Origin of the sequence: Rheinheimera soli (genome assembly GCF_021290985.1) — a bacterium.
In the GTDB taxonomy this organism is placed as follows: domain Bacteria; phylum Pseudomonadota; class Gammaproteobacteria; order Enterobacterales; family Alteromonadaceae; genus Pararheinheimera; species Pararheinheimera soli.
The window spans coordinates 288,358-460,370 of record NZ_JAJOYU010000001.1 but is presented as its reverse complement, the minus strand read 5'-3'; the positions used below and the strand labels follow the sequence as shown (position 1 = coordinate 460,370).

The 172,013-nt window shown below is 46.2% G+C and carries 152 protein-coding genes, 5 tRNA genes and 2 other RNA genes (1 of these 159 running past the window's edge); 104 read left to right on the top strand and 55 right to left on the bottom strand.

Annotation, left to right across the window (positions count from 1 at the left end; all coding sequences use genetic code 11):
* Window positions 1-373: 373 nt before the first annotated feature.
* Complete coding sequence (locus tag LSG37_RS02150) at window positions 374-1,135, bottom strand: DUF4760 domain-containing protein (RefSeq protein ID WP_233078210.1); 762 nt, start codon at window positions 1,133-1,135, stop codon at window positions 374-376.
* A 637-nt stretch (window positions 1,136-1,772) separates the two neighbouring features.
* Here LSG37_RS02150 and LSG37_RS02145 point away from each other — a divergent pair.
* Window positions 1,773-2,489, top strand: coding sequence for a DUF2971 domain-containing protein (locus LSG37_RS02145; protein ID WP_233078209.1), 717 nt, complete (start codon window positions 1,773-1,775; stop codon window positions 2,487-2,489).
* An 80-nt stretch (window positions 2,490-2,569) separates the two neighbouring features.
* Window positions 2,570-3,460 carry a hypothetical protein gene (locus LSG37_RS02140; RefSeq protein WP_233078208.1) on the top strand — a complete coding sequence of 297 codons (891 nt, stop codon included), beginning with the start codon at window positions 2,570-2,572 and terminating at the stop codon, window positions 3,458-3,460.
* A gap of 42 nt (window positions 3,461-3,502) precedes the next feature.
* Here the strand turns inward: LSG37_RS02140 and LSG37_RS02135 are convergent, their stop codons facing one another.
* Window positions 3,503-3,871 carry a helix-turn-helix transcriptional regulator gene (locus LSG37_RS02135; protein ID WP_233078207.1) on the bottom strand — a complete coding sequence of 123 codons (369 nt, stop codon included), beginning with the start codon at window positions 3,869-3,871 and terminating at the stop codon, window positions 3,503-3,505.
* Window positions 3,872-3,873: 2 nt separating this feature from the next.
* Window positions 3,874-4,050: a hypothetical protein gene (locus LSG37_RS02130; protein WP_233078206.1), complete on the bottom strand. Its 177-nt coding sequence runs from the start codon at window positions 4,048-4,050 to the stop codon at window positions 3,874-3,876.
* Window positions 4,051-4,263: 213 nt separating this feature from the next.
* Between LSG37_RS02130 and lpxB the strand changes: the two genes are divergently transcribed.
* The 5 genes from lpxB to tilS all read left to right on the top strand — a co-directional run bounded on the left by lpxB (window position 4,264) and on the right by tilS (window position 11,914).
* Complete coding sequence (gene lpxB, locus LSG37_RS02125) at window positions 4,264-5,433, top strand: lipid-A-disaccharide synthase (protein WP_233078205.1); 1,170 nt, start codon at window positions 4,264-4,266, stop codon at window positions 5,431-5,433.
* Window positions 5,430-6,068, top strand: a complete 639-nt coding sequence (gene rnhB, locus LSG37_RS02120; RefSeq protein ID WP_233078204.1) for a ribonuclease HII — start codon at window positions 5,430-5,432, stop codon at window positions 6,066-6,068. The genes lpxB and rnhB overlap by 4 nt, the downstream gene beginning before the upstream one ends.
* Window positions 6,061-9,531 (top strand): DNA polymerase III subunit alpha, encoded by a 3,471-nt coding sequence (gene dnaE / locus LSG37_RS02115; RefSeq protein WP_233078203.1) that lies wholly within the window; start codon window positions 6,061-6,063, stop codon window positions 9,529-9,531. The genes rnhB and dnaE overlap by 8 nt, the downstream gene beginning before the upstream one ends.
* Before the next feature lie 17 nt (window positions 9,532-9,548).
* The gene (gene accA / locus LSG37_RS02110; protein WP_233078202.1) at window positions 9,549-10,505 is read left to right on the top strand and encodes an acetyl-CoA carboxylase carboxyl transferase subunit alpha; all 957 of its coding nucleotides are present in this window, start codon (window positions 9,549-9,551) and stop codon (window positions 10,503-10,505) included.
* Window positions 10,506-10,621: 116 nt separating this feature from the next.
* The gene (gene tilS, locus LSG37_RS02105) at window positions 10,622-11,914 is read left to right on the top strand and encodes a tRNA lysidine(34) synthetase TilS (RefSeq protein WP_233078201.1); all 1,293 of its coding nucleotides are present in this window, start codon (window positions 10,622-10,624) and stop codon (window positions 11,912-11,914) included.
* Window positions 11,915-12,002: 88 nt separating this feature from the next.
* On the opposite strand, the gene LSG37_RS02100 is transcribed toward tilS, so the two are convergent.
* Both LSG37_RS02100 and LSG37_RS02095 read right to left on the bottom strand, forming a co-directional pair.
* Window positions 12,003-12,911 (bottom strand): GGDEF domain-containing protein, encoded by a 909-nt coding sequence (locus tag LSG37_RS02100; RefSeq protein ID WP_233078200.1) that lies wholly within the window; start codon window positions 12,909-12,911, stop codon window positions 12,003-12,005.
* 145 nt (window positions 12,912-13,056) lie between these two features.
* The gene (locus LSG37_RS02095) at window positions 13,057-14,205 is read right to left on the bottom strand and encodes a patatin-like phospholipase family protein (protein ID WP_233078199.1); all 1,149 of its coding nucleotides are present in this window, start codon (window positions 14,203-14,205) and stop codon (window positions 13,057-13,059) included.
* Window positions 14,206-14,335: 130 nt separating this feature from the next.
* Between LSG37_RS02095 and LSG37_RS02090 the strand changes: the two genes are divergently transcribed.
* The 5 genes from LSG37_RS02090 (at window position 14,336) to LSG37_RS02070 (ending at window position 20,140) form a co-directional block, all read left to right on the top strand.
* Complete coding sequence (locus LSG37_RS02090; RefSeq protein ID WP_233078198.1) at window positions 14,336-15,208, top strand: DUF3014 domain-containing protein; 873 nt, start codon at window positions 14,336-14,338, stop codon at window positions 15,206-15,208.
* Window positions 15,208-15,798 carry a 1-acyl-sn-glycerol-3-phosphate acyltransferase gene (locus LSG37_RS02085; protein ID WP_233078197.1) on the top strand — a complete coding sequence of 197 codons (591 nt, stop codon included), beginning with the start codon at window positions 15,208-15,210 and terminating at the stop codon, window positions 15,796-15,798. Before LSG37_RS02090 ends, LSG37_RS02085 begins: the two co-directional genes overlap by 1 nt.
* Window positions 15,799-15,869: 71 nt before the next feature.
* Window positions 15,870-15,967: signal recognition particle sRNA small type (ffs, locus tag LSG37_RS02080), an RNA gene on the top strand.
* A gap of 95 nt (window positions 15,968-16,062) precedes the next feature.
* Window positions 16,063-18,000, top strand: coding sequence for an alpha/beta hydrolase family protein (locus LSG37_RS02075; protein WP_233078196.1), 1,938 nt, complete (start codon window positions 16,063-16,065; stop codon window positions 17,998-18,000).
* A gap of 199 nt (window positions 18,001-18,199) precedes the next feature.
* The gene (locus tag LSG37_RS02070) at window positions 18,200-20,140 is read left to right on the top strand and encodes an alpha/beta hydrolase family protein (protein WP_233078195.1); all 1,941 of its coding nucleotides are present in this window, start codon (window positions 18,200-18,202) and stop codon (window positions 20,138-20,140) included.
* A gap of 54 nt (window positions 20,141-20,194) precedes the next feature.
* On the opposite strand, the gene LSG37_RS02065 is transcribed toward LSG37_RS02070, so the two are convergent.
* From LSG37_RS02065 to hisG, 9 genes are all read right to left on the bottom strand, one after another.
* Window positions 20,195-20,692, bottom strand: a complete 498-nt coding sequence (locus tag LSG37_RS02065; protein ID WP_233078194.1) for an LURP-one-related/scramblase family protein — start codon at window positions 20,690-20,692, stop codon at window positions 20,195-20,197.
* A gap of 206 nt (window positions 20,693-20,898) precedes the next feature.
* Window positions 20,899-21,531 (bottom strand): bifunctional phosphoribosyl-AMP cyclohydrolase/phosphoribosyl-ATP diphosphatase HisIE, encoded by a 633-nt coding sequence (gene hisIE / locus LSG37_RS02060; RefSeq protein WP_233078193.1) that lies wholly within the window; start codon window positions 21,529-21,531, stop codon window positions 20,899-20,901.
* Complete coding sequence (hisF, locus tag LSG37_RS02055; protein ID WP_233078192.1) at window positions 21,528-22,301, bottom strand: imidazole glycerol phosphate synthase subunit HisF; 774 nt, start codon at window positions 22,299-22,301, stop codon at window positions 21,528-21,530. Before hisF ends, hisIE begins: the two co-directional genes overlap by 4 nt.
* Window positions 22,283-23,020, bottom strand: a complete 738-nt coding sequence (hisA, locus tag LSG37_RS02050) for a 1-(5-phosphoribosyl)-5-[(5-phosphoribosylamino)methylideneamino]imidazole-4-carboxamide isomerase (protein ID WP_233078191.1) — start codon at window positions 23,018-23,020, stop codon at window positions 22,283-22,285. The genes hisF and hisA overlap by 19 nt, the downstream gene beginning before the upstream one ends.
* A gap of 36 nt (window positions 23,021-23,056) precedes the next feature.
* On the bottom strand, window positions 23,057-23,659 hold the full coding sequence (gene hisH, locus LSG37_RS02045) for an imidazole glycerol phosphate synthase subunit HisH (protein ID WP_233078190.1): 603 nt from the start codon (window positions 23,657-23,659) through the stop codon (window positions 23,057-23,059).
* Window positions 23,659-24,729 carry a bifunctional histidinol-phosphatase/imidazoleglycerol-phosphate dehydratase HisB gene (gene hisB / locus LSG37_RS02040; protein ID WP_233078189.1) on the bottom strand — a complete coding sequence of 357 codons (1,071 nt, stop codon included), beginning with the start codon at window positions 24,727-24,729 and terminating at the stop codon, window positions 23,659-23,661. The genes hisH and hisB overlap by 1 nt, the downstream gene beginning before the upstream one ends.
* Window positions 24,726-25,808: a histidinol-phosphate transaminase gene (hisC, locus tag LSG37_RS02035; protein WP_233078188.1), complete on the bottom strand. Its 1,083-nt coding sequence runs from the start codon at window positions 25,806-25,808 to the stop codon at window positions 24,726-24,728. The genes hisB and hisC overlap by 4 nt, the downstream gene beginning before the upstream one ends.
* Window positions 25,805-27,148 (bottom strand): histidinol dehydrogenase, encoded by a 1,344-nt coding sequence (hisD, locus tag LSG37_RS02030; RefSeq protein ID WP_233078187.1) that lies wholly within the window; start codon window positions 27,146-27,148, stop codon window positions 25,805-25,807. The genes hisC and hisD overlap by 4 nt, the downstream gene beginning before the upstream one ends.
* A 3-nt stretch (window positions 27,149-27,151) precedes the next feature.
* Complete coding sequence (gene hisG, locus LSG37_RS02025) at window positions 27,152-28,054, bottom strand: ATP phosphoribosyltransferase (protein ID WP_053425512.1); 903 nt, start codon at window positions 28,052-28,054, stop codon at window positions 27,152-27,154.
* 450 nt (window positions 28,055-28,504) lie between these two features.
* Between hisG and LSG37_RS02020 the strand changes: the two genes are divergently transcribed.
* From LSG37_RS02020 to LSG37_RS01980, 9 genes are all read left to right on the top strand, one after another.
* A complete protein-coding gene (locus LSG37_RS02020) occupies window positions 28,505-28,765 on the top strand; it encodes a hypothetical protein (protein ID WP_233078186.1) in 261 nt (86 codons plus the stop codon).
* Between the two features lie 89 nt (window positions 28,766-28,854).
* Complete coding sequence (gene yoaA, locus LSG37_RS02015) at window positions 28,855-30,774, top strand: DNA repair helicase YoaA (RefSeq protein ID WP_233078185.1); 1,920 nt, start codon at window positions 28,855-28,857, stop codon at window positions 30,772-30,774.
* A 40-nt stretch (window positions 30,775-30,814) separates the two neighbouring features.
* Window positions 30,815-31,534 (top strand): tRNA (adenosine(37)-N6)-threonylcarbamoyltransferase complex dimerization subunit type 1 TsaB, encoded by a 720-nt coding sequence (tsaB, locus tag LSG37_RS02010; protein WP_233078184.1) that lies wholly within the window; start codon window positions 30,815-30,817, stop codon window positions 31,532-31,534.
* Between the two features lie 154 nt (window positions 31,535-31,688).
* On the top strand, window positions 31,689-31,994 hold the full coding sequence (locus LSG37_RS02005; protein WP_233078183.1) for a hypothetical protein: 306 nt from the start codon (window positions 31,689-31,691) through the stop codon (window positions 31,992-31,994).
* A 112-nt stretch (window positions 31,995-32,106) separates the two neighbouring features.
* A complete protein-coding gene (locus LSG37_RS02000) occupies window positions 32,107-33,099 on the top strand; it encodes a sulfite exporter TauE/SafE family protein (protein WP_233078182.1) in 993 nt (330 codons plus the stop codon).
* Between the two features lie 59 nt (window positions 33,100-33,158).
* Window positions 33,159-33,902 carry an SDR family NAD(P)-dependent oxidoreductase gene (locus LSG37_RS01995; protein ID WP_233078181.1) on the top strand — a complete coding sequence of 248 codons (744 nt, stop codon included), beginning with the start codon at window positions 33,159-33,161 and terminating at the stop codon, window positions 33,900-33,902.
* The gene (locus tag LSG37_RS01990; RefSeq protein WP_233078180.1) at window positions 33,899-34,378 is read left to right on the top strand and encodes a DUF2878 domain-containing protein; all 480 of its coding nucleotides are present in this window, start codon (window positions 33,899-33,901) and stop codon (window positions 34,376-34,378) included. The genes LSG37_RS01995 and LSG37_RS01990 overlap by 4 nt, the downstream gene beginning before the upstream one ends.
* The gene (locus LSG37_RS01985; protein WP_233078179.1) at window positions 34,371-34,868 is read left to right on the top strand and encodes a chalcone isomerase family protein; all 498 of its coding nucleotides are present in this window, start codon (window positions 34,371-34,373) and stop codon (window positions 34,866-34,868) included. Before LSG37_RS01990 ends, LSG37_RS01985 begins: the two co-directional genes overlap by 8 nt.
* Window positions 34,869-35,403: 535 nt before the next feature.
* A complete protein-coding gene (locus tag LSG37_RS01980) occupies window positions 35,404-38,217 on the top strand; it encodes a TonB-dependent receptor (RefSeq protein WP_233078178.1) in 2,814 nt (937 codons plus the stop codon).
* 136 nt (window positions 38,218-38,353) lie between these two features.
* On the opposite strand, the gene LSG37_RS01975 is transcribed toward LSG37_RS01980, so the two are convergent.
* Window positions 38,354-39,658 (bottom strand): alkaline phosphatase, encoded by a 1,305-nt coding sequence (locus LSG37_RS01975; RefSeq protein WP_233078177.1) that lies wholly within the window; start codon window positions 39,656-39,658, stop codon window positions 38,354-38,356.
* Window positions 39,659-39,918: 260 nt separating this feature from the next.
* Between LSG37_RS01975 and LSG37_RS01970 the strand changes: the two genes are divergently transcribed.
* The 6 genes from LSG37_RS01970 (at window position 39,919) to LSG37_RS01945 (ending at window position 47,001) form a co-directional block, all read left to right on the top strand.
* Window positions 39,919-40,515: a Slp family lipoprotein gene (locus LSG37_RS01970; protein ID WP_233078176.1), complete on the top strand. Its 597-nt coding sequence runs from the start codon at window positions 39,919-39,921 to the stop codon at window positions 40,513-40,515.
* Window positions 40,478-41,338, top strand: coding sequence for a class I SAM-dependent methyltransferase (locus LSG37_RS01965; RefSeq protein ID WP_233078175.1), 861 nt, complete (start codon window positions 40,478-40,480; stop codon window positions 41,336-41,338). The genes LSG37_RS01970 and LSG37_RS01965 overlap by 38 nt, the downstream gene beginning before the upstream one ends.
* On the top strand, window positions 41,338-42,177 hold the full coding sequence (locus LSG37_RS01960) for an alpha/beta fold hydrolase (RefSeq protein ID WP_233078174.1): 840 nt from the start codon (window positions 41,338-41,340) through the stop codon (window positions 42,175-42,177). Before LSG37_RS01965 ends, LSG37_RS01960 begins: the two co-directional genes overlap by 1 nt.
* 419 nt (window positions 42,178-42,596) lie before the next feature.
* Window positions 42,597-44,255 (top strand): long-chain-fatty-acid--CoA ligase FadD, encoded by a 1,659-nt coding sequence (fadD, locus tag LSG37_RS01955; RefSeq protein ID WP_233078173.1) that lies wholly within the window; start codon window positions 42,597-42,599, stop codon window positions 44,253-44,255.
* Between the two features lie 78 nt (window positions 44,256-44,333).
* Window positions 44,334-45,479: a ribonuclease D gene (gene rnd / locus LSG37_RS01950; RefSeq protein WP_233078172.1), complete on the top strand. Its 1,146-nt coding sequence runs from the start codon at window positions 44,334-44,336 to the stop codon at window positions 45,477-45,479.
* Between the two features lie 154 nt (window positions 45,480-45,633).
* Window positions 45,634-47,001 (top strand): DUF4397 domain-containing protein, encoded by a 1,368-nt coding sequence (locus LSG37_RS01945; RefSeq protein ID WP_233078171.1) that lies wholly within the window; start codon window positions 45,634-45,636, stop codon window positions 46,999-47,001.
* Window positions 47,002-47,048: 47 nt separating this feature from the next.
* On the opposite strand, the gene minE is transcribed toward LSG37_RS01945, so the two are convergent.
* The 3 genes from minE to minC are packed head-to-tail and all read right to left on the bottom strand — an operon-like array spanning window position 47,049 to window position 48,837.
* Window positions 47,049-47,309, bottom strand: coding sequence for a cell division topological specificity factor MinE (gene minE / locus LSG37_RS01940; protein ID WP_233009671.1), 261 nt, complete (start codon window positions 47,307-47,309; stop codon window positions 47,049-47,051).
* Between the two features lie 4 nt (window positions 47,310-47,313).
* Window positions 47,314-48,123 (bottom strand): septum site-determining protein MinD, encoded by an 810-nt coding sequence (gene minD / locus LSG37_RS01935; protein WP_233078170.1) that lies wholly within the window; start codon window positions 48,121-48,123, stop codon window positions 47,314-47,316.
* Window positions 48,124-48,135: 12 nt separating this feature from the next.
* Entirely contained in the window at window positions 48,136-48,837 is a 702-nt protein-coding gene (minC, locus tag LSG37_RS01930) for a septum site-determining protein MinC (protein WP_233078169.1), read from the bottom strand.
* 141 nt (window positions 48,838-48,978) lie between these two features.
* Between minC and LSG37_RS01925 the strand changes: the two genes are divergently transcribed.
* The 5 genes from LSG37_RS01925 to LSG37_RS01905 all read left to right on the top strand — a co-directional run bounded on the left by LSG37_RS01925 (window position 48,979) and on the right by LSG37_RS01905 (window position 52,258).
* Entirely contained in the window at window positions 48,979-49,257 is a 279-nt protein-coding gene (locus LSG37_RS01925) for a YcgL domain-containing protein (protein WP_233078168.1), read from the top strand.
* Window positions 49,258-49,260: 3 nt separating this feature from the next.
* Window positions 49,261-50,412, top strand: coding sequence for a lytic murein transglycosylase (locus tag LSG37_RS01920; RefSeq protein WP_233078167.1), 1,152 nt, complete (start codon window positions 49,261-49,263; stop codon window positions 50,410-50,412).
* A gap of 2 nt (window positions 50,413-50,414) precedes the next feature.
* The gene (locus LSG37_RS01915) at window positions 50,415-51,077 is read left to right on the top strand and encodes a fumarylacetoacetate hydrolase family protein (protein ID WP_233078166.1); all 663 of its coding nucleotides are present in this window, start codon (window positions 50,415-50,417) and stop codon (window positions 51,075-51,077) included.
* A 13-nt stretch (window positions 51,078-51,090) separates the two neighbouring features.
* Window positions 51,091-51,588 (top strand): YcgN family cysteine cluster protein, encoded by a 498-nt coding sequence (locus tag LSG37_RS01910; RefSeq protein WP_127686171.1) that lies wholly within the window; start codon window positions 51,091-51,093, stop codon window positions 51,586-51,588.
* Window positions 51,589-51,652: 64 nt separating this feature from the next.
* Window positions 51,653-52,258: a mechanosensitive ion channel domain-containing protein gene (locus LSG37_RS01905; RefSeq protein WP_233078165.1), complete on the top strand. Its 606-nt coding sequence runs from the start codon at window positions 51,653-51,655 to the stop codon at window positions 52,256-52,258.
* Between the two features lie 84 nt (window positions 52,259-52,342).
* On the opposite strand, the gene cysZ is transcribed toward LSG37_RS01905, so the two are convergent.
* Window positions 52,343-53,059: a sulfate transporter CysZ gene (cysZ, locus tag LSG37_RS01900; RefSeq protein ID WP_233078164.1), complete on the bottom strand. Its 717-nt coding sequence runs from the start codon at window positions 53,057-53,059 to the stop codon at window positions 52,343-52,345.
* A 178-nt stretch (window positions 53,060-53,237) separates the two neighbouring features.
* Here cysZ and smc point away from each other — a divergent pair, with 178 nt between their 5' ends.
* From smc to LSG37_RS01880, 4 genes are all read left to right on the top strand, one after another.
* Window positions 53,238-56,651: a chromosome segregation protein SMC gene (gene smc / locus LSG37_RS01895; RefSeq protein WP_233078163.1), complete on the top strand. Its 3,414-nt coding sequence runs from the start codon at window positions 53,238-53,240 to the stop codon at window positions 56,649-56,651.
* Between the two features lie 19 nt (window positions 56,652-56,670).
* Entirely contained in the window at window positions 56,671-57,510 is an 840-nt protein-coding gene (gene zipA, locus LSG37_RS01890; RefSeq protein WP_233078162.1) for a cell division protein ZipA, read from the top strand.
* Window positions 57,511-57,629: 119 nt separating this feature from the next.
* Window positions 57,630-59,660: an NAD-dependent DNA ligase LigA gene (gene ligA, locus LSG37_RS01885; protein WP_233078161.1), complete on the top strand. Its 2,031-nt coding sequence runs from the start codon at window positions 57,630-57,632 to the stop codon at window positions 59,658-59,660.
* Window position 59,661: 1 nt separating this feature from the next.
* Window positions 59,662-60,117 (top strand): DUF2919 family protein, encoded by a 456-nt coding sequence (locus LSG37_RS01880; RefSeq protein ID WP_233078160.1) that lies wholly within the window; start codon window positions 59,662-59,664, stop codon window positions 60,115-60,117.
* A 7-nt stretch (window positions 60,118-60,124) separates the two neighbouring features.
* Here LSG37_RS01880 and LSG37_RS01875 read toward each other — a convergent pair whose 3' ends face one another.
* The 5 genes from LSG37_RS01875 to LSG37_RS01855 all read right to left on the bottom strand — a co-directional run bounded on the left by LSG37_RS01875 (window position 60,125) and on the right by LSG37_RS01855 (window position 62,777).
* Window positions 60,125-61,741: a response regulator gene (locus LSG37_RS01875; protein ID WP_233078159.1), complete on the bottom strand. Its 1,617-nt coding sequence runs from the start codon at window positions 61,739-61,741 to the stop codon at window positions 60,125-60,127.
* A gap of 557 nt (window positions 61,742-62,298) precedes the next feature.
* Window positions 62,299-62,374 (bottom strand) — tRNA-Val (locus LSG37_RS01870).
* A 23-nt stretch (window positions 62,375-62,397) separates the two neighbouring features.
* Window positions 62,398-62,473 (bottom strand) — tRNA-Val (locus LSG37_RS01865).
* Window positions 62,474-62,585: 112 nt separating this feature from the next.
* Window positions 62,586-62,661, bottom strand: a tRNA-Val gene (locus LSG37_RS01860).
* Between the two features lie 40 nt (window positions 62,662-62,701).
* Window positions 62,702-62,777 (bottom strand) — tRNA-Val (locus LSG37_RS01855).
* A gap of 184 nt (window positions 62,778-62,961) precedes the next feature.
* Here LSG37_RS01855 and gltX point away from each other — a divergent pair.
* Together gltX and LSG37_RS01845 are read left to right on the top strand one after the other, a co-directional pair.
* Window positions 62,962-64,371 carry a glutamate--tRNA ligase gene (gene gltX / locus LSG37_RS01850; protein ID WP_233078158.1) on the top strand — a complete coding sequence of 470 codons (1,410 nt, stop codon included), beginning with the start codon at window positions 62,962-62,964 and terminating at the stop codon, window positions 64,369-64,371.
* Window positions 64,372-64,499: 128 nt separating this feature from the next.
* Window positions 64,500-65,279: a DUF481 domain-containing protein gene (locus tag LSG37_RS01845; protein WP_233078157.1), complete on the top strand. Its 780-nt coding sequence runs from the start codon at window positions 64,500-64,502 to the stop codon at window positions 65,277-65,279.
* Window positions 65,280-65,332: 53 nt separating this feature from the next.
* Here the strand turns inward: LSG37_RS01845 and serA are convergent, their stop codons facing one another.
* The 5 genes from serA to LSG37_RS01820 form a co-directional block, all read right to left on the bottom strand.
* Window positions 65,333-66,559: a phosphoglycerate dehydrogenase gene (gene serA, locus LSG37_RS01840; RefSeq protein WP_233078156.1), complete on the bottom strand. Its 1,227-nt coding sequence runs from the start codon at window positions 66,557-66,559 to the stop codon at window positions 65,333-65,335.
* 46 nt (window positions 66,560-66,605) lie between these two features.
* Complete coding sequence (gene rpiA / locus LSG37_RS01835; RefSeq protein ID WP_233078155.1) at window positions 66,606-67,262, bottom strand: ribose-5-phosphate isomerase RpiA; 657 nt, start codon at window positions 67,260-67,262, stop codon at window positions 66,606-66,608.
* A 126-nt stretch (window positions 67,263-67,388) separates the two neighbouring features.
* Window positions 67,389-67,970 carry a 5-formyltetrahydrofolate cyclo-ligase gene (locus LSG37_RS01830; protein ID WP_233078154.1) on the bottom strand — a complete coding sequence of 194 codons (582 nt, stop codon included), beginning with the start codon at window positions 67,968-67,970 and terminating at the stop codon, window positions 67,389-67,391.
* 264 nt (window positions 67,971-68,234) lie between these two features.
* Window positions 68,235-68,419: non-coding RNA, 6S RNA (ssrS, locus tag LSG37_RS01825), on the bottom strand.
* Window positions 68,420-68,445: 26 nt separating this feature from the next.
* Window positions 68,446-68,751, bottom strand: coding sequence for a cell division protein ZapA (locus tag LSG37_RS01820; RefSeq protein ID WP_233078153.1), 306 nt, complete (start codon window positions 68,749-68,751; stop codon window positions 68,446-68,448).
* 103 nt (window positions 68,752-68,854) lie between these two features.
* Here LSG37_RS01820 and LSG37_RS01815 point away from each other — a divergent pair, with 103 nt between their 5' ends.
* The 7 genes from LSG37_RS01815 to gcvP all read left to right on the top strand — a co-directional run bounded on the left by LSG37_RS01815 (window position 68,855) and on the right by gcvP (window position 78,757).
* Window positions 68,855-69,436: a UPF0149 family protein gene (locus LSG37_RS01815; protein ID WP_233078152.1), complete on the top strand. Its 582-nt coding sequence runs from the start codon at window positions 68,855-68,857 to the stop codon at window positions 69,434-69,436.
* 13 nt (window positions 69,437-69,449) lie between these two features.
* A complete protein-coding gene (gene pepP / locus LSG37_RS01810; RefSeq protein ID WP_233078151.1) occupies window positions 69,450-70,763 on the top strand; it encodes a Xaa-Pro aminopeptidase in 1,314 nt (437 codons plus the stop codon).
* Between the two features lie 15 nt (window positions 70,764-70,778).
* Window positions 70,779-72,050, top strand: a complete 1,272-nt coding sequence (gene ubiH, locus LSG37_RS01805; protein WP_233078150.1) for a 2-octaprenyl-6-methoxyphenyl hydroxylase — start codon at window positions 70,779-70,781, stop codon at window positions 72,048-72,050.
* Window positions 72,051-72,061: 11 nt separating this feature from the next.
* Window positions 72,062-73,267 carry an FAD-dependent monooxygenase gene (locus tag LSG37_RS01800; RefSeq protein ID WP_233078149.1) on the top strand — a complete coding sequence of 402 codons (1,206 nt, stop codon included), beginning with the start codon at window positions 72,062-72,064 and terminating at the stop codon, window positions 73,265-73,267.
* 387 nt (window positions 73,268-73,654) lie between these two features.
* Complete coding sequence (gene gcvT / locus LSG37_RS01795; protein ID WP_233078148.1) at window positions 73,655-74,734, top strand: glycine cleavage system aminomethyltransferase GcvT; 1,080 nt, start codon at window positions 73,655-73,657, stop codon at window positions 74,732-74,734.
* A 199-nt stretch (window positions 74,735-74,933) separates the two neighbouring features.
* Window positions 74,934-75,323, top strand: a complete 390-nt coding sequence (gene gcvH / locus LSG37_RS01790) for a glycine cleavage system protein GcvH (RefSeq protein ID WP_127021213.1) — start codon at window positions 74,934-74,936, stop codon at window positions 75,321-75,323.
* 542 nt (window positions 75,324-75,865) lie between these two features.
* Window positions 75,866-78,757: an aminomethyl-transferring glycine dehydrogenase gene (gene gcvP, locus LSG37_RS01785; protein ID WP_233078147.1), complete on the top strand. Its 2,892-nt coding sequence runs from the start codon at window positions 75,866-75,868 to the stop codon at window positions 78,755-78,757.
* 199 nt (window positions 78,758-78,956) lie between these two features.
* Here the strand turns inward: gcvP and LSG37_RS01780 are convergent, their stop codons facing one another.
* Window positions 78,957-81,299 carry an NB-ARC domain-containing protein gene (locus LSG37_RS01780; RefSeq protein ID WP_233078146.1) on the bottom strand — a complete coding sequence of 781 codons (2,343 nt, stop codon included), beginning with the start codon at window positions 81,297-81,299 and terminating at the stop codon, window positions 78,957-78,959.
* 339 nt (window positions 81,300-81,638) lie between these two features.
* On the opposite strand from LSG37_RS01780, the gene LSG37_RS01775 reads away from it, so the two are divergent.
* The 4 genes from LSG37_RS01775 (at window position 81,639) to LSG37_RS01760 (ending at window position 84,370) form a co-directional block, all read left to right on the top strand.
* Window positions 81,639-82,700, top strand: a complete 1,062-nt coding sequence (locus tag LSG37_RS01775; protein ID WP_233078145.1) for an ImmA/IrrE family metallo-endopeptidase — start codon at window positions 81,639-81,641, stop codon at window positions 82,698-82,700.
* Between the two features lie 195 nt (window positions 82,701-82,895).
* Entirely contained in the window at window positions 82,896-83,318 is a 423-nt protein-coding gene (locus tag LSG37_RS01770) for a hypothetical protein (protein ID WP_233078144.1), read from the top strand.
* A 13-nt stretch (window positions 83,319-83,331) separates the two neighbouring features.
* A complete protein-coding gene (locus tag LSG37_RS01765) occupies window positions 83,332-83,877 on the top strand; it encodes a type II toxin-antitoxin system MqsA family antitoxin (RefSeq protein WP_233078143.1) in 546 nt (181 codons plus the stop codon).
* A gap of 4 nt (window positions 83,878-83,881) precedes the next feature.
* Entirely contained in the window at window positions 83,882-84,370 is a 489-nt protein-coding gene (locus LSG37_RS01760; RefSeq protein WP_233078142.1) for a hypothetical protein, read from the top strand.
* 19 nt (window positions 84,371-84,389) lie between these two features.
* Here LSG37_RS01760 and LSG37_RS01755 read toward each other — a convergent pair whose 3' ends face one another.
* Complete coding sequence (locus LSG37_RS01755; protein ID WP_233078141.1) at window positions 84,390-85,262, bottom strand: hypothetical protein; 873 nt, start codon at window positions 85,260-85,262, stop codon at window positions 84,390-84,392.
* Window positions 85,263-85,831: 569 nt separating this feature from the next.
* Here LSG37_RS01755 and LSG37_RS01750 point away from each other — a divergent pair.
* The gene (locus LSG37_RS01750) at window positions 85,832-86,947 is read left to right on the top strand and encodes a Fic family protein (RefSeq protein ID WP_233078140.1); all 1,116 of its coding nucleotides are present in this window, start codon (window positions 85,832-85,834) and stop codon (window positions 86,945-86,947) included.
* 142 nt (window positions 86,948-87,089) lie between these two features.
* On the opposite strand, the gene LSG37_RS01745 is transcribed toward LSG37_RS01750, so the two are convergent.
* Together LSG37_RS01745 and LSG37_RS01740 are read right to left on the bottom strand one after the other, a co-directional pair.
* A complete protein-coding gene (locus LSG37_RS01745; RefSeq protein WP_233078139.1) occupies window positions 87,090-88,130 on the bottom strand; it encodes a methionine synthase in 1,041 nt (346 codons plus the stop codon).
* Window positions 88,131-88,174: 44 nt separating this feature from the next.
* Complete coding sequence (locus LSG37_RS01740) at window positions 88,175-89,179, bottom strand: DUF1852 domain-containing protein (RefSeq protein ID WP_233078138.1); 1,005 nt, start codon at window positions 89,177-89,179, stop codon at window positions 88,175-88,177.
* A gap of 309 nt (window positions 89,180-89,488) precedes the next feature.
* On the opposite strand from LSG37_RS01740, the gene LSG37_RS01735 reads away from it, so the two are divergent.
* Together LSG37_RS01735 and LSG37_RS01730 are read left to right on the top strand one after the other, a co-directional pair.
* Entirely contained in the window at window positions 89,489-90,256 is a 768-nt protein-coding gene (locus LSG37_RS01735; RefSeq protein WP_233078137.1) for an Atu4866 domain-containing protein, read from the top strand.
* Between the two features lie 451 nt (window positions 90,257-90,707).
* Complete coding sequence (locus LSG37_RS01730) at window positions 90,708-91,655, top strand: capsular polysaccharide export protein, LipB/KpsS family (protein ID WP_233078136.1); 948 nt, start codon at window positions 90,708-90,710, stop codon at window positions 91,653-91,655.
* An 87-nt stretch (window positions 91,656-91,742) separates the two neighbouring features.
* Here the strand turns inward: LSG37_RS01730 and LSG37_RS01725 are convergent, their stop codons facing one another.
* Window positions 91,743-92,603: a delta-class carbonic anhydrase gene (locus LSG37_RS01725; RefSeq protein ID WP_233078135.1), complete on the bottom strand. Its 861-nt coding sequence runs from the start codon at window positions 92,601-92,603 to the stop codon at window positions 91,743-91,745.
* A gap of 313 nt (window positions 92,604-92,916) precedes the next feature.
* On the opposite strand from LSG37_RS01725, the gene LSG37_RS01720 reads away from it, so the two are divergent.
* Genes LSG37_RS01720 through LSG37_RS01710 form a run of 3 tightly spaced genes read left to right on the top strand, consistent with a single transcriptional unit; the run spans window position 92,917 to window position 94,512 of the window.
* Window positions 92,917-93,447 carry a helix-turn-helix domain-containing protein gene (locus LSG37_RS01720; protein WP_233078134.1) on the top strand — a complete coding sequence of 177 codons (531 nt, stop codon included), beginning with the start codon at window positions 92,917-92,919 and terminating at the stop codon, window positions 93,445-93,447.
* Window positions 93,444-94,172: an AzlC family ABC transporter permease gene (locus LSG37_RS01715; RefSeq protein WP_233078133.1), complete on the top strand. Its 729-nt coding sequence runs from the start codon at window positions 93,444-93,446 to the stop codon at window positions 94,170-94,172. Before LSG37_RS01720 ends, LSG37_RS01715 begins: the two co-directional genes overlap by 4 nt.
* A complete protein-coding gene (locus LSG37_RS01710) occupies window positions 94,165-94,512 on the top strand; it encodes an AzlD domain-containing protein (RefSeq protein ID WP_233078132.1) in 348 nt (115 codons plus the stop codon). Before LSG37_RS01715 ends, LSG37_RS01710 begins: the two co-directional genes overlap by 8 nt.
* A gap of 73 nt (window positions 94,513-94,585) precedes the next feature.
* Here the strand turns inward: LSG37_RS01710 and ggt are convergent, their stop codons facing one another.
* Window positions 94,586-96,277, bottom strand: coding sequence for a gamma-glutamyltransferase (gene ggt / locus LSG37_RS01705; RefSeq protein ID WP_233078131.1), 1,692 nt, complete (start codon window positions 96,275-96,277; stop codon window positions 94,586-94,588).
* A 174-nt stretch (window positions 96,278-96,451) separates the two neighbouring features.
* Here ggt and LSG37_RS01700 point away from each other — a divergent pair, with 174 nt between their 5' ends.
* From LSG37_RS01700 to LSG37_RS01685, 4 genes are all read left to right on the top strand, one after another.
* On the top strand, window positions 96,452-97,441 hold the full coding sequence (locus LSG37_RS01700) for a GGDEF domain-containing protein (protein WP_233078130.1): 990 nt from the start codon (window positions 96,452-96,454) through the stop codon (window positions 97,439-97,441).
* Between the two features lie 342 nt (window positions 97,442-97,783).
* The gene (locus LSG37_RS01695; RefSeq protein WP_233078129.1) at window positions 97,784-100,063 is read left to right on the top strand and encodes a S9 family peptidase; all 2,280 of its coding nucleotides are present in this window, start codon (window positions 97,784-97,786) and stop codon (window positions 100,061-100,063) included.
* A gap of 366 nt (window positions 100,064-100,429) precedes the next feature.
* Complete coding sequence (locus tag LSG37_RS01690) at window positions 100,430-100,729, top strand: putative signal transducing protein (RefSeq protein WP_233078217.1); 300 nt, start codon at window positions 100,430-100,432, stop codon at window positions 100,727-100,729.
* Between the two features lie 75 nt (window positions 100,730-100,804).
* Window positions 100,805-101,086 (top strand): hypothetical protein, encoded by a 282-nt coding sequence (locus LSG37_RS01685; RefSeq protein ID WP_233078128.1) that lies wholly within the window; start codon window positions 100,805-100,807, stop codon window positions 101,084-101,086.
* Window positions 101,087-101,105: 19 nt separating this feature from the next.
* Here the strand turns inward: LSG37_RS01685 and LSG37_RS01680 are convergent, their stop codons facing one another.
* The 4 genes from LSG37_RS01680 to LSG37_RS01665 all read right to left on the bottom strand — a co-directional run bounded on the left by LSG37_RS01680 (window position 101,106) and on the right by LSG37_RS01665 (window position 106,718).
* Window positions 101,106-103,688 carry a chemotaxis protein CheB gene (locus LSG37_RS01680; RefSeq protein WP_233078127.1) on the bottom strand — a complete coding sequence of 861 codons (2,583 nt, stop codon included), beginning with the start codon at window positions 103,686-103,688 and terminating at the stop codon, window positions 101,106-101,108.
* An 80-nt stretch (window positions 103,689-103,768) separates the two neighbouring features.
* Window positions 103,769-104,377 (bottom strand): PAS domain-containing protein, encoded by a 609-nt coding sequence (locus tag LSG37_RS01675; protein ID WP_233078126.1) that lies wholly within the window; start codon window positions 104,375-104,377, stop codon window positions 103,769-103,771.
* Window positions 104,378-104,609: 232 nt separating this feature from the next.
* Window positions 104,610-106,199 carry an amidohydrolase family protein gene (locus LSG37_RS01670; RefSeq protein WP_233078125.1) on the bottom strand — a complete coding sequence of 530 codons (1,590 nt, stop codon included), beginning with the start codon at window positions 106,197-106,199 and terminating at the stop codon, window positions 104,610-104,612.
* A 225-nt stretch (window positions 106,200-106,424) separates the two neighbouring features.
* Window positions 106,425-106,718, bottom strand: a complete 294-nt coding sequence (locus tag LSG37_RS01665; RefSeq protein WP_233078124.1) for a hypothetical protein — start codon at window positions 106,716-106,718, stop codon at window positions 106,425-106,427.
* 323 nt (window positions 106,719-107,041) lie between these two features.
* Here LSG37_RS01665 and LSG37_RS01660 point away from each other — a divergent pair, with 323 nt between their 5' ends.
* A complete protein-coding gene (locus tag LSG37_RS01660; protein ID WP_233078123.1) occupies window positions 107,042-107,728 on the top strand; it encodes a substrate-binding periplasmic protein in 687 nt (228 codons plus the stop codon).
* Window positions 107,729-107,758: 30 nt separating this feature from the next.
* Window positions 107,759-108,619, top strand: a complete 861-nt coding sequence (locus LSG37_RS01655; RefSeq protein WP_233078122.1) for an AraC family transcriptional regulator — start codon at window positions 107,759-107,761, stop codon at window positions 108,617-108,619.
* On the opposite strand, the gene LSG37_RS01650 is transcribed toward LSG37_RS01655, so the two are convergent.
* Complete coding sequence (locus LSG37_RS01650) at window positions 108,584-109,174, bottom strand: LysE family translocator (protein WP_233078121.1); 591 nt, start codon at window positions 109,172-109,174, stop codon at window positions 108,584-108,586. The two genes, LSG37_RS01655 and LSG37_RS01650, sit on opposite strands and share 36 nt — an antisense overlap.
* A 186-nt stretch (window positions 109,175-109,360) precedes the next feature.
* On the opposite strand from LSG37_RS01650, the gene LSG37_RS01645 reads away from it, so the two are divergent.
* Complete coding sequence (locus tag LSG37_RS01645; RefSeq protein ID WP_269836417.1) at window positions 109,361-109,738, top strand: DUF1304 domain-containing protein; 378 nt, start codon at window positions 109,361-109,363, stop codon at window positions 109,736-109,738.
* Between the two features lie 8 nt (window positions 109,739-109,746).
* Here the strand turns inward: LSG37_RS01645 and LSG37_RS01640 are convergent, their stop codons facing one another.
* Complete coding sequence (locus LSG37_RS01640) at window positions 109,747-110,493, bottom strand: class I SAM-dependent DNA methyltransferase (RefSeq protein WP_233078120.1); 747 nt, start codon at window positions 110,491-110,493, stop codon at window positions 109,747-109,749.
* A 219-nt stretch (window positions 110,494-110,712) separates the two neighbouring features.
* Here LSG37_RS01640 and LSG37_RS01635 point away from each other — a divergent pair, with 219 nt between their 5' ends.
* From LSG37_RS01635 to LSG37_RS01620, 4 genes are all read left to right on the top strand, one after another.
* Window positions 110,713-111,051 (top strand): YggL 50S ribosome-binding family protein, encoded by a 339-nt coding sequence (locus tag LSG37_RS01635; protein ID WP_233078119.1) that lies wholly within the window; start codon window positions 110,713-110,715, stop codon window positions 111,049-111,051.
* A 262-nt stretch (window positions 111,052-111,313) separates the two neighbouring features.
* Window positions 111,314-112,213 (top strand): NPP1 family protein, encoded by a 900-nt coding sequence (locus LSG37_RS01630; RefSeq protein ID WP_233078118.1) that lies wholly within the window; start codon window positions 111,314-111,316, stop codon window positions 112,211-112,213.
* Between the two features lie 139 nt (window positions 112,214-112,352).
* Window positions 112,353-112,589: a helix-hairpin-helix domain-containing protein gene (locus LSG37_RS01625; protein ID WP_233078117.1), complete on the top strand. Its 237-nt coding sequence runs from the start codon at window positions 112,353-112,355 to the stop codon at window positions 112,587-112,589.
* Window positions 112,590-112,709: 120 nt separating this feature from the next.
* On the top strand, window positions 112,710-113,150 hold the full coding sequence (locus LSG37_RS01620; protein WP_233078116.1) for a DUF1090 domain-containing protein: 441 nt from the start codon (window positions 112,710-112,712) through the stop codon (window positions 113,148-113,150).
* A 22-nt stretch (window positions 113,151-113,172) separates the two neighbouring features.
* On the opposite strand, the gene LSG37_RS01615 is transcribed toward LSG37_RS01620, so the two are convergent.
* Window positions 113,173-115,167 carry a metallophosphoesterase family protein gene (locus tag LSG37_RS01615; RefSeq protein WP_233078115.1) on the bottom strand — a complete coding sequence of 665 codons (1,995 nt, stop codon included), beginning with the start codon at window positions 115,165-115,167 and terminating at the stop codon, window positions 113,173-113,175.
* Window positions 115,168-115,259: 92 nt separating this feature from the next.
* Complete coding sequence (locus LSG37_RS01610; RefSeq protein WP_233078114.1) at window positions 115,260-118,040, bottom strand: TonB-dependent receptor; 2,781 nt, start codon at window positions 118,038-118,040, stop codon at window positions 115,260-115,262.
* Between the two features lie 555 nt (window positions 118,041-118,595).
* Between LSG37_RS01610 and LSG37_RS01605 the strand changes: the two genes are divergently transcribed.
* The 12 genes from LSG37_RS01605 to LSG37_RS01550 all read left to right on the top strand — a co-directional run bounded on the left by LSG37_RS01605 (window position 118,596) and on the right by LSG37_RS01550 (window position 131,464).
* On the top strand, window positions 118,596-119,486 hold the full coding sequence (locus LSG37_RS01605) for a dienelactone hydrolase family protein (RefSeq protein WP_233078113.1): 891 nt from the start codon (window positions 118,596-118,598) through the stop codon (window positions 119,484-119,486).
* A 24-nt stretch (window positions 119,487-119,510) separates the two neighbouring features.
* Window positions 119,511-119,876, top strand: coding sequence for a cupin domain-containing protein (locus LSG37_RS01600; RefSeq protein ID WP_233078112.1), 366 nt, complete (start codon window positions 119,511-119,513; stop codon window positions 119,874-119,876).
* Between the two features lie 18 nt (window positions 119,877-119,894).
* On the top strand, window positions 119,895-120,509 hold the full coding sequence (gene nudK / locus LSG37_RS01595) for a GDP-mannose pyrophosphatase NudK (protein WP_233078111.1): 615 nt from the start codon (window positions 119,895-119,897) through the stop codon (window positions 120,507-120,509).
* Window positions 120,510-120,512: 3 nt separating this feature from the next.
* On the top strand, window positions 120,513-120,905 hold the full coding sequence (locus LSG37_RS01590; RefSeq protein ID WP_233078110.1) for a DUF3224 domain-containing protein: 393 nt from the start codon (window positions 120,513-120,515) through the stop codon (window positions 120,903-120,905).
* Between the two features lie 226 nt (window positions 120,906-121,131).
* Window positions 121,132-121,671: a hypothetical protein gene (locus tag LSG37_RS01585; protein ID WP_233078109.1), complete on the top strand. Its 540-nt coding sequence runs from the start codon at window positions 121,132-121,134 to the stop codon at window positions 121,669-121,671.
* A gap of 168 nt (window positions 121,672-121,839) precedes the next feature.
* Entirely contained in the window at window positions 121,840-123,198 is a 1,359-nt protein-coding gene (locus LSG37_RS01580) for a M24 family metallopeptidase (RefSeq protein WP_233078108.1), read from the top strand.
* Between the two features lie 132 nt (window positions 123,199-123,330).
* Window positions 123,331-124,797: a carbon starvation CstA family protein gene (locus LSG37_RS01575; RefSeq protein WP_233078107.1), complete on the top strand. Its 1,467-nt coding sequence runs from the start codon at window positions 123,331-123,333 to the stop codon at window positions 124,795-124,797.
* Between the two features lie 239 nt (window positions 124,798-125,036).
* Window positions 125,037-125,252: a DUF3185 family protein gene (locus tag LSG37_RS01570; RefSeq protein ID WP_233078106.1), complete on the top strand. Its 216-nt coding sequence runs from the start codon at window positions 125,037-125,039 to the stop codon at window positions 125,250-125,252.
* A 19-nt stretch (window positions 125,253-125,271) separates the two neighbouring features.
* Window positions 125,272-125,523: a GlsB/YeaQ/YmgE family stress response membrane protein gene (locus tag LSG37_RS01565; RefSeq protein ID WP_233078105.1), complete on the top strand. Its 252-nt coding sequence runs from the start codon at window positions 125,272-125,274 to the stop codon at window positions 125,521-125,523.
* 254 nt (window positions 125,524-125,777) lie between these two features.
* Window positions 125,778-126,971: an OmpA family protein gene (locus tag LSG37_RS01560; RefSeq protein WP_269836416.1), complete on the top strand. Its 1,194-nt coding sequence runs from the start codon at window positions 125,778-125,780 to the stop codon at window positions 126,969-126,971.
* Window positions 126,972-127,290: 319 nt separating this feature from the next.
* Entirely contained in the window at window positions 127,291-130,311 is a 3,021-nt protein-coding gene (locus LSG37_RS01555) for an Ig-like domain-containing protein (RefSeq protein ID WP_233078103.1), read from the top strand.
* A gap of 31 nt (window positions 130,312-130,342) precedes the next feature.
* Window positions 130,343-131,464, top strand: a complete 1,122-nt coding sequence (locus LSG37_RS01550) for an OmpA family protein (protein WP_233078102.1) — start codon at window positions 130,343-130,345, stop codon at window positions 131,462-131,464.
* 71 nt (window positions 131,465-131,535) lie between these two features.
* On the opposite strand, the gene LSG37_RS01545 is transcribed toward LSG37_RS01550, so the two are convergent.
* The gene (locus tag LSG37_RS01545) at window positions 131,536-132,054 is read right to left on the bottom strand and encodes a lipocalin family protein (RefSeq protein WP_233078101.1); all 519 of its coding nucleotides are present in this window, start codon (window positions 132,052-132,054) and stop codon (window positions 131,536-131,538) included.
* Window positions 132,055-132,221: 167 nt separating this feature from the next.
* Here LSG37_RS01545 and LSG37_RS01540 point away from each other — a divergent pair, with 167 nt between their 5' ends.
* Window positions 132,222-134,435 carry a TonB-dependent receptor family protein gene (locus LSG37_RS01540; RefSeq protein WP_233078100.1) on the top strand — a complete coding sequence of 738 codons (2,214 nt, stop codon included), beginning with the start codon at window positions 132,222-132,224 and terminating at the stop codon, window positions 134,433-134,435.
* 37 nt (window positions 134,436-134,472) lie between these two features.
* Here the strand turns inward: LSG37_RS01540 and LSG37_RS01535 are convergent, their stop codons facing one another.
* Window positions 134,473-135,384: a LysR family transcriptional regulator gene (locus tag LSG37_RS01535; protein WP_233078099.1), complete on the bottom strand. Its 912-nt coding sequence runs from the start codon at window positions 135,382-135,384 to the stop codon at window positions 134,473-134,475.
* A gap of 95 nt (window positions 135,385-135,479) precedes the next feature.
* Here LSG37_RS01535 and LSG37_RS01530 point away from each other — a divergent pair, with 95 nt between their 5' ends.
* From LSG37_RS01530 to LSG37_RS01510, 5 genes are all read left to right on the top strand, one after another.
* On the top strand, window positions 135,480-136,235 hold the full coding sequence (locus LSG37_RS01530) for a type 1 glutamine amidotransferase domain-containing protein (RefSeq protein ID WP_233078098.1): 756 nt from the start codon (window positions 135,480-135,482) through the stop codon (window positions 136,233-136,235).
* Between the two features lie 178 nt (window positions 136,236-136,413).
* Window positions 136,414-137,178, top strand: coding sequence for a substrate-binding periplasmic protein (locus tag LSG37_RS01525; protein ID WP_233078097.1), 765 nt, complete (start codon window positions 136,414-136,416; stop codon window positions 137,176-137,178).
* Window positions 137,179-137,585: 407 nt separating this feature from the next.
* Complete coding sequence (locus LSG37_RS01520; RefSeq protein WP_233078096.1) at window positions 137,586-137,999, top strand: substrate-binding domain-containing protein; 414 nt, start codon at window positions 137,586-137,588, stop codon at window positions 137,997-137,999.
* Window positions 137,959-139,158, top strand: coding sequence for an OprO/OprP family phosphate-selective porin (locus LSG37_RS01515; RefSeq protein ID WP_233078095.1), 1,200 nt, complete (start codon window positions 137,959-137,961; stop codon window positions 139,156-139,158). Before LSG37_RS01520 ends, LSG37_RS01515 begins: the two co-directional genes overlap by 41 nt.
* A 5-nt stretch (window positions 139,159-139,163) precedes the next feature.
* A complete protein-coding gene (locus tag LSG37_RS01510) occupies window positions 139,164-141,584 on the top strand; it encodes a bifunctional diguanylate cyclase/phosphodiesterase (protein WP_233078094.1) in 2,421 nt (806 codons plus the stop codon).
* A gap of 133 nt (window positions 141,585-141,717) precedes the next feature.
* Here LSG37_RS01510 and LSG37_RS01505 read toward each other — a convergent pair whose 3' ends face one another.
* The 4 genes from LSG37_RS01505 to LSG37_RS01490 form a co-directional block, all read right to left on the bottom strand.
* Window positions 141,718-144,783, bottom strand: coding sequence for a transglycosylase domain-containing protein (locus LSG37_RS01505; RefSeq protein WP_233078093.1), 3,066 nt, complete (start codon window positions 144,781-144,783; stop codon window positions 141,718-141,720).
* Between the two features lie 116 nt (window positions 144,784-144,899).
* On the bottom strand, window positions 144,900-145,742 hold the full coding sequence (locus tag LSG37_RS01500) for a hypothetical protein (protein WP_233078092.1): 843 nt from the start codon (window positions 145,740-145,742) through the stop codon (window positions 144,900-144,902).
* A gap of 142 nt (window positions 145,743-145,884) precedes the next feature.
* The gene (locus LSG37_RS01495) at window positions 145,885-146,367 is read right to left on the bottom strand and encodes an FKBP-type peptidyl-prolyl cis-trans isomerase (protein ID WP_233078091.1); all 483 of its coding nucleotides are present in this window, start codon (window positions 146,365-146,367) and stop codon (window positions 145,885-145,887) included.
* Between the two features lie 80 nt (window positions 146,368-146,447).
* Window positions 146,448-147,293, bottom strand: coding sequence for a M90 family metallopeptidase (locus tag LSG37_RS01490; RefSeq protein WP_233078090.1), 846 nt, complete (start codon window positions 147,291-147,293; stop codon window positions 146,448-146,450).
* A 140-nt stretch (window positions 147,294-147,433) separates the two neighbouring features.
* Between LSG37_RS01490 and upp the strand changes: the two genes are divergently transcribed.
* Complete coding sequence (gene upp / locus LSG37_RS01485) at window positions 147,434-148,087, top strand: uracil phosphoribosyltransferase (RefSeq protein WP_233078089.1); 654 nt, start codon at window positions 147,434-147,436, stop codon at window positions 148,085-148,087.
* An 11-nt stretch (window positions 148,088-148,098) separates the two neighbouring features.
* On the opposite strand, the gene torT is transcribed toward upp, so the two are convergent.
* Window positions 148,099-149,145: a TMAO reductase system periplasmic protein TorT gene (gene torT, locus LSG37_RS01480; RefSeq protein WP_233078088.1), complete on the bottom strand. Its 1,047-nt coding sequence runs from the start codon at window positions 149,143-149,145 to the stop codon at window positions 148,099-148,101.
* Between the two features lie 110 nt (window positions 149,146-149,255).
* Window positions 149,256-150,527 carry a DUF3422 family protein gene (locus LSG37_RS01475; protein ID WP_233078087.1) on the bottom strand — a complete coding sequence of 424 codons (1,272 nt, stop codon included), beginning with the start codon at window positions 150,525-150,527 and terminating at the stop codon, window positions 149,256-149,258.
* Window positions 150,528-150,785: 258 nt separating this feature from the next.
* Between LSG37_RS01475 and LSG37_RS01470 the strand changes: the two genes are divergently transcribed.
* Window positions 150,786-151,619 (top strand): DNA ligase, encoded by an 834-nt coding sequence (locus LSG37_RS01470; protein ID WP_233078086.1) that lies wholly within the window; start codon window positions 150,786-150,788, stop codon window positions 151,617-151,619.
* Between the two features lie 73 nt (window positions 151,620-151,692).
* A complete protein-coding gene (locus LSG37_RS01465; protein WP_233078085.1) occupies window positions 151,693-152,316 on the top strand; it encodes a LysE family translocator in 624 nt (207 codons plus the stop codon).
* An 11-nt stretch (window positions 152,317-152,327) separates the two neighbouring features.
* Here the strand turns inward: LSG37_RS01465 and LSG37_RS01460 are convergent, their stop codons facing one another.
* Window positions 152,328-153,575 carry a hypothetical protein gene (locus tag LSG37_RS01460; RefSeq protein WP_233078084.1) on the bottom strand — a complete coding sequence of 416 codons (1,248 nt, stop codon included), beginning with the start codon at window positions 153,573-153,575 and terminating at the stop codon, window positions 152,328-152,330.
* Between the two features lie 172 nt (window positions 153,576-153,747).
* Here LSG37_RS01460 and LSG37_RS01455 point away from each other — a divergent pair, with 172 nt between their 5' ends.
* The 9 genes from LSG37_RS01455 (at window position 153,748) to LSG37_RS01415 (ending at window position 161,954) form a co-directional block, all read left to right on the top strand.
* Complete coding sequence (locus LSG37_RS01455) at window positions 153,748-154,386, top strand: methylamine utilization protein (protein ID WP_233078083.1); 639 nt, start codon at window positions 153,748-153,750, stop codon at window positions 154,384-154,386.
* A gap of 25 nt (window positions 154,387-154,411) precedes the next feature.
* A complete protein-coding gene (gene tpx / locus LSG37_RS01450; RefSeq protein WP_233078082.1) occupies window positions 154,412-154,909 on the top strand; it encodes a thiol peroxidase in 498 nt (165 codons plus the stop codon).
* A 66-nt stretch (window positions 154,910-154,975) separates the two neighbouring features.
* Entirely contained in the window at window positions 154,976-155,434 is a 459-nt protein-coding gene (locus LSG37_RS01445) for a GNAT family N-acetyltransferase (RefSeq protein WP_233078081.1), read from the top strand.
* Window positions 155,435-155,570: 136 nt separating this feature from the next.
* Window positions 155,571-156,164 (top strand): hypothetical protein, encoded by a 594-nt coding sequence (locus LSG37_RS01440; protein WP_233078080.1) that lies wholly within the window; start codon window positions 155,571-155,573, stop codon window positions 156,162-156,164.
* 278 nt (window positions 156,165-156,442) lie between these two features.
* Window positions 156,443-157,561, top strand: coding sequence for a flavin reductase family protein (locus tag LSG37_RS01435; RefSeq protein WP_233078079.1), 1,119 nt, complete (start codon window positions 156,443-156,445; stop codon window positions 157,559-157,561).
* A gap of 4 nt (window positions 157,562-157,565) precedes the next feature.
* Window positions 157,566-158,648, top strand: a complete 1,083-nt coding sequence (locus tag LSG37_RS01430; protein ID WP_233078078.1) for a fatty acid desaturase family protein — start codon at window positions 157,566-157,568, stop codon at window positions 158,646-158,648.
* A 14-nt stretch (window positions 158,649-158,662) separates the two neighbouring features.
* Window positions 158,663-159,466 (top strand): acyl-CoA thioesterase, encoded by an 804-nt coding sequence (locus LSG37_RS01425; RefSeq protein WP_233078077.1) that lies wholly within the window; start codon window positions 158,663-158,665, stop codon window positions 159,464-159,466.
* A 116-nt stretch (window positions 159,467-159,582) separates the two neighbouring features.
* Complete coding sequence (gene dbpA, locus LSG37_RS01420) at window positions 159,583-160,959, top strand: ATP-dependent RNA helicase DbpA (protein WP_233078076.1); 1,377 nt, start codon at window positions 159,583-159,585, stop codon at window positions 160,957-160,959.
* 152 nt (window positions 160,960-161,111) lie between these two features.
* Window positions 161,112-161,954: a substrate-binding periplasmic protein gene (locus LSG37_RS01415; RefSeq protein ID WP_233078075.1), complete on the top strand. Its 843-nt coding sequence runs from the start codon at window positions 161,112-161,114 to the stop codon at window positions 161,952-161,954.
* Here the strand turns inward: LSG37_RS01415 and mutH are convergent.
* Window positions 161,951-162,619, bottom strand: coding sequence for a DNA mismatch repair endonuclease MutH (mutH, locus tag LSG37_RS01410; RefSeq protein WP_233078074.1), 669 nt, complete (start codon window positions 162,617-162,619; stop codon window positions 161,951-161,953). The genes LSG37_RS01415 and mutH overlap by 4 nt on opposite strands.
* Window positions 162,620-163,000: 381 nt before the next feature.
* On the opposite strand from mutH, the gene rppH reads away from it, so the two are divergent.
* From rppH to LSG37_RS01375, 7 genes are all read left to right on the top strand, one after another.
* A complete protein-coding gene (rppH, locus tag LSG37_RS01405; protein WP_008898589.1) occupies window positions 163,001-163,519 on the top strand; it encodes an RNA pyrophosphohydrolase in 519 nt (172 codons plus the stop codon).
* A 2-nt stretch (window positions 163,520-163,521) separates the two neighbouring features.
* Window positions 163,522-165,789, top strand: a complete 2,268-nt coding sequence (gene ptsP / locus LSG37_RS01400; protein WP_233078073.1) for a phosphoenolpyruvate--protein phosphotransferase — start codon at window positions 163,522-163,524, stop codon at window positions 165,787-165,789.
* A gap of 96 nt (window positions 165,790-165,885) precedes the next feature.
* A complete protein-coding gene (gene lgt / locus LSG37_RS01395; RefSeq protein ID WP_233078072.1) occupies window positions 165,886-166,734 on the top strand; it encodes a prolipoprotein diacylglyceryl transferase in 849 nt (282 codons plus the stop codon).
* Entirely contained in the window at window positions 166,731-167,564 is an 834-nt protein-coding gene (locus tag LSG37_RS01390; RefSeq protein ID WP_233078071.1) for a thymidylate synthase, read from the top strand. Before lgt ends, LSG37_RS01390 begins: the two co-directional genes overlap by 4 nt.
* 157 nt (window positions 167,565-167,721) lie before the next feature.
* Window positions 167,722-168,318, top strand: coding sequence for a FlgO family outer membrane protein (locus LSG37_RS01385; RefSeq protein ID WP_233078070.1), 597 nt, complete (start codon window positions 167,722-167,724; stop codon window positions 168,316-168,318).
* A gap of 3 nt (window positions 168,319-168,321) precedes the next feature.
* Complete coding sequence (locus LSG37_RS01380; protein WP_233078069.1) at window positions 168,322-169,074, top strand: FlgO family outer membrane protein; 753 nt, start codon at window positions 168,322-168,324, stop codon at window positions 169,072-169,074.
* Window positions 169,075-169,096: 22 nt separating this feature from the next.
* A complete protein-coding gene (locus LSG37_RS01375; RefSeq protein ID WP_233078068.1) occupies window positions 169,097-170,008 on the top strand; it encodes a FlgO family outer membrane protein in 912 nt (303 codons plus the stop codon).
* 59 nt (window positions 170,009-170,067) lie between these two features.
* Here LSG37_RS01375 and LSG37_RS01370 read toward each other — a convergent pair.
* Both LSG37_RS01370 and LSG37_RS01365 read right to left on the bottom strand, forming a co-directional pair.
* Window positions 170,068-170,142 (bottom strand) — tRNA-Arg (locus LSG37_RS01370).
* Between the two features lie 138 nt (window positions 170,143-170,280).
* Window positions 170,281-171,438, bottom strand: a complete 1,158-nt coding sequence (locus tag LSG37_RS01365; protein WP_233078067.1) for a flagellar assembly protein T N-terminal domain-containing protein — start codon at window positions 171,436-171,438, stop codon at window positions 170,281-170,283.
* Between the two features lie 151 nt (window positions 171,439-171,589).
* Here LSG37_RS01365 and LSG37_RS01360 point away from each other — a divergent pair, with 151 nt between their 5' ends.
* A protein-coding gene (locus tag LSG37_RS01360) for an LPP20 family lipoprotein (RefSeq protein ID WP_233078066.1) crosses the window boundary here: on the top strand, window positions 171,590-172,013 show its 5' portion. The gene runs 35 nt beyond the window's last position; only the first 424 of its 459 coding nucleotides appear in the window; its start codon is at window positions 171,590-171,592; the stop codon falls past the right edge of the window.

Below are 172,013 nucleotides of genomic sequence, written 5' to 3'. Positions count from 1 at the left end.
ACATTCGAGCTGCGTTTTCGCTTAACAGCCTAATCTAACTAGTAGCAGTTAGATTAGGCACTATTCAGAATTGACCTTGATACATGCTCGCAGTCAGAGGTTAACGTACAGAACTGAAATTCAGTTAGGGAATGATTCACTCGCCACCTTCTAGCTTCAGCAGCAGTCCATCGCCGAAGCAAATACTCTTGTTTAGTGTTATGAAAAGTAACACGCGTTCCGCAAAAAGGGCACGCCAAAATGAAGCACCAATTTGAGCTTCGAGTATTCCCAAAGCTGCTAGGTGTTTGGCTGACGTATAACAAAAATAGTGATTAAGAGGAGCAAGCTGCTGCATATAAGACTTGGTCAATGAAAGTAAGTTAATTACCAGCTAATGGTTTATTAACTTAAACCATTTGAGGAGCTTCTTGTACATGCTTGGTTTATTTATGATTAACCATATGTCATGCTCCGCTTTTTGTATTATTTCAAGTGCTCCATCATGAGTTTCAACAACTTTATGCTCTTTAAATTGCACTCCTGCACCATTAACACTTTTTAGGACTGTTTTGAGCTTCTTAGCGCATTTGTCTGTTTCATCTTCAATACATCTGCGGCGGCTCCAGCGCAGAGCTAATCTAGAGAAGTTTATATAGTATCGAGGTACAACTTCTTGTCTTAAATCAATGTATAACCTGAGATATGTATAAATCTGAATGATAGAGGTGGCGTGTGCTCGATAGAGATAGTCTTCATCATAAAGATTACTGAATACCGCATTAGACGCTCGTTCCCACTCATTTATTACTGTGGTGACAGCTTGTCTTTTTTCTAAAAAGTAATTTCGATCAGTTTCATTACAACCAGATGGAATGTCATCGGTAAGGATGCGCTTAAGTTCTCTATCTGCAGTCTCTTGATTCGTCTCTTTTCTTAGCTTCCGTAAATGCTGTATGAGCTCAATAACTTGATTATTAGCTTCCGAGATTTCTTTATTCCGTTTGTAGGAGCTTTCGAAGTCGAGGGAGTTCTTTTGTCTTGATAACTGCCTTTGGCTAAGGATACCCCAAATAGCAACCAGTGATGCTATTAGTGCAGCTAGAACTTGAGGTGACAAAGCTAGAAAATCTTGTACTTTTATTAGAAAATCCATATTCAACCCAAAAAAAAAGAGGGGTTACCCTCTCTAATTCTTTAAAACATGATTTTATATCATACGAATTTCAGGATCTAAACCCCAGTCTTGCTCTAAACATACGATGTTTTTCATGTTGCTCTCCTTCGATTTAACTACGTGCTAATCACTTAGACACAAAGCGCGCGTATTATACATTTATCGATCGTTTCTACAATCACTAAACTGATAACTTTCATCGCTTGAACAGACAATAGATCTGAACGTTGGACTATTGCAAGCCTATTTGTATAAAAATTCAAAATAAAGTGAATAAAAGTCAAGTTACTAAATAAATATTCACAGCGATTGATGTTTGAGTATTGTTCTGTGGATAAGTTTGTGAGTAACCTCGATTCCATAAATTATCCACAGAGTTTTAGACAGGTTTAAGGCGTTTAGTTCAGTATATTTAATCCCCAATATGTGGCAGTAGGGGCGGCATCTTGTCGGTTCGCTGTGCTTTGTCAATTTTTGGGAGCAGGCGCTGGCCTAATGTCTGTCCACTTTCTAATTCATGCATTATTCTTCGAGCCCACAAATCACGACTCCACATCGCAATTTTAAGTCAAATTATCATATATTGAGCCGCTGCAATCAGATATAGGAGTTCAAATTGCGCAGAGAGAAAATTGAATCAGATATGGTTTTCTACAAGTTCAAAGCGCTAGATAATTTCGAACACCTGTTTGATATGCTAGTTCGCGAGCGTATGTATGCAGCAACTCTCTCTGAGTTGAATGATCCCATGGAGGGGATCATCAAGGCTGACCCGACTGTACCTCGGTCAATGTTTGATGAGTGGGAGTCGGCAATAAATGACGTCAGGATAGCAAGTTTCACTACTGAGAAAGACAACGAGCTCCTCTGGGCACACTACGCAGATGGTGGGAGAGGTTGCCGAATTGGTTTTCAAATTCCTGAAGATGTCGAATTTAGTTTGGTTAAATATAAAAATGCGCCCACTTGGGACGGCGGGCCGATTGATAGCGGTAAGCTTCAGCGCCTATTGAGTTATAAGCTGTCTCCATGGAGATACGAGAGAGAATGTCGTGTAGTGTTAAAAAATAACATGTACATACCAATTAAGGTGACTTCAATTGAGTTTGGCCCGCTTGTCCCCGAAGAAAAAAGAAAAATGCTGGAACATATGATCGAGCTGCTTAAACCAAATGTCAGTCTGTCTCATAAACGTTTTTGGGGAAAAGTTAACCCTATTCATACGACGGGACGACCTGTGAAAGTCGTAATTCGGTACCCAAAAGGCTGTGAAAGGTGTGAGGATTGCGAATCAAGAGCAGATAAAATAAACCGCATGTCTGAGTCGAGTTAGATGGATTTAACATTGATTTGCAAGGTTGTCTTGTCTTAGGGCTATCTGCTATTTTGGGGAAAACCACAAAGGAGCCAGGCATGGCGAATAATGAACCTAAGCAAGTAGTCGTCACAGAACAGGATGGAGCTGTAGACAGTATCCTAACCTATTTAAAAGAGCGCATAGAGTCCCCGTTTCTAATATCTTTCTTGTTTTCCTGGTCTGTTATAAACCGGGATTTTCTGTTCTATCTGTTTATGAGTAATGACAGTAACAAGCACTACCAGTTGGCCAACTGGGATTTTTCCGGTTTTCTATTTGACAGCTCTTGTTATAGTGTTTGGGCCGATAGCTTTTGGTGGCCTTTGTTCTCCAGCATAATAATTACATTGTTTTTTAGTTCTTTTTCTTCTGTTTTATCTGGAGGTCGCTATTTTTTTCTAAAATGGTGCATTGTATTCACTAAAAAACAAAAAGACGGTTTTGACTCTATCTATGCAATAAAACTTCAAGAAATTAAGTTGCTGGAACTTTACGCTGAAGTTACCTCTCTTGTGAAGGAGGCAACTGATTGGCAGAATAAAATTAACTCTTTCAAAGCCGATTTTGAGAGAAATCAGGATTCACACTTGGCTTTATCTCGGGGCAAAGTATTCGATTTCCTCATGAAATCATCAAAGTTTAATGTGCTATATAGAACTAACCATTTTTCGGAAATAGATGGTTTCAAGGCATCATCAATTCTTCCGAACGCTGTTATTAAGGTTTCATTTGTCGATAAAAAAGACCCCAAAAGAAACATACCCCAATTCGAAGGGACAGCATATGAGTTCATTACGAATAGTGATTATTTCAATTGGGATGACAAAGATTCGATCGACTACTTGTTTGCTTTACTGACGAATATAGAAATAAACAGGCCTGCAGAGATCGACCTAAATATCGGGCGTATTTTGTGTACTTTGCACAGCTCAGAAGCATTCAAGTAAGTTCAGACCACCTGAGCCTAAGCAGCAGAAGTATTTATTAAGTCATTCTGCTTTTGCCGTTTCTGGTGGGGTTGATTGCAGCAACCTAAGCAAAGCGTTGTGTGCACCTTGCATTTGGCTCAACGATTTAAATTTTACCTCAATGCAGTAGCCCGCTTCGCCACGATACTCAGCAGTAATGAAGCTGTCGATGAACGTATGTTGTAAATGGATTATTTGATTTAAGGATGAAGCTTCTGAGTTGCTAGATAAGTTGTTTATCCAGTTCTCAATTTCCTGCTTGTTCCAAGCTACAGATCGCGGCCCAAGTTTTTTCGGTGCCGGCGCTTTGTTATCTTTCACCATCGAATACCAGGTGGTTTTGCCAACTGATACCATCTGTAGTACTTCCGGTAATCTGATTAATTGCATGTTCAGCCTCCAAGGTGTGGCAACAGCGGAGGCATCTTGCCAGTGCGCTGTACTTCGTCAATTTCTGGCAGCAAGCGCTGATCTAATATTTGGCCGCCTGGCAACACCGACTGACCTATGAACTCTTCCTCAAAAGTGGTTATCCCGCATCTGACCAGCACCTTTTCAATTTCCAACATGTTGGCTGTTTGGCTGTCGATTGTTCAGTTAGCGGACACAAATTTTAGTAGATAGAATTTTACATCACGAATTTTTCTTATTGCACTGCTTATAGGATGCACTTTTCCGTTTATCGAAAGTACAAAGCAGGGTAATATCACCCCCGAACTTCAGTGATTCTTCTTTCTTAGTACATAGCTGAGTACATGAATTTAAAATAATAACGAAAATTAATGAAAAACGACTCAAGTAACAATAACATAGTAAAAATCGCCTTAGTCGCCGGAGAACATTCCGGCGATATTTTAGGTGCTGATTTAATCCGCGCTTTAAAGCTGTTATACCCGCAGGCTGAATTTTATGGCATAGGCGGCGAGCGCATGAAAGCCGAAGGCTTTAGCGCTTTGTTTGATATGGAAGAGCTGGCGGTGATGGGCATAGTGGAAGTGTTAGGCCGCTTGCCACGCTTGCTGCAGGTTCGCAAAGAGCTGCTAGCGAATCTTACTGCTATAAAGCCAGATGTGTTTATAGGTATAGACGCGCCGGACTTTAATATTCCGGTGGAGCTCAAACTCAAAGCCGCAGGTATTAAAACCGTGCATTATGTCAGCCCTTCCGTCTGGGCCTGGCGACAAAAACGTATTTTTAAAATAGCCAAAGCCACCAACATGGTGCTGGCGTTGTTGCCTTTTGAAAAAGCCTTTTACGACAAGTTTGATGTGCCTTGTAGCTTTGTCGGTCATACGCTGGCGGACCAAATGCCACTACAGCCTGATAAAGCCGCTGCTAAAACTGAATTGGGTTTAAACCCAGAAGCACCAGTGCTGGCGATCATGCCGGGTAGCAGAACCAACGAAATCAAATTATTAGCTGCAGATTATCTGCTTGCAGCACAGGAACTACAACGTCAGCAGCCTGATTTACAGCTGATTTGCAATATGGTGACAGAGCAAAAAGCAGAGTTGTTTCGCCAGATTAAACAGCAGGTTGCACCGGATTTAGTGGTGCAACTGGAAATCGGCAAAGCCCGCACTACCTTAACAGCGGCTGATGCTGTGTTTATTGCCTCAGGTACTGCCACCTTAGAAGCTATGCTGGCCAAAACTGCCATGGTGGTGGGCTATAAGATGAACTGGCTGACGCATCAGATAGCCAAATGGTTAGTGAAACTGAAGTTTTTCAGCCTGCCGAATTTATTAGCTGATAAAGCGCTAGTGACAGAGCTATTGCAAGAACAGGTCACAGTCGAGAATTTAGTCAAAGCTATGGCGCCTTTATTACAAGATCAAAAAGCGCAGCAAGCATGCGTGGGCTCTTTTACAGAGCTGCATCAACTGATCCGCTGTAATGCCAGCGAGCAAGCTGCTGCAGCTATAGCAAAGGTGATGGATGCATCCGTATGAGTAGTGCTAAAGCTTTGAATGCCGAAACTTATCAAAGACCACAAGTGCAGTTGATTTGTGGCGTTGACGAAGTAGGGCGTGGTCCGCTGGTTGGCGCTGTGGTCACAGCTGCTGTAATTCTTGACCCAAACAACCCTATTGTTGGCTTAAACGATTCAAAGAAACTGTCAGAAAAAAAGCGTCTGCAGCTTGCTGAAGAAATTAAAGCTAAAGCCTTAAGCTGGAGCTTAGGCCGCGCTGAAGTGCATGAAATTGACAGTTTAAATATTTTGCACGCTACTATGCTGGCGATGACCCGTGCTGTGCAGGGCCTTCATATTAAGCCGGAATGGGCCTTGATAGATGGCAACCGTGTGCCTAAAGATATAGGTGTTCAGGCCAGTGCTGTGGTCAAGGGGGATGCCTTAGTGCCGGAAATCAGTGCTGCTTCTATTCTTGCCAAAGTGGCTCGGGATGAAGAAATGCAGCAGTTGGATATCGCTTATCCTGCGTATGGTTTTGCAGGTCATAAAGGCTATCCAACGGCAGAACACTTAGCTGCTATTAAAACTTTTGGTGTGATCAACGAGCACAGACGTAGCTTTAAACCTGTCCGGGATGTGTTGGAATCTGTTGTAGGGGCAGCTCATGGCTGATCCGGGTTTTATTCATTTAAGGGTGCACAGCGATTTTTCGATGATCGATGGCATCAAAAAAATAAAGCCTATAGTCAAAGCGGCGAAAGAGCTGAATATGCCCGCGCTTGCTTTAACAGACCAGATGAATATGTGTGGTCTGGTGCGTTTTTACAGTACAGCACATGAAGCCGGTATTAAGCCGATAGTAGGGGCCGATTTGTGGGTGCAGCATCCGCTGTTTCCGGGCGATGCCTGTCGTTTATTGATTTTGGCGGCCGACAATGCCGGTTACCAGAACCTGACGATGTTGCTGTCCAAGGCCTATTTACGTGGCCATGTGCATCACAAGCCCCAGATTGATCATGACTGGCTGGTGGAATACAAAGAAGGCCTGATTGTCTTATCAGGCGCGAAAGACGGCCCTTTAGGCAAAGCCTTAATTAAAGGCAATGCGCCCAGCGCTTTGGCGTTAGTGCAGTTTTATCGTGAACATTTCCCAAATCGGTTTTTTATTGAACTGACCCGTACTGGCCGTCCTGACGAAGAAACTTATATTCAGGCTGCAGTAGAGCTGGCAGAACGTGAACAATTGCCTGTGGTTGCCACCAATGAAGTGGTGATGTTAAGCCCGGACGATTTTCCTGCGCATGAAATCCGGGTTGCCATTCATGATGGTTACACCTTAGAAGATAAAAGACGGCCAAAAAACTACAGCGAGCAGCAGTATCTGCGATCTGCAGAAGAAATGCTGGAGCTGTTCTCCGATATTCCGGAAGCGCTACAAAACTCTGTTGAAATCGCCAAACGCTGTAATGTCACCATACGATTAGGTGAATACTTCCTGCCGGCTTTCCCGACTGGTGGTTTATCCGACGCTGACTTCTTAGTCTTAAAATCCAAAGAAGGCCTGGAAAAACGCTTGCTGCAGTTATTCCCGGATCCGGAAGTACGTAAAGTAAAACGGGTTGAATACGACGAACGTTTAGACATTGAGCTTGGCGTCATCAACCAGATGGGATTCCCTGGTTACTTCCTGGTCGTGATGGAATTTATCCAGTGGAGTAAAGACAACGATATTCCGGTAGGCCCTGGCCGGGGTTCTGGTGCCGGTTCTTTAGTGGCTTATGCCCTGAGTATTACCGACCTTGACCCCTTGGAATTTGACTTACTGTTCGAGCGGTTCTTAAACCCTGAGCGGGTTTCTATGCCTGATTTTGACGTCGACTTCTGTATGGACAGACGCGACGAGGTAATAGAACACGTTTCCGACATGTATGGCCGCGAAGCCGTATCGCAAATTATTACCTTCGGTACTATGGCGGCTAAAGCCGTTATCCGCGACGTAGGCCGGGTATTGGGCCATCCTTATGGTTTTGTTGACCGTATCTCTAAGCTTATCCCGCCCACTCCAGGTATGACGCTTGAGCAAGCTTTTAAAGAAGAGCCACGTTTACCTGAATTATACGCCGCCGATCAGGAAGTAAAAGACTTGATTGATATGGCGCGTCAGCTGGAAGGTGTAACCCGAAACGCCGGTAAACACGCCGGTGGTGTAGTGATAGCGCCGACTAAAATTACCGACTTTGCACCTGTGTATTGTGACGAAGAGGGCAATAACCCCGTCACTCAGTTTGATAAAAATGACGTGGAATACGCAGGTCTGGTCAAGTTCGACTTCCTCGGTTTACGCACACTGACCATATTGCAGTGGGCTGTGAATATGACCAACGAGCGGCTGACCCGTGAAGGCAAGCCGCTGGTGGATATCAATACTATTCCACTGACCGACCGAAAAAGTTTTGACGTGCTGATGAAAGCAGATACCACAGCGGTATTCCAGCTTGAATCCCGCGGTATGAAAGACTTAATACGCCGTCTGCAACCCGACTGTTTCGAAGATATGATAGCCCTTGTGGCGCTGTTCCGTCCTGGTCCACTGCAGTCAGGCATGGTAGATAACTTTATCGACCGTAAAAGGGGGCGTGAAGAAATCTCTTATCCGGATTCGACCTGGCAACATGACTCGTTAATTCCTATTCTGGAGCCTACCTACGGTATTATCCTGTACCAGGAACAGGTAATGCAGATAGCACAGGTGTTGTCTGGTTATTCACTGGGCGGCGCTGACTTATTACGCCGTGCTATGGGCAAAAAGAAACCGGAAGAGATGGCCAAACAGCGCGACACCTTCCGTGATGGTGCAGTGGCAAATGGCGTCGATGCCGAACTGTCGATGAAAATCTTCGACTTGGTAGAGAAGTTCGCAGGTTACGGTTTTAACAAATCTCACTCCGCCGCTTATGCGCTGGTGTCGTACCAAACCTTGTGGATGAAGGCGCATTATCCGGCTGAGTTTATGGCGGCTGTAATGTCTGCCGATATGGATAACACCGACAAAATCGTCATTCTGGTGGATGAATGTGAGCATATGAAGCTCAAATTGATCCCGCCTGATGTCAATTCTGGTGAATATAAATTTACGGTAAACCGTCAGGGCCATATTGTTTATGGTATAGGCGCTATTAAAGGTGTGGGTGAAGGTCCGGTTGAAGCTATTTTAGCGGCGCGGGCTAAACACGGAAGCTTCACGGATTTGTTCGACTTCTGTAATAAAGTTGATTTAAAACAGCTGAACCGCCGCGTGATTGAAAAGCTGATTTTATCCGGTGCTATGGACCAGTTGGGCCCGCACCGTGCTGCTATGATGGCAACTTTAGAAGAAGCGATGAAAGGTGCAGAGCAGCAGGCCAAAGCCGAAGCTATGGGCCAGTCTGATTTATTTGGTTTAATGGCGCCTGAGCCAGAACATGCAGCCAGTGCCTTTAAACAAGTGCCAATTTGGCCGGATGAAGTCTGGTTGGAAGGCGAACGCGAAACCTTAGGTTTATACCTGACAGGTCACCCTATCAACAGATATCTGGTGGAGTTACCGCATTACAGTTCGGGCCGTTTAGTCGATATGCAGCCGGGCCGTCGTGATCAGGTAGTGCATGCCGCAGGTTTAGTCTTGTCTGTGCGCACTATGATCAATAAAAAGGGCAGACGTTGGGCTATTGTCACTTTGGATGACAAATCTGCCCGCTTAGATGTACGTTTTTTCCCCGAACAGTTCGAAAACTTCGAGCATTTGCTGCAAAAAGACAAAATATTGGTGGTGTCGGGACAGGTCAGCTTTGATGATTTCAGTGGTGGCCTTACAATGTCCGGCCGCGAGGTGGTGGACATCATAGCTGCACGGGAAAAATGCTTAAAATCCTTGACCTTAACTGTACATCAGCAGCAAATGGGGCTGGATTATCTGCAAAAACTGCAGCAAGCTATGCACGAATTTAAATTAGGCACAGTGCCGGTGAAGCTGGTGTACCAGCGTGACGAAGGTCAAATCACTGTGGCATTGGGCACCGAATGGTGGGTAACCCCTACTGACGCTTTGTTGCATCAACTGCGACAATTAGCAACAATACAACTGGATTTTCATTAATTAGGTAGTGACAGTCGATGATGCTGAATTATTTAGAGTTTGAGCAACCGATTGCGGAACTTGAAGCCAAAATAGAAGAACTTCGCAAAGTAAGCCGCAATGGCGAGTTTGATCTCGGCCTTGAAGAAGAAGTAAACAAGCTGAAGGAAAAAAGCTTAACTCTGACAAAAAAGATCTTCTCAGAATTAGGTGCCTGGCAGGTTGCTCAGTTAGCCCGTCATCCGCTGCGTCCTTACACGCTGGATTACATCAAACATATTTTCACTGACTTTGACGAGTTTGCCGGTGATCGTACTTTTGCCAACGATCCGGCTATTGTCTGCGGTACAGCCCGTTTAGGTGACAAAACCGTGATGGTGATTGGTCATCAAAAAGGCCGTGACACTTCAGAGAAAATCAAACGCAACTTTGGTATGCCAAAACCTGAAGGCTACCGTAAAGCCTTACGTATGATGGAAATGGCAGAACGTTTTAATTTGCCAATCATCACTTTTATCGACACCCCTGGTGCATACCCAGGTGTTGGCGCTGAAGAGCGTGGTCAAAGTGAAGCCATTGCCCGTAACCTGAAAGTCATGGCTGGCCTGAAAGTGCCGGTGCTTTGTACTGTGATAGGCGAGGGTGGTTCTGGTGGTGCTTTAGCCATAGGCGTCGGCGATCAGGTCAACATGCTGCAATACAGCACCTATTCGGTGATTTCGCCTGAAGGTTGTGCTTCTATTTTGTGGAAAAGTGCTGATAAAGCCCCTATCGCAGCTGATGCCATGGGCATTACGGCACCACGTTTAAAAGAGCTGAACCTGATTGACGAAATCGTCAGCGAGCCTTTAGGCGGCGCACACCGTAATCACGAGCAAATGGCACAAAGCTTAAAGCAAGCCTTGTTACGTGACTTAACCAAGCTGGAAAAGTTAAGTATTGAAGACTTGCTGGACAGACGCTATAAACGTTTAATGTCTTTTGGTTACTGCTAACAGACAAGTCCTGTGTAAAGCTGTATAAAATCAGCGTGCATATTGGGTAACGGGCGGGGATAAACCCCGCCCCTACAAGCCGCCGCAAGGCGGTTTTTTATTAGGGTCTTGTTTTCATGAGTTCAGAGTTTACAGTCTCACTGCGTCAGCATATCCAACAGCTTGGTTTAAACCAACTGGTGTTGGGGTTATCTGGTGGGCTGGATTCTATGGTGTTGCTGCAGTTATGTCATCAACTGGTTTTGGACACAGACATCACACTCAAGGCCGTTTATATCCATCATGGTTTAAGTGCCAATGCTGATCAGTGGGCTGATTTTTGTCTGCAGCAGTGCCTTAAGCGAAGCATTCCTTTTGAAGTGCAAAAAGTACAGCTAAACCCTACCGCCAATATTGAAGCTCAGGCCCGAACTGCACGTTATTCGGCTTTAGCTGCTTTTGTTACAACTCCCCAAACTGCTTTGTTAACGGCTCATCATGCCGATGATCAATTGGAAACTTTGTTGCTGGCGCTAAAGCGTGGTGCAGGTCCGGCCGGTTTATCAGGTATTGCCGCTTTGCAGTCTTTTGCTGCGGGTTGGTTGCTGCGGCCTTTACTGGATTTTAGCCGTGAACAATTGGAAACTTTTGCCAAAGAACAGCAACTAGAGTGGATTGAAGACGAAAGTAATGCCGACAGCCGGTTTGACCGTAACTTTTTACGGCTTCAGGTGATGCCTTTATTGCAGCAACGCTGGCCCGCTTTCCGGCAAAATGCGTTGCGTTCTGTCTCTCATATCCAGCAGCAACAGCAGTTTGTTGAAACACAGCTTGAACAGCTATTACCCACTGTAATGCACGGTGCTGAATTAGATTTAAAACTGCTAATAGCGCAAGACTTAACCACACAAAAGCTGCTGGTGCGACGCTGGCTGGCCTTAACAGGGCTTAATCCATCAACCGACTGGCTGGAGCGATTTTTTACCGAGCTGATTGGAGCTAAAGCCGATGCTCAGCCATTACTGGAGCTGGATGCTTATCGAATCCGTCGTTTTGCCGATAAGGCATATATCACAGAAGTTACAGAGGCTCCGCAGGCTGGGGTTTTGCTCGAATTAAAGCCCGGGCAACAGCTTAACACTGTTGTAGGCCAGTTTCTCCTTAACAGTGAAGGCAAGGGCACCGCCTTGTTCTTAACTGACGATCCTTTGTATCTGGTCTTCGGCTTGTTTAGTTTGCCTTTTAAACCAGCAGGTGAGCGACAAAACAAAGCGCTGAAACAATGGCTGAAGTTATGGGCTATACCGCCATGGCAACGTTTGCAATTGCCTGTGCTGGTGCAAAATAATCAGGTAGTGGCTGTGCTGGGGTTGGCGTCAAACGCAGCTGAAGATCAAGCCAATACCTATATCGACTGGCGCAAAGGTTAAACTGAAATTGCTGGCAAAAAAAAAGGGCTTTTGGATCTTCCGTCCTTTAGCCCCAATGTACGACGACTAAAATCTGTGCCTGCTTAGGCTAGGCCTGATTCAGCAAGGCGACTTTTACCGCGTTTTTACCTGCTTGTTTGGCTTGTGACAAAGCTTCATCAGCACGGCTGAATAACAAAGTGGTTTTCTGATCCGGAGCCAGATGCGCCAAGCCAGCGCTTGCGGTCACAGCAAACTGGTTACAAATATGATGCTGATTAATAGCTTTCACCAGACGATGAGCGACCAGCTCAGCTGCTAAGGCATCTTCTGCCGTCAGCAATACAGCAAATTCATCTCCGCCGAAACGGTACAAACAATCACTGGCTCTTAAGGTTTGACGCATAGCGTCAGCCACTGCAATCAGCACATCATCACCGGCAGGATGGCCAAAATTATCGTTGGTTTGTTTAAAGTTATCCAAATCCAGCAAAATTAAAGCGCAAGCCTCCTGGCGTCTGTTAGCCAGCTGCACAGTTCGTTCAAACTGGTCGTCAAAATTACGTCTGTTACCCAAGTCAGTCAGACTGTCTTTTAGCGCCAATTGCTGCAAACGAACCACCACTAAGGTATTACGTAGCGGATAGAGCCATTGCCGTTCCAGTTGCCACAGCTGATGCTGAATTAACGGAGTAAAAGCCTGATCGGACTGATAACTTAACTCGGCCAGGCATTGCTCGTTCAGCATTAATACACTGCGGTGCTCAAAATTGCCGTCTTCTGAGCCCGGAGCCAGGTATTTACCTACTGCGGTTTGTAACTGAATGGAACGCAGAGGCAATACTTTGCCTGCGGCCATTGAATAAATTTGTAGCTGATCAGCAAGATCCAGGCTGGTTTGTAACTGTTCAGGCAGAGTCGCCGGATCTGCAGACAAACCAGACCAGTGTGGCTGACTGGTGATGCCAGCATAACTGGTTCCACTTAATGTCATATCTTGTAAGCCAAATAATTCCACTGCCGATACTCCAGACAAGATCTAAGATGACTGGAATTTGCAGGTATTGTGCCAGTTTAATAAGTAGATGATCTTATTGATTTTTTCAATTATGCAGTTTGCACTGACACTTTTTTGACGGCAATAGCTGGCTAAAAATTGCCCTTCACTTTGTAGTGAGAAAATCCAACAGTTCAGGCATTTGTTGCATTGCATCCTGATAGCCAATGTCTATCAAACGCTTGGTGTAGGATTTTTCAAACAGCAGGTAGCTGGTTAAGCTGGATTCGGAATGCTGTGTAATACCTGTTAAACGTAATAAGCTGCGAACCGCCATTGGTAATTGTAAAAAGTGCTGGCTGGCAATTTCATTAAAATTCACGCTGGGGTTGATTAAAAAGCTGTCGACCTTTTTCAGATCGGTAGGAATATTATGTGCGTTTAGCGTATCAATGGTTTTATTGATCCTGGTCATTCGCTCTAAGTCGGCATTTAAAGTGTCCGAAAAGATGGTATCGAGCAAGTGACCAGCCACAGTGGCTAAACCCGGATGGTGCGGCATCGCATTGCTTAAATCATGAGAGCGAGGTTGTTCTAAGCCGATGATCAGTATTTTATCCGCACCTAAATGAATAGGCGCGCTGAGCGGTGATAACTGATTGACAGAACCATCGCCATAATAATGCTGGTGAATACGCACTGAGGGGAATACCAGCGGTATAGAAGCTGAAGCCAATAAATGCTGAATGCCCAATAAGGTTCTTTGACCACAACGTTTTGCTCTGCGCCATTCTTTGGCATCATTACCCTGGAAAAAGGTGATGGAATCGCCAGTGTTATAACTGGAGGCGGTTACAGAGACACTGGATAAATAGCCTCCCTGAATATTGCGGTCTATACGCTGTAAATCCAAAATATTATGCAGCAGCAAGCGCAAAGGTTTATTGTCCAGCAAGCTGACCGGCCTTTTATTGGCGTAGTCGGCCTGAAATGCACCTAAAAAACCTCGCAGTAAATGCCAGCCTAACCGCAGATAATCTGAATAATACACGTGATGGGTATGGAAATTGCGCCAGACCCATTCGATTTTTTTTACGCCTAAATGAAAGCAGGAAGCATAGCAGGCAATACCAGTGGCATTGATGGCGCCCGCTGAAGTACCACAAATAATTTCAAAAGGAATTTTACTGTTGCGTGGGTAGTGCAAAGCTAAAGCTTTTAGCACACCAACCTGGTAGGCGGCTCTGGCGCCACCCCCTGTTAGCAGCAATGCAACTTTTTTATTGGTGTTTTCACCTTTTTTACTATCAGTCACTGAAACTTCTTAACTCTTTAGAGACTCTCTGTTTATATATTGCTGAAAAGCAAAATAAATGCAACGCTATAGCCAGTTTTTCAACAGCTTAAATATCAGTTATCCGAATTAGTGAAAGGAAAAAACAGAAATGACCGAGAAGGCTCCTGGCACAGGCCAGCAACAATATTATATAGGTTTAGCTGTAGTGGCTGTGACCCTGATTGCCATCGTCTGGTTTTTCTTCCGATCAGATAATACTGTAGTTCCGGAACCAGAACCTACTCCAGTACCAACATTACAACAACCAGCTCCTGCTGATGTATTAACAGCGGATCAGGAACCTGTAGACAGCCTAACAGTGCAAGCTCAGGATGAAACTCCTTTGCAGGAAACTCCACTGGACGATGCAGTAGCTGTTGAACCTAGCGTAAAGTTACCAAGCCTGGATAGTTCTGATGCAGAAGTGAAAACCGGTTTGTTAGGGTTGCGCTGGAAAGCTGGTCTGGCGTCACTTTTTGTTACTGAAGATATGATCCGCCGTTTTGTGGTGAATGTAGACAATATAGCGCAAGGAACTTTGCCAAAAGGTCAGCCATTGTTTCAGCCTATAGCTGTCAAGTTTGCCACTTTACCGGCAGAAGAAGGTGCAGTGCAGCTAGACCCGGCCAACTTTGAGCGTTATGAGCCTTATTTGCAGTTGCTGGAAAGTGTATCTGTGACTGAAGTAAAACGTTTATTTGAATACTACTATCCGCTGATGCAAGAAGCTTATGCAGAGTTAGGTTACACGGATGCGCAGTTCCGCGTGCGTTTACAGGATGCAATCAAAGTGTTGTTAGCCACACCAGAAGTGGCTCCTCCTATGACACTGGCTCGGCCAAACGTTTATTACACTTATGCCGATCCTGAAATCGAAGCTTTACCTTTGGCACAACGTCAAATGATCCGCTTAGGGCCTGATAATCAAAAACGCTTAAAACGGGTATTGGAAGCTCATCAGTTGGTATTAGCTCAGCCTTAATGCCCACTTTACCTGCGATTCCGGCTACTTTGCCACGTCGTTACAGCAACCTGGGTCAGAAACTTGGCCTCTGGTTGCTGAAACTGCTGGGCGGCTGGAATATTCAGGGGGAAGTGCCTGCCCACAAAAAGATGGTGATAGCCGTTGCCCCTCATACCTCCAATCAGGATTTTTTTGTCGGTATAGCCGCAGCTCTTGCGCTGGATCTTAAAATCCGATTTTTAGGCAAACACAGCATCTTTGTTTGGCCTGTGAAAAGGCTGTTGATGTCGTTAGGCGGTATCCCTGTTGACCGCAGCCACCCGCATGGCGTGGTAGGGCAAGTGGTGGCAGAGTTTGAACAAAGTGATTCGCTGTTATTAGGTTTATCACCCGAAGGCAGCCGTAAAAAGGTGGAGCAGTGGCGCTCTGGGTTCTGGTTTATCGCCAAGCAAGCCAATGTGCCTGTGTGTTTGATAGGGCTGGATTACCAGCACAAACAACTGGTGTTTGGTCCATGCTTTACTGCTGGCGAAAATTTCGACGACGATCTACAGCAAATGCGGATGTTTTTTCAGCAAATGGCTGCAAAGTACCCGGAAAACGCTTAAGTTCTTGCACAGAGAAAAGCTTTTCAGCATAATGCGCGCACCAGTTTGACTGGTACCTTCAATGGTGGCCTCATCGGTCCTCCCGCAATACTAATTCGTTCACCTGGTCAGATCCGGAAGGAAGCAGCCAAAGCGAATAACGTATGTGCCGGGATGTCGGCTGGTGAGGTCGCCACCCAAATTTTTCTGTCTGGATTGCCACAAGCTTTGTAATTCGTTACATTGCATTCTTACGTCATTTTTTTGTAATGGAATGGATTCTGTATGAATAACTTTCTTTCCGGTTTATTGCTGGCATGTGCAGTTTTACCTTTTTTATCTGTCGCGACTGAAGACACCAAGACAAGCGTTTTGCCACTTGAGATGTTTTATCAGGGCGAGCGCATTGAACAACTCCGCTTATCGCCAAATGGAAAACGTTTGGTCGCGCTGAAAAACATTAAAGAAGACACTCTCATTCAACTGATAGATCTAACCTCGGGCGAGTCGGTCTATCTTGGAAGAACAGATAATAAAAAGTTTAAATTTGCCTGGGTGCGTTGGGCTAACGATACGCATTTGCTGGCCAGCTTTCGATATGGCGACGTTCGGGGCTTGGGGACTAAAACCACTGAAACCCGTTTGTTCTCTATTGAAGCCAAGGAGGGAGCTCAGTTAGTTCCTATGGTGAGAGCTGCAAGGGACGGTGAGCATCAGAGCCAGTTTCAGGACGATGTAGTTAAGTTGCGCTTCCCGGATGACGATCATTTTTTACTTGGCATAGACCGGGAAATGCCGGGACATGACAGCCTGTTTCAGGTTAACGTAAAAACGGGGAAAACTACACTGATCCAGAGGCACAGGTCCAATGTTGCTTCATGGTTGGTCGACAGACAAGGGCAAGTCAGAGCCAGTACTGACTATGACCAGAAAACGACGGAATCCTCTGTACGTGTATTACGCCCTGGTCAGACAGAGTGGATTGAAGCCTGGCGCTGGCCAGCGTTTTCTGAGCAAGCTATTTCCATTCTTGGTTTTGGTAAAGATCCAAAAGATCTTTATATATCAGCCAATCATGAAGGCCGCTTAGCCGTGTTTAAAGTGGATTTAAGCCAAGCCGACTTACCTCGCCAGTTGATCTTAAGCCATCCTGTGTATGATATCGAAGGCTCATTGATTTATTCGGCTGCGCGCGATGAACCTGTAGGTATTTATTTCAGTGATGAGTCTTCCCGCAGTTTATTCTGGGATGAGGAGTTTAAAGCTTTTCAGGCCGGTTTAGATAAAGTGCTGCCTGACACAGTAAACTACATTTCTAATTTAAGTTCAGATGACAGAACCTATTTGGTCTATGCCACCAATGCCACCAATCCCGGCGTTTACTTACTTGGTAACAGGGATGAAAAATCTTTAATGCATTTGGCTGAAACCTTCCCTGGACTGAACGAAGAAAATTTAGTTCATAAAGAAAAAATTACTTACAAAGCTCGGGATGGCCTGACGATTGAAGGTTATGTGTCACGACCCAAAGGCAAAACAGGGCCTGGCGCTATGGTGGTATTGCCGCATGGAGGGCCTTTTTCTCAGGACTCCAATAGCTTTGATACCTTCTCAGCCTACCTGGCGAATAAAGGCTACATAGTATTTCAACCAAACTTCCGTGGTTCAACTGGCTATGGCCATCAGTTTCTGACTCAGGCTGTGGGTCAGTATGGTATGGCAATGCAGGATGATATAACAGATGGCACTGCGTATCTGATTGAACAGAAGATTGCAGACCCAAAACGTATTTGTATTATGGGTGCCAGTTATGGTGGCTATGCTGCATTGCTAGGCGCTGCCCGTACTCCTGATCTGTATCAATGCTCTATCAGTTTTGCCGGTGTTTCGGATTTACGTGAACAACGTAACAGTTACCGCAACTACACCAGTTACAATCTGGCGAAAAAACAGATGGGTAAAGATAACGACTTGCTGGAACAGAATTCTCCGTTGAATATGGTCGAAAAAATCAAAGTACCGGTCCTGTTGTTACATGGCACTGAAGATCGCAGTGTGCCGGTAAAACAGAGCCGTATGATGGCGAATGAACTGGCTGATGAAAATAAGGTATTCACCTATATTGAAATTGAGGACGGCACCCATCACCTGGATTATTTGCCGCATCGCAAGCAAACCTTTGAAGCTATAGATGCCTTTTTAAACAAGTATTTGCCACTTTGATACTCTGACAAACCGCATTGCGGTTTGTCAGTTATAAAGTTTTTGATGAAAGCTTAGACAGCTGGCAGCAAGTGCAGATGTTGTTCAGCACAAGGCGTGTTTTCCCAATTTTTGGGCATTTTTTGTTGCTTAATTTCACAAATTCCTAATAGAATCAGACTGTTTTTTAATCGGATCTCATTAGCTAAAAGGATTAAGCATGTCAGCTTTCTGCACCCGCTTTATGGTTTATTTAGTTCCTGCTTTGTTTTTCTTTATACCAAAGGCTTTTGCTGAGTCAGAGACCAAGCCAACACTTGAAACATTTTATCAAAGCCCTTTATTGCAAAAGTTAAGTTTGTCACCTGATGGCAGTAAATTAGTTGCTCTGCGAAATGTGGGGCAGGAAACCTTTGTTCAAATAATTGATTTGAATACAGATAAATCTATATTGCTAAGCAAAACTGACAATATCAAGTTCAGATATGCGTGGGTAGAATGGGCTAATAATTCGCATTTACTGGTCAGTCTTCGTTTTACGGCTGTAAGAGCTGGCGGCATAAGAACAAACGAGACCCGTTTGTATTCACTGGAAGCAAAAGAGGGCGCTGAACTGGTGCAAATGGCTAAAGACAGACGGGATGCCAGATTCACCAGCCAGTTTCAGGATAATGTCATCAAGCTTCGATACCCGGATGATAATCACTTCTTACTCAGTATTGATCGGGATTTACAGGGACATGACTCTGTCTATCAGGTACATGTTCAAACTGGCGAAATGAGGTTATTACAACAGGCGCAACGTTCAGTACGCAATTGGCTGGTTGACCGTCAGGGCGAAGTCCGTGTTGGTTTTGGGTTCAAGGCTGGCAACGCAGAACATTCCATCCGCATTAAACCTCCGGGCAAAGAGCAGTGGCTTACGGCCTGGAAAAATACCGTATTGGATGAACCAGGTATGGCGGTGTTGGGATTTGGTAAAGAAGCAAAAGATTTGTATGTCGCTGCTGATCATCAGGGACGTACAGCTTTATATAAAGTAGATTTATCAAAAGCTGATTTTCCAAAAGAGCTGGTACTCAGTGACGAAAAGTATGATGTTTCGGGCTCGTTAATATACTCTAGGGCAAAGCAGGATGTAGTAGGGATTTATTTTAATTCTGACGCTTCAAGAAGCATGTTTTGGGATCCTGAATTTAAAGCGTTTCAGGCCGGGTTAGACAGAACATTACCCGATAGTCACAACTATGTGGTCAGTTTTAGCGACAACGCAAGGCGTTATATAGTGTACTCGTCCAGTGTCACTGAACCTGGTACTTATTATTATGGTGACAGGGACGAAAAGACCTTAGTGCCTTTAGTGAGTATATTGCCCGGTTTAGACGACACCATTTTAGTGGCCAAGTCTAGAGTTGAGTATAAAAGTCGGGATGGTTTAGCTATCGAAGGGTATATTTCAACACCCAAAGGTAAATCAGGACCCTTACCCATGGTAGTTTTACCTCATGGTGGCCCTATGAGTCAGGACTCCAATAGTTTTGATCGGTTTTCTGCTTATCTGGTCAATAAAGGCTATCTGGTATTTCAGCCTAATTTCCGTGGTTCCAGTGGCTATGGGCGTGATTTTATGATCCAGGCTATGGGGCAATATGGAATGGCAATGCAGGATGATATTACCGATGGTGTAAATTATCTGGTTCAGCAGCAACTGGCGGATCCTAAAAAGATTTGTATTATGGGGGCCAGTTATGGCGGTTATGCGGCTTTATTGGGCGTCGCCAAAACACCGGACTTATATCAGTGTGCTATCAGCTTTGCTGGTATTTCAGATCTGGAAGAATTACGCGGTAGCTATCGCCATTTTGTAAACTATCAAGTTGTGCGAAAACAAATAGGCACTGATAACAAACAATTAGAGAAAAGCTCGCCACTCTATTTGGTTAACCAAATAAAAGTTCCAGTCTTATTGATCCATGGCGATGAGGATTTATCTGTACCTGTAAAGCAAAGTCGTGAAATGGTTGAAGCACTAAAAAAATCGGGTAAAGTTTATCAATACATTGAACTTGAGGATGGCTCTCATCATTTAGATTACTTGCCTCATCGCCAAAAGACCTTTGAAGTGATTGATGAATTTCTTAATACCTATCTGCCCCTTTAAAAAGCAGAGGCGCCTTGGCGCCTCTTTTTTCGTCTCAACAAATAACAGAGGCCGTTAATCGTCCACCACTGAATTAGTGCCTGAATGCTGCATGCGGTCTATCACTATCACTGCCGCAAGCAATTGAGCTGTCAGTTTAGGATCAAAAATATCCACACCATAAGTATCTGACCAGCTAAACCAGGACTTTGACACTTCTGCCAGTGTTTTGCCGTTTTGACTTATTTTGTACTCGTGTTGCCATAGATTACCCTGCATTTCCAGCTCACCTGCCGGGCCTGTCACAGTAAAACGGCTGGTCCAGAAGGGCCAGAATCTTTTGCGAATAAGCCACTCACTGCCATCAGCACAAAGCAGCCTACAGGCCGGCATAATGGTCAGGTATTTACGTTTTATTTTTAAAAGCTCAACACCACGGCTGTCAAATAGGGTCTGGCTGCTGGAAATACTGAAAAACTTGCCTTTGACGCTAAAGGCTTCGTTGCCATTTTCATCTTCAATAATAAAGCTGTCGGTCAGGCTGAATATTTTTTGTTTAATTTTATATTTCATGGTTGCAGCTCCTGATTTACATCACCTGTCGTTCACATCGTTCTTATGCTGCCTGAGTTTTAAAGTGGATAAAAGCCATGACCTAATGATTTACAAAAAAGTGTTGTGGCTCGAAGGACTGTACTTTTGCTGCAATGCGGGCAGGTTGCGGGAATCATTAATTCCGACAACCTGATCAGAGGAAGATATCGAAGGGGGAAAGAGGCTCAGTTTTTTTTCTGATGCCGCTGCCGCAATACCTCAAGCACATCATGCAGCGCCAGGTCCTGACTTTTTAGTAAGACCAGCAAGTGATAGATCAAATCTGCAGCTTCGTTTTTCAGCTCTTCTCTATCGCCTACAGTAGCGGCCAGGGCAGTTTCTACCCCTTCTTCACCGACCTTTTGCGCTATACGTTTGACGCCTTTGGCAAATAAAGAGGCGGTGTAGCTGCTGCTTGGGTCAGCGCCGTATCTGCTGTGGATCACTTGTTCTAATTGATCCAAAAAGGCTAAGTCGGGCTGATTGGCATCGCTTTCGTGCCAGCAACTTTCGGTGCCAACATGACAAGTCGGACCTATCGGCAATACCAAAGCCAGAATGCTGTCCTGGTCGCAGTCCGCTGCCATGCTTTGTAATTTCAGCGTATGGCCTGAGCTTTCGCCTTTGGTCCATAAGCGGTTTTTACTGCGGCTAAAAAAAGTCACATCGCCGCTTTCCAGGCTTTTTTGCAGTGCTTCTTTATTGGCAAAACCTTGCATCAGCACTTTACCTGAGCGAGCGTGTTGCACTATGACCGGCAACAAGCCATCGCCTTTGCTGAAATCCAGCTGGTCCAGGTTGGTTAAATTCAGTTTCATGGCCTGATCTCCAGCTTACGTTCTAATAAAAATGCTTTTAGCTCTGGGATTGGAATAATGCCTTTGTGGAACACCGAAGCGGCTAAAGCGCCGTCTACATCGGCTTGTTCAAACACATCAGCAAAATGCTGCATAGCCCCTGCGCCACCACTGGCAATCAGCGGCACTTTGCAGGCGTTTCGCATTAGTTGCAGCTGAGTTAAATCATAACCCTGACGCACGCCATCCTGATTCATACAGTTCAGTACTATTTCACCAGCACCCAGCTCCTGCACCCGCTTTAACCAGTCAAGCGTTTGCCAACGGGTTTTTTGGGTGCGGCTTTCATCACCTGTGAACTGATAGACCTGATATTGGCCTGACTCTTTATCAAAAAAGCTGTCGATGCCGATGACCACACATTGCTGACCAAAGCTGTGTTCAAGCTCACTGATCAGTTCTGGCCTTGCCAGGGCAGGGCTATTGACAGAGATTTTATCTGCACCCATTTCCAGTATTAAGCCTGCGTCAGCGACAGATTTAATACCACCAGCCACACAAAACGGAATATCTATCACCTCTGCAATGCGGCGCACCCAGCTTTTATCCACCACACGGCCATCGCTGGAGGCGGTGATATCGTAAAACACCAGCTCGTCTGCGCCTTGTTCGGCATAAGCTTTTGCCAGCGGCACTATATCGCCAATGATTTCGTGGTTACGAAACTGCACGCCCTTGACCACTTTGCCATCGCGCACGTCTAAACAAGGAATTATGCGTCTTGCCAGCATTGGATTGCCTCCTCTGCGGTGAACTTACCTTCCAGCAAGGCCCGGCCTAAAATGACTCCTGCTACGCCAGTAGGCTTTAAGGCTTTGATATCAGCTAAAGAGCCCACACCACCTGAGGCTTGCCACTGAATTTGTGGGTACTTCTGCACAAGCTCGGCATACAAGGCGACATTAGGGCCTTGCAAGGTGCCGTCTTTACTGATGTCGGTGCAAAGTACATGCTTAGCACCAGCGGCAATAAAGCCATCCAGCACCTGCTCAAGGGTAATAGTTGATTCTTCAATCCAGCCGTGGCTTGGCAGAGTTTTGTCGCCTTTGGCATTAATAGCCACATCAAGCGCCAGAACTATCTTGTCGCCGCCATAAGTTCTTAACCAGCCTTGCACTGTTTCTGGCTCACGAATAGCCACACTGCCTACGACTACACGGCTGGCGCCAGCTGCTAATAACTGTTCTACATCTGCTGCACTGCGCACACCACCACCTACTTGTACTGGCAGAGGCGAATTTTTCATTAAGGTCGTTAACAGCTCAAGCTGGCGATCCGCAGCGTTTTTTGCCCCTGTTAAATCCACCAAATGCAAAATACCTGCGCCAGCTTCAGCGTATAAGTCGCGCAGCTGCAGTGGAGTTTGTTGATATTCAGTGGTTTTATCGTAGCTGCCCTGATAGAGCCGCACTGTTTTACCTTGTATTAAATCTATAGCTGGAATAATCACGTTCAATCCTGTAACGGCAAGGCCGGATGAGAAAAATTAACCATTAAAAGCCAGAAAATTCTGTAATAAACGTGCGCCTACAGCACCTGAACGTTCAGGGTGAAATTGCGCGCCAAGCTTATTGCCTTTGCCAATCACAGCAGCAAAATCACTGCCGTAATTGCAGCGGGCTAGAGTGGTATCGGATGGCGCTACCGCAAAACTATGGACAAAATACACATAGTCTTTTTCGCCTATGCCTTTAAGCAGTGGGTGATTTTGCGCACTATCTTCTACCTGCAAAGTGTTCCAGCCCATATGAGGCAAACGTAAATCACCGACTTGCATCCGTTTAACCTGACCTGGAATTAAGCCTAAACAGTCGACATCACCTTCTTCGCTGCGATCGGTCAACAGCTGCATACCTAAGCAAATGCCAAGTAGTGGCTGCTCTGCCTGCTGTAAGGTGGCTATTAAATCGCGTTCACGTAAATTCGCCATCGCCTGACGGGCGGCGCCCACACCTGGCACTAATAAACGGCTGGCGTTTTTTATCACTGTTAAATCACGGCTGACTTTGGCATCCACACCTAAACGCTGGAAGGCACAGTACACAGAGCTGATATTGGCGCAGCCGGTATCTACAATCACGAGCGACATTAAAGCACTCCTTTACTACTTGGCAGAGCTTCACCCGACACTTTAATAGCCTGACCAAGTGCCCGGCCAAAGGCTTTAAATAAACCTTCGACCATATGGTGTTTATTGCCAGGGCTGACGGATAAGTGCAGTGTCATCAGCATGGCATCACTTAAAGAACGGAAGAAGTGGTGTACCATCTCCAGGTTCATGGTGCCAACAGCACCCTGACCTAAATCTGCATTAAACTTCAGCAGCGGACGGCCGGATAAATCCAGCACACATTCAGCGCGGCATTCATCCATAGGCAGCACAAAACCAAAGCGGGTAATGCCTTTTTTATTGCCAAGTGCTTGTTTTAACGCCTGACCTAAAGCCAACGCTGTATCTTCCACGCTGTGGTGATCGTCAATGTGCAAGTCACCTTGTACTTTTAACTGCAGGCTAAAACCACCGTGAGTGGCAATTTGATCCAGCATATGGTCAAAAAAGCCAACGCCAGTTTCAATGACGTTGCCGCCTTGCTGATCTAAATCGACGTTCACCTGAATATCGGTTTCGCGGGTAACGCGATTGACGCTGCCTTTACGGCCTTTGCTTAACAGCTGTTTGGTGATTTCTTTCCAGCCTAAAGTGTCGCGGTCGTAACGGAACGAAGGCAGGCCCATATTTTCGGCCAGTTGCACGTCGGTTAAACGGTCACCAATGACAAAAGAGTTGGTGAAATCCACTTTACCTTGCTGCAGATAGTCTTTGACTAACCCCAGCTTCGGCTTACGGCAGCTGCAGTTGTCTTTATCAAAGTGTGGGCAAATCAGAATATCGTCAAAACGAATGCCCTGCGAATTCAGCAACTGCATCATTTTTTCCTGCGGTGCATCAAAGGTATCACGCGGGAAACTGCTGGTGCCCAGACCGTCCTGATTAGTCACCATCACCAGCGAATAACCAGCGGCCTGCAGCTTTAATAATGAAGGCACCAGATATGGCTCGTACGCCAGTTTTTCCAGTGAATCCAGTTGTTTATCTACAGGAGGCTCTTCCACCATAGTGCCGTCACGGTCGATAAATAAAATAGCTTTGGCACTCATAAAGACTCCTGTTTTTGTAAAGAAGAATAAGACGACATAATCTGTTGTAACTGCGCCATTTCAGCGGCATTTCCTATGGTTACCCGCACCACCTGACCTAAACCTAATTGGCTGGATTGATTACGAATAAGCACACCTTGCTCTGCAATAAAACTAACCAGTGCAGCAGCATCAGGCACGGCCAATAGCACATAGTTGGCCTTGGATGGATAAACACGGCTGACATAACTCAGAGTGGTGGCAAAAGCGCTGAAGCTATCACGTAAGCTATTGATTTGCTCAACAGTGGCGCGCATTTTTTGTTGGCCTTGCGCTGATAACGCCTGCACTGCAATTTCAGCCACAGGAGCTGGCACAGGGTAGGGCGCAATCATCTGACGCAAAGCGGCAATGACTGAAGGCTCTGCCAAAGTAAAACCACAACGCAGACCTGCCAAAGCAAAAGCTTTGGATAAAGTACGCAGCACCACTAAGTTGCTGTATTGGTTTAATAAACCGGCCACCGAAGCTTCTGGCGCGAACTCAATATAAGCTTCATCGACTACCACTAAAGCTTTATCTTTATAAAACTCCAGCACCTCGACAATTTGCTGGCGAGGTATTAAATCACCTGTTGGGTTATTTGGGCTACAAATAAACACTAGTTTTACATTGGCTTTTTGCGCAAATAAAGTTGGCAGATCCAAAGTTAAATCTTTGGTTAAAGGCACTATATTGACATCCACCAGCTGACTTTCGGCGCTGATTTTGTACATGCCATAAGTGGGCGGGCAAATGCTGATGGCATCCTGGCCTGGTTCACAGAAGCTACGAATTAACAGCTCAATGCCTTCATCAGCACCACGGCTGGTCAGTACCTGATTGGTTTCTACGCCAGCATAAGATGCATAAGCGCTGATCAAGTCCTTTGGCTGACAATCCGGGTATCTGTTGTATTGGCCTGACAATGTATAGTCTGTTGCCATAGAGTTTTCGTTGGCATTCAGCCACACCGAGCCGCCACTCATGCTTAAGCGGGCTGATGCATAAGGCACCAGTTGTTGCACTTTTTGCCGGGCTAAAGAACTGATACGGCTCATTGACTATTTTCCTCTGAAATTTTTGCTGAAAGCTCTAACTCTGCTAACCGAAAGGAGACGGCATTGGCGTGCGCATCCAATCCTTCGGCTTTGGCCAGTTTAACAATAGTAGGGCCTAAATCGCGCATGCCAGCTGCTGTTAAGCTTTGCACTGTGTAACGACGATAAAAGTCGGCCAGACTTAAACTGCTGTGGTTACGGCTATAGCCATAAGTCGGCAATACGTGGTTTGTACCGCTGGCATAATCACCTGCTGATTCAGGCGTGTAAGGGCCAACAAAAATACTGGCAGCATTGGTCAGTTTGCCAAGCAAAGCTTGATCATCAGCTGTCTGAATAATTAAGTGTTCAGGTGCGTATTGATTACTGACCAAAGCCGCTGTCGCTAAATCCGGCGTTAAAATCAGTCTGCTGTTGCTCAGAGCTTTTTTAGCAATTTCAGCGCGTGGTAATAAAGCCGTCTGACGTTTTAACTCACTGATGGTATTGACCAGCAAAGCTTCAGAAGGGCTGACCAACACCACTTGTGAGTCCGGACCGTGTTCGGCTTGGGATAATAAATCTGCCGCCACAAAGACCGGATTGGCGTTGTCATCGGCAATCACCAGCACTTCAGAAGGGCCGGCAGGCATATCAATAGCAGCGCCACGGGCATCCTGGCTGACTTGCTGTTTGGCTTCAGTGACAAATCTATTGCCAGGGCCAAAAATCTTATCCACTTTGCCAATAGTTTCAGTGCCATAGGCCAAAGCAGCAACAGCCTGAGCACCACCTAAAGTATAAATCTCGGTAATGCCACAGAGTGATGCTGCATACACAATCTCAGCGGCAATATCGCCCGCTTCAGGCTGACCAGGAGGCGTGACTAACACCACGCGGCGACAACCGGCCAGTTGAGCTGGCACACCTAACATCAATACAGTCGAAGGCAAAGGGGCGCTACCACCGGGTACATACAAACCCACCTGATCCAAAGCGCTGTAATTCAGTTCACAGACCACACCCGGTTGAGTTTCAATGCGAATATTTTGTGGCAACTGAGCTGCGTGAAAGGTGCGGATATTACGGTACGCAATCTGAATAGCGGTTTTTAGCTCATCGGATAAAGAGGCGATTAAGCCTTGTTGCAGCTCATCAGCCAAGCGCAAAGGGTTGCTTTGCAACTTGTCGAATTCGCGGCTAAAACGCAGCAAAGCTGTATCACCTTCGCTTCGCACTGCGCGGATAATGTCCCGCACCGTTTGCTTTAAGCTGTCCGATTCCTGCTGCAGCGGGCGCTCTAATAAAGCCTGCTGCGCAGTTTTATCCAGTTGTTGCCAGTTGCTGATCTGAAACTGCATGTTTTACTCCATCATCTTTTCAATGGGTAATACGAGAATAGAGCTGGCACCTAAGCCTTTGAGTTGCTCCATGGTTTCCCAGAACAAAGTTTCGCTGCTGACCACATGCAAAGCCACTAAATCGTCATTGCCGGCTAATGGCAATAAGGTTGGGTTTTCGGCACCTGGCAGCAGAGCTATCACTTCTTGCAAACGAGCGCGTGGCGCGTGCAACATAATGTATTTACTTTCATTAGCCTGCATCACGCCTTGAATACGTGGCATCAGTTTTTTAATCAGTTTCAGTTGTTTCTCATCAGCTAAATCACGGCGCTGGATCAGTACTGCTTTAGAGCGGTAAATCACTTCCACTTCTTTTAAACCATTGGCTTCTAAGGTAGCGCCTGTGGAGACTAAATCACAAATGGCGTCGGCTAAACCTGCCCGCGGCGCCACTTCAACCGAGCCTTTTAAATTGACGATACGGCAATTGACGCCGTTTTGTTTTAAATAGCGATTAAGTAAACGTGGGTAAGTGGTGGCAATAGTGCGGCCTTCTAAATCTTTGATGGATTTATAGTCTTCTTCCTGCGGCACAGCGATAGATAAGCGGCAGCCACCAAAGTCCAGACGGGCCAACACAGTGTAATCGTAAGTTTCGTTGTCCATTTGGCGCTGCAGTGATACTTCTTCCAGCACGTTTTCGCCAACAAAACCTAAGTCACAGACGCCATCCATCACTAAACCCGGAATATCGTCATCGCGCACCCGCAGTAAGTCGATATCCATATTTTCGACATGGGCGATCAGGCGCTGTTCACGCAAGTTGATTTTTAAACCACAACTGGTTAAAAGTGCCTGAGAGTCTTGCGACAGGCGGCCTGACTTCTGAATGGCGATACGTAATCTGTTGGTAGTGACTGTCATATTGTTTAGTACCTTATAAAATCGTAAAACAAAAACCCCGGGATTTTAGCCCCGGGGTTCAGTTGGAATTGGTTTGCACTTTTCCACCGTAGGCTAGTTATGATCTAGCCTCCAATGTCAACACGGACCGGCTAGTCGGATAAATGATGGTGATGATGCCAGTGGATGTTGATAGTCATGGAAAGTTACTCCTCGTTAAGGTGTATACAAGCTAACGGCTTTTTGTCATTCAGGCAACAGAATTTTTTGTTTCAGCTGTATTTTGTTTTGAAGCTGATTTTTGATTATCTAATTGTTTTATATTGTTTATTTTTATTTTTGTACAGTTTTTCACGATAAAGAATGAATAAGTTATAAAAAATAGACTCTAACAAGTGGAGTGAAAATTAATCAGGTTGTATAGATAAAGTTATTTGCATCACTGCCGATAACACAGCAGAGGAGGAGTTTATGGACGTTTTATTTCCCTATTTATACCGACCACCAGGCACGCCACCCGGACAAGCTGGACCTATGATCGCGCCTGTGTTTAAAGATGCCAAAATCAGCGCTTATGAAAAAGAGGAAAAACGTTTCCTGATTTTACTGAAAGATCAGCAAAAAAAACGTCAGGACAGACGCCGCTCTGACGACTATCCGCCTGCACCTGAAACCACACCTGAAGAAGAGCAGCATGTGGATGATGAAGGACACTTAGATATTTTTGTCTAGCCAAGGCATAATAGCGCAAATTCTTGCCGGGCCTTGTTTATGCTGTTGTCTGCTGTTTCATCCTCCATCTCTGTCTTGTCTTTTTGCTTATGCTAAAACAAGTGCAGCAGGCTTTTGCCGAACAAGGAGCTTTATCCAAAGCTATTGACGGTTTTAAAGCCCGGGAACCACAAAAGCTGATGGCGGCTTCTGTTACTAAATCCATTGAAAACGGCAACGCTTTATTGGTGGAAGCAGGCACTGGTACGGGCAAAACTTACGCTTATTTAGTACCCGCTTTGTTATCGGGTAAAAAAGTTATTTTATCCACTGGGACTAAAAACCTGCAGGAACAGCTGTATTTTCGCGATTTACCTACAGTACTCAAAGCTTTGGCTTTGCCGGTAGATACCTCTTTATTAAAAGGTCGCTCCAACTATTTGTGTTTATTCCGCTTAGATCAGCATTATCAGCACGTGCCTACGGCAGATGCGGCTGTGATCAATGACTTAAGCCTGATCAAAAAATGGTCCAATGAAACCCAAAGCGGTGATATAGGCGAGCTGACGTATATAGCCGAAGACTCCAAAGCTTTACCGCTTGTGACCAGTACCACCGACAACTGCCTCGGCAAAGACTGCCCATCCTATGAAGACTGCTATTTGTTAAGAGCACGTAAAAAGGCGATGCAGGCCGATTTAGTAGTAGTGAACCACCATTTGTTTTTTGCCGATATGGCACTGAAAGACACTGGTTTTGGTGAGTTGCTACCGAATATGGATGTGGTGATTTTTGATGAAGCGCACCAAATTCCGGATATTGCCAGTGAGTATTTTGGTGAGACCTTATCCAGCCGTACTTTACTGGAGCTCTGTAAAGAGCTGGAGCTGATTTGTAAAACGGAGCTTAGGGACCATCCGCAGTTAAGTAAAACCGCAGATAAGCTGGCGACTTTAGTGCGGGACTGGCGCCTGCTGTGGTCCGATGAACCTGAACGGGGCAACTGGCGTGACAGCAGTAAAAGACCTGATGTTCAACTGGCACTCACCCGGGTGTCTGAAGCCATGGGCATGTTGTATCAGGTGCTCAAAGGCAGTTTAGGTCGGAACGAAGTGGTTGATCATTGTTTTGAGCGGCTGGCTTTAGCTAAAACTCAGCTGGAGAAACTGCAGGATGTCAGCAAAACCGGCGTCAGTTTTTGGTATGAAACCACCAGACAACATATCAGTCTGCATTTAACGCCTTTAAGTATTGCCGATAAATTCCGCGAGCTGGTCTTTGCTGAAAAACGCAGCTGGATTTTTACCTCAGCCACTTTGTCGGTGGATCAGGGCTTTGCCCACTATATCGAACAAATGGGCTTGCAGCAGGCGGACACTTTGTTGCTCGACAGCCCCTTTGATTACGAACAACAAGCCATGTTGCTGGTGCCGCGTTATTTACCTGAACCTAATGATGCCCGTATGGGCAAAGCGCTGCTAAAATTGGCGGTGCCTTTAATTGAAGCCAATCAGGGCCGATGTTTTTTTCTGTTCACCAGCCACAGAATGCTGCAATGGATGGCGAACGAGCTGCCGCAGCATTTGTCTTTGCCTGTGCTGGTGCAGGGCACAACCAGTAAACGTTTATTGCTGGAACAGTTTGTTGAAACCAAACATGCGGTGCTGCTTGGAACAGGCAGTTTCTGGGAAGGCGTGGATGTGCGGGGTGATACCTTAAGTTGTGTCATCATCGACAAATTGCCTTTTGCATCGCCTGACGATCCTTTATTGCAGGCGCGTAACGAAGATTGTCAGATGAAGGGCTTGGACCCTTTTGCTTTAGTGCAATTGCCACAAGCTGTGATCACTTTAAAGCAGGGCGTTGGCCGTTTAATTCGCGACGTGTCAGACCGTGGCGTGTTGGTGATTTGTGACAACAGATTAGTGACCCGGCCTTATGGCTCTGTATTTTTAAAAAGCTTACCCCCTATGCGCCGAAGCCGCGATTTGCAGGCTGCAGTAAAATTTTTAGAAGATTTACCCAAGTAATATAAGTAAAACAACCCGAATTGTAGAAAGGAGTAGCCTGTTGAAATTACTGGCATTAGATACCTCAACCGAAGCGTGTTCAGTGGCTTTAACTGTCGATGGCAACATTCTGACTTTAGATGAAGTCTGCCCGCAGCAACACAGCAAACGTATTTTGCCTATGGTGCAGCAGCTGTTGTCTGAAGCTGGCTTAACTTTGCAGCAACTGGATGGTCTGGTATTTGGCAAAGGCCCTGGTAGTTTTACCGGTGTGCGTATTGGTGTAGGGGTTTGTCAGGGCTTGGCTTTTGGCGCTGAACTGCCAGTTTATGGTGTATCAACTTTGGCCGCCATGGCACAAGCCGCGCATAGATTACATCAGGCTCATCAGGTGGTATCTGCCATAGATGCACGAATGAATGAAGTCTACTTGGCCAGTTTTCAGTTGGATGACCAGTGTTTAATGCAGGCATTAAGCACTGAAATAGCGGCTAAGCCGACGGCTTTACCTGCACCCGTATTAAAAGGCCATATTTGCGCTGTAGGGACGGGCTGGCAAACCTATCCACAGCAGCTGGAAGACTGGCATAAAACTGGCAACAGCGGATCAGAGGACCTTGCGCAAGTTCATCATAGCCCTGTTATTCTGTACCCTTCAGCGCAGGATATGTTGAGTCTGGCGGCAATTCCGTTCCGGCAAGGGCAATTTATTGCCGCCGAACTGGCAGAACCGACTTATGTGCGCGATGAGGTTACCTGGCAGAAGTTGCCCGGGAGGTAAACCCGGCGATATTGACTTTGAATTCAAGACCGGCGGGGGCAAGCCCAGCCCCTACCGCATTAAAATGGTAGTGTATTAATATTAATAAAAGCGACTTGGCGAAATTTTTTGCTAAGTTATACTGGCACTAAAGCAAGGCGAACTTTGAGCAGTTATGACAATAGCCGTCAGTCGTGATGTACCCCAAAGCCCTAGTGTTGGGCTGGTATTTCAGGGCAATAAAACCAAAGCCGTTGAGGCTGAACAGCAAAGCAAAACTACACTGGTGCCATCGGGTTCCGGTGTGCGTGCTGACGCTGAAGCTTTGTCTATGCTGGATCAGCAGGAAGCGCAAAAGCGCACCACCTACGACCAGCCAAAACAGCGCAATCAACAAGCTTTAGATGCCTACGAAATGTTAGCCAATCAGGACAAGCGCGAAAAAATTCAGCAAATGTTTAGCCTGGATTTGTACGCTTAAAGCAAAATTCCGCTCCAAAACAATCACTTCAAAATTCATAATAACAAAACCAATGAAAGTGTTTTCATTGTGATTTATGCTGTCTTTCTAATAAGAAAAATGGATGTCAGTGATGTTTGAAAGCAAGGTGTTCCGGCTGTGGTTTATTGCCGCTTTGGTGGTTTGGCTTGTGCTTTTTAGTCAGTTTAACCAACTGAGCTTTTTAATAGAACATTGGTATTACCCAGCCATTATGGTGGCCGGTGCTTTTGTCGCAGGCGTGACGCCAGAAGGCGGCGGAGCCGTTGCTTTTCCTGTGCTGAATATTTTTCTCAATATAGACCGCACTATGGCGCGGGACTTTAGTTTAATGATCCAAAGTATTGGCATGACCAGTGCCAGTATTTTTATCTTAAGTCACAAGGCCAACTCGCTTAAAACCTATAAACCTTTGCTGATGTTTATCCCCGTAGCTTTTGTTGGTTTTGTGCTTGGCATGCAACTGCTGCAACAACTGCCTGTGTACATAATGCAGGCGCTGTTTTTAAGTCTGATCACCAGTTTTGCTGTGGTTTACAGCTTTGGCAAACACAGGGGCAGCAAAGCCACTTTAGATCTGAATAAACCTATGGATTTTGTCTTGTTGCTGCTGATGTTGCTGGCTGGTGGCATGTGCGCCAGTTTATTTGGTACAGGTGCAGACATTATTTTATATACCCTGCTGGTGACCCGTTTTCGGATGCAGGAAAAAGTAGCGACTCATATGAGTATTATGCTGATGGCTGCTATCAGTGTGCTTGGTTATGCCTACCGCCATTTTGTTGATCAGGGCTTAACTGGCTATCAGGTGCAAACCTGGTTATGTGCTTACCCTGTGGTATTGCTGATGGCTCCTTTGGGAGCTTATGTGCTGCATCGTATTAATAAAGAAATTATGTTGTATGCCATAGCTGTGCTGAATATTGCTCAGTTATTGTATTTCCTCTGTTATAACCCTTCGGTGAATAAGCTGATCTGGGCTTCTGTGTTCACTCTAGTGTTGTCTACCGGCTTTTATCTGCTGATCCGTAACCTGAGCCGTAAAGTTGTGCTGGCCGAGCCGCCGAAGCTTGCAGTGTCGCACTAAAGGATCCAAAACACTGCTCTGAACGTATACAAAACCATCCAATTCAGGAGTTTGTATATATGCCTCGTTATTGTTTAATTACAGGTGCTAGTTCGGGCTTGGGTCGCGAGCTGGCCATCCAATATGCTGACGCTGGCTGGCAAGTGATTGCTGTGGCCCGTTCAGTGAATGCACTGAATGAGTTGCATCAAAAACACAAAAGCATTCACGCTCTACCTTTAGACTTAACCGACACGCAATTGTTTTCGGCCGCTGTAGATCAGCTAAGCCAACAGATCCCTGCTTTGGATCTGGTCATCCTCAATGCAGGCAGCTGCGATTACGTCGATGCGACCAATCTTCCTCTGGATATTTTCGACCGAACTCTTGCATTGAATTTCCAGGCCCAGGTGGCGGCTGTCAAATTACTATTGCCCTTATTGCAACAATCAACAGAGGGTACTTTGGCTGTGGTCAGTAGTTTGGCGCATTTATTTCCATTTACCAAAGCAGAGGCTTATGGCGCCAGTAAAGCTGCGCTAAGTTATTTTGCTGACAGTTTAAGGGTGGATTTAACGGACTCTGCTGTGCGGGTTTGTCTGATTGAACCTGGTTTTGTTGATACACCTTTAACCCAAAAAAATGACTTCAAAATGCCTTTTTTGCTTCAGGTATCAGATGCAGCAGGCCGTATTCGCAAGGGGCTTGATGCACAGCAACTGCGTATTCGTTTTCCTAAACGTCTGGTATTTAGCCTGCATTTACTGAATCTGCTGCCTTATTCGTTGCGCTGTAAAGTAGCAGCAGGGATGCGCCAACCATGACAGCAATGAACTGGCCGGTTTTAATAGGCTTTAAATTAAGCTGGTTTGCGCTGGTGTTATGGCAGAACCTGCTTGTTATTCCTGTGTTGTTATTTTTGCTCTGGTCCTTGTGGCGCAGCAGCCCATCCGAGCGTCTGGCCTGGTTGGTACTGGCCGCAGTGGGTATAGCTTTGGATTCTCTGTTGCAATACAGCGGTGTATTAAGTTTTACCGGTTCTGTCTGGTTACCGCTCTGGATGTTAGTCTTGTGGCTGGTGTTTAGTCTGGTGGTGGTGCAGGTGTTTTCGGTTTTTTTGCAAAATTACTGGTTAGCGGCACTTATTGCAGCTGTGTCTGGTCCAATGGCTTATCTTGGGGGAGCTGCATTAAGTGGTCAGATGCAAATTAGTAATACAACAGAGGCTTACATAGCGCTGGTTTTGTGTTGGGCTTGTTATGGTGTGTTGTCCGGATGGAGCAGAAGATTTTATGCGTAAAATACTGGTTATAGCGACTATTCTATGTAGCCTGGCAGCACAGGCAATGCCGGATAACGTCAAACTTGTGGGGCAGGGGCAGTTTAGCTATCTGTTCTGGGATTTGTACCAGGCAAAGTTATACACGGCAGATGGCAGTTGGAACGATTATCAGCAGAGTTCGCCTGTGGTGTTGAAACTCACCTACCAGCGTAACATCAGTAAAGAAGATTTTATTGAAGCTACGGTCGACCAATGGAAACATCTGCAAGGCAAGCTTTCTGCACATCACAAAGACTGGGCGACACAGTTAGATAAACTTTGGACCGATGTTAAAAAAGGCGACGAATTAAGTTGTGTATTAGCGGCTGATGGTAAAGTGCAGTTTTACTTTAATGACGAACTGCTTGGAGATATCAGTGATCCTGCTTTTGGCCCGGCTTTTCTGGATATCTGGTTGTCCGAGAAAACATCAGCTCCCAAACTTAGAAAGCAGTTGCTGCAGCTTTAGGAATAATAGCGGATCAGTGCTTCTGTAGCTCAACGGCTGAATTGTAAGTATGTCTTGAGCAAAATTTGCCGGAGCCCCGTTTTCTTAATCAGCTAATTTAGCTGATGTTGTTTTTCATTTTATTTACTTAAAGTTTTTCCTTAAAACTCCTCGAGTACTGATTTTGTTTGTTTATTCAGCAGTGGGCTGAAGAGCATAAATGTTTTTTTATTTAAATTATCTTTGTGAAACAACCCGCTAGGTTTCTTTGTCTGCTTTTTTTAGTCCTCACTTATTAAATTGACTTGTTTATTTTGTATACAAATTTTCATCTTGTTGATTTTTATCATAAATTTAACACCTGTGTTTTTTGCGGCAGATGCCCTTTAACCTGTGCTTTTGTGCGGCAAAAGCTGTTGACCCCGACAAAATATAACCTTTATCATCCGCCGCCGTTTTGGGATAACCCCAAAATCAGGTGTGTTGTAGCTTCAATCAACGCCAATGTTGATTGCCGTAAAAACAGAGTCACTACTTAGTGACCCAGGGAGACAAAATGTTTGTAAGTAGTAAGTTGTCAAAAGCAGTTAGTTTAGCAGTAGCTTTTGGTGCTGTGTCAGGCGTCACTTTTTCTGGTTCGGTACATGCTCAGGAAACTGATAGTGTTGAACGTATTCAGGTTACAGGTTCAAGTATCAAACGTACCGATTTTGAAGGTGCTTTACCGGTTCAGACTATTGACCGTGCCGCTATTGACCGTTCAGGTTTAGCAACAGCAGGTGACTTAATCCAGTCTATTCCGTCTATGCAAGGTTTCACTTCTGACGGTGATTCTGTTGGTGGTGGCGGTGGTGGTATGAAAACCGCTTCGTTACGTGGTTTAGGTGCTGAGTACACTCTTGTTTTGATCAACGGCCGCAGAATGGCACCACGTGGCTCAGGCTCGACTATCGATCTGAACTCTATTCCTTTAGCTGCTATTGAGCGTGTTGAAGTACTGACAGACGGCGCATCTGCTTTGTACGGTTCAGACGCTATAGCAGGTGTTGTAAACTTTATTACGAAAGACGATGCTCAGGGTGTGAATGTTACTGCCCGTTACAGCAAGCCAGAAGAGAAAAATGGCACCAGCGACAATTTCTCAATCACTGGTGGTTTAGGTAACTTTGATACTGACGGTTACAACGTACTGTTATCTTACAGCCGCGATTCTCAGGAACAGCTGAAAGCGACTGACCGTGATTTTGCTAAATCAGGCATTATCCCATTCAGCGTAAACAACAAAGATTATTACTATGTTGCAGGTTCGCCAAACGCTATCCCTGCAAATGCCCGTTATGTATACACAGATGCTGATGGTAAATCAGTAAACTCTGCAGCATTTAACCCGTACGCAAAACAAAATGGCGCTTGTGCACCGGATAACTTTGAGTCTTCAGGTTTATGTCAGTATGACTACACAACTACAGTAGAAATTCTGCCAGAAAGTAAACGTGATTCACTGATGCTGGGCACCGATATTGCAATTAACGATGATACAAAGTTTTTTGCAGATGTGATGTATTCTGATTTCTCTCAGACCACTCGTATCGCACCAAATGCTACAGGTTTCTTCGCATTAGATGCGAACTCAGCTTTAGCTCAGCAATATGTGATGCCTTATGTTGACCCAGCTCATGTTGGTTCAGTCACTTCAGTACAGGCGCAATGGCGTGCATTACCACTGGGTGGCCGTGCTACTGAGTGGAACACTAAATCAACTCATATCGTCAGCGGTGTTGAAGGTGTGATTGATACCATCGACTACTCAGCTGCTTTTACGTATTCAAAAAATGACACTGACGAGAACATCGCTGGTGGCTACCCAATCTATGACAAGTTCATGGATGCCGTAAGTTCTGGTCTGGTGAACGTATTTGAAACTCCGGATAAAATCAGTGCAGCGGGCCTGCAGGCGCTGCAGGATTCTCAGTACTTCGGTAACTGGAGCAACGACACTACTGAAGTAAAAGGCTTTGATCTGAAAGCCTCAACTCCAGTTTATGAATTACCAGCAGGTGATGTGTACATTGGTACTGGTGTTGAATTCCGTAACACAAACTACGTAAGCTCTCTGGCTGATGCGAACAAACAGGATCTGTTGTTAGGCGCAAACATTGGCTCTGAGTATGATTTAAGCCGTGATAACTACGGTGGTTTTGTTGAGGTGATAGTTCCGGTACTTGAAGATCTGGAACTGACAGGTGCTGTGCGTTATGACAACATCGGTGAAGTGACCTCTGATTTCGTTTACAACGAAGACGGTGTTGCCGGTCCTGGCAGCTACAAAGTAAACGATTCAATGAATGACACGACGTACAAGCTGGCATTGCGTTACAACGCAACTGAAGACTTGTTACTGCGTGCTTCAACAGGTACAGGTTTCAAAGCTCCATCTATGTTAGCTTTAGGTCAGCCTAAAGTTGAATTTGGTGTAACAAGCGGTGCTTACCTGTGTCCATTCACTGGTACTACAGATCCACTGGCCGCAGTATGTAGCGTTTCTCCACAGCAGTTTGAAGCCTTCAGTCAGGGTAACCCGAATTTAAAACCAGAAGAGTCGAAGCAGTATACTCTAGGTTTTGTCTATGCTCCTGACAATAACTTCAGTTTCAGCATGGATTACTGGAACATTGAACTGACTAACCTGGTGACTTCAGTCACTGAGTCTCAGATCGTTGCAGATCCAGTACGTTACCGTGATTTGTTTACTACTAAAACAAACAAAGCCACTGGTCAGGAAGAACTGGCTATTGTATTTGCAAGCGTGAACGTAGGTCAGTCTAAAAATTCTGGTATCGACTGGGATTTAACAATAGGCAATGACTTATCTTTTGGTCGTTTAAGCACTACCTTAGCTGGTACTTATGTGCTGGACAGCGAATACACTCGTCCTGGTACTACTAATGACTGGATCAGCAGCTTAGGTCGTTTTGGTGATGACAACGCAGTTGTATTCAGAACTGTAGCTAAATTCATCAATACCTTAACTCATGGTGATTTCGCTCACAGTGCAACTCTGAATTACCGTAGTGGTTATGAAGATCAAGCGCAATCTGCAGCTAGCCGCTATGTGCGTTTAGGCTCTGTGAATGGTGTTGGTGTGGACATGCAACTGAGTGTTCCTTCGTATGCCACCGTTAACTACCAGACGAAGTACCAGGCTATGGACGCTTTAGGTGTAACTTTCGGTATCAATAACCTGGCAGATCGCGCTCCTCCATTATCATTACGTTCAGGTGGTGCTGGTCACCAGGTGGGTTTCGACCCTCGTTATACTGACGTTTATGGTCGCACTTTCTATTTAGGTCTGGACTACAAGTTCATGTAATCTGAAGAAATGTGAAGGGAGCAGAGCTAAAGTATCAACTCTGTTTCCCTGACAAAATAAAAACCCCACTGCATGCAGTGGGGTTTTTATTTGAACTTTAGCGCGCCTTAGGCTTTAGCTGCGCTGTTGGAAAATACTATTTTTGCTGAATAAACTTGATTAATTTAGCGGCGATGTCCGTATTGTCCTGAAAACCGGCAAACTGCTGTTTATCAGCACCATAAGCCAGTACAGGCACATCGGCTGCTGTATGGCCGCTGCTGGTCCAGCCCGTTGAAGAATAGTGGTCTATACGCTGTTTTACGGCAACAGCTAAGGCTTTCTGCCCTTCAGCACGAGCTTTGCTCAACAGTTGTTGCTCATCAGCATTCAGTTCCAGACCGGTTAAACCTAACCAGGCCTGATACAATACTTTGTCATCTTTTAGTGCCAGCAATTGGCCTGCTATATAGTCACCTGTGTGTTTTACCTTTTGAACCACATCCCGTTTCCAGCTGTAGTTGCCGTTGGCACCTAAAGACAAACCACCGGTTTCATGATCAGCTGTGATCACCAATAAAGTATCAGGGTGGGCATCAACATAAGCTTTGGCCACTTTAATAGCTTCGGCAAAGTCGTGCATTTCAGCCATAGCACAGGCGATATCATTGGCATGACCACACCAGTCAATTTGACTGCCTTCAATCATTACCACAAAACCTTTTTCAGCAGGGGACAATAGCTCCAGCGCTTTTTCTGTCATTTGTTTTAATGGCAGAGGTTCTGGATTATCTAAAGCACTGACAAAACCTTTAGGGGCAAACAAACCCAAAGCAGGAAGCTTGTTTAAAGTTTTTAACCCTGTCCAGCTGTCAGTGTACTGGTAACCTGCTTGTTTAAATTCTTCCACCAGATTACGGTCTTTACGAATGAAATAGCTGGTACCGCCGCCGAGCATTAAGTCCGCCACAATACGACCATCTACTTTATTGTCGATATAATCGTCTGCTATCTGATCATAATTCTGGCGGCTTTTATCATGCGCCAAAAAACCGGCAGGGGTGGCGTGATTAATCTGGGCTGTCACCACCACACCAGTTTGCATACCTTTGGCTTTGGCAATTTCCATCATAGTGGTTAACGACTTGTGATCGTGATCTACAGCTATAGCGCCGTTGTAGGTTTTGTGCGTACTGGATAGTGCTGTTGCTGCTGCAGCTGAGTCTGTCACTACTGTGTCATCATCAGGGTATGTACTGGCATTACCGATCCACAATTCATCAAAAACGGTGGATTCCACTGCTTTAGTGTCTGGGTTATCCATGTAATAACGGTAAGCAGCTAAATAAGCCGGGCCCATACCGTCACCTATCATATAGATAATGTTTTTTGGTGCGGCAATTGCACCTGCTGACACACAACTAAGGCAAGCAATACTGATTAAACTAAGTTTTTTTAACATAAAAGGCTCTGTAGATAGCTGGAAATCTGGTGTTACCAGAGTCAATAGGTAAGGGTATCTTACGTCAGTGACTAATTTATGACAAAACTGTAAATGCAAAAAACGCGACCAACAGAGGTAAAAGCAGGACTGAAATGCCTTCTGGATGAACTTCTTATATAAGTGTTGCAGAGCAGATCACGCATGGCTTAGAGTAATGATGGAACTAAAGTCAGTCCACCTTATCTAACAGGCTGTAAAGTTAACGAGGTTAAGAAGTCATGAGTAAGAAGTTTGCTGTTATTGCTTTGAGTCTGATGATTCTGGCAGGTTGTGCCAGTTATCCTGAACAAGTACGTATAGCCGATAATGTGGCGCTCACCAGCTATGAGAATGCTGCCCAACAAAATATTGATTTTGGTACGGCGCGATGGAGTGGAGTTATTGCTGAAGTCAGTAATAAAACAAACCAAACCCGGCTGGAAGTAGTTTATTTCCCCTCAGGTACCAACGGACGTCCTCATGTTTCTGACCAAACGAAAGGCCGTTTTGTTGCTTATATCAAAGGCTTTTTAGACCCTATGGTGTATCAGCCTGGAAAGTCAGTCACAGTACTGGGTGAATTGACTCGTTCAGAGATAGGCAAAGTGGATGAATATGAATACCGTTATCCTGTGATTAAAGATGCAACTGTGTATCTGTGGCCAAAACTGCAGGATCGGGTTGAAGTCATTGAGACCTGGCCTATGATGCGTCCACATCCTTACTACTGGGGCTATGGCCCGGGCATACGTATCCGCACGACCACAAAACAACAATCGACAACACAAGGCCCAGTTCATGTTGACAATAATAAACAGAATAAAGTGCAACCTTAATCTAGTACTGCTCGGAGCTGCGCTTTGTAGCGCAGCCGCTGTAGCCGAAACTCCTTCCGCTCCTGATTTAACTGCTTTAGCTGAGCATTCATTTCGTAGCGAGGAAGATAAAGCCAGGAACACACATCGTCATCCGGTAGAGACGTTAACCTTTTTTGGCATCAAGCCTAGTATGTCTGTACTGGAGATTTGGCCCGCCCGCGGTTGGTATACCGATATTCTCGCTCCCTATTTAAAAGACCAGGGCAAACTAACTATCGCCAACTTCCGTGTGGATGATGGCACTATGCAGGATGACAGAAAAATATTCTGGAGTCGCATTAGTGAAAAACTGACTCAGCGCATTCTGAAACACAAAGAGCATTATGGCTCAGTTGAACAAACTGAATTTGATCCGCCAGGTTATATGTTTCTGGGCTTAACCCAGCAATACGATATGGTGCTGAGTTTCCGCAATGCTCATATCTGGAATGAACAAGGTTATTTGCTGGATGTATTTCGTTCCGTGTTTGATGTACTTAAACCCGGTGGTGTATTTGGCATAGTTGAGCACAGAGCAAGTCGGGTATCTGAAATTTCCAGCTCTGCTGTGGAAGGTTATCTGGATGAGTCTTATGTAATTGCGGTAGCAGAACATGCTGGTTTTAAACTGCTGGCTAAATCAGAAATTAATGCCAACTCAAAAGACACCAAAGATTATCCTAAAGGTGTGTACGCTTTACCTCCCACTCTAGCTATGGGCACAGTGGATCGCGAGAAATACCTGGCTATAGGCGAAAGTGATCGCATGACCTTAAAGTTTGTTAAGGCCAGCAGCGAATAATGTCGGCGTTGGTGTTTTCCTTGCCTGCCTTGTCGTTGGCTGGCTGGCAGCAAGGCCCGGCATCAGCACGAGTTACTTTGTGTTTGCATGGTTGGCTGGATAATGCCGACAGTTTTTTACCTCTTGCTGTCTATTTGCCCGAACTGAATTTGGTGGCTATAGATTTGCCTGGTCATGGTCAGTCACAGCACCGCAGCTCTGATGCTCATTATCATTTTTTAGACTGGATCTACGATGTCGCTACCTTGATTAAAACTCAAGGCTGGCAGCAGGTGGATATTATCGGCCATTCGATGGGCGGTATGATAGGTTCAGTACTTGCAGCTGTCATGCCTCAGATGGTACGAAAGCTGGTGCTGATTGACAGTATCGGCCTGGTGACTGGCGAGGCCTGCAATACGACACAACAAGTGCGAACTGCAATCAGTCACAGATGGCAAAGCCCAAATAAACAAAAACCTGTCTACAGCGACTTGCAAAGCGCCGCTTTGGCCAGACAAAACCAAAGTGATTTTGATATCAATTGTGCATTAGTTCTTGCTAAGCGAGGTACAGAAGCCTGCACAGGAGGGCTGACCTGGTCTGCCGATATGAGATTACGCGAATCTTCCGCTTATCGTTTAATACAAAGCCAGGCGATGCAACTGCTGAACGATATTCAATGCCCTGTACTGGCTGTTCTGGCCAAAGATGGTCTGGAAATGATGCAAAAGGCAAAGCAGGAGTATCAGGCTCACTATAGGCAGCTAGAGTTGGTTGAGATCCAGGGGGGTCATCATTGTCATATGATGCAACCAAAAATAACAGCGGACGCAATTCGTCAATTTTTACTGTCCTGATTGTTTTTTATGCTCTGCAATCCTGCAGAGCACCCTTGCGGGCCAGCTAAAGCTGTTAAAAATCGTTCCTGACGATTTTTTATGCTCTGCAATCCTGCAGAGCACCCTTGCGGGCCAGCTAAAGCTGTTAAAAATCGTTCCTGACGATTTTTTATGCTCTGCAATCCCGCAGAGCAGCCTTACGGGCCAGCTAAAGCTGTTAAAAATCGTTCCTGACGATTTTTTATGCTGTTATAGTCAATGCCAGAACTGCCGTTCTGCAGACAATTGTTAAATCTGAACAATTGTGGGATGATGCCGTATTAGAGTAAAAACTCAGTGTCCTTTGTGCCAGAATTAAATTATGTCTGTGCAAAGGGCCGAAGCACTAACTATAACTACTATAACTAAAAAATAATAAATACCACGAGGAGAGGACAGTGGATCGAGTCTGGTCAAAAAATTACCCTGAAGGCGTTCCGGTTGATATCAATGCCGACCATTACGCATCATTACTGGAAGTCTTTGATGAAAGCATCAGAGACTACGCCGACAGAACCGCCTTTATCAATATGGGCAAAAGCATTACTTATGCAGAGCTGGATAAGCTGAGTTTAAAGTTTGCTGCTTATTTGCAACAACAGTTAGGTTTGAAACAAGGTGACGCCGTCGCTGTGATGATGCCAAACTTGCTGCAATACCCTGTTTGTATTTTAGGTATTTTGCGTGCTGGTTGTGTGGTGGTGAACGTTAACCCACTGTATACACCACGTGAACTGCAGCATCAACTGCTTGATTCTAAAGCTAAAGCTATAGTGATTGTCGAAAACTTTGCCCATACCTTGTCTGATGTACAAGACAAAGTGAAGTTGGATCATGTGATCCTGACGCACATGGGCGATATGTTAGGTCTGGTGAAAGGCACTATTGTCAATCTGGTGGTCAAGCATGTGAAAAAGCTGATCCCAGCCCACAACCTGCAAAAGTATATAAGTTACAAACAAGTGATTGCTGCTGGCGATGAAGCAGCTTATAAAAAACCAGTGGTTGTTGGAGATGATTTAGCTTTCCTGCAATACACAGGCGGTACTACAGGTGTTTCCAAAGGTGCGATGCTGACTCATCGTAATATGGTTGCGAACCTGGAGCAGGCCGATGGTTGTATTGGTCCTGTGTTAACTAAAGGCCAGGAGTTTATTGTTACAGCTTTGCCGCTGTACCATATCTTCGCTTTAACCGCTAATTTCCTGATGTTTATGAAATATGGTGGCACTAACCTTCTGATCACCAATCCAAGAGACATGCCCAATTTTGTCAAAGAGCTGGCGACCTATCCTTTTACCGCTTTAACAGGCGTCAATACGCTGTTTAATGGTTTACTGAATACCCCTGGTTTTGCCCAGTTGGATTTCAGCAGACTGAAACTGGCTTTAGGTGGCGGTATGGCCGTTCAGCGTCCTGTTGCAGAACGTTGGCAGAAAGTCACTCATACACGTTTGGTGGAAGGTTATGGTTTAACTGAATGTGCGCCTTTGGTCACAGTCAGCCCTTACAATCTGCCTGCGTATAATGGCAGCATTGGTTTTCCAGCGCCTTCGACTGATATCAAGCTGGTAAACGATGATGGTGTTGAAGTGGCTGCTGGCGAAGCCGGTGAAATGTGGGTCAAAGGTCCACAAGTGATGAAAGGCTACTACGACAGACCAGAAGAAACGGCAAAAGTACTGAACGAAGATGGCTGGTTGGCTACAGGCGATATAGCTCGTATGGATGACGATGGTTTCTTCTACATAGTTGACCGTAAAAAAGACATGATTTTAGTCTCTGGTTTTAACGTTTATCCGAATGAAATTGAAGAAGTAGTCGCGATGAACGAAAAAGTGCTGGAAGTCGCCGCTGTAGGTGTGCCAAACGAAGCTACTGGTGAAGCCGTGAAGATTTTTGTGGTGAAAAAAGACCAGAGCCTGACAGATGCTGAATTAATTCAACACTGTAAGGAACGTTTGACGGGCTATAAAGTGCCGAAGCTGGTAGAATTCCGCACTGAATTGCCAAAAACCAATGTGGGTAAAATCTTAAGGCGAGAGCTGAAAGGTTGATCCAGAAAAAACCGGCGCAGGCCGGTTTTTTTATGCTTAAAAGTCAGAGACAGAAATAAAGAAAATCAAGGATATCAAATGACGTATCAGCTTATTACCACTTCATCTGCTTTAGCTGCTTTTTGTGCGCAAGCCGCCAGTGCTGAGGTGTTAGCTGTGGATACTGAATTTGTCCGCCAAACCACCTTATACCCCAAGCTTGGTTTAATTCAGCTGTTTGATGGCAAACAACTGGTGTTAGTTGATCCTTTAGCTATTGATGACTGGAGCTCCTTGCAACAGCTGTTTGCTAATCCGTCGGTTTGTAAGGTTGTGCATTCCTGCAATGAAGATTTAGAAGCCTTAGCTACTAAAAATTTATTGCCGATATTGCCTCTGATTGATACTCAACTGGCGGCCGAGCTGGCAGGTTGGGGTGGTAGTCAGGGCTATGCCAAGCTGGTGCAAAGAGTTTGTGCTGTGGAGCTGGATAAAAGTGAATCCCGCACCGATTGGATAGCCCGGCCTTTATCGGCTTTGCAGCTGGACTACGCTGCTAAAGATGTAGAGCATTTGCTGGACGTGTATCAGGCGCTGAAAGCTGAACTGGTCGCAAAAGAGCAATACGAGCTGCTGCTTGCTGAAGGTGAACATTTAATAGTGCGACGCTCTTTTGGTTTGCCTTTGTCATTTCGCCATCTGGATCTGAAAAACAGCAATTTGCTGACGCCACGTGAGCTGGCCATTTTGCGAGAGTTAGTGATCTGGCGACAGGATTATGCACAGCAGCACGATATGGCTCTGGGTTTTATTTTTAAAGATCATCATTTACTGGATATTGCCAAACGCCGCCCTGGCAGTCTGGAGTCGATGTTTAATATTCCTGAGTTACCAGGTCGTGAAGTTCGCCGCCATGGTAAAACAGTGTTAGCTCTTATTGAACAAGCCAAAGCTTTACCGCTGGAACAATGCCCACAGCCTTTTTATCACACTGATGTGTTCGCTGGTTTTAAAGAAGAGCTGCAGCGCATTACAGATGCAATTAAAGCGGCGGCTAAAGTGTCCGATATTCCGGCAGAATTTATCGCTGTGCGGCGGCAGAGTACCGAGTACTTTAACTGGTGCTGGCGGGTCAGTGACGAAGACAGAGCTCAACTGCCTGTTCCGGAATTTTTGCGTGGCTGGCGTCGTGAGATCTTAATAAAACACTTACCTGTTCCCGCGCACATTCAGTCACTGATCTGAATTCACTGATCATACGTAATACAGCCCTCTTCACAGGATGGTTTAGTAGATTTTTTCGGCTAAACCATGCTTTTTTTTTCAAAAATCTGCATTGATCTAAAAAAAAAACAATCCCGTAACTCTTGAGCTACATCAACAATCAAAGGGTTATAAAATGATGCAATGGAAAATAAAGTCGCTCGCAATGGGTGCAGCCTTTTTATTGATCGGTTGTAATAGTTCCGACAATGATTTACCTGTACCTCCGGAAAAACCAGTGAGCTTGTCAGTGAAAGTGGTGCATGCAGTATCAGACGCACCTGATGTCGCTGTCAGTCGCACCAACGGGGTTGTTATACAAAATCTGGCCTTCGGCGCAGTTGCTGAACCTCTTGTTGCAAGCCCAGGAGATTTTACGTTAGCAGTTGATGCAAAACTCCCAGGCGGCGAGTTGGCCCGGGTTATCCCTGCAACTACTTTGGCTTTGGCAGATGCCACAGACTATGTTGTTTTTGCCACAGGGAAAGCTGCAGATGGCAGCATTGAACCTCTGGTGGTTAATTTCCCACAAACTGCAGTGAGTAGCGGCAACGTGCGTCTGCGCGTCGTGCATGCTGCGGCGTCTGCGCCCACAGTCGATGTGCATTTAACAGCGCCTGCTGATACGTTATCTGCTGGCACTGTCGCTGCAACCTTAGAGTTCAGCGATGCAACAGGTGATGTGACTGTGCCAGCCGGGGATTACAGAGTTCGAATTACCCCGGCAGGTAACTTAACTACAGTGGTGTTTGATTCTGGCACTGTGGCTTTAGCTTCAGGAAGCGACTTAACTGTTGCTGCTTTGGACAGCCGTTTTGCCGGACCTTCACCTGTATCTTTATTAGCTTTAGTTCAGGGTGGCAATACAAGCCTTGAGTTGTTAGACACAGGTTCAGTCTCTGCTGTGCGCGTAGTGCACGATGTGTCCGATGCACCCGCTGTGGACATCTTAGTGAACGATGCCGAAGCTATTAATGCACTGGCTTTCCCTGACTTTACCGGTTATGCCGAACTGGCCCCTGATACTTACAACGTGAAAGTTGCTGCTGACGCTGACAATTCTGTAGTGGTGATTGACGCCGATTTAGAATTAGAAAGCGGTGCTTATTACACAGTGCACGCAGTGGGCTCTTTGACAGAAGAAAGCATTGAACCTTTGGTTGTAATGGACCATCCGCGTCGCATTGCCACAGCAGCGCAAATCCGCGTGATCCATGGTTCAAGCCTGGCAGGTCCAGTGGATGTTTATCTGACGGCGAACTCAGACATTTCTGCGGCCACAGCTGCGCTGAGTAACGTGCCTTTCAAAGCGGATTCTGGCTATGTTCAGGTACCAGCAGGGGATTATTTTGTCACTGTGACACCTACAGGCAGCAAGACAGCAGCCATAGGCCCAGTAGCAGTCACATTAGACGCCAATAGTATTTATACGGCAGTAGCTCGCGATGGTGAGGGCTTAACAACGGATCTGGGTTTGATCCTGATGGATGACTTTGCTAACTAAGAGTGGCAAAAAAGAGGCAGAGTCACAGACTCTGCCTCTTTTATTTGTTACTTTTTATCGTCAGGGAAGGTAACGTTTAATTCCAGCACAGACAGTTGATCTGAGCTTTTCTCCAGCGATACCGATACCTGATCGTCAGCTATATCCACATACTTGCGGATCACCGCCAAAATATCTCGCTCCAGTTGTGGTAAATAATCCGGACTGTTGCGGCGGTTGCGTTCATGCGCAACGATGATCTGTAACCGCTCTTTGGCAGTTGAAGCGGTATTTTTTTTCGTTGAACGGAAATAATCCAATAACGACATTCGCTTAGCCTCCAAATATACGTTTCAGCAAGCCTTTTTTCTCCACGTTCAGGAAACGGAAAGGCACTTCTTCGCCGAGCAAGCGGGCGACCGTATCTAAATAGGCCTGGCCAGCATCACTGTCTTCGTCCAGAATCACCGGAGTACCAGAGTTGGACGCGTTTAAAACCGCCTGAGACTCAGGGATCACACCCAGCAGTTTAATCGCCAGAATCTCACCCACGTCTTCAACACTGAGCATTTCACCTTTAATAACACGCTCTGGGTTGTAACGGGTTAACAACAAGTGTTCTTTAATACCTGGTAAACCTTGTTCTGCACGGCGAGATTTGCTGCTGAGCATTCCTAAAATACGGTCTGAGTCACGCACTGAAGATACTTCAGGGTTAGTCACAACCACAGCTTCGTCGGCAAAATACAACGCCATCATAGCGCCTGATTCAATACCAGCAGGCGAGTCACAGATGATGTAATCAAATTCCTGCGCCAGCTCGTTCAGAATGCGTTCTACACCTTCTTTACTCAGCGCATCTTTATCACGGGTTTGTGAAGCAGGCAGAATAAACAGGGTATCGATACGTTTATCTTTGATCATCGCCTGTTTTAAATTCGCTTCACCATTAATCACGTTGACGAAGTCGTATACAACACGACGCTCGCAACCCATGATTAAGTCCAGGTTTCTTAAACCTATATCGAAATCGATAATAACGGTTTTGAAACCGCGCATGGCGATGCCTGTACCAATAGCCGCGCTTGACGTAGTTTTGCCTACGCCACCTTTACCTGATGTAACAACAATGATTTTTGCCATCGCAAAATATCCTTAAAGCAAATCTGCTAAAACCAACTTATCGTCCTGCAACCCAATGCAAGCCGACTTACCCCAATATTCGCCTTGCAGACTGTCACTTAACCAGTAACTTCCGGCTATGGAGATCAGTTCAGCTTCCAGCTTGTGACAAAACACGCGTTTTTGATTATCTCCGGCAGCTCCTGCTATGGCTTTGCCACGCAGCGTACCGTAAATATGTATATTTCCATCAGCAATGACTTCAGCGCCGGCACCTACAGTACCACGGATCACTAAATCTGCACCTTTGGCATAAATTTGCTGGCCAGAGCGAATATTTTGCTCCACCACTTTGGTTTCCATCACAGGAGCTACAGCTGCTGCTTCAGTTTTGGCTTCAATTTCTTTGGTTTCTTTAGCCGGCGTTTTGCTTTTACTTAGTTGAAGTGCAGCTAAACCTGCGGCCTGAGCCACTTTTTTCAATTCAGCTGAAGCACCACATACACCCACTAATACCAGCTCAAGTTCTTTAAAAACTTCAGCAATGGCTGCAAAATCAGGAGCTTGAGTAACAGACTCGACATTAATCACCACAGGTGCGCGGTAAAAAAAAGCAGGAGCTTGCGCCAGTTTTTGTTGCAGCTGAGTTTTTACGGCAGCAGCAGACAGGTCCTGACAATACAACACAGACAGTGGAAACAAACTGCCTTTTAATTCAAAGGAATGATCAGACATAGCTCAAAATGCGCACTTTATTATTTGTTTAATGACGGCAAAAATTCGTGTCAGCCTTTATTCGCTTGGTACGCAAGGCTGGTGCTTCATGTTATAGTTTGCGCCCCTGTTAGGCAAGTTAGTAAGAGTAGTTTTTGTCCTATGTTATGTGTTGTTTATAAAAGTCCTAAACTGGACCAAACCTATTTGTATGTATTGCGCCGCGACGATTTTAGCGCTGTACCTGAAGCCTTACTTAAAACCTTTGGTAAACCTATGCTGGTCACGCTGATTAATCTGGCGACCAAAAGCAAATTAGCCCATGCCGATATCGACAAGGTCAGACAACAGCTGACAGAGCAGGGCTTTTATTTGCAGTTACCTCCGCCGCCTGAAGATTTACTCAAAGCGCATAAAGAGAGCCAGCAAAACAAGGAGTAGTACATGAAGTTCACTCAAATCACAGTTATCGTTGCCAGCAGCCTATTATTGGCTTGTACCGCTACTGTCTCTGGTAAAGCTCAGACTGCAGCTGAAGTCGCAAAGACACAAGCTGCCGCCACAGCACAAACTAAAGCACCAGCAGAGCCCCAAGCCAAAGCCGCCAGTGCGGTAGCAACAGCTGAGCCTGCTCAGGCCGCAGTCACTAGAGGCAGTTTTGAAAACTATGTAGCGTCTTTAAAACAGGAAGCCTTACAAAAGGGCTATTCCAAAGCTTTAGTTGATGAAGTGTTTGCCAGCCTGAAGCATTACCAGTCTGCTGTGGTCGCTGATAAAAAACAGCCTGAATTCACCGAGACGTTAGATACCTATTTGCCTAAACGTGTCAGCAAAATGCGTATAGATTTGGCGCGTAAGTACTACAAAGAACATCAGAAAGAGCTGGAAGCTATAGGTCAGAAATATGGGGTACAACCCCGTTTTATCGTGGCCTTGTGGGGCCTGGAAAGCAGCTTTGGTAAGTTTATGGGCAACTATTCAGTGCCTTCGGCTTTAGCTACCATGGCGTATGACGGCCGCCGTGAAACTTTTTTTAAATCCGAGTTTTTTCTGGCGCTGGATATTTTGCAGCAAGGTCATGTCAAATTAGCGGACATGAAAGGCTCATGGGCCGGTGCTATGGGTCAAAGCCAGTTTATGCCAAGTGCTTTTATGTCCTACGCTCAGGATGGTGACGGCGATGGTCATATCAATATCTGGCAAAGCCGCTCTGACGCTTTTGCCTCTATTGCTAATTATTTAAAAACCCGGGGTTGGGACAATAGCCAAACCTGGGGCAGGGAAGTAAAAGTACCAAAAAACTTTGATTTCTCTTACGTGATCCCAAAAGGCAGCAAAGACAGAACTCAGTGGCTGCAGTGGTGGGCTAAATCTGAACGTTCTTTAGCGGCATGGCAAACCTTGGGCGTTCGCACCACTGAAGGCAAAGCTCTGCCCAAGCGAGATATCAAAGCTGCTTTGGTGATGCCGGATGACGAACAAGGCCGGGTGTATCTGGCGTACAGCAACTACCAGACGCTGATGCACTGGAACCGCTCTTATTATTTTGTCACCAGCGTAGGTTATCTGGCTGATTTAATAGTGGCTGAGGATTAAACATGAGTTATCAGCATAACGATGTTCATGGACAGGCTATTCACCTGCCTGCAGGCAAAGTGCTTTGCATAGGTCAGAATTATCAGGACCATATTGCTGAGATGAACAGCAAAACAGCAGCAGAAGCACTGTTTTTTATCAAACCCAACACGGCCCTTGTTGATATCAATCAGCCTTTTCTGATCCCAGACCAGTTAGGTGCAGTGCATAATGAAACTGAACTGGCGGTGCTGATTAAAGCACCTTTAACCAAAGTGACTCCGGAACAAGTGCTGGATGCGGTGTGGGGTTATGGTCTGGCGCTGGATTTAACGCTTCGGGACCAGCAAAAGAAATTAAAAGAGTTGGGACGGCCCTGGGAAATTGCCAAAGGTTTTGATGGTGCTTGCCCTGTCTCTGGTTTTATTGCTGCGGACGAACTGGGTGATGTGCAACAGTTAGAGTTTAGCCTGACGGTGAATGGTGAACTGCGTCAGCAAGGCGATACCCGAATGATGATCCGTTCTGTGACTCAAATCATCAGTGAGATGTCGCAGTTTTTTACCTTGTTACCAGGCGATCTGGTGCTCACCGGCACACCAGCAGGTGTAGGGCCACTTTATAGCGGCGATCAGTTAGAATTAACTCTGGCTAACAAGCTACATATTAAGACGTCAGTACGCTGACAGAGAGGTTGAAGTGTTAACAGCAAAATTCTGGGAAACCAAAAGCCTGGAACAAATGACAATAGAAGAATGGGAAGCTGTCTGTGACGGCTGTGCCAAATGTTGTCTGAACAAATTTATTGATGATGAAGACGAAGAGGCTGAAGGCCCAACAGATTACATCAAGCCAGACGAGCAAATTCATTTTACCAATATCGCTTGTCGTTATCTGGATAGTCACAAATGTGCTTGTACTGTGTATGAACAACGTACAGTCCTGGTGCCGGATTGTGTGAAGCTGACACAAGACAATTTAAAAGACATCTTTTTTATGCCAAACAGCTGCAGCTACCGCCGTTTGCATGAAGGTCGTGGTTTACCGTCCTGGCATCCGCTGCTGAACAATGGCAAAAAAAGTCTGATGCATAAAAAACAAATGTCTGTGCGTAATAAAACCATTTCAGAAGACGAGGTCGATATGGAAAAGTTTGAAGACCATATTGTGACTTGGGCTATTAACGATCTGGATTAAACATTTTCAGTCTAAGTTCAGTTGTACAAAGAAAAATAACGTTTTTTGATTGAGGGTGGTGATTGTGCAAGAAGCCATGCAGATTTTGCATCAGTTAAGACAGTTAATGGCCAGCTTTAGTCCGGCTATAGTGCAGATGGTGATCAGTGCTGTCATCATCCTGATTTACATCGTTTTAAGTCGCAGAATAGCGCCGTTTTTATACCGTACTATTGCTGCCAGCGTATTAAAAGATGAAATGAACCGCCGTGCTCTGGTGGTGTTTCATATTCTGCTGTTTTTACTGCTTGTTGTTATTCTGAGTGTGGTCTGGGGGATCGACATCAAGGGTTTGCTGGTTCTTGCCTCCTCAATGATTGCGGTGATAGGTGTGGCTTTGTTTGCCGCCTGGTCATTGCTAAGCAACATCACCGCCTTTTTTATTATGCTGGGCCAGCGTAACTTTGCGCCCGGTGCGGAAGTCAAAATTATTGATGGCGCAAACCATGTCGAAGGCAAGGTAGTGGAAATCAATTTGTTCAGCACAGTGCTGCTGACCAAAAACAACGAGCAGATTGTTTATCCGAATAACCTGATCGTCTCTCGCCCTGTGATAGTGCAGCATCAGTTCAGAGCGGATAAAAACAAAATGGTAAACAGATGGCGGCGTAGACACCCAGATCATCGTTAAGTGACGGATTAAACAAAAGGGCCTTTTCGGCCCTTTGTCATATCTGGTTTTGCTTAAACCCAAAGTAATTAGAGTACGTAGGGTTTAGTCTGGTAAACGCAAGGCTTCTCTGAACTTATCCACCCACATAGCCGTTGCACCACAGACCGCCACCGGCATAATGAGTAAGTTAATCAGCGGCACTAAGCTCAGCACATAGACACTGATACCAAAAGCATAGCTATGCTTCCACTGCAGTTTTAACGCCTTTCTCATGGTGGTAAAAGGTACTTTATGGTTATCAAAAGGATAGTCACAGTACTGAATCGCCAGCATCCAGCTGCAAAATAAAAACCATAACAACTGACCTATGCCCGGCAGGATAAAAAACAGCAGTAAAAAACCAATAGCGCGGGGCAGGCAATAGACAAACTTCTGCCATTCACGCCCCAGCATACGGGGGACATCTTTTAAAAAAGCGGCAAGGCCCTGATCGGGCAATGGCTGACCTGTTAAATGCAGTTCTGTTTTTTCTGCCAGCAAAGCATTAAAAGGTGCAGCGATAAAGTTAGCTACCATAGTAAAAGTTAAAGCTAAACCCATCACAATAGAAAACAGCGCCAAAGGCCAGACTAAAAAGCCAACAAAGCCCAACCAGTCTGGCAAGGTGGCCACCACCTGATCAACCCAACCACCTAACTGACTGAATAAATAGCCGAAAGCCAGCGCAAACAGCACCAGGTTGATGCACAGTGGCACCACCACATAACGTTTTAAGCCTTTGACCCTGATTAAACTAAGGCCCTTCATCAGATAATGCATAGATCCAGCTCCTTTAGCACGAATGAGCCGAGCATATAGGCCATGTATCTGAGTCGCAAGAAGAAATCCGTAAGCAACTTTTTCAGTGTCCTGACACAAAGCGGCCGTGACAGCAGCACTGCAGTTCTGTTACATTCACTTTTGTTAACAAAACCTCGGCCTTATTGTTCAGGGACAGATGCGTCTTAAGCAAATTAAATTAGCGGGTTTTAAATCCTTCGTTGATCCCACTCAGGTGGCTTTTCCTGCTCAGATGACTGCTGTAGTGGGACCAAACGGCTGCGGTAAATCTAATGTAATTGACGCCGTGCGCTGGGTGCTGGGTGAAAGCTCAGCGAAAAACCTGCGTGGTGATGCCATGACAGACGTTATTTTTAACGGCTCCACGCAACGTAAACCCGTGTCTCAAGCTTCTGTTGAACTGATGTTTGAAAACACCCAAGGCCGTTTGCAAGGTACGCTGGCCGATCGTAGTGAAATATCTATCAAACGTTTAGTGACGCGGGATGGCCAGTCGAATTATTTCCTGAATGGCACTAAATGCCGCCGCCGTGATATCACAGATATTTTCCTTGGCACTGGTTTAGGCCCACGCAGTTACGCCATTATTGAACAAGGTATGATTTCACGGCTGATAGAATCCAAGCCAGCTGACTTACGTATTTTTATCGAAGAAGCGGCTGGCATTTCCAAATACAAAGAACGCCGGCGCGAAACCGAAAACCGCATTAAACATACCCGCGAAAACCTGGACCGTTTATCTGACGTGCGGGAAGAGCTGGGTAAAAACCTCGATAAGTTAAAACGTCAGGCTGCAGCTGCGGCACGTTTTAAAGAACTCAAAGCACAGGAGCGCAAGCTCAAAGCAGAATTGGCCTGTGTGAAATGGTTACACTTTCATGGCCTGTTGCAAAAAACCGAGCTGGACATTCAGCACAAGCTGACAGAAATAGAACAGTTTCAGGCTGCTCAATCCGGTGATCAGTTGCTGGTGCTGCAACTGAAAGAGCAGCAACAGGATTTACGTACTGAACAGCAGCAAGTGCAGCAGCAGTATTATCAGGTCGGTAATCAGATCACCCGCTTAGAACAGCAACAATTGCACCAACGTCAGCGCCGTCAAAGCCTGACTGATGAGTTGCGTTCATTACAGCTGACCTTGCAGGAAGCCGACTCTTATATGGCGCAGCAGCAGGAGCAACTGGCTGAACTCGAGTTTCAGCTTGAAAATGCAGCTCCGGATAGCGAACTGAAACAAGAGCAGTTTGAAACTCTGACCGAACAAGCCGAGCAAGCGCAGGAACAGTTAGCCAGCGCTCAGCATCAGTTACAGCAATGGCAGCAACAGTTTTTTGCACTGCAGCAACAGCAGCAACAAAACAAGCTAAAAACCGAACACAGCCAGCAACAGCAACAGCAATTACTCAACCGTATCAGCCAGCTCCAACAGGAACTGGGTCAACTGGATGCAGCGGCCGACTCGAAAGCTGCAGAGCCATTAGTGGCAAAGCAGCAGCAGGCACAGCAGCAACTTGAGCTACTGCAGCAGCAAAGCTCTGATGCTGAACAGCGCTATCAGGCTTTGCAGCACAATGTGCAAGAACGCAAACAACAGCAGTTGGTGCAACAAAGCGAGTTGAAGCAGTTGAAGACTCAGCAAGAGAAGCTCAACCAAATTCAGTTGCAGGTCAATCAGCAGCAACAACAACTGTTAAAGCAGCTCCAGATTGAACCCAAATGGGCAAAGGCTGTCGGTCTGGTGCTGGGTGAGCTTCAACATGCGACAGCAGAGCAGGGCGCTAAACAGGGAACTGAGCAAAGTTATATCTCACCAAGTCAGCTTGATGCCAAAGCCGGTACTTTAGCAACAGTGATACGTTCTGGCCTCTACCCGGACTCATTCCATACTGTTGTACTGGCCGACAACGCAGAGCAAGCCAAAGCAAAACAACAGCAATTAGAGCCGCAGCAGTCGGTGATTTGTCCTGAAGGCATTTGGTTTGGCAGCAATTGGCAGCTCGTGCCCGGGCAGGCGGCTTCAGATAACTACTTAACACGGCAACAGCAATTGCTGGAACTGGCTGAACAAATCCAGCAGCTTGAACAGCAACTTTTGGCAGAGCAGCAACAGGCACTGCAATCTGATGCTGAGCTTTCAGAGAGTAAACAGCAATGGCAGCAAAGCATTCAACAGTTGCAACAAGCTAAAGATTTACTGCAAAAAATCAGCACTGACCTTTTATTGCTGCAACAACAGCAGCAATTACAGCAGCAAAGACGTTTACAGGCATCCACTGAGCTGACAACACAGCAGCAGGATTTTGAGTTGTTAAGTCTGCAACTCGAAGAACTGGAGCAACAATCCGAAGCGCTGGATGAGCAGTATCAGACGCAAAAAGCCAAAGAAGGGCAGTTGCAGCAACAACACAGCCAGAGCCAGCAACAGCATCAGCAACTGAAACAACAACAGGATTTAATTCGCCAACAACTGCAGCAATTGCAACTGGAACAACAAAGCTTAAGTAAGCAAATCACTTTCAGTCAGCAGAATTTACAGCGCAGCCAACAGCAACAACAGCAACTGCAGCAACGCCATCTATTGGTCCAGGATCAACTGGCTGAAGTGTCAGAACCCGATGGCGAACAACACGAAACTTTACAGTTGTTACTGGAACAACGCGCTGAAGTTGAACTTTTAGTGCAGCAAAAAGCCGAAGCTTTGCATTTGTTAGAAGAAAAGCTGCGCCAAGCCGAACAAGGTCATCAAGGTGTGGCGCATTTATTAACGCAAAAGCAGAAAGAATTAGCTGATTTACAGTTAAGCGCCGAAGGTTATCGTGTACGTGCTAACAATATGCTGGAGCAGCTGACAGAGCTACAGGTGAACTTTAAAGAACTGAGTGAAACTCTGCCGCCTGAAGCGAATGAGCAGGAATGGCAACAACAGCTGGAAAAAACACAGGATTCAGTCTCACGTCTAGGCCCTATTAACCTGGCGGCTATTGAAGAATTTGAACAGCAGGACGAGCGTAAACAGTATCTGGACGCGCAGCATCAGGATTTAGTCTCAGCATTAGAAACTCTCGAAACTGCTATTCGTAAAATTGACCGGGAAACCCGGCAGAAATTTAAAGAAACCTTTGAGCAGGTCAATGACGGCTTGCAAACTTTGTTTCCAAAAGTCTTTGGTGGAGGTAGTGCCTATCTTGATTTAACCGACGAAGATCTGTTAGAAACAGGTGTAACTATCATGGCGAGACCGCCAGGCAAAAAAAACAGTACAATTCACTTACTCTCGGGTGGTGAAAAAGCGCTAACCGCTTTATCATTGGTGTTTTCGATTTTTCGATTAAATCCAGCACCTTTTTGCATGTTGGATGAAGTTGATGCACCTTTGGATGATGCAAACGTCGGCAGATTTTGTAATCTGGTACGGGAAATGTCTGAAACTGTGCAATTTATTTATATCAGTCACAATAAAATTGCCATGGAAATGGCGGCACAATTAATGGGGGTGACCATGCAGGAGCCCGGTGTGTCCAGAGTTGTGGCTGTAGATGTGGAAGATGCCGTGAAAATGGCACAAGCCTAAAAACTAAAAGGTAAAAGAGATGGCTGAGGAATTACGTTTAGTCTTGATTGTTTTGGGTGTGTTGGGTATCAGCGCTTTAGCTTTACATGGCTGGTGGACAGTCCGGAAAAATAACAAGGACAACAGCAAATACGAAGTAGACGCTGCTGCAAACTCCGGCCCTAAAGGCGATGGGTTTGATGAGTTGGGTATTGGTCGTAAGCGTGTATTACAACCTGGCGAAAAGCCGCAACCAAAACCTGCGCCAACAGTGCCACCAAAAGCCAACAAATTACGTGAACCCGTAAAAGTGCGTCGTGAGCCGGAATTAAATGAACCCTCTTTAGATATGGGCAGTTTTTCTGCTACAGACGAGCCTTATGCTGAAGCTGTTGCCGAAGAGCAACAAGCAGCCTATGAAGCAGAAAAAGATCAAAGCGCACAGGCGCCAGCAAACGAAGTGCTGATCCTGTACGTATTGCTGCCAGAAGGCGAGGAAATTAACGGTTCTCTGTTATTGCCGTCTTTGCTGATGTTAGGCTTTAAGTACGGCGAAATGAATATTTTCCACCGTTTCCAGGACAATGCAGGTTCAGGCGAAGTGTTGTTTTCACTGGCCAATATGTTTAATCCGGGTACCTTCGATTTAGAAGAGATGGAAAAAATGAATACCCGTGGTTTAAGTTTGTTTATGACCTTGCCAGGGCCTGGCGAAGCTTTACAAAACTTCAACCTGATGCACAGTGCAGCGAAAAAACTGGCCGATGAATTCGGTGGTCAGGTACTGGATGGTCAACGCTCAGTGCTGACAGTACAAACAGTACGACATTATGTGGAAAAAATCCGTGAGTTCCAGCGTCAGCGCCTGATCCACGGTTAATGCATTACAGCTGTTAAACAGGCCCCGTCATCGGGGCCTAGTTATTTTAGAATTTAACATTTTAGAATTTAACAATTCAGAATTTAAGATTTTAGACTTTAAGTGTCCGGGTAAACCAAATGAACCAAACTATGCAACAACGCCTGCAGCAGCTCAAAGACCAACTGGCTTACCATAATCACCAGTATTACGTGCTGGACAACCCAAGTATTCCGGATGCCGACTACGACCAGTTGTTCCAAGAGCTACAGCAGATAGAGCAACAGCATCCGGAGCTGGTGACCGCAGATTCACCGACTCAACGAGTTGGGGCTGCACCTTTAAGCAAATTTGGTCAAATCAGCCATCAGGTGGCTATGTTGTCCTTGGATAACGCTTTTGATGCCGAAGACTTTGCCGCTTTTTACAAACGTATGGCAGACCGTATTGATGCAAGCAAAGACTTTGAATTTTGTGCCGAACCTAAGCTGGATGGTTTAGCCGTCAGTATTCGTTATGAACAAGGCCTGTTGGTACAAGCTGCTACCCGCGGTGATGGTTTTACCGGTGAAGATATTACTGCCAACGTCAAAACCATCCGTGCCGTGCCACTGAAGTTACAAGGCGAAGTACCGGCTGTGTTGGAAGTGCGTGGTGAAGTTTTTATGCCCCTGGCAGGTTTTGAGGCGATGAACGATAAAGCCCGCGCTGCTGGAGATAAAGTCTTTGCCAACCCTCGTAATGCAGCAGCTGGTAGTTTACGGCAGCTGGATCCGAAGATCACAGCTACCCGGCCTTTGATGTTTTATGCCTATGCGGTAGGTGCTGTGGAAGACCCTGCTCAGTTGCTAAACGGCAAAAGCCATTATGCGCGTTTGCAGCAACTCAAAGGCTGGGGTTTACCTGTTTGCCCGGAAATACGCCATGTCACCGGCTTGCAGGCTGCTTTGGAGTACCAGCAAAACATTCTGACTAAACGCGCTGTTTTACCTTACGAAATAGATGGTGTGGTGCTGAAGGTGGATGATCTAGCGCAGCAACAGGCATTGGGTTTTGTCGCCCGGGCACCACGCTGGGCTATTGCCTTTAAATTTCCGGCTCAGGAAAAAACCACCACTTTACTGGACGTTGAATTCCAGGTCGGTCGCACCGGCTCTATTACGCCTGTTGCGCGATTAGAGCCTGTCATAGTGGGCGGCGTCACTGTCAGTAATGCGACTTTGCACAACCAGGATGAAATTAACCGTTTGGGCGTCAAAGTAGGCGATACCGTCATAGTGCGCAGGGCAGGGGACGTGATCCCACAAATTGTTTCGGTAGTGTTGGAACAACGCCCTGAAAATGCGCGTGACATCCTGTTTCCAAGCCTTTGTCCTGTTTGCCAGTCCAGTGTAGAGCGAGTTGAAGGCGAAGCGGTAGCGCGTTGCACAGGCGGCTTGTTTTGTGCTGCACAGCGCAAAGAAGCGTTGAAGCATTTCGTTTCACGCAAAGCCATGGATATTGAAGGTTTAGGCGACAAGATCATTGAACAGTTGGTGGATCAGCAACTGGTAAAAACTCCGGCTGATATTTTCCGGCTGGATATGCCAGCTTTGGTGGGCCTGGAGCGGATGGGCGAAAAGCTGGCGCTTAAACTGTTGAAGTCCATAGAGGATTCTAAACAAACCACTTTGCCACGTTTTATTTACTCTTTGGGTATTCGCGAAGTAGGCGAAGCCACAGCCCTTAATTTGGCCAGCCATTTTGCCGCTTTGGACGCAGTGCAGCAAGCAAGTGTCGAGCAGCTGTTAGAAGTACAGGATGTGGGTGCTGTGGTTGCAGGGAATATTCAGCATTTTATGGCGGAAGAGCATAATGCTGCAGTGATCCAGCAGTTAATTGATGCAGGTATTCATTGGCCTGTGATTGAGAAACAACAACAAGGCGAACAACCGCTAGCGGGATTAACAGTAGTTTTAACAGGCACCTTAACCAGCATGGGCCGCGACGATGCCAAAGAAAAACTGCAGCGTTTAGGGGCTAAAGTATCTGGCTCTGTTTCCGCTAAAACTTATGCTGTCATAGCGGGCGATAACGCGGGCTCTAAGCTGGCTAAAGCCACTGAACTGTCGGTACCTGTCTGGACAGAGCAACAGATGTTGGATCTGTTTTCACAGCATGGATTGAACTGATATGTCTGAATTTTATCCTCTGCTGGATAAGTATGGCCTGACCCGCATCCCCATGCGTTTTTATGCGGTGTTGTTGCTGGTGTTAAGGCCTTATCTGCTGTGGATTTTAGTGCTGACTATGCCAGAAGGCGGTGACAAGTTAATGGCCGCCGTCTATCCGAAAAGCAGCGATTTCTTAACTGCTTGTCTGATTTGTGCACCCTTGTTGCTGGTTGTGGCTGCATTAAGTCAGCGCAAGGATAAGGGGCATCAAGGCTGGTTTAAATTATGGCGCCAAAGCCGTTGGATTATGCTGGCAGTTGTTGCTACAGATCTGGTGCACAGCCTGACTCACTTACCCAACTATGTGATGCTCAAAGCACCCTGGTTACTGATATCACCTGTGTTGCTGGTGCTTAGCTTATGGTGGCTGCTGAAGAACCCTGTGATGAAACAGGTGGTGACTGAATGGCCTTAGCCTAGCCTTAAATCGCTATTTTCTGCTGGCTTTGCAACTGCTGCCAGCGTTTTTCCTGCTCCTCATTCAGCTTGGCTCTCGACAATATCACTTCACATTGCAAACGCAGTTGTTCGGTTTGAATGGAGGGATCAATGTTTTCTGTGGACCGCAATGACTGCAGCAAATTCAGCGCAATACCCACGTTACCGGGCATAATGTTGAAAGCCTGAATAAAAGCGCTCAGCGCCTGATGCAACTGGCCTCTTTCGTAAAGCAATACTGCGTTGTTGTTAAACTCCCTTGGTCCCATAGGCAAGCTTTCGCGTTCTTGCTGCTCTTGTTGCAGATAAGTGATAAACACAGGGTCTGCATTTTTTAACTGATTGGCATCTTGGGTCAGTTGTTTAAGTAACTCGCGGGAACTGCTTAATAAACCTACTTCATGCAGAGCTTTGGCTTTGTCCAGAATATCTTCAGCACCTTGTGTTACAGGTTTTTTCTCCAGTGCCAGCAACAGCTGCTTCGCTTTTTCTATCTGATCTTTTAGATAATAAATCCTCGCCTGCACCACTACTTGCTGCTCTTCTTTGCGCTGATCCGGAAACACTTGGCGCATATTGCTTAAAGTGTCATTGGCAACTTTAGATAAGCGATTAGTTTGCTCCTCTTCGTCCACACTTAAGGCGTAATCAATAGAAGCGCGAGCCAGATTTAAATACAAATCAGGCTGCTCATAAACAGAGAAACGGGCAAAACGCAGCAAGTCTTTAGCCGCTTTAAACTGATGTTCATAGTCATGGGTTAAGCGTGACAGGTGCAACAGCTTTTGCTGGCGCATTAAGTTGCGTGGCGCCATATCAGCCGCTTGTAACAGTTCAGACTGGGCTTTTTTATATAGTTGCTGGCGCAGATGAATATCTGCCAGTAAATCCAAAGCCGCCAGTTTCATGTCTGCTTTATGCAACAGAGGTTGCAGCAGCGAGATGGCCTCAGGGTAACGTTCACGCTGAATTAAACAGCGTGCCAGCCCAAGTTTAACCCAGTGCAGATTTTCGTGATGGATAAGGCTGCTATAAAACTGTTCTGCTTCGGTCCAGCGACCGGCTTGCTGTAGTATCTCGCCCTTAATTTTCAGTAGCATGCTGTTGTACTTGGGCTGATAACCCTGCTTCAGCCATTCATCCAGTTGCTTCAGAGCCGGATCAGTTTTTTTCTGATCCATCAGACTATACAAGGGGCGGAACAAGTTCTTACGCTGCACTGTGCGGTCAATTCGGGATTTTAAGTCTTTAATGGCGTAGGGTTTCACCATAAATTCGTCAGGCTGTAATTCTAAAACGCTGTGCACCAGGCTAGGATCTGTCTCAGCGCTGATAAAAATAAAACCTGTGCAATGACGGAATAAATTACGCGCTTTCAGCTCCTGATACAGCTGATAGCCATCTTTGCCATTCAAATTAAAAGAGCAAATGATCAAATCAAAAGCTTTGTCACGGCATTGAGTTAAAGCTATAGCGGAGTTTTCAGCGTAGTGGAAACTGGTGTAGCCCAGAGTTTCTAGCGCATAACGCAGATAATTCTGAGTTAAAGGTTGTTCATCTACAACCAGTATCTGGATGTCCTTATTAAGTTTTACTGCCATAAATGAATCAGATACCTATTATCATTTCTATCAAATATAGCCATTTAATTGATAAAAAGCTGCAAAATTTTTAAATGAATTCAAGAAGTAAGAATTTTCTGATTTAGGAAAATTATTGATAAGTGAAAAAATGGTAAAAATACAATATTAGATACGATGAAAAACAGTAGGTTAGGGTGCTACTGGGATCGAACCATCGAGCCTATTCTTTTGTGAAGAGTGGCGATGCTTTTCTTTAACAGGGGATGGGGAATGGTGGATGCTACTGGGATCCAATTAGCGAGTCTTGGGTTTTATAAAGAGAACGATGTTTTTCTTTAAAAGGGATGGTGGGTGCTACTGGGATTAAATTAGCGAGTCTTGGGTTTTATAAAGAGAGCGATGTTTTTCGAAAGAGGAATGGTGAATGCTACTGGGATCGAACCATCGAGCCTATTCTTTTGTGAAGGGTGGCGATACTTTTCTTTAACAGGGGATGGGGAATGGTGGATGCTACTGGGACCCAATTAGCGAGTCTTGGGTTGTGTAAAGAGAGCGATGTTTTTCTATCAAAGGATTGGTGGATGCTACTGGGATCGAACCAGTGACCCTCGCCTTGTAAGGGCGATGCTCTCCCAGCTGAGCTAAGCATCCTGGGAATCTAGTACAAAAAATTTTGGTGGACGCTACTGGGTTCGAACCAGTGACCCCCGCCTTGTAAGGGCGATGCTCTCCCAGCTGAGCTAAGCGTCCTGGGACTATTTATTGTTACATCTGTGCATCTAAAAAAATGGTGGATGCTACTGGGTTTACTCCAGTGACAGCCTGTTCTTTGTAAAGTGCGGCGATGCGCTCTTTAAAAAGATGGTGGATGCTACTGGGATCGAACCAGTGACCCTCGCCTTGTAAGGGCGATGCTCTCCCAGCTGAGCTAAGCATCCTGGGCATAACAATATGACTACAACGATTCATCTAAAATGATGGTGGATGCTACTGGGATCGAACCAGTGACCCCCGCCTTGTAAGGGCGATGCTCTCCCGGCTGAGCTAAGCATCCATCGTGTGGTCGGCGGTCATTATAGGGGGCTCGGTTTTTGTGTCAATAATATTTTTAGCTTTGTGAACTGTATGCTGTAAAAGTAGTCAGTTAAATCTTTTCCTGCATCGCAGCTTCGGCCGTGCAATCACAGCTTCGCATTGGTACAATAGCGCCCAATTTTTTGGCCTTCAGTGGATTCATTATGTCTATAGTTACTCGTTTCGCGCCAAGCCCTACAGGTTATCTGCACGTTGGTGGCGCTCGTACAGCGTTATACAGCTGGCTGCATGCCCGCAAAACAGGCGGTACTTTTATCCTTCGTATTGAAGACACCGATTTAGAGCGTTCGTCGCAGGAATCAGTGGATGCCATTTTAGAAGGTATGGAATGGTTAGGTCTGGATTATGACGACGGCCCTTATTACCAAACTAAACGTTTTGATTTATATAAAGAAGTAGTTGCTCAGCTATTAGCAGAAGGCAAAGCTTACAAGTGCTTCTGTACTGTTGAAGAAGTGGATGCAATGCGTGAAGCGCAAATGGCTGCTGGCGAAAAACCAAAATACAACGGCATGTGGCGTGACCGTACTGACCACCCAACCGACAAGCCTTATACCATTCGTTTTAAAAACCCGCTGGATGGCGTAGTGGTGATTGACGATTTAATCAAAGGCCGCATTGAAATTGCCAATGCTGAGCTGGACGATTTAATCATTGCCCGCAGTGACGGCACTCCAACCTATAACCTGACGGTAGTGGTTGATGATTGGAAAATGGGTATTACTCACGTCATTCGTGGTGATGACCATGTCAACAACACGCCACGTCAGATGAATATTCTGGCCGCTTTAGGCGCTGAACTGCCGAAATACGCTCACGTGCCGATGATTTTAGGTGACGATGGCAAGCGTTTATCCAAACGTCATGGTGCTGTAGGTGTCATGCAATACCGTGATAACGGTTTCCTGCCAGAAGCGCTGATCAACTATTTGGTACGTTTAGGTTGGTCGCATGGCGATCAGGAAATTTTCAGCAAAGAAGAGCTGGTGCAGCTGTTTGACTTAAGCGACTGTAACCGTGCACCTTCAGCTTTTAACACCGACAAACTGATTTGGTTAAACCAGCACTATATGAAAACTCTGGCTCCAGACTATGTCGCCACGCATTTAGCCTGGCATGTGGCCGAGCAGAAACTGGATATCAGCGCTGGCCCAGCCTTAGCTGAACTGGTGAAAGTGCAAGCCGAGCGGGTGAAAACTTTAAAAGAGCTGGTCGAAGTCAGCCGTTATTTCTACGAAGACTTCAGCGAGTTTGAAGAAAACGCCGCGAAAAAACATTTACGCCCTGTAGCTGCAGAACCGCTGGTTGCTGTTCAAACCAAGCTGGAAGAACTTCAGGATTGGTCGGTGGAAGCTTTACACAAAGCCATTAACGATGCCGCTGAAAGCTTAGGCTTAGGTATGGGCAAAGTAGGTATGCCTTTACGCGTGGCTGTAACAGGCGGTGGTAATTCACCAGCTCTGGATGCAACACTGGCACTGATTGGCAAAGATCGGGTGTTAAAACGCATCAGCATGGCTTTGGAGTACATCAGTAACAGAGCTGGCGAATAAATCTGTAGGGGCGACCTTTAGGGTCGCCCGTCTCACGTCAAAATCAAATACCGTAAAAGTGATATTCAGTTAGTGCTCATCTGCCACTGACAGAATAAGCGTTAATTTTTTTAGAAGGGTTATACAACATGCGTTTAGTAGTCGCATTGTCAGCAGTACTGTTGTGTTCAGCAGTCTCTGTTCAGGCACAGGAATTTAAGAAGACACATGGTGAAGAAGAAAGCACTATTCCGCCTTGGGGCGGTGATATCGAAGTGGGTGTGGTATTAAGCCGTGGTAACACCGAAGCCACTGCAGTACGTACCAATGCCGAATTGCAGCACGAGTTAGAGGATTTCCGTAACAAATACTATATACAGACCCTGTTGCAGCGAAATACCCAAACCAACAGCGCTACAGGTGAAAAAGAAGACAACACCACAGGTCAGCGTGTTGGTTTAACAGCACAAAGTAATTATAAATTTTTCCGCTCAGACAGCAGTTTGTTTGGTCGTGGTGCTTATTTGAATGACCGTTTTGGTGCTTTCCGCGAACAATCATCAGTTGCAGTTGGTTATGCCAACCGTTTATACGAAGAGGGTCAGAACTACTTAGACTTCGAAACTGGTCCAGGTATGGCGTATGACAGACCGTCAGAAGGAGAAAGTAACTCGGGTATGATTTGGTATGCCGCAGGTAACTTTGAGTATCACTTCTCTGACACCAGTAAGTTTAAACAAACACTGGAATATGCGATTTCGTTAGATGGTCATAACACCAGTTATACCAGCCGCAGTGCAGTGACAGCTCAAATCAATAATCAGCTGGCTTTGCGTTTAAGCCTGAACATCAAATACGATTCGGATGTAGGTGTGGATAAGAAAAGCACAGACTCAGAAACAGCCGCTTCAGTGGTGTATTCGTTCTAAAGAAAAAGGGGCAGAGTTTAAATTCTGCCCCTTGATACAGTCGAGTTCAGATATTAATGCAATACCCGGGCGCGCAGCGTTCCTGGAATCGACTTTAACTCGTTCAGGGCCAGTTCGTGGTCCAGTGAGTCTATGTCTATGACTACATAACCAATTTCTGCATTGGTTTGCAGATACTGACCTGAAATGTTGATGCCGTGTTTAGCAAAGGCTTCGTTGATTTTGGTCAGCATACCAGGTTGGTTTTTGTGGATATGCAGTAAACGTGAACGGCCTCTGTGCTCTGGCAGCGATACTTCAGGGAAATTCACCGCTGACAAGGTTGAACCGTTGTCGCTGTATTTCACCATCTTGCCTGCTACTTCAAAACCTATATTCTCCTGTGCTTCCTGAGTAGAACCACCAATATGTGGGGTCAGGATCACATTGTCGAATTCGCGCAGCGGGCTGATAAACTCTTCATCATTGCTCGTCGGTTCTACAGGGAATACGTCAATAGCAGCGCCGGCCAATTTCTTCGCCTGCATTACTCTGGCTAAAGCGTCGATATCGACCACAGTGCCGCGTGAAGCGTTGATCAGAATGCTGCCTGGTTTCATCAAATCCAGTTCAGCTTCGCCAATCATATTTTTAGTCTGAGCTGTTTCAGGCACATGCAAAGTCACCACGTCTGAAGTTTTCAGCAAAGTGCCAAAATCGACTTGAGTAGCATTACCTAACACCAGCTTGTCTTCGATATCATAAAACTGCACACGCATACCGATGTTTTCCGCCATGATACTCAGCTGAGTACCAATATGGCCGTAACCTATAATGCCTAAGGTTTTACCACGGGCTTCAAAAGACTGAGTTGCAGTTTTTTGCCAGACACCACGGTGGGCCGCCGCATTACGCTCTGGAATACCACGCAGCAGCATAATGATTTGACCTAATACCAGTTCAGCTACAGAGCGGGTATTGGAAAACGGTGCGTTGAATACCGGAATACCACGCATCAAGGCAGCATCTAAATCGACCTGATTGGTACCTATACAGAAGCAGCCAACAGCGGCCAGTTTAGTGGCAGCGTCCAGCACTTTTTCGGTCAACTGAGTGCGTGAGCGAATACCAATAAAATGCACGTCACGGATTTTCTCAATCAGTTCAGCTTCATCCAAAGAGGTTTTCAGATACTCAATGTTGCTGTAACCCTGATTCTTAAAACTTTGCACCGCACTTTGGTGCAAACCTTCCAGTAACAGGATCTTGATCTTGTCTTTGGGCAGCGAAAATTTTTCCATTTTACTTCTCTTTAACTTGTTGCAATTTAAATTCAATCACTGGATTTCAGTTTAAAACCAGGGTGCCTTGCGCTGTTCCTACGAGAACGATATCCGCCGCGCGACGGGCAAAAATACCGTTGGTGACTACGCCGACCAGGTTGTTTATTTGTTGTTCTAATTCTTCTGGCTCTGAAATTTTCAGGCCATGCACGTCTAAAATAATATTGCCGTTGTCGGTCACTACATTTTCACGCCAGACCGGACGACCACCTAATTTTTCCAGCTCACGAGTCACATAAGCACGTGCCATTGGAATGACTTCAACAGGTAAAGGAAATTTGCCTAGCACGTTCACTTGTTTGGTTTGATCGACAATACAGACAAATTTTTCGGCCACAGCGGCGACAATTTTTTCGCGGGTCAGTGCGGCGCCACCGCCTTTAATCATATGGTTTTTCGGGTTAATTTCGTCGGCACCATCTACGTACACACCAAAACTTTCCACGTCGTTTAAGTCCAGCACAGTAATGCCTAAAGCACGCATTTTTTCAGTGGATTGCACTGAACTGGACACTGCACCTTTGATCTGATCTTTGATAGTGGCCAGCGCGTCAATAAAGTGATTGACGGTGGAGCCAGTACCCACGCCAACAATAGTTTGAGGCGCTACATAATCCAATGCTGCCCAGGCGGCATTTTTTTTCATCTGATCTTGAGTCATAGGTCTACCGGAAAGTTTTTGAGCCACGTTTAGCCATACAGATGGATAGTAGCCGAAAAGGGGGATCCGGCAAAAGGGGCAAAAGAAAAAAGAACTTAAAGAATTTTAGAATTTACTTATTGTTCACTAAAAGCACAAAAATTTGGAAGGAGTGGATATGAAAGGAAGCGGAATATCCCAGGCTTCTGTGGGTACAGCTTCAACTTGCTGGCACTCATGGGCTAAGCCAATAACCAGTGGTTTCTTTGTACTCGCACTAATCTGACTTAATGTTCTGTCATAAAAGCCGCCACCCATACCCAAACGTTGGCCTTGAGAGTCAAAAGCGACTAAAGGCGTAAAAATCAGATCCAATTGGCTGACAGGGCATAACAAGCTGCAGTTCAGCTCTGGTTCGCCAATACCAAACTGATTGGGTTTTAATAAAGTGTCCGGGGTATAAAGCTGAAACACCAGATAACCAGGTACGACAGGATGCAATAACGGCAGGTATAAGCTTTTGCCTTGTTGCCATAAGGCCTGAATCAAAGGGGTCGTATCCAGCTCACCGTCATTGGTCAGGTATAAAGCGATGTGCTGAGCTTGTTGTACTTCAGAGCGAGGCAGTAGTTGCTGCATTAAACCCAGACTGGCTTGATGCTGCTGTGCTGCAGACAAGGAACGGCGCAAACTGCGAATATGGCTGCGAAGCTGTTGGCGTGAAGTCAAAATACTGAACCTGAAGATCAAAGATAAACCGGACTATAAAACAGAAAGGGTTAGCTGCAAAGGTTTTGAATTTGAAACGGGCGGGTACAAGACCCGTGCCTACAATTTATATTCAGAACGAATCTAAAGTTGGGCAAGGAATTTGATTTGCAGCGTGATGAGTATTTGTAGGGGCAAGGCTTGCCTCGTCCGTCGGGTGTTTAAATCAATGCGTGGGAATTGAGAAAAAATGACAAAGCTACAGCTTCAAGTACGAAGGATAAAATTGTCTCCGAATTGCCGTGTCAAGTATCAGCCCTTGAACCTAAGGTTCAAGGCGGGAGTCAGTTTGTCACCGTAGGCTTCTCGGTACGAGCCGAGCCTGCACAAAAGCAACAATAAGGAGCCCCTAAAGTAAAACAATTATCGGCTCAGGGACATCTACCTAATCACTGACAACTCAGAGAACGTGGTAAGTATAACACCAGCTTTTTGATTATTCCGCCTTCTTTTTCACTTCGACGAGCTCATTGCACAAATTTAGCGCAATCATCAGCAAAACATCCTCGTTCATGTGCACACCTGGTTTAAATTTTGTACTGGCAACCCGTTGTTCCAATTCATCAATGGCATTTTGCAGCCGTTGTTCTTCACCCAAAGGGCAGGACACTTTTAAAACCCGGCCTAAAACCGAGATAGTTAATTGCTTAGGTTTTGTGCTGGCAGCAGGTTTTGCTACAGGTTTTTTCACTACAGCTTCAGCTGGAGGTGGGTCAACAGGTCGAAATTTACGTAAATGCATGATAGTTCCCTTAGGGCCTGCGATTGGGGCGTCCATCTGTTGGCGGGTAGAACCAGCAAATGGTAGGATAGCTGCCTTGAAAAGTCGCTTGGGCCGAAAAATTATGACGACAGAAAGTTTTAAATCTTACGATCACTGGACCAGTTTGCTGGATCAATCTTACCTGATGGCGTCGGCCGCCGAAGTACATGGCTTGATCGCAGGGTTACTTAGTGCCGGTGTGAGCGCAGAACCGGCGAAGATTTTACCAGTTCTGCACGACTTCTTAAATGACGGACAAGCCTTATCTGCCCCTGTTAAAGCAGATATTTCGGATTTAATTATGCAAACGTCCGAATCTTTGGCACATACCGACTATTCCTTTGCTTTATTGCTGCCAAGTGACGACGACTCTTTGCCGGAGCGGCTTGAAGCTATGGTCGAATGGACTCAGTCTTTTTTAGTAGGTTTTGCCATACAGCAGAATGATTTATCTCTTTGTTCGGCAGATGTAAAAGATGCGATAGAAGAGCTGACCGAAATAACTAAAATCGACGTATTTGCCATAGATGACAACAGCGCAGAAAGTAACGAAGAGTCGTACTTTCTAGTATTGGAGCATATTCGGATGTTAGTGCTGACCTGTTTTAACGAAGTAGGGCTTAAATTCAGCAAAAACGAAGTTCAGAATAAGACCTTGCATTAAGAGCCTTGAGCAAATGACAGTGAACATTTATTCCAACAGACGTGAGCGCTTGCTTACATCAGTGCCAAACAACAGTGTGGTTTTAGTGCCAGCAGCTGTGGAATTAACCCGTAGCCGCGACACTGAATACCCTTTTCGTCAGGACAGCGACTTCTTTTATCTGACTGGTTTTAATGAACCTGACGCGCTTTTGATCTTAAGCAAAGATAATTCTGGCAACACTGCTAGTCTGTTGCTGTGCCGCCCTAAGGACCAACTGGCTGAAATCTGGCAAGGCCGCAGGTTAGGGCCAGAGCAAGCCAAGGCTGTGTTGGGTTTAGATGCGTTGCCTATTGCAGAGCTGGATAACGAGCTTCTAAAAGCGCTGAATCAAAAAACTACACTGTTTTATGCGCAGGGCACTTATGACGGGTTCGACGCCAAAGTAGCAGCCACTTTAGCCACCTTACGACTTTATCCAAAGCGTGGTTACGTAGCACCTACAGTGCAACAGGATTTAAGGCCTGTGACTGCTGAAATGCGTTTGTTTAAAGATGAAGACGAAATTCACTTGATGCGCCAGGCCGGTTATATCAGTGCTAAAGCGCATGAAAGAGCGATGCAAGCAGCCAAAGCAGGCGTGTGGGAATATCAGCTGGAAGCTCATATTTTGCATGAGTTTGCTATGCATGGTGCCCGTTTTCCGGGCTACAACTGCATAGTAGGAGCTGGTGAAAATGGCTGTATTTTGCATTACACCGACAACAGCAGTCAGCTCAAAGACGGTGATTTGGTGCTGATTGACGCTGGAGCTGAGTATCAGGGTTATACGGCGGATATTACCCGTACTTTCCCGGCCAGTGGCAAATTCAGCCCAGAGCAGGCCGCTGTGTATCAGGTGGTGTTAAATGCTCAGTACGCCGCTTGTGCTCAGGTGAAACCTGGCAATAAGTTTAAAGACGCGCTCGACGCTGCTTGTTTAGAGCTGACCAAAGGTTTACTGGAGTTAGGCATTTTACAAGGCGAGCTGGAACAGCTGTTAAAAGACAATGCCTGCAAAGCTTATTTTATCCATGGTTTAGGCCACTGGTTAGGACTGGATGTGCATGATGTTGGTGCTTACAAAGTTGCTGGTGAAGAGCGGCCTTTTGCACCAGGCATGATTTTAACCATAGAACCGGGTTTATATATTCCAACAGGCTCGCCGTGCGATGCTAAGTGGTGGGGCCTGGCGGTACGGATTGAAGATGATTTGCTGGTCACAGCTGAAGGTCACGACAACTTAACAGAGTTAGTGCCTAAAGAAATCGCAGAAATCGAAGCTTTAATGGCGCAGTCATCCATTTAAAAACAGGATAGTTTTATGCAGCAGGATAGAAGCTCAGCTCAGACAACTACAGATCCGCTGGATCTGGTGATTGCCGGCGGTGGTATGGCCGGATCTATGCTGGCTTATGTGCTGCTGAGTCAAAACCCTGCATTAAAGCTGGCTATTGTGGAGCAAAGTTCAGAACTTGGTACTGACGAGCAACCCTCTAAAGCCAGCTTTGATAGCCGCAGCATAGCGCTGGCCCATGGCAGTGTAGAGCTGCTGCAGCAATGGGGCTTGTGGCAGGCTCTGCACCAAAGCGGCTGTGCTATTAAACATATCCATATTTCCGACCGTGGTCATTTTGGTAAAACCTATTTAAATGCGGCCGATCATCAGTTATCTGCTTTAGGTCAGGTGATTGAAGTCGAAGCCATAGGCGAAGTCTTGTGGCAAAAACTTAAAATCTTTACAGCACAAGGCCGTTTAAGCTGGTTTTATAACGATGCGATTAGCGCGTTAAACCCAACAGCAGAGCTGCAGCACATTAGCCTGCGAAGTGGTGCACAACTGCAAAGCAAGTTACTGGTTATAGCTGAAGGGGGTTTATCGCCCAGCCGAAGCTTAGCGGGTTTTGAGCTGAAATCTGAGGATTATCAGCAGCATGCGCTGATTGCCAATATTGGTTTAAGCGACTCGCATCAACACAAAGCTTTTGAGCGTTTTACGCCAACAGGGCCTCTGGCTTTATTGCCTTTAACCCGGCAGCGTTATTCGCTGGTCTGGACTTTAAACCCTGAACAGGCAGAGCATCATTTAAACCAACCGGACCATGAGTTTTTAGCAGCATTGCAACAAGCTGCAGGGCACAGGGCTGGGGTATTTAAAACTGTCGGCCAGCGTGTGGTGTACCCCTTAAGTTTAAAGCGGGCCACTGAAGCGGCGCGTCATCGCACTGTATTACTCGGCAATAGTTTGCATAACCTGCACCCTATAGCAGGTCAGGGTTTTAATCTGGCAGTGCGCGATATTTTTAGCTTAAGTTTGTTGCTGCAAAAACATCAGGCAGATACTTATACAGACTGGGGCTGCTATGCATTAACCAAAGCCTATCAACAGGCGCGTTTGCCAGATATGCAGCAAGTGATTTTGTATACCGATTCCTTAGTGCGGCTATTTTCTAATTCATCCCGCCTGATGGCGCTTGGCCGTAATACAGGCTTATTCGCGTTAAACCTTTGTCCTGATTTAAAACAAGCCGTGGCTAACCAGGCCATGGGTCTGAATTCTATTCGCCAGTTAAAGGCGCTTTTGACTCGCGCTTAACAGAGAGAATTATGCAGGAATATGATGTTTCTATAGTCGGCGCAGGCAGTGCAGGTTTAACGCTTGCCCTTTTACTTGCCGACTCACCGCTTAAAATTGCAGTACTGGATAAAGAACCGGCGCCAGAGCTTATAGCACCCAGCTTAAAACGGGTTAGCGCGCTGAATCAGGCATCAAAACGACTATTGAGCCAGCTTGGCGTTTGGCAGGATTTAACATCAGCTGCGCCTTACACCGATATGAAAGTATGGGAAGCTGACAGTTTTGGCCGTATTGAGTTTTCTGCGCTGGAACAAGGTTGTGACGAGCTTGGCTGGATAGTGGATAACGAAGAGCTGCGTGCCGTGCTTTACAGCAAACTGAAAAGCAAAACCAATGTCAGTTGCCTGTTTCAAAGCAGCATTCTAAATATCAGCAATAGCGAACAGCAAAACCTGCTGACGCTGCACGACCAAAGCCCGATCCTATGCAAACTGCTGGTGGCAGCTGATGGCGCTAACTCTTTTGTCCGTCAGCAATTACAAATGCCTATCGCTTTTTGGGATTATCAGCATCAGGCCTTGGTAGCGCAAATCCGCACTACTGAACCTCATCAACGCTGTGCTCGTCAGGTGTTTTTACCGACAGGCCCGCTGGCGTTATTGCCATTGGCTGACCCGAATCTGGTTTCTATTGTCTGGAGTACCAGCCCGGAGCAAGCCGCTGAATTACAAGCCATGCCAGCCGAGCAATTTAATAAAGCCTTAACGGCAGCCAGCAATTCGGTATTAGGCCTGTTGCAGCTTGAGTCACTACTTAACAGCTACCCGCTGAAAATGCGTTATGCCAGCGAATGGGTGCTGAATAAAACTGTGCTGGTGGCCGACGCTGCCCATACGATTCACCCATTGGCGGGGCAGGGCATGAACCTGGGTTTAATGGACGTTGCCGCATTAGCAGAACTAATAAGTCAGCAAATCAGTGCGCAAAAGCCAATTAATGAAGAACGTATGCTGAGAAGTTACGAACGCTGGCGCAAAGCTGAAGCACAAACCCTGATCGCCGCTATGGAAGCCTTTAAACAAGGTTTTGGCCGGCAAAACCCAGTGCTGAAATTAGTGCGTGGGCTAGGAATGAAGCTTACCGACAAATTGCCTTTCGTAAAACAAAAAATAATGGCTGCGGCTTTAGGCGATTCTGGTGACTTGCCAGCAGTAGCAAGGCCTACAGCCAAGTAATAGGCTGTTAAAAGGCCTAAAATGGCAGGGTTAGTTGCTATAGCCCTGCTATTCGCATTATTAAATCTAATCCAAAAGGGGCTGTTGGCCTCTGGCCCCATCGGTTATAATCCGGTTCATCTTAAAAGTGTCATATGGTTATAAGCAGATTTCTGTGACTGACTGATGACAAGTTCCTGTTGTTCACGCGGCCTGAAAAGCTCCAGCAGCGCAGGCCAGAATTTATTGACTGCTTCGGCAGCATAATTACCTAAGTAGTTTGAAGTTACGGCGAGGCGACAAGCCGTGAGACCCCAGGAGCATAGTCACCTATGTAACTGGGGCGAGATGGTGCAGTCAACAAAGCTGTAGCTTCAAATACGACGGTAAAAAACTGGGGAAAAACAGATGGCCCAAAAAACAGTATTATTCGCCAAGCATGTAGAATGTGGCGCAAAGATGGTGGACTTTCACGGCTGGGATATGCCGCTGAACTACGGTTCACAAATTGAAGAGCACCACAATGTCCGCCAGGACGCTGGTATGTTCGACGTCTCTCACATGACTATCGTTGACCTGCAAGGGCCAAACACCCGTAATTTCCTGCGTTATTTACTCGCCAACGACGTAAACAAACTGACTGTGTCAGGCAAAGCCTTATACAGCGGCATGTTAAACGAAGCTGGTGGCGTGATTGACGATTTGATCGTGTATTTCCTTGCCGAAGACTTCTTCCGCTTAGTAGTGAACTCAGCCACCCGTGAAAACGATCTGGCCTGGATCAACAAACAAGCAGCCGAATTTAATGTCACTGTAACCGAACGTCCAGAGTTCGCCATGATTGCAGTGCAAGGCCCACAAGCTAAAGCCAAAGTAGCCACCTTATTAACTGAAGAGCAAAAAGCTGCTGTTGCTGGTATGAAGCCATTTTTTGGTGTTCAGGCGGGTTCTCTGTTTATTGCTACGACTGGCTACACAGGCGAAGACGGTTACGAAATCTCTTTACCAAACGAAGAAGCCGCTGACTTCTGGCAAAAACTGCTGGATGCTGGTGTAAAACCTGCTGGTTTAGGCGCTCGTGACACCTTACGTTTAGAAGCAGGTATGAACCTGTATGGCCAGGATATGGACGAAACCGTATCTCCGCTGGCAGCCAACATGGGCTGGACTATAGCGTGGGAACCAAGCGACCGTAACTTTATTGGCCGTGCTGCACTGGAACAACAAAAAGCTGCCGGCACTATGAAGCTGGTAGGTTTAGTGATGGAACAAAAAGGCGTATTACGTCACGGCCAGAAAGTTGTAACTGAAGGCGGCGAAGGCGAAATCACCTCTGGTACTTTCTCACCTACTTTAGGTTTCAGTATCGCTATGGCCCGTGTACCAGCGTCAACTGGCGACACAGCCGAAGTGGATATCCGTGGCAAGCTGGTTCAGGTAAAAGTAGTGAAGCCTAACTTTGTTCGTATGGGTAAAAAAGTAATTTAATAAATACAGTGGCTTGCTTTATCTGAAACGTTTTTGTCTAAGAAATAAACAGATAAGGTGAGCTGCCTTAAGCTTGCGGCAAAAGCATAGCTTCGCTATGTTGTTTGCCAGAACCAGTCAGTAGACTGGCTGCGGTCTAACTAGCAGATGTTTAAACAGATAACTAAAAGCCACCAAGGTCTGATTTAAGGAATTTAAAATGAGCAACATCCCTAACGAATTAAAGTACGCTCCGTCACACGAATGGGTTCGTGACGAAGGCAATGGCGTTTTCACCGTAGGTATCTCTGAGCACGCTCAGGACCTGTTAGGTGACATGGTATTTGTTGAATTACCAGACGTTGGTGATGTAGTTGCTCAGGGCGACGACGTAGCTGTAGCTGAGTCTGTAAAAGCAGCATCAGACATCTACGCTCCGGTATCTGGCGAAATCGTTGCAGTAAACGATGCATTAAACGATTCTCCAGAGCTGGTTAACAGCGCACCATACGGTGACGGCTGGATGTTCAAAATCAAGATTTCTGACGAATCTGAACTGGCAGGCTTATTAGACGCCGCTGGTTACCAGAGCGTTGTTGACTCAGAATAAGTCGATTGAAAAATAAATATAAAAGCCCTGTTTGCACAGGGCTTTTAATTTGTAGATAAACGTTAGGCAGAAATTGTAGGGGCAGGGTTTACCCCCGCCCGAGCATCGGATTAAACCGAATAGACGGGCGAGGACAAGCCTCGCCCCTACGGATATCTGATAACGCGCTGATATAAACGGGCATTGTAGGGGCGGGGTTTACCCCCGCCCGCAACAGACCCAACAAAACGCAGATGTCGATAGATAGACGTAGGCGGTCCAATCGCAAAAGGTTGGGTTAGAACGAGTAAATAAACGGGTTTTGTAGGGGCGGGGTTTACCCCGCCCGTAACAACCCCAACAAAACCGCAGATGTCGAAACACAGACATAGGCGGTCCAACCGTAAAAGGTTGGGTTAGAACGAATAAATAAACGGGTTTTGTAGGGGCGGGGTTTACCCCGCCCGCAACCCCAACAGGGATTTTACAAACAGGTGGGCCAAAACCCGACACTGTTCGTAAACATCCAGCATATTGTTAAGACCATTTAGGAACTTCAAGGCATGACCACTTCAGCTGTGAAAACCCTGTCGCAACTTGCGAACCATCAGGAATTTATTCAACGCCATATAGGCCCGGACGCTAACGAAACAGCAGCTATGCTGGCTGAATTAGGCGTAAGCAGCATGGAAGAGCTGATCGCACAAACTGTGCCTGCTTCCATTCGCCTGCCAAAGCCATTGGCAACTGGTGAATCCACAACTGAAGCGGACGCTCTGGCGTACTTAAAAGCTGCTGCGAACAAAAACAAAATGTTCAAAAGCTACATTGGTATGGGCTACCACCCAACACTGACACCCAACGTAATTTTACGTAACGTGTTAGAAAACCCGGGCTGGTACACTGCGTACACCCCATACCAGCCGGAAATTGCTCAGGGCCGTTTAGAAGCTCTGCTGAACTTCCAACAAATTTCTTTAGATTTAACAGGTATGGAGCTGGCATCTGCTTCATTACTGGACGAAGCCACTGCAGCTGCTGAAGCTATGGCGCTGGCCAAACGTGTCGCAAAAAGCAAAGCTAACACTTACTTCATCGCTGACGACGTGCACCCACAAACTATTGACGTAGTGCGTACCCGTGCGGAAATGTTTGGTTTTGACGTGATCATTGGCAAAGCCACTGACGCAGTAAACCACGACGTCTTTGGTGCTTTATTACAGTACCCTTCAACGACTGGTGAAGTGCGTGACGACAGTGCTTTAATCGCTGCCTTACAAGCGAAAAAAGCCGTCGTAGCAGTAGCTTCTGACATGATGAGCTTATTGTTATTAAAATCTCCGGGCGAATTAGGCGCAGACGTAGTTTTAGGTTCTGCCCAGCGTTTTGGTGTGCCTATGGCTTTTGGTGGCCCACACTCAGCATTCTTCGCTACCCGTGACGATTACAAACGTTCTATGCCAGGCCGTATCATAGGTGTGTCGAAAGACCGTCGTGGTAATCAGGCGCTGCGTATGGCAATGCAAACCCGTGAACAGCATATCCGTCGTGAAAAAGCCAACTCCAACATCTGTACTGCACAGGTGTTACTGGCGAACATGGCGTCTTTCTTCGCTGTGTACCACGGTCCTGAAGGCCTGAAAAACATCGCGCAGCGTATTCACCGTTCTGCCGACGTATTTGCAGCTGGCTTACAAGCCAAAGGCGTGTCTTTAGTACACAACAGCTGGTTTGATACTGTGACCTTTAAAGTGGCTGACCGTGCTGCTGTTGTAGCCCGCGCTATCGCCGCTGAAGTGAACTTACGTACTGATATCGCCGATAGCTTAAGCGTAAGCTTTAACGAAATGACGAGCGCTTCTGATATCGCTCAGCTGTTTGATATAGTTCTAGGCGCTGGTCATGGCTTAGATGTCACTAAGTTAGATGCTGACATCGTAGCTAAAGGCTCAAACTCTATTCCTGCTGACCTGGTTCGTACTTCTAAGTACTTAACGCACCCGGTATTTAACCAGTACCACAGCGAAACTGAAATGCTGCGTTATATCAAAAAGCTGGAAAACAAAGACTTAGCACTGAACCACTCAATGATCTCTTTAGGTTCGTGCACCATGAAGTTAAACGCTACAGCCGAAATGATCCCGGTCACCTGGCCAGAATTCGGGTCCTTGCACCCGTTCGTGCCACGCGACCAGGCTGAAGGTTACTACGACATGATTGGCGAGCTGGCCAACTGGTTAGTCGACATCACTGGCTACGACGCTGTGTCTATGCAACCAAACTCAGGCGCACAAGGCGAATACGCTGGTATGATCGCTATTCGTAAATACCACGAAAGCCGCGGCGATTCACACCGTAACGTCTGTTTAATTCCTGTGTCTGCACACGGTACTAACCCTGCAACAGCAGCTATGGCTTGCTTTGAAGTAGTACTGGTTGATTGCGATAAGAGTGGCAACATCGACATGGCCGATTTAAAAGCCAAAGCCGAAGCCGTATCAGACAAGTTAGCTGCCATTATGGTGACTTACCCTTCCACACACGGTGTGTTTGAAGAGTCTATCCGCGAGCTGTGTGACATAGTTCACGCGCACGGTGGCCAGGTGTATATGGACGGCGCCAACATGAACGCTCAGGTAGGTATTACTTCTCCTGGCTTTATCGGCGCTGACGTATCGCATTTAAACCTGCACAAAACCTTCTGTATTCCTCACGGCGGTGGCGGCCCAGGTATGGGTCCTATTGGTGTGAAGAAACAATTGGCTCCGTTTATGCCAAACCACGCTGTCGTTAAAATTGAAGGCACTGGCGCAAACAACGGCGCAGTATCTGCAGCACCATTTGGTAGCGCAGGTATTCTGCCAATCAGCTGGATGTACATCAAAATGATGGGCGGCGACGGTTTACGTCAAGCCACTGAAATGGCGATTTTAAGCGCTAACTACATGGCGAAAAAACTGGGCGACCTGTTCCCTGTGTTGTACGTCGGTACCAACGGCCGCGTAGCGCACGAATGTATTATCGACATGCGTCCATTAAAAGAGAAAACCGGCGTCACCGAAATGGACATCGCCAAACGTTTAATGGACTACGGCTTCCACGCCCCAACTATGTCATTCCCGGTAGCCGGCACGCTGATGATCGAGCCTACTGAGTCTGAAAGCAAAGTGGAACTGGACAAATTTATCACCGCCATGACTTCTATCCGCAATGAAATTGCTAAGGTAGAAGCAGGGGAGTGGACTGCAGACAACAACCCACTGCACTTCGCACCTCACACCATGGAAGATATTTTCGACCCAAGCTGGGACCGCCCATACGAGCGTCAGTACGCTGCATTCCCTGCACAGTACGTGGCAGAAAACAAATTCTGGCCAACAGTCACCCGTATCGACGACGTATACGGCGACCGCAACCTGATGTGTGCTTGCCCAAGCCCGGAAGATTATCGGTAATTGAAAGGGGTCAGATCCAACACCGCGCAGCGGTTTGGCTCTGACCCCAGTTTGCCAACTACGGTCGGGTTTAGCTGATTGCAGGTGGTATATAGTTATTGACTGCAGGGTGGGTCAAAACTACTTTAATTATATTTGGCACTCAAACCAAAAAAGCGAACCTTTCAAAGGTTCGCTTTTTTGTTATCTGATGAGTTGATTATTCGGCTAAAGTACTGTGTGGACTTGCACTTTCTGATTCAACCCAGTTTAGTACTATTCTGGCTCGAGCACTTAAACTTGCGTCCCCAGATTTTTCTATCTTACTTAGAGTATAATTACATTTTCTTAGTTTTTGACGTATATGTTTATCTTTGTATTTTTCATGTAATTCATCGAACTTATGTCTCATCTTTTCCATATATATGATTGAATTTTCATAATCTCCTGATTTACATAAATCATCAGATCTCCTATATAAGACTTGAATTTCTGTATCAAAATACATTTTTTCAAGGTGAGTATCGGCACCACTAATAGTATCTGACAGCACATCTAGGATCTTCTGGGTTTCGTTAAACTCATGTTGGAATAGATATCCTCTAGCCAAAGCAAGTGAAACTTCTATCGATTGACTGTCTAATTCATGTGCGATTCTAAATTGCTCAACAGCTTCATCCACATTCTCTTCGTCTTGTAATAAAAATTTTCCAAACCAATAATGTAACTGAGAAGATTTTGGAGAGAGAACGATGGCAAGTTCATATTGCTCTCTAGCATCTGAGTAGTTGCCACTTTTTTGGTGAAAATAAGCCATAAATCGAGCAACTTCAAAGTAATCAGGTGCTAGACGCTGTGCATCCTGCAGTATTTCAAATGCAATGTCATGCTCAGAATTTAATATATGATTTTTTGCATCATATAGCTTTCTTGCAATTACCCTGTCAGATTTGTCTCTAAAGTTTATATTTTCAGGTGAATATTTATTCCCTTTTCTCCGACTCATCTGATCTTCAAACATTGAATTTAGTTTATTTCTTTTGTCTCTTATCTCTTTCTGGAAAGCTTGTGATGGTCTGTGATGTTTTCCTAGGTATGCGCGAGCAAGCTCTGATAATTGATATGTTGTTTTTACACTAGCCCCTTTCGTAATAGATGACTGAGAGAGCATATTCGTTGTCATCAATTCCTGAATTGCTTTCTGTGTCTGAATAGCTTCGAAGTCATTTAAATATGTTAACTCTGGCATATCTCGCAGCCCTTGTGCACATAACATCGATTTTGTCATTCGTTGCGCATTATGAGAGAGATATTGATATACATTAGACATACAGAAATCTAAAAACTCATCCGAATTTTGAAGAACTGTCTCGGGATTCAAACCAGTTTGAACTGAACTAACGAACCATTTTATATAGCTTGGATTTCGATGCATCCTGTTGGCATAACTACGAAGTATGTTTTCACTTAATTTTGATAAGGCATCTACACCTCTGATTTTTGCAACTGTTCTTAAAAGTTGTGAAGCATATGACTCTTCAATTCCTTGAAGCTTGATAGGATATTCATAAGCACCTAGGCCAATTCTAGATGTAATTATAATTTTACTACCTTGCGGAAGAGCTCCAACGAACTGTCTAATATTATCATCTAATATCGTTTCAAGATTATCTATGAATAAAGCTATCTTGAATGTTGCCAAATATTCAATAATTTCGTCTAAATTATTATTGTTATAATCGTCACCAACAACATTTTTACCAATTTCCTGAATTACGCCAAGAGAGCTATCAATTGCACCCTTTATTTCCTTTATCTCATTAAGAGTTATCTGCGTAGTTTTCGATGTTACCCATACAACAGCATCAAATATTGAATTATCATCTATCAGTTCATAAGCGACTTTTAAAGCTAGAGCAGATTTGCCAACACCGCCTTCACCGACTATTGATATTACCGGAAACCCACCTAAGCAAAGTTGTTTAACTTTCTCAACTTCTTTATCACGACCAATTAGTCCTGTTTCATCGAAATCTGGCATTGGCAAATTATGATTTATAGCTTTGTCGTCATCAAAATTAATAATGTCTAAAGAAAGTACAAAGCTAGGGTCTTCATTTAGTTTATTTATCGTATCTTGTATGTTATTCCACTTGATAGAACGGTCGAAGTTTATTATTTCTTGACAAAACTCACTTACCATAGGCAAATCATCAAAATTCAATGGCCGTATGTGCATAACTCTATTTCTAATAGATACAATGATTTCAAATTTTTGAGTTAGTTTTTTTATTAAACCTGATATGTGTGCAGGAAAATTACTACGATGTGTATTTATAGTCTGATATGTGTCTCCAAGATCAAAATAGTCAATCAGATCATTAAGTTCTACATCACTGAACAGCTCTCCAATATCTCTTTGAATTCTAGTCTTTGCTTTCTCAATCAAATCAGAATCGATAGTAGTTTCATCAGAAATATGATCCTTTACTAATGAGCGTAAGTCTTCTTCCACAGCCGCAACTAAGGCATAAATTGTCATTCTCGTTAGATTAAATGCCACAATATTTCCTTTTTTTTGTTGGTCTAATGTTTAATCAGCGGATCGAATCAAAATAAAACGCTGTTCGCAGCGTTTTCGCAAACTTAATTTACGAAACAATACTCGACTTCTTTTGAAGTTTCAATCACTTATAGGAACTAGGTGCACAGAGATTAGTTCTAGTCATGCGAAGCGCTCAGTTTCTTCGTTTTGGAGCATAACCTTTTGATGCCGTACTTATCAAACTTACGCTGCTGATAGGTTGACGTCCATTTTTAGCCCAAATCAGAGCCTAAGTCAGCATTTCCCCAAAACCCTACTAAGCTTAACTGATTGTTTTTTGTACCAAAGGTAACAGTTATGCTTGCATCAAAAGATCAGATCAAAGCCGACAGGCTACGAATGAATAACCCTTATGCTCATATGGATGAGGACGGTGGCTTTAGTGCTTTGCTGCCTGTTTATGTGGATAACGGGCTTCAGGATCCTTATTTATCGCTCAACAATGGCGATAACTCAGACGAAGTCTGGCCACAACTTCCACTTACTGAAAGCATTTCAACTGCGCTGGCACAAGTTTCAGCAGCGCAAACCCCTGACTTGACCGCTTCGAACTTCTACCTGCAGGGCAGTCAGAACCCTTATGCCGCCTACCATAATTTGGATGATGACAACGGCCCTGTTGCCTTACCTTTACCGCCTATTTTGACCTTTAGCCAGCTCACCAAAGCGGGCAATGGTGTTATTAAAGTGGCTGAAATTGAGGCTTTAGTGGAACAACTGAAGCAGGCTATTTGGCAACAAAAGCATTTGTTATGGCCACAGGGTATTCCGTCGGACCCTGTAGAAATGCTCAATCCTAAAGTAGCTTTGTATTTACTGGGTTATCAGGTGTATGAACGTCACACCCTCGGCGAGATTGAGCCCGGTATAGATGTGGCTGGCACCATAGATAAAACCTCCAAACGAGTGGAGTTATCCAGAACCATGCGGCCCGAAGTGATGAACTTTACCGCTGCACATGAAATGGGCCACGCTGTGATGCATCAGCAAAGCGGCTTGCACAGAGATAAACCTTTGGATGGCAGCAATGCAGGCCTGCGTGATCATATAGAAAAAGAAGCCGATAAGTTTGCGGTGCTGTTTTTAATGCCGGAAAAGCTGGTTCGAAGCCGCTTTGCTGAACGTTTCCCTGAAGAAGTAATGCAACCTGAAGCTTTGGCTTATCTGCTGAACCGTTCAGGTGATCGCAAACTAGCGAAAACCTTGTCGAGCCAAAGAGGTTTGTCGCGCGCCTTGGCTGAACTGAGCAGTATTTCAGGCCAGCATGTATTGTCGCTGGCTGAGATGTTTAAGGTATCCAGAGAAGCCATGGCGATACGGCTTGAAGAACTTGAGTTGGTGCCGGAGATTAAGTTTTAGAGCGGGCGGGTAAGGAAAATATTCTGGGTTGTGCTGTGGCTGCAGTCGGGGTTGATGCTGGTAACGGGAACATCAGCTATAACTTAGGTTCTTCAGTAAAAACCTACAAACGAAGCGGCGAAAGGAAAGAGCAGGCAGGGAGCAAGGCATGAACTTTTTTGTAGTGATGTTGACTAAATGCTTGGACTTACCATAATGGTAAGTAGTATTATCCTCAGCCGCTATCAGGACGGTCTTAATCCAAATGCGACAACAAGACAAAAAATTGTGGGCGGGCCTTTGTATCCTGTTGCCGATGTTTTGCCTTTGTTAAAGCCAGAATTTGTTCAAGCCTGGACTAAAGGTTGCATTGATGATCTGCAAAAGTGGTCATTAGATAGCGATTCTTTGGTTGATTTACTTAAACTTGCTTTGAGCAAGGGCCGATATAAAGGTTCTGAATGGTGTCGGCAAAAGCCTAACGGTGCTTGGGCAGCATGTGATGCTTACACTGTGATGGAAAGGCGTTTTAATGAAAACACCTATAAGCATCAGGATACAGAGTTTTATTTAAAATTTGCGATCAATAAAACAGGGCAGGTGATTTTAGTGGTATCAAGTCACCCATCAGATAGCTAAAAAGGAGAGTTGTATGCAAGGTAAAGATCTTTGCCCTTTATGTGGCGAAGGATATTTAGCACATCAGCGTGGCTCTTTGCTTGTTGACTATAAAGGGCAAACTGCAGCTATCGTTAGCCATTTTTCTGTGTGTGATCACTGTGGTTCAGAGCAGGCAGACGCTGCTCAGTTGCGTGACAACAAGCGCGCTATGGTTGCTTTTAAAAAACAAGTAGACGGTTTTTTAACGGGTGCAGAGGTAAAAGCAATTCGCGAGCAACTTGGTATTACTCAAGCGCAGGCTGCCAGAGTCTTTGGTGGCGGCCCGGTCGCTTTTGCGAAGTATGAAGCCGATGATGTAACCCAATCTGAGGCCATGGATAAATTGATACGGCTTTCAGCCAGTTCGGTGGATGCTTTTCATATTCTGGCTGAACAGGTTGGGTTGACCCCGAAAGCAGAAGCTACCGCATGGCATTCAAACAAAGTGGAACAGCATCAAGTTAAAGCTTCTGTTGGTGCACAAGTGAAGCCTCTGGTGCCGCTGCTTACTTTGGTTGCTAATGAAAGTTGGCGGTGAAGCTATGAACTCCTTGCTGCAAGAAGCTATTCATAACTTAAGTATCAATGATGTTTATCTCACGCATGCTCAAAGTAGCGTTGCCGCTGATTCACCTGCTAAGTATGAAAACTTTGATCAGTTTCATACTCAAACACGCTCTGCTTTGCCCGCGGTATCTGCTATTGAATTACAAAATGGCGAGCATTTTGTGCGGGTTGAGTGTGGTTATGGTTTCAGATGGGTTGAGGAAGCCGAAGGGCAGGAACCAGTGCAAAAAGCTTGTATAGAAGCCACTTTTGCCGCTGAGTATTCCATGAAAAAATTGATTTCTAACGACGCTATTGCTGAGTTTGCCAAGAAGAATGTACATCATCATGTCTGGCCTTTCTGGCGTGAGTTTTTAATGTCTCAGACAGAACGTATGAGGTTGCCTAGAGTAACAGTGCATATGTGTCAGTTTGGATTTGAACGCTTAGAAATAAAGGCTGAGCCTTCTCTGGATCAGCCTTGAGATGTGCTAGCTCAGATGGTTACTCCACATATTTTACGCAATTCAATTCGTCTACCACTATAGGCTTGCCTTGTTTTATGAAGAAGCCTCCGTAACAAGGTTTGCCTTCTTTAGCAAAATGATCGGCAATACCCCGATAAATCAGAATAGTCGGGTGTCTTTTCGATACCTCAATCAGCATATTGGATTCATCAATATAGGGTAAATCAAGAAAACCTATGTCGTCTGGCATGCCACGTGGCTCTTCATTGCCCCAGATAAATTTATCTTCATTGACTTCATCTAAACGGGCAACAGACATAACTCGCCAGTCTAAATCTCGCTCTCCTGCTGGTTCGGCATAGTTATAAAAAAGCGTCACTCTATTTATCGCAAAATTTGATTTGGCTATTTCGACTTTTTCAATAGGTGCGCCGTTATGACCTTTGTTGAATGCACTTTTTATGTATTCATCTGACATGTCCTGGAAAAAGGCAGCTATTGCATTTTCTGTACATTCCAGTTCGTCACAATTCGGGTCAACGTTGAAAAAATATGTATAAGTAAGCGGATGCCGTTTCATGTCAGTTGATATTAAAAAGCTGAGAGTAGCCAATCCTAACTGTGACCAATCCATAAAATGACTTGGAGATACCCACATACCAGTATCAGACAAGACCGCAGCAGAACTTACCAGCCCACTACCAAAAACAACATCTATAGCCGCATTAGCTGGCAGTACACTTTCTTTCTGGTATTCGGCCTTTTCTTTATTGGCTTGAACAGCTTTAAGTATTTCTTTTATTTCATATTCGGATTGTATTCTTGTGTCTATTAGCAATTTTGCGCCTTCAGACAGTTCTGTATAGGGAAGTGGGGTTGAAGCACATCCAGCCAGGATCGCCGAGAACAATACAATGCCTATCTTTTATAACATCATGCAATTGATTCCTTTTGCACCGCAGATCTTAAATGCTGCTATGTAAGTCATAATTGAAATTAAACGCGGTAAATCATTGAGTTACCAAGAATAAACTGAAATGCTTCGTTGTTCCTGATTACTGGTTTCACACTCTAGCGATGATGGCGTGTTATTGGAAACAAATTTTCATTTTCTTGGGGGCGGTTGCTTATTTATTAACCGCCTAAGCTTCAGTCAGATTGCTATGAAAAAGAGTTCGGGATGTGGCTATAGGGCTAATAGGGCTGACGTTTATGACTGAGCATTAGGTTTGTTTGATTATTTGTTGGTTAAGGCAAAATGTTGAACTTAAAAGCGTGATCTGTTACCAACCGTTTGGCTGGTTCTACTAAACCCACAAAATAAAAGCATTTATCACAGTGAGCTGCTTATTCTCACTAGCAGAAATCCCAAAATCTTATGAGTATTTACTAATCCCAACCCAATGAGGCAAATAACTTTGCTATTCGCCTCATTTTTTGATTAGATTAAGCCATCTATTTGCCTCATGGAGTCTGCTGATGTGGATTTGGCAACAATCTGACTGGCCTGCTTTTCGTTACGATCAGGATCAACTCAACCCGCTGTTGCGTGAAGTGCATTTTTTGCAGGGCTTATTGTTGGGCAGAATTGGCGGGCAGGGCGAAAGCCAATGCCAGCAGGCAACGCTAGACACTTTGCTTGCGAATATCCTGAATTCCAGCGCCATTGAAGGTGAACAACTGAATCATAGTTCGGTGCGCTCTTCACTGGCGCGTAAGTTAGGTTTGCATGAAGCCGAACCTGCTGCCACCAGCGCTAAAACCGATGGGTTGGCGAATATGCTGATGGACGCCATCATGGATGAAAATGCCCTGCAGGATAAGCCATTAACAGAGGCCAGACTGTTGCAATGGCATGCCTGGTTATTTCCTCCCGGAGCCAGTTTGTTGAAGTCCATCGCTGGTGGCTCTTGGCGCGGCGAGGAAACTATGCAAGTGGTATCAGGCCGTCTGGATAAACCTAAAGTGCATTTTGAAGCGCCGCCTAAAGCCATACTGGATCAAGAGCTTACTGCCTTTATCAACTGGTTTAATACGTCGCGTCAGGACAGCGCTTTAGATCCTTTGCTGCGCGCTGCTATCACGCATCTATGGTTTATTACTTTGCATCCGCTGGAAGATGGCAATGGCCGCATAGCGCGTTTGCTTACCGATTTGGCGCTGGCACAAGCCGAAGCGCAGTCAATCCGTTTTTATGCGATGTCGGTCGCCATACTGCAGCGCCGCCGCAGTTACTACGACATTCTGGAACAAACTCAGCGTGGTGATCTGGATATCACGCCTTGGCTATTGTGGTTTTTTGATGCACTCAAATCGGCGATAGAGCAGGTGTTACAGGATATAGAACAGAATTTAGCGAAAACCCGATTCTGGCAAAATGCCGATCATAGCCGTTTGAATAAAGAACAAATCAAAGTACTGAACCGCTTGTTGGACGGCGATTTTGCCGATGGCATCAGCGGCAGCCAATACGAAAAAGTAGCTAAAGTAAGCCGCGCCACAGCCACCCGTCACCTGGTGCAACTGGTAGAGCAGGGCTGCCTGGTGCGCACAGAAGCGGGTGGGCGCAGTACCAGATATAAAATTGCGGATTGAGGTTGTGAAAATGGGGCAGCCTGAGACTGAGGTCGACAAGAATGCACTCTGAGCTGGATGCTCAGAGTAAAAGTCATACCCCATTTAGCGCAAAGCAAGGGCAACCAAAAGGTCACCCCGCAATGTCGTATTCAACCAATTATTACCTTGCCGCCAGCTCCCGACGCACTATCTCAGCACCAGCTGTTAACGCATTCAGTTTGCCCCGTGCAATATGGCGCGGTAACGGGGCCATGCCGCAGTTGGTACAAGGGTAGAGGTGGTGCGCGTCGACAAACGGCAGGGCCTGGCGCAAAGTCGCAGCGACTTCTTCCGGCGTTTCGATGTTGTGGTTAGCGACATCTATAGCACCGACCATTACTTTTTTGCCGCGAATAAGTTCCAGCAGCTCCATTGGAACACGGGAGTTATGGCATTCCAGCGAAATAATGTCGATGCTGGATTTTTGCAGCTTAGGAAACACAGCTTCGTACTGGCGCCACTCGCTGCCCAGCGTTTGTTTCCAGTCGGTATTGGCTTTAATGCCATAGCCGTAACAAATATGCACAGCGGTTTCGCATTGCAGCTGTTTCAGGCCGTCGGCGGCTTGTTCTAAAGCGGCAATACCCCAGTCGTTTACTTCGTCAAAAAACACATTAAAAGCTGGCTCATCAAACTGGATAATGTCGACTCCGGCCTCAACCAGCTCTTTGGCTTCCTGATTCAGAATTTTGGCAAACTCAAAGGCCAGCTTTTCGCGACTTTTGTAATGTGCGTCGTACAGCGTATCAATCATGGTCATAGGGCCTGGCAGCGCCCATTTAATGCGTTGATTGGTTTGCTGGCGTAAAAATTTGGCGTCCTCCACAAAGACTGGTTTTTGCCGACTGACCGGGCCAACTACTGTAGGCACACTGGCATCGTAACGGTTGCGGATACGCACTGTTTCGCGTTTTTGAAAATCCACGCCGTCCAGATGCTCAATGAAGGTGGTGACAAAGTGTTGGCGCGATTGTTCGCCGTCACTGACGATATCAATGCCTGCCAGCTCTTGTTCATGCAGCGACAAACGCAAAGCGTCCTGTTTGCCGTCTGTTAATTCCTGATCCTGCAATTTCCACGGCGACCATAAGGTTTCAGGTTGGGCCAGCCATGAAGGTTTAGGTAAGCTGCCGGCCGTTGATGTTGGAAGTAATTTATTCATTAATAGGTCGCTCTTTGGTTCAATTGAATTCATTGCCGGGTTTACTATTGTTGTGCTGTTTTGCCAGCAGTGCTTTGTTCCAGCACACGGCTTAACAGCGCCTGGTGCGGCTTGATAAAGTGCTCGTGCGCAAACTTGCCTTGTTCTACCGCTAATCGGCTGCGCTCTTCTCTGTCGTATACAATGTCTGTTAATGCGTGATCGCGGTTTTTTAAATTCGGCTGATAACGCTCTCCGGCCGCGGCATGGGCATTGTAAATTTCAGGCCGGTAAATGCGCTGAAAGGTTTCCATGGTACTGATGGTGCTTGCCAGCTCCAGATTGCTGTAGTCATTCAGCAAATCGCCAAAGAAGTAAAACGCCAAAGGTGCGGTACTGCCAGCAGGCATAAAGTAGCGAACTTCTAAGCCCATTTTTTTGAAGTATTGCTCTGTTAATGAGGTTTCATTTGGCTGGTATTCAACCCCTAACACTGGATGCTGATTGTCTGTGCGCTGATAGGTTTTGTTGTCTGACACACTCAGGCAGATCACCGGTGGTTTGTGAAAGTGTTGCTGGTAAGCTTCTGAATTCACAAAGTATTGGAAGAGTTTGCCATGCAGATCACCAAACTGGTCCGGAATGCTGAAGCTAGGCTGGTTTTTGTTATGTTCCGGCAGCACCAGGCTGAAATCATAATCCCGCACATAAGAGGAAAAGTTATTGCCAACAATGCCTTCAATGCGCTGGTTGGTTTTGCTGTCGATAATAGTGGTCTTTAATACTTCAATGGCCGGGAAGTTATGGTCATTGCTCTCGCTGGTGTCTTCTATCTGGATAGCTACAGAAATAATATCCAACTGCACCGAATAACGATCTGAGTTTGGGTTATCCCAAAACACCAGGCTATTAAAACGGTTGTTGATCATGGCTAAGGTGTTGCGAAGATTCTGCTGACGGCGCTCACCACGAGCTAAATTGGCAAAGTTGGTGGTGATACGGGTGTTGTCTGCCGGCTGATAATTTTCATCAAAACCAATGCTTTTGATGCTGAATTTGAAGTTGTTCATGCTATCTGCTCTCTCATTCGCTGCTATGCGGCTTAAACGCTCATTAAGAAGTCTGGACGTCTAAAATCTATGTGTCTGTTATACGCGGATGGCTGGATGAAGAAAAATGGTTTTATTTCATCTGCTGTATGAAGGATCTTCATGTTGGGGTTGGAGTGCGGTTATAGCTGCTATCCACCGGACAATAATGCAAGAATTCTGGAGGATCTTTCTATCGCCATTGATTCTGCCTGAGCCAGAGTAGTGCTGAACAAAAAAGACCAGGCAACAGCTGGTCTGTAGCACTAACTAGCAACAGGAGAAATCACTATGACAGTACCAAGCCGCTTGTTTAGCAGCATGCTATTGGTTTTAGCCATGATGAGCAGTTTTTTTGCACAGGCCAGTTCGGATAAGGCCGCTGCAGAGAAAAACAAAGCCTTTATTAGTCAGGCATTTGCGAAGTGGGTCGCTGGTGGCAGTACATTTTTTCAGGATGTGCTGTCAGAGGATGTGGTGTGGACTATTAAAGGCACCAGCCCAGCAGCAGGCACTTACAAAGGCCGCGCTGTGTTTATTGAGCAGGCCGTTGCGCCATTCGCCGACCGTCTTTCTTCCTTCGTCAAACCAAAAGTGAACGACATTTGGGCTGATGGCAATGATGTGGTTGTGTATTGGGATGGATCAGCTGTTGCCGTGGACGGTAAGCCCTATAACAACAGCTTTGTCTGGATTTTCCGGATGCAGGATCTGCGTGCCACTGAAGTGATAGCTTTTCTCGATTTAACTCAATACGACGATGTAATTAATCGCATTCCGCTTGCAAAAACTGTTGCTACAGAAGGAGATAAACCAATGAAGGCACAACCCCCTTATGTCGGTATGTGGGTCACAGCCGATGGCCGGATCCGTCAGGAACTGCTGGCTAGTGGCCGCTACGACGAGGCCCGTGGAAACAAAGAAAGTGCTTATCAGGGGCGCTACGAAGTCAAAGGTAATCAGATTGATTATTGGGATGACACAGGCTTTACCGCAGACGGTGTCTTTGTGGATGAAAACACCTTACATCACGGTGGCATGATCTTTTATCGCCGGTAGTAGTCATAGCTGTCATTGCTTTTTTAATGCGGTGAAAGCAGTTTAATTTTGTAGGTGAGGCGAATAACTCTGCTATTCGCCTCACTTTTTGATGAGATTAAGTCATCTATTGACCTGATTTGCGAACCCTCTGACGTGCCAACCTTTAGTTACCGTCAAAACCATCAAAACCAACTGAACCCGCAGTTGACTTTGCACTACAGCGACCCCTTTAGCGCTGGTTTTTCAGTTATTTTTTCCGCTCGATTGGTTCAATGTCACAGAAACAGCGTAAACAAAATATAGTTGGTTTATGCCCCTGGTTTTTGTTCTGTTGTTGGACATATTTATGGCTCGCCATAGCTACTGCCATACAGAGCGTTCAATCAAAGTAGTGGCTTACTTTTGAACCTTGAACAGACGCCAGGGGATGTATTTTTGAAAATAATGAAGCAAAGGTATGTCGTGCAAGATGGTTCAATCTAACGCAATGTCTATCGATGAAAGTACGGTGTCGGCGAGTATTTCTCCGTGTAATAGTGCTTTTTATCAAACTCAGCCAGAACAACCTTATGTGGTTCTTTTTACGCTTAATCCTGTGGAGCAAGTACCGATTTGGCTCTGTGCTCTTGCAGACTGGTTTCAAAAATACGGTATCAGTCTGGTGTACCGACACCCGTTGCAGTCGTTGCCTGTTGAGTTTTTTCAACGAAGTTTGGGTACTCTGTTGTGGAGTGGCTCTGTGCCTGCATTTGATCCATTAAAACAGTTTTTGCGCAGTCATGGCCTTAAGTTCAGTTTTGTTGAATGCGGCTTTTTCCCGCAAACTCAGCACATTTACTTCGACAGACAGGGTATTAACGTCGATTCCAGCCTAGCAGCCAATGATCTGAACTGGTTGCCAAAAGATGTCACTCCGATTTTGCAGCACAAACGTGCTGTGTTTTTTCAGGATGTCGCTACCTATTCTGGCCAGCAAGACTATATTTTTGTGCCCTTGCAGCTTGCTCAGGATTCAAATGTTCAATTAAATTCACGTTTTGTGAATGGCATGCAAGAGTTTATCGACCACATCGAATCACTTTACCCTGATGAGACCTTAGTCTTTAAGCGACATCCGCGTGATAGCACCAACTATCAGCTGAGATCCTGTCGTAGTTACTGGTCTGTAGACTGTTCCCGAGCCTTGATCAAAGGGGCGACCAAGGTGCATGGCATCAATTCCACCGTATTATTTGAGGCCGAGTTGTATGGCGCACAAACCGTCATTGAGGGGGATTGTTTATTAACCCGGCATGCAGATAGAAAAACCGAATTACTCAGTGCGCTGATGTTGTGGCAATTTGATGTAAGGCAACAGGACTTTTCACTTGAAAAGATTGCCCAGCGCAGTTACCTGGCGCTGGATCATTACCTTTGATAACTGTTAGAAGTAAAAAGAGCTTTAGGGGAAAACGACAGATAAAGCTGTGACCGGAGCGGATCTGGCCACAGCGTGGATCAGTGATTAGTCATCAATTTTTGATAATAAATCCGGGTTGGTCACCAGATTACGTACTGCGTGAGCTTCGGATTCTTTAAATGGGTTGGCCTTACACCAGGCGCCCACTGTGGCAATATTCACCTTGGCCACTTTAGGACGAACGCCCCAGGTGACCTGAAAAGGCGAAGCTACTTCATTGTAATCCGGGCCTGTGGTTGAGCCTGCATACTCCACTGGATCGCCTGTATCATCTGGAATATTCAACGCCTGATGGTAGTCGTCGTCCATGCCAACTGCCGCCAGTTTGGTGAAATCCAGCGCTTTGCTGTCGTTCACCAGCACAAATACCTGAGCTTCCACCCGCAGTTCCGGGTTTTTAATAGCTTCGCTCATACAGGAGTTTAAGGTAGCTCCCGGCGTGGCCATGGCGCTGGTATGCACATAATGCACTTCAATGGTGTCGCCTGAATGCAAGCTGCCATGCTCACCAGCACAGATAGGCTCTTTGACTGGAGTTAACTCTGCTTTGCTGAGTTTGCCATTGTATTTATAACCCGAGCCCATGCCTTTGCCATCGCCATTACCGGCATAAGTAGTGAACTCGCCACCTTTGTGTTCGGCACTGACGTGCATATGAATATTGCACAGGTTCATACGCTCGTACGACGGTGCCAGTGCAAATATGCGCCGATCACTGCCGGTTTTGACATCGATATCGCGCGGGGATTGCGGGCCATAACCTTTGCCTTTGGTCGCAGCTGCCAGTTTGGCATTCTGCTGCGCGATCACTTCATCGCTGACGGCATGATGTGACGCTTCAGCAGAGTGAAGATCACTACAGACAACAGCGGAAAATAACAGACAAGACAAAAAAGATAGTTTCATAACATGTCCTTGGTAAGTGGTTTTGCCGGGCTCAATGCGCCACTACATATCAGGGTAATATGAGTGCTTTGCCAAACCGATACACTGTAGACGAAGCCCACTGTTTTGCCACTTTTTCTGGCTGATTATGTCGCTGATTGGACGCATCTTTTTGGAGTAAAAAGTTGTAGTAAAAAGTTGGGTTCAGGCGCTGTGTTTTACTTCAGGTGATAACCCGAACTAACCAGGCTTATCGGCAATCCATTGATAAGCCATTGACAAGAACGTGTTCTTTATATAGAACGTTCCATATAAAGAACGATTTGGAACTGTGATGGATAAACCTACTCTTGATACGCTGGGGCGCCATATTCAAAGTTTGCGCCTTGCCCGCGGTTTGTCTTTGTCGCAGCTGGCGGCTGATGCCGGTATTGCGAAGTCTAATCTGTCCAGGCTGGAGCAGGGCAATGGCAATCCAACGCTGGATACCATCTGGCGCTTGTCTTTGCAGCTGCAGGTGCCTTTTGGCAATTTGATAGCGCCTGTCAGCGCTTTAGTAGGGGAGAGTGGAGTTCAGGTGCGGCTGATTGATCAGGGCAAAGACAATCCTCCTGTCGATGCCTACTGGATGTCTTGTGCGCCTTTTACAGAACGTAAAGCGGAGGCTCATGCCGCAGGCACTGTGGAGTCTATTACTTTGATCAGCGGTCAGCTTGAAGTGGGTATTGAAGGCGATAGCAAAACTTTAACTGCAGGACAAAGCCATAGCTTTTCTGCTGACGAGCCGCATTTGTATCGCACTGGCGAAAGCTGGGCGACAGCGCTTTTGACCATTGTGTATCAGCAAAGTGGGGAGGGGGTATGAGTTCAGTTGACCTGTCAAAAAGCTCAGCCTGGCAACAAGGTGCCCGCGATGCGTTGCCGCTACTGGGTGGTTATATTCCGGTGGCCATTTCTTTTGGTTTGATTGCAGTGCAATCGGGTTTCAGTGCGCTGGAAACTGTGCTTATTTCAGCTCTGATCTATGCTGGTGCCTCGCAGTTTTTGTTTATCGCTATGGTCGCTTCTGGCGCGCCGCTGTGGCTGGTGCTGGTAATGACCTTGCTGATCAATGCCCGGCATCTTGTGTACGGGCCTAATATTGCGCCTTATTTATCAAACAGCCGCTGGTGGCCAGTGCTGATGCATGGTTTAACCGATCAGATTTTTGCTTTGGCTCATACAAGACTGCCGCAACTAGAAGAAAAAGATCGAATGGGCTGGTACATCAGTGCTGCTTTAATTGCATGGGGAAGCTGGATTATTGGCACAGCAGTGGGTGCTATCGCAGGGGCGGAAATTACCAGTCGCTGGCCTTTATTGGGCGAAGTGATGCCCTTTGCGTTGCCGGCGCTATTTTTAGTGTTATTGGCACCGCGTTTTACCTCTGTGCAGTGGACCTTAACCATGATCGTCACCATAGTGGCAGCCCTGGTGCTGAAGCTGATGGGCATGACCAATTCCGCTATTCCACTGGCGGCATTATGTGGTGTGTCGCTGTTTTATCTGGTGCAGGCCAAACTAAAAGCAGAGGGAAAAATCCATGGATAACTCGCTTTGGTTATTAATGCTGGCCTGCGCTGTGGGTACCTTTTTACTGCGGGCTTTACCTTTGATCTGGATGCGGCGGCATTTGGTGCGTCGCAGTCTCAGCAATACCACAGAAGCTATGCCAGTCTGGCTGACAGTGCTGGCGCCAACCATGATAGCCGCTATGTTTGGTGTGTCGCTGGTTCCTGCGCATCCGGGCATGAGCTCCTGGCTAGCAACTCTGCTGGGAGGACTTTGCACTATTCTGGTCTGGCGGCGCACCCGATCTTTAGGCTGGCCTGTCTGCATAGGTGTGGCTGTGTATGGCGTGGTGGTGGTTTTGTTAAAGATGATAGGCTGAATCAAACTTCAGGGGCGGCTTTATCCCGCCCCGAGAATGTTAAATCCCACTCTACTACTCAATACTACTCAACTTAATATTCAATGACCTTCGCCACACCCCGTGAACGTGGATCTGCTGCGGCTTTTACTTGTTCTGCTGAGACCTGTATCGCTTGTACATCACCTAAATTCCAGCCTTGGGTATGTAGTCTGTAGCCTTTTTTCGTCAGCTCTTGTTGTACTTCAACTGCCAGTGGGGCGTAAGGCTCCATGGTGATTTGATCTTTGGGCAATAACTGGTGATGGAAACGCGGTGCCGCGACGGCGTTTTGTAGTGGCATATCAAAGTCGAACAGGTTGGTAATCACCTGAAAAATAGAGGTGATGATAGTCGAACCACCCGGAGTGCCAACCACCAACTGCACTTTGTTGTCCTGCACCAAAATACTGGGCGTCATGGACGACAGCATACGTTTGCCGGGGGCTATTGCATTGGCATCGTTGCCGACTACCCCAAAAACGTTGGGTACACCAGGTTTGGAAGAGAAATCATCCATTTCGTTATTCAATAAAAAGCCTGCGCCTTGCACTACTACGCCACTGCCAAAATCCAGATTCAGCGTATAGGTGTTTGATACCGCATTGCCGTGCTTATCCAAAATAGAGAAGTGAGTGGTGTGATAGCCCTCAAGGCCTGGCTTGATAGCTTTAGTTTCTGAGATAGCTAAAGGATTGATTTCTTTAGCACGTTTATCGAGGTACTTGCTGTCGAGCAATTGCTGCTGCGGCACTGTGACAAAAGCCGGATCACCCAAATATTCTGCCCGGTCAGCATAAACCCGTTTTTCCAGCTCTGCTATTAAGTGCACATACTGGCTGCTGTTGTGTTGTACGTTGGTAAAATCGCTGCTACGGCGCTGTTTTAAACCTAATAATTGTGCCAGCGCTATGCCGCCTGAACTTGGTGGCGGCGCACTAATGAGTTGTTTGTCGCGCCATGGAGTCACTAAAGCCTCGCGCCAGCCGGCGCGGTAAGCGGCTAAATCCTCCATAGTGATTAAGCCTTTGCCACGTTGCATTTCTGCTACTAACAGCTCTGCAGTTTTGCCTTTGTAAAAATCGTCAGGGCCTTGTACTGCGATGCGTTTTAAGGTTTCAGCCAGTTCAGGTTGTTTGAAGTTTTCGCCTGCTTTCATTGCAGCAAAATACTGCGCGAAGTTGGTTTTGCCGTCCAATTGCTGTAATAAATCGGCGCGGTATTGATACTGGTTTTCCGCCACAGTAAAACCCGTACTGGCGTAGTGAATAGCCGGAGCTACTAAGTCTTGCCATGGCAGGGAGCCAAACTTTTTATGCGCCAGCCATAATCCCATCACAGTGCCTGGCACACCGCTGGCCTTATGGCCTATTAAGCTTAAGTTTTCAATCACCTGCTTGTCGGCATTTAAATACATATCCCTATGAGCTGCTGCTGGTGCTGTTTCGCGATAATCGAGGAAATAAGGTTTTCCGTCAAACCAGACCAGCATAAAACCACCACCGCCTATGTTACCGGCTTCGGGGTAAGTTACGGCCAGAGTAAAAGCTGTGGCTATGGCCGCATCTACCGCATTACCGCCTTTTCGCAGTATTTGCTCAGCCACCAAAGCACCGTATTGATCAGGGGAGGCGACAGCGCCACTTTTTATGCTTTGGGTTTGGGCGGTTGTTTCTGCTGCTTGTAAAGGGCTAAAAAATATCGATAACGACAGCAGTAACACTGCAGAAAAAAAGCGGTAAGCCATAACTAACTCCTTGATGTTTATTTACTGTTCTATCCTTTAATGCGTCTGATGACAAGAATTTCTATCAATTAACAGGCTGAGCAGAAGGCAGGCTTAGCACGCTGAAATTAGCACTACTATATTCATTTATGGTAATGTTCAGTTGTTTCATTTTTATCAGTTGGTTGATTTACCATGAACTCTATTTCTGCTGATACTGCTGTTTCAGAAAGGCAAATAAACTCTGTTGCTTTGATAGACGAAAACTATAGCTATCAGGCCATTAAAACCATTTTGAATAGTCTGGATGCGCTGGTGTATGTGTCTGATTTGCATACTTATGATCTGTTGTATATCAATGATTATGGGGTTGCGGAGTGGGGGCCTGTCGCAGACAAGAAGTGTTATCAGGTACTGCAGGCTGGGCAGGACTCGCCTTGTCATTTTTGCACTAACCACAAGTTACTTGATGCTGACGGAAAGCCATCCGGCGTTCATGTCTGGGAGTTTCAGAACACCTTAAATGGTCGCTGGTACCAGTGTCGCGATCAGGCCATTTCTTGGGTAGATGGTCGTTTGGTGCGTATTGAAATAGCCACAGATATTACTGATCGCAAGCATATGGAACAGCAGTTGGCGGATGCCAAAGCATTGGCTGAACGACAAGCCAATACGGACGAACTGACTCAGCTGTATAACAGAAGAGCCTTTTTTAACCTGAGCCGACAAGTGCTTCTTCAGGCGCATCGTGGCGGGCAAGATTGTGCGGTGGTGATGTTTGATTTAGACCATTTTAAGCAGGTCAACGATCAGTGGAACCACGCCGCAGGTGATGCTGTATTGGTTAGCCTTTCTGCCTTGGCCCTGCGCATAGTACGGGCTTCTGACATTTTGGCCCGGGTTGGCGGAGAAGAGTTTGCAATAGTGTTACCTGAGACAAACGAAGAGCAGGCCTTGCAATTGGCAGAGCGCCTGCGTGTCGGCTTTGAGCAACACAAAATAGTGATTGAAGGCGGTGAAATCAGTTGCACCGCCAGTTTTGGTATTGCCTGTGCCAACTTCGCTGAACTGACAACTGAATGTGAACCACAAATTATGCTGGAAAACTTACTGCACAAAGCCGATCAAGCCATGATGCAGGCTAAAGTTTCTGGTCGTAATAGAGTGTATGCATGGGCAGAGTGAGATACCAATGAGCTGCGCCCCGGGTTTTTGGCACTGTTTTGTTGTCCAGTTCAAAGGCCCTTTCACCGAAGCGGCTACTGATTGCCATTTTTAGTGCAACTAAAGCCAAGGAGCCGAAAGCAAAGAAAAGGAGTTATGGAAGGATTTGTATGGTCATCAGACGAGAGTATTGAGATCCTTGTTTTGATCCAACAACACCATACTTAAGAACGGGGCTTGCTCTACCCACCGCATTCCAACTGACCTTGCCGTGCTTTAAACGTGAATTGGTTTTTGCTGCCTTTTGTTTCGCCGCTTTTTTCTATAGCTTGGTTTTTTCCTTTGCTACTGGTATCAATGGTTATGAAATTAACAGCTTACTGCGCTGCTTTTGCTTTGTTCTGTTGTATCTCTGCTCAGGCTGCGGTTGATACAGGTCAGATGGAGCAGTCTTTGTCGTTGCGGGATAACTGGATGAACCTGACCCGCGATGTGCTAGTTGAGCCAAAATGGGCGGCAGAGGGGCATCAGTTTCATTACAAGCTGAGTGTAGAAGGTGGCTTTTTATTTTTCCGCGACAGTGTGGAAAGTGCAAAACCAGAACCTGCCTTTGATCATCAATTACTCAGCAAAGCGTTAAGCCAGGCCTCGGGTCAGTCGTTCAGTGCCTTGCAGCTGCCTTTTGATAGTTTCAGTTACAGCCAGGATGGCCAGCAGATCCAGTTTTATTACGACAGCAAAAGCTGGCAATGTCAGTTGGACGGAAAGCTTTGTAAAACCCTGGAGCGTAAAGGCCAGCCTAAGGCTTTTGGTGTGGTCAGAGACCTACGGATTAAAGCCGATAACCCAGAACGAAGTTCACCTGATGGTGCTTACCAGGCGCAGACTCTTGGGCATAATCTGTTGATTAAAGCCAAAGATGGCAGCATTAAATACCAAAGTCAGGATGGTACAGCTGAGCAGTTTTATGACGCGCAATCTATTCAGTGGGCGCCCGACAGTTCAGCTTTACTGGTGATGAAGGTCAAACCCGGCACAGCACGAATGGTCAATCGTGTCTTGTCGTCGCCTGAGGATCAGCTTGAGCCTAAAACGCTGAGCCAGCTTTACCCTAAACCTGGTGATGCTGTGGATATCGACCAACCTGTGTTGGTGCAACTGAATTCCGGCAAGGCGCAACTGATCAATAATCAGCTGTTTAGTCAGCCTTATACGCTGGATAAAGTGCAGTGGCTGGCTGACAGCAGCAGTTTTACTTTTCGTTATACCGAACGGGGTCATCAGTTGGTGCGTATTATTGCAGTGGATGCAAAAACGGCGCAGCCACGGGCCTTGCTGACAGAGCGCAGCGATAGCTTTATTGACCAATGGGGCGCTTTTTATCAGCAGTTGCAGTGGGCTGACAACGATTTTGTCTGGTTGTCGGAGCGGGATGGTTGGGCGCATTTGTATCGGTATGACAAGAATGGTCAGCTGAAAAATCAGATCACTAAAGGCAACTGGCGGGTACGTGAAGTGCTGCATCTGGATGAAGAAAAGCAGCAGTTATGGTTCGCTGCCAGTGGCATGGACTCGCAGCAAGACCCGTATTTTACCCATTATTACCGTATTAATTTCGATGGCAGCGGCCTGACAGCATTAACTACAGCCAATGCTACCCATCAGGTGAGTTTTTCAGCCGACCGGCAGTACTACATCGATTTATATTCACGGGTGGATTTACCTAATGTGGCTGAACTTCGCCGCAGCAGCGATGGCAGTTTAGTCCGTATTTTGGCCAAAGCCGATATCAGTCGTTTAACCAAAGCGGGTTTTAAAGCGCCGCAACCTTTTGTCGCCAAAGGCCGTGACGGCAGCACAGATATTTGGGGATTAATAGTCAGGCCACAACACTTTAAGCCGGATCAAAGTTACCCTGTGATTGAGAACATCTATGCCGGACCACACGACAGCTTTGTGCCAAAAAGCTTCTGGCCTTTCGGTTTTCATTCCGGCGGCGATAAAGTGATAGGCATGCAGGCCTTGGCTGATCTTGGCTTTGTGGTAGTACAAATTGACGGTATGGGCACCAAAAACCGCTCTAAAGCTTTTCATGATGTGGCCTGGAAAAATCTGGCTGATTCAGGCTTTCCGGACAGAGTGTTGTGGCACAAAGCCGCAGCTAAACAATTTCCCTGGTACAACATAGCGTCGGGTGTAGGTATTTACGGGGCTTCAGCAGGGGGGCAGAGTACGGTCGCCGCATTACTGTTTCAGCCTGATTTTTACACTGTGGGTGTGGCGTACGCAGGGTGTTACGATAATCGTATGGACAAAATCAGCTGGAACGAGCAGTGGATGGGCTATCCGGTTGGGCCTCATTATGCTGCCTCATCTGTGACTGAACATGCAAAGCTGTTGCAGGGAAAGCTGCTGATTATCAACGGTGAACAGGACAGTAATGTTGACCCTGCATCTACTATGCAACTGGTGAATGCCCTGATTAAAGCCGATAAAGACTTTGATTTGTTGCTGGTGCCGGGAGGCGAGCATGCGGTAGGGCGCTCTATTGGCCCCATTCGTTATGTGCAGCGTCGTCAATTCGACTTTTTCCTACGTCATTTAAAGCAGCAGCAAACACCGAATTGGAATAAAGCTCAGTAGCCAGGCTGTGCAATGTAATTTGGGCGGCTGAAGCTGGTATTTGTGGCGGCGAAAAAGGGGGCTGTCAAAGTACGGCCAGCTACCTGAAATGGAACGGCAACCGGACAAACGCCAATGCGAGCGCTGGTTCTGTCTGTGGTTGCACTGGCATGTAAGATGATCTGGTTTGGTTAACCGCCGCATTTGTATTTTGTATAAAGCCACTGTTTGATCGTTAAACAGTGGCTTTTTGAGTTGAGGTGATGTCCCTTCATTTTTCTTTGCACCAAAACTAAATGCTTTGCTGTATCTTGAAACTTGGTCCGGCCAGGTCCAGAGTTTATGGAGTTGCACCTGGTGGACCTTAGGAGTAAAACCAGCTTGAAAATGATCTACACCCATGAAAACCGGCTTATTGTCAGTAATATCAAAAATATTCTGCAGCGCCGTGGTTTTGAAGTTTTTGTCAAAAACGAACATGCAGTCAGTGTAATAGGTGAAGTCTCTGCTTTTGATAGCTGGCTGGAGTTATGGTTGGTGGATGAAAACGATTTTGCCTTAGCCAGCCGAATAGTACAGAACCTGAAGCTAGATAGTGACGCCGAAGACTGGGTCTGTAGTCAATGCGCCGAAGAAAATGCCGCTTCGTTTGAGTTGTGCTGGAACTGCGGCACTGATCAGGGCTGAGCGAACAGAAATAACTGCGGCGCAGGCTTTGGCGCTGTATAGTCTTGCTGACTATCCCACAGATGAAAAAATTGTATGAATTTAGATAAAGCGAAAAAACGCCTGTCAAAGCAACTGACCAAAGGCTTTGAAGGTTATCCAAGTGTTTCGCTGGCTTATTTTGGCGAAACTGCGGAGAAGGCCACCGAAGTGGTGGTGACCTTTGTATTGGAAGAAGGGGCTGCAGCGCAGCAGCAAAAATTCTCTGCGACAGACGATGTGCGCCAGGATGAGACGATTCAGTCTGTACTGGTCAAAATTATTGAGCGCTCTGGTGCAAAAACCGTCACTGAAGTTCCGGGTATCAGCCTTAAATAAGTTGCACTAAAAGGCCCTGTCAGGGGCCAACTGGAGTAGGAGTCGATTGCTCGCGCAAAGCAGCTTCGAGTTTTTTAGTAGTGCTGATATCCACCAGGGTAATAACGACCCCGTCTATCACATTGTCCAGCCGACGATACGGCATAATGCGTACGGTAAACCAGCGCTCATCACTGGTTGGAATTTGTTTTTCAGAAAATACCAGGGTGCGTAAGGTGTCCTGGGCGTCCTGATGCAGGCTTGGATACAGCAAGCTGCTGGTCAGATCGGTCAATGGCCTGCCCAAATCACTTTCACGCAGGTTAATAATTTTGGCGGCTCTGTCTGTGTAACGTCTTACATTAAGTTGCTGATCTAAAAACAACACCGCTATTTCTATGCTGTTTAAGGTATTTTGCAAATCGCTTTGCGCCAGAGCTAAATCATCCAGTTTAGTTTGCAATTCAGTGTTAATGGTTTGCAGCTCTTCATTCATCGATTGCATTTCTTCTTTCGAGGTGGTTAACTCTTCGTTGGTGGATTGCAGTTCTTCATTGGTCGACTGAAGCTCTTCATTACTGGATTGCAGCTCTTCTTTTGAGGCCTGAGTTTCTTCACGCAGCAGCTGAATTTCATCCAGGTATTGTTGCTGCACTGCAGCTAAGGAAAAATCGACGCTTGATGCTGGTTCTTGTGAGTCTGTGACTTCACCTGCCACATCACGGAACACAATCATCGTCATGCCCTGCAAAGCCGAAGGTTCACGCAGCGCCTGCACTGTCACATCCACCCGTTGTGTTGTGTCTTGCACTGATACCGTTAGGCCACGTAGCTGCAAGGGCGCACTATGTTGAGAGGCTTGTTTTAATGCGGTGGCAAGCGGAGCTCTTAATCCTTCCCGCGCCATAGCGTGGAAATTCCAGTTGGCTTTACCAGCTGCGGGTTCGAGGTATTTGCCTGTCCTGCCACTGATATAAACAATATCGCCACCGCTGTTCAGCACCACGGCGGCTGGTGAATAAACCTGCAACAACAATTGATCGGCTGCGTTTTGCAGGTTATTAGTTTTTGGCACAGCAGGTTTATCAGTGGGCACTGGATGCTCCTTAGCAAGGGTCGACAGCGGAGGAAAAGATTGGACTGGCAGCTTAGAACCGGCCTGGGCTAGGCGTGGCTGGCGCTGGTACAGTCTTAACTTGGCCTGCACTGGGGTAAATAAATCATGAAAACGGCCTGTGGTTTCTGAACTGCCGAGCAGCAAAATACCTTGATCACGCAGGCTGTAATGAAACAGTGGCAACAAACGCCGTTGCAGTGTGGTATCAAAATAAATCAACAGGTTGCGACAGACAATTAAATCCAGCCGGGTAAAAGGCGCGTCAAGAATAACATCATGTTGCGCATATAAAATTAAATCACGAACTGCTTGTTTGATTTGATAGCAGCTGTCATGGCGAATAAAAAAACGCTCCAGCCGTTCGGTTGATACATGCTCAGCTATTGACAGCGGATATTGACCACGGCGTGCACTAGCAATGGCATCAGGACTGAGATCGGAGGCGAATATTTGCAGGCTGTAGCCTTTAAACTCGCTGTGCTTTTCTAACAGTTCGCAAAAGGTGATTGCAAGCGAGCAGGCTTCTTCCCCGGTAGAGCAGCCAATACACCAGGCCCGTATCGCTTTGGTTTCCATGCGGTGGTGCAGTAATTCAGGCAAGACCACATCAGATAAATGCTGCCAAACGGCTGGCTCGCGAAAAAATTGAGTGACACCAATCAGCAGTTCTTTAAATAGTAAATCCAGTTCCTGCGAATTATCGTGCAGAAAAGCCGCGTAGTCTGACAAAGACGCCAAAGCGTGGATCGCCATACGTCGTTCAATACGGCGCAGTAAAGTACTGGTTTTATAAGAGGAAAAATCATGGCGGCTATGACGCTGCAACTGCACCACAATCTGTTGTAAATAATCTGAGGGCAAATCTGCAATTTCTAAAGGGTTTTTCTGCTGCGGATGCACTTCTGGCTTGTGAGCTAATACCGCCAGAATACGACCAGGCAGTTCGGCTGGGGTATCAATGATGTCGGCAAAACCTGCATTAATCACACTGTTGGGCATCGAATCAAATTGGGCGGAATCCGGCTTTTGTACTGCAGATAACCCCCCCACAGCTTTGATGGCCTGAGTGCCGGTTGTGCCATCTGAACCCATACCAGACAGCACTACTGCTATAGCGTTTTCGCCAAGCGCACTTGCTAAAGAAGAAAACAAAATATCAACAGGTAAACGTAAACCCCGCACTTCTCCGGGTTTAGCTAAGTGCAAGCTGCCATTGACGACCGTCAGCTCGGTGTTTGGGGGGATCACATACAGATGATTGGCTTGTACTTGCATACCCTGACTGGCTTGCTGTACCGGCATAGTGGTGACCCGCTGCAATAACTCAGACAACAGTGCTTTTTTGGTTGGATCCAAATGCTGGACTACAATCCAGGCCAAACCTGTATCAGCTGGCGTTTGTGCCAGAAACTGATTCAGCGCTTCCAGACCCCCGGCCGATGCGCCTATGCCAACGATACGTATTGCTTTGGTTTCTGAGGTCTGTGAAATAGTGTGCGAACTCAATCAGATAGTGCTCATTACAGAAAAGAAGATGGCCCACTTTTGCCAGTGGGCATTAAAGCTCAGCCATATAAATCAATACGTTAGCTGGGCAGCTTCGGCTCATCATCGCACACCATCATCATAATGGCGCGACGGTCCGGTGACAGACTGATGTTTAGTTCCAGACTCTGTGGACCCTGCTGAGCTGGACTTGTCGTCAGGATTTTGTTCAGGCTGGTATCACCACTTTTCAGTCTGGCCAAAGCAGCCCGTAATTGAGCTTTGCTTTCAGCGTTTAATAAAGAATCTACCGGCTGGCCAAGAAGTTGTTCTGTAACAGTACCAAACAAGCGTGCTGCGGCAAGGTTACAATCCATAATAACACCGTCCGTTCTGAGCAGCATACAACCTACAGGTGCCATCTCGAAAAACATCCGGTAGCAGCTTAGCTCATGACCAGATTCCAGTTCATTGGCCTGTAGTTGTTCAAGCTGCATATCCAGCTCAACCTGATAGGTTTGCAACTCGTGCAGTAATTTAAGGCTGTCTACTGCGGTATCTGGTGAATTACTTAGTTGATACAGCACAGAAAGTGCTTCAGCACTGGCAGCCACTGCGTCACTGAATTGGGCTGTGCCATTTTTAATTCTTTCGTTTGCTTGCTGGCGTAAAGAAGTAAAGTCTTCATGGGGATGGTTGAAGTCAGACATACAAATCTCCGTTGTGAGTGACGATCATGGACCGCGCTTGCTGTCACAAGTGGACGGCGGACAGAGGGCCATCTGCGTCTGGCTTCCCTAAAACTAAATAGCTGCTGGAGTATAGACCTATTTGTTTAGCTGATGCACTGATTAATGCAACAGCCCGGAGAATAGGGCGGGATAAACTTTGCTTGATTTAGTCGGATGAACGGGCGGGGAGAAGCCGCCGCCCCTACAGCTGTTATTTTTTTGCTTTGTGCACGTCTTTTTCGCTTTGAACCAGATCACGCACATCCTTCAGCAACTGCTGCGCGTCGTACACTACACCGTCTTTGATGGTGTAACGTACACCTTTGCTACGCTCTGGCTCATTGTTGGCATTTAAACGGTAATGGCCTGTGCCATACAGCACTTTAAAATTCGCCAGCGGGTTTTCTGCCACTATCAGCATATCGGCTTTTTTGCCTGGTACTAAGCTGCCAATGTCTTTCTCCATACCTAAAGCCTGAGCACCATTTAAGGTAGCGACTTGTATCACTTCCAACGGGTTAAAGCCTGCTTCACGCAGCAACTCAAGTTCCTGAATATAAGCAAAACCATAAATTTTATAGATATAACCAGCGTCTGAACCTGCTGTCACACGTCCGCCATGGTTTTTGTAGTCATTTAAAAACTGAAACCAGATGCGGTAATTTTCGCGCCAGGTAATTTCCTGATCCGTGGTCCAGTCAAACCAAAACGATCCATGGGCATAACGGTTTGGTTTAAAAAAGTCAGTTAAAGTGGGCAGGGTGTAGTCCTGATGCCATTCGGCGTTGCGCTGGGCGCTGGCATCGCGGGTGGCCTCGTAAATAGTCAGGGTAGGGTTGATGGTAAAGTCCAGTTTGATCAGTTCATCCCGCACCGCATTCCATTTTTCTGAACCCGGTGCTGCTGCTTGTTTCCACAACTGGCCTGCGCTGGCGAATCTGTCCTGCTCATTCTGATAGTTGTAGTTGGCCGGGTAATTTTGGATCACTTGTCCTGTAAATAAAGCTTCTGGCAAACCATACCAATGTTCCATAGAAGTTAAGCCCATACGTGCGCTGTCCAGTGCATTGGTACCCATCACGTTGAGCTGAGCGTGGTGCATCATAGTGCCGAGTTTTTGTTTTTTGGCTTCATCCAAAGCGGCTGAGATAATAGTCGGGGTAGCGCCAAAAAACTTAATGCCGGAAGCTCCGGATTTTTTAATATCCCGCACCCAATCCCTTGCTTGTTCCGGGCTGAATACGGGTTTGCTCAAGCCTTGACCAAAGCCGATATAAGGCACAATACGCGGAGCCACTATAGTGTTTTTTTCTGCGGCTTTGACATGGCGCATAGTCCAGTCGACACCGTTAAAACTGCCAGGTTCACGCACTGTGGTAATGCCGTGTGCCAGCCAGAGTTTAAACACATATTCAGCTGGTGTGCCGTTAGCCGACCCGCCTATATGACCATGCATATCGACAAAACCCGGCAGAATATACATGCCACTGACATCCATTTCCTGATCCCCAGCCTGAGCTTTTGGCCGTCCTTCCGGCAATACAGGCACACCCGGATTCCCTACAGCTTTGATTTCAGTGATGCGATCGTTTTCAATCACTATATCCACAGGCCCAACAGGAGGCGCACCTTCACCGCTGATATAAGTACCGCCACGCAAAATCAGCCGTTTGTAAGGGCCTTCGCCTCTGTCCCGTTCTGGTGCTGAAGGGGTTCGTTCAGGTGCAGCGGGAGCGGCTACAGTGGGCTGAGCTGCAAGAGTAAGTAACAAGGCTGTGCAGAACAAAGGCAGAATACGCATAGGTTTCCTTAGTTTTTATTTTGTGTATACCTGAAAACACTATGGCAAGCTACGGAACAGGCTGCAACTGAATAGGTTTAACCCACTTGGCGAAGCGACAAATAGGCAGCCAGTTTGGTTTTTAAAGCTGAAAGTCGTTTTAGAACAAAATGAAAGGCACAACACCACTGCAGACCAGGTTTTGTTTATCTATCCTTTGGTTGAATGCTGTGCTTTGAGAACAAACTATCTGGCGCTGGCTCCACCGCCCCCTAAAAACATGGCGGCACCTATGACAAAACCAATATCGTACCAGCCTCCTGAATTGGGAAAAGCATAGATACGAACGTCGGTAAAATAGCTGCCGATTAAGCTGAAAACTATACAGAAGCCGTGGATAAGTCCCATGACAAAACTCATAGGGTCTGATTCGCTTTGGCCTGCCATGGGCTGGGTTGCACATCCGGCTAAAATACCGGCAACAACAATAAACAGCAGCAGGTTTTTATATTTGATGGCGGCGCGTTTGATGAATTGCATAGATATCCTTGATAAGTGCTGACAGTTGAGTATTCGATAGCTTGGTTCTGGTGATCATGCGATGCAATACCCTGTTCGCGATTCAGTGTAGCACAGGTGATATTCCCTTTATTTTGTTTAAATTTTTTACAACAGAAGGCACTAATGGAAGTCCTGTTGTTTTAGATTAAGCCTGCAACTGGTGGCTTGTTTTGATCTGGTTTATCTTTAGAGCATCAAGGTTAAACTGAGTTTGTCATTTGCGATTGTATCTGTATCTCTGGCTATTGATATGGCCTGTATCAGCGGTAAGTCAGGATGATGTCGCCCCCACAGACTCTGCCATGCTTATTCACATTGCGGCTGAGGATAACTGGCCGCCATTTTCTGATCACAAGGGGCAAGGTTTGTCCGAGCAGCTGGTCAAAGCAGCTTTTGCCACTCAGGGTTATCAAATCACCACTGTCGTTGTGCCTTATGCCCGGGCTTTGTATTTCACCCGCCAGGGCAAAACAGATGCGTGTTGGAATGTTACGCGTCAGCAAAACACAGAACAGGAATTTACCCTGCATAAAACACCATTATTTAGTGCCGATTCTTCATTCTATTATTACCTCCGGTCAAAACCTTATGCTTCGGTAGCGCAAATTCCGGATGGAGCTGTAGTAGGTGTTATTTTGAGTTATGAATACGGTGATTTATTTGAGCAGCATAAACACAGGTTTAAGCTGGTTCAGGTGTCAACTCATGCTCAGCTTATTGGTTTGTTAAATAGCAATAAGCTGGATCTGGCGATATTTTTTGATGATGTATTGCGTTATTACCTGCAACACGAAGGCATTAAAGCGCAGAATATTCAACGTGGTCAGCTGAACTACAGCAGCGAAATTTATCTGGCTTTTAGCAAAGATAATCCCCAGAGTATCAAAAGGGCTAAAGCTTTGGATGCTGGTATAAAGCAGCTTAAAAAATCCGGAGTTTATCAGCACTTGCTGTCAGGTATCAGACCAGAGCCTGGTTCCTCAGATTAGCCAATGCAAAAAGGACAGGCGGACAGATAAATGACTCCCTCAACTTACCCATTATTCTGGCGTCACAGCAGCTTACCTTATGTGGAGTTACGTTTGGTAGTGGATGGGCGCAAAGTCACTTATGCACCGCATTCACATCAGCAGTGGTCTGTGGGGGCTATTCTGGCTGGACAAAGTGAGTTTCTTTGTGCTGACAAGCTGCATTATGTGGAGCAGGGTGCTTTGGTGGTGATGAACCCGGATCAGGTGCATGCCTGCAACCCTCGCCAGGGCTCGCCCTGGGCTTATTACATGATGCATTTGGACAAAGACTGGTTAGCTGATCTTTTACTGCAGACAGGCGTCAGAGCCCAGGATCTTTGGTGTGACACTCAAAGTGATACGCTCCGTGAAACCTCGTTGTTTGACGGTTTTGTTGGCATGGCCGGGTATTTGATGTCACCCCGGCACAAGGTTGATGAGAAAGAGCAGAGGTTAAAGACCTATCTGATCGAATTGTTTTTACAACTGGATAAACACAACCTGGCAACAGATGATCTGTTGCCAACTAACCCTTTGTATCAGGTGGCCGCTTATCTGAATGAACACTGCAATGAAGACAGAGCTATCGACAGCATCAGTGCAGAATTTGGTTACAGTTCAGGTTATCTGGTTCGCTCATTTAAGCGTCTTTTTCATATGACGCCTCATGCTTACCGGTTAAACCGCCGGGTGCAATTGGGGCAGCAGGCGTTAAAACAAGGTGAGGCCATTTCTGCAGTAGCTCTGACTACAGGTTTTAGTGATCAATCCCACTTTCAGCGGGTATTTAAACAAAGAGTAGCGGCGACACCGGATCAGTACCGCCGTTCTGTGTCAGAGCAAGATCAAGATGCAGCTCGCTGCAAGTAACAACGCCAGAGATTTATTCAGTAGTCGCATGCGTCGTGGGCTCTGTAAATACTGACGCAGCACAATACCAGCCCAAAGCCATGCCCCCAGCGATAGCCAGCAAATAGGCAAATAAAGACCGGCAAACAGCAGTAGTTGTTCAGTACTTGCTTCTGGAATATAAGCGGCAATACCGGACAAAGATGCCAGCCAGGCTTTGGGATTCAGCCATTGCATTAAAGCACCGGTGATAAAATCAGGCGCTTTAGCTTCCGGGTTATTAGTCAGCTCTCCGCTGTCACAGAATAACTGGTAGCTAAGATAGAGCAAAAAAGCGATCCCCAGCCACTGCAGAAGCAGTGTAAGTAAAGGCAATGCAGCCAGCACATGATGTAAACCAAAGCCAATAGTTAAAAACAACAGGATAAAACCCAGGGTTGCACCTGTGATAAAACTCAGGCCTTTCGCCACTCCATAACGAGCACCATGACTCACCGATACCAGATTAACTGGGCCAGGTGAAAATGAAGCAGCAAAGGCAAACAACGCCATAGACATAATAAGGGATAAGGTCATAGTGGTACTCCTGTAGTAACTCAGTCAGGCGTCGACTATGGGCCTTCTCACCCTTGCTGTATTGGATAAAACTGACCTTTCGTTTTTACTTTTGTAGTTAACCTTCAGCAGCAGAAAAATCCTTGCTTTACAGCTAAGCTGCTTAGGTAAGATGGTATTTATTCCGCTGATCATAAGGAAAAAGAGATGGCGTTGATCACAAACCTGGTGATATTTCTGGTGGCATTACTGCACTTGTATTTTCTGGTGCTGGAAATGTTTTTATGGGACAAACCTAAAGGCATGAAAGCTTTTGGCCTGACGCCACAAAAAGCGGCTGATACCAAAGTACTGGCGGCCAATCAGGGCTTATACAATGGCTTTCTGGCCGCTGGTTTATTCTGGGGCTTGTTACAGGGCATAGTGCATCAGGGCGATGCAGGGCTGGAATTTAAAGTATTTTTTCTGCTTTGTGTGCTGATAGCTGGTTTGTATGGCGCTATGACGGTCAGTAAGAAAATCTTCTATATTCAGGCTATGCCAGCAGCTGTTGCCTTAGTTTTGTTGTTTTTATCCTTGAATTAAAAGGCTTGTTAACGCTTGATACAAACAAAAAGCGCATTACCTGAGTGCTTGTCCCAAGCTGCGATTTTTTCGTAGTTATGCTCAAGCACATGCACTTCAAAATAAGGGCAAAGCAGTTGTTCCAGTTCAGCAAAACTGATGGCAACCATAGGGTGCTGGTCTTGCCAGAGATGCTTCAAATCAGCCGTGGTTTTTTCTATGCTCAGGTTCAGCGACTGCTGCTCGCCGGTACCACTGTAATTCCAGCCGGATTCAAATACAAAATGACTGTTGTTAAGAACCGCGCTGTGTCGTACGTAAGAGCTGTTGTCGATTTTGTCTTTATCCACTGAATTAAAACAAAATACGCCACCAGGTTTTAACGCACTAAATACACTGGCGATGCAGGCTTTCAGGTTTTTTATGCTGGCGCTGTAATGGATGGAGTATAAAAAACAGGTGACCAGGTCCACAGGATGTTCCAGTTGAAAATCACACATATTCTGCAGTATAAAGCGGGCTTCAGGGCAACGTTGCTGCGCTTTATCCAGCATAGGCTGGTTTAAATCCAAGCCGCTGCTTTGGTAACCAGCGTCCAGAAAATGACGGATATGTGGCCCTGTACCACAAGCTAAATCCAGATGTGTTTTGCCTTCAGTACCAAAAAACTGATGCAACCTGCGCGCACTCTGGCTTTGCGCCTGATAGTCGATATCAGCACACATCAGGTCGTAATAACCGGACAAGTCTGTATACAAAGCATTAGATGAGTGCATAGAGGATTTAGTGCTCAATTTTTCGGCCGCGCATCATATATCAGTTCGGTGTTTTTGCGAAGTCAGTTTGAGCAGTTCAGAGCAACCAGGCTCTGGATTTTGCGGAAATACAGCCTTGATCCTAAAAAACACTTGCCAAGCAGGGGGGAATAACGAGACCCTATAGCACTTTTATTCTGCTGTTGGCTGAATTTCCGGCCAGTGCACCAAGGAGATCCCATGTCTAAACCTAAAAGCCGTCGTTTACAGAAAAAGCTCTATTTGGGCGAATTTACTGAATACGGTTTTATGTTGTCCTGTTCATTAGGCCTGGAGTCTGATCAGGATTTCAGCAAATTGCTGGACCAATTTATTACTGTGATTGAAAGCCGTGATCTGGTGATGGCCGGCGGTGGCGATAAAACTCAGTTTGAAGCCTTTATCTGGTCTGCACACCGTTATGGTTCTGCCACACAGGAAGATATCTCTGTGATCACCGCATGGTTTAAAGCTCTGCCTTCTGTTGACCAATTAAAGGTTAGTGAGTTGGTCGATGCGAACTATGGCGTAAGTTTTTAACAGATAAAATTTTTTCCGAGTTTTACCATCAGGATCCGGCTGCTATGCCGGATTTTTTTTAAGCTATAGCTGACAACAGCATTAAATTTTCATGATGACTTCATGCTGTCATTTACCGGACCTTAGACTGTTGTTTCTAATTTCGCTTTTAATCTGGAAAGCGAAGTTGGGACAAAACAACAATCATCAATCGGAGGTCCAACTCGTGTTCAGTACATTCAAATTAACAACCTTAATGACAGTAAAAAGCTGTTTAGTTTTTTTGGCCTTGTTTCACCTCAATACTGCCAGTGCGGATGAATTTCCAAGCTGGGATACGGCCATTACCGCCTATAACGAAGGTCAGGTTAGAAAATTTCATCCCACTTTTGATTTTGATTCGGATGGCTGTTATCCGGGCACGCCATTTCATCGTTATGAATCCTTACGCCAGAACCCAGGTTTAGCTGCAACGTCCAGTTATTATGGTGGCTGCCGTGATGCGGGCTGGGGTAATACGGCCAATACCATCCACAGACAGTTATGCCAGCAAGGGACGGACGGCTGGGAGCGTTGTGCACATTTTTATGAATTGTATTTTGAGAAAGATCAGGCGGTGCATTTAACCTTTTTAGGCGGTCATCGTCATGATGTTGAGACTGTGATTGTCTGGACTCTGAAAGGCCATAATCAAGAATTTGTCAGCCATGTATCCACCAGTGCCCATGGTAACTTTGATACCCGAGCTATGAGCACCTTAGAGCAACACAATGGTCATCCGTTGGTGGTGTATCACAAACACGGCATCCGAACTCATGCCTTTCGTTTTGCCAATGCAACTGACAAAGCCAATGTGGAGTTTCTGGGCAACTGGGGCGAGTTTTATGCACCTAATATTATTAGCCATTACCGTGCTGTAGCTGTGTGGGACTCGAATGAGCGCACCCGCCATGACCGCAATACGCAATACCGCATCGCGCTGGAGCAATCGAACTTTGGTTCAGCCAGCTTTAAAACCCGTAATGATGCGCTGATCATGGAGCAAGCGAACAACAATGTGCCGCGCTCTGATGTCTTGTGGGCTAACACTTGGTTTAACTGGGATGATATAGCCGCCACCAAAGCCAAAGAGTTACAGGCAAACTACCCTAGTATTTATCAGGATATTAAAGACCGCTACTAAGCATCCATTTTTTTCAATGTGCTGCAGCTGACTGCAGCACATTGCTTGTCTTGGGTTGTTTTCGCGTCGTTGTATTTCACAGTTGTTGTCCTTGCATGTTATAACGCAGTTAACAAAAAACATCAGCACGGAGGCTCAAGTGGCTTTTACTGAGCAGGAAAAAACCGCTTTATTGCAGTTGAAAGGCGTAGGCCCCACAGTGATCCAACGCTTTGAGCAAATTGGCCTGGATTCTTTTGAAAAACTGGCCAGCCACAGCGCTGCCGAAATCGCTGAACGTGTGGCCTCTATGCTCAGAACCAGCTGCTGGAAAAACAGCCCACAGGCTTTAGCTGCTATTGAAGCAGCGATTCAACGTTCAGCTCAGGGGTTGTAGCAAGAAGTTACAGACGAAAAACAGATAGCAGAGCTTAAGTTTGAGTTCAGCATGGACTGCTAGCTTTAAAGGTACTGTGACATTCTGTTGCACTAAACCGTCTTGAAGAAGGAAACTGAAATGACGCTTAACCCAACTATTTCTCCACGTCAGCTTTTTGTACCTTTGTATCTGGCCGCTCTAATCGCCGTTAGTCCTGTTGTTGCTCAATCACAGGCCAGTTGCAGCAGCTTAAAAGGCTGTGAACTGAAGTTCTGTGAGATGGAAATTCAGCTTAATCTGGCTAAACAAACAGGTGACAATGATCAGGTTGCCGGTTTGCAAATGGCTCTGGATAACGCCAGAACCAACTGCAGTGAAAATAAATTAAAAGATGATTTAACTGAAAAGCTTGCTGATGCGAATAAAGATTTGGTGAAGTACCAGGCCGATCTGCAGCAAGCAGAGCAGGATGGCAAAAAGGATAAAGTGTTGAAATACCGTAAAAAGCTGGAAGAAACCAGCAGCGAGATCAAAAGGTTAAAAGACCAGCTGAGTCATCTGGAACAATTGCCGCGATGATCTCAGGCACCTGAGTGTGGCGCTAAGGTGCCACACTCAGAGAAGTTAATTCGCCTGTTTGTATATTCAGCATAAAATCACCATTGGGCTGGCCTTGTAAAAAGCCATGGATGATCTGAAACAAACCGGAAAATTTGCTTTGGCAGTACTGGGGCAGGGTCCAGTTTTGCCAGTTTTGAGCTTGTGGCTTTGTAGCTGCTTGCTGCAGCAGCGCGGTAAAAAAGCCATAGTGCTGCAGGCGCTGCGCAGAAATATCAGGGAGAGCCAATTCACCGGCATTTTGTAAGCGGTAAAAATCCAACACTAAATCAAAGCCTGTCCAGTGGGCGAAGTCGTCCAGCTTTAAACCCGCTATGGCGGCTTTAGTTGTGGCTTTTTGTCTGGCCTGTTGCCATGCCGGGCTTTGGCTCAATTGCTGCAACATAGCTGGCGAAAACTCCTTCAGTGTGACGCTGCTGTCAAGCTGTGAGAGCACTAACATTTGTTCACCATTTAAACTCAGCAGTAACTGCCTCAGTTCATCCGGCCAGTCCTTGGGTAAAAAGCGTAAGCGGGTCAGCTCACGTAAATGGCCACTGGCAAAGTCACGGTAGTTTTTCGACTGCAAAATGCTGGCATCCCATAATGGCTGTTTGTCTTGCTTTAACTGCTGCCATTCTTTTTGGTAATGCTCAAACAGCTGATCAAAACCCGGCACCTGCTCCAGCACTATGGTTTGTACCTTGATTTGCTCTTTGCTGGTCAGCGTCAGCAATTTATAGGCTGGCACATAAGCGGCTAAAGAGGGGGCCTGAATATTGACCAAGCTATTACCGCTGTCTGATTTCACCACAGCGGTATTATTTAAATGCATATGACCGCCAATATGCAGCTGCACGCCCAGGTCGGCTAATTGATGGCTAATTTGCTGCTGTGGGCTGCGTGATAACTGACCACGTTGTTCACCTAACAAAGTAGCTATCTGCTCTGTCTGGCCCTGATAAAACTCAATCATCGGATAATGGCTAAAAGTGATGAGTGTTTTGCCCTGAACTTTGGCTCGTTTTGCCACCTGTTTCACCCATTGCATCACTGCAGGCTTGTAGTCAAACATAGCGTTGTAACCTGCGTTGCCTGAGCTTTCAAAAGCAGCAGCTTCCAGGCCTTTGCCCTGATAATTTGCTTTAGGTTTGTACACATTGGCATCTATGGCCAACAACCAGAGGCCTTGAACAGGCTCCACCAGATAACTGGCATCAGCAATAAACTGGCAGTGGCTGTACTCTGGTTTTTTAAACGCGCCACCAGCCCCTTGCAAACAAATTTCAAACTGACGTTTGGTTAAATCTGATTGAGCCAGAGCTTGGCTGTAGTTGTAATTGCGTTGATCGTAGTTGCTGAACGGTGTTTCCCAATACAGGTCATCTGCTTTGGGATAAAAGCCAAAGTCCGATAGCTCTGTCATCAACTCGGCATACCCCAGCTCTTTTACCTCTTCAGTGCAAACCACGCTTTTCTCTTTGCCTGTACAAGGTTCTGAGCCTGGGCTGTAAATAGCCAGAGGCCTGCCGTCAGTGCCTAAGTAGTCGGGTTTGCCTGCGCTTTGGGCGTAAGGCCGTACCGGGTCGTGATTGCCAAGCGTCAGTAAAAACTTCAGGCCATGAGTGCTGCTGTAATGCTGCAGAACCTGTTTTAAACCCCGTATATGGGCAGTCTGGCCGTCGTCGCTGAAATCACCCGGTAATACCACCAGTTTGACATGACGACGCACCAGATCATCTAAAGCTGCACGCAACGCAAAGTAGTTTTCGTTAAAAAGCCGGGTCGATTGCAGCTGAGCGGCCATAGTGCGGATAGTGGCTGCTTTGCCTGTGGTTTGGCTGTGCAAGCCTTTAAAACTACCGTCAGGGAAGTTGGCATACACATCGTGAAAATGCACATCAGGTAAAAAGGCAATTTGTTGCGGAGCGCTTGCCGGAGTGGCCAGCGCTGGCAAAGCAAACAAAGCGACTACAAAGCCAAAACAAAGGGTTTTCATCAGTGGTGCTTTCCTTGAAATTCTAATAAAAAAGCCACAGCAATGCTGTGGCCTTGGTATTTTTTATCACTTAAACAAGCTGAGTAACAGTATTAGAAGTCGGCACGCAAACCTAAACTTACTCTTCTGCCTGAGAACTCATACATCACAGGGAAAGCCGGGTTCATGGTGTAACCGCTGGTTTCTTCGTCTGTGATATTGATGCCTTTTAAGCTCAGTTTGACGTTGTCTGTCAGTTGGTAACCTAAAGCAATGTCAGTTTGGCCATAAGCGTCACGGTACACTGGGTACATATTCAGGTGAATGTACTCTACGTACTTGTCTTTGTAGTTGTAAGACACACGAGCATCAAAGACGTCGTTTTCGTAATAAGCTGTAAAGTTGTAGGTCTTATCCGCTAAACCTTCTGGCGGCGTTGGTATATCTAAGTCTGAAGCACCAGTTAAACTGTTGTCCAGCATAGTGTAGTTGGCGTTGATACCAAAACCTTCCAGCGAGTCGCTCAGCATAGTTAAAGGCAACTGAGCGATCAGCTCCAGGCCTGTCACTTTGTACGAGCCTTCAGCGTTGACTGGCTGGAACACTTCAAAATCGTAATAACCGTCTAACGAACCGTCGGCATTACGTTTTTCTACGTCTTCTACTACTCCGGTCAGCTCTTCACGTACTACACCTTCGATATCTTTCCAGAAGTAAGAGGCTGCCAGAATACCGCCGTTTTCCATATACCATTCAACACCGGTTTCCCATTGTTTGGCCTTGGTTGGCTTCAGGCCAGGGTTGCCGTCTTTAAAGCGGAACTCATTCCAGCTGACTGTGCGTTTATAGGCAATATCACCCAGGGCAGGGCGCATTAAGGTTTCTGATGCAGCTGTACGCCAAATCACATCTTCTGCCACTTCAACTGTCAGGTTAAAGCTGGGTAATACATCGTTGTAGCTACCGTCTGCAGAGACTGGATCTTCAGTGTAACCTGTAGTGCCATCTTCGTTTTGAACCGGGTGGTAACCAAAAGAGGTCACTGCAGTGTCTACTGCACGTACACCAGCGTTTAACTTACTCGGCAAGCTGCCTAATTCAAAATCAAAGTTCGTCATGGCATACAAAGCTGTCACTTCTTCATCCACACGGTAGTACTGATTATCCTGAAACGGAGTGAAGAAACCAGCATAACGGAACGTGCTGCGGGCATAGTCGTTGGACACTTGCATCCAGTTCAGATCTTTGGCCTTGTAACCACCGCCAGAGGCGATATCCGTCACATAACCCAGTTCACTGTCCTCTAATGTACGGGTATTTACCCAAGAACTGTTGCCTGCTGACGGGCCCTGAATTTTGGTCTCACCAAAGTTACGTTCTTTGGATTTATCGGTATAACGCACACCAAACTGCACACTGCTCAGCGCAGGCAGCATGGACAATTCCAGTTCTTTTTTGAAGTCGAGCTGAGCGGCATATTTGTCGTCCTGCACTGCTTCCAGTTGGGTTTCATAAGCTTCAAACAGGTATTTGTCGGCAGCGTTGTACATGTCGATGCTGGCAGGGTTGGCGCTCATGACGGTTTCACCGCCATTGGCAGTCCAGCGGCTGCGCGATGGTGCATAAGCCACATGTTTCAGGTTGGCGTAGTCAGCTGTTTTCTCAGCGCCTGAGTAACCCACTAAAGCATTGATATCCCAACCATTGACCAGCCAGTCCATCGTAGCACTGTACTGAGTGAAGTCAGTTTCGTTGATACGTTCTTTGCTTAAAAATTCGTGCTGAGTGGCAGTGTAAGACACGTCAGTCAGAACCACCATACCGTAGTCAGCCAGCGTAGTATCGTCGTAGGCATGAATGGTTTCCAGCGTACTGCGGCTTGATGCTGTGTAAGCTGCTGCATCGTATTCATCTTCAGTATTGTCATAGCCACCTAACATGGCATCAAAGGTCAGACTGAAGGTTGAACTTGGTTTGTATTGGATGGCGGCTGTGCTGCCCCATTTGTCTTGCTCACTCTGGAAGACACGGTCGCCTACCTTATCCTGGAAAATAATACGGCTGGTTTCGTCTTTATCTCTGAAATCACTGACGATCACGCCAGCATCACGTTCCAGCACTGCCGCAGCCTGAGTTGAGCGTGGTGCTGAGGCTTCAAGGAAACGGCCCATAGGACGGAAATTGATGCCAGAGTTGGAGTCTGTTCTGTTGCTACGCTCTGCTTTAGAGAACGATACTAACGCGCCCCAGTCACCAAAGGTGTCGCTGGCAAGGAAAGAGAATTTAGGATCAGTTTTTTCTGAAATAGAGTTATGAGCGCCTTCAGCAGACACCACAAATTGTGCTGAGCTGTAATCAAAAGGTTTGGCTGTGCCAATTTGCACTGAACCTGCGATACCACCTTCTTCATCTGCTGCAGTAGGGGATTTTTGTACCGTCACACTTTGGATAATTTCAGAGGCAAAAATATCAAACTCAACATCACGACCACCACTGCCTGAGGCTGTAGCCAGGTTATTGATTGACACATGAGTAAATTCAGAAGGCAGGCTGCGCACATTCACTTTGCTGCCCAAGCCTTTGTTCCGCTCAATAGTGACGCCAGGCATACGTTGCAGAGCTTCTGCCAGGTTTTGCTCAGGGAAATCAGCAATGTCGGTGGCTACGATAGAATCAGAGAAACCAATGTTCTCTTTTTTCATATCAACGGCTTGCTCCAGACTTTTGCTGTAAGTGCCTTTAACCGCTATAACTTCAACTTTTTGCTCACTCTGCTGGTCTTGTGCATACGCAGGCAAACTGATGGCTGAACCCAGCAACAACTGGCCCACGGCCAAACTTAAAGCAGTGCGTTTTGATACAAGATGATGACGGTATTGATTCTGATTTTTCATTCCCAAACCCTTAGCTGATGTTTTTGTTTTTTTGCCACCATACCGCCCCCGAAAGGGCTGAGACGGTGCTCAATGACGGGCGAGATTACAGAGCAACTATGATGTTTTTATTTCAGTGATGAGAAGGGATTGAAGTGGAAGTGTGAACAAAAAGAGAGAAAAAGGTTAGGGTCCCTGATGAAAGAAAAGATGTTGAATGTAACCGATTTCATTTGTTATTTTTTGGTAAAGCACTAAAAGTTATTTTAAATCATATGTTTATGACGTATTTTTTTGCTTTTTCCGACAGTCTGCTGCCAAGGTTTTTTTGTGGTTGGTCGCAGTAAAATCACGTCAGCTTGAACCATCGTTTTTTTTACAAAGGCGATAAAACAGCATTTTTTTGCGATTAACTTTGCAACTTTATCTGTGCTGCTATGTTTCTGTTTCAGCTGGGGCTATGCGAATAAATTAAAGGTTGTGCCTGCAGCGCTGTCGGGTGCAGTATGTAAACAAACCACAAAACATAGCGTTACGCAAAAGCGCTCATTGTATTTTCAACACAGCGGAGTTGTTATGTCTGAACGTAAAACTGCCAAAGATTTTCATCCTGAAACCCTGCGTTTATTTGACCGTTATGTGCATGGCGATATCAGCCGACGTGACTTTTTAGCAGGTGCAGCAAAATTTGCTGTGGCAGGCATGACAGCTGTGACGATTTTGCAGGCATTGACTCCCAACTATGCGATGGGGCAGCAAATTCAACCTGACGACCCTGCAGTTGATGCGCAATATCTGACCTATCCAAGTCCAAAAGGTTATGGTGAATTACGGGGCTATCTGGCGCAGCCTAAACAGCAAAATGGCAAATTACCGCTGGTGCTGGTGGTGCATGAAAACCGTGGTCTGAATCCTCATATCGAAGATGTAACACGTCGTCTGGCTTTGGCCGGTTTTATTGCCTTTGCACCTGATGCCTTGTATCCACTGGGCGGTTATCCGGGGGATGAAGACAAGGCCCGGCAATTGTTTGGCACTTTGGATCAGGACAAAACCCGCCAAGACTTTATTGAAAGCGTGCGTATTTTACAAAAGCTGCCCGAAGGTAACGGCAAAGTAGGGGTTGTGGGCTTTTGTTATGGTGGCGGCATGGCGAACTTTCTTGCCACAGAATTAGCGGATTTAGCAGCAGCTGTACCTTTTTATGGCCGTCAGGGCGATTTGGACAAAGTGGCTGCTATTAAAGCGCCGTTGTTAATCCATTACGCCAGTGACGACGAGCGGGTAAATGCTGGTGCCAAAGCCTACGACGAGGCGTTAAAAGCGGCAGGCAAAAACGCACAGAGTTTTATCTATCCGGATACCCAACACGGTTTTCATAACGACACCACACCACGTTATGACCAAGCCGCTGCAGAGCTGGCGTGGAGTCGTACTATCGAATTTTTTAAACAGCATTTGCGTTGATAGTAAAGCGGAGCACAACCTTTAATGAATTACCAGGCTATTAATTTTAAAGACAAGTTTGCAAAGTTCGACAACCACTGGTCGCCCCGGGTGATTGCAGAGATGAATGATTACCAGTTTAAGCTGGTGAAAGTTGAGGGAGACTTTGTCTGGCATGATCACCCTGATACCGATGAAGTGTTTATTGTGGTAAACGGCGTGCTGGATATTGAATTTGAAGATGGCCAAGTGACCTTGCAAGCGGGCGAAATGTTTGTAGTGCCTAAAGGCGTAAAGCATAAACCCAGCGCCAAAGATGAATGTCAGATCTTATTGGTAGAACCTAAAGGTGTGGTGAATACGGGTGATACCCAAAGCGTGCTTACCGCCCAGAACGATGTGTGGATATAGAGTGGCAGAGTTTTTTTAATGAGTAATAAAATCAGAAATATTCAGAAAACGCTGTTGTCGGATAACTGGTACAGCCTGAATAAGTATTCTTTTGAGTACCAGAGCCATAGTGGTGAATGGCAACAGCAGCACCGTGAAGCCTATGACCGCGGTAATGGCGCTACTATTTTGTTGTACAACAACAGCAAAGGTACAGTGATCCTGACCCGACAGTTCCGTTTGCCGACTTATATCAATGGTAATGCAGATGGTTTACTGATTGAAACTTGCGCCGGTTTGCTGGAGCAGGACAATCCGGAAGACTGCATTAAACGCGAAGCTGAAGAAGAAACCGGCTACAAAGTAGATCAAGTGCAAAAACTATTTGAAGCTTATATGTCGCCAGGTTCTGTCACCGAAATCATTCATTTTTTTGCAGCTGAATATGCCGGGGAGATGCAGGTTTCAGCAGGCGGAGGTTTGGCGCATGAGCAGGAAAATATCGAAGTGCTGGAGCTGGATTTTGATTCAGCCTATTCGATGATTGGAACAGGTGAAATTAAAGACGGCAAAACTATTATGTTGCTGCAATACGCCAAAATAAATAACTTGATAACCACCAAGCTTAATAATGACGACACAAGGGAGCAGTAAATCATGACCACACTGGAAGGTTTGTTTCAAATTACCGGCTGGAACGAAGAGCCTTATTCAGAAGGCGAAGATGGAGTTAAACAAAGTTACGCCAAAGTATCGCAAAGCTATAGCGGGGCAATCGAAGGTACAAGTTCTGTGCATTATCTGATGAGCTATCAGGGGGCAGGCTCAGCTGTATTTAACGGTTTGGAGACCTTAAGCGGAACTATCGCAGATAAAACCGGTACTGTGGTGATACAACACAATGGCACTTTTAAGCAGGGGGTCGCCTCAAGCGATTTTGTGATTGTGGCAGGTTCAGGCAAAGATCAATTGGCCGGAATCACAGGATCCGGTTCTTTTCGCTCAACCGAAAATGGCCAGGCGAAGTATCAGTTCACTATTCATAGCTGAAAACATAGCTGAAAACATAGCTGAAAACATGAAGCCTTGTAATCTGGGTTTTAACAGAGAGTCTTAGTAGCCGTCAGAGAAAGGACAATTTTCGTCAGTGTGGAAGCTTCTGCCTGTCAAAGGGATTAACTAAAACCTGAGATATTTTTCCTTACAGTTTCATATACTTTGTCATCTTTAATTGAGCCAGACTGCAAGCTAACTTCTGTTGCTACGGACTATAAGCATGCAGGCTCAACACTTTAAATTTCACCGCTTGGTACTGGTTGCTGTAGCCAGTTTGTATATCTGGGCTTTGTTAACCTTCGAGCATTTTAACGGCGGTGTGGTCAGCCATCATCTGTTACAACGGGACGACTTGCCTGCTATTTCAAACTGGTGGGGGGCTTTATTAGTGCCAGTGCTAAGCTGGTTTCTAACCGGCTTTATCTACAAAAGAGTAGGCAGTTCATATCCTGTCAGCATACTTGCCGGATTTAGCGCTGCTTTGCTGTTTGGTGCCACACTCTCGATTCTTTTTCAGCATGGGCAAGATCAAATACTGCCTTATATGATGCTGAGTTTGCCTTTACTGGCACTGCTGTTTCCGCTGTATCGTGCTGAATATTTGTTGGGTTTTGTACTGGCGATGAGCTTCAGCTTTGGCGCTATGATACCAACCCTCATAGGCACCTTGGTGGTCTTGATGTCTTATGTGCTGCATAAAACTCTGCGGCCTTTGCTTTGCGCTCTGTGGTCCTTTCTGACTCGACGTACTAAGTTGTAATCAAAAAAGCAGCTTGCTACTGCAGGGCTGCGGTTTGTCTCATGATCTGTGTGATCCGCTGCATTTGTGGCTATATAACGGAGCAATTCGTTATAAGTTATTTTTTCATAAGGCTTTTTGAATACAGGCTTTTGATACACAGAATGTGTTAGCAACAGGATAACAAGCATGAAAAACAACCTGACAGCTTTGATGTTAGCCGCTTTGATGACTATTCCCAACGCCTTTGCGGCTGAGTTTAGCCAAGGCCGACAGTTGCAATCGGCAGATGATTTTGCCGTTTTGACATCGCGTGAACGGGTGGGTATTGAAAATCGTATTCTGAGTGAACGTCTGGAGCAATTGCTGCCAAATCTGATGGCAGAAACTAAATTGGATATGTGGCTGGTGATCAACCGGGAATATAGCGAAGATCCGGTGTATTTCACTTTAGTGCCTCAGCCCACTTTCGCAGCCCGTCGCACCACTATGCTGGTGTTTTATCGTAAAGCTGATGGTTCGGTCGAACGTCTGTCTGTCAACCGTTATCCGTTTGGCGCACCTTATACTTCAGCCTGGTCGGGTGGAGATTTAACTGAGCAATGGCAGGCATTGGCTCAGGTTATTACAGAACGCAAGCCACAACGTATTGGCATCAACGTATCGGCAGATTGGGCAGTGGCTGATGGTTTAACCAAAGCCATGCATCAGTTGTTGCTGGATGTTTTACCAAAAGACTATGCAAGCCGTTTAGTTAGTGCAGAGTCTTTGGTGGTGCGTTGGATGGAGCAGCGCACAGCCGCTGAATTAGAGCTTTATCCTCAGATTGTCAGTCTGGCCCGTGCCGTTATTGCGGAAGCCTTCAGTGCCAAGGTCATTACCCCAGGTGTGACTACCACAGACGATGTGGCCTGGTATATTCGCCAGCGTTTTGAAGCTTTAGGTTTGCCTATCTGGTTTATGCCTGATGTGAATAGCCAGCGTCCGGGTGATGACTGTAAAGCGGAATCACCTTTTTGTGGCCAAAACAGGGTGATCCACAGGGGAGATGTGCTGCATACAGATGTGGGCATTTGTTACCTGAAACTCTGCACCGACACCCAGGAAATGGCTTATGTACTCAAAGCCAATGAACAGGCTGCACCTGCAGGTCTTGTTAAAGCGCTGGCAACAGGCAATCAATGGCAGGACAATTTAACCCAACAATTTAAAACAGGCCGCACTGGCAACGAAATGCTTGCCGCTACCATCAAAGAAAGCAAAAAGCAGGGCATCATCAGCAGTACTTATACTCATCCATTAGGTTTTGTTGGTCATGCGCCCGGACCAACTATTGGCATGTGGGACAATCAGGGGCCGAGTTCTGAAGGTGGCAACTGGCCTTTGTATGCCAATACAGCTTATGCCATTGAAGGCAATATCAAACAGCAGGTTGCTGAGTGGAATGGGCAGTATGTGCAAATTAAGCTGGAGCAAAGTGCGTATTTTGATGGCAAGCAGTTGATTTATCTGGCCGGGCGTCAAACCAAATGGCATCTGGTGCGGTAACAAAACACCATAGTTATCGACTAACGGCTAATGCCCAAAAAACAGCGCTAATGTTATGGTTACAAGGTTTATAAAAACGGGCCGCTATGACGGTTACCAACCCGCTTGTCTGAATACAAGGAATCTGTCCCTATGCTTATCTTTTTTGTCAGTATTGCCATACTTATCCTTGGCTACAAATTCTATAGTCCCTTTGTTGAAAAACAGGCGGGCATAGATCCTGAAGCTGTAACGCCGCAAGAGCGTTTTAGCGAAGGCGTCGATTATGTTGCTATCAGTCCGGTAAAAGCCTTTTTAATTCAGTTTCTAAATGTGGCCGGGGTTGGCCCGATCTTTGGACCTATCCTGGGCGCTGTTTATGGTCCTGTGGCTTTGGTGTGGATTGTCATAGGCAATATCATCGGTGGCGCAGTGCATGACTACTTTTCCGGTGTGATGAGTATCAAAGAAGACGGCAAAAGTTTACCTGAAATAGCAGGTCACTATTACAACGTGGTTTTTAAAGGGGTAATGCTGGTATTTACCGCCATGCTGCTGTTTTTTGTCGGGGTGGTATTTATTATGAGTCCGGCCGGGCTTTTAAGTAATTTGTCCTACTTTGAAGGCACTTTTTTAGCGGGTAATACCTTTTGGGTGCTGGTTATTTTAGCCTATTACTTCTTAGCGACTTTGCTGCCAATCGACAAAATTATCACCAAGCTGTACCCGGCTTTTGGTGTACTGATGATCGTCATGACCACCCTGATTGCAGGGGCTTTATTACTGGATGCTCCTCACCTGCCGCAGGTTGCTGATATTTTTGCTTATTTTGATGGCCACCATGAACATGACTTTTTAACGCCTAATCCTGATGGCGCGCCGATCTGGCCTCTGCTGTTTTTAACTATTACCTGTGGTGCTATCAGTGGTTTTCATTCCACTCAGGCACCTATCATTGCCCGTTGTTTAACCAATGAAAAATACGTCCGGCCTGTGTATTACGGAGCCATGATGTGTGAAGGTATTGTGGCTTGTGTCTGGGCTTTGGCTGGTATTGCCGCTTTTCCGGGTGGTTATGTGGAGCTAAAAGCAATGTTAGCTCAGGGCGGACCTGGCTTAGTGGTGAACCATATAGCCACAGGTTATCTGGGCGTTTTTGGTGGTGTGATGGCCATTCTGGCAGTTGCAGTATTCCCAATTACCTCAGGTGATACCGCCTTCCGTTCATTACGTTTAACCATAGTGGATGCTTTTAATATTCCGCAAAGCCTGCGTAACAGGCTGTTATTGTCAGTGCCAATTTTAGCTATTGCTTACTTTATGACGATGCTGGATTTCTCCTTGATTTGGCGTTATTTCGCCTTTTCCAATATGTTGTTATCCACCAGCGTGTTATGGCTGGCGACTAAGTACTTATTCGACCGTGGTACTTTGCACTGGATTGCCAGTATTCCGGCCGTGATTGGCACCAGCATGACAGTGGCTTATATAGCGACTGCTGGTATTGGTCTGAATTTACCTGTGGAATACAGCAAACCTATAGGTGTGGTTGTGGCTGTCATAGGTTTGATAGGCCTGGTGATGGCCCATAACAAGCGTACCCTGGTTGCCCGTGGTTAAAAGCCAGGCAGCAGTGAACCCCAACCGGGGGCATTGCTGCCAGCCTGTTCTGCGCTTGGTATTTGCTCAATTTCTTCAGAAAGATCAGTTACTTTGGACGTTGACGTTTTAGTCTGGTAACGACTGACTTCAGGTGAGGTTCAGGCTGGCTAGACTAATACTGTACTGGTACCGGGCTTATCTATGAGATTTTGTAGCGTCTGGACCGTGGTTTTTTATCAAATGTTGAGGGATTAAATATGGCTAATGGAACAAATTCGTTATTAAAACTGGTTGGCTTAGTGTTGTTAGTGCTGGGCCTTGGTTTGGTTTACTGGGGCTTTCAATTATCAGATTCAGTGCAGTCGCAGCTGACTGAAGTAGTGACTGGCGCAGAGACCGACAAAGTGATGCAGTTTTATATTGGTGGTGCTATCAGTATTGTGGCAGGCCTCTTTTTAGCTTTTAAGCGTTAAACAAGCAGAGGGAATGGCAATGAGTTTAACTGGATTATTAGTATTTCTTGCAATAGGTGCCACAGCTGGTTGGCTTGGCGGTCTTATTATGAAAGGCAGTGGCTTTGGTCTGCTGGGCAATATCATAGTCGGTATAGTGGGCGCTGTGTTGGGCGGTGCTTTGTTTGGTATGTTGGGGATCAGCGCCAGCGGCTTATTAGGCTCTATTGTTACAGCAACAGCAGGTGCCGTAGTTTTACTTTTTATTGCGAGTCTTGTCCGACGAGCCTAAGGCTCGTTGTTTTTTTACCCCCTGTTTTCTTCGATTCCTCTGTGCTTTATTTGCGGTATTTCTGATTTTATCCCCTTAAGTGACACCTGTTGTTTGCATCATTGTTTGCATACTAAATAGCCGAATACATAGCTTTTTGTTCACTATTTACCTATCGGTACGCTGGCACACAGACGCTTGTTCTTGGTTATGAGAAAACCTGTCTAGCTGAATGTAATGAACACCTCAGCTTTAACTACAGGAATATAAAAACTATGAACAGCTATCAGGCTACAAGGAATGTGCAAGTTATAGGACAGCAAAGTACTGCTCTGAATTTGTTATCAACAACTCAAAAAACAAGCCCATTTTTTCGTTTGAAGCCTTTGGTTTTAAGCCTTTTGTCAGTACTGACGATCCCAGCAGCTCAAGCAATGGATTACAGCAATTTTGAAGAAAATGGCTGGTCTGCTGGTATGAACATCGGTAAATCTATTGCCGGAATCGAGCAGGATACTATACGCACTGATTTAGAAAATCAGGGTTTTAATATTAACTCTGTGTTGGAAGACCGTCGCAGCGAAGGCTATAAAATTTTTGTGGGTTATAAGTTTAATCCTTATCTGGCTGTAGAAGGTGGTTACTTTAATGTGGGTGGTTTCCACGCACTTGCAAACACGACACCAACCAGCGATTTTCGCGGTAAAACCAAGCTATTGGGCTGGAATCTTGATTTAGTCGGCATTATGCCTTTTACCGAAGATTTCTCTGGTTTTGCCCGTATTGGTGTGACTCAAAACGAAACTTCAAATACCTATAGCAGCAATGGCTTGGTAGATGTCACCGGCTACAATGAAGATGGCAGCTATACAAAACACAAATACGGTCTGGGACTGCAATACAATATTTCACCTATTTTGTCGGTGCGACTGGAAGCCGAACGCTATCGCTTAGACGATTTGCTCGCTCACAGTGGTGACGTGGATATGTATTCTTTAGGTTTAATGTTGCGCTTTGGCAAAACAGAGCCAACTTATGCTGCCACTCCTGCGCCACAACCTGTACGCGCTGCTGAACCTGTGGCTGTCGCAGAAACTGCTGCTGATGAACCTGAAGTGCTGGTGCTGGAAGATGTGCATTTTAATTTTGATACAGCCGAATTAAATGACAATACCAGAGTGATATTGCGCCAGCATGTTCAGACCTTAAAAGCCAATCCGCAAGCGCGTGTGCGTATTGCAGGGTACACCTCAGCAAGCGGTACAGCTGAATACAATCAGGCCTTAAGCGAACGTCGTGCCCAGTCAATCAAAGCTTTTTTGATCCTTGAAGGTGTGGATGCCAACAGATTCAAAACTATAGGTTTTGGTCAACGCAACCCTGCTGAATACGAAGCTAATCCAGAAGTTTTACGCTCAGATGCGGCGAAAGCCAATATGCGTGGTTTGTTTGAAATTATTGTTGAGTAAGGTGAAGACATACTAATCAAAAAGCAGCCTCACATTGGCTGCTTTTTATATGTTACAGCCCTGCCAAAAGTTACTGATCGGAAGGCCGAAGCAAGGGGGTTATAGCTTTTATTTCAAGTCAAATTAACTCCGAAAATCACCGTTTTTAAGTAATTTTTTACATTGTTTTGGACACCAGTCAGCAACTGATATAGGCCGCTGTAAATATAAAAATCTATCTGTGCGACAGCACACAGACGTGCTTAGTTTGCCGTGAGAAAAGCTTCTCAGCTGAACGTGTTTTACGCGTCAGCGTCAACTAAGAGAAGGGATAGACATCATGGAAAAAAATCAAAAAATGCAGGTAAGCGCCTGTTACAGGTGGCTGCTTAGCCTGCTTGTATTGTTATTTATCACCGCTTGTAATGGTGATAAAAAAGACCCAATTCTTGGACTGGAGCCGATAGATGGGCTTCGATCTATTTTGTTATCTCCGGCCAACCCAAGCCTGGCTGCAGGTTTAAATCAGCAATTTATTGCCTTAGGCGTCTACGCTGACGGTACCTCGCAGGATATCAGCACTAAGGTTGCATGGAGTTCAGCCACAACAGCTGTAGCCTCTATCAATAACCAGGGCATGGCTTCGGCGTTGCAGCCTGGTACATCTGTGATTACTGCCTCTTTTGCCGGCATATCGGCCACTACACTTTTAACTGTCACCAATGCAGTATTAACCAGCATTAGTATCAGTCCTCTGGATGCATCAGTAGCTGACGGCTTAACCACTCAATTTATTGCAACAGGGGTGTATTCTGACGGCAGCGCTGAAGATATCAGTACAGCAGTCAACTGGTTATCCAGTGACACCTCCATCGCTGTGATGATGCCTGATCAAAGCACCTCAAGTGGTTTAGCAACAGCAGTTGCGCCTGGTACTACACAAATCAGTGTCACGCTGGGTGATTTATCGGCCAGTACCAGTCTGACTGTGACTGATGCGGTACTGATGTCGATACAGCTGGCTCCGGTCAATGCGCAGTTATTTGTTGGTGTCAGTCGGCAGTACAGTGCAACAGGGGTGTATTCAGATGGATCGTCTCAGGATATCAGTGCTTTAGTCAGTTGGGCTTCCAGTGCTCAGGCCATTGCTGCCATTGATTCTGCTGCAGGTGCAAATCATGGTTTAGCTGCAGGACTTGCTGCCGGTACTACTCAAATCAGTGCAACTTTAGGCGCAGTTTCGGCTGAAACCATGCTGACAGTCAGCAATGCGACCTTGAGCAGTATTGTGGTTACGCCGCTTATTTCCACGGTAACAACGGGTTTGTCGCGTCAGTTTATTGCTACAGCTAACTATTCAGATGGCAGCTCTTTTGATGTCAGCCGCTCAGCGGTTTGGGCATCCGCTGATACGCAAATTGCCACTATGAACGCCAATGGTGCTGTGAATAGTGGTTTGGCGACAGGTCAGGCTGCAGGCGCAGTGCAAATCACCGCAACTTTAGCTTCTGTCTCAGGTAGCGCTAGTTTAACGGTCAACAGCGCGACATTAACGGGTCTGGTGGTTACACCAGCACTGAGCAGCCTGGTTTCAGGTCAGAGCAGACAGTTTACCGCAACAGGTATTTACTCAGATGGCTCCTCAGATAATCTGACCTCTTTGGTCAGCTGGACCTCATCCGATAATGCTGTGGCTTTACCTAATGCCAATATGCAGAGCAACAGTGGGCTAGTGGCAGGACTAAGCGCTGGCACAGTGCAAATTCGCGCTACACTGGCGGCTGTATCGGCAGAAGCGACTCTGACTGTGACTGCTGCAACTTTAAGTTCTATCAGTGTAACCCCTGTGATTTCCTCTGTTGCAATGGGTCTGAATCGCCAGTTTGTGGCCACAGGTATTTATTCTGATGGTTCTACACTGAATATCAGCCAGTCTGTGATCTGGGCTTCGGCCAATACTCAAACCGCCACTATGAATGCCAATGGTAACTCAGCCAGTGGTTTGGCTACAGGTCAGGCTGCAGGTGTAGTACAAATTAGTGCGACTTTGGGCAGCATCTCTGGTGCTGCAACTCTGACAGTAACCAATGCAAGCTTAAGCAGTATCAGTGTTACTCCGTTAAACCCAAGTGTGGTGGATGGTTTAACCCGTCAGTTTAATGCAACCGGAACTTACAGTGACGGCAGTACTGCGGATCTGACCCCTGTTGCTAACTGGACATCAGGCACTATTGCTGTGGCCAGTATGAACGCCAGTCTTGCTGCAAACAGCGGCCTTGCTACAGGTTTGTCTGCTGGTACTTCGTTGATCCGTGCCAGTTTTGCCGGGTTAGAAGGCAGCACCACTCTGACGGTAACAGCGGCTACTCTGACGGCTCTTGAAGTGACTCCAGAGAATGCATCAGCTGTAGTGAATGAAACTGAGCAGTTCATTGCAACAGGCGTTTACACTGACGGCAGCAGAATCAATATCACCAGCACAGTGGTATGGACGTCCAGCAATACTGGCGTTGCAGTGATGAATGCCAGTGGTCAGCCAAACAGTGGTTTGGCAACAGCAATGGCTGCAGGCAGCAGCACTATTACTGCGACTATGGGGGCTGCACAAGACAGTGCAGAGCTGACAGTGACGGCTGCTTTAGCCAATAATCCTCAGGCTCCGGCTATGGGTGAACTGCAACGTTTTGTCATGATAGCCAGCCAGGCTATCACTACAACTGCAGGCTCTGCCGTCGCTGATGGTGATATGGCCATTCTTGATTTAGCCCGCACAGCTTATGCAGGTTTTACTGCTGGGCCAGTCGCAGGTCAGTTTACTCAGCTGACAAACGGTGTGTCTTATGCCGCTGATGATACAACTCCACCTTATCTAGTGCCTGTGCCTTATGCATCTATGGTGGCCTTTATTAACCAGGTTCGCACTGATTTAGGTGTAGCTGCAACATTTTTAGCCGCTGATCCTAATCCTGCTGCCGCAACTCAGGCCTTGCCTGCTGAATTGGGTGGTCTGGTGATGACTCGTGGCGTTTACCGTAATGCCGGTAATGTCATCATCCAGCAGGGCAACCTGACGCTGGATGCACAGGGCGATCCGGATTCGGTCTTTATCTTTGTGATTGCGGGTACCTTCACGACCGGAGCTCCGGGTGGAAATATTGTTCTGACCGGTGGCGCTCAGGCTAAGAATGTATTCTGGCGGACTGGTGGTGCCACTGTGTTTGGCAGCAATACCAGCTTTGCCGGTAACGTATTTGCCTGGCCACAAATCAATCTGGGTACAGGAACTGCCGTAACAGGTCGTTTGTTCTCCGTGACTGAGCAAGTCACTTTAGATGCCAATGCTGTGACCAAGCCTCAATAGAGGCTTGTCAGTCGGAGATAAGGAATAAGAAATGAAAAACTTAACAGAGTTAAATAGTGCAAAAGTGATGTTGGTTTTCGCCAGCAGCTTGCCCCTGATGATGTCGGCCAATGTTCAGGCACAAGAACACTCCAGCTATAAACAAAATGGCTGGTATCTGGGGGCGAACATAGGTCAGTCTAAAGCCAGTATTGATGCAGAAAGGATCCAGGCCAGTCTGGAAGACAATGGCTTTGGCGTTAGTTCGATTGACGAAGACAGTAGCAACCAGGGTTACAAAGCCTATGTTGGTTATCAATTTGGCACTTATCTGGCCGTAGAGGGGGGATATTTTGATCTGAATGATTTTAGTTTTCTGGCTAATACCTCGCCAATCACTGATTTCAGAGGGGAAACAGGCCTGAAGGGCTGGAATCTTGATCTGGTGGGTATACTGCCTTTGACAGAGCGCTTTTCGGCAACAGCCCGTATTGGCGTGACTCAAAATGATTCAAAAACCCGCTATAGCAGCAATGGTTTAATTAACACTGCAGCTTATAACCAAGATGACAGCTACACCAAACATAAGTTTGGTCTGGGTTTGAAATATGACTTATCAGCCGCTTTGACACTGCGACTGGAAGCCGAACGTTATCGCATGGACGATTTAGTGGGTAACAAAGGCGATCTGGATTTGTATTCGCTAGGGTTAGTCTACCGTTTTGGTTCAACCACCCAATCAGAACCGCAAGCAGCACCGATTCCTGTGCAAAGCGCACCAGTTACCTTAGTGTCAGAGGCTGTGGTGAAACAGCCTGAAGTGCTGGTGCTGGAAGATGTGCATTTTAATTTTGACACTGCTGAATTAAATAACGAAACCAAAGTGATTTTACGCCAGCATGTTCAGACGTTAAAAGCTAATCCTCAGGCGCGTGTGCGTATTGCAGGGTACACCTCAGCCAGCGGTACAGCTGAATACAATCAGGCCTTAAGCGAACGTCGGGCACAGTCGATTAAAGCCTTTTTAATAGCTGAAGGTGTGGACGCCAATCGCTTTAAAACTATAGGTTTTGGCCAAAGAAATCCTGCGGAGTATGAAGCAAATCCGTCAGTTTTACGCTCAGATGCAGCCAAAGCTAATATGCGTGGTTTGTTTGAAATTATTGTGGAGTAATAGTCGGCAGACCTGAAGAAAAGCAGCCTTTAACCGGCTGCTTTTTGCTTTATAGCGACATGTATTCAGACTCAGATTTTGCACGCTCTTACAGAAATCCAGTCCGAGGTCTTTACACCTAAGTCTTGAGCGTAGCCTTCATAACGTTGGCAAAGTTGTGCTGAAGGGTTTGGATCTCGGGCTAGGATCCATGCATAGTCCAGCGATGGGCCTATAACCAGCGCCATGCTGTAGTCTGGTTCAAGTTTGGCGACAATGTAAGAGCCATAAAATGGACCGAAAAAGGACACTTTTAAGAGCCCCTTGGTTTGGGCGTCGACAAAATAAGCTTTGCCTTCCGCTTCTTCCCATTGGTTTGTTTCGCTGTTCAATCCTCTGTTGATCACTTTTACGCCACCATCCGGTCTGATGCTGTAGTGGGCTGTTACCTCAGTTAAATCACGTTCAAAGCGATGATCCAATCGGGAAATTTCATGCCATTTCCCCAAATATTGAGTTAAATCAAAAGGGCTGACCGGTTGCACAGCTTCGGGAACTTGAGTGCATGAAGTGATGAATAAAAGGCTGAACATGAAAATTAACGGACGCATAAGGCGGCTCCAGTGTGGGTTCATAATTTATACGTAAGGTTGCAGGCTTTGTATCAGAGTATATGGAATTTTTATTAAAAAGAGATCACTAATGTGAACTATTGTCATTTACTATCGTATATAATCCGGCGAAAAATATTGACTAGAATTGCAAGGGGATAGTTCGAATGACATTTAAACCTGCCTTAGTTGCTATGGCTGTAGCTCATGCTTTTGTTGTGTTGCCAGCCTCTGTCGCAGCTGAAGACTTAGCCGCAATAGAAAAAATTACTATAGTGGGTCACAAAGAAGATCCAACCAAAACCACAGGCTCTGCCTATGTGGTCAGCGAAAAAGAGCTGCAAAAATTTGAATTTACCAATGTGCACAGCATTTTACGTTCTGTGCCAGGTGTCTATGTGCGTGAAGAAGATGGTCAGGGTACTTTTCCGCGTATAGGTATTCGAGCTTCGTCTTCTGGCCGTAGCGATCGTATTGCAATAATGGAAGATGGTATTCCTGCTGCCATGGCTCCTTACGCCAACACCTCTGCTTACTATTTTCCAAACGTAGGTCGTATGAGTGCGGTTGAGGTATTAAAAGGCCCTGAAGTGATGTTTTATGGCCCACAGACTGCGACTGGTGCTGTGAATCTGGTATCAACTCCAATTCCGACAGAAGCCAAAGGTTTCCTCAATGCAGAATTAGCCAACTTTGATGGCAAAAAAATTCATGCGAATTACGGTGCAACAGAAGGGCAGTGGGCTTACCTGCTGGAGACCTATCAGAAAGAAAATGATGGTTTTCATCAGATAGATCGCTCAACCCGTGATGCAGGTATGGATCAGACTGAATACCTGGCGAAATTACGCTGGCAAAGTGCTGCAGAAGCCCGCTTTAAGCAAAGTGTAAATCTGAAGTTTTTAAATGCTGATGAGATCAATAACGTGTCTTATCTGGGTGTTACTGATGCTGATTTTGCTGAGAATCCAGATCGCCGTTATGGGTTAAGTGAGCTGGAACAAATGCGCCGCGGCCGCGAAAGCATCAGCTTACAGCACCAGATTGAACTGGCTGCGGATACTAATCTAACCACCACTTTGTATCGCAATCAGACCTACCGTAATTACAAAAGATTAAACCAGATTAACGGTGTGGGCATAGGTAACACGGGTTTAAACTGGATAGTGAACAACCAGTTGGCCGGAACCAACCCACACAATGGCGCTGCGCTTCTTCAGGGCATTTTACATGGCACTGCTGATACCACTCATGCCAATGGCGTACGTTATGGCCTGAACTATCAGAACTTTGATTCCAAAGGTGCGCAAATTGAACTGGATCAGGGCTTTGTGACCGGTGAACTCAGTCACAATCTGCGAGCTGGTGTTCGTCGCCATGAAGATGAAGCTTTTTCGTTAGGCGGTGCTCAGGTTATTTATGACCAACGCAACGGCGGGCTGATTTTTAATTCGGAAGTTGCCGGTACTGTTACGCCATCTGACGCCAAAGCGACGGCGTATTGGGTAGCGGATGAAATCAGTTATCAGAACTGGCTGTTTTTACCTGTAGTTCGCCATGAAAATATTAAAAGCCGCGCTAACCTGAATGCCGTACAAACCGAACTGAACAGCAATGACTTAACCAAAACTACCGCTGGTTTAGGTATCAATTATGCGTTGAGTGGCGAGTGGACTCTGCTGGCAGGTATGCATCAGGGTTTTGCACCTCCGGGTAGCACGGCTGTGCAAGGTACTGAAGGCGAGGAAAGCGATAATTATGAAGCCGGTGTGCGCTTCCGTCGTGATCAGACTGGTGTGGATATAGTGTCGTTTTACAGTGATTACAGCAATGCGCTGCGCAACTGTTCTGTAGCCAACAGCTGCCCCGATGGTCGTGTAGATGGCACTTTACAAACAGGTTCTAAAGAAGTGTATGGCGTCGAAATTGGTGCTTACAGTGAACTGTATCGTCAAGGTGCTTATGTGATGCCAATTCGTGCCACTTATACTTACTCGGATGGTGAATATACCCAAGCCTCTGATTCAGCCCCTGGTGTAGAAAAAGGTGATGTGCTGGATTACACGCCAAAACATATAGGCTCTGTACAGGTTGGGCTTGAATACGACACGCTGTGGCAGTCTTATATGGTTTTCAGTTATGTCGATGGCAGTTGCACTACCACAACCTGTGGACGTGCTGGAGTGGATGATGAGTTCTTAGCTACTGAATCTTTGTTCAGTGTCGACTGGAGTTTGACTTACCGTATTAATGAGTTCACTCAGGTGTACGGCAAAGTGGAAAACCTGTTTGACCAGCAACGTATCACTCACCGTGGTTCAGACGGTGCCCGTGGTAACAGCGGTCGTACAGGAGCTTTAGGCTTAAGAGTCAGTTTCTAAGCTGAATGAGACATAAAAAGCCGGTTCGCCGGCTTTTTTACTTTGTAAGCAACAATTGATAAATATGCTGGCGTAACCAGCGTCTCAGCGGGTCGTCCTGAGTTCTGGAGTGCCAAACCTGACTGATCTGCACTTGTGGTAATGACACAGGACAGGTTTTGATTAGCAAATTTGAGTTCGCCTGCACCGCGATATTCGCCACTGATTGCAGGCAGGTCAGCAGCACATCATTTTTGTGAACTATATGGGCTGGTGATAAAAAACCTGAAACTCCGGTACTGACCTGACGCTTTAATCCAGCTTTGGCTAATTCCTGATCAACCAGGCCATCCAGATCGCCCGTCAGTGTGGTCACTATATGCCTGGCTTGGCAATAGAGTTCGAGATTCAGCTCCTGCTCGGCCAATGGATGTTGACGACGCATCAGTACCACAAAGTCTTCGCTCTGCAATTGTTGCTGATAAAAACTCTCTGGTAAATCACGGTAAAAGCCAGCAATGGCCAGATCACAATCGCCACGTTCCAACTGCTGTTTAGGCAAAACCCCCTGAGTATGGCGCATCACCAACTGAACTTGTGGTGCCTGCTCGGATAACAGTGGCAGCAAGTCCGGCAGTAATAAGCTTTCTATGTAATCTGTGCTGTAGATCACCAGTCGGTCGGCCTGATTTAAAAAATCTACGTCACTTTGATGCTGATAAAAACCTTCAAGTGAAGACACCAGCTGCAATATTTCGGTGGAGATACTGATTGCTTTGGGTGTTGCAGTTAACCCCCTGGCAGCGCGGACAAAAAGTGGATCGGCAAACTCATGGCGTAGCTTATTCAGTTTATGACTAAGTGCGGGCTGACTCAGATTCAGACGAGTCGCTGCAGCGCTGACATTCAACTCCTCGTACAAGACTTTAAACAGCAGCAATAAATTCAGATCTTTATTTTTGATATTCATAATTTGGATAGCTGATATTAAATCAATTCACTTCTTTGAAGTTTAGCCTTACTGCACACTAAGCACCATCAAATCCACAGCACAAAGGTAAACAAATGAAATTATCAACAGGTCTGATACAACTTGGACTGGCAGCAGCTCTGATGTTAAACAGCAGCTTCGCCATGGCAGCAGCTAAAGTACTGATCGTAGTCACCAGTCACAGCCAAATGGGCAACACCAGTGAAAAAACCGGCTATTGGTTAGGTGAAGTCACGCATCCCTACCAAGAACTGGTCAATGCTGGTATTGAAGTCGATATTGCCAGCATTGCTGGTGGTAAAGCGCCGGTGGACGAACGCAGTCTGGCAGAGGCTGATAAGGTCAATCAATGGTTTATGGCTGACAGTGCCCACAGCAATAAATTACAGCAGACCTTGAAGCTGGACGCTTTAAAAGCCTCAGATTACAACGCTGTGCTTTTTGCCGGTGGTCACGGCACCATGTGGGATTTCCCGCAGGATAAAGCGTTACAACAATTTGCTGCAGATCTCTATCAGAACAATGGCATAGTGGCAGCAGTTTGTCATGGTCCTGCTGCTTTACTGAATATCAAACTGGCTGATGGCAGCTATCTGATTTCAGGGAAAGCAGTGACAGGTTTTAGCAACAGTGAAGAAGAGCAGGTAAAACTGACCAAGGTTGTCCCATTCTCTTTGCAAGATGAACTGATCAAACGCGGTTCCAGCTACAGTGCAGCAGCCAATTGGCAAAGTAAAGTGGTGGTGGATCAGCGTCTGGTGACGGGGCAGAATCCACAATCAGCTACCGCTGTTGGGGTTGCTTTAGTCCAGTTACTCACTATTAAATAGTTCCTATCTCACAGGTGCTACATAACCACAGTTTGGCTCAAAGCTGTGGTTATGTTTCGTTTCCGTTGCTTTTCACCTCTGTAGTGCAAAAAAATTGAACACTGCCAGTGCTGTTGAAACTGGCTCAGTACGTAAAACTTATCTACTCTCACACCAGTGATGTTTTGGATCTATGGTTATGTGGTTTAGATTTTGTATTTTTTTACTGAGTTTTAGTTTTACAGCGAATGGGTATGCAGCGCCAAAACAACAGGTGTTATTGCTGACTTATCATCTGAAAGCCCCTTATGTGATTGATTGGGGAGAAGAGCGTGGCTTGTATTTTGATTTGGCCTCGTACTTAAACCACAAAACAGACAAGTACCAGTTTAAAACCGAGTTAATGCCAAGAAAGCGACTGGATGCCTTATTGGCAGAACCTTTTGTCGATGTCGTCCTAGGGGTTCAACCCACCTGGTTTAAGCCTCTGGCAGAAAAAATGCTGTTTACCGCTGCTTTTTTGCATGACAAGGATATGTTTGTATCTGATGCGAGAAAACCAGTGCGGGATCAGGACCTGACTGATTTAACAGGAAAAACCTTTATTGGCTCACAAGGCTATACATACAAAGGCATAGATGAGGTGGTTGCCTCTGGCATCTTGCAGCGGGTCGATACCTTACAGGAAGATTATGTGCTGGATATGCTGAGGTTGGGGCGTGGCGACTTTACCATCATCAGTTCTTCCACTTTGTCTTATAAATTCAGTCACGGTGAACAGGCCAGACATTTTTATGTCGCCAAAACACCTCATGACGTGATCCAACGTCGCTTTATGCTCAGTAAAACCGATCCGCAGCTGCATCAGTTTTTACAGCAAGTGATCCAACAAATGCCTGCCGATCAGGAGTGGCAACTGTTATTGGCTAAATACCAAATTCAGCAGGCCATGGTAAAACCATGATTTATCTTTTGTTTTCATCAAAGCTTCGCTCTGCTGTCACATTTTTGTAAAGCGCATACAGCATGCTGAACGGGCTTAAACTTGTTGCATGCATCACTGTTCCTGGTGATTTTAGGGCCCTCAGCGGGCCCTTTTTTAATCTCTGTTTATTCAGTGTTATCAACTCTTGTTTCGTCGTTTACTGTTCACCATTTGTTGAGACATATAGAGCCTGAGTTATTCTCATTTCACTGAAAACACTACTTTTTTTTCTTCACTACAATACAATTTCAACTACTGCTACTATACTGAGCGCGGACAATCCAGGCTTCATGGCGACACTTTTCACAAACTCCCTTGCCGCCATTTAATACGTGTATCCAAAGATAGTGCACCTATCCGGGTATATAGTGAGGAATCACAAAGACGTGAATATCAAGTTCGCCGTTGCTGGCTTTGTGCTTTGGGCATGTTCTGCTTTAGCTACTGAAGTCGTAACGCATCCTGCCGTGCCTATGGACCAACTGACAGTCACTCAGTTGCGTGCCATCTATTCTATGCGGCAACAAAACTGGCCCGATGGCAAAGCGATCCGGGTCTTTGTGTTGTCAGCAAAAAATCCGATACATCAGCGTTTTGCCAAAGAGAAACTGCAGATGTTTCCTTATCAGTTGGACAGGATTTGGCAGAAAATTACCTATTCGGGTTTAGGTGCAGCGCCTGTGGTGCTGACTTCAGAGCAACAAATGCGCGAAATGGTAGCAAATACCGAAGGGGCTATAGGTTATATTGAGAATTCAGATGAACTATCCACGCTTAAAGTCATTCATGTTACGCAGTAAGCTGTGTCTTATACTACTGCTGAGCTGCTCATGGCAGTTGCAGGCAGATGAACTGCAATGGCATGGTTTTATTTCACAGGGCCTTATTCAGGCACCTGAGACTAACTTCGTTAATCTGGATGACAGTATTTCCGCGGAGTTGACCGATGTTGGAGTCAATATGTCCTGGGCTTTGTCAGAGAAGCTGCGTCTGGCTGGACAGGTGGTGTATCTGGATGGTGGCCGCCGCTATACCAAAGGAACCCGGCTGGATTACTTATTTTTGGACTGGACTTTATACAGCGATTTTGACTGGCGACTGAATTTGTTTATTGGTCGCTTTAAAAATCAACATTGGCTTTATTCTGCCACCCGCGATGTGCCTTTTACCCGCAATGCCATAGTACTGCCACAATCTGTCTATTTTGATTCTTTTCGCGATATTGCTGTGGGCAGCGATGGTTTGGCGCTAAAAGCTACCCGCAACACCAGCATAGGTGAAATTGAACTGAACTGGAGCTGGGGTGCAACCAACTTAAGTAAAGAGCAAAGCCAAATCCTGCTAAGTACACAAGCCCAGGGCAATGCAGATCAGGACTATGTGCATCAGGCCAGTCTGTTTTGGCGACCTGATCACTCCGCCTGGCAGTGGGGTGTTTCATTGCTCGACTCAGATTTTAGCTACAAAAAAGCCGAACTGGATTTATACAGCGATGGTGCCATGACAGTGCAAAGGGTGATGCTAAATGGCCGTTACGCAGCTGAGTACTGGGAGCTGAGCAGTGAATGGGTGCAGGAGCGGCTGGATATCAGTGATTTTTATGTACCGGGTTTTAAACGCAACAGTTTTAGTCAGGGCTGGTATGTGCAGGGGCGCTATAACCTGATGCCACGCACCTGGGCACTGTTGAGTGTGGATATCTTTGATTTGGACAAAGATGATCGCAGTGGGGTTAAGTTTTCACAAAGCACAGGCGGTATGGTGCCTGCCTATTTTGGTTATCAGGATGATGTCACTTTAGGTTTAACTTATGATTTTACAGACAATCTGCGCTTAACCATGGAGCACCACTGGGTGAAGGGCACGGCACGTTTAGCGTACCCTGTGATGCCGGACTTGCAGCATAATAAATCTGAATACTGGCAAATGTGGGCTATGCAACTGATGTATTGGTTTTAAATAGCATGCGGCCTTTTGTATTTAGTTTACCCTGGAAAATTCTGCTGGCGACCATCAGCGCTTTGCTTTGTATGACGGTGCTGCAAACCAGTTTGGGTTTGATGCGAATGAGCGAGGAGTTTGATCAGCAGCAGCAGGTCAAACGTGAATCGGCACGACAGCAGTATCTGCAACAAAATACCATCATCGAGCAACAGCTGCGGGTCTGGTTGGAAAGCTTTTCCGATCTGGTGCAGTTAAGCCAGCATCCTGATTTTTCAGTTTTTATTCAGCACCTGGCTGAACAAAGCGCCAATATGCAACTGCATCTGAATATTGAACAAATTTGGTTGCACAACAGCGATATGCAACTGCTGTTTAATAGTGGTCAGCAAACCCCTTATTTTTCTCCCACTTTAGTGCAAAAGGTGCTGAAACAACAAAGCCCATCGACTATTAATTTATGTGTACAGTCTTGTGTCAAACAGCTGAGTTTGCCTGTGCTGAACGCCTCAGGTGAAGTGGCCGTGATGACAGTGACCACAACGCTGGTTGATATTTTATCGGCGTTGCATCAAAGCTTAAATTCTGATGTGGCCTTGATCCGTGCCAGTAAATCCGCAACAGGGAAAATCAACCGCGAACTGATCTCCAGCTCTAACCCAGGGTTAATCAAAGCACTGTTGCAAAAAGTCTCAGATCTTGAAGCGGATTTGGCTTTAAGTGAAGGGCTGGAATTGCATCACAATGGCCAGCAGTACCTGATCTCCGCTTTTGAAATGCAAAGCCAGGGCGTGTACCTGACTGTAGTGGACAATATCAGTGATTTTGTCGCTACTAATAATGGCTATCGTCGTCAATTGCTCATTACCTCCGTATTTTTATTTGGCGGTATGGTGCTGCTGGTCTATTTAATCATGCGCCGCATCAGTTTGAGGTTAAAAAAGCTCAGTCAGGCTTTACCTTTACTATCACAAAAACAATATGCAGGTTTTCGTCAGCAAAGCCAGTTTGATGCCAGCATCTGGCCGGATGAAGTGGATTTATTACGTCAGGCTGCTGATGAGTTAAGTATTGAACTGGAGCAACTGAACCATAAAGTAGAACAGCATACCAATGAGCTGGAAAAAGTGGCGATGTACGACTTACTGACTACATTGCCGAACCGGAATATGTTGCAGTATCAACTGGAACGTATGTTGAGCAGCCAAAGCACGGAGAACAAATTTCTGGCTGTGCTTTTTGTTGATTTGGATGACTTCAAACGTATCAACGACAGCCTGGGCCATGCGCAGGGAGATAAGTTACTGAAACTGGTTGCGCTGCGGTTAAAAGATTGTTGTGGTGTCAACGATTTGCTATGTCGTTTTGGTGGCGATGAGTTTGTTTTTGTATTGCCACAACAGGCAGATGCGGATGCGCCTTTTCGTTTAGCCAGTCAGGTATTGCAACGTATTCAGCAGCCTTTGACTATTGATCAGCAAAATTTTGTCATGACGGTTAGCATAGGTTTAACCATAAGTATGGCCACGCCGACAGATGCGGATGATTTAATTCGTCAGGCCGATTTAGCTATGCATGAAGTCAAAGTGAATGGTGGCAATGGCGCTCAGGCCTATAACCTGGATATGTATCAGCGGGTGCAGCAGCGCGTGTTGCTGGAACAGGATTTAAAAGAGGCGTTGTTACTGAACCAGTTCAGTCTCAGTTTTCAGCCCCAAATGACGATAGCCACTGGGGCTTTGTATGGTTTTGAAGCCCTGATCCGCTGGCGTCACCCCAGCAGAGGTATGGTGCCGCCGGATGAGTTTATCCCGGTGCTGGAGCAATCCAGACAAATAGTGCCGCTGGGCTATTGGATCATCGAACAATGTATGCAGCAATGCCTGAGTTTATTGCACAGTGGCTGGCATCATTTCCGTATTGCCATTAACTTGTCGGCTGAACAGTTTGTTGACCCTGAATTAATCCCAACACTGAAACGACTACTGGATAAATACGAGCTGCAAGGCTCTTATTTTGAACTGGAACTGACAGAGCGTACTTTGGTGCAGAGCATAGACACTATGCTCAACATCATGTCGCAGATTAAAGCCATGGGTATTCATTTTGCCATCGACGATTTTGGTACCGGCTATTCGTCCTTAAGTTATCTGAAAAAAATGCCGATGGACTGCATCAAAATTGATAAGAGCTTTTTGTCAGGAATGCTGGACAACGCCGCTGATTTTCAAATCATTGCTTCTACTATTGCCATGGTGCAAAAGCTGCAACTTCAGGTCGTTGCTGAAGGGGTGGAGACACGTGAGCAACTGGAGCTATTGCGTCAGCAGGGCTGTGATATAGCGCAGGGCTATTTGATTGCCAGACCTATACCACAACCCGAGCTGGCAGGTTTTCTAGAAGAACATTTCCCTAAAGGCATTTGGCGGGCTCAGAGTCTTTGACTCTGAGCTGCATATTGGTTTTTAACTCACAAGATAAAAACAAACCGGAGTTGTCGTCATAACCTGAGCTATAGGACGCTGGTATCGGCTTACTCTCAGATTGTAGGGTCAGATCCAAAGCTCTGACCCTTTATTAACGGCAAAGCTGACCTTGCTGGATATAAGGGTTTAGTATAGGCGCCATGCCTTTAAGAACTTGCAGCGGCAGGGCAGAAGTGAAACTGAAATCTTCAGCGCCTTTACCCGGTACAAAAGCGGTTAGAGTACCGAAGTGATTCTCTCCCAAGTAAAACACAAAAGTTGCAGTGCGGTTGATGGTGGTCGATTGCACAGTGCGGCCACGGATCACCTGGGTTGCCATTTTGTTATCACCCGTACCTGTTTTACCACCTATGACTAAAGGCGAACCATCAGCTTTAGTGAATGATCCCTGTAAGCGACGGGCAGTACCGCCATCTGCTACTTGTGACAAGGCAAAACGCAGGGCTCTGGCTACTTCTGGTTTCATCACGCGCTGTGCTTCATTCGGTTGATACTTGAGTTTGACTTCATAAGGTGTATTGGCGGCGAAATGCAGCTGATCCACCCTGACAGTCGGCAGTAACATGCCGTCATTCTGAATAATACCTATCAGCTCTGCCAATGATGCAGGCCTGTCGCCTGAGCTGCCTAAAGCCGTGCCCAGTGATGGCACCAGGTGATCAAAAGCATAACCCAGTTTTTTCCAGCGCTGGTGGATATCCAAAAAGGCCTCTACTTCCAACATAATGCGAATACGGGTATCCCTTGCGCTGCGGTTAGAGGTTCTGAACAACCAGCGGTACACCTGCTGACGTTGCTCTGCCGAAGCATTCACAGCTTCAGTAAAAGTGGCCTGCGGGTTTTGTTGCATAAAACTTAGCAGCCATAATTCCAGCGGGTGGACACGAGCTATATAGCCCTGATCCATCAGACTGAATTTGCCCGGGCCGTATTTGTTATACAGTTCATCAATGTCTTTGACCGTCAGGTTTTCTTCAGGCAAACGTTGCTGCAAAAAGGCACTGAATTTGGCAAAGTCCGACTCAGGTAATAAGTAACGGTGCACTGCAGCTAAACGATCCGGTGTTTGCTTTAAACCTTCGAAAAAGGTATTTAAGCGATCTTCTTCGGTTTTTTTCTGGTACTTACGCCAGAACCTTTGCAGGAACGAGCTGCCTTCTTTATCGGCAAAACGGCGTAAATATTCTTCACGACGTGGGTCTTTGTCGTTTTTCAGTAACAACGAGGTACTGCCTGCGGTCTGGTAACTGCTGCTGTAGGATACGATGTCGCGCATAATACGAACAAAAGGCAGGTTGATGGATTCTTTTAATGACTCCAGTACAGTAGGAACTCTGCTGTCTTCTTTTTTCTGGAAGTTGTTAAACACCTGCAAACCACCGCCAGTAAAAAAACGTTCGGCAGGAGAGGCTGAATAAGTGCGTTGTAAAGCTGCATCCAGCATTTTTGATAAATCACGATCAGCTGTGTGCGCCATATAAGTGGCAGCCCAGCGCGTTAAATGATCGTTTGGCGCTATTTCAAGGTTTAACAGGTTTTCCGGCAGCTCATCAATAAAAGAGTCATGCAGCTCGGCTACTATTTCCAGATAAGTGGTCAGAACCCGTAACTTCGCGGTAGAACCTAACTCAAGTTTACTACCTTCGTTTAAATCAAAAGGCTGGTCGGTATTGTCGGTTTGCACCCGCACTCTGTTACCGCCAGGCGTTTTTTCAAACAAAGTAAAACTGTAAGTGACTTTGTCGGTATTGCTGGCACTTAATAATTTTTCACCCAACAAGCCGACTTTTTCCGCGACCACAGGGGAGGCCAGGCTATTGAGGTAATGACTGACTTTTTGTTGCAGTTCATGATGCAAGGACACTTCGGCCGTTAAATCCAGCCGGTCTAAATCATAAAGCTGTTGATTCAGCAGAGTACCCAACCGACCACGAGCGACGTTAATGCCTTTGAGCGTTTGCGCATCTTGTTTAATACCAGGGCCTTTGCCACCTTTAAACAATAAACGCTGTGACATGGCTGAATCGGCCAGATCTTTATCTATCACTTTCGCATTGGCCAGCACTCGTAAATGGCTGTTGGTCAGTTGCTCTAAATCATCATGACCTTGCAATAAATAATAAGAGGGGCGACGCTGGGCTATCATTAGCGCCAATACCTGGCGTAAAGCCAAGCCTCTTAAGCTTTTATTTTGTTCTGTAGCTTCAGCATTTAATACCTGATTAAAACGGCTAAAGTCGGTACCAAACCAGGCCCATAACGCATCACCCACACCATGCACTTCACCAAAACCCGGAGCTGAGGACAGAGGTACAGAGTTTAAATAATCCAATACCACTTCATGCCGGGTTAACGAAGTGTCTGCACCATAACGATAAGCCCGCACTGAGCCTGACACCATCTGCAAAAACTTGTCGGTAAAGCCCTGGGTTAAGCCTTGTGGCGAGTGGCGGTACTTTTCAATCTGGGTTGCAAGAGTACTACCGCCCGCTGATTGCCCTTCTAAATTTAACACTTTAGTCACCTGAGACACAGCAGCCATCATAAAACGTGGCCAGTCGACAGCAGGGTTAGCGCGGGCAGGAGAGGTTAATAACTTACGGTTTTCTATAAACAGCAGACTGTCACGCACTACCGCAGGAACCTCAGCCGGGTGTTTATACACTCTTTGTGGATGAGAAAAAGAAAACAACTCTTCGTTACGGCAGTCGCCAATTAATAGTCCGCCCTGAGCTTTTTCACGGTAAGGCGGAAAAAAACCTAACTGAGTGTAAAACAGCATTTCAGGCGAAAACGCAGCTTGTTGCTCAACCACAAAATTGCGCTGGGTTAAAGCTGGAATAAATTTGGGTAATTTGGAATAACCTAAACGTTGGTCAAAAGGCCCGGCTATAGGGTAAGACACTTGTTCTGTTGGGCCTGATTGCAGCTTATAGGTCAGCTTTTTCGCATAAGCACTGATTTCTGTGGATTGATAATGGGCTGTGGACAACTCGTAGAGGACCAGCGCCGCGCCAGAAAGCAGCAATAAAATAAATAACCAGGGGATCAGGCTGCGACGACGCCGCTGCTGAACCATAGGTGCAGCTTGCTCTGACGGTCTTTCGTCGCGGTAGTTATCAAATTGCATTTGATTAAAATCTGGTGGGGATGACAAGTTCTTATCCATGAGTTCAGGCATCTGCCATTTCGATCGATTTTAACTGGTATAAGCAGGCTTTGCAGCTGAATTTTGCTGAAGTTTGCCGATCAAACATACTGATTTATCTCCAATTACTGCTCTTGCTTGATTTTTAGCTCCGACGGTGATGATAAAACCTTGCCATCAAACCACAATTCAAGACTGCGCCGAAACGCCGGATCGGCCTGAACTTTGGGTATCACAGTGTTAATGAGTTCAATTTGTTGTTTGCCCCAATCGCTATTGCTGCAACCCACGGCTCCGGCAATAGGCGCAGATAACTCTGCAATCGGCACATAAACCAAACCTTTGGCTTGCTCCGGCGCTGTTTTGTTCAGGTAAGTCAGAATAATGTCGTAGTCCAGAGTGTAATCAATACGGCCACTTTGGATCATTTTCAGTAAGGCAACAGGACCATCATCCCCAGAGCGTATTAACTCACTTTTACGATGAGGCTCCAGTAAAGGTTCTATATCCCCATATCTGCGACCTGCGGCCAGTCCAAGTTTAAAGATTTTAGCTTGGAGTAGTCTGGTCAATACCAGGGGCGTGCCAAACTGTTCAGTTAAATGATCGGCTAGCGCCTGACGGGTAATCACGCCCTGAGGTCTGTACCAATGAGTGGGGGTGCTGAACACCGCTGTTTTAGTCGGCTGGGCTCTGTGGATCATGCAAGGGAAACATAAGGTTTCTCTGTTATTTAATGCTTGATGGATACGGGTTTGCGGCATCAATAAATTCTGATGGCTGATGTTAGGCAGATGAGTTTGAATACTGGAGAGTAACTGGTCGCACAGGCCTTGCTGGTTAAAGGTGCCGCCGACTATATGAAAAGGAGGACCTGTATTAATTGCCCAGTTCAGCATTGGTTTTGATGCTTCGCCCAGACTGTAGTTGCTAAACAGCAGTACCACAAGAGCTACAACATATCGCATCAGCATAACGCCTCAAGCTTTTCTTTAACATCCTATTAATCTAACGAAAGCGCAGGCCAAGGACAAGGGTTAATTCAGTTCAGCAACTGCAACAGAGCTGCTGAACCAAAAAGTCCGGCTGAAATAAAAGCCTGACTGCGACTTAGTGATGGTGATGACCACCTACGCCATGGGCATGACCATGTTCGATTTCTTCTGCAGATGCGGCACGCACATCAATCACATCAATATCAAAACTTAAGGTTTTGCCTGCTAATGGGTGGTTGGTATCCACTTCAGCTTTAAACATGCCCACTTTGACTACAGTAACTTGACGTTGACCTTGTTCTGTATTGACCACGGCCACCATGCCCGGTTTCCATTTTTTTGCGCCCATCAGGTGTTTCACCTGAACGCTTTGAATGGAGTCGGCAGCGATCTCGCCATAAGCGTCGGCTGGGGCTAAAGTGACGGTAAATTTATCACCGGCCTGATGACCTTCCATTGATTTTTCCAGACCTTCAATCAGGTTGCCATGACCTTGCAGGTATAAAACCGGGTCCTGACTTCTGGAGTTTTCTAATACGCCAGTGTCGTCTGATAAGGTGTAATGAAACTGAACCACTGTATCTTTGGTGATTTGCATTGTCTGTGTATCCGCTGCTTGCTAAAAAAATGGCGGTTATTATTGCGCAATGCCCTTCTAGGGTCGACTTTTTTCTGTGGTTAATGCTGATTTACAGGGTGAGTGTGCACCCAGCCCAATGGATCCAGCGCATAAAAAGATTTTAATTGCTGATACAAAGCCGGATGCTGAGCGGCGAATAAATCAGGTTGTTCAAAAAACACTTCTGAAATGACCGCAAAAAACTCGGCTGGATTAGTGGCAGCATAAGAGTCAAACAAGGTAGGTAAACCCTGAGCCAACTGGCGCTGCAACTGCTCAAACTCACGGGATAACACCTGTGACCATTCTTGATACGCTTCTCTGCTTCTGAGCAAAGGTGCCCCTGTAGCCTGGCCTTTGAGTTGATCGAGCTGATGAGCAAATTCATGGATCACCAGATTATGGCCATCGTTGCAGATGGCGGCAGAGTGCAAAGTATCGACCCATGACAATACAATCTGGCCGGTTTGCCAGGATTCACCCAAACGTACCTGTGCACTTTCACTTACCACCCCTGCAGCATCTGACTGCTGGGCAGGCACCACAAAAGCGGCCGGGTAAATCAGGATTTGCTGCAATTTTGGATAATAATGAGCAGGTTTATTCAGCAGCAACAAACAAGCCTGAGCCGCTATAGTGACTTTCATTTCGTCAGTGACAGTTAAACCTGCACAGCCGACAAATTGTTTTTCGGCCACAAAAACCTGAATCAGCTTTTTCAGTTGCAGTTGCAAATCGGCAGGTAAAGCGCGGAAGTAGGGCATACGCTGCTTAAGAATGTGACGCCAGGCAGCGGGAAAAGGCTGCTGCTGAATTTTTTTCCGGCGATAGTGCCGCCAGGCAGGAGGTAAAAACACCGCAGCCAACACCACTAAGGTCACCAAAGTTAACAACAATAAAGGCACAATACCTGCTCCAAATAAGCCCTGATACTGCTGTTATGGCGCCGCTGTGGATAAAATCAAGGTCATCTGTTCAGAACAGGTTGCGTCCTGACGGAAAAAAACTATACCCTTCGAGTCATACCAAGTGACTGAGCTTTTTTATGAACCTATTTCAGCTGAATTTATCTCCGGGTTTAGTGCACCCTATCTTGTTACAACTGCGTGATCCTGGTATTCAAAAAGACCGGCTGCGATTTAAATTTAACTTAGAGCGTTTAGGTTTTTTATTGGCAGCAGAATTGGCAAAAACTCTGCCGGTACAGAAGGTTGAAGTGCACACCGTACTGGGGAAAACCGAGATCCCAGTGCCACAGCAACCTCCTGTGTTAGTGACTGTGCTAAGAGCAGGCCTGGCATTTTATCAGGGTTTTGCCAATGCTTTTGACGACGCCGACAGCGGTTTTATTGGCGCTTATCGTGTTGAAGGTGAAAGTGCGGAACAGCTTGAAATCCGGATGAATTATGCTGCTTTACCGGATTTAACAGGCCGTGATTTAATTTTGATTGACCCTATGCTGGCTACAGGCGGCTCTTTGCTTAAAGTCTGGCAGTTGATTGCAAGTCAGGCGACTCCTCGTTCTGTGCATGTAGCCGCTGCCATCGCTGCACCTGAAGGTGTCGCAGCCTTGCGCCAACATTTACCTGAAAATAGTTATTTATGGTTAGGGGCTTTGGATCAGCAACTGAATGAGCAGGCTTATATAGTACCGGGCTTGGGTGATGCAGGGGATTTATGTTTTGGGCCTAAACTTTGATGCTGAAAAGACTAAGGGTTTTGCTCGGCTAGAGGCTGGCGGATCATCCATTGTTGTTTTGGCGCTATGATCTGCTGCAATGGCAGTTGTTGAATACTGTTCTGGTCCAAAATTCGTATTTGTGGGCTGACTTGTCTGGCGTATTTTTGTTTTTCCAGAACACGTAATGCCAAATCAATACTGATACGGGCCTGGATCACAGGTGAATCTGTTGCTGCTGCCAGTAGTTGGCCTTCCTGGATCAGCCTGACGACATCAGGGTTAGCGTAATAGGCCATGACCGCAACCTTTGTCAGGTTTTCCGCCGAGAGAAAGTTCTGAGCAACACTAGCTGCGACAGCGTTTGCCAGCACATAGTCAGGTTGTTCCCGACTGAATAACTGCCGCACTAAAGTGGCTTGCGAAAAATTGTCGGTTGCACCATAACCTCCATGCAGTAAGCGAACCGTTGAACCTTGGAGTTGTTGCTTTAAAGCCCGCTCCGCATCTTGCACCCAAGCCGCCACAACTGGTCCGGGAAACCAGGCTAAGTTAATGCTCCGTTGTTGGCTGTGCTCGAGTATGTAGAGCATGCTTTTAGTCGCCATATCAGCAAAAGATACAGACGAACTGGCTGTTATGGCGTCACTATTAATGCCGTTAATTAAATCAATAACGGGAATGCCTGTATCTTTTAACTGTGCTATTAAATCGTTTAAACCTTCGCTTGAAATAGCGCCAATAATCAGCGCATCTGCTTTATTACTGACGCAATCCAGCAATTGCTGACGTTGGCGCGGCAGGTTCTCATAACCTCCGGCTTCATAAATTCCAAGCTGTACCCCCTGACGTTTAGCTTCTTCCGCTAAGCCCCAGGACACACCCCACCAGTAATGATCTTTGCCATGAGGCAATAAAGCACAGAGCCGCCATGCTTTACTGATTTTTTCTAATGGTTGGTACTCCAGTGTTTTGCCGTCGGCTTGTACTTCAACCGGAAACCAGTTTTGCTCCGCCGGTAATGAAAAGCTGAATGCTAAACTGCTCCAGAGGCAGACCGGCAAAAACGCTTTGGCCATGAAATCTCCATTTATCTTCCACTGGACTCTGCATTTTGAAGTCACTTGGGTATATATCTGCTTCAAACTATAGAAGATTTTACAGCAAAGTGATTTGTCTTTTTATCGCTCTAATGTTGCGCCAGTTTTTTCCGCAAATGCCAAAAATACCAAAGCACCATAGAAACCACCACTGGAATACTGATGGATTCAATAGTTTTGGCTGGCCACTGTGGCACCCAGTGCACTATAGCCTGCTGAGCTTTGGTTAACAGTTGCAGCGAATAGTAGCTGATGGCTACCACAGACAAACGTTCGACCGCACTTTGTAATTTCAGCTGCAAATGAGCTCTTTTATCCATAGAGGACAACAGCGTCTGATTTTGCCATGCCAGCTTTAAATTGATTTGAGTGCGCAGTAACTCGGTAGAACGGCCCAAACGTTCCGCCAATTGTTGCTGGCGCTTTAATACAGATTGAGCGGTACGCCAGGCCGGAGTTAACCGCCGTTCTGTAAAATGTTGCAACGACATCAGCCCTTCTACGGGTTCTTCTTCCAGACTTTTTAATCTGTCTAACGTCAGTTGGTAGTAGGCATGACTGGCCTGCAATCTGCTGCTGTTTTCCGAGATCTGATGTTCCGTCTGAGCCGCTAGTTGGATCAGTTCGTCCAGCAGTTGCTCATCATTACCTTGTTTTTGCTCAATACGTGAGGTGATGACCGCCAGTTGCTGCTCCTGTTGTGGCAATTGATGCAAAGCCAGTTTGCAATAAGGCCAGGCCAGCAGGGCCAGCTTACGGTAGTTGCCCAAATCAAACAGCTGCTGAACCAAAGCGCCCAAAGCGCTGCGGCTTAAACCTTGGTCCAGCACCAGCATACGGCCAGCACCTTCATTGTGTTTACGAAAATCCGTCCAGATCCGCGCTTTGCCGTTAAACACCATGCTGCTGATCAGGTGTTCACTGACAAAAAGCTCTGCCGGGTCTTTTGCTACCAGTTGATCGGGTTGCACTATGCTCAGCTGCACCACCCGGAATAACTGGCCTGGTAAGCTGGCGAACCAGTGTGGATCAGGCACTAAATCCTCTGGATCACAGAACAGACTGGATGCAGCACCGGGCCGGATAAAAGTGTAAGTAGAAAATTCGTTGTGCCGCTCCCAACGCAGCCAACTGCTGCCAAGCTGCAGGTTGCAGTCTTGTTCATGAGGCTGCAGATCTTTGCCATGTTGCTGAGCCAGTTGTTGCATGGCCTGATATTCAGCACTGCGTGAAGTGCTCGACAGTGTCAGCACAAACTGACAAAGCTGACAGGGAGAGTCCAGAGCTGGAAAAAAGCGTTGCTGTAATTCTTGTTCCAGCAAATCGCGTTGCGGGTGTTGGCGTAAATAAAGCTGAACCATAACAGACTCCAAAACAAATAGACAAACGAGCCATAGAACAGAAGCAGTATCTATACCTATGCATGACAACCAGATGTCAATTACTTGATTTTATTAGTGAATTTATTGTTTCTAGGCCAGGTTTGTCATAAAAAACAACAGCTTGATGTTCCCTTAGTGCACAAGATGGCACTAAAGAAGTGCATTTTAATTAACATTTTATTTTCAAATAAAGCAGGGCTACACTTAAAAAAGGAACACAACAAAGAGGATAGACAAATGCGAATTTTGTATTTATCGCTGTGTTGTACGGCCATGCTCTCATCAGCACCGGCTTTTGCTTTAAGCAGCTTACCCCAGTTACAACTGGCTCAGTCTTATCAGCAGCACCAAGCCGTCTCTGCTTTTTGGATCAGTGAAAAACTCGATGGTGTCAGAGCCTTTTGGGACGGCAAACAACTGCGCAGTCGCAGTGGCCAGTGGATAAAGCTACCGGATCATTTATTAAAACAATTGCCTGATTTTGCGTTGGATGCGGAGTTATGGGCGGGCAGGGGCAGGTTCCAACTGGTGATGCAAGCCTTGCAGCAAGGCTCTGGTAACACAGATTGGCAGGATATCCGGCTGATGGTGTTTGATGCGCCAACACAGCAGGGCACTTTTACAGAGCGTTTGCAGTTTTTACGGCAGCGATTACCAGAGAACGCTTTTGTGCAGTTGCTGGAGCAGAAACAATTGCAAACCAAGGCTGAACTGAATGAGTGGTTGCAGCAGGTGGTAGCTGCAGGCGGCGAAGGATTGATGCTGCATCGCGCTGATGCGCTTTATCAAAGCGGGCGGGTCAGTCATTTGCAAAAATTAAAACTGGCGGAAGATGCAGAAGCCAGAGTAGTAGCGCATTTGCCGGGCAAAGGTCAGTTCAGTGGCATGCTGGGCGCTTTATTGGTGGAATTACCGGATGGACGGCGTTTTAAGTTAGGTTCAGGTTTTAGTGTGGAAGAGCGAAAAAATCCGCCACAAATAGGGCGTCTGGTTACTTTTCAGTACCATGGTTTGACGCATAAAGGCACACCTCGTTTTGCAGTTTTTGTGCGTGAGCGACCAGAGCAGTAAAAAGCCAGTCGGCGCGACTTGCTGACTCCAGTGTTCAGCGCCAGAATAGCCATCTTCAGCTGATGAGGTAGTTATGGTTAATCTGGCCTTGATGGGGGCTTTTATTCCAACTTTTTTATTCGTTTCTGTTACACCTGGTATGTGTATGACTCTGGCTATGACGCTTGGAATGACGCAGGGCGTGCGCCGCACTTTATGGATGATGTGGGGCGAGATGTTAGGTGTGGCTTTAGTTGCCATTTTGGCTGTGTGTGGCGTTGCCGCTATGATGCTGCAATTTCCGACTGTTTTTCAGTGGTTTAAAATTGCTGGTGCGTTATTTTTGGCTTATATCGGCTGGCAAATGTGGTGGGCCAAGGGAAAGTTAGCTATTCCACAATCTGGTGTTCGTCGGGAATTATTACCACGACGCACTTTATTTAGTCAGGGTTTTGTTACCGCTGTGTCTAACCCCAAAGGCTGGGCTTTTCATATGGCCTTGTTGCCGCCTTTTATCGATAGCCAACTGGCGTTTTGGCCACAGCTGCTGGTGTTGGTTTTTCTTATTATTTTAATGGAGTTTCTGTCTATGCTGCTGTACGCAAGTGGTGGCAAAGCTCTGGGCGCATTTTTCCAGCAACAAAACAAAGTGCAGTTGCTTAACCGTATCGCCGCCAGTTTAATGTTTGGTGTTGCTCTTTGGATGCTGCTGGGTTAAGGCGTGTGCCGTTACCAGCGATAACCCAAAATCAGGCTGCTAGATCGCTGTTTTGCATGCGCCTGCCAGCCATCCCATTGGGTTCTGTTTGGTTGAAAACTCTGTAAGCTGCTGTGTTCCAGCGCAAGATTTAGATGCGCTGCCCACTGGTAAGTCCAGTTAAAAGTCCAGCTGTGGCCTTTGCCGTTATTATCATCGGTCAGGGTTAGATCTTTATCTGTCACTTCAAAATGATCGTAGCGGGCGCTGATGCTATGTTGCTCCCACTGATAATTCAGCATCAGGTAACTACTTTGATAATCTGCAACTACGACTTGTTCGCCCATAGCTGTGTCGCCTTTCAGAACCTGAGCCAGCAAGCGCCACTCTGCTGTCAGTTGATGTTGTAAAGCCAGGCTTAGGAAACGGGTATCCCAGGCATATTGCCCATCTTTAAAGGTCGTAGGCTCACCTCTGTTGTCATACCAATACAGCCGCATTTCGGTCTGATCTTTATGCAGCCAGTGAACCCCTGTGTAGTAGCCGGTTTTATGATCCAGCTCTCGGTTCGGTTCCACCCAAGCCGGTTGTAGTTCAATTTCTCCGCCTGCAGCTATGCTGGGGTAATTGGCAAAATGCACCCGCTCACCAATACTGGTTTGCAGGTTATGCAAGGCAAAACCACGCCAGGTTAAAATGGAACCCGCCGGATCGTTGCCCTGAAACAAAGCTCCCACCCACTGAACACTGTGCTCGGATTTAAAAAAACGCCCAGGCCTGCTGACAGATAACTCAACAGCTCTGGTTTTAATTTCTTCCGCTATCCAGCTGTTAATGGCAGAAAACGAATTTGTATAAGGCGAAGTCCAGGCTAAGTCGGTGTTTTCAAGCGACATAGCCGGATAAAAAATACCGGCTCTGCCACGCACTCTGTAGCCGGAAACAGGTAAAGGATTCCAGTTGATCCAGGCTTCAGTGATACCAAAGCCAGCTTCGGGGGCTCTGTGCCACTGGGCATGCACTGTGGCTGAAAAGTCGGAGTCGGTTTCAAGATGGGCCACCAGATACTGGGGGCCAACACCTGCTTCGGTATGACTGCCAAACTGGCCCGTACCTTGTTGCCACCATGGAGCTAAATAATGGGCTGTATCATTTTGCTTATTCAGGTAAAATTCGCCACGGCCCTGCAGGCTCAGCTGTTCAGAAGCCGTTGCTGCACTACACAAAAATAATGCAGGGATCAGAGAGATACACAAGTGAGCAAAACGAGCAGTGGACATCCTGTGTTCCTTATTTGGTATTCAGCCTTGAGAATAGCAGTTCGCAGCAAGGCATAAAAATAGCCGAGGCGACAAAGTTTCAGCCGCTTTCGCTGTCATAGGATGACAAGAAGCCAAAACTGCTTTAGTTTAACCAGACTTTTGTCTGCTCTGGCCCCCGGAGAATTAGTGAATGACTACTTTAGCCCGTTTATTTTCTGCTTGTCTATTGTTGTGTTATGGCCTGGGAGCTGTGGCCGCAGTTCAAATTACTGTGACCGATCAGCAAGGCCAGCCGCTGGAAGATGCTGTCGTTGAGCTGCTGGATCCGGCTAACCTTCAGTTTGCGCAAAAAAAAGCTGAAGTGAAGCAACAGGACCTGACTTTTATCCCTTTTGTTTCGGCTTATCAGACAGGCACCTCTGTTGATTTTCCTAATTTGGATAAAACCCGCCATCATGTGTATTCGTTTTCACCAGCCAAGGTGTTTGAGTTAAAACTCTATGCCAACAAACCAGAGGCCCCTGTGGTATTTGATCAGGCGGGAATTATTGCTTTGGGTTGTAATATTCATGACTATATGCAGGCTTATATTTATGTCGGCGACAGTCAGTTTTTACAGGTAACAGATGGCAAAGGAGTGGCGAACTTTACCGCTGTGCCAGATGGTAATTATCAGTTAAAACTCTGGCATCCATGGCAAAATGCCGATTGGGTGACTCAGCAAGTACAAATTAAAGATGGCCAGATGATGAATTATCAACTGGCTATTACCGCTCAGGAGAAACCAAAGAAACCGAAAAAAGGTTTTGGCGCATCCTATACCCCTTAAATTATTAACCTCAAGGAGCCGATTTATGGCCACAGTAACGTTAAAAGGTAATCCAATTCAGACTATAGGCGATTTGCCGGCAGTGGGTAGCAAAGCCCCTGATTTCACTTTAACTGGTGCAGGTTTAGCCGATTTGAAACTGGCAGATTTTGCTGGTCAGCGTGTGGTACTGAATATTTTCCCAAGTGTGGATACCCCAACTTGTGCGACCTCTGTCCGCACTTTTAATAAAGCTTTATCCGGTTTAAGCAACACTGCAGTCGTCTGTGTTTCTGCTGATTTACCTTTTGCTCAGGCGCGTTTTTGTGGCGCTGAAGGTTTAGAGCAAGTGAAAAACGGTTCAAGTTTCCGCAGTTCATTTGGCAAAGATTATGGCGTGGAATTTTCTACTGGCCCTCTGACCGGTTTACTGTCCCGTGCTGTAGTGGTTATTGGCACTGATGGCACTGTGTTATACAAAGAACAAGTGGCTGAAATTGCTGATGAACCTTCGTATGAAGCCGCTTTGGCTGTATTAAGTTAAAGTGATGGGATCAGAGTTGCTGACTCTGATCCCGTTATTTATACCCAATACCTTCAATAGAATTTTATGATGCTTATTAAACCTCTTGATGCCTTCTCTGCCCCAGCTGCACATTTATTGGCTTTATCTGACGCTTATATGGCGTCTTTATACCCTGCTGAAAGTAATCATATGGAAAGCCCGGATGCGCTGGCTTTGCCTAATGTATTGTTTTTAGGTGCTTATCTGGATGACGAATTAGCAGGCTGTGGCGCTGTTAAAATAATGTCCGATGATGGCCTTTATGGCGAAATTAAGCGGGTGTATGTGCTGGACGCTTTCAGAGGCCGTGGCGTGTCAAAACAGCTGATGCAGGCGCTGGAAACTTATCTTCTTGAGCAAAAGATCCCGTTGGCACGGCTTGAAACCGGTATTTCTCAACCCGAAGCTTTGGGCTTGTATGAAAAGCTTGGCTACCAGTACAGAGCGCCTTTTGCCTCTTATCAGTTGGATCCTCTGAGCGTTTTTATGGAAAAAACGCTGTAAATTTTTAGATTATTTACCTGTCCCCAAAATAGTTCTGGTGATAATCGCATTTTTTGGGCTAAGCTCCTTGTGCCTGATTGGTGTACGGCCATTCAGGCGTGCTACTCAGAATTCACAAAAACAAGGAGTTTGCCCCATGCATTTTTATTCACCACAGTTATGGATACTGCTGGCTGCCTCATTGCTGGCAGGTTGCAGCACTTTACCTTCCTCTACACCGCCAGAACCAACACAAACAGTGACCACAGCCCGCACTACTGAGCAGGCAACAGACTGTGTAGGAAGTATTCAGGCACCTGCTGTTGGCTTAGAGGCAACCTCAGATCCGGAGCTGTTGCAATCCGCTTTAGGCCAGCCAGACAAAGGTCAGCTTTGTATGGGCCAGGTGTTTGTAGCTACAGCTCCTGTCACTGTGTATCGGGTTTGGGATCAGGCTAAAAGCTATACTTTATATGGCCGCTGGTGGTCTTTTAGTTTGCCACAAGGCCCAACGGACCAATACAGAGAAGCCAATGCTATTTGTCCCAACTGGAGTGTACTCAACCAAATGAGCAGTTGTACCTTAAAAATCGGCAGTAAAATTGTGGTGGGGCCAGGCCAAAGTGCAGATTGTGGGGATGGGCTGGTTTATCCGAAGTCTGCTGTGAATCAGGTCTATATCAATAACGATTCCCGTAACAATGTGCTTTGGGTTGAAAACTGCGATGCTGGTAGTAACTGGCCGCACTAAAAGTCTGAGTTTTCATATTCCATTCTGGCATTGCTGTAACAGCCGTTTTGTCTGAAGACAGACGGCTTGTGTTCAAGCCTCCCTCCATTTTCATTTTTAAATCAGTAAGGATTACAGGTGTTCACTCAAATCTGTTTTTTTTGTTCATTTCTTTAATTTATAAATTTGTTTTAATTCATTATCTTGAATTGTTTTTAATGTGTTTTCAGATCTTTGAAGTGGAGTTTCACTTATTTTTAGTGTACAACTGTGCGCTGAAATCAAGTGGAAGGACCAGTGTGAACAAAACGATCTCTTTATGTGGCCAGAGCCTCTATCGCCAATTTAGTTTAATGCTGGCGAATCAACCTAAGCTGGGTTATTACCTGCATCCTTTGTTGAACTGGCATAAGCCTGCGCTGCATCCGGATTATCACAGTGCCCGCATTGTTGATTTTTGCTGGGAAACCGATCAGATGTTGAGTGTCTGGTTAGAGCCTGCTTCGTCCTGGGCTGGTTTTACCGCAGGTCAGCATCTTTTGGTCACTATGCTGCATCAAGGCCGTTACATCAGCCGCAGTTTTAGTATCAGCTCGTCCTCTGTTGTATTTGCGCGGCAAAAACAAATCCGCATCAGTTGCCGTATTCAATCTCAAGGCGAGTTTACTAAAGCTTTGGCTGCTGGCATTGCTGAATTAACCCATTTGAGCATCAGTGATGCGATGGGAGATTTTGTACTTGAACCTAAATCTGATGCTGCGCTTGAACAGAGCATAGTGATGGTGGCTGCAGGTTCTGGCATTACACCACTCTGGTCCATGTTAAGCAGTTTACGCTGCTGGACTTCGCCTGTTGTGCTGTTTTATTGCGTCAAAAATGCAGCCCAGGCCGCCTTTTTGGCTGAACTAAAATTACTGGCGGCAAAACAACCTTTATTTGAATTGCAACTGATTGAAACTGAAACTTGCGGTCGCTTGAACTTAGTGCAGCAATTAAAAGCGAAAGCCGGCTTTTCGCTGAACAACGCTCTTTACTATCTATGTGGCCCAGCGGCGATGAGCCGTCAGTACAAGGAGGATTTGATACAACAAGGAGTGCCATCGACTGCCATTCATGCCGAACTGTTTGGCTTGGCCCTGACTGCAGCAGAAGGACCCCTAAAACAAGCCTTGTTCATGCAGCAGGGTAAGGTAACAACAGTGGAAGCCGCTGCAGGAGTGACGTTATTACAGGCCGCAGAGCATCGAGGACTCAACCCACGTTTTGGTTGCCGGATAGGCGTGTGTTATCAGTGTGTGTGTCAGAAAAAATCAGGCCAGGTGCTGAATTTACGCACCGGACAAATCTCAGGCGACGGTCCTGAACAAATTCAGTTGTGTATCAGCGCTGCGCACAGCAACCTGCAAATAGAGTTATAGGACCATGATGAAACTTACAGAACAACAATTGTCGGAATTGGCTGCTGAGCTGGATCAGGTCAAAGCTGGTGTGATGAGTCAGCTGGGTGATAAAGAAGCGCGTTATATTCGCCGTATGTTAATGACGCAGCGCTTAAGCGCCATTTCAGGTCGTATATTTATGGTGCTGGGTTTTATCACGCCCTGGTTGTGGGTTTTAGGTGTTGCGCTTTTGGCGCTGGCAAAAATTCTCGACAATATGGAAATAGGTCATAACGTCTTGCATGGACAATACGACTGGATGAATGACCCTGTGCTGCATTCACAGCGTTTTGAATGGGATATCGCCTGTGACGCTGGTTCCTGGAAACGCACTCATAACTTTGAGCATCACACCTACACCAACATCATCGGCAAAGACCGCGACTTTGGTTATGGCTTATTGCGGCTGAGTAATGATTTCCGCTGGCGGCTGCGTAATTTATGGCAGTTTGTCACTTATCTGCTGTTAAGCACCTTGTTTCAATGGGGCGTGTCTTACCACGAGCTGGCGGGGGAGCGGGTGTTTTTTGGTAAAAAGAAACCCGATCGCATCAACAGTGTCAGCCATACCGATTTGAAAAAAGCTTTTTTTGGCAAAGGCGCACGGCAGTTGTTTAAAGATTATGTGTTTTTTCCTTTGATTGCCGGGCCTATGTGGTTATGGGTGTTAGCTGGTAATTTGCTGGCGAATATTATCCGTAATTTATGGACCTCTACTGTGATTTTTTGTGGTCATTTTACCGCTGATGTTCACACTTTTACCCAAGAGCAATGCGAAGGTGAAAGCCGTGGACATTGGTATTATCGGCAAATTCTGGGTTCATCCAACTTTACCGGACCTCGTTGGTTTCATATTTTAACTGGCCATTTAAGTTGCCAGATTGAACATCATTTGTTTCCGGATATGCCAGCTTTGCATTATCTGACGGTCGCACCCCAAGTACAGGCTATTGCGAAAAAATACGGCATTGCTTATAACAGCGGCAGTTTTTTGCGCCAGTACGCTACGGTAGTTGCCCGGATTATCAGATATTCTTTTCCTGGCGGAAAAGTCACCACAGCATAAAAAAGGACATAGCCATGTTATTTGCCGATGTAATGCAGCAGTTTAAAACCGGACAGGCGGATGAGTTACAGATTGAAGTGCCAGAGCAGTGGGGCCAGGGCAGGGCTGTGTTTGGTGGCATGGCGTCAGCTTTAGCTTTAGCGCATTTAATCACAGAGCTACCGGCACAAATTCCGCTGCGCTCAGTGTCTGTGTCTTTTGTCGCACCGCTCAATGCAGGGCCAGCCACTGTATCGCGGCGCATTTTGCGTCAGGGCAAGTCGGTCATTCAGGCTATGGTGGAAATTACCCAGCAAGGACAAGTGGCTCTAGTGCTGCTGGCCAGCTTTGGAGTTGAACGTCCATCGGCTTATCAGATTAAAGCAGACGCAGCGCCAGAATTTAATACAAAGGCTATGGTGTTGCCAAAACAAGGGCCTGCACCGGAATTTACCCTGCATTTTGATTACCATATCACTCGCGGTGCTATGCCATTCTCCGGTGGAAGCGGCACGGAGCTTGGCGGTTTAATACGTTTTGCTGAAGGACAAAGCACAGCTGTCGGTGTGCTGGAGTTATTGGCCTTGGTCGACGCCTGGCCTCCGGTTAGTTTAACTTTACTGAATCAACCGGCTCCTGCCAGTTCGTTAACCTGGACTATCGAGTTTATCCAGCCGCATCAGGACGCAGAAACTAAAGCTCTGACGACTGACTGGTGGTCATATCTGGCCAGCATTGAACATGGCGCTGATGGCTATCATCATATCGAAGCAAAGTTATGGCAACCTGATGGCCAATTAGCTGCCATCAGCCGCCAGACGGTCACGGTATTCGCCTAATGCTTACCCTAGTGAAAAGTGCTTAAAATTTATACTCGCTCGGGGTTCGTGCTTCTGTTATAGTGCGCGCCCTTTTTCCCGTGCCAGTTTCTGTGTCAATAGAGAGTACCCATTTTTTGAGCAACGCCACTTTTACCAGTCTGCCGTTAGCAGAACATTTATTACAAAGCCTTGAGAGTCTTGGCTACAGCCAGATGACACCTATTCAGCAACAGGCTTTGCCTGCACTGTTGGAAGGCAAAGACATTCTGGCCAAAGCCCGTACCGGCAGTGGCAAAACAGTGGCTTTTGCCCTGACCTTGTTGCATAAACTGGCGGTCAAACGTTTCCGTATTCAATCGCTGGTGCTTTGTCCTACCCGTGAACTGGCTGAGCAGGTCGCACAGGAAATCCGTCGTTTAGCCCGCAGTCAGCACAATATCAAAGTGTTGACGCTGGTAGGTGGCGTTTCTGTTGGTCCACAAATTGGCTCGTTAGAACATGGCGCCCATATTATTGTCGGCACACCGGGTCGTATCCTCGAGATGATAGACCGCAACCTGCTGAACTTGTCTGATGTCGAAACCCTGGTACTGGATGAAGCTGACCGTATGCTGGACATGGGCTTCGCTGATGATATTGGCGTTATTCTGAAAGCTTTGCCTGCTGATCGCCAAACCTTGTTGTTTTCAGCCACGTACCCGGACAAAGTGAACGATTTAAAACGTCACTTAAAAGCTGATGCTGTGCAGGTGTTTGTGGAAGATGCTGAACAAACTGAAATAGAGCAGAAGTTTATCGAAGTAGACGCCAACGACAAAATTGCAGCTTTAAAGCAACTATTGTCCTGGCATGGCGCCAAGCCCACACTGATTTTCTCCAATATGCGCAAAGACACTCAGGATATTTGTGATGAACTCGCAGATGCCGGTTACAGCGTGATGTCGTTGCATGGTGACTTAGAGCAGCGTGACCGCGAACGTGTGCTGATGCAGTTTACCAACCAAAGTTGCCTGATTATGGTGGCAACTGATGTCGCAGCCCGTGGCTTGGATATCAGTGCTTTACCTTTGGTTATTAATTACGATTTATCCAACGACCCAGAAGTGCATGTGCACAGGGTAGGGCGTACTGGCCGGGCAGGTAGCGAAGGTCTGGCTTTAACACTGGTGACTCCTTCGCAAATGGGCCGTTTGGCCGCACTGGAAGATCAACTGGGTTTAACAGCACAGTGGGCCGAGTTAACTGCTTATCCTGCTAAAGACGGCGTGCCAGCGCGCGCGCCTATGCGTACTGTGATGATCGATGGCGGCAAAAAAGACAAAGTTCGCCCAGGCGATATAGTAGGCGCCTTAACAGGTGAACTGGGTTTGTCCTTTGACCAACTAGGTAAAATAAACGTGCTGCCTATGGTTAGTTTTGTCGCTGTTCGCAACGACGTGGCAAATGCTGCACTAAAACGCTTAAGCGAAGGCAAAATCAAAGGGCGTCAATTCCGCTGCCGCTTTGTCTGAGACTAGCTGGCCTTTTGTATGAATAAATTGGAGCCACCTTCGGGTGGCTTTTGTTTACTTATGGTTACAAAAAGTATCTGATGTAAGAGGAAAAATTGCCTAGATGCACTAAGCTCAAAGCGGATAGACACTAAAAAATAAAGAGGCCGCTTATGAACGTTCAACACTTTCTATGCAGCGCTGTAGTTTGTCTGCTGTTGTTTGGTTGTAAACCTGCTGAAACTCAAACCTCTGTTGTTACTCCTGCTGATGCCGTCACTAAAGTGGCAGAAACTCCCTCTGAACCCAAAGCCGCACCTTGCCAGCTGAAACTAGGTTTTGAATCCTGGGAACCCTACCAATATGTCGGATTGGAACAACAAGCCAGTGGTTTGGATATTGAAATAGTACAAGCCGTTGCCGGCCGTATGAACTGTACCTTGGTGCTGCAACATGGCACCTGGCAGGAGTTGCTAGGGCAGTTCAGACAAGGGCAGTTGGATGTGCTGTTGGGCGCATCCAAAACAGTTGCCCGTGAAGAGTTTGCGCTATTTTCTGAACCCTACCGTGCTGAGCAGTTTCAGTTGTTTGTGCGTAAGAACGATGCAGACAAATACAATTTTCAATCTGTAGCAGAAATGGTAGCGGCGAAACACAAGGTGGGGCTGATCAGCGATTATTACTACGGTGAACAAATCAGCGCCTTGTATAGCGACGAACATATGCGTCCACAGTTTGTGGAGTCTTCGATGAGCGAGCAAAATATCGCTGTGCTGTTGGATGATCAGGTGGATGCTGTGCTGGAAGATAGTTTTGTTGGTGCTGCTATTATCCGGCGTAAAGGGTTAGAGCAACAAGTTCAGCCCCACCCTGTGAAACTGCCTGAAAGTCCGATTTATGTGATGTTCAGCAAATCCACAGTAAAACCAGAACTGGTCAGCTCCTTTAACCAGGCGCTACAGCAGCTAAAAGACAGTGGCGATTATCAACAACTACTCAGTAAATACCAGAGTTAAACACCAAACTGGCGGGCCAGTAATGAAGCAGTAAAGCTGGCCTTTAAATAAAAGCCTCTAGGCAGGGTTTGAATAGGTTGGCCTTCAGCACCAATAGCAGAAGTTAAGGCTTTGCTATTGGCTGCTTTGGGTCTTAATTGCAGTACTTTGCCATGCGCGCCTTTAATCTGATCGATGCCACCTAACACAATCAGCTCCATCAACTCTTCCCAATCCTGTTGCAACAAGGCCTGCTGTTCAGCATCCGGACTCCATAAAAAAGCTGTGCCTATCTGACGTTCAGCCAAAGGAATAGAACGTTCAGCCAGTATGGGCACAAACAACACTTTGCTGAGCTTGCGACACACCCAGGATTCCTGCCAGTGTAACCCCGTCACATCAGTTAAAGGCGCCACACAAACATAAGTACTTTCCAGAGGTTTACCAAAGCGGTCCACAGGTAAGGTTTTCAGTTCTACGCCTAGATGAGGAAAATCAGGTTCGGCTTTGCTACCACTGCTGGCACCTAATACCAGTTCCAGCAATTGGCCTACACTACCTTTTTCCCGTTGCAGATTGGCAGGCAGTTGAAGCTGATAGTGCTCTGCCAACTGGCCTAAAGTCAGGCCTGCAATCAGATAACAACGTTCTAGTAATTCTTCTGTATTTTTGGGAGGCTGGCTCATAAAAGCGTCATAAAAGCAGCAGTGATTCAGGTCTTTCAAAACATTAACATTTTTTGGCATATTTTGCTGTTCAAAAAGTAAACAAAGCAAGTTATGCACAGTTGTAACACTGCTCAAATAGCAATCTTTTCACTATAACCCAATGTTTTTTATGATTATTTTCTATGTATTGGTTGAGTGTTATTCCAGCGATTCAAAGTTATTCAAGAACAAAAACACCCTTATGCACAGCTTTATGAACAGAGCCTGTGTAGAAGTTCACAGTGCGTGCTAATTAATCAGTTAAATTGTGGATAACTCTGTAGAAAATACAATTTGCCGAAGTCGTGACTTTATGAAAGAATCGATGAAACAACAGCTGTAACCAAGCTAGAGGTTTTTGTGATCGACGCTGAAGGCTTTAGAGCCAACGTCGGCATTGTAATATACAACCACCAGGGACAGGTGTTTTGGGCAAGGAGATACGGTCAACATTCCTGGCAGTACCCACAGGGCGGCATTGATGACGGGGAAACCCCAGAGCAGGCCATGTACCGCGAGTTAAACGAAGAAGTTGGTTTACAGCCTGAAGATGTAGAAATTATTGCTGTAACCAAACACTGGCTAAGGTACAAATTACCTAAGCGTTTAATTCGACGGGACAGTAATCCGGTGTGTATAGGGCAAAAGCAAAAATGGTTTTTGTTGCGCCTGACCTGTAAGGATGAAGACGTAAATCTGTTAAAAACTTCGCATCCGGAGTTCGATGACTGGCGTTGGGTCAGTTATTGGTATCCGGTGCGTCAGGTCGTCGCCTTTAAGCGGGAAGTGTACCGTAAGGTGATGAAAGAGTTTGCCCCTATTGCATTGCCGTATCTTCGTAGAGATGGAAAAAATGAGAAGTTAATCAGAAGGGGTTAGGAATGCTGAGCCAGTTAAGGCGCATAGTGCAGGATGTGGCGCAAGAGCCGGTACTGAATAACGCATTGGCTGGCTTAGTCTCGAACGTAAAAAATGCACTGAAAACAGAGTGTTGCTCTGTTTATTTAGCCGACTATGAGCAGCAACATTTTATGTTGATGGCCACAGACGGCTTAAATCCTGAAGCCGTTGGCCAAATTTCTATTGGCTTTTCTGAAGGCTTAATTGGCTGGGTCGGTCAGCGTGAAGAGCCAATCAATTTAGCCCAAGCTCATTTACACCCTCGTTTTAAAGTTACCCCTGAAGTCAGTGAAGACCGATTTTCGGCCTTTTTAGGCTGCCCTATTATTCATCACCGTAAAGTTCTGGGTGTATTAACCATACAGCAGGGCGAATCACGGGTCTTCAGTGAAGACGAAGAATCCTTTTTAGTGACTTTAGGCGTGCAGCTTGCCTCTGTGCTGGTGAATGCAGAAATGCGTCAGGCAGCCAGCCAGAATTCAAAACAACATAACAGTACAGGCCAGTTGCAGGGTTTACCCGGCGCTCCTGGTATCGCCATAGGTGAAGGTTTTGTACTGGAACCGTCCAGTGACTTTGATGCGATATCGCTGAAAAAAGTCGACGATCCGGAAAAGGAACTGTCGCGTTTTTACAAAGCAGTCAAAATTACCAAAGCCGAATTTAATCGTTTAGCTGAACGTATGGCCGGGCATTTACCGCCAGACGCTTTGGCTATTTTTGATGTGTACCATCAGTTATTAGACGCCGCCAGCCTTGGCAATGAAATTGAAAAACAAATTCACGAAGGTTGGTGTGCTAAAAGTGCATTGAAACGTGTGGTCGAAAAGTTTGCCCGCCAGTTTGACGATATGGACGACCCTTATCTGAGAGAGCGCGGCACAGATATCCGTGATTTAGGCCAAAGGGTACTGAATCATTTGCTCGACACTGAGCAGCGCCATCATAAATTGCCGGAAAAAGTAGTACTGGTGGCTGATAACGTCACTGCCACTATGTTGGCTGAAATTCCACGCGCTCAACTGGTGGCTATTGTTTCGCTGAAAGGCTCAGTCAACTCACACGCCGCTATTATGGCGCGTGCTTTAGGCATTCCTGCTGTGATGGGGCTGGACGAGCTGCCGTTGTTTCACTGGCAAAGTAAACGTCTGATTGTTGACGGCTACCGTGGTCAAATTTTAGTGGCTCCCGCTGAAGCTATAGTGGCTGAATATCAGGCCTTGATCAGCGAAGATGCTCAGTTGAGCGCCCGTTATCAATCCGAGATGCATTTAAACGCTCAGAGCGCTTGTGGTGCGCCTTTTAGCTTAATGGTCAATGCTGGTCTTGCTATTGAACTGGAAAGTACTCAGCCATCTTACACAGATGGTATAGGTTTATACCGTACAGAATTCCCTTTTATTATGCGCAACCGTTTCCCGACTGAAGCGGAGCAGATAGAGTTGTATAAAAAAGTATTAGCATCACATCCAACCAAAGCAGTAGTGATGCGAACTCTGGATGTGGGCGGTGATAAAGCGCTGCCTTATTTCAGCATTATTGAAGAAAACCCCTTTTTAGGCTGGCGTGGTATTCGTTTAACTCTGGATCATCCGGAAATTTTTCTGGTGCAGATCCGCGCTATGCTGAAGGCCAACATTGGTCAGGGCAATTTGCATATTTTGCTGCCAATGATTTCGGATTTAGCCGAAGTGGATGAGTCGCTGCGCTTAATCAAACAAGCCACTTTTGAACTGACTGATGAATTAGCTGGCACTGAAGTGCAGCTGCCTAAAGCCAAAGTCGGCGTGATGATTGAAGTACCGTCCATCATGTATCAGTTGCCTGAACTGGCGCGGAAAATTGATTTCTGCTCAGTGGGTACCAACGATTTAACCCAGTATTTATTGGCTGTCGATCGCAACAACCCACGAGTGGCTGGTTTGTATGATGCGATGCATCCTGCGGTATTGCGTGCTTTGCACCAGATGTCATTGCAGGCTCAGGGTTTACAACTGCCGATGAGCATTTGTGGCGAGCTGGCGGGTGAGCCTGCCGGTGTGCTGATTTTAGCCGCTATGGGCTATGACAAGTTCAGTATGAACAGCAGTAATCTGGCAAAAATCAAATGGTTGCTGCGCAGAGTCAATATGTCTGAACTGCAATTGCTGCTGCCGGAAATTCTGGCCTGTCAGTCGCCAAAACAAGTTCGTCTGCAAGTACAACGTTTCCTCGATCAAAAACAGCTATTGAACCAATTACGTGCTTAACAGCACCAAGGGCTGTTACAATGTTTGACCTTAGATGAATGTGTGTTTGCGTGACTGCGCCATGCAGATTTATTGCTTAGAACAGGATTTTTTATAGTGGACTCTTATTTTTTATTCCCGCAAATTGACCCAGTGATTTTCAGCATTGGGCCTGTGGCTGTGCGTTGGTATGGCCTGATGTATGTGATCGCTTTTTTACTGGCCAACTGGCTGGCCAATCGTCAGGCCGATAAACCAGGTTCTGGCTGGACTCGTGATCAGGTCAGCGATTTAATGTTTTTCGGTTTCTTAGGTGTGATAGTCGGTGGCCGTTTTGGCTATGTGCTGTTCTACGGTTTCAGTAACTTAATGGCCGACCCGCTGTATTTATTCCGCACCTGGGAAGGCGGCATGTCCTTCCATGGTGGTGTGTTAGGTGTGATGGCGGCTATGGCCTGGTTCGCCTGGCGCAACAACAAAAAGTATCTTGAGCTTGGCGATTTTGTGGTGCCGCTGCTGCCTTTAGGTTTGGCCTTTGGCCGTTTAGGTAACTTTATCAACGGCGAATTATGGGGCCGTACTACTGACGTGCCTTGGGCTGTGTTATTTCCAAACTCCGGTATGTTGCCACGTCATCCGTCCCAGCTTTATGAAATGGTGGCTGAAGGCATCATTCTGTTTATTTTGCTGCAATGGTACAAACGCAAAAATCCACCTGCAGGTAATGTCGCTGGTTTATTCCTGCTGGGCTACGGTACGGCTCGTTTTATTATTGAATTCTTCCGGGAACCGGACGCGCATTTAGGTTTATTGTCGATGGGTATGTCGATGGGCCAGTGGCTTTGTATTCCAATGATAGTGGCCGGTCTTGGCCTGATTATCTGGGGCTACTCTCGTGAAACCGGCTCTGAAGCTGAAAGTAAAAGCAGTGCAAAAAAAGCAGTAAAGAAAGAGAGCAAGGCATGAAGCAGTATTTAGACTTAATGCGCCATGTGCTGGAACATGGTCATAAAAAATCTGACCGCACTGGCACAGGCACCATCAGCGTGTTTGGTTATCAGATGCGTTTTGATTTAAGTCAGGGTTTTCCACTGGTGACGACGAAAAAGTGCCACCTGCGCTCCATTATTCATGAGCTGTTGTGGTTTCTTAAAGGCGACACCAATATTCAGTATCTGAAAGACAATAAAGTGTCGATTTGGGATGAGTGGGCCACAGAGCAGGGCGATTTAGGCCCAGTCTATGGCGCCCAGTGGCGTAGCTGGCAAACACCGGATGGCCGTACTATCGACCAAATCAGTCAACTTATCCATGACATTAAAACTAATCCGGATTCACGGCGTTTAATCGTCAGCGGCTGGAATCCTGCGGTATTGCCTGATACCAAATTCAGTCCAAAAGACAATGCGGCTATGGGGAAACAGGCGTTACCGCCTTGCCATACTTTATTTCAGTTTTATGTGCATGACGGCAAATTGTCTTGTCAGTTATACCAGCGCAGCGCTGATATATTTTTGGGTGTGCCTTTTAATATCGCAAGTTATGCCTTGTTGACCATGATGGTGGCCCAGGTTTGTGATTTAACTCCAGGCGATTTTGTGCATACCTTTGGCGACGCCCATTTGTATAGCAATCATATGGAGCAGGTGAACGAGCAGCTAAGCCGTACACCTCATCCTTTACCTCAAATGAAATTAAATCCGGCTATCAAAGATATCTTTGGTTTTAGTATCGACGACTTTGAGCTGGTCAATTATTTGGCGCATCCTGCCATCAAAGCCCCCATAGCGATATAAACCTGTAGGGGAGGGGCTTGCCCCCTCCCGTCCATATGCTCCACTGCATCGAGTCTGGCGAATTCCGGGATTGCAAAAACCGTCAAAAACTTCATGGCATTAATTTTGCTGTGTATCTGACAGTGATCAGCAAGCAACACCAACACCGGGGGCTACAGTGCGAATATTCGGGTCAGTCATTACAGTACTGCTGTTATGCAGCTGCAGTTCTTTGCCGCAAGGGCAAGATCTTGCCGATCCTGTGGAACTCTCAAAAGCAGCGCAGCATCCTCCCTTATTGTTTTATACCGAGCGGCTGGCTGATCAGTTGTTTCACAAATTGCAGCCTCTGGAATCCGGTGCTATAGCCGTCACTACTTTTGCTGACGTGCAATTGATGGCTCCTGATACCAGCCGCAACTCCAGCTACAATGCCTCCCTGCAGTTGCAGGAAAGTATGCAGACTGTCGCCACTCAACTGGGGTATCAGGTGAGTGAAATACGTTTAAATGACGCGGTGTTAGTGCATACAGGCTATGAAAATTCATTAGGACGCGATTTAAGTCTGTTGGCTCAAAATCAACAGGCGCGTTATGTGATCACCGGAACCCTGACCGAAGGCGAAGTCTATATCACGGTCAATGCCAAATTAATCGACCTGAAAAGCCAGCAAGTGTTAGCTGCGGCTTCCAGTGTTATTCCTGTAGATGTGTTATGGCCAAACGAACAGTTGCAGTTGCGCCATAATAAGTTGTATCGCAATTCGGAGTCTTAATCGATGACTACCTATAACCAGCTTTTTGTTTTGTGCAGCATCATTGCTGTTGCCTCTGTTTCCGGTTGTACGCCTTTGATTGATACTGACTCTAAAGGCAGGCCTGCTTTGCCAGCCAACAAGGTTGAGCTGCAACAAGGCCGTGTGACCTATAAAAAGGATCAACCTGCAGAGCGTTCTAATTCGGACGAGCTTTATGTTAATCAATACGATAGCGCCACAGTACAAAACGCCCGAATGGCAGGAATGAAGTTACATAGCTATAAGCCTGAACCTGCCATTACGGTCAATCACTATGTGCAAAGTCTGATGCATGATTTAGCGGCCAATCTGGAAGTGTTAAGTACCACTTTTAGTGTAGGGGTGACCAGTTTTGTTTATCTGGATGGGGATTACCAGCAAGGTGATTTGTTGGGTAATCAACTCTCAGAGGCTTTTATGCATGAAGCTACTCAGTTTGGTATAGCGGTAACAGATTTTAAAACCACGGATTATATTCGAGTGACTCCCACTGGTGATTTTACCTTTAGCCGCGATTTCCTCGAGCTGACTCAGCAGTTCCCCATCAGTGTTGTGTTGGGCGGAACTTTAGTTCGCCATCAGGGTGGAGTTATTGTTAATGCAAGAATGGTCAATGTAAACGATAAAAAAGTGCTGGCATCGGCCCAGGCCTTTATTCCACAAAATGTGGTGCAGGCGTTAAAGGCAACCCATAGTGCACCTTTGTTGCAGTTAAAAGCGGCTGGAACACCTTAACAGGTTGAAACTGGATAACTTTATGAACTCATTGAATTCAACTACGTCCTCGGTATCAGCCAAAGCACTGTTAATAGCAGCTGTGTTGAGTCTATCCGGTTGCGCTGCTTCAAACACTGGCAATACAGAAGTGACCACCAGTTCGTCTGCTACAGCTGATAGCCAGCAGATGGCTGACGAAGGTTTCACTGAAAACTCCGTAGTGGTCAGCTCATCCACTGAACTTTGTAAATGTGACTCTGACTCTTCATCCGAAAGCTCCAACACACAAAGTGCAACGACGTATAACAGAGATACTGAATGGTTTGGCCTGACTCAACCTTTTCAGGAGGCTGAGCCTGCCATGGGAATGACACAGGAGTCCCAGTTAGACAGTGCTGCAGTGAACAATGGTCAGCCTATTCCGGGGTTGAGGGTAAAACAATTCAGTCGCAGAACTTTACCTTCTGAATTAGCTGTGGCTGCTGCAGATCCGCAGTTGTATAACTCGGCTCCTCAGTTCCTTCAAAGCCGCAAATCATTGAGTGACTATGTGGCGCAACTGGCCTTTAAACTGGCCGGAAATCAACAGTTACAGGGTGCCAAAGTAGGGGTAGCGAGTTTTGTTTTGTTTGATTCGCAGCTTGAACACACCAGCACAATAGGCAACCAGCTTGCTGAAGAGTTGAGTACCGTATTGCCTGGTTATGGTGCTGCAGTGATTGAATACAAACTGACGAAAAATATTACCGTAGGTCCAACAGGCGATTTATCTTTATCCCGCACCATATCAAAACTCAGGAGTCCTCAGGGCATTGATTATGTCCTGATAGGTACTATGACTCCGACACGTCGTGGTTTGCAAATCACCAGCAGAGTGGTTTCTACCAGGAATAATGTTGTGATCAGCTCAGCAAGTACGTTAATTCCGGCTCTGGTGTTACAACAGCTGTAAGCCTGATACTTGTAAAGAGGGTCAGTGAGCTTGTGCCGCAAAACAGCACTCAGAAAAGATGGCCGCCCCAACAGGAATCGAACCTGTAACTGCCCCTTAGGAGGGGGCCGTTATATCCATTTAACTATGGAGCGAACAGGAGGGCTAAGCTACCACATCCATTGAGCGCTGTGAACTCCAGTCAATTCAACAGGTTCTTTATTGAACAAATCTGTCATCTTGCTGAACTTCGTTATGACAAAAGCAGGGTGCTCTGATCCAGAAGCGCTGGCTTACCTTTGCTCTTGAACCAAAGTTGCTGCATCGCCAACCTGAACATTAGCTAATAAATCCATATTCACACTCTGTGCCCAGGCGTTCTGGTGGGTCAGTTCAGTCACTTTCACTTTCAGTTCACTGATGGTCAGTTGATCCTGCAATTGACCTAAACTGTCTTTGTGCTGGCGACGATGCAGAATAGTAAGTTCGTCGCCAATTTTTAACCCTTGTTTGCTGCCAAGGTTCAACAGCACTTTGTGCTGATCCACCAGAGTGATATCAGCCAGTATGGTTTCACAGCGTAACGCTTCTTCTACATCCTGAGCTGCTGCGTTTAATACCCGTTCGATGGACCTGCCATAGTCTGTTTGCCAGAAGCGCTGGGTTTTTGGACTGATGACTGTAGTGTCACGAAAACCCCATACGGCAGAGGTTTGATATTTCTGGTTCAACAATACTTTTTGTTCCTGAATATCAGATAACTCCAGCTGCAGCTGATAAAAACGTTCACGGTCTGGATCGGACCAAAAGGTCCAGTTGTTGCCAACACGCTCTCCTAAAGAGACATCTCCCAAACTGGCTTTGAGTAAATAGCGGCCGCCATAATTGCGTTGTAATGCGCTGCGGTCGGCATAACTCAGTTCTTTTTGCCGGATAGATTGAGGCAGCAGTTTGATCAGGCTTGAACCTGAGGACTCTTCCAGTTTCTGAATAAACAAACTGGTACTGGCTTGATCCAGCTCATACAATTGCCCTGCAATGGCCTGTTCACGGTTTTCAATGATAAAGGGGCTGATCAGCAGCTCTTTTTTCAGTTGCAGATTGGCACACTGATTTTGATCAGGATAAATGTCAGCACGGATAGTGACATTGATATAGCCATATTCTTCAGTCTCTGAGACTATTTGTACATGCTGGACTTCGCCCTGAGTTTGTAAAACCATAGACTCCTGAGTCAATAAGCCGTCAGTCACTTGTTGCACTGTGCGGATAGAGGCCCCTGAATAGAGTAAGGCTTTACGCACCGCATCTTCGGTCGCAGCTGTTCTTGCTGCTTTAGTATCACCAGAGCGCAACACGGCCTGACCTGTTGCCTCGTACCAATCAGCCATGGCATTGCCACAAAGCAGTGGCAATGCCAGCATTGATAAGCTGAGCGCAGATAGACGCATGACAAATCCTCAATAAAGTAATTAAGTGAGTACGAAGCAAAAGCTATGCCTGAATTCGTGTTTCTACCAATAAAACTTAATTTATAGAAAAGGCATGGATTGTGCATTCTTTATCTCGATGAAATTAAGCGAAAGTGGGCAGAGGCACACCATGATGAACAAACTGACAATCAGCGCATTGTTACTGACCTTATTACCGGGCTGCAGTTTGGTAGCAGATCGGCATGTAGAATGGGAAACTGTTGAACCAGAACGTTTTCCGGTACTGAAAGCTGTGGGTTATGCGCCATTAAGTCAACAACCTGGAGCCACTGAGCAGGAACGAATGTTGATGGCGATGAAAGCCTCTAAGCTGGAGGCTTATCGTGAGCTGGCAGAGCAGGTCTATGGCCAAAGAATTGACGCCCGAGCCAATATGCAGCAAATGATGGTAGGCAACGATCAGTTGAGCTCTTCTGTCAGTGGCATTATTCGTGGTGCCCGGGTAGTGAAAACTTATCCGGTGGGGGATGTATACGCCACAGAGCTGGAACTGGATTTTAAACAGGTGTATGACCTGTATTTAAACAGCCAAC

What these genes read in the sequence shown, in the direction of transcription:
- LSG37_RS01815 (WP_233078152.1), top strand. Translation starts at nt 68,855, where the DNA reads ATGACGACAGAAAGTTTTAAATCTTACGATCACTGGACCAGTTTGCTG.
- LSG37_RS01660 (WP_233078123.1), top strand. Translation starts at nt 107,042, where the DNA reads ATGCTTATTCACATTGCGGCTGAGGATAACTGGCCGCCATTTTCTGAT.
- LSG37_RS01735 (WP_233078137.1), top strand. Translation starts at nt 89,489, where the DNA reads ATGACAGTACCAAGCCGCTTGTTTAGCAGCATGCTATTGGTTTTAGCC.
- hisC (WP_233078188.1), bottom strand. Translation starts at nt 25,808, where the DNA reads ATGAGCCGTATCAGTTCTTTAGCCCGGCAAAAAGTGCAACAACTGGTG.
- hisF (WP_233078192.1), bottom strand. Translation starts at nt 22,301, where the DNA reads ATGCTGGCAAGACGCATAATTCCTTGTTTAGACGTGCGCGATGGCAAA.
- LSG37_RS01605 (WP_233078113.1), top strand. Translation starts at nt 118,596, where the DNA reads ATGTCTGAACGTAAAACTGCCAAAGATTTTCATCCTGAAACCCTGCGT.
- LSG37_RS01390 (WP_233078071.1), top strand. Translation starts at nt 166,731, where the DNA reads ATGAAGCAGTATTTAGACTTAATGCGCCATGTGCTGGAACATGGTCAT.
- LSG37_RS01920 (WP_233078167.1), top strand. Translation starts at nt 49,261, where the DNA reads ATGAAGTTCACTCAAATCACAGTTATCGTTGCCAGCAGCCTATTATTG.
- hisB (WP_233078189.1), bottom strand. Translation starts at nt 24,729, where the DNA reads ATGAGTGCCAAAGCTATTTTATTTATCGACCGTGACGGCACTATGGTG.
- LSG37_RS02075 (WP_233078196.1), top strand. Translation starts at nt 16,063, where the DNA reads ATGAATAACTTTCTTTCCGGTTTATTGCTGGCATGTGCAGTTTTACCT.
- LSG37_RS01545 (WP_233078101.1), bottom strand. Translation starts at nt 132,054, where the DNA reads ATGCGTCCGTTAATTTTCATGTTCAGCCTTTTATTCATCACTTCATGC.
- ubiH (WP_233078150.1), top strand. Translation starts at nt 70,779, where the DNA reads ATGCAGCAGGATAGAAGCTCAGCTCAGACAACTACAGATCCGCTGGAT.
- LSG37_RS01695 (WP_233078129.1), top strand. Translation starts at nt 97,784, where the DNA reads ATGAAATTAACAGCTTACTGCGCTGCTTTTGCTTTGTTCTGTTGTATC.
- LSG37_RS01500 (WP_233078092.1), bottom strand. Translation starts at nt 145,742, where the DNA reads ATGCGATATGTTGTAGCTCTTGTGGTACTGCTGTTTAGCAACTACAGT.
- LSG37_RS02065 (WP_233078194.1), bottom strand. Translation starts at nt 20,692, where the DNA reads ATGAAATATAAAATTAAACAAAAAATATTCAGCCTGACCGACAGCTTT.
- LSG37_RS01970 (WP_233078176.1), top strand. Translation starts at nt 39,919, where the DNA reads ATGAGTAAGAAGTTTGCTGTTATTGCTTTGAGTCTGATGATTCTGGCA.
- hisD (WP_233078187.1), bottom strand. Translation starts at nt 27,148, where the DNA reads ATGCAGTTTCAGATCAGCAACTGGCAACAACTGGATAAAACTGCGCAG.
- hisG (WP_053425512.1), bottom strand. Translation starts at nt 28,054, where the DNA reads ATGACAGTCACTACCAACAGATTACGTATCGCCATTCAGAAGTCAGGC.
- LSG37_RS01725 (WP_233078135.1), bottom strand. Translation starts at nt 92,603, where the DNA reads ATGAAACTATCTTTTTTGTCTTGTCTGTTATTTTCCGCTGTTGTCTGT.
- LSG37_RS01820 (WP_233078153.1), bottom strand. Translation starts at nt 68,751, where the DNA reads ATGCATTTACGTAAATTTCGACCTGTTGACCCACCTCCAGCTGAAGCT.
- zipA (WP_233078162.1), top strand. Translation starts at nt 56,671, where the DNA reads ATGGCTGAGGAATTACGTTTAGTCTTGATTGTTTTGGGTGTGTTGGGT.
- LSG37_RS01455 (WP_233078083.1), top strand. Translation starts at nt 153,748, where the DNA reads ATGACTACTTTAGCCCGTTTATTTTCTGCTTGTCTATTGTTGTGTTAT.
- LSG37_RS01540 (WP_233078100.1), top strand. Translation starts at nt 132,222, where the DNA reads ATGACATTTAAACCTGCCTTAGTTGCTATGGCTGTAGCTCATGCTTTT.
- LSG37_RS01715 (WP_233078133.1), top strand. Translation starts at nt 93,444, where the DNA reads ATGAGTTCAGTTGACCTGTCAAAAAGCTCAGCCTGGCAACAAGGTGCC.
- LSG37_RS02150 (WP_233078210.1), bottom strand. Translation starts at nt 1,135, where the DNA reads ATGGATTTTCTAATAAAAGTACAAGATTTTCTAGCTTTGTCACCTCAA.
- LSG37_RS01745 (WP_233078139.1), bottom strand. Translation starts at nt 88,130, where the DNA reads ATGAATAAATTACTTCCAACATCAACGGCCGGCAGCTTACCTAAACCT.
- LSG37_RS01590 (WP_233078110.1), top strand. Translation starts at nt 120,513, where the DNA reads ATGACCACACTGGAAGGTTTGTTTCAAATTACCGGCTGGAACGAAGAG.
- LSG37_RS01510 (WP_233078094.1), top strand. Translation starts at nt 139,164, where the DNA reads ATGCGGCCTTTTGTATTTAGTTTACCCTGGAAAATTCTGCTGGCGACC.
- LSG37_RS01415 (WP_233078075.1), top strand. Translation starts at nt 161,112, where the DNA reads ATGAACGTTCAACACTTTCTATGCAGCGCTGTAGTTTGTCTGCTGTTG.
- dnaE (WP_233078203.1), top strand. Translation starts at nt 6,061, where the DNA reads ATGGCTGATCCGGGTTTTATTCATTTAAGGGTGCACAGCGATTTTTCG.
- LSG37_RS01380 (WP_233078069.1), top strand. Translation starts at nt 168,322, where the DNA reads ATGACTACCTATAACCAGCTTTTTGTTTTGTGCAGCATCATTGCTGTT.
- gcvH (WP_127021213.1), top strand. Translation starts at nt 74,934, where the DNA reads ATGAGCAACATCCCTAACGAATTAAAGTACGCTCCGTCACACGAATGG.
- LSG37_RS01620 (WP_233078116.1), top strand. Translation starts at nt 112,710, where the DNA reads ATGACGCTTAACCCAACTATTTCTCCACGTCAGCTTTTTGTACCTTTG.
- tpx (WP_233078082.1), top strand. Translation starts at nt 154,412, where the DNA reads ATGGCCACAGTAACGTTAAAAGGTAATCCAATTCAGACTATAGGCGAT.
- yoaA (WP_233078185.1), top strand. Translation starts at nt 28,855, where the DNA reads ATGCTAAAACAAGTGCAGCAGGCTTTTGCCGAACAAGGAGCTTTATCC.
- LSG37_RS02090 (WP_233078198.1), top strand. Translation starts at nt 14,336, where the DNA reads ATGACCGAGAAGGCTCCTGGCACAGGCCAGCAACAATATTATATAGGT.
- LSG37_RS02085 (WP_233078197.1), top strand. Translation starts at nt 15,208, where the DNA reads ATGCCCACTTTACCTGCGATTCCGGCTACTTTGCCACGTCGTTACAGC.
- LSG37_RS01515 (WP_233078095.1), top strand. Translation starts at nt 137,959, where the DNA reads ATGAACTATCCACGCTTAAAGTCATTCATGTTACGCAGTAAGCTGTGT.
- smc (WP_233078163.1), top strand. Translation starts at nt 53,238, where the DNA reads ATGCGTCTTAAGCAAATTAAATTAGCGGGTTTTAAATCCTTCGTTGAT.
- LSG37_RS01700 (WP_233078130.1), top strand. Translation starts at nt 96,452, where the DNA reads ATGAACTCTATTTCTGCTGATACTGCTGTTTCAGAAAGGCAAATAAAC.
- LSG37_RS01775 (WP_233078145.1), top strand. Translation starts at nt 81,639, where the DNA reads ATGCTTGCATCAAAAGATCAGATCAAAGCCGACAGGCTACGAATGAAT.
- rpiA (WP_233078155.1), bottom strand. Translation starts at nt 67,262, where the DNA reads ATGACTCAAGATCAGATGAAAAAAAATGCCGCCTGGGCAGCATTGGAT.
- LSG37_RS01880 (WP_233078160.1), top strand. Translation starts at nt 59,662, where the DNA reads ATGTCTGAATTTTATCCTCTGCTGGATAAGTATGGCCTGACCCGCATC.
- LSG37_RS01575 (WP_233078107.1), top strand. Translation starts at nt 123,331, where the DNA reads ATGCTTATCTTTTTTGTCAGTATTGCCATACTTATCCTTGGCTACAAA.
- tilS (WP_233078201.1), top strand. Translation starts at nt 10,622, where the DNA reads ATGAGTTCAGAGTTTACAGTCTCACTGCGTCAGCATATCCAACAGCTT.
- LSG37_RS01570 (WP_233078106.1), top strand. Translation starts at nt 125,037, where the DNA reads ATGGCTAATGGAACAAATTCGTTATTAAAACTGGTTGGCTTAGTGTTG.
- LSG37_RS02070 (WP_233078195.1), top strand. Translation starts at nt 18,200, where the DNA reads ATGTCAGCTTTCTGCACCCGCTTTATGGTTTATTTAGTTCCTGCTTTG.
- mutH (WP_233078074.1), bottom strand. Translation starts at nt 162,619, where the DNA reads ATGAGCCAGCCTCCCAAAAATACAGAAGAATTACTAGAACGTTGTTAT.
- minE (WP_233009671.1), bottom strand. Translation starts at nt 47,309, where the DNA reads ATGTCGTTATTGGATTATTTCCGTTCAACGAAAAAAAATACCGCTTCA.
- LSG37_RS01740 (WP_233078138.1), bottom strand. Translation starts at nt 89,179, where the DNA reads ATGAACAACTTCAAATTCAGCATCAAAAGCATTGGTTTTGATGAAAAT.
- minD (WP_233078170.1), bottom strand. Translation starts at nt 48,123, where the DNA reads ATGGCAAAAATCATTGTTGTTACATCAGGTAAAGGTGGCGTAGGCAAA.
- LSG37_RS01985 (WP_233078179.1), top strand. Translation starts at nt 34,371, where the DNA reads ATGCGTAAAATACTGGTTATAGCGACTATTCTATGTAGCCTGGCAGCA.
- LSG37_RS01770 (WP_233078144.1), top strand. Translation starts at nt 82,896, where the DNA reads ATGGTAAGTAGTATTATCCTCAGCCGCTATCAGGACGGTCTTAATCCA.
- torT (WP_233078088.1), bottom strand. Translation starts at nt 149,145, where the DNA reads ATGGCCAAAGCGTTTTTGCCGGTCTGCCTCTGGAGCAGTTTAGCATTC.
- LSG37_RS01465 (WP_233078085.1), top strand. Translation starts at nt 151,693, where the DNA reads ATGGTTAATCTGGCCTTGATGGGGGCTTTTATTCCAACTTTTTTATTC.
- LSG37_RS01720 (WP_233078134.1), top strand. Translation starts at nt 92,917, where the DNA reads ATGGATAAACCTACTCTTGATACGCTGGGGCGCCATATTCAAAGTTTG.
- cysZ (WP_233078164.1), bottom strand. Translation starts at nt 53,059, where the DNA reads ATGCATTATCTGATGAAGGGCCTTAGTTTAATCAGGGTCAAAGGCTTA.
- ggt (WP_233078131.1), bottom strand. Translation starts at nt 96,277, where the DNA reads ATGGCTTACCGCTTTTTTTCTGCAGTGTTACTGCTGTCGTTATCGATA.
- LSG37_RS01675 (WP_233078126.1), bottom strand. Translation starts at nt 104,377, where the DNA reads ATGTCTGACTTCAACCATCCCCATGAAGACTTTACTTCTTTACGCCAG.
- LSG37_RS01585 (WP_233078109.1), top strand. Translation starts at nt 121,132, where the DNA reads ATGCAGGCTCAACACTTTAAATTTCACCGCTTGGTACTGGTTGCTGTA.
- LSG37_RS02140 (WP_233078208.1), top strand. Translation starts at nt 2,570, where the DNA reads ATGGCGAATAATGAACCTAAGCAAGTAGTCGTCACAGAACAGGATGGA.
- LSG37_RS02020 (WP_233078186.1), top strand. Translation starts at nt 28,505, where the DNA reads ATGGACGTTTTATTTCCCTATTTATACCGACCACCAGGCACGCCACCC.
- LSG37_RS01730 (WP_233078136.1), top strand. Translation starts at nt 90,708, where the DNA reads ATGGTTCAATCTAACGCAATGTCTATCGATGAAAGTACGGTGTCGGCG.
- LSG37_RS01655 (WP_233078122.1), top strand. Translation starts at nt 107,759, where the DNA reads ATGACTCCCTCAACTTACCCATTATTCTGGCGTCACAGCAGCTTACCT.
- LSG37_RS01665 (WP_233078124.1), bottom strand. Translation starts at nt 106,718, where the DNA reads ATGCAATTCATCAAACGCGCCGCCATCAAATATAAAAACCTGCTGCTG.
- hisH (WP_233078190.1), bottom strand. Translation starts at nt 23,659, where the DNA reads ATGTCGCTCGTGATTGTAGATACCGGCTGCGCCAATATCAGCTCTGTG.
- LSG37_RS02000 (WP_233078182.1), top strand. Translation starts at nt 32,107, where the DNA reads ATGTTTGAAAGCAAGGTGTTCCGGCTGTGGTTTATTGCCGCTTTGGTG.
- upp (WP_233078089.1), top strand. Translation starts at nt 147,434, where the DNA reads ATGAACCTATTTCAGCTGAATTTATCTCCGGGTTTAGTGCACCCTATC.
- LSG37_RS01560 (WP_269836416.1), top strand. Translation starts at nt 125,778, where the DNA reads ATGAACAGCTATCAGGCTACAAGGAATGTGCAAGTTATAGGACAGCAA.
- accA (WP_233078202.1), top strand. Translation starts at nt 9,549, where the DNA reads ATGATGCTGAATTATTTAGAGTTTGAGCAACCGATTGCGGAACTTGAA.
- LSG37_RS01365 (WP_233078067.1), bottom strand. Translation starts at nt 171,438, where the DNA reads ATGCGTCTATCTGCGCTCAGCTTATCAATGCTGGCATTGCCACTGCTT.
- LSG37_RS02005 (WP_233078183.1), top strand. Translation starts at nt 31,689, where the DNA reads ATGACAATAGCCGTCAGTCGTGATGTACCCCAAAGCCCTAGTGTTGGG.
- LSG37_RS02135 (WP_233078207.1), bottom strand. Translation starts at nt 3,871, where the DNA reads ATGCAATTAATCAGATTACCGGAAGTACTACAGATGGTATCAGTTGGC.
- LSG37_RS01430 (WP_233078078.1), top strand. Translation starts at nt 157,566, where the DNA reads ATGATGAAACTTACAGAACAACAATTGTCGGAATTGGCTGCTGAGCTG.
- LSG37_RS01375 (WP_233078068.1), top strand. Translation starts at nt 169,097, where the DNA reads ATGAACTCATTGAATTCAACTACGTCCTCGGTATCAGCCAAAGCACTG.
- rnd (WP_233078172.1), top strand. Translation starts at nt 44,334, where the DNA reads ATGACGTATCAGCTTATTACCACTTCATCTGCTTTAGCTGCTTTTTGT.
- LSG37_RS01535 (WP_233078099.1), bottom strand. Translation starts at nt 135,384, where the DNA reads ATGAATATCAAAAATAAAGATCTGAATTTATTGCTGCTGTTTAAAGTC.
- LSG37_RS01965 (WP_233078175.1), top strand. Translation starts at nt 40,478, where the DNA reads ATGTTGACAATAATAAACAGAATAAAGTGCAACCTTAATCTAGTACTG.
- LSG37_RS01475 (WP_233078087.1), bottom strand. Translation starts at nt 150,527, where the DNA reads ATGGTTCAGCTTTATTTACGCCAACACCCGCAACGCGATTTGCTGGAA.
- LSG37_RS01550 (WP_233078102.1), top strand. Translation starts at nt 130,343, where the DNA reads ATGAAAAACTTAACAGAGTTAAATAGTGCAAAAGTGATGTTGGTTTTC.
- gcvP (WP_233078147.1), top strand. Translation starts at nt 75,866, where the DNA reads ATGACCACTTCAGCTGTGAAAACCCTGTCGCAACTTGCGAACCATCAG.
- LSG37_RS01990 (WP_233078180.1), top strand. Translation starts at nt 33,899, where the DNA reads ATGACAGCAATGAACTGGCCGGTTTTAATAGGCTTTAAATTAAGCTGG.
- LSG37_RS01640 (WP_233078120.1), bottom strand. Translation starts at nt 110,493, where the DNA reads ATGCACTCATCTAATGCTTTGTATACAGACTTGTCCGGTTATTACGAC.
- LSG37_RS01995 (WP_233078181.1), top strand. Translation starts at nt 33,159, where the DNA reads ATGCCTCGTTATTGTTTAATTACAGGTGCTAGTTCGGGCTTGGGTCGC.
- lpxB (WP_233078205.1), top strand. Translation starts at nt 4,264, where the DNA reads ATGAAAAACGACTCAAGTAACAATAACATAGTAAAAATCGCCTTAGTC.
- LSG37_RS01945 (WP_233078171.1), top strand. Translation starts at nt 45,634, where the DNA reads ATGATGCAATGGAAAATAAAGTCGCTCGCAATGGGTGCAGCCTTTTTA.
- pepP (WP_233078151.1), top strand. Translation starts at nt 69,450, where the DNA reads ATGACAGTGAACATTTATTCCAACAGACGTGAGCGCTTGCTTACATCA.
- LSG37_RS01980 (WP_233078178.1), top strand. Translation starts at nt 35,404, where the DNA reads ATGTTTGTAAGTAGTAAGTTGTCAAAAGCAGTTAGTTTAGCAGTAGCT.
- ptsP (WP_233078073.1), top strand. Translation starts at nt 163,522, where the DNA reads ATGCTGAGCCAGTTAAGGCGCATAGTGCAGGATGTGGCGCAAGAGCCG.
- nudK (WP_233078111.1), top strand. Translation starts at nt 119,895, where the DNA reads ATGAGTAATAAAATCAGAAATATTCAGAAAACGCTGTTGTCGGATAAC.
- hisIE (WP_233078193.1), bottom strand. Translation starts at nt 21,531, where the DNA reads ATGAAACTGAATTTAACCAACCTGGACCAGCTGGATTTCAGCAAAGGC.
- LSG37_RS01530 (WP_233078098.1), top strand. Translation starts at nt 135,480, where the DNA reads ATGAAATTATCAACAGGTCTGATACAACTTGGACTGGCAGCAGCTCTG.
- LSG37_RS01750 (WP_233078140.1), top strand. Translation starts at nt 85,832, where the DNA reads ATGTGGATTTGGCAACAATCTGACTGGCCTGCTTTTCGTTACGATCAG.
- LSG37_RS01960 (WP_233078174.1), top strand. Translation starts at nt 41,338, where the DNA reads ATGTCGGCGTTGGTGTTTTCCTTGCCTGCCTTGTCGTTGGCTGGCTGG.
- LSG37_RS01670 (WP_233078125.1), bottom strand. Translation starts at nt 106,199, where the DNA reads ATGCGTATTCTGCCTTTGTTCTGCACAGCCTTGTTACTTACTCTTGCA.
- LSG37_RS01610 (WP_233078114.1), bottom strand. Translation starts at nt 118,040, where the DNA reads ATGAAAAATCAGAATCAATACCGTCATCATCTTGTATCAAAACGCACT.
- LSG37_RS01600 (WP_233078112.1), top strand. Translation starts at nt 119,511, where the DNA reads ATGAATTACCAGGCTATTAATTTTAAAGACAAGTTTGCAAAGTTCGAC.
- LSG37_RS01565 (WP_233078105.1), top strand. Translation starts at nt 125,272, where the DNA reads ATGAGTTTAACTGGATTATTAGTATTTCTTGCAATAGGTGCCACAGCT.
- LSG37_RS01925 (WP_233078168.1), top strand. Translation starts at nt 48,979, where the DNA reads ATGTTATGTGTTGTTTATAAAAGTCCTAAACTGGACCAAACCTATTTG.
- gltX (WP_233078158.1), top strand. Translation starts at nt 62,962, where the DNA reads ATGTCTATAGTTACTCGTTTCGCGCCAAGCCCTACAGGTTATCTGCAC.
- LSG37_RS01710 (WP_233078132.1), top strand. Translation starts at nt 94,165, where the DNA reads ATGGATAACTCGCTTTGGTTATTAATGCTGGCCTGCGCTGTGGGTACC.
- ligA (WP_233078161.1), top strand. Translation starts at nt 57,630, where the DNA reads ATGAACCAAACTATGCAACAACGCCTGCAGCAGCTCAAAGACCAACTG.
- LSG37_RS01650 (WP_233078121.1), bottom strand. Translation starts at nt 109,174, where the DNA reads ATGACCTTATCCCTTATTATGTCTATGGCGTTGTTTGCCTTTGCTGCT.
- LSG37_RS01845 (WP_233078157.1), top strand. Translation starts at nt 64,500, where the DNA reads ATGCGTTTAGTAGTCGCATTGTCAGCAGTACTGTTGTGTTCAGCAGTC.
- LSG37_RS01975 (WP_233078177.1), bottom strand. Translation starts at nt 39,658, where the DNA reads ATGTTAAAAAAACTTAGTTTAATCAGTATTGCTTGCCTTAGTTGTGTG.
- minC (WP_233078169.1), bottom strand. Translation starts at nt 48,837, where the DNA reads ATGTCTGATCATTCCTTTGAATTAAAAGGCAGTTTGTTTCCACTGTCT.
- LSG37_RS01760 (WP_233078142.1), top strand. Translation starts at nt 83,882, where the DNA reads ATGAACTCCTTGCTGCAAGAAGCTATTCATAACTTAAGTATCAATGAT.
- gcvT (WP_233078148.1), top strand. Translation starts at nt 73,655, where the DNA reads ATGGCCCAAAAAACAGTATTATTCGCCAAGCATGTAGAATGTGGCGCA.
- LSG37_RS01685 (WP_233078128.1), top strand. Translation starts at nt 100,805, where the DNA reads ATGAATTTAGATAAAGCGAAAAAACGCCTGTCAAAGCAACTGACCAAA.
- LSG37_RS01555 (WP_233078103.1), top strand. Translation starts at nt 127,291, where the DNA reads ATGGAAAAAAATCAAAAAATGCAGGTAAGCGCCTGTTACAGGTGGCTG.
- LSG37_RS01470 (WP_233078086.1), top strand. Translation starts at nt 150,786, where the DNA reads ATGCGAATTTTGTATTTATCGCTGTGTTGTACGGCCATGCTCTCATCA.
- LSG37_RS01495 (WP_233078091.1), bottom strand. Translation starts at nt 146,367, where the DNA reads ATGCAAATCACCAAAGATACAGTGGTTCAGTTTCATTACACCTTATCA.
- LSG37_RS02130 (WP_233078206.1), bottom strand. Translation starts at nt 4,050, where the DNA reads ATGTTGGAAATTGAAAAGGTGCTGGTCAGATGCGGGATAACCACTTTT.
- LSG37_RS01460 (WP_233078084.1), bottom strand. Translation starts at nt 153,575, where the DNA reads ATGTCCACTGCTCGTTTTGCTCACTTGTGTATCTCTCTGATCCCTGCA.
- LSG37_RS01645 (WP_269836417.1), top strand. Translation starts at nt 109,361, where the DNA reads ATGGCGTTGATCACAAACCTGGTGATATTTCTGGTGGCATTACTGCAC.
- LSG37_RS01765 (WP_233078143.1), top strand. Translation starts at nt 83,332, where the DNA reads ATGCAAGGTAAAGATCTTTGCCCTTTATGTGGCGAAGGATATTTAGCA.
- LSG37_RS01525 (WP_233078097.1), top strand. Translation starts at nt 136,414, where the DNA reads ATGTGGTTTAGATTTTGTATTTTTTTACTGAGTTTTAGTTTTACAGCG.
- LSG37_RS01800 (WP_233078149.1), top strand. Translation starts at nt 72,062, where the DNA reads ATGCAGGAATATGATGTTTCTATAGTCGGCGCAGGCAGTGCAGGTTTA.
- LSG37_RS01690 (WP_233078217.1), top strand. Translation starts at nt 100,430, where the DNA reads ATGATCTACACCCATGAAAACCGGCTTATTGTCAGTAATATCAAAAAT.
- LSG37_RS01875 (WP_233078159.1), bottom strand. Translation starts at nt 61,741, where the DNA reads ATGGCAGTAAAACTTAATAAGGACATCCAGATACTGGTTGTAGATGAA.
- LSG37_RS01635 (WP_233078119.1), top strand. Translation starts at nt 110,713, where the DNA reads ATGTCTAAACCTAAAAGCCGTCGTTTACAGAAAAAGCTCTATTTGGGC.
- LSG37_RS01915 (WP_233078166.1), top strand. Translation starts at nt 50,415, where the DNA reads ATGAGTTATCAGCATAACGATGTTCATGGACAGGCTATTCACCTGCCT.
- LSG37_RS01445 (WP_233078081.1), top strand. Translation starts at nt 154,976, where the DNA reads ATGATGCTTATTAAACCTCTTGATGCCTTCTCTGCCCCAGCTGCACAT.
- rnhB (WP_233078204.1), top strand. Translation starts at nt 5,430, where the DNA reads ATGAGTAGTGCTAAAGCTTTGAATGCCGAAACTTATCAAAGACCACAA.
- serA (WP_233078156.1), bottom strand. Translation starts at nt 66,559, where the DNA reads ATGGAAAAATTTTCGCTGCCCAAAGACAAGATCAAGATCCTGTTACTG.
- LSG37_RS01440 (WP_233078080.1), top strand. Translation starts at nt 155,571, where the DNA reads ATGCATTTTTATTCACCACAGTTATGGATACTGCTGGCTGCCTCATTG.
- LSG37_RS01615 (WP_233078115.1), bottom strand. Translation starts at nt 115,167, where the DNA reads ATGAAAACCCTTTGTTTTGGCTTTGTAGTCGCTTTGTTTGCTTTGCCA.
- LSG37_RS01425 (WP_233078077.1), top strand. Translation starts at nt 158,663, where the DNA reads ATGTTATTTGCCGATGTAATGCAGCAGTTTAAAACCGGACAGGCGGAT.
- LSG37_RS01580 (WP_233078108.1), top strand. Translation starts at nt 121,840, where the DNA reads ATGAAAAACAACCTGACAGCTTTGATGTTAGCCGCTTTGATGACTATT.